The organism is Collinsella sp. HCP3S3_E5, assembly GCF_052067635.1.
Classification (GTDB): Bacteria; Actinomycetota; Coriobacteriia; order Coriobacteriales; family Coriobacteriaceae; genus Collinsella.
Window position 1 is genome coordinate 1 of record NZ_JBQHQF010000001.1, and the last position, 167,745, is coordinate 167,745.

Annotated in this window: 146 protein-coding genes and 2 tRNA genes; 44 read left to right on the forward strand and 104 right to left on the reverse strand. The window is 60.3% G+C overall.

The window, feature by feature from the left end; translation table 11 throughout:
• Positions 1-301 (forward strand): tyrosine-type recombinase/integrase (locus ACTM82_RS00005; RefSeq protein ID WP_441088497.1); only part of this gene is annotated, 301 nt, incomplete at its 5' end.
• A gap of 21 nt (positions 302-322) precedes the next feature.
• Here the strand turns inward: ACTM82_RS00005 and ACTM82_RS00010 are convergent.
• From ACTM82_RS00010 to ACTM82_RS00040, 7 genes are all read right to left on the reverse strand, one after another.
• On the reverse strand, positions 323-802 hold the full coding sequence (locus ACTM82_RS00010; RefSeq protein WP_123219222.1) for a DUF6262 family protein: 480 nt from the start codon (positions 800-802) through the stop codon (positions 323-325).
• On the reverse strand, positions 786-2,369 hold the full coding sequence (locus tag ACTM82_RS00015; protein WP_441054899.1) for a hypothetical protein: 1,584 nt from the start codon (positions 2,367-2,369) through the stop codon (positions 786-788). The genes ACTM82_RS00010 and ACTM82_RS00015 overlap by 17 nt, the downstream gene beginning before the upstream one ends.
• Positions 2,362-5,082, reverse strand: a complete 2,721-nt coding sequence (locus tag ACTM82_RS00020; protein ID WP_441054901.1) for a tyrosine-type recombinase/integrase — start codon at positions 5,080-5,082, stop codon at positions 2,362-2,364. Before ACTM82_RS00020 ends, ACTM82_RS00015 begins: the two co-directional genes overlap by 8 nt.
• Positions 5,066-6,226, reverse strand: a complete 1,161-nt coding sequence (locus ACTM82_RS00025) for a tyrosine-type recombinase/integrase (protein WP_441054904.1) — start codon at positions 6,224-6,226, stop codon at positions 5,066-5,068. The genes ACTM82_RS00020 and ACTM82_RS00025 overlap by 17 nt, the downstream gene beginning before the upstream one ends.
• A 247-nt stretch (positions 6,227-6,473) precedes the next feature.
• The gene (locus tag ACTM82_RS00030) at positions 6,474-7,751 is read right to left on the reverse strand and encodes an ammonium transporter (RefSeq protein ID WP_441054906.1); all 1,278 of its coding nucleotides are present in this window, start codon (positions 7,749-7,751) and stop codon (positions 6,474-6,476) included.
• A 198-nt stretch (positions 7,752-7,949) separates the two neighbouring features.
• Positions 7,950-8,969, reverse strand: coding sequence for a putative ABC transporter permease (locus tag ACTM82_RS00035; RefSeq protein ID WP_441054908.1), 1,020 nt, complete (start codon positions 8,967-8,969; stop codon positions 7,950-7,952).
• A gap of 3 nt (positions 8,970-8,972) precedes the next feature.
• Positions 8,973-9,530: an HD domain-containing protein gene (locus ACTM82_RS00040; RefSeq protein ID WP_441054910.1), complete on the reverse strand. Its 558-nt coding sequence runs from the start codon at positions 9,528-9,530 to the stop codon at positions 8,973-8,975.
• A 227-nt stretch (positions 9,531-9,757) separates the two neighbouring features.
• On the opposite strand from ACTM82_RS00040, the gene ACTM82_RS00045 reads away from it, so the two are divergent.
• From ACTM82_RS00045 to ACTM82_RS00070, 6 genes are all read left to right on the forward strand, one after another.
• A complete protein-coding gene (locus ACTM82_RS00045) occupies positions 9,758-11,539 on the forward strand; it encodes a 1-deoxy-D-xylulose-5-phosphate synthase (protein ID WP_441054912.1) in 1,782 nt (593 codons plus the stop codon).
• 649 nt (positions 11,540-12,188) lie between these two features.
• Positions 12,189-13,184 carry a glutamate ABC transporter substrate-binding protein gene (locus tag ACTM82_RS00050; protein ID WP_441054914.1) on the forward strand — a complete coding sequence of 332 codons (996 nt, stop codon included), beginning with the start codon at positions 12,189-12,191 and terminating at the stop codon, positions 13,182-13,184.
• A 138-nt stretch (positions 13,185-13,322) separates the two neighbouring features.
• Positions 13,323-13,982 (forward strand): amino acid ABC transporter permease, encoded by a 660-nt coding sequence (locus tag ACTM82_RS00055; protein ID WP_154514877.1) that lies wholly within the window; start codon positions 13,323-13,325, stop codon positions 13,980-13,982.
• Positions 13,979-14,812 (forward strand): amino acid ABC transporter permease, encoded by an 834-nt coding sequence (locus tag ACTM82_RS00060; RefSeq protein WP_373094275.1) that lies wholly within the window; start codon positions 13,979-13,981, stop codon positions 14,810-14,812. The genes ACTM82_RS00055 and ACTM82_RS00060 overlap by 4 nt, the downstream gene beginning before the upstream one ends.
• 36 nt (positions 14,813-14,848) lie before the next feature.
• Positions 14,849-15,613 carry an amino acid ABC transporter ATP-binding protein gene (locus ACTM82_RS00065; RefSeq protein ID WP_022094659.1) on the forward strand — a complete coding sequence of 255 codons (765 nt, stop codon included), beginning with the start codon at positions 14,849-14,851 and terminating at the stop codon, positions 15,611-15,613.
• A gap of 87 nt (positions 15,614-15,700) precedes the next feature.
• The gene (locus ACTM82_RS00070; RefSeq protein WP_427728070.1) at positions 15,701-16,510 is read left to right on the forward strand and encodes a gamma-glutamyl-gamma-aminobutyrate hydrolase family protein; all 810 of its coding nucleotides are present in this window, start codon (positions 15,701-15,703) and stop codon (positions 16,508-16,510) included.
• Positions 16,511-16,581: 71 nt separating this feature from the next.
• On the opposite strand, the gene ACTM82_RS00075 is transcribed toward ACTM82_RS00070, so the two are convergent.
• Both ACTM82_RS00075 and ACTM82_RS00080 read right to left on the reverse strand, forming a co-directional pair.
• Complete coding sequence (locus tag ACTM82_RS00075; RefSeq protein ID WP_441054916.1) at positions 16,582-18,462, reverse strand: diguanylate cyclase; 1,881 nt, start codon at positions 18,460-18,462, stop codon at positions 16,582-16,584.
• Between the two features lie 208 nt (positions 18,463-18,670).
• Positions 18,671-19,468, reverse strand: coding sequence for an alpha/beta fold hydrolase (locus ACTM82_RS00080; protein ID WP_441054918.1), 798 nt, complete (start codon positions 19,466-19,468; stop codon positions 18,671-18,673).
• A gap of 236 nt (positions 19,469-19,704) precedes the next feature.
• On the opposite strand from ACTM82_RS00080, the gene ACTM82_RS00085 reads away from it, so the two are divergent.
• The 3 genes from ACTM82_RS00085 to ACTM82_RS00095 all read left to right on the forward strand — a co-directional run bounded on the left by ACTM82_RS00085 (position 19,705) and on the right by ACTM82_RS00095 (position 22,603).
• Positions 19,705-20,481, forward strand: coding sequence for a radical SAM protein (locus ACTM82_RS00085; protein WP_441054921.1), 777 nt, complete (start codon positions 19,705-19,707; stop codon positions 20,479-20,481).
• 169 nt (positions 20,482-20,650) lie between these two features.
• Positions 20,651-21,538: a type I methionyl aminopeptidase gene (gene map / locus ACTM82_RS00090; RefSeq protein ID WP_441054924.1), complete on the forward strand. Its 888-nt coding sequence runs from the start codon at positions 20,651-20,653 to the stop codon at positions 21,536-21,538.
• Between the two features lie 123 nt (positions 21,539-21,661).
• Positions 21,662-22,603 carry a D-2-hydroxyacid dehydrogenase gene (locus ACTM82_RS00095; protein ID WP_441054927.1) on the forward strand — a complete coding sequence of 314 codons (942 nt, stop codon included), beginning with the start codon at positions 21,662-21,664 and terminating at the stop codon, positions 22,601-22,603.
• A gap of 285 nt (positions 22,604-22,888) precedes the next feature.
• On the opposite strand, the gene ACTM82_RS00100 is transcribed toward ACTM82_RS00095, so the two are convergent.
• On the reverse strand, positions 22,889-24,274 hold the full coding sequence (locus ACTM82_RS00100; RefSeq protein WP_427793650.1) for a M18 family aminopeptidase: 1,386 nt from the start codon (positions 24,272-24,274) through the stop codon (positions 22,889-22,891).
• Between the two features lie 161 nt (positions 24,275-24,435).
• Between ACTM82_RS00100 and ACTM82_RS00105 the strand changes: the two genes are divergently transcribed.
• Both ACTM82_RS00105 and ACTM82_RS00110 read left to right on the forward strand, forming a co-directional pair.
• Positions 24,436-25,521 carry a carcinine hydrolase/isopenicillin-N N-acyltransferase family protein gene (locus ACTM82_RS00105; RefSeq protein WP_441054930.1) on the forward strand — a complete coding sequence of 362 codons (1,086 nt, stop codon included), beginning with the start codon at positions 24,436-24,438 and terminating at the stop codon, positions 25,519-25,521.
• 140 nt (positions 25,522-25,661) lie between these two features.
• Complete coding sequence (locus tag ACTM82_RS00110; RefSeq protein ID WP_154514896.1) at positions 25,662-26,741, forward strand: 6-phosphofructokinase; 1,080 nt, start codon at positions 25,662-25,664, stop codon at positions 26,739-26,741.
• A gap of 513 nt (positions 26,742-27,254) precedes the next feature.
• Here the strand turns inward: ACTM82_RS00110 and ACTM82_RS00115 are convergent.
• Complete coding sequence (locus ACTM82_RS00115; protein ID WP_441054933.1) at positions 27,255-30,020, reverse strand: FtsX-like permease family protein; 2,766 nt, start codon at positions 30,018-30,020, stop codon at positions 27,255-27,257.
• Positions 30,021-30,025: 5 nt separating this feature from the next.
• The gene (locus ACTM82_RS00120; protein WP_427718202.1) at positions 30,026-30,727 is read right to left on the reverse strand and encodes an ABC transporter ATP-binding protein; all 702 of its coding nucleotides are present in this window, start codon (positions 30,725-30,727) and stop codon (positions 30,026-30,028) included.
• A gap of 315 nt (positions 30,728-31,042) precedes the next feature.
• On the opposite strand from ACTM82_RS00120, the gene ACTM82_RS00125 reads away from it, so the two are divergent.
• Complete coding sequence (locus tag ACTM82_RS00125; protein WP_441054936.1) at positions 31,043-32,278, forward strand: chloride channel protein; 1,236 nt, start codon at positions 31,043-31,045, stop codon at positions 32,276-32,278.
• A gap of 206 nt (positions 32,279-32,484) precedes the next feature.
• On the opposite strand, the gene ACTM82_RS00130 is transcribed toward ACTM82_RS00125, so the two are convergent.
• The 3 genes from ACTM82_RS00130 to ACTM82_RS00140 form a co-directional block, all read right to left on the reverse strand.
• Positions 32,485-33,063 (reverse strand): methylated-DNA--[protein]-cysteine S-methyltransferase, encoded by a 579-nt coding sequence (locus tag ACTM82_RS00130; RefSeq protein ID WP_441054938.1) that lies wholly within the window; start codon positions 33,061-33,063, stop codon positions 32,485-32,487.
• Between the two features lie 697 nt (positions 33,064-33,760).
• On the reverse strand, positions 33,761-34,786 hold the full coding sequence (locus ACTM82_RS00135; protein WP_154514908.1) for an aspartate-semialdehyde dehydrogenase: 1,026 nt from the start codon (positions 34,784-34,786) through the stop codon (positions 33,761-33,763).
• A gap of 220 nt (positions 34,787-35,006) precedes the next feature.
• Entirely contained in the window at positions 35,007-36,395 is a 1,389-nt protein-coding gene (locus ACTM82_RS00140; protein ID WP_154514910.1) for an aspartate kinase, read from the reverse strand.
• A 103-nt stretch (positions 36,396-36,498) separates the two neighbouring features.
• Here ACTM82_RS00140 and thrC point away from each other — a divergent pair, with 103 nt between their 5' ends.
• Positions 36,499-38,016 carry a threonine synthase gene (gene thrC / locus ACTM82_RS00145; RefSeq protein WP_441054940.1) on the forward strand — a complete coding sequence of 506 codons (1,518 nt, stop codon included), beginning with the start codon at positions 36,499-36,501 and terminating at the stop codon, positions 38,014-38,016.
• A 203-nt stretch (positions 38,017-38,219) separates the two neighbouring features.
• The gene (thrB, locus tag ACTM82_RS00150) at positions 38,220-39,101 is read left to right on the forward strand and encodes a homoserine kinase (RefSeq protein ID WP_441054941.1); all 882 of its coding nucleotides are present in this window, start codon (positions 38,220-38,222) and stop codon (positions 39,099-39,101) included.
• 289 nt (positions 39,102-39,390) lie between these two features.
• Here the strand turns inward: thrB and ACTM82_RS00155 are convergent, their stop codons facing one another.
• The 11 genes from ACTM82_RS00155 to ACTM82_RS00205 all read right to left on the reverse strand — a co-directional run bounded on the left by ACTM82_RS00155 (position 39,391) and on the right by ACTM82_RS00205 (position 50,786).
• The gene (locus ACTM82_RS00155; protein WP_441040819.1) at positions 39,391-40,023 is read right to left on the reverse strand and encodes a helix-turn-helix transcriptional regulator; all 633 of its coding nucleotides are present in this window, start codon (positions 40,021-40,023) and stop codon (positions 39,391-39,393) included.
• A gap of 31 nt (positions 40,024-40,054) precedes the next feature.
• Positions 40,055-40,738, reverse strand: coding sequence for a DUF3990 domain-containing protein (locus tag ACTM82_RS00160; RefSeq protein WP_441054943.1), 684 nt, complete (start codon positions 40,736-40,738; stop codon positions 40,055-40,057).
• A 101-nt stretch (positions 40,739-40,839) separates the two neighbouring features.
• Positions 40,840-41,430 (reverse strand): ribosome biogenesis GTP-binding protein YihA/YsxC, encoded by a 591-nt coding sequence (gene yihA, locus ACTM82_RS00165; RefSeq protein ID WP_055252447.1) that lies wholly within the window; start codon positions 41,428-41,430, stop codon positions 40,840-40,842.
• A gap of 42 nt (positions 41,431-41,472) precedes the next feature.
• Complete coding sequence (gene mtnN, locus ACTM82_RS00170) at positions 41,473-42,210, reverse strand: 5'-methylthioadenosine/S-adenosylhomocysteine nucleosidase (RefSeq protein WP_441054945.1); 738 nt, start codon at positions 42,208-42,210, stop codon at positions 41,473-41,475.
• 79 nt (positions 42,211-42,289) lie between these two features.
• On the reverse strand, positions 42,290-43,447 hold the full coding sequence (locus tag ACTM82_RS00175; protein WP_441054947.1) for a serine hydrolase: 1,158 nt from the start codon (positions 43,445-43,447) through the stop codon (positions 42,290-42,292).
• Positions 43,448-43,635: 188 nt separating this feature from the next.
• On the reverse strand, positions 43,636-44,454 hold the full coding sequence (pflA, locus tag ACTM82_RS00180) for a pyruvate formate-lyase-activating protein (RefSeq protein WP_427718181.1): 819 nt from the start codon (positions 44,452-44,454) through the stop codon (positions 43,636-43,638).
• A gap of 186 nt (positions 44,455-44,640) precedes the next feature.
• Positions 44,641-45,495, reverse strand: coding sequence for a DegV family protein (locus ACTM82_RS00185; protein ID WP_154514928.1), 855 nt, complete (start codon positions 45,493-45,495; stop codon positions 44,641-44,643).
• Between the two features lie 550 nt (positions 45,496-46,045).
• Entirely contained in the window at positions 46,046-46,297 is a 252-nt protein-coding gene (gene grcA3 / locus ACTM82_RS00190) for an autonomous glycyl radical cofactor GrcA3 (protein WP_055252439.1), read from the reverse strand.
• Positions 46,298-46,382: 85 nt separating this feature from the next.
• Positions 46,383-48,434 carry a formate C-acetyltransferase gene (pflB, locus tag ACTM82_RS00195; RefSeq protein WP_427795522.1) on the reverse strand — a complete coding sequence of 684 codons (2,052 nt, stop codon included), beginning with the start codon at positions 48,432-48,434 and terminating at the stop codon, positions 46,383-46,385.
• A gap of 469 nt (positions 48,435-48,903) precedes the next feature.
• Positions 48,904-49,926 (reverse strand): 2-keto-3-deoxygluconate permease, encoded by a 1,023-nt coding sequence (locus ACTM82_RS00200; protein ID WP_441054949.1) that lies wholly within the window; start codon positions 49,924-49,926, stop codon positions 48,904-48,906.
• A gap of 110 nt (positions 49,927-50,036) precedes the next feature.
• The gene (locus tag ACTM82_RS00205) at positions 50,037-50,786 is read right to left on the reverse strand and encodes an SDR family NAD(P)-dependent oxidoreductase (RefSeq protein ID WP_006234857.1); all 750 of its coding nucleotides are present in this window, start codon (positions 50,784-50,786) and stop codon (positions 50,037-50,039) included.
• Between the two features lie 250 nt (positions 50,787-51,036).
• On the opposite strand from ACTM82_RS00205, the gene ACTM82_RS00210 reads away from it, so the two are divergent.
• From ACTM82_RS00210 to ACTM82_RS00225, 4 genes are all read left to right on the forward strand, one after another.
• Entirely contained in the window at positions 51,037-51,486 is a 450-nt protein-coding gene (locus tag ACTM82_RS00210; protein ID WP_441054951.1) for a MarR family winged helix-turn-helix transcriptional regulator, read from the forward strand.
• A complete protein-coding gene (locus ACTM82_RS00215; RefSeq protein ID WP_441054953.1) occupies positions 51,483-53,849 on the forward strand; it encodes an ABC transporter ATP-binding protein in 2,367 nt (788 codons plus the stop codon). Before ACTM82_RS00210 ends, ACTM82_RS00215 begins: the two co-directional genes overlap by 4 nt.
• Entirely contained in the window at positions 53,849-55,705 is a 1,857-nt protein-coding gene (locus tag ACTM82_RS00220) for an ABC transporter ATP-binding protein (RefSeq protein ID WP_154514936.1), read from the forward strand. Before ACTM82_RS00215 ends, ACTM82_RS00220 begins: the two co-directional genes overlap by 1 nt.
• A 306-nt stretch (positions 55,706-56,011) precedes the next feature.
• The gene (locus ACTM82_RS00225) at positions 56,012-57,043 is read left to right on the forward strand and encodes a 3-deoxy-7-phosphoheptulonate synthase (protein ID WP_441017227.1); all 1,032 of its coding nucleotides are present in this window, start codon (positions 56,012-56,014) and stop codon (positions 57,041-57,043) included.
• 461 nt (positions 57,044-57,504) lie between these two features.
• Here ACTM82_RS00225 and ACTM82_RS00230 read toward each other — a convergent pair whose 3' ends face one another.
• From ACTM82_RS00230 to ACTM82_RS00240, 3 genes are all read right to left on the reverse strand, one after another.
• Positions 57,505-58,710, reverse strand: coding sequence for an agmatine deiminase family protein (locus ACTM82_RS00230; protein ID WP_441054955.1), 1,206 nt, complete (start codon positions 58,708-58,710; stop codon positions 57,505-57,507).
• A gap of 225 nt (positions 58,711-58,935) precedes the next feature.
• Positions 58,936-61,137, reverse strand: coding sequence for an FtsX-like permease family protein (locus ACTM82_RS00235; RefSeq protein ID WP_441054957.1), 2,202 nt, complete (start codon positions 61,135-61,137; stop codon positions 58,936-58,938).
• On the reverse strand, positions 61,127-61,912 hold the full coding sequence (locus tag ACTM82_RS00240; RefSeq protein ID WP_427719015.1) for an ABC transporter ATP-binding protein: 786 nt from the start codon (positions 61,910-61,912) through the stop codon (positions 61,127-61,129). Before ACTM82_RS00240 ends, ACTM82_RS00235 begins: the two co-directional genes overlap by 11 nt.
• Before the next feature lie 262 nt (positions 61,913-62,174).
• On the opposite strand from ACTM82_RS00240, the gene vsr reads away from it, so the two are divergent.
• Entirely contained in the window at positions 62,175-63,164 is a 990-nt protein-coding gene (gene vsr / locus ACTM82_RS00245; RefSeq protein WP_441054959.1) for a DNA mismatch endonuclease Vsr, read from the forward strand.
• A 699-nt stretch (positions 63,165-63,863) separates the two neighbouring features.
• Here vsr and ACTM82_RS00250 read toward each other — a convergent pair.
• Positions 63,864-64,721: a class II fructose-bisphosphate aldolase gene (locus ACTM82_RS00250; RefSeq protein WP_022095149.1), complete on the reverse strand. Its 858-nt coding sequence runs from the start codon at positions 64,719-64,721 to the stop codon at positions 63,864-63,866.
• Positions 64,722-65,055: 334 nt separating this feature from the next.
• On the opposite strand from ACTM82_RS00250, the gene ACTM82_RS00255 reads away from it, so the two are divergent.
• On the forward strand, positions 65,056-65,859 hold the full coding sequence (locus ACTM82_RS00255; RefSeq protein ID WP_441054961.1) for a DeoR/GlpR family DNA-binding transcription regulator: 804 nt from the start codon (positions 65,056-65,058) through the stop codon (positions 65,857-65,859).
• A 64-nt stretch (positions 65,860-65,923) separates the two neighbouring features.
• On the opposite strand, the gene ACTM82_RS00260 is transcribed toward ACTM82_RS00255, so the two are convergent.
• The gene (locus ACTM82_RS00260; RefSeq protein WP_441054963.1) at positions 65,924-67,084 is read right to left on the reverse strand and encodes an FprA family A-type flavoprotein; all 1,161 of its coding nucleotides are present in this window, start codon (positions 67,082-67,084) and stop codon (positions 65,924-65,926) included.
• Between the two features lie 129 nt (positions 67,085-67,213).
• A complete protein-coding gene (locus ACTM82_RS00265; RefSeq protein ID WP_441054969.1) occupies positions 67,214-68,200 on the reverse strand; it encodes a LacI family DNA-binding transcriptional regulator in 987 nt (328 codons plus the stop codon).
• Between the two features lie 383 nt (positions 68,201-68,583).
• On the opposite strand from ACTM82_RS00265, the gene ACTM82_RS00270 reads away from it, so the two are divergent.
• Both ACTM82_RS00270 and ACTM82_RS00275 read left to right on the forward strand, forming a co-directional pair.
• Positions 68,584-69,789, forward strand: a complete 1,206-nt coding sequence (locus tag ACTM82_RS00270) for a galactokinase (RefSeq protein WP_441054965.1) — start codon at positions 68,584-68,586, stop codon at positions 69,787-69,789.
• Positions 69,780-71,408, forward strand: a complete 1,629-nt coding sequence (locus tag ACTM82_RS00275; RefSeq protein WP_441054967.1) for a UDP-glucose--hexose-1-phosphate uridylyltransferase — start codon at positions 69,780-69,782, stop codon at positions 71,406-71,408. The genes ACTM82_RS00270 and ACTM82_RS00275 overlap by 10 nt, the downstream gene beginning before the upstream one ends.
• A 269-nt stretch (positions 71,409-71,677) precedes the next feature.
• Here the strand turns inward: ACTM82_RS00275 and ACTM82_RS00280 are convergent, their stop codons facing one another.
• From ACTM82_RS00280 to ACTM82_RS00310, 7 genes are all read right to left on the reverse strand, one after another.
• Complete coding sequence (locus tag ACTM82_RS00280) at positions 71,678-72,613, reverse strand: hexose kinase (protein ID WP_441054109.1); 936 nt, start codon at positions 72,611-72,613, stop codon at positions 71,678-71,680.
• 56 nt (positions 72,614-72,669) lie between these two features.
• The gene (locus ACTM82_RS00285; RefSeq protein ID WP_427748000.1) at positions 72,670-73,551 is read right to left on the reverse strand and encodes an aldose 1-epimerase family protein; all 882 of its coding nucleotides are present in this window, start codon (positions 73,549-73,551) and stop codon (positions 72,670-72,672) included.
• 378 nt (positions 73,552-73,929) lie between these two features.
• The gene (lacB, locus tag ACTM82_RS00290; RefSeq protein ID WP_006234831.1) at positions 73,930-74,454 is read right to left on the reverse strand and encodes a galactose-6-phosphate isomerase subunit LacB; all 525 of its coding nucleotides are present in this window, start codon (positions 74,452-74,454) and stop codon (positions 73,930-73,932) included.
• A gap of 63 nt (positions 74,455-74,517) precedes the next feature.
• Positions 74,518-74,946 carry a galactose-6-phosphate isomerase subunit LacA gene (gene lacA, locus ACTM82_RS00295; protein WP_006234830.1) on the reverse strand — a complete coding sequence of 143 codons (429 nt, stop codon included), beginning with the start codon at positions 74,944-74,946 and terminating at the stop codon, positions 74,518-74,520.
• A 310-nt stretch (positions 74,947-75,256) separates the two neighbouring features.
• On the reverse strand, positions 75,257-76,267 hold the full coding sequence (locus tag ACTM82_RS00300) for a hypothetical protein (RefSeq protein WP_441054111.1): 1,011 nt from the start codon (positions 76,265-76,267) through the stop codon (positions 75,257-75,259).
• 411 nt (positions 76,268-76,678) lie between these two features.
• Entirely contained in the window at positions 76,679-77,017 is a 339-nt protein-coding gene (locus ACTM82_RS00305; protein WP_055252615.1) for a PTS lactose/cellobiose transporter subunit IIA, read from the reverse strand.
• Between the two features lie 214 nt (positions 77,018-77,231).
• Positions 77,232-78,236, reverse strand: a complete 1,005-nt coding sequence (locus ACTM82_RS00310) for a LacI family DNA-binding transcriptional regulator (protein WP_427718989.1) — start codon at positions 78,234-78,236, stop codon at positions 77,232-77,234.
• Between the two features lie 357 nt (positions 78,237-78,593).
• Here ACTM82_RS00310 and ACTM82_RS00315 point away from each other — a divergent pair, with 357 nt between their 5' ends.
• Both ACTM82_RS00315 and lacG (ACTM82_RS00320) read left to right on the forward strand, forming a co-directional pair.
• The gene (locus ACTM82_RS00315) at positions 78,594-80,369 is read left to right on the forward strand and encodes a lactose/cellobiose PTS transporter subunit IIB (protein ID WP_441054113.1); all 1,776 of its coding nucleotides are present in this window, start codon (positions 78,594-78,596) and stop codon (positions 80,367-80,369) included.
• A gap of 66 nt (positions 80,370-80,435) precedes the next feature.
• Complete coding sequence (gene lacG / locus ACTM82_RS00320) at positions 80,436-81,875, forward strand: 6-phospho-beta-galactosidase (protein ID WP_154514977.1); 1,440 nt, start codon at positions 80,436-80,438, stop codon at positions 81,873-81,875.
• A gap of 356 nt (positions 81,876-82,231) precedes the next feature.
• Here lacG (ACTM82_RS00320) and ACTM82_RS00325 read toward each other — a convergent pair whose 3' ends face one another.
• Complete coding sequence (locus tag ACTM82_RS00325; RefSeq protein ID WP_441054213.1) at positions 82,232-83,233, reverse strand: LacI family DNA-binding transcriptional regulator; 1,002 nt, start codon at positions 83,231-83,233, stop codon at positions 82,232-82,234.
• Positions 83,234-83,519: 286 nt separating this feature from the next.
• Here ACTM82_RS00325 and ACTM82_RS00330 point away from each other — a divergent pair, with 286 nt between their 5' ends.
• Positions 83,520-85,298: a PTS lactose transporter subunit IIBC gene (locus ACTM82_RS00330; RefSeq protein WP_441054114.1), complete on the forward strand. Its 1,779-nt coding sequence runs from the start codon at positions 83,520-83,522 to the stop codon at positions 85,296-85,298.
• 75 nt (positions 85,299-85,373) lie between these two features.
• A complete protein-coding gene (gene lacG / locus ACTM82_RS00335) occupies positions 85,374-86,795 on the forward strand; it encodes a 6-phospho-beta-galactosidase (RefSeq protein WP_229058862.1) in 1,422 nt (473 codons plus the stop codon).
• A gap of 512 nt (positions 86,796-87,307) precedes the next feature.
• Here lacG (ACTM82_RS00335) and ACTM82_RS00340 read toward each other — a convergent pair.
• Positions 87,308-88,072 carry a DeoR/GlpR family DNA-binding transcription regulator gene (locus ACTM82_RS00340; protein ID WP_441054117.1) on the reverse strand — a complete coding sequence of 255 codons (765 nt, stop codon included), beginning with the start codon at positions 88,070-88,072 and terminating at the stop codon, positions 87,308-87,310.
• Between the two features lie 206 nt (positions 88,073-88,278).
• On the opposite strand from ACTM82_RS00340, the gene ACTM82_RS00345 reads away from it, so the two are divergent.
• Positions 88,279-89,331, forward strand: coding sequence for an aldose epimerase family protein (locus ACTM82_RS00345; protein WP_441054118.1), 1,053 nt, complete (start codon positions 88,279-88,281; stop codon positions 89,329-89,331).
• 206 nt (positions 89,332-89,537) lie between these two features.
• Positions 89,538-89,613: transfer RNA gene (locus ACTM82_RS00350), tRNA-Thr, on the forward strand.
• Positions 89,614-89,805: 192 nt separating this feature from the next.
• Here ACTM82_RS00350 and ACTM82_RS00355 read toward each other — a convergent pair.
• From ACTM82_RS00355 to ACTM82_RS00380, 6 genes are all read right to left on the reverse strand, one after another.
• Positions 89,806-90,873: a hypothetical protein gene (locus ACTM82_RS00355; protein ID WP_441054120.1), complete on the reverse strand. Its 1,068-nt coding sequence runs from the start codon at positions 90,871-90,873 to the stop codon at positions 89,806-89,808.
• Between the two features lie 168 nt (positions 90,874-91,041).
• Positions 91,042-91,617 (reverse strand): DUF5067 domain-containing protein, encoded by a 576-nt coding sequence (locus ACTM82_RS00360; RefSeq protein ID WP_441054122.1) that lies wholly within the window; start codon positions 91,615-91,617, stop codon positions 91,042-91,044.
• Between the two features lie 247 nt (positions 91,618-91,864).
• On the reverse strand, positions 91,865-92,338 hold the full coding sequence (locus ACTM82_RS00365) for a YhcH/YjgK/YiaL family protein (RefSeq protein ID WP_117778978.1): 474 nt from the start codon (positions 92,336-92,338) through the stop codon (positions 91,865-91,867).
• Positions 92,339-92,370: 32 nt separating this feature from the next.
• The gene (locus tag ACTM82_RS00370) at positions 92,371-92,505 is read right to left on the reverse strand and encodes a hypothetical protein (RefSeq protein WP_441054124.1); all 135 of its coding nucleotides are present in this window, start codon (positions 92,503-92,505) and stop codon (positions 92,371-92,373) included.
• Between the two features lie 37 nt (positions 92,506-92,542).
• Positions 92,543-93,478 (reverse strand): hexose kinase, encoded by a 936-nt coding sequence (locus ACTM82_RS00375; protein ID WP_441054126.1) that lies wholly within the window; start codon positions 93,476-93,478, stop codon positions 92,543-92,545.
• Between the two features lie 58 nt (positions 93,479-93,536).
• Positions 93,537-94,418 (reverse strand): aldose 1-epimerase family protein, encoded by an 882-nt coding sequence (locus ACTM82_RS00380; protein ID WP_441054128.1) that lies wholly within the window; start codon positions 94,416-94,418, stop codon positions 93,537-93,539.
• A 155-nt stretch (positions 94,419-94,573) separates the two neighbouring features.
• Here ACTM82_RS00380 and ACTM82_RS00385 point away from each other — a divergent pair, with 155 nt between their 5' ends.
• Complete coding sequence (locus ACTM82_RS00385) at positions 94,574-95,158, forward strand: hypothetical protein (RefSeq protein ID WP_427794002.1); 585 nt, start codon at positions 94,574-94,576, stop codon at positions 95,156-95,158.
• A 75-nt stretch (positions 95,159-95,233) separates the two neighbouring features.
• On the opposite strand, the gene nagA is transcribed toward ACTM82_RS00385, so the two are convergent.
• From nagA to tmk, 20 genes are all read right to left on the reverse strand, one after another.
• Complete coding sequence (nagA, locus tag ACTM82_RS00390) at positions 95,234-96,403, reverse strand: N-acetylglucosamine-6-phosphate deacetylase (protein WP_441054130.1); 1,170 nt, start codon at positions 96,401-96,403, stop codon at positions 95,234-95,236.
• 117 nt (positions 96,404-96,520) lie between these two features.
• Positions 96,521-97,687, reverse strand: coding sequence for an SIS domain-containing protein (gene agaS / locus ACTM82_RS00395; protein WP_441054132.1), 1,167 nt, complete (start codon positions 97,685-97,687; stop codon positions 96,521-96,523).
• A 114-nt stretch (positions 97,688-97,801) separates the two neighbouring features.
• Positions 97,802-98,533 (reverse strand): GntR family transcriptional regulator, encoded by a 732-nt coding sequence (locus ACTM82_RS00400; protein ID WP_154514994.1) that lies wholly within the window; start codon positions 98,531-98,533, stop codon positions 97,802-97,804.
• 184 nt (positions 98,534-98,717) lie between these two features.
• Positions 98,718-99,800 (reverse strand): PTS system mannose/fructose/sorbose family transporter subunit IID, encoded by a 1,083-nt coding sequence (locus ACTM82_RS00405; protein ID WP_138374505.1) that lies wholly within the window; start codon positions 99,798-99,800, stop codon positions 98,718-98,720.
• A complete protein-coding gene (locus ACTM82_RS00410; RefSeq protein WP_154514996.1) occupies positions 99,790-100,590 on the reverse strand; it encodes a PTS mannose/fructose/sorbose/N-acetylgalactosamine transporter subunit IIC in 801 nt (266 codons plus the stop codon). Before ACTM82_RS00410 ends, ACTM82_RS00405 begins: the two co-directional genes overlap by 11 nt.
• Positions 100,591-100,680: 90 nt before the next feature.
• Positions 100,681-101,163 (reverse strand): PTS N-acetylgalactosamine transporter subunit IIB, encoded by a 483-nt coding sequence (agaV, locus tag ACTM82_RS00415; RefSeq protein WP_154514998.1) that lies wholly within the window; start codon positions 101,161-101,163, stop codon positions 100,681-100,683.
• A 36-nt stretch (positions 101,164-101,199) separates the two neighbouring features.
• Complete coding sequence (gene yajC, locus ACTM82_RS00420; RefSeq protein ID WP_022094612.1) at positions 101,200-101,481, reverse strand: preprotein translocase subunit YajC; 282 nt, start codon at positions 101,479-101,481, stop codon at positions 101,200-101,202.
• The gene (locus ACTM82_RS00425; protein WP_117743271.1) at positions 101,481-101,924 is read right to left on the reverse strand and encodes a PTS fructose transporter subunit IIA; all 444 of its coding nucleotides are present in this window, start codon (positions 101,922-101,924) and stop codon (positions 101,481-101,483) included. The genes yajC and ACTM82_RS00425 overlap by 1 nt, the downstream gene beginning before the upstream one ends.
• 646 nt (positions 101,925-102,570) lie before the next feature.
• Positions 102,571-103,656 (reverse strand): hypothetical protein, encoded by a 1,086-nt coding sequence (locus tag ACTM82_RS00430; protein ID WP_441054134.1) that lies wholly within the window; start codon positions 103,654-103,656, stop codon positions 102,571-102,573.
• Between the two features lie 127 nt (positions 103,657-103,783).
• On the reverse strand, positions 103,784-104,869 hold the full coding sequence (locus tag ACTM82_RS00435) for an isocitrate/isopropylmalate dehydrogenase family protein (protein WP_441054136.1): 1,086 nt from the start codon (positions 104,867-104,869) through the stop codon (positions 103,784-103,786).
• Positions 104,870-104,875: 6 nt separating this feature from the next.
• Entirely contained in the window at positions 104,876-105,574 is a 699-nt protein-coding gene (locus tag ACTM82_RS00440) for a hypothetical protein (protein ID WP_427718960.1), read from the reverse strand.
• Positions 105,575-105,589: 15 nt separating this feature from the next.
• The gene (locus ACTM82_RS00445; protein WP_441054138.1) at positions 105,590-106,018 is read right to left on the reverse strand and encodes a hypothetical protein; all 429 of its coding nucleotides are present in this window, start codon (positions 106,016-106,018) and stop codon (positions 105,590-105,592) included.
• A 5-nt stretch (positions 106,019-106,023) separates the two neighbouring features.
• The gene (locus ACTM82_RS00450; RefSeq protein WP_441054140.1) at positions 106,024-107,103 is read right to left on the reverse strand and encodes an NAD(P)-binding domain-containing protein; all 1,080 of its coding nucleotides are present in this window, start codon (positions 107,101-107,103) and stop codon (positions 106,024-106,026) included.
• Positions 107,104-107,201: 98 nt separating this feature from the next.
• The gene (locus ACTM82_RS00455; protein ID WP_441054142.1) at positions 107,202-108,155 is read right to left on the reverse strand and encodes a DegV family protein; all 954 of its coding nucleotides are present in this window, start codon (positions 108,153-108,155) and stop codon (positions 107,202-107,204) included.
• Positions 108,156-108,235: 80 nt separating this feature from the next.
• Positions 108,236-108,820: a ribosome hibernation-promoting factor, HPF/YfiA family gene (hpf, locus tag ACTM82_RS00460; protein WP_055285508.1), complete on the reverse strand. Its 585-nt coding sequence runs from the start codon at positions 108,818-108,820 to the stop codon at positions 108,236-108,238.
• A gap of 317 nt (positions 108,821-109,137) precedes the next feature.
• Positions 109,138-110,130 carry a substrate-binding periplasmic protein gene (locus ACTM82_RS00465; RefSeq protein WP_441054215.1) on the reverse strand — a complete coding sequence of 331 codons (993 nt, stop codon included), beginning with the start codon at positions 110,128-110,130 and terminating at the stop codon, positions 109,138-109,140.
• A gap of 604 nt (positions 110,131-110,734) precedes the next feature.
• Positions 110,735-111,520 carry a ComF family protein gene (locus ACTM82_RS00470; protein WP_441088498.1) on the reverse strand — a complete coding sequence of 262 codons (786 nt, stop codon included), beginning with the start codon at positions 111,518-111,520 and terminating at the stop codon, positions 110,735-110,737.
• Positions 111,521-111,643: 123 nt separating this feature from the next.
• A complete protein-coding gene (locus tag ACTM82_RS00475) occupies positions 111,644-113,338 on the reverse strand; it encodes a PSP1 domain-containing protein (protein WP_441016105.1) in 1,695 nt (564 codons plus the stop codon).
• The gene (locus ACTM82_RS00480; protein ID WP_427794013.1) at positions 113,329-114,456 is read right to left on the reverse strand and encodes an ATP-binding protein; all 1,128 of its coding nucleotides are present in this window, start codon (positions 114,454-114,456) and stop codon (positions 113,329-113,331) included. Before ACTM82_RS00480 ends, ACTM82_RS00475 begins: the two co-directional genes overlap by 10 nt.
• Position 114,457: 1 nt before the next feature.
• A complete protein-coding gene (gene tmk / locus ACTM82_RS00485; RefSeq protein WP_441054146.1) occupies positions 114,458-115,141 on the reverse strand; it encodes a dTMP kinase in 684 nt (227 codons plus the stop codon).
• A 296-nt stretch (positions 115,142-115,437) separates the two neighbouring features.
• Between tmk and ACTM82_RS00490 the strand changes: the two genes are divergently transcribed.
• The gene (locus ACTM82_RS00490; protein WP_441054148.1) at positions 115,438-116,424 is read left to right on the forward strand and encodes a zinc-ribbon domain-containing protein; all 987 of its coding nucleotides are present in this window, start codon (positions 115,438-115,440) and stop codon (positions 116,422-116,424) included.
• Positions 116,425-116,567: 143 nt separating this feature from the next.
• Here the strand turns inward: ACTM82_RS00490 and ACTM82_RS00495 are convergent, their stop codons facing one another.
• From ACTM82_RS00495 to ACTM82_RS00525, 7 genes are all read right to left on the reverse strand, one after another.
• A complete protein-coding gene (locus ACTM82_RS00495; RefSeq protein WP_441054150.1) occupies positions 116,568-119,141 on the reverse strand; it encodes a DNA topoisomerase I in 2,574 nt (857 codons plus the stop codon).
• 54 nt (positions 119,142-119,195) lie between these two features.
• Positions 119,196-119,879 carry a hydrogenase nickel incorporation protein HypB gene (hypB, locus tag ACTM82_RS00500; protein ID WP_152068470.1) on the reverse strand — a complete coding sequence of 228 codons (684 nt, stop codon included), beginning with the start codon at positions 119,877-119,879 and terminating at the stop codon, positions 119,196-119,198.
• 54 nt (positions 119,880-119,933) lie between these two features.
• Positions 119,934-120,290 carry a hydrogenase maturation nickel metallochaperone HypA gene (gene hypA / locus ACTM82_RS00505; RefSeq protein ID WP_152068469.1) on the reverse strand — a complete coding sequence of 119 codons (357 nt, stop codon included), beginning with the start codon at positions 120,288-120,290 and terminating at the stop codon, positions 119,934-119,936.
• Positions 120,291-120,296: 6 nt separating this feature from the next.
• Complete coding sequence (tatC, locus tag ACTM82_RS00510) at positions 120,297-121,091, reverse strand: twin-arginine translocase subunit TatC (protein WP_193221504.1); 795 nt, start codon at positions 121,089-121,091, stop codon at positions 120,297-120,299.
• Positions 121,091-121,663, reverse strand: a complete 573-nt coding sequence (locus ACTM82_RS00515) for a twin-arginine translocase TatA/TatE family subunit (RefSeq protein ID WP_193221503.1) — start codon at positions 121,661-121,663, stop codon at positions 121,091-121,093. The genes tatC and ACTM82_RS00515 overlap by 1 nt, the downstream gene beginning before the upstream one ends.
• A gap of 153 nt (positions 121,664-121,816) precedes the next feature.
• The gene (locus ACTM82_RS00520) at positions 121,817-122,131 is read right to left on the reverse strand and encodes an STAS domain-containing protein (RefSeq protein ID WP_154515032.1); all 315 of its coding nucleotides are present in this window, start codon (positions 122,129-122,131) and stop codon (positions 121,817-121,819) included.
• Between the two features lie 66 nt (positions 122,132-122,197).
• Positions 122,198-123,502, reverse strand: a complete 1,305-nt coding sequence (locus ACTM82_RS00525; RefSeq protein ID WP_152068466.1) for an aminotransferase class I/II-fold pyridoxal phosphate-dependent enzyme — start codon at positions 123,500-123,502, stop codon at positions 122,198-122,200.
• 158 nt (positions 123,503-123,660) lie between these two features.
• On the opposite strand from ACTM82_RS00525, the gene ACTM82_RS00530 reads away from it, so the two are divergent.
• A complete protein-coding gene (locus tag ACTM82_RS00530; protein WP_152068465.1) occupies positions 123,661-123,915 on the forward strand; it encodes a hypothetical protein in 255 nt (84 codons plus the stop codon).
• 100 nt (positions 123,916-124,015) lie between these two features.
• Here the strand turns inward: ACTM82_RS00530 and nhaA are convergent, their stop codons facing one another.
• The 3 genes from nhaA to ACTM82_RS00545 all read right to left on the reverse strand — a co-directional run bounded on the left by nhaA (position 124,016) and on the right by ACTM82_RS00545 (position 127,681).
• Complete coding sequence (nhaA, locus tag ACTM82_RS00535) at positions 124,016-125,374, reverse strand: Na+/H+ antiporter NhaA (protein ID WP_441054152.1); 1,359 nt, start codon at positions 125,372-125,374, stop codon at positions 124,016-124,018.
• Between the two features lie 263 nt (positions 125,375-125,637).
• Positions 125,638-126,561, reverse strand: a complete 924-nt coding sequence (locus ACTM82_RS00540) for a manganese-dependent inorganic pyrophosphatase (protein WP_441016085.1) — start codon at positions 126,559-126,561, stop codon at positions 125,638-125,640.
• A 166-nt stretch (positions 126,562-126,727) separates the two neighbouring features.
• Positions 126,728-127,681, reverse strand: coding sequence for an ROK family protein (locus ACTM82_RS00545; protein WP_441054154.1), 954 nt, complete (start codon positions 127,679-127,681; stop codon positions 126,728-126,730).
• A gap of 340 nt (positions 127,682-128,021) precedes the next feature.
• Between ACTM82_RS00545 and ACTM82_RS00550 the strand changes: the two genes are divergently transcribed.
• Positions 128,022-128,741, forward strand: coding sequence for a GntR family transcriptional regulator (locus ACTM82_RS00550; RefSeq protein WP_154515044.1), 720 nt, complete (start codon positions 128,022-128,024; stop codon positions 128,739-128,741).
• A gap of 72 nt (positions 128,742-128,813) precedes the next feature.
• The gene (locus ACTM82_RS00555) at positions 128,814-129,746 is read left to right on the forward strand and encodes a type I phosphomannose isomerase catalytic subunit (protein WP_441054156.1); all 933 of its coding nucleotides are present in this window, start codon (positions 128,814-128,816) and stop codon (positions 129,744-129,746) included.
• A 282-nt stretch (positions 129,747-130,028) separates the two neighbouring features.
• Here ACTM82_RS00555 and ACTM82_RS00560 read toward each other — a convergent pair whose 3' ends face one another.
• Entirely contained in the window at positions 130,029-132,929 is a 2,901-nt protein-coding gene (locus ACTM82_RS00560; protein ID WP_441054158.1) for an ATP-dependent helicase, read from the reverse strand.
• 146 nt (positions 132,930-133,075) lie between these two features.
• A complete protein-coding gene (locus tag ACTM82_RS00565) occupies positions 133,076-134,056 on the reverse strand; it encodes an undecaprenyl-diphosphate phosphatase (RefSeq protein WP_441054160.1) in 981 nt (326 codons plus the stop codon).
• A gap of 242 nt (positions 134,057-134,298) precedes the next feature.
• Here ACTM82_RS00565 and ACTM82_RS00570 point away from each other — a divergent pair, with 242 nt between their 5' ends.
• Positions 134,299-134,736, forward strand: a complete 438-nt coding sequence (locus tag ACTM82_RS00570) for a universal stress protein (protein WP_154515052.1) — start codon at positions 134,299-134,301, stop codon at positions 134,734-134,736.
• A 252-nt stretch (positions 134,737-134,988) separates the two neighbouring features.
• Here the strand turns inward: ACTM82_RS00570 and ACTM82_RS00575 are convergent, their stop codons facing one another.
• The 4 genes from ACTM82_RS00575 to ACTM82_RS00590 all read right to left on the reverse strand — a co-directional run bounded on the left by ACTM82_RS00575 (position 134,989) and on the right by ACTM82_RS00590 (position 139,070).
• Positions 134,989-136,032, reverse strand: coding sequence for a sensor histidine kinase (locus tag ACTM82_RS00575; protein ID WP_427748084.1), 1,044 nt, complete (start codon positions 136,030-136,032; stop codon positions 134,989-134,991).
• Positions 136,033-136,041: 9 nt separating this feature from the next.
• Positions 136,042-136,713, reverse strand: coding sequence for a response regulator transcription factor (locus ACTM82_RS00580; protein ID WP_154515056.1), 672 nt, complete (start codon positions 136,711-136,713; stop codon positions 136,042-136,044).
• 170 nt (positions 136,714-136,883) lie between these two features.
• Entirely contained in the window at positions 136,884-138,014 is a 1,131-nt protein-coding gene (locus tag ACTM82_RS00585) for an aminotransferase (RefSeq protein ID WP_441054162.1), read from the reverse strand.
• Between the two features lie 24 nt (positions 138,015-138,038).
• Positions 138,039-139,070: an ornithine cyclodeaminase family protein gene (locus ACTM82_RS00590; RefSeq protein WP_441054164.1), complete on the reverse strand. Its 1,032-nt coding sequence runs from the start codon at positions 139,068-139,070 to the stop codon at positions 138,039-138,041.
• Positions 139,071-139,287: 217 nt separating this feature from the next.
• Here ACTM82_RS00590 and ACTM82_RS00595 point away from each other — a divergent pair, with 217 nt between their 5' ends.
• Positions 139,288-140,469, forward strand: a complete 1,182-nt coding sequence (locus ACTM82_RS00595) for a PucR family transcriptional regulator (RefSeq protein WP_441054166.1) — start codon at positions 139,288-139,290, stop codon at positions 140,467-140,469.
• Positions 140,470-140,487: 18 nt separating this feature from the next.
• On the opposite strand, the gene ACTM82_RS00600 is transcribed toward ACTM82_RS00595, so the two are convergent.
• Both ACTM82_RS00600 and purH read right to left on the reverse strand, forming a co-directional pair.
• On the reverse strand, positions 140,488-141,198 hold the full coding sequence (locus ACTM82_RS00600) for a hypothetical protein (protein ID WP_441054168.1): 711 nt from the start codon (positions 141,196-141,198) through the stop codon (positions 140,488-140,490).
• Positions 141,199-141,476: 278 nt separating this feature from the next.
• Positions 141,477-143,084: a bifunctional phosphoribosylaminoimidazolecarboxamide formyltransferase/IMP cyclohydrolase gene (purH, locus tag ACTM82_RS00605; protein ID WP_427794233.1), complete on the reverse strand. Its 1,608-nt coding sequence runs from the start codon at positions 143,082-143,084 to the stop codon at positions 141,477-141,479.
• Positions 143,085-143,361: 277 nt separating this feature from the next.
• On the opposite strand from purH, the gene ACTM82_RS00610 reads away from it, so the two are divergent.
• Entirely contained in the window at positions 143,362-144,003 is a 642-nt protein-coding gene (locus ACTM82_RS00610) for a GNAT family N-acetyltransferase (RefSeq protein ID WP_154515062.1), read from the forward strand.
• 273 nt (positions 144,004-144,276) lie between these two features.
• Here ACTM82_RS00610 and ACTM82_RS00615 read toward each other — a convergent pair whose 3' ends face one another.
• Positions 144,277-146,220: a DUF2207 family protein gene (locus ACTM82_RS00615; protein ID WP_441054171.1), complete on the reverse strand. Its 1,944-nt coding sequence runs from the start codon at positions 146,218-146,220 to the stop codon at positions 144,277-144,279.
• A 531-nt stretch (positions 146,221-146,751) separates the two neighbouring features.
• Between ACTM82_RS00615 and gluQRS the strand changes: the two genes are divergently transcribed.
• A complete protein-coding gene (gene gluQRS / locus ACTM82_RS00620) occupies positions 146,752-147,771 on the forward strand; it encodes a tRNA glutamyl-Q(34) synthetase GluQRS (protein WP_441054173.1) in 1,020 nt (339 codons plus the stop codon).
• Positions 147,772-147,786: 15 nt separating this feature from the next.
• Here the strand turns inward: gluQRS and ACTM82_RS00625 are convergent, their stop codons facing one another.
• Both ACTM82_RS00625 and ACTM82_RS00630 read right to left on the reverse strand, forming a co-directional pair.
• Positions 147,787-148,512 (reverse strand): metallophosphoesterase, encoded by a 726-nt coding sequence (locus ACTM82_RS00625; protein ID WP_441054175.1) that lies wholly within the window; start codon positions 148,510-148,512, stop codon positions 147,787-147,789.
• Between the two features lie 85 nt (positions 148,513-148,597).
• On the reverse strand, positions 148,598-148,837 hold the full coding sequence (locus ACTM82_RS00630) for a hypothetical protein (RefSeq protein WP_441054177.1): 240 nt from the start codon (positions 148,835-148,837) through the stop codon (positions 148,598-148,600).
• Positions 148,838-149,392: 555 nt separating this feature from the next.
• On the opposite strand from ACTM82_RS00630, the gene ACTM82_RS00635 reads away from it, so the two are divergent.
• From ACTM82_RS00635 to ACTM82_RS00645, 3 genes are read left to right on the forward strand one after another with little or no spacing between them, the layout of a single operon-like run.
• Positions 149,393-149,935 carry a DUF4342 domain-containing protein gene (locus ACTM82_RS00635; protein WP_441054179.1) on the forward strand — a complete coding sequence of 181 codons (543 nt, stop codon included), beginning with the start codon at positions 149,393-149,395 and terminating at the stop codon, positions 149,933-149,935.
• A gap of 18 nt (positions 149,936-149,953) precedes the next feature.
• Positions 149,954-150,739 (forward strand): response regulator transcription factor, encoded by a 786-nt coding sequence (locus ACTM82_RS00640; protein WP_441054181.1) that lies wholly within the window; start codon positions 149,954-149,956, stop codon positions 150,737-150,739.
• The gene (locus ACTM82_RS00645) at positions 150,723-152,018 is read left to right on the forward strand and encodes a sensor histidine kinase (RefSeq protein ID WP_441054182.1); all 1,296 of its coding nucleotides are present in this window, start codon (positions 150,723-150,725) and stop codon (positions 152,016-152,018) included. The genes ACTM82_RS00640 and ACTM82_RS00645 overlap by 17 nt, the downstream gene beginning before the upstream one ends.
• A 73-nt stretch (positions 152,019-152,091) precedes the next feature.
• Here the strand turns inward: ACTM82_RS00645 and ACTM82_RS00650 are convergent, their stop codons facing one another.
• Positions 152,092-152,466 carry a VOC family protein gene (locus ACTM82_RS00650; RefSeq protein WP_441054184.1) on the reverse strand — a complete coding sequence of 125 codons (375 nt, stop codon included), beginning with the start codon at positions 152,464-152,466 and terminating at the stop codon, positions 152,092-152,094.
• An 11-nt stretch (positions 152,467-152,477) separates the two neighbouring features.
• A complete protein-coding gene (locus ACTM82_RS00655) occupies positions 152,478-152,765 on the reverse strand; it encodes a PTS sugar transporter subunit IIB (protein ID WP_055252380.1) in 288 nt (95 codons plus the stop codon).
• 163 nt (positions 152,766-152,928) lie between these two features.
• On the opposite strand from ACTM82_RS00655, the gene ACTM82_RS00660 reads away from it, so the two are divergent.
• Both ACTM82_RS00660 and ACTM82_RS00665 read left to right on the forward strand, forming a co-directional pair.
• Positions 152,929-153,552 (forward strand): hypothetical protein, encoded by a 624-nt coding sequence (locus tag ACTM82_RS00660; RefSeq protein WP_441054186.1) that lies wholly within the window; start codon positions 152,929-152,931, stop codon positions 153,550-153,552.
• 31 nt (positions 153,553-153,583) lie between these two features.
• A tRNA-Leu gene (locus ACTM82_RS00665) sits at positions 153,584-153,668 on the forward strand.
• 152 nt (positions 153,669-153,820) lie between these two features.
• Here the strand turns inward: ACTM82_RS00665 and ACTM82_RS00670 are convergent.
• The 5 genes from ACTM82_RS00670 to larC form a co-directional block, all read right to left on the reverse strand.
• Positions 153,821-154,822: a Ppx/GppA phosphatase family protein gene (locus tag ACTM82_RS00670; RefSeq protein WP_441054188.1), complete on the reverse strand. Its 1,002-nt coding sequence runs from the start codon at positions 154,820-154,822 to the stop codon at positions 153,821-153,823.
• A gap of 18 nt (positions 154,823-154,840) precedes the next feature.
• On the reverse strand, positions 154,841-155,602 hold the full coding sequence (locus ACTM82_RS00675; protein ID WP_441054190.1) for a hypothetical protein: 762 nt from the start codon (positions 155,600-155,602) through the stop codon (positions 154,841-154,843).
• Between the two features lie 168 nt (positions 155,603-155,770).
• On the reverse strand, positions 155,771-156,631 hold the full coding sequence (mazG, locus tag ACTM82_RS00680; RefSeq protein WP_441054192.1) for a nucleoside triphosphate pyrophosphohydrolase: 861 nt from the start codon (positions 156,629-156,631) through the stop codon (positions 155,771-155,773).
• A gap of 2 nt (positions 156,632-156,633) precedes the next feature.
• Positions 156,634-157,182 (reverse strand): phosphodiesterase, encoded by a 549-nt coding sequence (gene yfcE / locus ACTM82_RS00685; RefSeq protein ID WP_441054194.1) that lies wholly within the window; start codon positions 157,180-157,182, stop codon positions 156,634-156,636.
• A 59-nt stretch (positions 157,183-157,241) separates the two neighbouring features.
• On the reverse strand, positions 157,242-157,727 hold the full coding sequence (gene larC, locus ACTM82_RS00690) for a nickel insertion protein (RefSeq protein ID WP_441054196.1): 486 nt from the start codon (positions 157,725-157,727) through the stop codon (positions 157,242-157,244).
• 338 nt (positions 157,728-158,065) lie between these two features.
• Between larC and ACTM82_RS00695 the strand changes: the two genes are divergently transcribed.
• The gene (locus tag ACTM82_RS00695) at positions 158,066-158,977 is read left to right on the forward strand and encodes a PHP domain-containing protein (protein ID WP_427728486.1); all 912 of its coding nucleotides are present in this window, start codon (positions 158,066-158,068) and stop codon (positions 158,975-158,977) included.
• 110 nt (positions 158,978-159,087) lie between these two features.
• Here ACTM82_RS00695 and hisE read toward each other — a convergent pair whose 3' ends face one another.
• The 9 genes from hisE to hisG all read right to left on the reverse strand — a co-directional run bounded on the left by hisE (position 159,088) and on the right by hisG (position 167,251).
• Positions 159,088-159,405: a phosphoribosyl-ATP diphosphatase gene (hisE, locus tag ACTM82_RS00700; protein ID WP_006235893.1), complete on the reverse strand. Its 318-nt coding sequence runs from the start codon at positions 159,403-159,405 to the stop codon at positions 159,088-159,090.
• Positions 159,406-159,451: 46 nt separating this feature from the next.
• Entirely contained in the window at positions 159,452-159,781 is a 330-nt protein-coding gene (gene hisI, locus ACTM82_RS00705; RefSeq protein WP_427728483.1) for a phosphoribosyl-AMP cyclohydrolase, read from the reverse strand.
• Between the two features lie 142 nt (positions 159,782-159,923).
• Positions 159,924-160,706, reverse strand: coding sequence for an imidazole glycerol phosphate synthase subunit HisF (gene hisF / locus ACTM82_RS00710; RefSeq protein WP_441054199.1), 783 nt, complete (start codon positions 160,704-160,706; stop codon positions 159,924-159,926).
• Between the two features lie 3 nt (positions 160,707-160,709).
• The gene (locus ACTM82_RS00715) at positions 160,710-161,453 is read right to left on the reverse strand and encodes a HisA/HisF-related TIM barrel protein (protein ID WP_441054201.1); all 744 of its coding nucleotides are present in this window, start codon (positions 161,451-161,453) and stop codon (positions 160,710-160,712) included.
• Entirely contained in the window at positions 161,450-162,151 is a 702-nt protein-coding gene (locus ACTM82_RS00720; RefSeq protein WP_441054203.1) for an imidazole glycerol phosphate synthase subunit HisH, read from the reverse strand. The genes ACTM82_RS00715 and ACTM82_RS00720 overlap by 4 nt, the downstream gene beginning before the upstream one ends.
• 137 nt (positions 162,152-162,288) lie before the next feature.
• Positions 162,289-162,876: an imidazoleglycerol-phosphate dehydratase HisB gene (gene hisB / locus ACTM82_RS00725; RefSeq protein ID WP_441054205.1), complete on the reverse strand. Its 588-nt coding sequence runs from the start codon at positions 162,874-162,876 to the stop codon at positions 162,289-162,291.
• Positions 162,877-163,992 carry a histidinol-phosphate transaminase gene (hisC, locus tag ACTM82_RS00730; protein WP_441054207.1) on the reverse strand — a complete coding sequence of 372 codons (1,116 nt, stop codon included), beginning with the start codon at positions 163,990-163,992 and terminating at the stop codon, positions 162,877-162,879. It abuts the gene before it with no gap.
• Between the two features lies 1 nt (position 163,993).
• Entirely contained in the window at positions 163,994-165,430 is a 1,437-nt protein-coding gene (hisD, locus tag ACTM82_RS00735) for a histidinol dehydrogenase (protein WP_441054209.1), read from the reverse strand.
• Positions 165,431-165,535: 105 nt separating this feature from the next.
• A complete protein-coding gene (hisG, locus tag ACTM82_RS00740; protein ID WP_441054211.1) occupies positions 165,536-167,251 on the reverse strand; it encodes an ATP phosphoribosyltransferase in 1,716 nt (571 codons plus the stop codon).
• Positions 167,252-167,745: the final 494 nt, after the last annotated feature.

Consider the following 167,745-nt stretch of genomic DNA (forward strand, 5'->3'; position numbering starts at 1 on the left):
CGATGACATGCCGGGGGCGGACCGGGACGGGTTAACGGCAGGCCCCGCCGACCGATTGCAAGCGGTCGGCGGGGCCATTGTGGCTCTTGACAGCGGATTGGGTCATATGAGCGAGAGGCTCACGACCCACAGCTTCCGGCACAGCGCGGTGACGTTCGCGTTGCTGGGGGGCGCCAGCCTGCAGCAGGCCCAGGCGCTCGCAAGGCACACGAACCTGACGACCACGATGGTCTATGCCCACAACGTCGACCGCGTGAGCCAAGCTCCGGAGCGTTTTGTCGACGGCCTCCTCGACGACTAGGAGCCCGAGGCCGGGGCCGCGTCATGCGAGGGGGATGCCCGAGAGGTCGCTCCCCAGCACCTCCAGGTACTCCAGCAGCTGCTGGTACTTGCCCCGGAGCAGCAGGAGCTGTTGCTGGAGCTCCGCGTTCTCCTCCTTCAGCTTCCTCGATTGCTTCCTGCTCTTGTCGAGGGCGATGTCGAGGTCCTGCAGGCGTGACTGCGCCCTCTGGAGCTCCCTTGACAGCCTGGTTATCTCGGCGTCCTTGTTCAGCTCGCGCCTGCCCTCTTGGCTCACCTTGCCCGTCGGCTTGAACTGGCAGACCCGGTTCTTCGCCAGGAGCTCCTTGACGTGCTGCTGGCTGAACGTCCCCGAGCTCAGCCCCGTGAGCGCCATGAGCTCCTTCTTGGTGACGATGCGGTGGTCCTCTTCGATCTCGTCGATGGCCCCCTGGATGAGGGCCAGCGTCTTCTCGCGCTTCGCCGCGTACATCCTCTGCATGTTCTCACTGGGCTGCTTCATCAGAGACCTCCAGGTCCTCGTCGCTGATAGCGCTCAGCACGCGCTGGGTCAGCGTTTCGTATGCGTCTATCCAAGCACCGCAGAGCTCGGCGAAGACCTCGTTGCCACAACTTAGAGCCTTCTCCTGCTTGCTGCGCCAGTCGTCGAGCTCGCTTTGATAGTAGTCGAGGTCGCCGGCGTCGGGGACGAGGTAGCTGCAGCGGAGGCACCTCGACCTGTCGGCGCTGCAGCCCCTTGCGTCCGAGCACAGGCCGATCCTGTGGACCCTCTTGGCGAAGGGCTTCGACAGGATCCTGTCGAAGCGCGCGGGGTCGTCTGTGTTGATGATCCTGCCCCTGAACACGACGGGGTCGTCCTTGCGCAGGTCCTTGACGGAGGTGTGGGTGTAGCTCTGCTCGATCATCTTGGTGTTGTGGTGGGCGGTGAGCGGCAGCAGGTCGATGGCGCGGAAGAGGCCCGAGTTTATGCGGTCGCTGACGGCGTTGTGGCGGAACTGGTGCGTCGTCGGGGAGTAGGGCTCGCCGTGCTCGTCGACGATTCCCCTGCACTTGCAGAGCCGCGAGAAGAAGCGGTTGCAGCTTCCAAGGTTCTTCGGCTTGAATGCCGACCCGTGAGTCCTATAGCATCTCTCCCCCGTCTTCGGGTCCCTTATGAGCCTGTAGGCCCGCGAGGTGAAAAGCCACCTTGCATTCTCGCCGAGGTGCGCCAGCACCTCGTCCCTCTGGGCTGCCACCAGGTCGACGAGGAGCTTCCCCATGCCCTCGTACCTGACCTCGATCAGCTTGATGTCGCTCGGGACGTAGGGTCCCGCTTGCTTGAACGACGGGATCGTCAGGGTGTAGGTGTCCGCGTCGAGCCGCTTCAGGCACCTGACCGTCATGCTGAGGACCTCCGTGGCGCGGTTGGGGATCAGGCGCAGCATCCAGTAGAGGCACCTGTAGACCAGCGGGATGCCGTCTTTCATGAAGATGACGTCGAGCTGGCCGGCCACCTCGTCGGGGATGTACTTGTCCTCCTTCTTGACGTAGGCGGGGGCCCTCTCCAGCACGAACCTCTGCATGGCGGAGCTGATGTCGGTGAACCCCGACTCCCTCGCGAATGCCTCGAGAGCGTGCCAGTAATGCAGGCGCTTTCTCAGGGAGGTCTTCCGCTCTCCCGAGAAGAGGTAGGCATAGAAGGAGGCGAGCGCCTCCGGCGGGGCTTCTGCGAAGCTCTTGCAATCGTCGGGGATGAAGTCTGCGCAGTGCTTGATGGACATGCAGATGTCTGAGCTGATGGCAGCGGGGTCCCGCCCCTTCACGAGCCTCGTCAGCGCCCATCTCTTGGCCTCCTTCTTGAGGTGTTCGTTCGAGATACCCGTGAAATATATGTTGCGCGAGCTCGGTTTGACGTTCTTGTCGGGCTTCACCTTGTCGGCTTGCCAGACGTCGTCGCTGAAGCTCGAGGCAGAGCAGTAGTCTGAGAGCATCCTGGCCGCCTGCTCGTCGGTGACGGACACGGTGTTGGAGAGGACGACTGGCTCGAGGGCCGCGGACCCGGATGTGGGGAAGAGCAGGCTGTCAGGCATGTTGCGTTCCCTCCTCAATAGCGTCGAGCACGGCCCTGTAGCGCTCGTTCAGGGTTCTCTCCTGCGCGTACTCGGTGTAGCCCTCGTACTCGTCCATCGGGATGTCCAGCTCCGCGTACTTGGCCTCGAACTGCGCCAGCAGCCTCGACGAGTCCTCGTAGAGCTCCTGCCAGCGTGCTTGGAAGGCCCTTCCCGTGCACAGCTTGGGGCAGGACGCGCAGCTGATGTTGCCGAGGTCGGCGCACCTGCCCTCCGAGGGGTGCTTTGAGCACACGCCCAGCTCCACGTTGCGGCGGTTGGTGCAGAAGTCGACGTAGAGCCAGCGGCGCTCCTCCTCCGTGTACAGGTCGAGCCTGCCGCTCTCGATCAGGAGGTTGAACTTCTGCTGGAAGAACTCGCTGTTCAGCTCTGCGAGCCTCCTCATCCTCACCTCGGCGTAGACGCGCTCGGTGGTTCTGTGGTCGACGTGGCCGAGCTGCTTTTGCACGTCTGTAAGCGTGGCACCCGACGTGATGAGCTCGACGGCGACCGTCTTGCGCGTCTGCCTGGAGCAAAACGTGTCGTAACTCTCGTCGATCGACTGCATGCCGTACCGCTCGAGCAGCCTGTTGATCGCTCCGTTGAAGGTCGTCGCGGGGAACTCGGTCTTAACCCCGTTGGTGATGCAGAAGAAGAGCGTCTCGACCCCGTACATCTCCCTGAGGGCGGAGGTCTCCTCGATGTAGGCCTCGATCTCGCCGTGGAGCCCTGGCGAGATGACGGCGAAGATCTTGTCGCCGAGGCGCCGCTTGATCCTGGATGCCGCGGTCTTGGGGGACCTCGCCCTCACCTGCGGCATGCCGCTGGCGGGGTCCTCGGCCGTGATGTCCTCGACGCGGATGCTCTTGATATCGGAGAGGCGCCACCCGGTCTCCATTGCGAGCTTGAGCATCAGCCTGCAGGCGCTCGACCCAAGCTCGTCGACGTGCTCCTCGAGGAACACCAGGATGTCCTCGGGGATCTCCGGGGTCGCCCTCGAGTAGTCAGAACCGCTCCTGACCGTCAGGTTCGCGGTCGGGTCCGTGTCAAGGCGCCCGCGAGCGACGAGGTGCCGGAAGAACCTCCTGCAGCTGGTCAGATGATGCTTGAGCGTGCCGGGTGCATAGCCCTCCTTGCTCATATGCGAGAGCGCGGCGAGGACATGCAGCTCGCCCACGTCCTCTGGGCAGGTGATGCCGTATTCGCCGACGAGGAAGGAGAGCACGGTTAGCAGATCGGCCATCGCAGCCGGGATGCGCGCCAACGCGCGATGGTCAGAGCTCGCGCGTTGGCATGCATCCTGGTAGAGGAACCTCAGATACTCCCTCGCATCCTGCTGGAACAAACCCGTCCCGTCCAGCACGGAGAAGTCGAACCGCCTGCCTGAGAACGTCTCCCCCTTGGGGAAGTAGAACCACACCTCCGACTTGTCGCTGGCCACCTCGTCGGCGTTGCCGTCGAACATGAACCTGCGCAGGCCGGCGATCTTGTTCTCCAGGTGCTCGCCAAAAGCGTTTGCGAGGGTGGGGGTCTGCCGCACCTTCTTGAACGCCGCGAACTTCCTCACGTCCTCGTCTTCCAAATGCTCCTTGAAGTCGCGACGGAATCTGTGGAGGGGCAAGATCGGCCCCCTCGGAGAGTCGGGGGCCAGGTACCTGCCGGCGAAGAACGCATCGTATGCGCCCAGGAGCTCCTCGAAGCTGACGCCGCCTGGCAGTTCCGGTGCCGGCAACTGGGAGTCACCTGCGACAAGCAGTCCAGCAGGGACGGAGCTCTTGTCAACCCGCACAGCTTTCTCGTCGTAATAGGCGCGTTCCTCCGCGCTGAGATCTAGGAATTCATATACGGTGGTCCGGTTAGAGGTCGTAGCGTACGCAGCGTACGTGTAGGGCAACATCTCCCTAGCGATTACTTCATGCAGCCTGCGATAGTCCCACCGCTTGCCGTGCCCCCTCTCTCTGTGCTTTCGGTACCTCCCGACAGGGCGCCAGGAGAACCCGAAGATGTACGCGGTCAGGCGCGGGTAGGTGAAGTGTCGGTAGTTGCGATCGGACAGCCCCGAGGCATACTTCTCTGCCATGTCGCGCACATACGCCGCGAACTCCTCCTCGCCGATCTCCTCGACAACACAGTTGTCGAGCCACATCAGGAAGGAGTCGTGAGCTCTTCTGAAGTATCTTCCGTTGAACTCCTCGCGGACCGCTGCAAGGGGTTCCCGATGATTGATGGCCTCGACGGCGCGGTCCCCGATCTGCACCGGGAAGCGGTGATAGGTGTAGAAGCGCTCCATGTACGTCTCGCCAAAGATACGTATCAGGGGGTTAACGCGGTCCCTGACCTGGTAGGTCAACCCGGTTATCACCTTGCAGAGCTTCTTTATGCCGGGCTTTTCCCAGGCTTCCTCGTCCTCGTGCATGGAGACGAGCACGTCGAGGAAGTAGTCGCTCAGCTCCTCCTCCGAGAACATGGAGGTCAGGGCAAGACGACACAGGGTCCCATAGCTATATGTCCCCTTCAGCGACTCCTCCAGGCCCTCGCAGGAGGGCAGCGGCGTGCGCGACTCCACGCAGGCGGCCAAGGCAGCAAAGTCGCTCACCGTCGCCGTGTCTGCGACATGGGTGTAGTTGTTGCTGCGCTTCGCACCCCCGGAGTTGTCCCTGATGTGCTCGAGCGCCTCCTCAGGTTGCCTGATCATCGGCGCGCCTCTTCTCCTTGGCTGCTTCGAGCCTCTTCCAGTTCTCGACGGCGGTCACCCTGTCCTGCCTGTTCTTGTAGGGCTCGGCAGACTCCATGCTCTTCCAGCCCATGATGTCCAGGATCTGGTTGTCGGTGAGGGAGGCGGGGTCTAGGGCCTGCTGCCTGAGGAGCTCCTCCATCTTCGTGCTCCTGCCGGAGTGGGTGCGCACCTTGGCGGGGTCGAGGCCGGCGTGCTTGGCGGCGCGCTTGATGATCTCGAGCGCGTTGTGGTAGGCCATCGGCTTGCCGAAGCTGCCCTCGCGCTCGCGCAGGTTCAGGAAGATCTCGGTCGGTACGAGCACTCCGGAATCGATCAGCTTCCCCTCGACGGCGCTGCGCTCGTTGTAGAGGTACTCCTCCAGCAGGCGCCGCGAGCGCTCCGACAAGACGCAGACGCGCCCCTCGCCCTCGCGCCTGCCCTTGCTGCGGAACAGCTTCAAGGTGCCCTCGTCTGCGCGGTAGAGGTCGATCTGGGCGGAGAGGATCTCGTCGATGCGAAGGCCGTCGAGCGAGAGGGAGAAGACCGCCTTGTCGCGGTAGGTGCGGAAGTTGCTGAGGATGGCGTCGACCTGCTCGTCCGTGTACCACTTCTCGTAGTCCACAGGAGGCTTGCCGCTGACGAAGGACGTCTCGGCGACATAGCGCGGCGACGTGGTCACGATTCCCTGGCCGTAGAGGAAGGAGTGCGGGTTCTCCCCACTTCGCTCCTCTGCGACCTCCATCTTGACCTCCCTGCCCTGGGAGCGCAGGAAGGTGTAGAAGCTGGCCACGACCGTGTAGTAGCCCCTGACGGTGAAGCCGGACCTCTTTCCCTCCACTGCGCCGACGAACGGGATGACGTTTCCGAACTGCAGGAAGCGCAGGAAGCCGGCGAGGTGCTTGGCGGTCGCGTCGGCGTAGCCGATGTGCCAGCAGTCCTGCAGGTAGTTGAGGTACTTGCACAGCTTGTAGGCGTACTGCCTCGCCGTCTGGGGCGAGCCCATGTTCATCTTGTGGAGGAACTTGTTGGCCCAGAAGGGGTAGGCGTCCGGATGGTTGATGATCCAGCCGTCCATCGTTCCCCCGTCGGCCTTCGGGTAGAGGCATTTTTCAACGGCAAACATTTTTTGTCACCTGAACAAACATCAATTCACTGGATAACGCTTAGTTAAACATCACAATAAGTGCTCGACCTATCAACGACTAAAAATAAATCTTAGTATCTGAAATACATAATAAAAACTCAGAAAGTTCAACTGACTGGTCTTAGCAGGTTTCCCAAGTGCCGCAGATTGCCGTGAAAGAGGAGCGAAGCGTACTTAAGTACGTGAGCGACGATTGAACGGCAAGGTGCGGTGCTTGGGGAAGCTGCTAATCGAGCCCGGAGAACGAGGGATACGCGCTCTCGCCGTGCTGACTCGCATCCAAGCCCAGCGCCTCGTCTGCCTCGTCCACGCGCAGGCTACCGTGGAAGAGCGCCTTGACCACCGCGGCGATCACCAAATCGAGCACCAGTACAAGAGCGACCGTCACCACAATGCCCAAGATCTGCGAGATGAGCAGCGACACGTCGCCCGTGTAGAACAGACCGCCCTTACCGGTCCACGAGAGCTCAGGCACGCAGAATAGGCCCGTGAGCACGCCGCCCAAGATGCCGCCGATGCCGTGGCAGCCAAACGCGTCGAGCGCATCGTCGTAGCCAAACTTGGTCTTAAGATGGCTAATGGCCAGGTAGCAGACAGGCGATACTATCAGGCCCATGACCAGCGCTGCCCACGGCTCGACAAAGCCCGCACCCGGCGTGACCACCACAAGGCCCGCAACCAGACCGGTGCTGGCACCCACCAGCGTGGGGCGACCGGTGCGCACGCGCTCGACGACAAGCCACGAGACCATGCCCGCCGCGCTGGCCGCCACGGTGTTGAGGATGGCGAGCGCGGCCACGGCGTCGGCCTTAAACTCGCTGCCGCCGTTAAAGCCAAACCAGCCAAACCAAAGCAGGCCGGCGCCCAGCGCCACAAACGGAACGTTATGCGGGCGGTAGCTCACCATGCCAAAGCCGCGACGACGGCCAAGCATTAAACAGAGAATCAGGCCCGTCAGACCGGACGAGATGTGCACCACGTCGCCGCCCGCAAAGTCGAGCGCGCCGATGATGTCGCCGATAAAGGAACCCTCACCGCCCCAGACCATGTGGGCGAGCGGCGCATAGACCACGAGCAGCCAAATGCCCAGGAAGGCCGTCATCGCACCAAACTTAACGCGGCCGGCCAGGCTGCCCGTGACGATAGCAGCCGTGATCATGGCAAACGCCATTTGGAAGGCGATGTTGATGATTTGAGGGTAGACGGCACCGTCCGCAGCATTGCCCTCGGCCGCCTGCAGCACCTGGTTGAGCACCGGCAAGCACAGCAGCTGGTCAAGGCCTCCAATAAACGGGCTCGAGCCGTCGCCGCCGTAGGCCAGCGACCAGCCGGCAACAATCCACAGCACACCAACCAGGCCAATGGCGCCAAAGCACATAAGCATGGTGTTGATGACATTTTTGCGCCTGGACAGGCCGCCATAGAAAAACGCCAGACCCGGTGTCATTAAAAACACGAGCATGGTACAGATGAGCATAAACGTTGTCGATCCCGTATCGTACATTCGCTCCCCTTTGGTCGCATGAACGTTGTCGGCGCCCATAATGCGGCCGAGGGGCAACTGGTGTAGACCAGATACGGCGTTGTTAAACGCTGCGTTGTCGAATGGAAACGGTGCCGCAATCTTGGAAACGGCACGGCAACGGGCGCGAAACGAACGGGAAATACGCGAGCAAGGGAGCCGTGAGCGTGCCCGTCCCGGCTAGCGCCGAAACAGCTCGTGAGCGCGGTCGCGGAGATTAGTTGCTCGAATGACGCCCTCGTAGCGATTGATGCGCAAGCGCGGGAAAGCATTGAAGAAGCGCAGGTCGCGACGGCTGAGCGACACACTCGGCACCGGACGGCTCATGCGCTTACCGGCAAGGCGACGACTGAGCGACGGACGCGGCATGCTCGGCGCGGCATCGGCCACGCGGCGGGCGGCAAGCGCCAGGCCGCGAGCACCATCCGAGATAAACGTCGGCATCGAAGCCTTCTCACGAAGGGCATCGAGCGCCGCGTCGCCCAACTCGGCCAGCCACGCGTTAACGGCGCGGCTACGGATATGCGTCTGCGCTACCGAGTCGATCGTCGAATCGGGAATACGTTCGAGCATGGAGTCCGAGGCATCGGCAAGCGACTCATTGATGCGGTCGGCAAGGTCGGCGCGCACACGCTCCAGCTGATCGGACAGGCGACGCCAACTGGCCAAAGAGCACACCGCGTCGACCATCATCGCGACCGCGACGATAAAGGCGGACAGCCGCACAATCAGCACCGGCAGATGGCCAAGCAGTCCCAGCAATGCCGGCTCCACTAAACGACAAATGCACAACGCGCCCAGGCCAAACGCGCAGGCCCAGTACAGGCAGATACGTCCGTGCAAGTTAAACGGCAGGTGCGAATAGTCCCAAAAGCGTGCGCCCGTTGTTTTTTCCAAAAGAAGGCCCACACTGTACTCGATTACACTGCACACAAGCGCCGCGGCGACAAATTGGCTCGAGGCATCCGGAATCCCGCGCAGCAAAAGCCAGCAGGCTATGCCGCCCACACCATAGATAGGGCAACACGGCCCCAGCAAGAATCCGCTGTTGGCAAAGCGTCCTTGGTTGAGCATGGCGCAGACTGTCGACTCCCATGCCCAACCGCAAAACCCGTAAAAGGCAAACGAGAGCACCAGTGCCGAGAGCGGACAGGCGGCAAGCGTCGCGCCGTCAAATGCCATGTCGATCGCGGTCCCCACCGTCTACCCTCTCCTCTTTTCACTCGAATCTTTGCTCGAGCCGTCGCTCGAGCCCTCGCTCAAATCGTTCGCGCCGTCCTTGCGCGGCAGACGGCCGGCGACCGTCTCGCGCAGAGCACACCATTTATCCGCCAGGCACACAATCCATGCCTCACGACACGTCGGCGGCACCGGCACCAGCGGAAACATATGCCGCACGATAATATTCCGCTCGCGCGACGTCAGCTCAAAATCTTCCTCCGCACGCGCCAGGGCAAAAAACGGATGCCGAAATCCGTGCAGGCGATGGCTTGGGTCGGGATCGTGCCAGTCATAAAGAAAGTAATCGTGCAGCAGGGCCCCGCGCAGCAACGAGGCGCGGTCGACGGAGATACCGACACGGCCCAAGCGCTCGGCAAAGGACAGGCTCGCCCGCGCTACCGAAGTCACATGTGCATAGACCGTCACATCGCCATGCTGGATAAACTCGCGCGTCAGGTCCAGACGGCCCGCCTGCGCCAGTTGACGGGCAGCATGGTCTACTTCGCACGCGATTTTCTCGGCACGAACGACATCGGACATGCTGCCTCCTTCCAGCGACTCACGGCGACAAGCCACAGCCTGCACGCATTGAATTAATCATCATCGAATCTACCAGTATGGCATCGGACAAAACGTTTCGCCCCACCAGTTGGCGAATTACCGCGCCGCCGTCACATATCAAACGCCAAAATGTGCGAGACTGTTTTGTGCAATTGTGCCGGCCGAGGGAGCGCCGGCGCTCGATTCGCATGGAGTAACCCACAACGATGCTGCTTACGCAAACGACAACGCCCGAGGACGTCAAGGCTCTCGACCGCGCCGAGCTTCCGCTGCTCTGCGGCGAGATCCGCCAGGCAATCCTCGAAAGCTCCGCCGCCGTCGGTGGGCACGTTGCTCCCAACCTGGGCATCGTTGAGCTTACAGTTGCGCTTCATCGCGTGTTTAACTCCCCCATCGACAAGATTGTCTTTGACGTTTCGCACCAGACCTACGCCCACAAGGCGCTGACGGGGCGCGCGTACACCTATATCGATCCGGATCGTTATGGTGAGGCTTCTGGCTTTGCCAATCCCGACGAGTCCGAGCACGACCTGTTCGCCATGGGCCATACCTCCACGTCGGTGAGCCTGGGCTGCGGCCTTGCCCACGCGCGCGACCTGGCGGGTGACGCGTACAACGTCATTACCATCATTGGCGACGGTTCGCTTTCGGGCGGCCTGGCGTTTGAGGGCCTCAACAACGCCGCCGAGCTCGACAGCAACTTGATCATCATCGTCAACGATAACGACCAGTCCATCGCCGAAAACCATGGCGGCCTGTATCGCAATCTGGCCGAGCTGCGCGCCAGCAACGGCGCCTGTGAGCGCAACGTTTTCCGCGCGATGGGGCTCGACTACCGCTATCTGGACGCCGGTAACGATGTGTTGGCCCTCGTCGACGCGCTGCAGGAACTGCGCAATATCGATCATCCCATCGTGCTGCACGTCTCCACCGCCAAGGGCAAGGGCTTTGAGCCGGCCCAGAGCGACCCCGAGCGCTGGCACCATGTGGGTCCGTTTGACATGACTACTGGGCGCAAGCTCTGCCCGGGCCATCCGAGCGAGCCTGCGCCGCGCACCTATGCAGACATTACGGGCGAGGCGCTCAGCGCCGCCATCGAGCGCGATCCACAGGTCGTGGGCATCACGGCCGCCACGCCCTACATCATGGGCTTTACACCCGAGCTTCGCGCCGCGGCCGGCAAACAGTTCGTCGATGTGGGCATTGCCGAGGAGCACGCCGTGACCTTTGCCACCGCGCTTGCGCGCTCGGGCGCCAAGCCAGTCTTTGGTGTGTACGGCACGTTTTTACAGCGCGCCTACGACGAGTTGTGGCACGACCTGTGCCTCAACGACACCCCCGCAACCATCCTGGTGTTTGGCGCGTCGATCTTTGGCACCACATCCGAGACGCACCTCTCGTTCTTTGATTTATCCATGCTGGGCGGACTTCCCAACATGCGCTATCTGGCACCGGCCTGCATGGAGGAATACCTGTCCATGCTGAGCTGGTCGCTCGACCACCGCGAGCATCCCGTGGCGATCCGCGTTCCGGGCATTGGCCTGGTTAGCCGCCCCGATTTGGCGCCCGCCGAGGACACCGACTACAGCGCCGTTCGCTACGACGTGGTGCGTCAGGGCCGCGACGTTGCCGTGCTCGCGCTTGGCGATTTCTTTGAGCTGGGCGAGCGCGTGACAAACCGCTTGGCTGCCGAATACGGCATAGAGGCCACGCTCGTCAACCCGCGCTTTGCAACCGAGCTTGACCGCGAGTCTCTCGATGGCCTCGCCGCCGAGCATCGCGTTGTCGTCACCCTCGAGGACGGCATCTTGGACGGTGGCTGGGGCGAGCGCGTCGCGTGCTACTTGTCCTGCACGCCCGTGCGCACGCGCACCTTTGGCATCGCCAAGGGCTTTCCCGACCGCTACGACCCCAACGAGTTGCTTGCTCAGAACGGCATGACGGTTGAGAATATGGCCGCCGAAGCAGTACGCCTGCTGAACGAGTAGAAAAACCTCCGCAAGGGAAGCACCCCTGCGGAGGTTTTTATTTTCCCAACTCAATTGTCTCGATCTGTAACACCTAGAGGACAAATCCTCGCCCAATTGTTACAGATCTAGACAAACCGTCTTTGCCCCTGTTGTTTGTCTCAATCTGTAACAGATAGAGACCTTTTGTCCATCCAGATGTTACAGATCGAGACACTCAAGTCCCCCTAAAGAGAAAATCTCAATCTGTAACAGTTACTCGGCAAAAATGGCTGCAGATGTTACAGATTGAGACAAAACAGCGAGGCAGGCCGCCACATCTGCAAGAATCACCACAAAGGTGCCCGTCCCCTTTGTGGTAGTTTTAAGTCATGGTCGGCGCGAAAAACGAATAGCCGTTCATACGCGATCTCCTTACTTATATATGTCGCGTTGCCGCCATTATAGCGACCGCCGCGAGCGACCATGTCGTCCGCAAAACGCTATCTCAGCTGCAATAACTGACGTTTGCCCAGATAAAACCTGCCAAAATAAACCTGTCCCTTTTTGGTAGGTAGAATTACCCATAAGGTAAGTATGTTTCTGAGTTATTTCGTGTTGACCCATTTGAGCGCGATAGGGTATAACTCTATTCAACCGCTAGGGATTTTATTGAGAAAGGTGTTCTACCATGAGCAAGAACCTCTCCCAGCAGGTCGTTTTCGACCGTCGCGGCTTCATCGCCGCCACCTTTGCAACCGTCGCCGGCCTTGGTCTTGCCGGCTGCTCCGACACCAGCGCCGAGGCCGACAAGGGTTCCGCCGCCGGCTCCTCCAAGAGCCCCGAGGACACCGAGGCTTCCACCACGCTCGATGCCAAGGCATTCGACAAGCTCGTCGACAACGGCCCCAAGGCCGATGATGACGCCATCGCCGCCAGCACCTGGGCCACGGCCGTCAAGGACGCCGGCGTCTTTAAGATCGGTGGCGTTCAGACCTCCACGCTCTTCTCCCTCCTCAACGAGAAGGACGGCAAGACCCGTGGCTTCGACGCCGGCATCGCGCAGCTCCTGTCCAACTACATTCTGGGCGAGAACAAGGTCGAGATCACCCAGGTGACCTCGGACACGCGTGAGTCCGTCCTGCAGAACGGCCAGGTCGATGCCGTCTTTGCCACCTACACCATTACCGATGAGCGCAAGAAGCTTGTCTCCTTTGCCGGTCCCTACTACTACACCCAGCAGGCTATCCTGGTGCTCGCCGACAACGACGACATCAAGAGCGTCGACGACCTGGCCGACAAGAACGTCGCCGTCCAGTCCGGCTCCAACGGCCCCGCCATCCTGGAGGAGTTCGCCCCCAAGGCCGGCCAGCAGGAGTTCAAGACCGACGAGGAGGCCCGCCAGGCACTTCAGCAGGGCCGCGTTGACGCCTACGTCATCGACAACAACATGCAGCAGAGCGCCCTGGTCCGCGAGCCCGGTAAGTACAAGATCGCCGGCAAGCCCTTCGGCAGCAAAGAGCCCTACGGCATCGGCCTGCCGCTCGATTCCGACGGCGTCGCCTTTGTCAACGACTTCCTTAAGAAAATCGAGGACGATGGCACCTGGACCGAGCTGTGGCAGATCTGCATCGGCGATCGCACGGGCGACACCAACGTTCCCGAGCTGCCCGAGATCGGCGCCTAGACAGCGAGCCCAGTAACGGCCGCTACGAAACCATACGGAAACGCACGATGCGCTTTATTGCGCTAAACTGTTTCCACACTGAGTTGTCGGGGCTTCCGTACACACGGGAGCCCCTTTCCTTATCGGCGGGAGGTCCGCATGAGTCTCTCCGAGCTCTGGTCGCTCTATGGCCAGAACTATATCGACGCGCTGCTAGCAACCTGGGGCATGACGCTTGAGTCGTTTGCCATCGCCATGGTGCTGGCCGTCGCTGTCACCGTGATGCGCGTGTCGCCGCTCAAGCCGCTGCGCATTTTTGGCGACCTGTATGTTCAGGTCTTCCGTAACATCCCCGGCATCGCGCTGCTTATCATCGTCGTCTATGCGCTGCCGCCGCTCAAGGTCGTCCTGCCCTACCGCACCTGCGTTATCGTCGCCACGGTCCTTTTGGGCTCGGCCTTTGGCTCCGAGAACTTTATGAGCGGCATCAACACCGTCGGCGTCGGCCAGGTGGAAGCCGCGCGCTCGCTCGGCATGAGCTTCAGCCGTATCCTCGCCAAGATCGTGATTCCGCAGGCGCTGCGCTCGAGCGTGCTGCCCATGACCAACCTCTTTATCGCCGTCATGCTCACCACCGCACTCGGCAGCCAGGTACCGCTTCAACCTCAGGAGCTCACCGGCGTGGTGAGCTACATCAACACGCGCTCGCTCGGCGGCGTCGCCGCGTTCTTTATCTCGGCGCTCGGCTACCTGGGCACGGCCTTTGTGGTGAGCCACATTGGCAACTACATCGATAAGAAGGTGAGGATCCTCCGATGAGCAAGCATTCCACCTCCGCGCTCACCATGCGCGATGCGCTCTACGAGGCCCCCGGTCCCAAGATGCGCGCCAAGATTCGCATCGGCACCGCTATCTCGCTTGTTGCCGTCGCCGCGCTCGCCGTCCTCGTGTTGCAGCGCTTTTATGTGACCGGTCAGCTTTCGGTCCACTATTGGTATTTCTTTACGCACCTCACCACCTGGAAGTTCCTGCTTGCCGGCTTTGAGGGCACCGTTAAAGTCGCACTCACCGCTGGCGCCATCGCGCTGGTGTTGGGCCTAGCCCTTATGCTCGGCCGCACCAGCGACATTAAGCCGCTGCAGCTGGTCTGCCGCGTGCTCACCGATTTCTTCCGCGGCGTACCGAGCCTGCTGTTCATCTACTTCTTCTTTTTGGTGCTGCCTCAGTACAAAATTGCGCTGCCGTCGTTTTGGATGCTCACGCTCCCCGTCGCGCTCGCTGCAGCCGGCGTGCTGGCCGAGATCTTTCGCGCGGGCGTCAACGCCGTGCCGCGCGGGCAGGTCGAGGCAGCCCAAGCGCTCGGTCTCTCCAAAGCTAAAATCACCTTTAAAATCGTGCTGCCGCAGGCGATTCGGTTTATCATTCCGTCGTTGATTTCGCAGCTTGTGGTCGTAGTCAAAGACACCACCGTCGCCTACGTGGTGAGCTACCCCGACCTCATGCAAAATGCCCGCGTGCTCATTACCAACTACGACGCCCTCGTGTCGGTCTACCTGGTAATCGCGGTCATCTACATCCTCATCAACGTCGCGATCAACAAGGCCGCTGTCTACGTTTCGCACAAGACCGGCGCGACCATCATCCGCTAACGCTTTACCATTTCCAGTCATAAGGAGCCGAGCACCATGGCACAGAGCACCTCTTCCACCGGCAATCAGCCGCTGATCGAGCTCAGGCACGTCGATAAGCACTATGGCGATCTGCACGTCCTCAACGACATCAATCTCTCGGTCGACCGCGGCGAGGTCGTCGTCGTGATCGGCCCCTCGGGCTCGGGCAAGTCGACCATGTGCCGAACCATCAACCGCTTGGAAACCATCGACTCGGGCGAGATCCTCATCGAGGGCGAGCCCCTGCCGCAGGAAGGCAAGGACCTTGCCCGTATGCGTGCCGAGCTGGGCATGGTATTTCAGCAGTTCAACCTGTTCGCACATATGACCGTGCTGCAGAACGTCATGCTGGGACCGGTCGACGTGCTGGGCGTCTCCAAGGACGAGGCCCGCGAGCGCGCCATGGACCTGCTGGGCCGCGTGGGCGTTGCCGAACAGGCCGATAAGGTGCCCGCACAGCTCTCGGGCGGCCAGCAGCAGCGCGTAGCCATCGCCCGCTCGCTTGCCATGCAACCCAAGGCCATGCTTTTTGATGAGCCCACGAGCGCCCTTGACCCCGAGATGATCAACGAGGTGCTCGAGGTCATGGTCCGTCTGGCCCAGCAGGGCATGACGATGATCGTCATTACGCATGAGATGAACTTTGCCCGCCGCGTGGCCGACCGCGTCGTGTTTATGGCCGACGGCCAAATCGTGGAAACCGGCACGCCCGACGAGTTCTTCGACCACCCCCAGACCAAGCGCGCCCAGGACTTCCTCAACTCCATCAAGGGCCACTAACCAGCAACCCCGTGGGACAAATCCATTGAAAGTGTTGTCCCACGTCTCTCATGCGCCCTGTCACCTTCAGATTCGAAAGCAGCACCCATGATCGGAACACGTACTTCCTCGTCCTATACCCCGCACGTCGACGTTGCCCCCGCCGACCGCCCGCTCATCCTCGTCGCGCCGCGTTGGGAAGAGGCAAAGCCGTTTTTGAGCGAAACGCTCTCCCCCAACGAGGAAATCGCCAGTGTCTTTGTCGATGCCATCCTTGCCGCTGGCGGCCTGCCGCTGCAGATGTCCATCACCGAGGACATTGATGTTATCCGTCATTACGTTGATATCGCCGACGGCATCGCCATTCCCGGCGGCCCCGATGTCAATCCCAAACGTTGGGGCGATGATCGACCCTACGACCCCACCCTCTGCTGCGAGATCCGCGATAGCTTTGAGTTTAAGCTGGTCGACGAGGTGCTCCGCGCCAAAAAGCCGCTCTTTACCACCTGCCGCGGCACGCAGCTGCTCAATGTCGCCACTGGCGGCACCCTGTGCATGGACGTACCGAGCCTGGGCGCGCGCGAGGGCCGCACGCAGTGGCGCCATACCCACGTGCTCAACGACCCCGTGCATCCCGTCGAGGTCGTGCCGGGCTCGCTTCTGGAGCGCGCGGTTGGCGGGCACAGGCTTATCCAGACCAACTCCGCACACCACTGCTGCGTCGAGCGTCTGGGTAAGAGCACGCGCTTGGTCGCCAAGGCAACCGACGGCGTTCCCGAGTGCATCGAGGTCGAAGGCCAGCCTTTCTGCCTGGGCGTGCAATGGCATCCCGAGTACACCTGGCAGACGCTCGAGACCGACTTTAACCTGTGGAAGTCGTTTGTCGAGGCGGCGGCCAAGGTAAAGCAGGCCCGCTAGTTCGCGAACCGCACAACAAATAAGGACGCCCCGCCGGCCACATGGTCCGACGGGGCGTCCCTTTGCCTAGCTTAAACCGAAGGGAACGCGACAACGTCCGCAGGGCGCTCCAGCGTCTCGGCAATGCGATCGCGCACTTCGAGCAGACACTCGATAAGCAGCGGATTGAAAGCGCCGCACTCACCGTCCAGAATCATCCGAATCGCCTCTTCTTGCGAAATGGCGTCCTTGTACACACGCACACTCGTCAACGCATCGTACACATCGGCCACCGAGATCACCTGAGCGGCAATGGGGATATCGTCGCCCTTAAGACCGTCAGGATAGCCCGTACCATCCCAACGTTCATGATGCCAGCGGGCGATTTGGTACGCATAGTCCAAAAGGGCACTTCCTTCATGGTTTCTGCCCAGATTGCGCAGCATGTCGGCGCCAATGGTAGTATGCGTCTTCATTATTTCAAACTCTTCGGGCGTCAGACGTCCGGGCTTGTTGAGAATCGCATCGTCGATCGACATCTTGCCGATATCGTGCAGCGCCGACGCCAACGCAATCGAAGAACGCTCCTCGTTGCCAAGAGAGTACTTGTCGCTCCGTCGCGCCAAGTCGCCAAGCAGCAGCTCAGTCAACTTCTCGATATGCGTGACATGCCTGCCGCTTTCGCCATTACGGACTTCCATGACGCTCGCCATGATGTCGACGAGTATACGGCTGTTATTGACGCGCGCATTGTACTGCTGCGACAGCAGACTCGTCAGACGACGCTGTTTGGCATACAGTCGAATAATATTGTTGACGCGACGACGCACAATGCGGTCATCGAACGGGCGACTGATATAGTCCGAGGCGCCCAAATCGTAAGCACGTAACACCGCGTCGTCGGTATCTTCGCTCGAGATCATAATAACAGGTAGGCCATCGAGGGCTGCCAGACGCGAAAGCTCGGCCAGCACCTCACAGCCGCTCATGTCCGACATGACAATATCGAGCAGCACGAGGGACAGGTCGCCACCATAACGGTCAACCGCATCGAGCGTGGCGCGACCGCTATCGGCTTCTAGAATGCGATAGTCGTCCTTGAGCATCTCACCGAGGATGGACCGGCTCACTTTGGAATCGTCGGCAATCAGCACCAGGGGCTTTTGGCTCCTGATCGTCTCGCTTGCATCGGCATCCGTCACAACCGTGCCGCGTCTGATCTTCGCACGATTCAAGAGAGTGGCTGCGCGATGCACGCCTTCCTCGATCGTCTCACCGCTCACACGAACGCCGCTCGCACAGGCCGATAGGTCGATCTCCTCATTCCCCGGTACAACAGCAGAGCGAATGGCCTCCGACACATGGTGCAAACGCCGAGCAAAATCATCGGGGGCAATATCGGGCATGACGACCACAAACTCGTCGCAATCATAGCGCACAAGCAGATCGGTCGAGTGAATGTTATCGCGTATAACGGCCGCGACGACGCCAAGCACCAAATCGCCGACACGATGGCCATAAGCGTCGTTGACCATCTTAAAATCATCGAGGTCAACGATCGCCACGCCACCGGATACATGGTGCGTGCGGAGTCTTTCATCAAAGTAGCGACGATTGCGAACGCCCGTCACCACATCGGTGTAGGCCGCCTCCTCATCTGCCACCTCTTGCTCATTGACCGGGCGTGCCACAAGTAAAACGCGTCGCTCGCCTTCAACCGTCACGGGACGCGCGGAAGCACAGTATTCGATACCGTCGCCCGTCAGTCGCTCAGACACTTCATCGGAACCCCCGAGCACCTTGCGACAAACCTGACGCAAGCAAGGGCACTGATCGCCAAAGAACAGGCAGTTATGCTCGTTATTAATCTGTTCGGCAGAAAGCAGGCGCACCACGGGGTAAATCTTCTTGACACGGGCGACCTTGGCGGCGGCCTCGCAGTCGGTAAGATTACCCCCATATTTATTGAGCATATACGGCCTTTTCCGTCGTTGGCCTGGCAACGGTACGTCCGTTAAACGTTACTAGAGTAACATCTTGCAGAGCAGGCAGGTGCACAATTGTTGTAATATTTTTAATAGCAATAGAATGGGTCAATTACCTCTGCGAACACGCAGCTCAAGATTGATTTATTGCAGGACACCAATGTTTATTGATTCTCCTGTATGAGTCACCGACGCATCAGCGTCTTAGAATGGCGCGGACGGCGTTGGCGGCTGCGACCGGTCGATCTCGAAGACCGTTATGCGCGCCCGGAATTGTTACAACGGGGCAGCCCAGTAACTCCGCAGCCGCTCGTGCACCTGCCGCGCGGGACGTATCGGCCGAAAGCTCTCCCAAGCAGACGGCGGCAACGGTTTTTGATGCGCGAACTCGATCCCAATCGGGACCATACGTCATGACAAGTCCATACTCGTTCGCCATAAAGCCACGTCCATTGCGCATAGCATGTTTGGCTTCCGCTTTGGTTATCCCGGGAGCTTCAGGGTCGGGGTCTCCAATAGCGCCCAAGAAGACCCTCAGCGCCCTCGAATCTTTCCCCGCCGCAACCATCTCGAGCAAAACCGGGGCTGCGCCCAAGCCAACGCCCTCGCCTGTCACGGCCGGCTCATGCAAAACCGCAGACGACACTGCCGCCGCATCCGCATGAAGGAGCTCAAGGGCAACGAGCGTGCCAGCGCTGTGCGCGAGGACATTTGCCGGGGCGCCGGCATGTTGGATAACAGCTCGCAGGTCGGCAGCCTGAACTGCCAGATCGTAGCGCCCGTCTGCCGCATCGTCGCTCTCGCCGCAACCACGGCGGTCATAGGCAATGACGCGATAGCCACAGGCGAGCTCGTGGGCGATGCCGTCAAAAAATGTGCCGTCGACGCACGCACCGTGCACGCACACCAAGGCGGGCGCATCGGACGATACATCCGGGCCGGCATACTCGCGGCAGGCAATCGTGGTGCCCGCATTTTCGACCGTAAAATCCATGTTGTGATCCTATCGTCAACGCCATCAGGCCGCACCGAGGTGCGACTTGGACAGTCTGGCGCCATGTTGCGCATACTTAAATGCGTTTACTGTACCCGACTCGCACCCTTTCATGATAGGGTTCCGAAAACTCACCAGGCTGCACAGTTTCGGCTTAGACAACAGTGTCCAGACCCGCGATTGGCACGGGGGCCAATGCTATGCTTAAGTGCAACTGTCCCGAGGAGCATATGCCTATGTCTACGTTTTTGAATGCCAGCCCCATCTTTGGGCCCGTCCGCAGCCGACGCCTTGGACTCTCGCTCGGCGTCAACATGATGCCTGCCAGCGGCAAGATTTGCACCTTTGACTGCATTTACTGCGAAAACGGACTCAACGCCGAACGCCCCTGCCACGAGCCACACAACACGGCTGCCGTGGTGCTCGACGCACTCGAAGCCAAACTACGCGAGATGACAGTCGAGGGTGAGCCGCCCGATGTAATCACGTTTGCCGGCAACGGCGAGCCCACCGCCGCACCGGAGTTCCCGCAGGCTATCGCCGGCGCTGTCGCGCTTCGCGACCAGTTGGCCCCGAACACCAAGATTGCCGTGCTTTCCAACGGCACGCGCGCCGACCGGCCCCAGGTGCATGATGCGCTCATGATGGTCGACGACAACATCCTCAAGCTCGATACGGTCGATCCGGCATTTATCCAGCTGCTCGACCAGCCCGTTGGTCCCTACGACGTCGAGCACCAGATTGAGACGTTCGCGAGCTTTGACGGTCACGTTATCATCCAGACGATCTTTTTGACCGGTGAGTATCAGGGCAAGCCCATCGACAACACCGGCGAGGAGTACGTTGCCCCCTGGCTCGCGGCGCTTGAGCGCATTCGTCCACAAGAAGCAACCATTTACACGGTGGCGCGCGAGACACCAGTCGCCGGCCTTGCTAAAGCGGCTCCCGAGGCGCTCGACGCGATTGCCGCACGCGTGCGCGCCCTCGGCATCCCCTGCCAGGTGAGTTACTAGCACCCGTCTGCCCAAGAGCAGCTAATTTGGGACGGGGCTTTTTTGACTGCTTTTGGGAGCGATATGGGCGGCGCAAGGCCGCGCGGACAAAAGCAGTCAAAAAAGCCCCGTCCCAAATTAGCTGCTCTGCGGGTGGGCTATACTAGCTGCGAATGAAAGGAAGTTAGCCATGTATGACAAAGGACCCGTACCCGGCCGCAACGACGCTTGCTGGTGCGGCAGCGGCAAAAAATACAAGAAATGTCACAGCTCCTTTGATGGGCGCCTCGAGCGCCTGTGGGAAGAGGGCTGGAACGTCCTGCCCCGCACGCTCTATAAGACGCCTGCCGATATCGAGGGCATCAAGCGCTCGGCCGCCATCAACGTGGGCGTGCTCGATTATGTGGGTGAGCATATCACCGCGGGCATGACCACCAACCAGATCGACCAGATGATCTACGACTACACCGTCGAGCATGGTGGAACGCCGGCCGACCTCAACTACGAGGGCTACCCCAAGAGCGTGTGTACCTCGATCAATGACGTAGTCTGCCACGGCATTCCCTGCGATACGGACGTACTGCACGAGGGCGACATCATCAACGTGGACTGCTCAACGATCTTAGACGGCTATTTTAGCGACTCGAGCCGCATGTTCTGCATCGGCAAGGTCTCGGCCGAGCGCCAGCGCTTGGTCGACGTCACCCGCGCCAGCGTGGAGGCGGGTCTGGCAGCCGTCAAGCCATGGCTGCCGCTCTCCGTGATGGCCGAGGCCGTACAAAAGACGGTCGAGGACGCCGGCTTTAGCGTGGTGCGCGAGTACGGTGGCCACGGCATTGGTAAGGAGTTCCACGAGGACCCGTTTGTGGGCTTTACCACCGAGGCGCCCGACGTGGACACTATCATGGTTCCGGGCATGGTCTTTACTATCGAGCCCATGGTCAACGCCGGAGCACCCGACATTAAGATTAGCAAGGGCGATGGGTGGTGCGTGCGCACCAAGGACGGCAGCGACTCGGCCCAGTGCGAGGTACAGCTCGTGGTGACCGAGGACGGCTACGAGCTGCTGAGCTGGTAGCCGTAGATGCGCCAGATGCTGACGGGCACGCTCGTCTTGCATCCGGCGTTTTATTTGAACGTTTTGCCAGATAAAACCTGCCAAAAAAAACCTGTCCCTTTTTGGCAGGTTGAGCGGAGAGGAATGCTTGTGAACATCCTGGTTTTGCTGCCCGTCAACGACCGCCATCGTGCAATTCTTGAGTCGAGCGCTCCGGGCGAGGATTTTATCTACACGAGCGCCGGCGACATCACGCGCGAACAGGTCGCCGATGCCGACGTGATCCTGGGCAACATCGACCCTGACATGCTCACGGCATGCGACCATCTCCAGCTGTTGCAATTGCAGACCGCCGGCTATGACGACTACCTTGCCGCCGGCACCGTGCCGGCTGAAGCCAAGCTGTCTTGCTCGATCGGCGCCTACGGTCAGGCCGTGAGCGAGCACATGTTTGCCATGGTCCTTTCCATGATGAAGCGCCTGCCCGGCTATCACGACTTGCAGCGCGAGCATCGCTGGGAGGATTTGGGGCCGGTCACCTCGCTCAAAAACGCCAACGTGCTGGTGCTGGGCGCAGGCGATATCGGTGGCCACTTTGCCACGCTCTGCCGCAGCATGGGTGCGCATGTCCGCGGCATCAAGCGCCATCCGCTCGTCTACCCCATTGTGTTTGAGGACATGGACGGCATGGATGCCCTGTCTGAGCGCCTGGCAGAGGCCGACATCGTCGCATCCTTTATGCCCAGCACGCCCGAGACCCGCGGCCTGGCGAACGCCGAGTTCTTCGCCGCGATGAAACCGGGCGCGTTCTTTGCCAACGGCGGCCGCGGCGATCTTGTGGTCGCCGACGACCTGGTTGCCGCCCTGGAATCGGGACATCTCGCCGGCGCCGCGGTCGACGTCACCGATCCCGAGCCGCTGCCCGCCACAAGCCCGCTGTGGGATGCACCCAACATGCTCATCACGCCGCATGTCTCGGGCTGGTTCCACCTGGCCGCCACGCTCAATAACGTGGTCGACATCGCCGCGGAGAATCTGCGTCACCTGCAGGCCGGCGAAACTTTACGTTGTTGGATTGAGCATTAGATTGTTCCGGCGTTTTACCAAACGCCGGAACCCCTCGACGCTGCGAGCCCGCCGTTTGGCCAAGGTGCCGTTCAATTTCAAAGGCGCGACCAGAAGGTCAGCGCCTTTTCATTTCACGGCACCTTGGCTCAAACGGCGGGCTCTCGCTGACTTTTGCTCTACCTGCGGCGGTTTCGCTGGCGTCGGCTTCATCTGCAAGCCTTAGCAGCTCCGTCTTACCGTTGACATTGCGGCATTTGCCCAGATAAAACCCGCCAAAATAAACCCGTCCTTTTTTGGCAGGTTTTAGAGCTCCACACTTTCGGCACCGTTGATGTTTAGGTCGCGCTCGTAGAAAGCCGTGAGGGCGCGGATCGCGTACATCACGTCGCGCACGCCACCGGTCTCGTAGCTCGAGTGCATGGCCAGCTGCGGCAGGCCCACGTCCACGGCGTGCATGCTCGCCTGCATATTGGACAGATTGCCGAGCGTGGAGCCACCCGCCATATCGCTCTTGTTGGCAAAGGCTTGCGTGGGCACGTCTGCGTCATCGCAGATGGCCTGGAACACTGCGCGGCTAAAGGCATCGGTGCAATAGTGCTGGTTGGCGGCTTCCTTGATGACGATACCGCCGTTGAGCACGACCTGGTTGTGGGCATCGCACTTCTCGGCGTGGTTGGGATGCACGGCGTGCGCGTTGTCACAGCTCACGAGCATCGAGGCGGCAAGCGCACGGTGGTACGACTCGTCATCAAAGCCCAGCGACCCGTTAATGCGACGCAACGCATCGGCCAAGAACGTCGACATGGCGCCCTGCTTGGTCTCGGAGCCAACCTCCTCGTTGTCGAAGCAGCAAAAGACCGAGATGTCATGCGCATTCTCGGCGCCCAAAAATGCCTGCAGCGAGGTGTAGGCGCAGGCTAGGTCGTCGAGCTTGGGCGTCGAGATAAACTCGTCGGCCCAGCCCCAAATGCGCGCGTCCTGACGATTGACCAGGAACAGATCGCGGCCCAAAATCTGTTCGGGCTCGACGTCCAGCTCGTCGGCGATCAGAGCATCAAAGTCGCCCTGCTTAAGCTCACCGGCGCTGATAAGCGGGCACAAGTCGACGGCGCGGTTGGGTGCAAAGCCCTCATTGACGCCACGGTTCATATGGATAGCAAGGCTCGGAATGATAGCGACCTCGCGCTCGGTGGCAAGCAGGCGGCTCTCAATACGGTCGCCCTCGCGCACCAGCACGCGTCCAGCCAGCGCCAACGGGCGATCGAACCAGGTGTAGTCGATCATGCCGCCATAGGCCTCGGTGTTCAGGCGCAGCGTCTCGCCCGCGCCGTCAAGCTCGGGCACGGCCTTGACCTTAAACGTCGGAGAATCGCTGTGCGACGCCGTGAGCTGAAAATGATAGTCGCCGGCAACGCCGTCCTCGCCCCACGTCGCGGCCAGGTCCTCGCCCACCTTAAAGGCGATAACGCTCGAGGTGTTGCGCTGCGTGTAATAACGCCCGCCCGGCTCGATATCCCACGCCGCATTCTCGGGCAGGTAGGTAAAGCCCGCCTCGTCGAGCTCGGCCATAATGGTCGCCGCCGTATGGAACATGCTGGGGCACGCCTCGATAAAGTCGATAAGGTCGTTGGCGGCCTCGATATCGTCGGCCGTCACATGCGCGCGTTCGGGCGTTTCCTGATCCGTCATGCTCTCCCCTTTCGCTGGGTTGATGGTCCCCTCCAGCATACCCCGCCACGCCAGCGCCGCACTCTTCATTCCATGTTTAATCCCGTGCCGCTCACCAGGTTGAGCCATCATGCCCGCGCTCCTTTTGCGATAATTACGCCAACAGGACGAGAGGAGCCGTCATGAAGCCACGTAACATTGCCATCGCCTGCGGTGTCGCGGGAGTCGCCGTCGGCCTTGCCGCTGCCACCGGTATCGTTTACCGCAAGCAAATCAAGTCCGCCGCGTCGCTCAAACGCTTGACCGGCTACGCGGATGGCTATGACCTGTACGCAATCGACATCGCCTACGACTACGATCTTGATCGCATCATCGCCGCTGGCGTGCGCGACGACCAGGCCTACATCGATGCCGTGGTGGCGCAGGTGCTGCCCGGTGTGCCGGCACATGTCCAGGCTCCCCAGTTTGCCTGCAGCGCTTTTGTCGCCGTAGATGCCGAAGGCCGCGTGCGCACCGGTCGCAATTACGACTTTAAGGACGACACCTCGGCGCTGCTGGTGCGCAATCACCCACGCGGCGGCTATGCCTCCATCGGGTTTGCCGCCCTTAACAACCTGGGCGATAACACTCCGCTTGACTCCGTCGCCGGACGCGCCGCCGCACTCATGGGTCCGTTTGCCCAGCTCGACGGTGTTAACGAATGCGGCGTGTCCGTTGCCGTGCTCACCCTGGATTCCAAGCCCTGTGACCAGGACACGCAACGCCCTGTCATCAATACCTCGCTCGCCATCCGTCTGGTACTCGACCGTGCCGCCACCACACAAGAAGCTGTCGACCTGCTTTCCGCCTACGATATGCACGCCATGGCAGGACGCGATTATCACTTCTTTATCAACGACGCCACCGGTGACGCGCGCGTAGTAGAGTGGGATCCGCACGATCCGGACCGCGCTTTCAAAGCGACTCCTGTACGCCAGGTTACGAACTTCTACCCCTGCTATGGCGACGAAGTGCTGCCCAACCAAAAGAACGGCGAACTGGGCCATGGTAAAGAGCGCGCCATCGCAATCGCCGATGTCCTTGACGCCCATGTCGGTGCCCAGGACGAAACGATTGCCTGGGAAGCCCTGCGCGCCGCAGCGCAAGAGCCCAATCCGGAAGACATCACCAGCAATACGCAATGGTCGGTCGTCTTTGACAATACCGAACCCGCCGCCGCTATTGCGCTGCGCCGCCACTGGGGCGACGTCGACGTCTTCGCACTGTAAGGAGCTAGGCCCGTCGACCTTACGCTCGCCTGACGTTGTTTACATTTCTATACGCTTGAGCTAACACGTTTTACCCCCGTATCAACAGTGTGCGGGGGTAAACTTATGCGCATGTTATAACTTGCCCGGAAGGATTCATCATGCTTAGGATCGGTCTTCTTACCAGCGGCGGCGACTGTCAGGCGCTCAACGCCACCATGCGCGGCATCGTCAAAACGCTTATGACCAATAGCGAAGAACCTATCGAGATCTATGGTTTTGAGGACGGCTACCAGGGCCTTATCTACAGCAGGTTCCGCGTCATGACGCCCGCCGATTTTAGCGGTATCCTCACCCGCGGCGGCACCATTTTGGGCACGAGCCGCACGCCGTTCAAGCGCCTGGACATTCCCGAGGCCGACGGTGTCGAGAAGGTGCCTGCGATGGTCCACACCTATCACAAGCTGCAACTCGACTGCCTGTTTATGCTGGGCGGCAACGGCTCCACCAAGACTGCCAACCGCCTGCGCGAAGAGGGCCTCAACGTTATCGCTCTGCCCAAGACCATCGATAACGACACCTGGGGCACCGAAATGACGTTTGGCTTTACGAGCGCCATCGACGTCGCCACCAAGTGCATCGACGACATCCACACCACCGCCTCGAGTCACGGCCGCGTGTTCGTTATCGAGATCATGGGCCACAAGGTTGGCTGGATCCCGCTGTACGCCGGCGTCGCGGGAGGCGCGGACGTCATCCTGATTCCCGAGATTCCCTACGACATGGGTAACGTCATCAAGACCATCGAGCATCGCATGGAGACCGGCAGCCGCTTTACGATCGTGGCCGTCGCCGAGGGCGCTATCTCCAAGGAGGACGCGGCGCTGCCCAAGAAGGAGTACAAGAAGAAGCTCGCCGAGCGCACGAGTCCGTCGATTGTCTACGACATTGCCAAGGAAATCGAGGCCAAGACCGGTCGCGAGACCCGCGTCGCCATCCCCGGCCACACGCAGCGCGGCGGTCAGCCCGACGCCCAGGACCGCATCTTTGCGACCCAGTGCGGCGTTGAGGCGGCACTGGGCTGCCTACGCGGCGAGTTTGGCTACATGATTGCCCTGCGTGACGGCAAGATGTGCCACATGCCGCTCGAGGAGGTCGCCGGCAAGCTCAAGTTTGTCGATCCCCAGAGCGACCTGGTACGCGAGGCCAAGGCGCTGGGCATCAGCTTCGGCGACGAATAGCCTCGGCCGAAATCCATCCCATCGGGCCCTCCGACCCCGCCCGACGTATTTCGATTTGGCTCCTCCCTTGACTCCGTCAAAGGTCGCCAATCGAAATCGTCGGGCGGGGTCGGAGGGCCCTGCGTTTACATGCTCGCCGAGGCTATTCGTCTTCTTGCTGCGAGTGCCTAGGGCAGGAGGCGCCGTGCATTTTTGGGAGTTTTCAGCAGCCGAGGGTGCCTGCATACTGAATTTTGGGCGAAAGGCAGGCGCCATGGGCCGCATCTTGTAAAAACGAGCGGCTCTTGAGGCGTTGGGAGCTCAGAATCAGGGCTTTCAGCGCAGTTTTGTGCGCCCGCTCCCATACTCGTGGACTCCGGAATGCTGAATTCTCCGGAATTTGCACGCCGCCCCTGGGGGTACCTGCGGGTAAAAAGCAACCGCCCCGCCAAAATATGCATTCTGCGGGGCGGTTTATGCAATAAAGCGACTGCGGCACGTCACAGCTCGCTACAACTTGAATCCAAGAACAGGTTACTCGGCGCTCTTGAGGGCACCGACCATGTCAATCTTGTTGAGGGTTCGGTTGGTGGCGAGGTTGACAATAATCGTAAAGCCAAACGAAAGCACCACAGCGAGCACGAAACTCAGCGGCTCGACCTCAACATCAAAGTACAGCGACGGCATCTGAAGAACGTACGTAAAGCTCTCGGCAAGCAGGCCACCCAGCGGCACGCCCAGTGCGGTGCCAATCGCCGTAAGGATCAACGTCTCCTTATTGACGTAGTGGTGCACCTCGCCACGGCGGAAGCCCAGCACCTTGATGGTCGCCAGCTCGCGTTCGCGCTCCGAAATATTCGTATTAGACAGCGTAAACACCACCACAAACGACAGGCACGCCGCCATAAAGGTCACAAGCACTACGACCGAATTGATAATCGTAAAGTTCGCCTCATAGTTCTCCCAATGCTCGGCCGTACTCGAAATCGTAAGCCAACCGTCACTCTTAAGCTTCTTGCTAAACGCAATCTGGTCGGCTGAAGAGCCCTTAAGCAGCACAAAGATGCCGTTAAGACGCGCGCTTCGGCCGAACGCGCGCTCATAGGTGCCCTGCGTCATATAAAGCGTGTTGCCCAAATAATTGAGCGAGATATCGCTAACCTTGACCTTGGTAACATTGAGCGACGAATCCTGGACCTGCGCCGTATCGCCCGGCTGAATCCCCAGCACCAGCTGTGAACTCTTGCTTAAATACACGTCCCCGTCACGCAGGGCGAGCGGTTCTTTGGACTCATCCTCCAGGCGCACGTAATCGTCCAGGTCATTCGTGCGGTCGTCGGGAATCACGATGAGCTGTACGGTCTCGCTCTTACCGCCAAACGTAAAGGTGACGTTGTCGGTCATAATCGGCAGGGTCGAGGTCACGCGTACGCCGGAGTCGCTGGCCGCGCTACGCTCTTCCAGCGCCGCACACGTCTGAGCATAGTCATCGGGATTGGCGACCGCCAGCAAGTCATAGCGCGTGATGTGCCCGTACTGTTTGGGCGAAAGCGCCACCGACGTATCGCGGATGCCCATACCGCAGATCACGAGCGCCGTGCAGCCGGCGATACCGAAGATGGTCATAAAGGCACGTTTTTTGTAGCGGAACAGGTTGCGCGCTGCCACCTTGTTCAAAAAGCCCATGCGGCGCCAAATAAAGCCGATGCGCTCAAGCAAGATGCGCGAGCCGGCTCGCGGGGCCTTGGGACGCATAAGCGAGGCTGGGGTCTCGGCCATCTCGTGGCGGCAGGCGATAATCGTGGCACCCACCACGCCCACGGCAAACAGCGCCACCGAGACGATCGAGGACACGATGTCGTACGAAAGCAGCATCTGGGGCAGTGAGTACATGTCGTCGAACACCGTAAACAGGAACAGCGGCAACCCCACAAATCCGATGATGTTGCCGAGTACGCCGCCGAACAGACATGCCCACAGCGAGTAGTCCACGTATTTGGACAGGATTCGCCCGCGTGAATAGCCGAGCGCCTTGTATAAGCCAATGAGCGTGCGCTCCTCCTCGACCATACGAGTAGCGGTGGTAAGGCTGATGAGTACGGCTACGACAAAGAAAATAAATGGGAAAACCGTGGCGATGGCCTCAATCGAAGAACTGTCGCTCTCGACGCTTGAGTAGCTTGCGATGTTACCGCGATCCTGGATGTACCAAGTGCATTCGCCCAGATCGGAAAGCTCGGCGCGTGCATCGGCAAACTGCTGGTCGGTGGCGGCGCGGCGCTGGTCCAAATCGGCCTGAGCCCGAGCGCGCTCCTCACTGCCCTGGGGCATGCGGTTGATGTTGTCCTGCTCAATCCCAAAGAGCATATTCGCCTGGCGCTCGGAGGCATCCAAGCTTGCCGGCGCGTCGACCGTCAGCTCTTGGGCGCGCACCTTCTCACGCTCGTCGCGAATCTTCTCGATATTACCCTTGACCTCGTTGATCTTTGTCGTGTAGGCATCTGAATAGGAGTTGAGGCTCTTGGCTCCCTCGACGATCACGTGGACCGCGGAGTAGGAAGAAGATGTCGCGGCATCCTCGCTCACATAGAACTTATAGTCCGCAGCCGAAGCAGCGCGAAAGGCGTTGACTGTCGAGTCGGAGCTCACATCAGTAGGATCGAGGACCTCGGCCGTAATGGTGTAATCACCCGCGGCAAACTGGTCCTTGGCGCTTTGGTTCGACGAGCTCGCGTCATTGGCGGCAAAACTCACCGTGTCGCCGAGCTTTTTGCCCGAAGCCTTCAGGAACTTCGAAGTCACCGCGACCTCGCCGGCGCTCTCGGGCAAATCGCCGCTTACCAGCACCGGTTGATCGATATTCTTCCTGGAAAAGCTCTGCACGACTACACGCTCGCGCGTGGTACCCACGGCGGTGTAGGCGGTCTCGGTGTAGATGCCCTCGGCCGTCTCGACGCCGTCGACCTCTTGAATAGCCGCAAGATCGTCGCGCGTAAGGCCATAGGTCGACTGCACGTTAATGTCATAGACATTCTGCTGGTCAAAATAGACGTCGACCGAATCGCGCAGATCCTCGCAGCCCGCCTTAAGACCGCACATCACGCTCACGCCGAGCGCGGTAATGACCACGATAGATAGGAAGCGCTTAAGACTGCCTCGGATTGTGCGGGAGATGCCACGGCGAAAAACCGTCGGCGCCATATCATTTGAGCTTTGAGCGGTACGGTAGGTCGCGAACTCCCGATCGTGACCCACGTGCTCCGTATCGTGGTTTTGGCTGTTTTGGCGATCTTGGTCCATGGGCGCTACCACTCGATCGTCTCGATAGGCACGGGATTTTGCTGGACCGTCTCGCTCTCCACACGACCGCTCTTAAAGCAGATCAGGCGATCGGCCATGGGCGCGAGCGCGGAGTTGTGCGTGATGATGATGACCGTAATGCCCTGCTTGCGGCAGGTATCCTGCAGCAGCTGCAAGATCTGCTTGCCGGTTTTATAGTCGAGCGCGCCCGTGGGCTCATCGCACAGGAGCAGCTTGGGGTTCTTGGCCAGTGCGCGGGCGATGGACACGCGCTGCTGCTCGCCGCCCGAAAGCTGCGCGGGGAAGTTGGCGAGGCGCTCGCCCAGGCCAACCTGGCGAAGTGTCTGTTCGGCATCGAACGAATCGGGGCAGATTTGCGCCGCAAGCTCGACGTTTTCGAGCGCCGTCAGGTTGGGAACCAGATTATAGAACTGGAAGACAAAGCCGACGTCGGCGCGGCGGTATTCCACGAGCTGCGCCTCATTGGCGGAACTCACGTCGCGCCCATCCACCGTTACGGTGCCGGAAGTCGCCGTATCCATGCCGCCCAGAATGTTGAGCGCCGTGGTCTTGCCGGCACCCGAAGCACCCAAAATGATGGCGAGCTCACCGCGCTCGACCGTAAAGCTCGCGCCATCGAGCGCGTGAATGCGGGCGTCACCCTCGCCGTATGCTTTGACGACGTCTTTGAATTCGATATAAGCCATCGATTAATTCCCATCTGGTCGGATAACTCTTTAGTATTACCCATTTCGCACCGACCAAAAAGGGACAGGTTTATTTTGGCAGGTTTTATATGGGGAAACGAGGGGCGCGGGCAGGCACCAGGACTGTCCACGGCAACCATTTGACCCAAACCGTATCCACCGCTATGATGCCGCTACGGAATGAATGTCTCCGTTGGGTGCGCCAGCCAAGCTGCCGCGTTACCCTAAACCGCCTTGTTGCTGATGACTTCTGCTGTTACGTGATGCCCTTAGGCATCACGCCGCGGCAGGAGTCTTTTTTGTTTTGGAGGAGAAGTGTCGGAAAGCAGCGCATCGAGCAGAATCAAACGTCTGCTCAACACCTATAGCGGTCTTGTGCTTATGGGTGCCGTCGGAATCCCCGTCGGTATCATCGTTGGCGCCATCTGCGCGCTCTTTGGACGCGTGCTTTTGGCGATCGGCGCCTTCCGCGACGAACACATCACCCTGCTCATCCCCTTCCTCGCCCTTATGGGCCTTGCCATCGTGTTTGCCTACCGCGCTTGGGGCAAGGGTACCGACCGCGGCATGAGCCTGGTATTCGACGTAGGCCACGGGCGTGAGGACGCCATCTCGCCGCGCTTGGTGCCGCTCGTTATGCTGAGCACATGGGGGACGCACCTCTTTGGCGGCAGTGCGGGACGCGAGGGTGTGGCCGTGCAGATCGGTGCAACCGTCTCACATTGGATCGGCCGACGTCTACCTTTCCGAGACCCCGGCAACACGTTTTTGCTTATCGGCATGGCCGCCGGCTTTGCCGGGCTCTTTCGAACGCCCCTTGCTGCCACGGTCTTTGCTATCGAAGTACTGGTCGCAGGACGCATGGAATACCGCGCGCTGTTTCCCGCGCTTACAGCCTCGCTCGCCGCAAGTATGACCTCCGGTGCCCTGGGACTCGAGAAGTTTGAGGTCGCCGTTGTCGCCTCATGCGCGCTTGACCTCCCCGGTCTTGGACGGCTTGCGGTACTAGGCATCGCGTTTGGCATGGTAGGCGGTACCTTTGCCTGGTGCCTTGCCCATGCCAAGACCCTTGCGGCGCGGCTGCTCCCCAACCCCTATGCGCGCATCGTCGCTATGGGCCTTGCGCTATCGGCGATTCTGTTCGCACTGTGGCAGGGTCGATACTGCGGCCTTGGCACCAACCTGATATCGGCGGCGCTCAACGGTAACGGTAAGGTCGCCATCATGCCTTGGGACTGGGCGCTCAAATTCGTACTCACCATCGCCACACTTGCCGCAGGATATCAGGGCGGTGAGGTGACGCCGTTGTTTTCCATCGGAGCCAGCCTGGGTGTCGTACTCGCCGGGATTCTCGGCATGCCCGCCGAGTTCTGCGCCGCGCTGGGCTACGCAGCCGTCTTTGGCAGCGCCACCAATACGCTGCTCGCACCCATCCTTATTGGCTGCGAAGTCTTCGGCTTTGGTAATCTGCCGATGTTCTTTATTGTCTGCGTCGTGGCTTACCTGTTCAACATGGATAAGTCGATCTACGCCCTGCAAGAACGAGCGTAGAAAGATGTCCAAGCAGGTGGTCTCAACCGGAAACGGCGTCCCACTCTGAGGCTGTATTCCGGGACACGGTTTCCGCTTGGGACGCCATTCGGAAAGCGCATCCCGCTTTAAAACGGAATTCCGGGACGTGGTTTCCGCCTGAGTCTCCATTCGGAAAGCGTGTCCCGTTCTTTCACGGCATCTTGGCTATGCAAAGCGCTCGAACGTTATTCCTCGTACGCGCCCTCAAGCCGAAGCAGCCACTCCTTGCGATCGAGCCCGCCGGCATATCCGTTAAGCGAGCCGTCGGCGGCAACCACGCGATGGCACGGCACGATAATCGAAATAGGGTTGCGAGCGACCGCAGCCCCCACCGCACGAGGAGACACAACGGGGTCCTCGTTCCCCGGCACCCGATGGCGGGCGGCGACACGAGCCGCAATCTCGCCATACGTGGCGACCTCGCCACGCGGAATAGAAAGCAGCTCAAACCAGACTTCACGCTGAAACACCGTGCCGATCATATGCAACGGCGGCGTATACCGAGGCTCCTGCCCTGCAAAATAAGCATTCAGCCATGCCCACGAACGCTCAAGCACCGAAGAAGCCGCACCATGAGCCGGACTCGCCGACGACATGCCACCAGCACCGGAAACCGCATCGGCCCCTTCAACATGTTCGGAGTCTTCCCGGAGAAGCGTGGAGCCAAAGTGCTCCTGCCCCTCAAACCAAAGCCCCGTCAGACCGCGGCCATCAGCGGCAAGCAGGATTTCGCCCAAAGGCGAAGCAAACGTCGTCGTGACCACCAGCGGCTCCTTTCAAAACTCCGCACTATAATACCGCGAATTGTGTAGACAACTCCGCAGATACGTCTGGGTAGGATCGCAATTGCTTAAGCGAGGCCACTTTCCCCAATCAAGCGAAGAAAACGCGGGGCTTCGACGCCAGAGCGGTACCCATGCCAGCTGAGCTCTAATACTTTTCCCGAGAAGTGAACGAGTAAAAACGAAGCCCCGGAGCATCCACACTTTTTGATTACAAAACCGCAGGATTCGCGCAGCAAAACCGCAGGAAATAGCGGTCAAAATATGTCAATGCTTCGGGGGTCCAAAATAGGTCGTTCACTTCTCGAGAAAAGTATTCAACTTCAATTCACCCCAACCCCAAAGTCACCTCAGGCAGCAGGCGCGAGGCGCCGCAGCTGCCGTCACGGCCCCGCAGTCCCCAAAGGCGGCAGGCGCAAAGCGCCGAGGCCGCCGCCGGGACCAGGGCCCGCAACGACCACGTGCCCTCACATCAGCCCAGCGGCCCCAACCAACAACGGCCCCATCGCAGGCCGCTCGCAGCCGAGTCACCGCAGGCGGTGGCCGGGCTCAGCTTTCAGAACACTCCGCAGACCAGTGCGGCGCCTTGCCCGCGGCTCCGAAGGAGCAGGACAAGGCGCCGCACATGATCGAGGACGTTCTGAAAGCTGAGCCCGGCCCCCGCCGGACAGTTCCACCGCTACTCGCAGAGCAGTTTGGCAATCTGGACGGCGTTGGTTGCCGCGCCCTTACGGATTTGGTCGCCACAGCACCAGAAGGTGATGCCACGCGCGGCCTCGGGATTCGAGATGTCGCGGCGCACGCGACCGACCCAAATCAGGTCCTGGTCGGAGGTGTCCATCGGCATGGGGAATCGGTCGTGCGCATCCTCGGCACCCAGGTCGTCGACCAGCTTGACACCCGGGGCAGAAGCCAGCGCAGCACGGGCCTCCTCGACCGTAATGTCGCGCTCAAACTCGAGCGTAATGCTCTCGGAGTGCGAGCGCAGCACAGGCACGCGCACACAGGTGCAGTTCACGCGCAGCTCGGGCAGGTGCATAATCTTGCGACCCTCGTTTTGCAACTTCATCTCCTCGGAGGTAAAGCCCTCCTCCTTGACGCCGCCAATCTGCGGAATCAGGTTGCTCGCCAACTGGGCGGCAAATGCGCGCGGCTCGGGAATCTCCTCGCCACGGCCCAGGGCGGCCAGCTGGGCCTCGAGCTCGGCCATACCGGGAGCACCAGCGCCCGAAGCCGCCTGGTACGTCGAGACGATCATGCGCTTCACGCCGGCGAGCTTGTGCAGCGGCCAGGTGGGAACCAGGCCGATGATGGTTGCGCAGTTAGGGTTAGCGATAAGGCCGTGATGCCACTTGATGTCGTCGGCATTGATCTCGGGCACGACGAGCGGCACCTCGGGATCCATACGGAAGGCGTGGCTGTTGTCGACCACGACGGCGCCACGCTTGACAGCCTCGGGCAGCAGCTCCTTGGCGATATCGTCGCCGGCAGCGCCGAGTACGATGTCGCAGCCCTCAAAGGCCTCGGGGCAAGCCTCCTCAATAACAACCTGCTCGCCGCGGAACTCGACGGTCTTGCCCGCAGAGCGCGCGCTCGCCAGCAGCTTGAGCTTGCCAACCGGAAACTCCTGCTCGTTGAGGCACTCGAGCATCTGGGTGCCCACGGCCCCCGTCGCGCCCAAAATAGCAACCGTGTACTGTTTCATGCTTCCCCCTTTGAAGGTTGTGGCTTTTGCCCGCACGCCGAGCAGGCAGGATATTCTTGCCCAGTGTATACAAGAACGGGGCGGACACGAAACCCACCCCGTCGAAACGAAACCGAAACGAAACGCCCCGCGCTAGATTTTTTGGAACATGCCTCAAAACCCACTCATGCGCCAAAAGGTAGATTTCTAGACATATCCCAAAAATCTACCGGGATGGTCGCTATTTGTGGAGGGCAGCCAGGGCGGGTTCAATCGGTGCAGGAGCCTCCAGATCGGAGACCTTCACAATGCCGTTCTCGTCGGAGAAGGCACGGTAAATGGTCTGAATCGCCAGGTCGAAGTCCTTATCCTCGACACCGATAATGATGTTGATCTCGTCGCAGCTCTGCGAAATCATGCGCACGCTCACGCCAGCCTGCCCGAGCATGCCAAACAGGTGGCCGGAAATACCTGCGCGGCCGCGCAGGTTACGGCCGACGGTCGCGATGAGCGCCAGGCCCTCGACAACCTCAATCTCGAGCGGCTCAACCTCCTGCTGGATGTCGCCCACGAGCGAGTACAGCGAATCGTGCACATCCTGCTCCTGCACCACGGCGCCAAAGCGGTCGACGCCGGTGGGCATGTGCTCGACGGAAACGTCATAGCGCTCGAAGACCGAAAGTGCACGGCGCATAAAGCCGACGCGGGGCTTGGTGCGATCGCGGGCCACGTTGATGGCGACAAAACCGCGCTTGCCGGTCACGCCGGTAATGATGGGCTCCGCCTCGCCCTCATCAGCCGTCTCGCTAATGATGGTGCCGGGGTCCTGCGGCGCATTGGTGTTCTTGATGACCAGCGGAATACCCGCCTCGCGCACGGGGAACACGGCCTCCTCGTGCAGGACGCTTGCGCCCATGTACGAAAGCTCGCGCAGCTCCTCGTAGGTAACGCGCGCAATGGGCTGAGCCTCGGGAACAATACGCGGATCGGCAGAGTAGAAGCCCGAGACGTCGGTCCAGTTCTCGTAAAGGTCGGCGTCCAGACACTTGGCCAGGATCGAGCCCGAGATATCGCCGCCGCCACGATCGAGCAGCTTAATCTGGCCCTCACGCGTCGCGCCGTAGAAACCGGGCATAACAAAGCCGCCCTGCTGACCGTACTCCTGCACCAGCTCGGAGGTGCGGTTCATGCTGAGCGTACCGTCGTGATGGAACGCCACAACCGTCGCGGCGTCCAGGAACGGCAGGCCCAGGTACTCGGCCATCAGGCGAGCGGTGAAGTACTCGCCGCGGCTCACAAGCTCCTCGGTGGAGTAGCCGCCCGAGCGGGCGCGCTCGGCAAAGGCCGCGAACTCCTCACGGATGGGATAGGTGAGCTCCAGCTCGTCAGCGATATCAAAATAGCGCTGGCCAATGTCCTCGAGCAGCTCCTCACACGACACGTGATACTTAACGTGCGCGTTAACCAGGTAGAGCAGGTCGGTCACCTTGGTGTCGCCCTTAAAGCGGCGACCGCAGGCGGAGACCACCACAAAACGGCGGGCCGGGTCGGCATCGACGATGGCCTTGATCTTCTTAAAGTGTTCGGCGTCAGCGACCGACGAGCCGCCAAATTTGGCAATCTTAATCATGGGCTGGAGGTTACCTTTCTAAAAGCCTCTGCGAACCTGTTTTGCGCGCTCTGATACCATGGTTTCACCGATTGGGACCAAGGCATCCGAGGAGCAGTGTTATATGGGAACTTATCATAGTACACGAGGACGCACTTTATCGTGCTCAAGTAAGGTGGCAATCCGCACCGGCATCGCTCCCGACGGGGGTTTGTTTGTCTCGGACGAGCTCGGCACCCAGCAGGTCGATATCAGCTCGCTTGCAGATAAATCGTACTTTGAAATCGCTCAAGATGTGTTGGGAATGTTACTGAATGATTACACGGGCGAAGAAATTTCGGCCTGTGTGAATGAGGCATATCGCGGCACGTTCGCGAGTGAAGAGGTTACGCCGCTCGTCAAACTCGACGCTGCGCCGGGCGCTGACGCCCCTCAGACCTATGTGATGGAGCTCTTTGGCGGCCCCACGAGTGCCTTTAAGGACGTCGCCCTGCAGATGCTCCCCCGCCTCATGGCCCGCACTTCCGCCAAGGACGGCGGCGCCGAACGCATCATGATCGTCACCGCCACGTCGGGCGACACCGGCAAGGCCGCACTCGCCGGTTTTGCCGACGCTCCGGGCACGGGCATCACCGTCTTTTATCCCGAAGGCAAAGTCAGCCGCGTGCAGAATCTGCAGATGTCCACACAGGAAGGCGATAACGTCGCCGTCTGCGGCATTCGCGGCAACTTCGACGATGCCCAGAGTGCCGTCAAGCGCATCTTTGCCGATAAGGAGCTTGCCGAGCGCTTGGAGGCCGCCGGAACGGTGCTTTCGAGTGCCAACTCCATCAACGTCGGCCGTCTGGTGCCGCAGGTCGTCTACTACTTTGCCGCCTATGCGCAGCTGTTGCGCGCCGGCGCCATCGAGGCTGGCGACGCCGTGGAGTTCTGCGTACCGACCGGCAACTTTGGCGATATCCTGGCCGGCTACTATGCCAAGCGCATGGGTCTGCCCGTCGCCAAGCTCGTCGTCGCGAGCGACAAGAACAACGTGCTGGCTGACTTCCTGACCACCGGCGTCTACGACCGCAACCGTCCGTTCTTCACGACCATCTCACCGTCGATGGACATCCTCATCAGCTCCAACCTGGAACGCATGCTCTACTTCCTGTCCGATGGCGACTGCGAGCTTGTTGCCGGCCTTATGGAGCAGCTGGCAAAGACTGGTCACTATGAGGTTCCCGCCGACCTGCTGGCAAAGATTCAGAGCGTCTTTGGCTGCGGCTGGGCCAGCGAGGACGAGGTCCTCGCTGCCATTAAGAGCTGCTGGGATGCGAACGGCTACGTGATCGACCCGCACACCGCTTGCGGCTATCACGTCTTTGAAAAGGTCGCTCCCGCCGAGGGCGCCAAGGCCCGTGTGCTGCTTTCGACCGCCAGCCCCTACAAGTTCCCGCGTGCCTGCTGCGATGCTCTGGGGCTCAACGTTCCCGAGGACGACTTTGAGGCCATGCGCGTGCTCGAGCAGGCCACCAATACGGCCGCACCGGCACAGCTCGCCGAGCTCGAGTCCAAACCCGTTCGCTTCGAAGACGTCTGTGACGTCGATGAGATGGCAAGCTACGTCGAGTCTGCAGCAAAAAAGATGGCTACCAACTAAAACCCTTATTAAGCGCCGGCGAAAGCCGGCGCACCTTCTTTTATCAGATAACCCCCGGGATGATGACGAACGCGCACAGCGTGCCTGGCTGTTTAGTTCGTCGCGAGTTCCGCACGCAAAGGAAAGCACTTAATGTGCTTTCCGTCTTGCGCAGGACTGCCCGAGCAGCGAACTAAACAGCCAGGCACGCCAGGAGGACCCACATGATCAAGATCACCGTCCCAGCAACCAGCGCCAACCTAGGCATCGGCTACGACACCCTCGGCATGGCCGTCAGCCTCTACTCGCACTTCACCTTCGAGCGCGCTGACAAGCTCACCATCACGGGCTGCCCCGAGGAGTTCCAAAACGAGAACAACCTGGTCTACGTCAGCTTTGTCGATGCGCTGGCCGCATGGGGCGAGCCGGCTTTTCCCGTTGCCATCGACATTCAAACCGATGTACCCGTCGCTCGCGGCCTGGGTTCCAGCTCCACTTGCGTCGTCGCTGGCATTATGGCCGCCGCCGCACTGACAGGCCACACCGTCGACCGCGCTGAGCTCGTCCGCATTGCCACCGAGGTCGAGGGCCATCCCGATAACGTCGCTCCCGCCATCCTGGGCGGCGCCGTCTGCTCCTTTACGCCGACCGATTCGCTCCCCCAGTGCCTGCGCTACGAGGTGAGCGATCGCTTGCGTTTTATTACCGTGATTCCGCCCTACGAGGTTCACACGAGCGAGGCGCGCAAGGTCGTGCCGCAGGAGATTCCGCTCTCCACCGCCGTATGGCAAATGGGCCGTATCGCCGGCATGACGCGAGGCCTGGAGGCCGGCGACCTCGACCTGATTGCCGCCGCCAATGACGACCGCATCCAGGAGCCCTATCGTCGTCGCCTGATTCCCGACTACAACGCTGTGCGCGACACCTGCCTTAACGGCGGCGCCAAGACCATCTGGATCAGCGGTTCGGGCTCTACCCTTATGGCTGTGACCGACGACACCATCGTGGCAAAATTCCTGCAGGTCAAGCTGCGTGATCAGTTCCCCAAGTGTGAGACGCACATTCTGACGTGCGACACTGAGGGCGCTCAAATCGAGTACCTGTAGACATCGCCGATCGGTCTGTCCGGGCCACCCGGGGGCATCCCCTTAAAAACGTCCTCGCACTTGAGGCCCGCTTATCCTGCTCCTTCGGAGCTGCGGATAAGCGGGCCTCGTGCTGCGGAATGTTTTTAAGGGGATGCCCCCGGGTGGCCCTATGGCAACGTGGCTAGCGATGTCTATAGGGACCCACGCTTTGAAGGGGGCGCCGGGCTGAAATTATGGCCCTTTATTGATAGGGGCTCTTGCTAGGCTGGAGCACTTACCAGCAACAGGCTTCGACTATGTGCTTGGTTTACGCCGCACTGGGTTCCTTGTATTCGAAGACTGGTTCTAGGAGGTCTTCGATGTTGCAGTGGAGGACTTTTGCTATGGCTCTTACGCTTGTTACCGAAGCCTCATTGATGTTTCTCTGGCGCTGCTCGTACATTTGGATTGAGCGGAGTGACACACCCGATTCGTATGCTAGGTCTTGTTGGGTTTTCTTAAGCTTCTTTCTTGCTAACGCAAGTTTGGTTTGCCTGGACGCTTTTTTCGCCATATCGCAGACGAGGCGAACCACTCGTTCCTCCGAGGCTTCGTGCCAGGGGTAATACAGACTGCGCAGCACATCAAATGGAACGACATGCAGCAAATCTTCGAAAGACTCTCCTAGGCGCCACTGCAGGTATGCCAGCATCCAGCCCGCCCAATATTCCGGCGTCTTCTCAAATCGATAGGTGCAGTCCGGTATAGGCCTGTTTTGATAGCCCGACCTTTCAGCGATAAGCGCGAACAGCTCAACACCCGATTTTCCCGACACTACCCATGCGTTGCCGCGTTCAAACTCGCGAGCAACCCCGCTCAGGCAAAAGAGTTCAGCAACTTCAGATCCTTCTGCTCCATAGTCATTGACGGCATAGTCGAAGCAGTCGCCGAGGTTGTTCATTGCGTCCTCGAGGTAGTAGACGGGATATGTCCTACTCGGCCCACGATCTGTTAACTCTTGGATCATTTAAATCAACCCTCCCTGCCATTAAATCCCTAATGTCGATGCCTTCGGAATCGAACCCATTGACCGTATCCAAGTATTTGCGTCGAGCATTCTGCTCTCGCTCAAAACGCTTGGGATAAAACTCAGACCCCGAAGCCCGCTTCCAATCGCAGAATCTAATCATCGAAAATGCGCGCTCGCTCATAAGGGCATATTGGATACCCAAATCACCCAAGCACATGATTCGTTGCAGCTGTCTGAGCGATATCATGCCGCTGACAAACTGTCTTGCAAACGAAAAATAGGAGTCGTCAGCACGATAGCCTCGAATAACGTCATAAGGAGATGTATCAATTAAGCAGTTATCAAGTAGATAGCGAAGCCCTTCACGCGCCAATGGCGTCGAAACATTGAACTCTCTGTTATTCGCCAGAATTGCAAGCCAATTGAGGATTGAAAACTCCCCAGACTCCAAATCCAAGACCGAAAGGCCATCTAAATCAAGCTCATATCGATTGGCAACGCCATCAGACTCGGTCCGGCATGCCCATTCCATCGCCATTTCCTCATGTGGCGTGCAATAAAACCCGCGCCCATAGTCATTGAATTGTCTGCATTTATCCAACGACGGACGTTCGACAACAACCTCCGACCCGTGCCAAAGCTCCATATCGACCTCCGAATAAAAATATCACCCCAGTGATAGTGTACCAACAACTATCACTGGGGTGATATAGATAGATGCAAACTATTGTCTGCCAAGAGCCCCTACTAGAGGCAGGCCTCGGCAATGCGGCGCTTGAGCTCGTCGATGCCGGTGCCGGTCTGGGAGCTTGTGATAATTACGTTTTCGGCCGGGACGTTGAGTTGCTTTTTGATGGCTGCCGCTTGGCGGGCCTGCTGGGTGCGGCTGAGTTTGTCGGCCTTGGTGAGGCAGACGATAAAGTTGAACTCGTTGCCCTGCAGGTAGTCGATCATGTCATGGTCGAGCTTGCTGGGGTCATGGCGAATGTCCACCAGCGACACAACCAGGTTAAAGCTGCGCTCGGAGTCGAAGAAGTCGCCGATGAGCTCGGCCCAGCGGTCGCGCTCGGCCTTGGAACGACGGGCGAAACCGTAGCCCGGCAGGTCCACAAAGTGCACGTCGTCGGCCTCGAAGAAATTGATATTGCTCGTCTTGCCCGGCGTGCTCGAAACCTTGACCAGGTTCTTGCGGCCAAAGAGCTTGTTCATGATGGACGACTTGCCCACATTGGAGCGGCCCACAAAGCTCACCTCGGGACAGGTGGACTCGGGGATCTGCGAAACCTTGCCGTAGCTGGCGACGAACTTGGCAAGCTGGTAGTTAATGGAATCGGCCATGGATACTCCTTGGTCGTAGGTTCTTACAATAGGGATGCACGATTACGCAGCGGCGATGCAGCGGACGATATCGAGTGTGATGCCGCTCGCGGTGCGGGCGTACTCGTCCAAATCGAACTCTCGCTCGCAAAACGCGTCATATGCCTCGTCACAATTATCACTGATAGCACGCAGCACCAGACAATCGACACCGTTCTTGGCTGCAATATGGGCAATCGCAGCACCTTCCATCTCAACGCAATCGGCATGCGTCGCGTCGATGGCGGCGGTGCGCATAGCGTCGCCCGTTACAAAGCGGTCACCTGTAGCGATAGTGCCAACCAGGAACTGTTTAGGGTCCTTCTCCGCAGCGGAATCAGAAGCGTCGGCATCGATAAACCCATGTTCGGCAAGCACGGTGGTGGCGATGTCAACCAGAGCCGGTGTCGAGGCAAACTCCTCAAGCTCCGGCGCCGACTCGGCGATGAGCGCCGTGTCGGTATCCAGATAGCGCAGGCACTTGCCAATAACCACGTCATTGATATGGAGTTTGGAGTTTAAGCCACCCGCAATGCCCGAAAACACAACGGCCTGCGGAGCATATTTGCTGATGAGATGCTGTGCTGCGCCAGCGGCGTTTACGGTTCCCATGCCAGCGGTCGTGGCGACCACTGACAGACCGTTGAGCTCGCCGCTTACAACGCTCAAGCCTGCCTCTTGCGACACATGGGCACCGTTCAGTTCTTCTTTAATCTGCGCAACCTCTTTTTCGAGTGCACCGATGATTGCGATGGTAGGCATACCATCCCCCAAACCTGTGAAAACTGTTTATCCACGGTATGGTACCAGCATTTTGACTCAACCGCGCAATACGAAGCCGTTAGGCCAGCGCAGCGCGGGTATCGTAGAGCGCCTTGGCGATGGCGGCCACGGCCTCACTCGAACGGTCACTCCACGGCATCGACGTCATGATGCTCATAATGTAGGTGTCGCCATCGACATCGATGAGGCCAGCATCGCACGTCGCATTGCAACCTGCCTCGCTGATCCAGCCGGCTTTGTTACGCACCATGGCATGGTCGTCCGCAATGCCGTCACGGATAAAGGACCGGGTCGTAGAGGCCAGAAGGCCCGACAGCCATTGCGACGTCTCGCTCTCGCGGCTCAAATACTCGCTCATCTCGCGCCACAACTTGGCCGAGGTGCGCGGGCAATAGGTGGGGAAATCGCTCATTGAATCGAGCGCGACCTCGTCTTCGACGCCGAGTGCGGCAATCCAATCCTCGTAGCCATCTTGATCAAACGTTGCACGCAACGCGACAAACGAGTCGTTATCCGAGTTGACGACCGAGGTCTCGATCAGGTCGCGAACCGTCAGCCAGCCCATACTGTAGCCGCCATAGGTGCCCAGAGCATCATCGAGCGATACTTGCCCTGTCTCGACCAGTAACTCGCAGACGTAGAGTACATAGAGCGCCTTGTAGCTGCTCGCACCGTACACCTCGGCGTCCGCGTTATACGTCACGCCCTTGCCGCTCGAAAGATCGTAAAACACCACGCCCACGTCGCCCAATTCCTGGGCCTGATCAAGGGTATCTTGGAGCGCGGCGAGGCTCTCATCCTCCAGGACGGGGATCTGGTCATCAACCAATGAGAAGGTCTGCACGGTATCGCCTGAGGGAATATCGTTAAAGTCCGCCTTCGAAAGCCTCGTCTTGAGGCTCGCTGTCGACAGGGTTTGACTTGCGGTGGCTTTAGATTTAGAGATCTTTTTGTTTTGCGTCTGTACCGTTGACGCATCTGAGTGTGCCATTCGCTCCGACGCGTAGGTTTTAGCGGTAATTCCGAGGATAATAACCGCCAACGTTAGCATCCCCATGGCGGCAATCTTCGTCACGCGGATGCGAGCGTCGGCAAGGCCACGCGAAGACGTGCCCTTCGTCTCATATCTGCTGCTATGCTGCGGCACATGCTCGTGCCGCGATGCGTCGTTTCGCACGTGGTCTCCTGGCTGCTCCCGTTCATATACGAGCAGCATAATACCGAGCAGGCATTTCTTTCCGAAGATATTCAGAAGCGTTTAAGGTGTCTTTAAAGAAACCACAAGCGTATTTATCCAATTGGCACGCTTCTGTTGCGCATCTCACCGCAACCCAGAGAGCAGTCTTTTTAGGACGGGGCTCTTTTAGCTACTTCTCCACCCTACCGGCCCCAAATGAGCTACCCCTAGCCGATGGCGTTTTTGAGTTCCGCGCGGCGTTTTTTCATGCCCGTCATGACGGCGTTGCGCAGCTCGGGCATGCGCGCGGTATCCATCTGCGGAACACCCTCGAGCTTATAGGGAATCCCCAGCTGCTCATACTTGACGACGCCCATCGTGTGATACGGCAGCATTTCCAGGCCCACCACGTTATGCCACGGGGCAATCAGACGACCGAGTGCCTCGCACTCCTCTGCCGTGTCGGTAATGCCCGGTACTACCACGTGACGGATAACGACCTTGATCCTGCGACGCGCCAGCTCATCGCCAAACGCCAGGATGCGCGCAGGATCGCAACCGGTCAGCTTTTTATGCTCGACGGGATCGGCGTGTTTAATGTCGAGCAGCACCATATCGGTCTCGTTGAGTACGGCATCGAACTTCTCGGGATGCGCGGGGTCGAACGCATAGCCGCAACTATCCAAGCAGGTATGTACGCGACCATCGGGGTTGTTGTGCATTGCGCGGAACAGGTCGGCCAAGAACTCAGGCTGCAGGAGCGGCTCGCCGCCGGATACCGTAATACCACCGCTGCGGTAAAACTCATGGTTGCTCTGGAACTCGTCTATCAGGTGCTCGACGGTCACCATGGTGCCGCCGTTAACCGACCAGGTATCGGGGTTGTGGCAATACGCACAGCGCATGGGGCAGCCCTGAACAAACACCACAAAGCGGATGCCGGGTCCATCGACCGTTCCCATCGTCTCGATCGAATGAACGCGGCCCAGGGCAAACGCGGAGTCCTCAGGACGAGCGTCCATACCCTCGAGCTTCATCTCAGCCATTCCCGCTACCTTGCCTCTCATTGGTTTTAGCTACATAAATGCCAGAGTCATTCTAGCCTATATGCTTGATGGCGAAACGGTTTAGCGGTCAATTGGATTGTCCTATTTGGCCCCATGCAAAAGCGGCGGGAAGGTTGTCGCAACCCGCCCGCCGCCGAGGCAATAGAAATCGATAGACGCCAGGCGTTACGCCTTGAGCGTGAGCACCGCGCCGAAGGCGGTCGGGCCGCAATGGCTCGAGATGACGCCGCCGACCTGAGTCCAGGTAACGTCCCTAAAGCCCAGGTCGTGCGCATAGACTTCCATGTCGTCGCGCAGCTCCTCGGAAAGGCCTACCGAATACGCCAGGCCAATGTGCGAGTAGTCAATTTCGCCCTTCGCAACCATGTGGTCAATAAAGGCGCGGGCGCACTTGAGCATAGAGCCGCGGAACTTCTTGGTCGCCACGAACTTGCCACCCGTTACCTCAATGCAGGGCTTAATCTTGAGCAGATGGGCGCCTAGGAACGCGACGTTGGACAAGCGACCGCCCGCCTTAAGGAAGGCAAGGTCGGTAGGAACAAAGCCCAGCAACACGCGGTCCATAACGGAGCTCGCGAAGGCGAAGATCTCGTCGACGGTGGCATCGGGATGAGCCTCGATGTATTTGGCGGTCTCGACGACAACAAGCGACTGGCCCACCGAGACAAAACGCGTGTCCATGGAGAACACGTAGTCGCGCCCCTCTGCCGCGATCTTCGAGGACTGATGCGAACAGGTCGTGGCCTCGGAATACGCAAGATGCAAAATGGTCGCGTCTGGCTGCTCGGCGTGAATGCGGTCGTACACGCGAGAGAAATCTGCCGGCGCGCAGCCGCTGGTCTTGGGCATCACGCCAAACTCGTTGCAGCGCGAATAGATCTCGAGCGGATCGATCGAGCCGTCCTCGACGGTCTCGTCACCAATCGTGACATGCATGGGCACACGCACGATGCCGTAGCGTTCGCAGAGCTCTGGCGTCACATCCGAACCAGATTCAACCACGATTACGTACTTGCCCATTCTTATCACGACCCATCTCGACGTTGACTTTTTAATATGTGACGCACGTCCACCGTCCTGCTACAGAACGGCCTCCAAGCGCCAAAGAGACGCCGTCCCTTGCACAAAACAAAGGACAGCGTCTCCCTGGAAAACTCCGTTCTTAACTGAGATTTTACACGGTTTATTACTAAGTGTTACTTACTCCGCAAACGGTAGCTATACGCGATAAACGGTAGCAAGTAAGTATCCAGAACGCTCAACCCATTAGGAGAGTTCCGCCTAAAGGGTGACTACAAAGGACCCCCTCCGGGGCTGTTTGGGCTACTTTCCAAAATATTCCGCAGGACGCAAGAAGCCCTCGCCGCACGAAGTGCGCAGCGAGGGCTTCTTGCATGTCCGAGGACACCAATTTAATTTAGCGTGGTTCCCTAAAGTGCGATAACGCAGGAGACCCGGCAAGGCCGGGAGCAGTTTGCCTCGCAAACATTCCGCAGCCGCGAAGCGGCGAGGACGTTTGAGAGGCAAAGTGCGTAGGCCTTACCGGGTCTCCGGTGGGAGTTGAGTCCCTTTAGAACTTGTTGTGGAAGGTACGCGAAATGACCTCGTCCTGCTGCTCCTTGGTGAGCGTGTGGAAGTTCACGGCATAGCCGGAAACGCGGATGGTCAGCTGCGGGTACTTCTCGGGGTGAGCCTGAGCGTCGAGCAGCGTCTCACGGTTGAAGACGTTGATGTTCAGGTGGTGGCCACCCTTCTCGGCGTAAGCGTCGAGCATGTGGACCAGGTTGTCGGCCTGAGTCTCGGAAACTTCAGAAACCTTCATAATGTGTCTCCTTCGATCGATAGGCGCCGGCCGAAACCGGCGCACTAATCAGTAATCGTTATTGTTAGTATAGCACTAACAATAGTTACTCGCCCAGCTGATCAAGGTCGATATCACCAAAGAACACCTGGTCCTCCTTGCCGAGCGCGCCCGGGATGATGGAGAAGGTGTTGGAGATGCCGTCCTGGGCATCGCGGAACGGGAGCTTGGAAACCGAAGACAGCGAAGCGATGGCGCCGTGGCTATCGCGCTTGTGCATGGGGTTAGCACCCGGGGCGAACGGCTGGCCAGCCTTGCGGCCGTCGGGCGTGGAGCCGGTCTTCTTACCGTACACGACGTTGGAGGTAATGGTCAGAACCGAGGTCGTAGGCACGGAGTTGCGGTAGGTGTCGTTCATGCGGATGTACTCCATGAACTGGTGCACAACGTCGTGAGCGATCTGGTCGACGCGGTCGTCGTCGTTACCGTACTTGGGGAACTCGCCCTCGGTCTCGAAGTCGACGATGATGCCGTTCTCGTCACGGACGGGATGGACCTTGGCGTACTTGATGGCGGACAGGGAGTCAGCCACGACGGAAAGGCCAGCGATGCCCGTAGCGAACCAGCGGTGCACGTGCTTGTCGTGCAGAGCCATCTGGATGCGCTCGTAGCAATACTTGTCGTGCATGTAGTGAATGATGTTCAGCGAGTTGACGTACACGCCAGCGAGCCACTTCATCATGTCGTTGTACTTGGCCATAACGTCATCGTAATCGAGCGTGTCGCCCTCGACGGCGCGATACTTGGGGCCGACCTGCTTCTTGGAGACCTCGTCAACACCGCCGTTGAGTGCGTACAGCAGGCACTTGGCCAGGTTGGCACGAGCGCCGAAGAACTGCATCTCCTTGCCAATGCGCATGGAGGACACGCAGCAGGCGATGCCGTAGTCGTCGCCGTGGTAAACGCGCATGAGGTCGTCGTTCTCGTACTGGACCGAGGAGCTGGCGACAGAAGTCTTGGCGCAGAACTTCTTGAAGTTCTCGGGAAGACGGGTCGACCACAGAACGGTCATGTTGGGCTCGGGGCTGGTGCCCATGTTCTCGAGCGTGTGCAGGTAGCGGAAGCTCATCTTGGTAACGAGCGTACGGCCGTCAACACCCATGCCGCCGATGGACTCGGTGACCCACTGCGGATCGCCGGTAAACAGGGCCTGGTACTCGGGGGTACGGGCAAACTTGACCATGCGGAGCTTCATGATGAAGTGATCCACGAACTCCTGGATCTGCTCCTCGGTGAAGGTGCCGTTGGCAAGGTCGCGCTCAGCGTAGATGTCGATGAACGTAGAGGTACGGCCGATGGACATAGCGGCGCCGTTCTGCTCCTTGACGGCAGCGAGGTAGGCGAAGTACATCCACTGGATGGCCTCCTGCGTGTTGGTAGCAGGTTTGGAAATATCGAAACCATAGGTCTCGGCCATCATCTTGAGCTCGCCGAGGGCGCGGATCTGCTCCTGCAGCTCCTCGCGATCGCGGATGTTATCGGCGGTCATGACCGTCGGGGTGGAAGCCTTCTGGGCCTCCTTATCCTTGATCAGGTAGTCGACGCCGTACAGGGCAACACGACGGTAGTCACCGATGATGCGGCCGCGGCCATAGCCATCGGGCAGACCGGTGATGATGTGAGCCGAGCGGCAAGCACGCATCTCGGGGGTGTAGACATCGAAGACGCCGGCGTTGTGGGTCTTGCGCTCGAAGGTGTAGCGCTCGACAACATTCTCGTCGACCTTGTAGCCGTGCTGGCTAGCAGCCTGGCAAGCGATGCGGATACCACCGTTGACGTGCAGAGCGCGCTTGAGCGGCTTGTCAGTCTGGAGGCCAACAATGGTCTCCTTCTCGCGGTGGGCGTTATCGATGTAGCCAGCGGGGTGGCTCACGATACCCGTGACAGTCTTGGTGTCCATATCGAGGACGCCGCCCTGCTCGCGCTCCTTGAGCAGCAGGTCGAGAACCTCGCCCCACAGCTCCTTGGTACGCTCGGTCGGACCGGCGAGGAACGATTCGTCGCCCTCGTAGGGGGTGTAGTTCTTCTGGATGAAGTCTCGGACGTCAACCTCTCCCGTCCAGATGCCTTCCTTGAAGCCTTCCCATGCCTCCTGCATTGTGTAACCACGCTCCTAGTTACGTATAATGCGGCGCTCTCTCACACCGCTGCTTATTGAATTCTTGAATGTTCGGGTTGCATGACCGGCTTCATTCGCCTTCCATCGCGCGTTAGCACAGGAAAAAACGTTTGTCCACCTTGGAACTGCAACCCAAAACCCAAGATTTCACCCGTCTGAGAAGGATAACATAGCCACCCCCTTCATCAGGGCTGTTATATGTTTCTTTTTTTATACCATTAGGGCGTTTTTAACAAATCCGCAGGAAATGCGAGCGTGAACAACTACCGTTCACCGATTTGTTTGGTATTTTTCCTTGCCTTTGTACGACGTTCACTCTAGCTGTTATGCCAGCTTTAGCAGGGTAAAGTGCCCCAAAGACCCACAGAAACTGCAGGGCGGCCACGGGATTTCCCCCGGGGCCGCCCTGTGGCGTGGCTAGTTATTTAGCTTTGATTGCCGCTTGGCATTAGGCGGCTGCGGCGACCTTGTCGGCCGCGGCCTTTTTGCTGTCGCCGTGACCCTGGCCCTCAAAATGCTTGTAGCACCAGCTGGTGACCAGCGGGGTCAAAATGGCCGTCACGATGGCGCACGCTGCAACCTGCGCCGTAGCCGTCGCAAGCACGGCACCACCGTACATGGCCTCGTTGACGCTTGCCATGGCGGCAGGCGTGGCCACATTGGCTCCGGCGCAGCTCGAAATGGCCGCACCTGCGACACCCGTACCGCCCGTGAGCTTATCGACCGCGATGACGGGAATTGCAAAGACCATCGAGCAGATCACGCCGAGCAGGATGCCGGGAAGACCGCCGTTGATGAGCTGGCCAAAGGTCATGGTCGAGCCCATGGCAAAGAAGACGAGCACGATGATGGCGGAAAGTGCCGGAGCCATCATCTTCTTAAAGCTCGGGAAGAGGTTACCCAGAATAATGCCGACGACGATCGGCAGGATGGCGCCCACGAGCGACCAGCCGATCGGAGCCTGGCCAGCAGCGCCGAGCACGATCATTGTGACCGGAGGGCCGACAACGAGTGTGGTGATGGCGACGGCGCCACGTTCGGCCTCGTTGCCCATGGTGCCCATCAGACCAGCGTACATAGCGTTGTTGGCGCCGGTGCAAGCCGCCAGCATCACCATGGCAGAGATGCCAAACAGGTTGTCGTTGAATACATAAAGGATGAGCAGCGACACGGCAACGACCACGATCTGCTTGACCGCGATGATGATGGCGCCGCGTGCAGCGGCGGCAGGAGCACTTTTAAACGAAATCGTCGTACCGACGATGAGCAAAAAAGCGCCCACGAGCGGGCTTGCACCCTGCTGGGTCATGCCAAGCGTAAAGCTGCCGAGCGTTTTGAACAGGTCGGGGAATAGCGTGTTGAGCAAGCAGCCCAGCAAAAGCGGCACCAAAATATTGGCGCCCGGGATGGAGGACATCTTAAAGAACGGCTCCTTTGCAGCCGGCGCCTCCACCGCAGTCGATTCACTCATATATATATCTCCTTTGGATGCATGCGAATCGTAGCCGCACGCGCCTATGTCAGAAAGAAAGCGACAACCCCGAGTCGCCAGGGTCGCCGCCAAACGATTACCACGGGGTATTACCCGTCCAGGACGATGCCGCCGTCGCAGTCACCGATCTCGCCGTTCACGAAGCTGGCGAGGTCGGAAGCGAAGAACAACACCATCTGCGCAGGCTCGCTGGCCTGGGCGGCGCGACCCAGAGGAATACCGTTGATGATGCGCTGAGAGTTCTCGTCAGAAAGGATCGACGTCATGTCGGTAAGCGTGAGCGACGGGCACACAGCGTTGCAGCGGACGCCGAACTTACCGCCCTCCTTGGCGACCGCCTTGGTAAGGCCGTTGACACCGGCCTTGGAGCTCGCGTAGGCCGCGGTGCCGAGCAGGCCGCCGCCGATCTTGCCAGCAACGGAGCTCACGTTGACGATAGTGCCGGCATGTGCCGCCTTAAAGTGCGGGTACACGGCATTCATCATGGTAAAGGTGCCGTTGAGGTTGATGTCGATGGTGCGACGCCACTCGGTGTCGTCGATCTCGTCAAACTTCTTGGTGCTGATGACACCGGCGCAGTTGATCAGGATGTTGGTTTGCGGCAGGTCCGTAAAAATCTGCTCGACGGTCTCGCGCGCCTTGGGCGCATCGGCGACATCGAGCTGATAGAACTTGTTGCCCTCGCCAAGCTCGGCCACAGCCGCCTCGCCCTTAGCAGCGTTCCTTGCGATGAGCGCGACGTGTCCGCCGCCCGCAACGATACCCTTGGCAATCTCGAGGCCAATGCCCTGAGTGCCACCGGTAACGATCGCGGTTTTACCCGTGAAGTCAAATGCCATGACTCCAACCCCCTTGATTCAGGTGTCTCCTTGCGGGAAGTTGGAGCATCGCACATGGCGATAAATGAGTCCCAGTCGTCATGGTGGTGACAACCCCTCGCCTAACCGCGGGCATGATAGTTCTTTGAAACGCTTCAGCAATTGAATTATTTTAAGTCTTTATGCGCTCTTGATATTGCCCACTGCATGAGGCCCGCATATGGAGGTATCATCTTCTACCAAAAATAGTTTCTAGTGTTAGGGGTTTTCGGTGAAAGATACCGATTTCCGTGAACTTGGGCGTCAGCTCCTTACCGAGTTCGGCAGCATGCATCAGCGCATTTCGCGCTTTGCGGACAAAGCCCTCAGTGGTGAGATGGCCGTCATGCGCGCCCTCATGCTCGCTGGCGGTTCGCTCACGCCAAGCGAACTCGCCGATCGTGCCTGGGTCTCGAACGCCCGCATCGCCAATATCCTGCGCGCTCTCGAAGCCAAAGGCTGGGTCGAGCGCGAGCACTCAAAGACCGACCGTCGTCGCGTACACGTCACGGTGACCGACAAGGGATTCCGTGATCTCGAAATCAAGCATCGGGAATTCGAGGACCGCACCGCGGCCTTCCTCGAGCAGCTCGGCGAAACAGATACCCAAGAGATGGTGCGCCTTCTTAGGCGTGCCAACGAAATTATCGACCGCAATCAAGAAAGGAGAGATGCCGAGTGAGGATTCTCAAGCTCTTTAAAAAGCATGTCCTGGCACTGTTCGCAGCTATCGTACTTATCGTAATCAGCTGCAACGCCGATCTAGCGCTGCCTACGTATATGAGCGACATCGTCGACGTGGGCGTGCAGCAAGGCGGTATCGCCTCGCCCGTACCTGACACCATTCGCACCGAATCGCTCGACGACCTCGAACTCTTTATGAGCGATAAGGACGCCAAAGCTGTGGAGGCCGTGTTTAGCAAGGCGGATAATAACGGCATTCGAACGTACAAGGGCACCGAGGAAGAGCGCGCCGACGGCGGCAAGATTGCCAACATCGTGAGCCTGCCCGAGACCGTCGTCCTTTCGTTCAACCAGGGCATTGACGCCAACTCCATGGATGACATGATGGGTTCGTCCAGCGAGAATAACAACAACGCCGCCCAGGCCATGCCCACCCCCGAGCAGATGGCGGCAATGACGCCCGAGCAGCTCGCCGAGATGCAGCAGAAGGCCGCGGCGGCGCAGAACATGCAAAAGCAGATTGATACCGACGGCGGTAAGATCACCATGAAGAGCCTGCGCCTAGGCGTTGAAGGCGGCCTAATCGACCAGGGCAAGCTCGTCGAGGGCGCCAACGATATGGCGGACAAAATGGGCTCCATGTCGGGTTCCATCGTGACCCAACGCGCCGTGAGCTATGTACAAGACGAGTACAAGGCGCAGGGCATCGACCCCGCCGACGTGCAGAACGCCTATCTGGGCCGCATGGCAACCACGATGTTTGGTCTGTGCCTGATCTCGCTCATCGCCACCATCCTGACCGGCGCCGTGGCCTCGCGCACCGCCTGTTCCATCGCACGCGACCTGCGCCGCGAGACCTTCAACAAGGTTATGCACTTCTCGCCGGCCGAGGTGGGCAAGTTTAGCCAGGCCTCGCTCATCACCCGCTGCACCAACGACATTCAGCAGATTCAGATGGCCGCAACCCTGTTTATCCGCATGTGCCTGATGGCCCCCGTCATGGGCATCGTCGCCGTCATGCGCGTCCTGGCCAACCACACCGGCCTGGAGTGGACCATCGCCGTGGCCATCATCGCGGTCTCGGCCGTCGTCGGCGTGCTTATGGGCCTCACCATGCCCAAGTTCAAAAAGATGCAGAGCTTTGTGGACCGCGTGAACCTCACCGCCCGCGAGCTGCTCGACGGCCTTATGCCCATCCGCTCGTTCAACCGCGAGGAGCATGAGCTCGAGCGTTTTGACAAGGCTTCGCTCGACCTAATGACCACGCAGCTCTACACCAACCGTGCCATGAGCTTTATGATGCCGCTCATGATGCTCGTCATGAACTGCATCACCGTGCTTATCGTCTGGTTTGGCGCGCAGGGCGTGTCCGATGGCGTGATGCAGGTCGGCAACATGATGGCGTTTATCTCCTACACCATGCAGATCGTCATGGCGTTTATGATCCTCACCATGGTTTCGGTCATCCTGCCCCGCGCCGAGGTCGCAGCCGAGCGCGTGGAAGAGGTCATCACCTGCCCCACGAGCATCAACGACCCCGCCTCGCCCAAACTGCCCGCGGCCAGCGCACCGCGCGGTGAGCTCACCTTCCGCGACGTGAGCTTCCAGTATCCCGATGCCCGCGCCGACGTCATTAGCGGCGTGAACTTTACCACGCATGCCGGTCAGATGCTCGGCATCATTGGTTCCACGGGCTCGGGCAAGTCCACGCTCGTACAGCTGATTCCGCGCCTGTACGACGTCACGGGCGGCAGCATTTCGCTCGACGGTATCGACGTGCGCGATATGGCCCTTTCCGAGCTTCGCCGCCGCATTGGTTACATCCCGCAGCAGGGGCGTCTGTTCTCGGGTACCGTGGAGAGCAACCTTAAGTTTGCCGGCGACATGGTAAGCGACGAGAACATGCACGAGGCCGCGCGCATCGCCCAAGCCGAGGACTTTATCGCCGAGCGCGAGGGCGGCTACGACTCCCCCATCAGCCAGGGCGGCTCCAATGTCTCGGGCGGTCAGCGCCAGCGTCTGGCCATCGCCCGCGCGTTGGCAAAAAAGCCCGAGGTCCTGGTGTTCGATGACTCGTTTAGCGCCCTCGACTACAAGACCGACGCGCGCCTGCGCGAAGAGCTTGCCAAAAACGTTACCGACGCCGCACTCGTTGTCGTAGCCCAGCGCATCGCGACCATCATGCACGCCGACCAGATCATCGTGCTCGACGACGGTCACGTGGTGGGCACTGGTACGCACGAGGAGCTGCTGCACAGCTGCCCGGCGTACCTGGAGATCGCACAGTCGCAGCTTTCCGCCGAGGAGCTGGGGCTCACTCAAGAAGAAATTGCAGCCGTTATGGAGGGAGGCGAGCACTAATGGCAGACGAGACCAAGACTCAGATTCCCAAGCCCACCCGCCAGCGCGGTCCCATGGGCCGCATGGGTGGCATGGGCCGCGGCGAGAAGGCCAAGGACTTTAAGGGCGCCATGCGGCAGTTGCTCGGCTATATCGGTCAACACAAGGTTGCCGTGCTTGCCGCCGTCGCCTTTGCCGTGTGCTCGGTCGTCTTTAACATTGTGGGACCCAAGGTGCTCGGCCAGGTTACGACCAAGCTGTTCGAAGGCCTGGTCGCCAAGGTCAACGGTACCGGCGATGTCGACTTTGCCTGGATCGCCAAGACGCTCGGCTTTTTGCTCTGCCTGTATCTGGCAAGCTCTGTTTGCAGCCTCATCCAGGGCTGGCTCATGACCGGCGTCACGCAAAAGATTTGCTACCGCATGCGCAAGGAGATCGCCGCCAAGATCGCTGTCGTGCCGATGAGCTACTTTAACGGACACAGCAAGGGCGATGTGCTCAGCCGCATCACCAACGACGTCGATACGCTGGGTCAGTCGCTCAACCAGAGCGTGACGCAGCTCATCACGTCGGTGACGCAGATTATCGGCGTGCTCGTCATGATGCTGTCGATCAGCCTGCCGCTTACCGGCGTCACCGTGCTCACACTGCCAGCCGCCGCGATTATCCTGACCGTGATGATTCATTTCTCGCAGCCGTACTTCCGCGAGCAGCAGCAGGTCCTGGGCACCGTCAACGGCATTATCGAGGAGGACTTTGCCGGCCAGAACGTCATTCAGGTGTTCGACCGCGCCGAGGCCTCAATCGAAGAGTTCGACCGTCAAAACGACCGCCTCTTTATTAGTGGCTGGCGCTCGCAGTTCCTGTCGGGCCTGATGATGCCGCTTATGAGCTTGGTGGGCAACATGGGCTACGTGGGCGTCGTCGTGGTGGGTGCACAGCTCGCGCTGACCGGCAATGCCACGCCCGGCGACATCCAGAGCTTTATCCAGTACGTTCGCAACTTTACGCAACCCGTGCAGCAGCTGGGCAACGTGAGCAACACGATGCAGTCTATGGCCGCTGCCACCGAGCGCGTCTTTGAGTTCCTGGCCGCGCCCGAGGAGGAGCAGAAGGCCGACGCGCAGATTCCCGAAAAGCGCCCTGGCCATGTGGAGTTTGACCACGTCAAGTTTGGCTACACGCCCGACAAGACCATCATCCACGACTTTAGCTGCGAGGCACAGCCCGGCCAGACCATCGCCATCGTCGGTCCCACCGGCGCCGGCAAGACCACGCTCATTAAGCTGCTACAGCGCTTCTACGACGTGGACGGCGGCTCGCTGCGCGTCGACGGCGTCGACGTACGCGATTGGGACCGCGCGGCACTGCGCGGCGAGTTTGCCATGGTGCTGCAGGATACGTGGCTGTTTAACGGCACCATCCGCGAGAACATCCGCTACGGACGACCCGATGCAAGCGATGCCGAGGTCGAGGCCGCTGCACGCGCTGCACGCTGCGACCACTTTATCCATACGCTCGCCGGCGGTTACAACTTTATGATCAACGAGGAAGGCACCAACCTTTCGCAGGGCCAACGCCAGCTCGTGACCATTGCCCGCGCCATTTTGGCCGACCGCCCGGCGCTTATTTTGGACGAGGCGACATCCAACGTCGATACCCGCACCGAGGAGCTTATTCAGCGCGCCACGGATGCGCTGATGCAGGGCCGCACCAGCTTTGTTATCGCACACCGCCTGTCCACGATCCGCAACGCCGACGTGATCTTGGTAATTCGCGACGGCGACATCGTCGAGAAGGGCACGCACGACGAGCTGCTCGCCCAAGGCGGCTTCTACGCCGACCTGTACAACTCGCAGTTCGACGAAGCGGCGTAAATTCTGCCGCAGGGAACGAATAACACCCGAGAACGGGGGCGCAGGACAACCTGTGCCCCCGTTTTTTTGTTCTGCGACCCTCAAACCGCCTCCCCTGGGACCAAATCGACGGCCTCTTCCAAGCCGCGTGGCATCATTCCATTCCAGGGCCAGTTGACGTTTGACCAGATAAAACCTGCCAAAATAAACCTGTCCCTTTTTGGCAGGTTTTGGGGTGACGAGGGCTTGCACTTTAGCGTGCGACAGCGGATAATGCCGAGCATTCGACAATGCACACTTTGTCTTATTTGATTGAGGAGGCCCCGTATGGCCATGGAATTCAAGCGCAGGCTGCCGATCCCCATGGAAATCCGCGAGGAAATGCCGCTTTCCGCCGATCTTACCGCCAAAAAACAGGCATTCGACGCCGAGGTCGCCAAGGTCTTTACCGGCGAGGACGCGCGCAAGGTGCTCATCATCGGCCCGTGCTCTGCCGACCGCGAGGACTCGGTGCTTGAGTACATGAGCCGACTGACCAAGGTCGCCGAAGAGGTCAAGGACAAGCTCATCATCATTCCGCGCGTCTATACCAACAAGCCGCGCACCAAGGGCACTGGCTACAAGGGCCTGCTGCACAACCCCGATCCCGAGGCGCCCGATGACCTGCTCGAAGGCGTTAAAGCCATCCGCCATATGCACCTGCGCGTCATCGAGGAGACCGGTTTCTTTACCGCCGATGAGATGCTCTACCCGTCCAACTACCAGTACCTCGTCGACCTGCTGAGCTACGTCGCCGTGGGCGCGCGCTCGGTCGAGAACCAGGAGCATCGTCTGGTGTCGAGCGGCATTTCGGTGCCTGTGGGCATGAAGAACCCCACCGCCGGTTCCACCACCGTCATGCTCAACTCCATCTACGCCGCCCAGGCACATCAAAGCTTCATCTTCCGCAACTGGGAGGTCGAGTGCGACGGCAATCCGCTCGCGCACGCCGTCATGCGTGGATACATTGGTCTCGACGGTCGTACCTACCCCAATTACCACTACGAGCATCTGGAGCGTCTGGCTGAGCGCTACACCGAGCATGCCGGCTACGCCAACCCGGCGGCGATCATCGACTGCAACCACGACAACTCGGGCAAGCGCCCGCTGGAGCAGCACCGCATCTGCAAGGAGGTGCTCGACAGCTGCCGCCGCAACGAGTCCATCTCCAAGCTGGTCAAGGGCTTTATGATCGAATCCTACCTGGAGGACGGTAACCAGTCTGTCGACGGCGGCGTCTTTGGCAAGTCCATCACCGACCCGTGCCTGGGCTGGGAAAAGACCGACTACCTCATCCACGAGATCGCAGAGCGGGTTTAGTTACGCGGTTTTACCAAACCGCGTAACTACTCGACGCTGCAAACCCGCCAGAACGGCAATCTGCCTTTCAGCTTCGACGGCATGACCAAAAGGTCAATGCCGCCTCGCTTCAAGGCACCTTGCTCGCGTGTACGGGTTTTCGCTGACGTTTTTCTACCAGCGTCGTTGCCAGGGTTGGCACCAATGACTAATGCGGTAACAAGCTGCGTCGGTCCGATTGATCGGCTGGGTTTTCGAGGTGCCCCAGGTCGCCGCGAAAGAGGAGCGAAGCGTACTTTGGTACGCGTGCGACGGTTTGAGCGGCGAGATGGGGTGCCTCAGGAAGCCAGACGATTAAGCGTCGGCGTGATTGGCTGGGTTTCCGAGGTGCGGCAGATTGCCCTGAAAGAGGAGGGCATAGACCTTAAGGGTCATGCCCGACGATTGAAGGGCAAGGTGCCGTGCCCCGGGAAGACAGACTATTACGCCGAGGGCTCCTGCTGCGTGATGCAGTGGATGTTGCCGCCGCCGTAGACGACCTGGTCGGACTGGACGCCGACGCACTTGTAGACGCCCTCGCCCCAGACCTCGTCGTAGATCTCCTGGAGCGTGTCGACGGCCAGCCGGTCGTTCTCGTCGCCGTACTGCGGGACGATGACGCCGTGGTTGGTCACGAGGTAGTTCATGTAGGAGGCGATCAGCGGCTCGTCGGGGACGCGCGGCTCGGCGTTCTCGTCGGCGTCGATGGTATCGCAGGAGGCCTGGTCCATGTACAGCGGCCTCACGGGCATGCAGAGCTTGTAGACCTTCAGCTTGCGGCCCTTGGCGTCAACCGCGTTGGAGAGGGTCTCGTAGGCGGCGTGGCACTGCTCGTAGAACGGGTACTCGGGGTCGTCGGTCCAGATGCAGACCATGACGCCCGGGGCGATGAAGGTGGCGACGTCGTCGATGTGGCCGTTGGTCTCCTCGGGGTCGATTCCCTCCTTGACCCAGATGACCTTCTCGACGCCGAGGTAGTCCTTGAGGTGCTCGGTCATGTACCCGCGAAGCTCCTCGCTCCAGGGCTCGAACTTCTTGCGGTACTTGGGCCAGAGGGACTCGGGGTCCTCCTCCTCCTCGAGCACCGCGGAGCAGGTGCGGCCGGGGGACAGGAGGCACTGGTCGGTGACGACGAGGGTGCCCTCGCCGTCGACGGTGATGGAGCCGCCCTCGAGGATCATGTCGTCGGGACGGTAGCGGCGGCAGCCGGAGAGCTCGGCCATCTTGAGGGCGATCTGCTCGTCCTTGTCCCACGGGAAGTAGAGGCCGTCGATGAGGCCGCCGTAGCCGTTGAAGTGCCAGTGGTTGGCGCGCTTGTCGCCCTTGCCGTTGATGACGTAGGTGGCGCCGGTGTCGCGGAACCAGGCGTCGTCGGTGGTCATCTCGACGACGGTGACGTTCTCGTCGTTCTCGAAGACGGCCTTGCAGTTGGCGTAGTCGGCCTGGTTGGCGCACATGTAGACCGGGGTGAACTCGGAGATGGCGCGGGCGATGGCGGCATACTGCTTCTGGGCGGGCTTGGCGCCGTGGGCCCAGGTGTCGGTGCGGTGGGGCCAGCCCATCCACACGCGGTCCTGGGGGGCGAACTCGGCGGGCATGAAGAAGCCGTCGGCCCTCGGGGTGGACTCGGACTCGGTGATCGTGCGCATAAGGCTTCCTCCAAATCAAACGACCGATGTCTCGATCTGTAACATCTAGGGGCCGAATCCCCGTCTTGTTGTTACAGATCGAGACAAACCGTATGGCTCGAGATAAACAATCTCAATCTATAACAGATAGAGGCGATTTTGCCAGCCATATGTTACAGATTGAGATAGACGTAAAAACCACCACAAAGGTACCTGTCCCCTTTGTGGTGGTTCTGGACTAGAAGGTTACTCGCTGTAACGGGTGGCTATGGCAGCTCGCACCATTCCGGTGCTCATGAGGTAGGTCACCAGGAAGTAGCCACCGTATGCTGCCAGGAAGATTGCACAGGTGAGGCCCACGGTGCCGCCGATGCTCATATTTCCGAATATGCTCACCAACTCGATAATCACCTTAAGTGCCACAAAGGAGTGCGCCAAGCCCACCGCCAACGGGAACAGGAAGAACACCGCTTGTTGTGCCATCACCGAATGGCGAATCTGGCGGTCGTCGCAGCCGATCTGTGCCAGCACACGATAGCTGCGGCTGCCGTCGGCCACGTTGGAGAGTTGCTGGATCGACAGAATCGCCGCGCATGCAACGACCAATACAAAGCCGATGTAGATGGCTAGGTAGCTAATAAGACCGTTCATTTGCGCTGCTTGCGCGTACATCTCGGAGCGTGTGATGAAGATTCCCCACGATCCCGGCTCCTTGCCGTCAACGAGCAGATTGTCGAGCACAGTGTATTCAATGCTCTCGTCTGCCTCGGTCGTATCCATCCCCTGTTTGTAGTTAACGAGCAGGCTACTGGAATACGGCTGCAGATTAATTTGGGACAACAGCTCGTCGGCAACGACGACGGTACCCGGATTACTGCCCATCGCCGAGTTGGCGATGGCCGCCGTGTCCTCGTCCGACTTATCGGTTGCGGGCTTGAGCGTATGCCCGCCCAAGGTAAGGGCATGGCCGCCGGCCATATACTTGGTGTACAGGTCGATCAGCTCACCGCCCATATCACACGTAAGCAAGTACTGGTCGCGGCCAATGCTCACCGGCTCCTCGCCCATCATCTGACGCAGCTTGTTGTACTGGCTCGCCGGCGTCACAAACAGACCTATCGCATCGGGCTTGCTACCCCCGAACGCCTTGGGAAGCTTTTCGCCCATGGTCTTGCACATCTCACCCGCAGACACCGAAGGGCTCGAACCGCCAAACGGGTAACTTAGATACGAATCGATCTGCACATGCTCACCGGCAACATCGGCGATATTGACCTTCTTGCCGGTCTCGTCGTTGTTGTCCGCCGACTTGTCCTTACCGTGCCATGCGGGGTACAAATCGACCGTACTATCGGCCAGCACCATGCGATCGGCCTCAGACGGATTGACGTACTCCTTGTAGTAGCCGAGCGTATCGGGCGTGTAATAGACATACGTCTGCGACATATCGGCCGGCATATAGCGCTCCAGATTCTCGTTCATCACATTGGCAATCGACATACCGCACGTCACCGAGGTGATGGCCAAAAACAGGAGCATCGCGATGACGCCCATCGAAAAGCACACCGTGTTGACCTTGGCCGCAAGCTGGCGCACGATAAACATGTTGAGGCCGCGCCAATACACGCCGCGCAGGCTCTGCAGCAGCTTGATAAGCATGCCCGAGAGTCCCCAGAACAGGGCAAAGGTACCCACGGTAACCATAGCGGTCGTAATGCCAAACTGGTTCATGGCCTCTTGCAGCTTGCTGTCCGTCGCGGTTAGCGGGAACCCATCACGTAGCAGACGGTAATAGGACACGCCCACAAGCACCACGCCCACGGCAAAGATGGCAATCGCGATCCAGGGGTTGCGTGTCTTGATGCTCTCGTTGCGACGCTCGGCACCCATAAGCTCGATGAGTTTGGTACGACGCACGGCGCGAAGGTTCAGCAGTAGCGTGAGCACAAACATTACGAGCATGCAGGCAAGGGTCAGGTTGAACGCATGCACCGAGAAAAAGAAGTGGAAATTGGCGATCTGTGTCTTAAAGAGCGAGGCCGTAAAGAACGTCATGAGCTGGGAGAGTCCCACACCCAGCACAATGCCGGCGACAAAGGCCACAACCGATACTATCACGGTCTCGAGCGCCATGATCGTGGCGACGCGCCCGCGCCCCATGCCGAGTACCTGGTACAGGCCAAACTCCTTCTTGCGGCGTTTCATGATGAAGTTATTGGCATACACCATCAAAAAGGCCATGACACCGGCCAAAAAGTACGTCAGGTAGCCGAGCATGCTGCCCATAACCTGCGCCAAGCCCTCTTCATCGATTCCGGCGATGTCGACCTGCATCGAGATGGTGTTAAAGGCATAGAAGACCGTGACGCCCAGGGTGAGCGTCAAAAGGTAGACGAGGTAGTCGCGGCCGGCGCGGCGGACGTTGCCCCAAGCGAGTTTACAGAGCATCGGAGCCCTCACCGCCCATCATGGCAACGACCTCCATAATGCGGTCGAAGAACTCGCGGCGGTCGGTGTCTCCGCGGCGCAGCTCGGTGAAGATCTTGCCGTCGCGAATAAACAGCACACGGCTCGTGTAGCTGGCGGCAAAGCTGTCGTGCGTGACCATGAGCACGGTGGCGCGCAGGCGGCGGTTAAGGGCCTCCAGGCTCTCGAGCAGCAGGCGAGCGCTCTTGGAATCGAGGGCGCCGGTGGGCTCGTCGGCCATGATCATGGTGGGGTCGGTGACGAGCGCGCGAGCCGCGGCAACGCGCTGCTGCTGACCGCCGGACATCTGGTAGGGATACTTGTCGAGCACCTGACTGATGGACAGGCGCGCTGCCACATCCTGCACGCGGGTCGAGATCTCTGCCGAGTTTGTGCGGGCGATGGTGAGCGGCAGGGCGATGTTCTCGCGTGCCGTGAGCGTATCGAGCAGGTTGGAGTCCTGGAAGATAAAGCCAAGCTCCTCGCGGCGGAACTGCGAAAGCTTAGCCTGCTTCATGCGCGTCACGTCCTGGCCGTTGATGCGGATCGTGCCACTTGTGGCACTATCGATGGTCGACACGCAGTTGAGCAACGTCGACTTACCCGAGCCCGAAGCGCCCATGATGCCAACGAATTCGCCGCGGTTGACGGTAAAGCTGACGTCGTTGAGCGCGCGGGTCACGTTGCCCAGCGCTCCGTATACCTTTTCGAGATGCACGACTTCCAGTACCGGGGTCGCCATGTGCGTGGTTTGCATACCGAGTCCTTTCTTGCGATTAGTCTACGGCATCTATAGTCGCAAGAAGCCGAGTCGGCTACCATCGATATCGCTTACGCTTGCCTTACCGTTGCGTAAGGTAGGGGTAGTCTTTTTGGGACGGGGCTTTTTTAGCTACCCTATCCGTAGCCTTCGAAGCATGAGGCCGCATTTGACATAGGGCAGCTAAAAAAGCCCCGTCCCAAAAAGACTACCCAAATGAGCTACCCTGCCACGTGTCGATGTTGAGAGAGGACTCCTGTTGAAGACTGTTCATGTTGCCGCTGGGATCATTCGCAAGGAAGGATCCGATGAGCTGCTTGCCGTGCAGCGCGGCTACGGCGACATGCAGGGACTTTGGGAGTTCCCCGGTGGCAAGCTCATGCGCGGCGAGACGCCCGAGGACGCCGTACGCCGCGAGCTCATGGAAGAGCTGCAGGTAAAAGTCACCAACCTGCGCGATTTCTATACCGTTGAGTACGACTACCCCGATTATCATCTCTCCATGGAGTGCTACTACTGCTCGCTCGCCGATGAATCCGATGAGCCCCAGAAGCACGACCGCCAGCTCGATATCCGCTGGATTCCGCGCACCTCGCTTGCCACCGTTGAGTGGATGCCCGCCGACAAAGGGCTTATCGATGCTCTGATTGAGTTGAAGGAAGATCGGCTTGAGGCCAACGGCGCCGCCGATGACGCCACGCCCAACACGGCCGACAAACCCGCCACCAAGCCCAAGCGCGCACCTAAGCGCCGCAGCAAAAAGCGTCCCAAGCCAGGTCTGCTCGACGGCATCGATACCTCGGACCTCTCCGCTGACGAGCGCGAACTGGTGCGCCGTCGCGCCGCTATAAAAAAGTCCATGAAGGGCAACAAGCGCGCCAACACCAAACCCGAGCTGCTCGTTCGCCAGCGCCTGCGGGCAGCGGGCCTTACGGGATACCGTCTGGAATGGAAGGTACCCGGCAAGCCCGACATCGCCTTTCCCGGGCGCAAGATCGCCATTTTCGTCAACGGCTGCTTTTGGCATCGCTGCCCTAAGTGCAATCCGAGCCAGCCCAAGCGCAATGTTGAGTTTTGGGAGGCAAAGTTTCGCCGCAACGTCGAGCGCGACCGAGCCGCCATCGATGCGCTTACCCAAATGGGCTGGACGCCCATCACCGTCTGGGAATGTGAGCTCAAGAAAGACCGCATCGACGCCACCATGGAAAAGGTCATCGAACAGGTACGCGCCGCCGCACCGCAGCGCTAACAGCGATCATTCACACGCTCCGCACGTCCACGCCACATCCGAGCCACAAACCTTAGAAAGCCCTTAAGCTCAAAACCTTTCAAGAGTGTTATTCGATACCTTTGACCTGCAGTTTCACTGTTATAACAAACCTGATTAAGCCTTTCTTTAGTGCTTCTTTGCAGCAGCCGCGGCATAATACTGCCAACGAACGGGACCTAGCAGCACACCCCGTGCGCAACCTTTTGGTGGACATCGAGGAGGCCGCATAAGCATGCATTCTTCCAATGACGCAGCACAGCAGCCATCCCTAAAACATGCAGACCTTTTCTCCTTCCCTCCGACACAGAGAAACGGCCTCCTCGACTCCCCCACCACAAAAGCCAAACGCTCAACCGATCAGAATCTCAACTTGCGAATATCCTTCGATAAGCTCCAAGCGTCCCTAAACAAGTCATTCCCCAACCAAGCCCGGGCATACTAACCCCCACCAACAAAGCGCCCCTCGCGCCCCACCCCTTCAGCCCCAACGCCACAAGGGCGATCGAGCAGGGCCGTCCGTAAACGGAAAAGGGCCTATCTCTCAGAACATTCCGCAGGACGGAGGAAGCCCCGCAGCGCGTAGCGCGCAGCGGGGCTTCCGACATGTCCGAGGACGTTCTGAGAGATAGGCCCTTTTCCGTTTCCAGACGGCCCGGTGGGATCAGAGTACCCTTGCTGTTACTCTGCTTTGCCCACAGAGTTGAGGTTGGTCATGCGGATCTTAACCAGCTCGGTGATCTCACGCATGCCCTCCTTGGCCGGCTTCTTGGGATCGAAGCAGGCGGGGTTCTCGGCCATGTAGGCCATGAAGCCCTTGGTGTAGGCCTGACGCAGCTCGGTAGCGTAGTTGACCTTGCAGATGCCGTTCTTCACAGCCTCGGCAACCTGCTCATCGGGCACACCGGAAGTGCCGTGCAGAACCAGCGGCACGTCGACGGCGTCGCGGATGGCCTTGACCACGGACTGCTCGATGTGCGGATCGCTCGTGTACACGCCGTGGCTGGTGCCAACGCCAATGGCCAGCGAGGTGCAGCCGGTGCGCTCGACGAACTCCTTGGCCTCGGCAGGATCGGTGTAGGGGCTCTCGCCCTCAACCGCGGGACCGTCGTCCTCCTTGCCGCCAACCTTGCCGAGCTCGGCCTCGACGGGCACGCCCATGGCGCGGCCAGCGTCGGCGACGGACTTGGTCAGGGCAATGTTGTCCTCAAAGGACTCGTGCGAGCCGTCGATCATGACGGAGGTGTAGCCCGTGCGGAAAGCCTGCATGCAGCGGTCATAGCCATCGCCGTGATCGAGGTGCAGAGCGACGGGCACGGAAGCGCGCTCGGCAGCGGCCTTCACCATGCCGTAGAAGTAGTCCAGACCAGCGGTCTTGATGGTGCCCGGGGTGGTCTGCATGATGACGGGGGACTTGGTCTCCTCGGCAGCGGCCAGAACGGCCATAACAAACTCGAGGTTCTCGACGTTGAACGCGCCGACGGCGTAGTGGCCGGCCTGAGCGTCCTTGAGCATCTTTTCGGTGGTAACAAGTGCCATGAGCGTTTGCTCCTCTCCCTCGCCCGCATCTGGACATCGGGCGTAGTTGTTCACAAGGCGTTTTACCTTGCGTTTTACTGCGCTCATTGTATGAAATTCAGCGGCTTTGCACGTGCGAGATATTGAGTCCATGCAGGCCAATACAGTCGTTTTTGAAAAGTAAACGGAAGGAATCGGAACCGAGTGGGCGTGTTCGATATTGAATTTTGAGCGTTTAGCGTCTTTCTTTTATAGAAAAGATAAGTAATCGAAAGGTGTTTTCTTACTCAAAAAGAAAATGAACGAAAATAGAGTCAACACAATTCCTGCAAATATAGCCGAGAATGGAGCAAACATGGCCCAAGCTACCAACCGTGCTTTTGCTGACGAGCGCCGTACCGCCATTATGGAAATACTCGAGCATAACGCCTCGGTGCAGGTAGCAGAAATCGCCCAGACCTTTGGCGTGTCCTCCGTCACCGCCCGCGCCGACCTGGACGCGCTCGCCGAGGCAGGCAAGCTGCGTCGCACACATGGTGGTGCCGTATCGCTCCACAAACGCCTGACCGTCTCCACGCAAGATCGCCGCATCAATGTCAACGTCGCCGCCAAGCAGGCCATCGCGCAAAGCGCCATCGAGCTCGTTAATGACGGCGACACGCTGCTCGTCGACTCGGGCACCACGGCGCTCGAATTCGTCCGGCTCCTCGATCAGCGCGACGGCATCACCGTTATCACGGCCGACATTACCATCGCCGATTATATTGACGAGAGCATGCCCTCGGTCGATGTCGTCATGCTGGGCGGGGCACTGCGCAAAGGCCATCGCTATCTGTACGGCCCACTTACCATGCAGGCGCTCCAAATGGTCCACGCCGACCTTGCCGTCATGTGTCCTGGCGCTTTTGTTCCCGGCTGCGGCTTTACGACCGACTTTCCGCAGATGGCCGAGACCAAAGCGGCTATGGTCGGTGCCACCCGTCAAAGCGTCGCCCTCATGGATGCCAGTAAGGTCAACGGACGCGGCATGTACCGTTTTGCCGAGCTTGCCGACGTCGACATCATCGTGATGGACAGCGACCCCGACGCCGCCGTCGCCACCTCAATCGCCGAGGCCGCCGACAGCGCACGTCCAGCCCTCATCATCGCCGGCGCTTAAACAAAAACCACCACAAAGGGCCTGTCCCTTTGTGGTGGTTTTGCCCGTTAAAAGCGAAATATCGCTACTTGGAAAGCTCGTCGGCGAGGGCCTCGATCTGGGCGCGCGATGTGTCGTTGAGCGATCCCAGCACGGTCACCTTGTTCTGCGCCAGGGTGATGTCCTTCATGCCCTCGAGCTCCTTGGTCATAACCTTGGCAGCGGCGGGCGCCCAGGAACCGGCCTCGACGAGCGCCACGGTGCGGTTCTGGTAGGCATGCTCGGCAAGCGTGTGGATAAAGGTGCTCATGAACGGGAAGATCTCGCCCTGATAGGTGATAGAGGCGAGCACCAGGCGGTCATAGCGGAACGCATCCTCAACGGCCTCGGCCATGTCGTCGCGAGCCAGGTCAAAGACGGAAACCTTCTGGCCGCGAGCCTCGAGCGCTGCGGCGAGCTCCTCGACAGCGGCCTTCAGATGGCCGTAGACACTCGCATAGGCAATCGTGATGCCCTCGTCCTCGGGCTGATAGCTCGACCAGGTGTTGTAGGTGTCGAGGTAATAGCCCAGATTCTCGGTAAGGACAGGACCGTGGAGCGGGCAGATGATCTGGATATCCAGATCAGCAGCCTTTTTGAGCACGGCCTGCACGAACTTGCCGAACTTACCGACGATGCCAAAGTAGTAGCGGCGAGCCTCGCAGGCCCAGCCCTCGGGATCCTCGATGTCGTTGGCGCCAAACTTGCCAAAGCCGTCGGCGCTAAAGAGCACCTTGTCGGTGGCCTCATAGGAGAAGAGCACCTCGGGCCAGTGAACATTGGGGGCGCCGATAAAGGTCAGGCTGTGGCCGCCCAGGTCGAGCACATCGCCCTCTTTGACAACCATTTTGCGCTCGGGGAAGTCAGTGCCAAAGTAGTTGACCATCATGCGGAAAGCACCCATGCTGGCCACAATCTGCGCCTGGGGATAGCGCTCCATAAAGGCGGCGATACCGGCGGAGTGATCAGGCTCCATATGATGGATGACCAGGTAGTCGGGCGTACGGCCATCGAGCGCGGCCTCGAGGTTGCCGAGCCACTCGCCGACAAAACCACCGTCGACCGAATCGGCGACAGCGATTTTATCGCCCAAGATAACGTAGCTGTTGTATGCCATACCGTTCTCGGACACATCGTACTGGCCCTCGAACAGGTCAATGTCGTGATCGTCGACGCCAATGTAGCGGATATCCTTGGTGATCTCCATCAGGCAAAGCCTCCTAGATAGACAAAATAACTTGTCTATCATAGCACTTGGCAGCATTCCAACTGTTATCTGCCGGCATCCTTACCGATTGTTATTGAAATACGATAAATCGCCGTTTACCTGCGTAAACTATGAGCATGGCATCGCCGTGCTATGTCGAATAATGAGCTGGCCGGGAATACGGATAGCAACGGTTTTGCCCGCCGTACCCGCCTCGGGAACCGCGTGCTCAAACACCTCGCGTCCACGCTGATGTAAATCGAACCGAACGGTCGTGAGCTCGTTATGCGCGACAAAGTCGTCGAGCGAATCGTCGACGCCCACCACGCTTACGTCCTCGGGCACGCGCAGGCCGCTATCACGCAGCGCGGCAATCGCGCCATTTGCCATCTGGTCGTTTGCCGCATAGATCGCCGTCATGGTGCGATCGTGCTCGGCCAGGTACCTGCCGGCATCGTAGCCGCTGTTGGCAGACCAGTCGCCCTCGAGCGGCGCCTGCGGCTTAATGTGCTTATGCTCGAGCGCATCCTGCCAGCCGGCGCGACGAAATTGCTCGTCGACCGAGAACGACGGGCCGCCAATATAGCGAATTTGCTCGTGCCCCAGCTCAAACAGATGATCCATAAGCAAGAGCGAGCAGCCGTAATGGTCGGAATCGACCGTGGTCACGCGCGGATGCGCGTACATGGTAACAATAACCGTGCCAATGCCCGGCAGCGGATCAAACGTCTCAAAATCGGGCGCCATGCGGCTCATGCCGATGATGATGCCGTCCACCGGCAGCGCAGCCATACGACGCGTGGCCTCGGCAAGCGAAAACTCCTCGGTCTTGGACATCTCGACCAGCGTGATGGCGCAATTATGCTCGCGAGCAGCGCTGGCGATGCCGTCGATCATTGAGAGGTTGCCAAACTTGGTGATATCGTTGACGCACAGACCGACCGAATGGTAACGGCCGTCGCGCAGCGAGCGGCCGGCATAACTCGGACGAAAACCGAGCTCTTGCATAGCGGCCTGCACGCGCTGGCGCGTCTGCTCGTTAACGTTGGGCAAGCCGTTGGCGACGCGCGAAACCGTCTGCTGCGAAACACCGGCAGCGCGGGCGACGTCGGCCATGGAGACCGGACGCGTACCTGTATCGTTGGACGAGTGCCTTGCCACAGAACCACCTTCACCTTTGCGAAATCTGAATAGCGTGCATGCCGACCCAGGCAGAAACACACCCCGCGCCGAAGCCCGCTATCGTCGGACGCATGTTAACGTACTCTACTTTTTCTATCTGCATCTCTTCTGCTTTATAAGTCCATACGGCGGTACCGTTCACGGCTGTAATTCTACCGGCTACCGGATTCTCAAAAAGTGACAAGCGATGTGTTATGAGTACGTTAACATAGCCCGTAACGTGCGGCATCGTGAACACTTGGTTCATGCCGCTTCAAGTTGTTAACGTACTCATAGCGACGCAAAACTCACCCGTGCGCGCCAAGGAAAGGACTCCCATGACCACCCCCGACGAAAAGACACTCACCATGCTCACCAGGCTGTTTGAGGAGGAGTTTGGACCCATCGGCGACCGCCAGGTGCTCTACGTGCACGCACCCGGGCGTTCCGAGATCAGCGGCAATCACACCGATCACGAGGGCGGCCATGTTATCGCCGGCTCGCTCGATGTCGCCGTTGACGGTATCGCCGTGGCGACCGACTCCAACAAGATCCGCGTCGCCGACGAGGGCTATCCTACCTTTGAGATCACGCTCGATACGCTAGATGTTCAGGAGCCCGAGAAGGGCACGTCCGCGAGCCTCGTCCGCGGCATGGCCCACGAAATCGCTGCTCTGGGCGTTGAGCCCCAGGGCTTCGACTTCGCCTTCACCTGCTCCGTCCCCTCGGGCGGCGGCCTTTCCAGCTCTGCCGCCGTCGAGGCGGCGTACGGTCGTGCCATGGAGACGCTCTGGGGCGCACCCGCCATCGAGCCCGTCGCGCTCGCCCAGATGAGCCAGCGCACCGAGAACAACTACTATGGCAAGCCCTGCGGTCTTATGGACCAGGCCGCCGTTTGCTTGGGCGGCCTCGCCTACATGGACTTTGAGGACCAGGCTCAGCCTAAAACCCAGAAGCTCGAACTCAACTTTGAGGATCACGGCTATGCGCTCGTGCTCGTTAAGGTTGGCGCCGACCATGTGGCAGCTACCGACGACTACGCCGCCGTTCCGCGCGAGATGCAGGACATCGCCGCCGAGCTTGGCAAGACACGCCTGTGCGAGGTAAACGTGGCGGATTTTGACGCCAAGCTCCCTGAGCTACGCGCCAAGCTGGGCGACCGTGCCTGCCTGCGCGCCGTTCACTACTGGTACGAGAACGGCCTGGTCGATAAGCGCTGGGCAGCCCTTAGCGCCGGCGACATCGACCAGTTCCTGGTCCTGACGCGCGAGTCCGGTGCCAGCTCCGCCATGTACCTGCAGAATGTCGTCGCCAAACTGGGCTCCGAGCAACCTTCCATGTATGCCTTGGCGCTGGCCGAGCATGTGCTCGACGGCCGCGGCGCCGTCCGCATCCACGGTGGCGGCTTTGGTGGCACCATCCAGGCCTTCGTGCCGCTCGACCTGGTCGACACCTTCATCACCAAGATGAACGGCTGGCTGGGCGAGGGCTCTGCCCGCCACTACGCAATTTCTGACAAGGGGGCTTACGCGGCATGGCTGTAATGACTGATGTGCGCGAGGCCGCGCAGGGCCTGATTGAGTATGCCATCCATCGATCCATGATCGGACAGGATGACCGCATCTGGGCCTACAACACCATTCTCGAGTGCATCGGCGCCACGGGTCCTGCGCTCGACATGGCTTGGGCGATGCAGAACGAGAAGCTCTCGCTCTTGCACCCCGATATGCTCCCCAATTTTGACCTGGAGGGCACGCTTGCCGCGCTTTCCGAGGACGCCGTTGCCAACGGCGCTGCCGAGGACACGGCGTCGGGCCGCGACCGCATCGCCATGCGCATCATGGGCGCGCTCATGCCGAGGCCTTCGGTTGTAAACGAGGAGTTCAACGGACGCATGGGCGTCAACGAGCCCCGCGCCGCGACCGACTGGTTCTATGGTCTGTGCTGTGACGCCGGTTACGTGCGCCGCGCCGCCATCGCGCGCAATATCAAATGGAGTACCCCCACCAACTGGGGCGACCTGGAAATCACCATTAACCTGTCGAAGCCCGAGAAGGACCCGCGCGACATTGCCGCGGCCGGCGCCGCAAAGAACACGGGCGAGAAGTATCCCGCCTGTCAACTGTGCATCGAGAACGAGGGCTACCCTGGACGCTCCGCCGCAGCCGACGGCGGCGCCCATCCCGCTCGCCAGAACCTGCGCGTCATACCCATCCAGCTCAACGGCGAGCGCTGGGGCTTCCAGTACAGCCCGTACGCGTACTTTAACGAGCACTGCATTGCTATGAGCTCCGAGCATCGCCCGATGCACGTCGACCGTAAGGGACTGACCTGCCTGCTCGATTTTGTGGACCTGTTCCCGCACTACTTTATTGGCTCCAACGCCGACCTGCCCATCGTGGGCGGCTCGATTCTGTCGCACGACCACTTCCAGGGCGGCGCGCACGAGTTCCCCATGATGCATGCCGCCGAGGTCTCGCAGTTTAACGTGCCCGGCTTTGACCAGGTCAGCGGCACCGTGTTGCAGTGGCCGCTTTCGGTGCTGAGACTGCGCTCGCACGACCGCGCCCAGCTGCTCGACGCCGCCGAGAAGATTATCCTCGCCTGGCGCGAGTGGACCGATGAGTCTGTGGGCGTCATCGCACACACGGCCGACGGCGTGGCCCACAACACCGTGACGCCCGTCATCCGCCGCGTCGACTCTCGCGGCAATGCCGGCGGCGCGATCTACGAGGCCTACCTAGCGCTTCGCTGCAACATCACAACCGACGAGCATCCGCTGGGCGTATTTCACCCGCATGCCGAGTACCACCACATCAAGAAAGAGAACATCGGCCTGATCGAGGTCATGGGCCTGGCCATTTTGCCGCCGCGCCTGGTTCCCGAGCTTGGCGCTGTCCGCGAGCACCTGCTGGCGGCCAAGGTCGATGCCAGCTACGATCTTGCCAGCGCGCTCGAGGGCGACGACCTTTGCCGCAGCCACGCCGCATGGGCCGAGGACGTCTTTGCCCGTCGCGCCGACGAGCTTACGGCGGATAGCGCCATCGATATCCTGCACGAGGAGGTCGGCATGGTGTTTGGCCACGTGCTCGACAACGCCGGCGTCTTTAAATGGGACGAGGCCGGTCGCGCCGCCCAGCAGCGCTTTATCGACTCGCTGTAATGATCCCTTGGGAACGGAGGAAAACGGATCATTTCGTCTTCAAGACAACGGCGCCCGCCGGCAACATCGCCGGCGGGCGCCGTTTTTGGTGCAAGGGCAGCTAATTTGGGACGGGGCTATTTTGACTACTTTGCATCTAGAAGTAGTCAAAATAGCCCCGTCCCAAATTAGCTGCCTCTCATGAGAGTGGAAAATCTCCCACTCTAAGCCCGCTTGCGAGCCCAAAATGGGAGATTATCCACTCTCGTTTTGTTCGGTACGCCGTAACTCTAAAGTTCGGTTACCTCTACGCTGTTGTAGACCTCGTCCCAGCGGTCCATGACCAGGTGGCCGGTCTTGGGATCCATGGCGTTGAGCTTGCCGCAGGTATTGGCGGTCTTGAGCACCGTGACGTCGTCGGCACCAGCAGCAATGGCATGCGCAAAACCGGCGATGGTCGAGTCACCGGAACCCGTCGCGTTCACAGCCGCAATCGCGGGCGTCTTGGCGCGGAACGCGCGGCCCTCATGGAAGCCCACCGAACCGGCAGCGCCCATCGAAACGACGACCCAGGGGATACCGGCAAAACGGTCATCGGCGGCTAGCGCCTCGCGCAGGGCATCGACATCATCGGTCGTAAAGGACGTACCCAGCAGGCCGTTAATCTCGGTCAGGTTGGGCTTTACGAGCTCGGGCTTAGCTTCGGACTCCAGCGCGGCCTCCAGCGATGCACCCGAGGTGTCGAGTAGCACCTTGGCGCCCGCCTCCTCGGCGATCTTGACGAGCTCGGCATAGTAGCCGGCATCGACGCCGCGCGGCAGCGAGCCCGAAAGCGTCACAACGTCCGCCTTCGCTGCAAGCTCGGCGAACTTGGCCGTAAAGGCCTCGAGCTCGGCCGGGGCGATCTGCGGGCCGCTCTCCAAAAGCTCGGTCTGATTACCCTCGTGCAGAATATTCAGGCAAATGCGCGTCTCGCCGGCAATGGGCACAAAGTCGTTCTTGACGCCGTCGGCATCCATGAGCTCGGCCATATAGGCACCCATGTGACCGCCAAGCAGGCCAGTCGCGAGCACGTCGTCGCCCAGCTGCAGCAGCACACGGCTCACGTTGAGGCCCTTGCCGCCAGCGGTCTTTTCGGGCGTCACGCGGTTAACATCGTCGATGACCAGCTTATCGATCTGATAGCGCGTATCAATCGACGGGTTCATGGTAACAGTCAGAATCATATTGAACTCCTGTTTCCGGGGCACGACACGCGCGACCCCAAACATACGATAGCTCGTTAAAGGATCTCGATCTCAAAGCCGCGGGTGACGGTCTCCCCCGGCTTGGCCACCAGGCAGCCGCGCTTGTGCTCCAGAATATCGTCCTCGTCGGAGCAGGTGGACAGGCCGCCCCACGGTTCCACGGCCACAAAGTCACCCTCGGGCTTGCTCCACACAATCAGGTACGGCATATCGGGGAACGTCAGGCGCACGCCCTTGTCCTCGGTCTTCTTGGTCAGCGTAACCACGCGGCTCTCGAGCACGTCAAAGATGGTCTCCGCGAAGTCAAAGAGTTCGTGGGTCAGCGGCAGGTCATGGCCAACCATCGGGTTCTTGCTGCGATGCTCAACATCAATCAGGCCCGTCGAGGGAACGGCAGTGCAGAGGTCGGTGGCCTCACGCTGCTCAAAACGAAGCTCGTAGTCGTCATAGGACTCGCCCTCGTCGAGCGGGCACTTAAAGCCGGGGTGACCGCCCACAAAGAACGGCATGTCCTCGGTGCCCTCATTGGTCACCTCGTACGACACGGCAACCTTTTCCGAATCGATCGTGTAACGAGCAACGATCTTAAACGGATACGGGTACTGCTCGAGCAACTCGGCATGGTCGGCAGAGCTTAAGCTCAGCGCAACCATGTTGTCGCTCTGTTCCTCGAGCTTCCACTCCTGCTTGCGCGCAAAGCCGTGGCGGGCGAGCTTTACCTCGCGGCCGCCCATGGTCATTGCGTGGCCGTCACGAAGGCCACCGCAGATCGGGAAGCAAATGGGGGCCTGGCCCGACCAGACTGCCGGATCACCCTGCCACAGGTACTCACGGCCGTTGGCCGCAATAGAAGTGAACGACCCGCCCGCCGTGCTCAGTGCCACGCGGATAGAACCGTTATCAAGAACAAACTCCATAGGAGCCTTCCCTTTCTTACGACAGCCCACCAAGTCAATAGGGCTGATAGAAAACCGGCCCGCGCCCCCTCACAGAAACGCGAGCCGTCAATTGAAAAGCTGCAGAATGCCGGGTACCGCCAAGAGCGAAGCACTCAAGCCAAGCAAGCAAACGTGTTATCGGAGCAGCTCGCCGAACCAGAACGCTTCGCAACAACAGCGGTAACCCCACAGGTACCCCCAACGTCAGCGAGCGGCGATCAGGTGCCCCAGGTCGCCGCGAAAGAGGAGCGACGCGTACTTCATGTACGCGAGCGACGGTTTGAGCGACGAGATGGGGTGCCTGAACGCCGCGCAGCGTCGACCCGTTACGCGGTTTGGTAAAACCGCGTAACCCAATTAGTCGTGGTATTCGCCGCGGTCCCACTTCTCGAGGAACTCGTCAAAGAAGTGTGGGTCAGCCTGAGCCTCGGCGTCGGCCTTATTGCAAGCATCGATCTTGGCGATCAGGGCATCGTGCTCGGGGGTCTTCTCGTAAGGCTCCTCCAGGAAGGCAAGCATGATGTCGGCCATCAGGAACTCGCCGGTGATCTTGCCACCAAAGCCCACGATGTTGGCGTTGAGCTCACGACGGGCATACAGGGCAGAGGTCATGTCGCGAACCAGGGCGCAGCGGGCGCCGGGAACCTTGTTGACGGCGTTGGTGATGCCAATGCCGGTGCCGCACAGGGCCACGCCAAAGTCGGCCTTGCCGCTGGCAACAGCCTCGCCCACGGCCTTGCCGTAGATGGGATAGTGCGTACGGGTGTGGCTGTAGGTGCCGCAGTCGAGCACCTTGTAGCCAGCCTGCTCCAGGCGGTCGGCCAGATAGATCTTCTCGTCCGTAACGATATGGTCGCAACCGATTGCGATGGTCTTCTTCATCAGAACGTCCTTTCGTCTGAATTCACAAGTTGAGGTAGAAGTTCGAGTTCTCGGTGGCTCTCGTTAGGCCATCTTGTTGAGCATGTCGACACGGATCTGGTGACGGCCGCCGGCGTACTGTGCACGCAGGAACTCGCGGGCGATCTTCTTGGCGACCTCGGTGCCCACAACGCCCGGGCCCATGGTGACCATGCGCGAGCCGTTGTGCTCGCGGGTCATGTAGGCGGAACGCTCGTCGGAAATGTTAGCGACGACCATGCCCTTGATCTTGACGGCGGCCATATAGGAGCCAACACCGTACTTATCGAATGCGAAGCCCTGGGAATCCTTGTGCTCCAGCAGGTCCTTGGCAACGGCGGTCGCGGAATCGACAAAGTCCGCGGCAGGGGTCTCGGAATAGTCGACGACCTCGTGACCATCGGCGATGAGCATCTCCTTGATGGATTCCTTCATCGACATACCGTCGGCATCGGAAGCGATTACAACCCTCATGACATCCTCCTTGAGAGATACGCAGGTGCGTAGTTTCTGTTTGGAAGTGTTGAATCTCGTTCAGGTCCGGGCATCTGAATGTGCGATTCTTCACTGTTCATGTTTATTTGAACACATTCGAACAGTAACTGCAACAACTTTTTGTTTATCTTTGTTCTTTTTTGAACAAATACCGTTCACGGATGATTGCTGACCGTTTGGGCCGGGCGCGGGCGTAGCGACCATGTGTTCAACAAACAAAAGGGCGGCCGAGAACGTGTCTCGGCCGCCCTTCGGCGGTATTCCCCGGTATATACAGCTGTTTTAGCTACTAGGACTGCCCGCCCTTCTTGGCATGCTTGGACGGAGTGCCCAGAAAGCGGCCCGTCAAATAATTCGTCGGCCCGGAAATATCAATCCCCAGCAGTGTGTGCCCCAGCCACAAAAACGCCGCGAGCACCAGCAATGGGATAACGCACGAGGTCACTATCATCACAATGACGCCTTCGATCAGATCGGTCACCTGCTGCACAATCTCATCGGTCATCTGCTTGGCGCCGCTGGTCACCGTCGTGACGAGACCCGAGGCACCGTCGGCAAGCTGTTCAAGCACGTTCTTGGACTCTGCGGACTCAGTCTTTTTCTTGTTTGCTTTGGAGCTATCGCTATCTGCCGCACTCGCAGCGTCAGTCGCCTTTTGCTCGGCCGCCTCGATGCTCACTCGATACGTTTCATCAACCTTCTGCGACACCCATACGCTCGCGGGCACCAACACCATGCTAATTATGGCGACCACCAGCACACGCGTTGCCACGCGACGAATGACCGTGCTCGTGCTCCAGCGTCCGTGAATGCCAAGCGACGCTGCAAAGAGCACCAGCGCAAACGGGATCAGGATGCCCAGGCCAACCGACCACAAAATCGTGAGTAAATATTTCTCTAGGTATAGCACGGCAAGCACGATACCAAGATTACCCGAAAGCTGTGCGAGCTGCTCGGCAACCGGCGTTCCCGTATCGCCCGGCAGCGCAGTGATACCCGCAGATAGGGCGACGCACGAGGTCGTGAGCGCCAATACATTGCCCTTCTTTTGATCGATGACCTCGATGGTAGAGTCCCAAGTCTTGGTATCGGCAAAATGCGGACGAGCCACAAAACCAGACAGAAGCGCCAGTACCACGAGCGCAACGATAAAGCCAATCTGTAGCTTTTTGTTTGCGCACACGACATCGGATAGGCTGGGCTGCAGCTCGGTCACCGTTGTTTGCTCGGTTATCTGGACAGGACGCCCATGAGCCATCTCGCCCGCGTCTCTCTTTTGAATCGATCCGTTGTCCGGCATTTGGATACCTCCTCATTCCGGCCTGTATTGCGGATGGAAGTATACCCACCCAGCGAAAAACCGAACGGGAGGAGGCGCAACGGGCTGCCGCATGACCTGCCCGCCATGAAATGGGCCCATCTACTACGTTTAACTGCCCATCCCCGACCATGCCCCGTGGCGTAAAAACAAAACCACAGGTAGAACGCCTGCAGTTTTTCATGAAACGCAGGTATGGACGGGGGTATCGGGTTAAACGTAGTAGATGCGCCAGTTTCGTGGCGACGCTGCCAACCGATCCCCTGGGGACGGAGGAGAACGGATCATTTTGGGCCGTCAGCCCCTATTTCACCGCAACTTGGAGGAGGACAGAAAAAGCCCTGCTGCGGGTAGCGGCAGGACTTTTGGAAGGGGCTTGGTTGTGCGGACTCGTTAGGCGAGCTTGGCCTCGAGCTCGGCGATGCGCTTGTAGGCATCGATGGTAAAGCGGGCCTGCTTCTCCAAGATCATAGTGGTCATGAGGGTGTCCTGAGCGTGAGCCATGATGAAGGTCATCTCCATCTCGCCGCCGCCGGCCTCCTGCGAAAGCAGCTTGGTCTGCGTGTCGTGGGCGCCGATAAGTGCATCGCTGGCATCCTTGTGCAGCTGTTCGGCCTTCTCAAAGTCACCCTCGCGAGCAGCATCGAGCGCTGCAAGCAGATCGGTCTGGGCGTCACCTGCGTATGCGACAATCTCGAATCCAACCATCGAGATTTCTTCTTTGGTTGCCATATTGCGTTCCTTTCACATATGAACCAATGGAGAGCATCGCGTCCGGGCATGCGCGCTGCGCTGTGTATGACAGAAACAATAACATTCAAACAAAAAAGAACAGCGCAAAACGTAATTTCAAGCTATGAACGGTCAATTTTTGCCCGTGAACGGTTTCCAAACCATTTCGAACAATATCAAACATGATTAACGGAAACCCAAACAGGACCGCGCCCTAACGCAAATCGTGCACCGTATCGCCCTCTACGAGCACGCCGGGGATCAGCATGTGCTCCACGCCAGACGCAACTCCCTCGGCGCCGGCGATCTTGTCGACTGCCCACATGCCGACACGCTTGTTGTCAAAGCGCACGGTGGTCAGGCGACGATCGGGCACGATGTCGCCCAGACTATCATCAACCCCCACCACGCTCACGTCCTCGGGCACACGCCTTCCGCGCGACTCGAGTCCGCGAATGCAGCCGTAGGCCATAGCGTCATTGGAGGCATAAATGGCAGTACAGGTCGGATCGTCCGCCAGAGCCTGGCCTGCGGCATATCCACTCCGCGCCGTCCAGTCGCCACGGATGAGTCGCGGCAGCTCAATACCATGCGCGCGCAATGTCTCGCGCCAGCCCTCCTCGCGCTGCATGCCCGAAAGCGAGCGTTCGGGACACGAGATAAAGTGCACGGTCTTGTGCCCCTGCCCCAGCAAGTACTCGACAACCTGGCGCGAACAATCGAACTGATCGTTATCGACCGTCGAGCACAGCGGGTGCTCCAGCATGGTAACGAGCACCGTCTGCATACCAGGCAGCGGCTCAAAGGTGCCAAAGTCCGCCGGCATGCGATTCATGATTACGACCATGCCATCCACCGGCAGTGCGCTCATGCGCGACGATGCGCTCTCGAGGGTATACGGATGTCCATCTACTTTAGTGAGGGTAATGGCGTAGCCGTGCTTATCGGCGGCGGCGGCAAAGCCCTCCATACGGTCGAGGTTGCCGGTACCGGTAATGTTGAACATGGCGACGCCGACGGTCTTAAACTTGCCGCGGCGCAGCGATCGACCGGCAAAATTGGGGCGATACCCCAGCTCGCGCATGGCGGCACGCACGCGCTCCTTGGTCTCGGGGCGCACGCTGGGTGAATCGTGGACGGTGCGCGAGACCGTCTGTTCTGAGACGCCCGCGAGGAGCGCCACATCCTTAACGGAAACCGATTTTTTAACAGCGGCCATAGGTCGATCTTTCTATGTCAACGATGCCATTGGTGGCACCCTACGCAGTCAAATGAAACGTCTTCAAGTATATCTAACGCCTCCCCCACCATACGCTCACCACCCAAAACCTACCGTTCACCGACATTTTTGCTTCCCCGAACGGCTTTTATCGCCCAAATGTTAACGTTGCCATTGCGCAAACACAGAGCCACCGGGCGGCTCAAACGTTTACGCGCAAGAAATCGACGGTCCGCAGGCACAGGGGCCATCGGTTCGCGTCTTATTTTGTGTCACAAAATGGCAACGTCAACATTTTGGCAACCAAACGTCAAAAGCTACCATCGTTGCTAACCCACCGACTCTTAGGAGCTTTGCATGGAGCAACTCATCGCCACCATCGAAAAGGGCCAGCCCTTTTTCAACGCGATCGCCCGCAACAAGTACCTCAAGGCGATCCGCGACGGTTTTATCTCCGTCATCCCCATCATCATCTTCTCGTCCATCTTCTGCCTGGTAGCCTCGGTCCCCAACATCTGGGGTTTCTACTGGCCCGATGACATCAACAACGCCCTGTGGAAGTGCTACAACTACTCCATGGGCATCCTGGCCATCGCCTGCGCCGCTACCACGGCCAAGCATTTCGCCGACGCCCAGAACCGCGATCTGCCCAAGAATAACCAGATCAACTTTATCTCGTGCATGTGCGCGGCCATCATCGGCTTCTTGCTCCTTTCGAGCGACACCATCGCCACGGATGCCGCCAGTGGCTTCAACACCACCTACCTTGGTTCCAAGGGCCTGCTGACCGCCTTCATCGCTGCGTTTGTGACCGGCATCATCTACAAGTTCTTTATCAAGCGCAACATCACCGTCAAGATGCCCGAGCAGGTTCCGCCCAACATCTCGCAGACCTTTAAGGACATCATCCCCTTCTCCGTCTGCATCGCCGTCTTTTGGGTCTTTGACATCGTCTTCCGCGCTGCCTTTGGCTTCTGCTTTGCCCAGGGCGTCATCCAGGTGTTCCAGCCCCTGTTCACCGCTGCCGACGGCTACATCGGCCTTGCTGTGATTTACGGCGCCATGAGCCTGTTCTGGTTCGTGGGCGTCCACGGCCCCTCGATCGTCGAGCCCGCCATCGCCGCCGCCCTCGTTGCCAACATGACCGACAACCTGGCTGCGTTCCAGGCCGGCCAGCACGCTTCCGCTGTCCTGACCCAGGGTGCCCAGTACTTCGTCGTCTGCATGGGCGGCACCGGCGCCACGCTCGTCCTGGTCTTTATGTTCTGCTTCCTGGCCAAGTCCCAGGAGATGCGCGCTGTCGGTAAGGCCGCCATCGTCCCCGTGTGCTTTGCCGTCAACGAGCCGCTGCTGTTCGCCGCGCCTATCGTGCTCAACCCCGTCTTCTTTGTCCCGTTTGTCTTTGCCCCGATCGCCAACATCTGGATCCTCAAGATCTTTATCGACTTCTTGGGCATGAACGGCTTTATGTACACCCTGCCTTGGACCGTCCCCGGCCCCATCGGCACCATCATGGGCCTGGGCTTCCAGCCGCTCGCCTTTGTGATGCTCGCCCTTATCCTGGTCGTCGACTTCGTTCTGTACTATCCGTTCTTCCGTGCCTATGACGCCCAGAAGTGCGCCGAGGAGGCCGAGATTTCCCAGGAGGAGCTCGCCGCCAAGAACGCCGAGAAGGCCGCCAAGCTCAACGATGCCTTCCAGGGCAAGGCCGACGCCAAGAGCGTTGCCGCCGGCGCTGCTGCCGAGGCCGTGGAAGCCGGCGCTCCCGCCGCTTCCGCAGCACCCGCTGCCGAGGCAACGGCCACCAGCGACCTCAACGGCAAACGCGTGCTCGTGCTCTGCCAGGGTGGCGGTACCTCGGGCCTGCTCGCCAACGCGCTGGCCAAGGCCGCCAAGGAGCGCGGCATCAATCTTGAAACCGCTGCCGAGGCCTATGGCAACCACGTGGACATGCTCCCCGACTTCGATCTGGTCGTCCTGGCCCCGCAAGCCGCAAGCTACCTGGCCGACCTGCAGAAGGACTGCGAGCGCGTGGGCAACAAGTGCGTCGCCTGCCGCGGTAAGCAGTACATTGAGCTTTCCCAGAACGGCGATAAGTCTCTCGCCTTCGTAAGCGAGCAACTCTCGAAGTAAGTAACGCACAGGGCCAGCCGACCATCCAAGACCGGCTGGCCCTTCGATTTAGACGATTGGATCATCATGTCCGTTAACCCTGCTAGCGTCACCAACCCGCCTGCGCAGTTTCCCGAGGACTTTGTCTTTGGCGGCGCCACTGCTGCCTACCAGGTAGAGGGCGAGACCCGCACCCACGGTAAAGGCAAGGTTGCCTGGGACGACTTCCTGGAGGCCCAGGGGCGCTTTTCCCCCGATCCCGCTTCGGACTTCTACAACCAGTACCCCGTCGATCTGGAGCTGTGCGAGGAGTTCGGCATCAACGGCATTCGCCTCTCCATTGCCTGGAGCCGCATCTTCCCCAACGGCACCGGCGAGATCAACCCCGAGGGCGTGCAGTTCTACCACGATCTCTTCGCCGAGTGCCACAAGCACCACGTTGAGCCGTTTGTCACGCTGCATCACTTCGACACGCCGCTTGCCCTCTTTGAGAAGGGCGACTTCCTCAACCGCGAGACCATCGATGCCTTTGTGGACTTTGCCACCTTCTGCTTTAAGGAGTACGCCGACCAGGTGACCTACTGGTTCACCTTTAACGAGATCTGGGCCGATGCCTCCAACACCTACATCGAGGGCACCTTCCCCGGCGGCGTCAAGGCGCATCTGGCCGAGGCTTTCCAGTGCGAGCACAACATGATGCTCGCCCACGCCAAGGCCGTACTGGCCTTCCACAACGGCGGTTTTAAGGGCAAAATCGGCGTCATTCAGTCGTTGGAGTTTAAGTATCCGCTCAACGAGAACGACCCCGCCGACATCAAAGCCGCCAACAACGAGCACGTGTTGCAGAACCAGTTCTTGCTCGACGCCACCTTCCGCGGCGACTACGCGCCCGACACCCTCGAGTGCGCCAACCGTCTGGCTGCCGTCTCGGGCGGCACCATCGAGATCCTGGACGAGGACCTCGAGATTATGCGCGAGGCCGCGCTCTACAACGACTACCTGGGCGTCAACAACTACCAGTGCCGCTTCTTGAAGGCTTACGACGGCGAGAACGACCTGCACCACAACGGTACGGGCGAGAAGGGCACCGGCCGCTGGCGCGTTAAGGGTATTGGCGAGCACGTGAACAAGCCTGGCATCCCCACCACCGACTGGGACTGGATCATCTATCCCGAGGGCCTGTTCGATCTGCTCGTCTACATTAAGCAGCGCTACCCCAACTACAAGCAGATCTTCATTACAGAAAACGGCATGGGCTACAAGGATCCCTACAAGGACGGTTTTGTGGACGACCAGCCGCGCATCGACTACATCGAGCAGCACTTGCGCTGGCTGCTCAAGGCCATGGAGGTGGGCGTCAACGTGGGCGGCTACTTCCTGTGGAGTCTGCAGGATCAGTTCTCCTGGACCAATGGTTACAACAAGCGCTATGGCTTCTTCTACGTTGACTTTGAAACCCAGAAGCGCACGCCCAAGGCAAGCGCCTACTGGTACAAGCACGTGGCGCAGACCCGTCGTCTGGACTAGCGGCTGGCGACCAGCGGAATTGCCCCGCTTACATAACCTGTCCCCATTTCTCAGCCGGGGGTGGCACGTCACACGGCGCGCCGCCCCCGGCCTTTTGTTTTTGTTCGGCTGGGGGCCGTTTGTCTCGATCTGTAACATCTAGCCGAGTTTTTGGTCCCTAGCTGTTACAAATCAAGACAAACCGGGAAGACGGGGCCGAATTGTCTAAATCTGTAACACTAAAACCGGTTTTGGACGTCTGGTTGTTACAGATTGAGATAAACGCACAGGACAATCCTCTCAATCTCGATCTGTAACATCTAGCCGAGTATTTCGGTCCTAACTGTTACAGATTGAGATGAACGAGCCGAGCACGTCTACGCCCGCAGGTCTTTCACGCTGGAACGCTCGATCAGCACGCCCGACACAAGCGTACGGCTTCTGGAGCTCGGAGCCTCAAGGCCTGCGACGACCTCGTTAAGCGCACGGATGCCCAGCTCGCGGTGGCGAAACTTCACCGACGTCAGAATCGAGTTGGGAATCGTCTTGTAGAGCTCATCGTCGAAGCCGATCACGGACACGTCGTCGGGCACACTGAGCCCTTTGTCACGTAGAGCCATCATCACGCCGTTTGCCATGCAGTCGTTAGCGGCGAGGACCGCCGTGCAATCGGGCTTATCGGCAAGCACAAGGCCCGCGGCATAGCCACTATCCGCATTCCAATCGCCTTGCAGAGGCTCGGGCGGCTCAATGCCACGCGCCTCGAGTGCCGCACGCCAACCTTTCATACGACACTGGCTCGACAGCGCCTCTTTCTTACCAGAAACGAAATATACGTTCTTGTGCCCACGATTTAAGAAGTACTCGCACGCCATGCGCGCGCCGTCCTCTTGGTCGTCACTAACGGTAGAGCAGGTAGGATGCTCCATCGGTGTGATAATCACCGTCTTGAGGTCTTTCGGCGCCTCAAAGGTATCAAAGTCATCGACCATCTGACGCAGGTTGAAGATCATGCCGTCGACGGGAAGCTGCGACATCCTGCGCGCCGCTTCGGCAAGGGTCATCTTCTCCCCCGCCCGCTTTTTGATCATCGTGAGAGCAAAGCCGCGTTCTTCGGCGGCATCTGCGATACCGTCAATCATGTCCACGGCGCCGCCCGACAAGTGGAACAGCACCACGCCGATGCACCCGTAACGGCCCAGCTTGAGCGAACGCGCGGCGAAGTTGGTTCGAAACCCGAGCGCCTCCATTGCGGAATGGACCTTATCGCGTGTCGACTCTCGTACGCTATCGGGCTCGTTGATCACGCGCGAAACCGTCTTGAGAGAAACGCCCGCGGCAATCGCCACATCGTTCATCGAGACATTCTTCTTGTCCATCGTTGCCACTTCTTCTCCACTCGGTTCTATATCGCTTGTTTTTTTGCGTTCTAGCATACACTACCTGCCCGACTGACAAATCAGCCGTTTATCGGACGATATCGACCGTTCACCTGTAAATCCTTGTTGCTCTTCCAAAAATGTCTTACGTTGTCATTAACGAAATGACAACGTTGTCATTTCGTTAATGCCTTCCTTAAGCAGGAAGGTTTCCGGGCAGTCCTAACCATCCATCGACGACCAGTTCCATCCACGTGCATCGCGCATCGAGCAGAAAAGGAGCTCTATGGACGCCATCGTAAAGATGCTCGAAAAGCATCAACCGTTCTTTGAGAAAATCTCGAGAAACATCTACCTCCAGGCCATTAAGGACGGATTCCTTGGGTGCATGCCCATCGTCCTCACCTCTTCGATCTTCCTGCTGATCGCCACCCTTCCCGGCGTAGTTGGCATCACGCTGCCCCAGCCGCTCATCGACTGGTGCAACAAGCTGTATAACTTCACCATGGGCGTCATGGGCATCATGGTTGCCGGCACCACTGCCAAGAACTTTACGGCCTCCATGAACCGTCGCATGCCCGCCGGCAAAGTGCTCAACGACGGCTCCACCATGGTGGCCGCCCAGTGCAGCATGCTGCTGCTCGCCGTTACGCAGTTCACCACCAAGCTCGACGGCTCCGAGCTTTCGGTCTTCGATTGCACCAGCATGGGTACGCGCGGTCTGTTCTCGGCCTATATCGCCGCGTTCATTACCGTGTGGGTCTATAAGTTCTGCGTCTCGCGCGATCTGACCATTAAGCTGCCCAAGGAGGTTCCGGGCGCCATCGCTCAGAACTTCCGCGACATCATCCCCTTTGGCGGCGCCGTCATCATCTGCGGCATCATCGATGTCGTCGTGCGCAACCTCATGGGCGTTCCGTTCTCCGAGCTGCTCATCAAACTGCTCTCCCCGCTCTTTACCGCTGCAGAAACCTATCCTGGCCTTATCCTTATCCAGGCAGCCACCGCGTTCTTCTGGTTCATCGGTGTCCATGGTCCTTCGATTGTCCAGCCGGGCATCGACCCTATCCGTCTTGCCAACCAGGCCGAGAACCTGCAGGTTCTGCTGGCCGGTGGTCACCCTGCCCACTCCCTCACCTTTAACATGTCGCTCGTGGGTGAGTTCGGAGGCACCGGCGCCACGTTCATCGTGCCGCTTCTGCTGATTCTCTTTATGAAGTCCAAGCAGCTCAAAGCCGTCGGTAAGGCCTCGATCGTACCGGTCGCCTTTGCTGTCAACGAGCCGCTGCTCTTTGGCGCGCCCATGATCCTCAACCCCTACATGCTCATCCCCTTTGTTGCTGCCGGCTGCGTCAACGTAAGTGTTGCCAAGTTCTTTATCGATAACGTGGGTATGAACGGCTTCTCCTTCGTGGTGCCTTGGGCTACCCCTGCCCCCATCGGCATCTTCATCACCACGAACTTCCAGCTCATCGCCCTGGTATTTGTCGCGATCATCATCTTGCTGGACGCCATCATCTACCTGCCGTTCTTGAAGGCATACGATAAGCTGCTCTGCGACCAGGAGGCAGAGCGCGCCGCCGAGCTGGGTCTTGAGTCCGATGGTGCTGCCACCATCGCCGCCAGCACCTCCGCGCCCGCTGTCGAGCAGGCTACCGCTTCCGTCGAGCCGACCGCCGCTGCCGGCGACAGCGAGCCTGTCGCCGATCAGCCCGAGCCCGTCGTCAAAGCATCCGCTAAGAAGGATGTCGACGGTCTGAAGGTCCTCGTCCTGTGCGCCGGTGCCGGCACCTCTGCCATGCTTGCCAACGCCATCAAGGAAGGTGCTGCGCAGACCGGAGAGAACATCGCTTCCTCTGCCGGCGCTTATGGCCAGCACACTGCCATCATGGATCAGTACGACGTTATCGTGCTTGCCCCGCAGGTTCGTAGCTACTACAACGACATGAAGGCCGACACCGATCGTCTGGGCATTAAGCTGCTCGCCCCGCGCGGCAAGGAATATATCGACCTTACCCGCGACCCCGCTGGCGCCATCAAGTGGCTCCGCGAGAACCTCGACTAGCTCCTCCCTCTGTTGGTGCCCGGATCCCCAGTTCGGGCACCTCTCCCTATTCGTACCCCACAGAAAGGATGCCTCATGACCAACCCCATGCAGTTCCCCGACGGCTTTGTGTTTGGCGGCGCCACCGCTGCTTACCAGGTTGAGGGCGAGACCCGTACGCACGGCAAGGGCAAAGTGCCCTGGGACGATTTCCTGGCTGCTCAGGGTCGCTTCTCCCCCGATCCTGCAAGCGACTTCTACAACAAGTACCCGGTCGATATCGACCTGTGCCAGCGCTTCGGCATCAACGGTATCCGCGTCTCCATCGCTTGGAGCCGCATCTTCCCCAACGGTACTGGCGAGATTAACCCCGAGGGTGTTGCCTTCTATCACGAGCTCTTTGCCACCTGCAACAAAGCTGGCGTTATCCCCTATGTCACGCTCGATCACTTCGATACGCCCGAGGCCTTTTACCAGAACGGCGGCGAGGGTTTCCTGACGCGCACGACGATCGACGCCTTTGTCGAGTACGCCAAGTTCTGCTTTGCCGAGTTCACCGAGGTCAAGCACTGGTTCACGTTTAACGAGATTCCCGCAACCGCCGAGGGCAGCTTTATCGTCGGCAACTGGCCGCACGGCGAGAAGTACCGCCTGGACAAGGCCTTCCAGCTCATGCACAACATGATGGTGGCCCACGCCAAGGCTGTCGTCGCCTTCCATGAGGGCGGCTTTGAGGGCGAGATCGGCATTGTCCAGAACCTGGAGCCCAAGTATCCCCTCGATCCCAACAGCGCTGCCGACTGCGAGGCCGCCCGCATGGCCGACGTCATCAACAACCGCTGGGTGCTCGACGCCACCTTCCGCGGCCACTATGCAGCCGACACCATGGAAGCCGCAACCAAGCTGGCCCATATCGCCGGCGGCGAGCTCGACGTCCGCGACGAGGACATCGCCGCGCTGACCGCGGCGCTCCCCTACAACGATTGCCTGGGCGTCAACACCTACAAGTGCCAGTTCCTGCGTGCCGCCGAGGGCGAAAACGACATCAACCACAATGGCACCGGCGACAAGGGCTCCTCGCGCTGGTTCCTCAAGGGCGTGGGCGAGTCATGCGTGCGCGAAGGCGTACCCACCACCGATTGGGACTGGATTATCTATCCCGAGGGCCTCTACGACCTGCTGCTCCGCATTAAGAACGATTACCCCAACTACAAGAAGATCTACATCACCGAGAACGGCATGGGCTATAAGGACGACTTCGAGGACGGCTTTATCGACGACGCCCCTCGCATCGACTACATGCGTCAGCATCTCGCATGGATCCTCAAGGCGATCGACGGCGGCGTAAACGTCGACGGTTACTTTGTGTGGTCGCTGCAGGACCAGTTCTCCTGGACCAACGGCTACAACAAGCGCTACGGCCTGTTCTACATCGACTTTGAGACCCAGAAGCGCTATCCCAAGGCGAGCGCGTACTGGTACAAGAACGTCGCGGAGACCGGCCTGCTCATGGCCTAGTTTTCGCCGCATACCCCCTGTCGGCCGCATACGAATCCCTCCACGGGTTCGCATGCGGCCTCTTTTGTTTTGGCGCGGCCCGAGCAGGTCGTTTGTCTCGATTTGTAACATCTAGCCGAATATTTCGGCCCTAGCTGTTACAGATCAAGACAAACAGAACGCCCGAGCAGAAATATCTCAATCTGTAACATCTAACTCGCTTTTAACCGTCTAACTGTTACAGATCAAGACAAAGGTGATGGCTGGATAGACAAAATCTCGATCTGTAACACCTAGTCGAGTTTTTGGGTCCTAGCTGTTACAGATTGAGACAAACGGAATAGGCCGGGCCAAAAATCTCAATCTGTAACATCTGGTTGGTGACTTCACCCCTACCTGTTACAGGTCGAGACAATTTGATAGTGGAGTCCTCATTTGCGCGTCATATCGCATAGCGCTGACGCGCCGATTCCCCACAATGACAGGAGGTAAAAGTCCTCCCGCATCGCCTGCTAGCAATCCAATAGCGTTAGCTAGCAGATGACCTGCGTGTGTTCCTCGATGGCGGCACGATCCTCGGCGGTAATACTCGGCTCGCACACCACGGCGTCCAAATTGTCCAGGCGGCAGAAGGTGTAGAAGTCGCGCTTGCCGATCTTGCTGGAATCGGCGATCAGATAGCGCGAGTCGGCCTTGCTAAAGGCGAGCTGCTGGATGCGGCCCTCTTCCATGTTAGATGTGGACACGTCGCCGTCCAAGATGCCGTTGGCACCGATAAACGCCGCATCGATACCTAACGCACGCAGGGTATCCTCGGCCGTTGGTCCCACAAAAGCGGCGGTGCGGCGACGATACATGCCACCCACGAGGCACAGGTCGCAGTCCTCGCGCGCCTCGAGCAGGTTAAACACCGAAAGCGAATTGGTCACAATGCGCAGGCGAAACGCCGGCAGCATCGATGCCATCTGCTCAACCGTAGTGCCCGTGCCCAAAAAGATGGTCGAACCTTCCTCGATAAGCTCCACGGCGCGGCGCGCAATTTGCAGCTTTTCCTCGGCATGCTTGGTGCGCTTTTCGCTGTGCGAGTACTCGTGGCGCAACATAGCGTGGGGACGACCCTGCGCACTGCGGGCGCCGCCGTGCACGCGCTCGATCTCGCCCAGGCTCGCAAGCTCCTCAAGATCACGGCGGATCGTCATATCCGAGACGCCCAGTGCATCCGAAATCTCCTTGACCGAGACCGTGCCCTGCTCCTCGAGCAGCTGACGAACCTTATCCTGTCGCTCCGCTTTAATCACGATGAATCCTCGCCGTTCTTTGCACGCATATCATTCAAACAGTAACGAACAAATTGTATCAGACTCGTGCGCGTCAAAAATGAACGCCCGCACAGCTCCAATCATCACTTTTTTGAGAAAAATACCCCCTGCTTTAGTGGGATGTAGTGATAATCTCACCTGTTCGCGCTACAGTTTGTCGGAAATACCTCGATGTTAGGAACCAAATGATCACTTCTGAGCTTTTCGGCACCGCGCCGTGCGGTACCCCCGTTCATCGTTACACCCTCAACGGGCCCGAGATCTGCGTTCGCATTATGGACTATGGCGCCACCGTGCTGGGTATCGATGTGCCCGACATTCCAGGCAACGTGCGCGATGTGGTGCTGGGCTTCGATAAGCTCGAGGATTACTTTGACAACCCCGCCTGCTTTGGCGCGACCATTGGCCCCGTGGCAAACCGCACCGCGGGCGCCACGATCACCATCGACGGTACGGACTGGCATATGCCCGCCAACGAGGGCGCCAATAACCTGCACAGCGATCTTGAACACGGACTGCACAAGCGCGTGTGGGATGTTGAGCTCGACGAGGCCCACAACGCCGTGCGCATGACCACCTCACTTGAGGATGGCGAGTTGGGCCTGCCCGGCAACCGCACCTTTACGGCCGTGTTTACCGTGACGCACACCGGCCGCTTCCGTATCGAGTATGGCTGCGAGAGCGACCGTGCCACGTACGTGTCCATGACCAACCACACGTACTTTAACCTTGCCGGTCATAATGCCGGCATGGACTGCGAGCACTTCTTTGTTGCCAACGCCGCCCACTACCTTCCCATTGACGACCAGAACATTCCTACTGGCGAGATTGCTCCGGTCGAGGGAACACCGTTTGATTTTCGCGAGTTACGCCCCATCGCGCCTGGCATGGAGGCCGACCATCCGCAGATTAAGCAGGCACGCGGCTACGATCACTGCCTGTGCATTGGCGGCTATCAGTACGGCCGCAATCTGCGCCGTGCCCTGCACGTCGAGGAGATGTGGACCGGCCGTGAGCTGGACTACTACACCACCGCCCCGGGCGTGCAGCTCTACACCGGCAACTGGCTAGGCGATGAGCACGCCAAGGACGATGCCAACTACGGCTGGGGCGCCGGCTTTGCCCTCGAGGCCGAGATGTACCCCGACACGCCGCACCAGCCGCTGTTCCCGCAGGGCATTGTGGGCCCGGGTCATCCCTACAGCAATGTGATCGAATACCACTTTATGAGGCACTAAGCCCATAACGCAACATATCGCACAGCAGCGCCCGCCGGCACACCGCCGACGGGCCTTTTTCTACCTAGTTGTAGGCAACCAGGCACATCCCGGCTTGAATGATTGGTGCATTTAACGTGAGAAAAGCTGTCAGAACACTTGCGCGGATTTGCGATGTCCCGTATCATAGACAGCCGTTGACGCCTCAGCTGCGTCACCACATGGCCGCCAGCGTAGCTCAGTTGGTAGAGCACCGCTCTCGTAAAGCGGGGGTCACCGGTTCGAGCCCGGTCGCTGGCTCCATTGCATTAGTGCAGCTCAGAAGCATAGTTGCTTCTGAGCTTTTTTGTTTTCGCGTCTCTTTCCTCCTTCTCCGAGGAGTGAAAAAGGGGTGAAAATCTTTTTTAACCGTTTTCCATAAATAGCTAGCATCATCCAACGTTCACATTAGATCGAACAACAATCCTGTTGCACATAGCCAAATTCCGCTGAGTATCAGAGAAGAACGTCCGGATTATATGCATACAGCTTCGCTTCTCCAGTCGCCAGTGACTCCTCCAGCCGGTCAGCATATTCAACAATAGAGCCGTAGAACATGGGAGTAAATCCGAACTTTTCGATAAAGAGGGGTTCCGCTACGCCAACCCTCCTCTTGGCAACCGCGGTCTCATCTTTTTCATAGTACCCAGTGCCAGGAATCCGCTCGCTTGCCTGCGGCAAGCACTTAAGCTGCCTACGCAAGCGTGCCGATCCCTTTGAAAGACCCGTATAGGTGATAACACCAGAGATTACGCCACCGACACCCACAACAACCTTGCCAGCGGCATCCCCCACCGTCTGCTTTGTTATCTTGATACCCATGAAGCTCAAGAGCTTCTTGAGGATCGGATACCAACTGGTCTTGGTTAGAGACTGGCGAGCGACCTTTTTCGCGACCGCCTCTTGGGCGTTTTTGGCGATTACGGTTAGCATCGAATTCGCGCTGCCTACACCCATCATCACACCGAGCAACACTGCCATTTCGTAGAGAGTCTCGTCATCAACGTCGTCACATTCTTCAAAAAAGGTCTGCCAGCCATACAGGTATGCCAGTTTCTGCATAATCCTGAATGCGTGCACGTAGTATTGCGTAATATCAGCAGGAATGGTGCCCGCCATCGCAACACCTCCGGGAAGACCTGCTGCAAAGGAAAGGGCAGTTGACTTCTTTGTCTCAAAATCAATTACTTCTCTAGCAATTCTATCGATCAGGCCCACGTCGATTCCGGCAGTGACGGGAGTCGTTTCCACGGCAAACTCGACGACATCTTTATGGATACCCTTCCTCCTCAGCTCCGAGCGGAGGAAATGGGGCCGATCAATTCTCACTCCCTTTAACCGCGCAACTTTCTTCATAAAGTCAATCAAAAATCTCTGGGCCTCTGCCAGCTGCTCATCGCTCTTGTCTTTTAGCTCTGCAAAAGCCGAATCAACGGGAACAGCGACCTCAAGACCCTCGCCCTCGTTTTTCTTTCCAAGCAGCCTGACGTCCATACAGCCTTCCAATCGATCGTCTGCCGGCATATTAACGGCTTCTTGCCGATTGAGTTCCCACAACGTCGTAACAGCTCAATCTTAGATCAACGACTAAACCGTACCTGCTCCCGTCCTAAATTTGGGCTCTTTGATTAGGGGGGGGTCCCTTAACCCAAATCAAAGGTCTGGACAGCTTTTTAAACGTACGAGTAATGATTAAAGAGTACTCAGATCGATAATCTGCGGATTAGTCAGCCCATAGATGGCTTCATTATTATCGGAAGAAGCAATTTGGCCGCCAGCCTCACATTCAACTGGCGTTGTTTCGTCGATCAGCTCGTAACCAAGCCAACCCTCAAGAACTGTGCCAGGTTGTATCTGACGCGACTCAGGAAGATCAAGGCCTTCCACCAACATACTCGGATTAAGCCCCTTTCCGTCCTGAAAAGCCAATATCTCATTACCGGAAAACATAACAGTCTGAAGGTCTTCCGACACATTTTTTGCAGTCACATTCAAAATCAACAGTGGCTTACCGTCACTATAGCTTTCTACTCCGCGCTGCGCCCCCGTGATGGTGTACTCAATACCCGATACGGGGATATCGCCGTCCCCGCCGCTGCCATCCTTCTCTTTTCCGGCAGCGTCTGCCTGAGCAGCAGCATAGCCCGCAGCGTAGCCATCATCATAGCTCCCCTTCCCGGAGCATGCGGTGAGGCAAACGGAAGCAGCTGTGAGCCCCAACGCCAAGAAAGCGCGCCTAGGAATTAAAGCGGTTGTGCTGAGTCCCATAAAGAGCTCCCATCCATTAGCTATTTCTCGTATCCACAGCTATTTTAATTATTCTTCAATCCATTTAGCGTCAATTGCGTCTCAATAACTGCGTCGTTCAGCCTAATTTGACCGCTCCAATGAACCCTGCTCAAATAACAAAAAGCCCCGCCAACCGCAATCCCCAAAGGAACCGCAATCAGCGGGGCCCAAGCGCGCTCCTCAATGGAATCACGCCAGCATACGAACAGCTCAGTCGGGCAGCGCGCTATTCCTCCCAGTAGGCGTCTGCAAGCAGCTTAAAGCAGATCTTCTTGACCGGCTGCGCGCCATCGCCCGGGAACTCGAGCGTGGGCATGTGCGGCTCGCCGGCAACAAACAGCGCAAACTTGTCGTCGGCAAGATCGCCGGCGATCGAGGCGTCGGAATCGACCAGATCGTAGTCGTCCTTCTCGTCAAACTCCTGGACCAGCGTCAGGCTACCCGTAGCGACCTTAAAGGCCTCGCGACCCTCGACGTCGATCTGCAGGTCGTGATAGCGCTGATGCGTCTCATAGTGAGCCTCGGCCTCGGGACGCGTCGTGGGAGCCATGACGTTTGCAAAGACCTTGTCGCCCAGAATCGGATGGCTGCCGACCTCGAGCTCCGCCGGGTCGTTCTCCTCGAGCCAGTCGATCAGCACGTCGAGGCCCTTGAGCATTCCGCGATACTCCTCGATATCGCCCAATGCACCGTAAATCATCTAAATCCCCTCTCGGATCGTTTCTTTGGCGGCTACTCGGCAAACGCGTTGCCAAAGCTGTTGCCACCCGCATACGTCTCGACCAGGGTAAGGTCGGGAATGAACACGACAGTATCGGCGTCGCGCCCCGGCATAATGCTACCGCACTTGTCGTTGGCTCTAACCACAAGCAAACAACCGATGCCAGAGCCGACGCCCAAGTTCTTACAGCTCGGCCACGTCGACGCCGTTGTAAACCTCGTCCCAACGGTCCATGACCAGATGACCGGTCATGGGATCCATGGCATTGAGCTTGCCGCAGGTGTTGGCGGTACGCAGCACCGTCTCGTCGTCCGCGCCGGCAGCGATGGCATGCGCGAAACCGGCGATAGTGGAGTCGCCGGAACCCGTAGCGTTAACGGCAGGAATATCGGGGGTCTTGGCACGGAACGCACGTCCGTTGTGGAAGCCCACGGAGCCGGCAGCGCCCATGGACACGACGACCCAGGGGATATCGGAGAAGCGGGCGTCAGAGGCGAGCGCAGCACGGAGCTCGTCCACATCGTCGGTGGTAAAGCTCGTGCCCAACAAGCCGTTGATCTCGGTTAGGTTAGGCTTGACCAGCTCGGGCTTGACCTCGGACTTGAGGGCAGCCTCAAGCGAAGCGCCCGAGGTATCGAGCAGCACCTTGGCGCCGGCGTTCTCGGCAATGCCCGTAATCTTGGCATAGTAGTCCGCCTCGACGCCGCGGGGCAGCGAACCCGAAATAGTGACGACGTCGGCCTTGCTCGCAAGCTCGTTAAACTTGGCGGTAAAGGCATCCAGCTCCTCGGGGGCAATCGTCGGGCCGCTCTCGAGCAGCTCGGTCTGGTTGCCGGCGTGGAGGATGTTGAGGCAAATGCGAGTCTCGCCCTTGATGGGCACAAAGTCGTTGTTAATACCGTTGGCATCCATGAGCTCTGCCATATAGGCGCCCATATGGCCACCGAGCAGACCGGTTGCCACAACGTCGTCGCCCAGCTGGCCCAGCACACGGGCCACGTTGAGACCCTTGCCGCCGGCGGTCTTTTCGGGCGTCACACGGTTGACGTCGTCGATAATGAGCTCATCGAGCTGATAGCGCGTATCGACAGACGGGTTCATCGTAACGGTGAGGATCATTTTAGCTCCTTATCTCGCGGGCTCCTTGTGCCTCGCGATACGAGTCGACAAAACGGAATTACAGAATCTCAATCGTGAACGAGCGAACGACAGTCTCCTTGGGCTTGGCGACAAGGCAGCCGCGCTTATGCTCAAGTACGTCGTCCTCATCGGAGCAGGTCGAGAGGCCGCCCCAGGGCTCAACTGCCACAAAATCGCCCTCGGGCTTACTCCACACGATGAGGTACGGGAAACCCTCAAAACTCAAGCGAACGCCCTTGTCCTCGCCCTTCTTGGAAAGCGTGACCTGACGACTCTCGAGCACGTCAAAGATGGTCTCCGCAAAATCGAAGAGCTCATGCGACAGGGGGAGCGTCTTTCCCACCATGGGGTTCTTTGAACGGTTAGCTACATCAATCAAGCCAGTCGAGGATACGGCGGTGCAAAGCTCCGCAGCCTCGTCTTTCTCGAAGCGCAACTCGTAGTCCGTATAGGCCTCGCCCTCGTCGAGCGGGCACCTAAAGCCGGGGTGTCCACCGATAAAGAACGGCATGTCCTCGGTGCCCTCGTTGGTCACCTCATAGGAAACGCGCACGGCAGCGTCCTCGAGCGTATAACGAGCGACAAGCTTAAACGGGTAGGGATAATCTCTCAGCAGCGCGGCGTTATCCTCCGAAGCCAGGCACATAGCCAGCTCGTTTGCGCTTTGGCTCAGCAGCTTCCACTCCTGCTTGCGCGCAAACCCGTGGCGAGCGAGCTTTACATGATGCCCGGCAAACGTCATGGCGCTGCCATCGCGCAGGCCTCCGCAAATCGGGAAGCAAATCGGTGCCTGGCCGGACCACACGGCGGGATCGCCCTGCCACAAGTACTCGCGGCCTCCGGCCTCAATCGAGGTAAACGAACCACCAGCCGTGGACACCTTAATAGAAATCGAATCGTTGGAGAGAGCGTATACCATTGCCCATCCTTTCGAACAACTGCTTTTGCTCGCAAGTATCCGTCTCGGCCCTGACCAAAGGACAAACCCGCACGCTCATCGATGTGTCCGGTATCCCAGCCATGCAACGGGGTACCATACAGACATTGATGCAATTACAGCTGGAAGGCCTTCTTATGCGAACCATCATCCTCTACGCCTCGCGCCATCACGGCAATACGAAAAAGCTCGTGGACGCCATCGTCGAGGCACACCCCGAGATCGATACCCTCGACGTCAAGGCGCTCGGCAAAAACGAGTATCCCAACCTGCACGAATATCATCTGATCGGTGTCGCCACGGGCATCTATTACTCCGAGATCGACAAGGACATGGCACGCGTGCTCACCAACGTGCTGCAGCCGCAGGACAAGGTGTTTGGCCTTATGACCTACGGTGGCAAAAACAAGTGGTACGGCAAGGATATCGATGGCATCTGCCGCATGAGGCAGGCCATCTTTATGGGTGTCTACGGCTGCCCCGGCTTTGATACGTGGGGGCCGTTCAAACTCGCCGGCGGTGTCCAAAAGGGACACCCGACCGCTGAGGAAATTAAGGGCGCCGTCGACTTCTTCGACAAGATCGAAGACGAGTATGGCGACATCATCGTCGAAGAGTACGCCAAGCGCGAGAAGCGCCTAGCATACGAGAAGGAGCATCCTGCAGGAGGCCTGGTGGCCGGCGTTAAGCGCACGGTAAAGAAGATCGCTAACAAGCTGTAACTGTGAAGGTACTTTTGAGCGTTTAACCCATGCGGCGGGTCCGAGCAGATTCGGACCCGCCGTCTTTTTCTATCGTTACTCGGTAAAGGCGTTACCGACGCTCTGACCGCCAACATACGTCTCGACGAGGGTGAGCTCATGGTCGAACACGACAAAGTCGGCGTCGCGACCCGGCATGATGCTGCCGCACTTATCCTCGATGTGCACGGAGCGTGCCGGCACCTCGGTTGCCATGCGAATGGCGATATCGGCGCTGGCGATGCCCCAGTCGACGATGTTCTTGACGCCCTGGGCAAGCGTGAGCACCGAGCCGGCAATGCTCTTGCCGTCGGCGAGCCAGCACAGGTTGTCCTTCATGATGACGTCCATGCCGCCACTGGTGTAGCTGCCCTCGGGCATGCCGCCGCAACCCAGGCAGTCGGTGATGAGCACCGTATGCTGCCAGCCCTTTGCCTGCAGCAGCGCCTTGATAGCGCCAGGGTTTACGTGCTTGCCGTCACAGATGATCTCGGCGTAGGTCTCGGGCGTGGACATGGCAGCACCCACAACACCGGGCTCACGGTGATGCAGTCCGCGCTGGCCGTTATAGGTATGCGTAAAGCAGCTGGCACCGGCGTTGATGGCGGCGATGCACTCATCGTAGGTGGCGTCGGAGTGACCGATGCTGGTCACCACACCCTTGGCGTTCAGAGCAGCCGCATAAGCAGCGGCACCGTTGTGCTCGGCCGCCATGGCGCTCTTAACGATGCGACCGCCCGCAGCCTCCTGCCACTGATCGAAGACCTCCTCGGAGGGATCGATAAGATAAGCGGGGTTCTGCGCGCCCACGTGCTTCATGGTAAAGAAAGGGCCCTCCAGGTAGATGCCCTGAATGCGAGCACCGCAGAAGTCGGGGCCACGGCCCTCGTCCGCCTGAGCGATGGCGGCGCAGGCGTCCTTGATCTGCTCGACGCCATCGGTGAACGTCGTGGGCAGCCAGCTGGTGGTACCGCGACGGGCGAGCTCGGTCGAGCTGATATCGATGCCCTCGGGATCGTTATCGATAGTCGAATGGTTATAGAAGCCATGGATGTGGGTGTCGACCATGCCCGGCGCGATCCACGATCCCGTGTAGTCCTTGATCTCGCAGGAGGGCTCGTCGGCCTGCCAAGCGCCAAAGACGCCGTCCTCGACCATAAGATAGCCGCCCAGTTGCGGGCCTGCCGGCAAGAAGAACTTGTCAGCCTTAATTGCATACGTGCTCATATGTACTCCTCACTTCTAAAGTAGTTGACTGTGGTGATGTTTATACCCAGCTCACGTAAAACAAAAAGCGCCCGCCCGCCGTTACGAGCGGACGGGCGCCCTTACAGGGGGACGCGATTAAGCGGTGAAGGGGTGAATCGTCACGCCCTTGACCACGCGGTTGACCGTGCCGGTGGGGCTCGGCGTGTCGGGCGTGTTGCCCACGCGCACGGAGTTAAGCAGGCTGATAGCCTGGGCAAACATCACGAACGGCAGAGCAAGGTAGCCCTCGGGAAGCGCCTCGTAGCCCTTAAAGGTGAAGGACTCACCCTCGTAGACAGTAGCGCCATCCTGCTGAACGGCAACGGTGTGCTGAGCAATATCGTCGCCACCGATCTCATTGAGGATGTCGATGTCGTACTGACGGGTGTAGGCGTCGTTGTTGACGAACACGAACACGAGGGTCTTGTCGTCGACGAAGGACTTGGGTCCGTGACGATAGCCCATGGAAGTGTCGTAAGAAGTGGCAACCAGGCCGTGAGCGAGCTCGAGGATCTTGAGCTGGCTCTCCTGGGCAAGGCCACCGAAGGAGCCAGAACCCAAGTAGGTCACGCGGCTGAAGTCTCCAGCGAGGTAATCGGCGATCTCGGGCTCACGGGAGATGACCTCCTCGCCCATCTTGGCAATCGTCTCGACCCACTCGGCCTTCTGCTCGTCAGAGGCAGTGTCGAAAATAAGGGTGGCGAGCAGGGTCATGCAGGAATAAGAACCGGTCATGGCGAAGCCCTTGTCGTTGGCGCGCGGAATGAGCAGCGTCAGCGCGTTGGGATCATCGGCAGACTCGACGGCGAGCTTGCCCTCGGGAGCGCAGGTGATGTTGAGGAATTTGACGTTGTGGACAAGCTCCTTGGCAACGGCAACGGCGGCAAGGCTCTCGGGGCTGTTGCCAGAGCGGGCAAAGGAAACCACGAGCGTGGGATCCTCGGCACGCAGGAAGTCGCGCGGGGCGCTCACGATGTCGGTCGTGGCAATGGGCTTAAAGTCGTAGAGATCAGTGTTGCCAGCGTGACGCAGGTACGGGGCGCAGGTATCGCCAACGTAGTCAGACGTACCGGCACCGGTGAAGACAACGGACAGACGGCCCTCGCCCATAGCGCGAGCCTCGGCCAGAAAGGCCTCGATGGCCTCCTTGTTCTCACGATAGATGTTGAGCGTATCACGCCAAAGCTCGGGCTGCTGAGCAATCTCGGCCGTGGTGATCTGGGCGCCGAGCTCGGTGAGCTCCTCGACACTCTTCTCGAACATTTCTAATACCTCTCTCTAGAAGTAATCCTCTGACGTGCAATTATACACTTCGGTTGGTTATCTGGTAGTAACCAGTTAACTGCAAGGAATCACCATATGGAAACGATGCGAACACTAGTTGCTACGCTGGTGGTAAACCTTGTATTTAAACTGATCGGCACGAGCAACCGAGAGCGTATACTCCACAACCTCGTTTGACTCGTTATACGTAGTCCTGACCAAATCGAGCACAGGCGACCCCTCGACAATTGCCAAAAGGTGGGCATCGGTGGGACGGGCTATGCTCGCATAGAACTCCTCTTCGGCCACGCGAATCTTTTGCTGAAAGTCCTGCTCAATCACATCGTAAAGCGGCTTACTCTCCAGCAGTGGTCGCTTTAGGGACAGAAATTGACGAACCGGCAGATAGCTGCGTTCGACCATCATGGGCATGTTGTCGGCAGAACGAAGGCGCTTGAGCTTAAAAACGCGATCACCGATATGCAATCCCATATGCTCGGCTAGATTCTTATCGGCCTCCATCTCGCAAAACTCGAGAATCGTGGTCTCGGGGTCACGACCCATCGCGCGCATCTGTTCGGTAAAGCTGTAGGACTGCATAAGATTGGTTGCCTTTGCCGAACGGTCGGTCACAAAGGTACCGCGACCGTGCTGCCGAACCACCAGTCCTAAACGCTCCAGTTCCTGCAGAGCCAAGCGTACCGTGGTGCGCGAGAGACCATAGCGCTCCGAAAGTTCGCGCTCGGAAGGAATCATGTCACCGGCGCGATATTCATGGTCAATCTTTTCGGTCAGAATATCGACCAGCTGATCGTACAGCGGTTGCTTACGCGCCCCGATCGCCATCCTATCCTCCCATTTTCTCAAACTCGGCTACTACCTTGGGTGGTTAACATTATCTGTCTGCCACATCCGAATCATCAAGAAAACAAAAGCCGCGCGCTCTTTCGAGCACGCGGCTTTTAACATACACATGGCTTAAGGGGTCGGGGTGTGAGCCGCGTAGGGACACACCCCTCAAGCTAGAGCCTTACCAGATGCTCGGCCAGAGACCAAGCGGGCCAGCGCCCAGGATGCCCAGGACGAAGAGCAGCAGAATGCCCTTGGTCGGGGTCCAGCTGTGCTTAGCGAACATGTAGTAAAGCAGCAGCGTAAGCATAAGCGGGACGAGTTTCGGGACGATGGTGTTGAGGGTGTCGGCAACAGAGAAGTTGACCGGATCCTCGGTAACGGTGCCGTAGGTCACGGACTCCATGCCGTTGCCCAGATCGGTGACGCCGCACTCGACAGCGTTGCCGTCGGCATCGGAAGCGGTGAGGGCGTTGCCGTCCTTATCGGTCATGGCAATGGTACCGGCCTCAGCGGTCTCGGTATCGATGCCCTCCATACCGGTGAAGTTCTCGGCCTCCTTCTCGGAGACGATCACGGTAGTAGCGGAGAGGCCACGGGTGGTGCCGTTGGGAATCTGAAGGTTGATCTGGGTGCCACCCATGGTGACGACCAGGCAACCGACGACGAAGACGCCCATGATGGAAGCGGCGCGCGTGAAGGCCTGCATGTTGGCGGTCAGAGCGTCAATAGCGCTGGTGCCAAGCTTGTAGGACCAGTTCATGAGCCAGAAGCGCAGTGCGAACTGGACGGCGTTGAAGATCACCAGGAAGATGATCGGCGCAGCGGCGTTGCCGTTGATGGCCATGTTGGAGGTGATGCCAGCCGTGATAGGCACGAGCGTCAGCCAGAACAGGGCGTCACCGATACCACCGAGCGGGCCCATTGCGGCGACGCGGACGGCGCGAATCGTGGGGATGTCAACCTTGTTCTGCTCGAGCGAAAGCACGATGCCCATAACAAAGGTGACGAGGAACGGGTGAGTGTTGAAGAACTCCAGGTTGTGGCTCATGGAAGCCGCGAGGTCGTTCTTGTTGGTGTGGATCTTCTCCAGACCGGGGATGATGGAGTAGAGCCAGCCAGCGGCCTGCATACGCTCGTAGTTGAACGAGGCCTGCAGGAAGCAGGAGCGCCAAGCCATCTTGTTGAGGGTCTTCTGGTCGAGCTGCGGAGCAGGAGTGAGATCCTCGTAGTGCTCCGGGATCACATACTCATTAGATGCCATCTTCGAAGTCACCTCCGTCAGAAACAGCTGCACCCTTCAGCTCGGTCTGCTGCTGGAAGTCCCAGAAAGCGATGCCGAAGCCGATGAGAGCGAGGATGAGCAGGGCAGGAGTTGCCAGAGAATCGTTGGCAACGGTGATGATCGCGAGGCCAAAGCCCATGAGGAAGAAGCCCCACATATCGCGGTTCATCATAACCTTGAGCAGGACGGCGAAGCCGACGAAGCGCATCATGCCGCCTGCAGCGGAGAGACCGGTCTGCAGCCAAGCCGGGATGGCGGAAGCGATGGTCTGACCGATGGTAGCGCCAGCGATGAAGAACAGGGTGACGACGATAGCGAAGATCAGGCCGAGCAGAGCCATGGCGAAGTAGTTCAGACGCTCGATACCCTTGGTGTCAGCGTTGTGAGCCATGTTGTCCGCGGAGGACATGAGCGGCGACATAAGCGTGAAGACCAGGGTAACGCCGAGCTGACCAAGCAGAGCGAACGGAATGGCAAGGCCGACTGCCGCGTTGGGTTCGAGGCCCGTGGCGATTGCGAGAATGGCTGCCATGATGCCGCCGATGACGGCGTTAGGCGGCTGAGCGCCTCCGATCGGCATGTTGCCGATCGTCATGAGCTGATAGGTACCACCCACGAGAAGACCGGTGTTGAGGTCGCCAAGGATAAGACCGATGACGGCGCCGGTGACGATGGGCTGATAGAGAGACTCGAGGAAGTTGAACTGGTCGATTGCCGCGACGAACGTGACGATGAAGACCAGAGCGACCTGGATGATCGAGTATTCCATCTTGCTCCTCCTTTCAAAATGCATGTACGCACTTTTGATATCACGTACAGAACGTCAGGGTTTCACTCCTGACAATGTGGATCACGAGGATTACGAGAAGAGCTTGCTCGTGTCCTCAACAGGCGTGCTCGGAACGCGCCTGATCTCCAGCTCCACCCCCAATTCCTGCAGCTCTTTAAACGCAGCGACATCCTCGTCGTTAACTGCGACGGAGGTGGCGACTTGGCGCTTTCCTTCCGACATGTGCATGTTGCCGATGTTTACCTTCTTTATAGGCACACCGCCCTTGACGAGCGTAAGCACGTCTTCCGGTGTTTCGGCCACGATGAAGATCTTCTGGCGCGGGCTCGCCTTGCCGATGACGTCGATGGTCTTCTGCAGGGAGAAGAAACGCGTAGCGACGCCGGCGGGAGCGGCCATCTTCATGAGGTTCTGGCGCATGGTATTGGTTGACACGTCGTCGTTGGCGACGAGGATGAGGTTGGAGCCCAGAGTGGAGTTCCACTGAGTGGCAACCTGACCATGAATCAGTCGGTTATCGATGCGGGTAAGAAGAATGTTGGGTTCTGCCATGTTGATCAGCTTCCTTTCGCTATTTGCTGACGACAGTTACTTGATCTCCTGAATCGCGTAACGCGAAACATCTACGACGGCTCCGGATCGGACCTTGATCTGGACCTTCTCGCCTTCGATGCCCTTGACGGTTCCGTAGATACCGCCGGCGAAAAGAACCTCCTGACCCGGCTTGAGCTCGGTGTGCAGCTCCTTGAAGTACTTCTGCTTCTTCTTCATGTTGATTTGCGACCAGATGGTGTAAATCAAGCCCATGATGACAAGCAGGCCTAAAAGAGCGACCGAGGAGCTCAGGACGTTGGCTCCGAAATCGGCCATTAGATGCCGTCCTCGTCGCCAAAGATATCCTCTTCGTCGGAGCCGGCAACGGATGCGACCGTCTGGGCGGTGATGCCCGTCTGGCCAACGGTCACTGCCTGCTCGCCAAGCTCGGCGAGCGTGGCATTGCCGCGGAGGAACAGGAGCTCAATAACCATGGGGAGGTTAGTGCCGGTCAGAACCTCGACGTTGTCGACATCCTGGGCAATCATCATCGACTGGTTAAACGGGGTGCCGCCAAGCAGGTCGGTAAAGACAAGCACGCCATCGCACTCCTCGCGCATGGCGGTAATAGCGGCGCGGAGATCCTCACCGTAGGAAGCAGCCTGATCGCCCTCAAAAGGAACGACGGTAAAAGCGGGCTGGTCACCGGCAACCATAGCGATAGCGCTTGCGAGACCGGGTGCGAACTGTCCATGACCGGTAAGAATAAAGCCAACCATTCAAATTTCCCTTCCGAAGGTGTGTACGATCTGAGTCCGATGATTTTCGGAAGCCAGCGGGCGCTCGCCCTTAAAGCTTCTTGGAAAGCGTTCTTTGAAGACCAGTGGTTTCTCAACTGGTAGTAACCACGTGACGTGTTGTTGTCACTATATCACCCCAGAAGAGGTCGCTTTCGTTGATTCATACAGTAAAACGTTTTTGCACCGCTCACGGTGATATTTCGACCGTTTACCGGTCGTTAACACATCTACCTGCGGTTTTGAAACCGTTTCGAAATGCTTTGGCAAAAGATCGGATCTTTTTCCGTGTCTAAACAACGCAGGGCGGCTAAAAATAGCGTGTAGAAAAATTGCAGGTCATTGTGAAGATATGTGAATTGGTCTTTTTGACTTAATACCAGTCTGAACCAGTTTTGAGATTATCGGTGAACGGTCGTTTTCGACCGTTCACCGGTTACTTGCAATCGTTTGCAGTTGTTTTCCCAGATGAATTAGGGAGACCCGATGAAGCACGTGCGTGATCATTCAATCTGCCCTTTCCGTCTCAATAGATAGCCCTCCAACGCAAAAAGCCCCCTAGAACGATGTCCGCTCTAGGGGGCTTCATCAGATATTTCGGCTTCGTACTCGAAGGCTCAGGTAATCTTTACGCAAACAGGCCGTAGATGCTGATATTTGCCTTGGCGTAGAGGCCGTTGGCGTACTCGGTCCACTTGGAGCTGGCGCTCGAAGCCTGCGAAGAGTACTGCTGGTAGGCGGTGTAATAGGCGGTCATGGCCTGCTTATAGGTAGCGCTATCGGCCGTAAAGGCATCGTCGGCAAAAGCCTTAGCGTAGGTGCTATCGGCGTCCTTCCAGGTGCCCTTCTTGCTATCCCACTCGTCACCGGCAAGGTTGATGATGTAATCGGCGTAGTCCTTGCTCGCGGTGTCCTCGTTGCCGTCAGAAGGCTCGGTCGGAGCGATCGGCATGCTTGCGGAGCTATCGCCCACCTTCTTCTTGTAGAGCTTCTGCAGCGTTGCGGACTGGCGGACGATCTGCTTGGCCTGGTCCTTGGACACGCCATACTGCGTGGCCATGGTCTTGTAGTCCGAAGTGCCGATAGAATCCTCGGCGTACTTCTTCATCTCCTTAGAAGAGACGGTGATGCCCTCATCCTCGGCAGCGTCCAGCAGAATCTGGTTGCGCACGTAGGACAGGATGACATCGGCAGAGGGAGCGGTGTAGTTGCCATCGCTATCCTTGACGGTATCAAGGCTGTACTGGCTCTCGATGGCCTCGCGCGCGGTGATGTCGCTCTTCTTGCCGTTGTAGCTGTAGCTTGCCACGGTCGAATCGAGCTGGTCCTCGGTGAGGGTCGCCGAGCCGACGCCCTTGCCGCCAAAACCACCGTTGCCAATAAAGAAGCCGACCACAGCAGCGATCACGATGGCGACCACAAAGGCGGCAATCATCGTCTTCTTGTGCTTGGATGCGCTGTCGTCCACGTCGGAGTCATCGTCCTCGTCCTGCTCCTCAGGCATGAGGTTCTCGTCGGCGGCATCCGCGGCAATCTGAGCCTCCAGGCGGGCGTCCTCCTCCTCGGCGGTCGTGCCGGCAGCAATGTGCTCGGCAGACGTACCTGCGACCAGATCGATCTTCTCGTCCTCGTCACCGTCGGGGCCTTCGCCGCGCTCGATGATCTGGATGCCGTCGATCTCGTCCTTCTCGTCCTTCTTTTGAATCAGACCCATATCAGTTACTCCTTGTTAAGAAACATAGTCCTCAATAGAATACGCCCGACAGAGCGCCGGGCGTATTCATTCTCAGGTTATCCGCAAACGTATAAGCACCGCTTAGGCGTTTGAAAGCCGTATCCCCTTAGGCAAGATGCGCGATAACGGCATCAGCAAAGGCCTGCGTGCCCACGGCGCCCTCAATGGAGCCGGTCTGGGCGCGACGCACGTCACCGGTAACCTGCTCGCCCTCGTCGAGCGTGGCAGATACGGCGGCGCGAATGCGATTGGCAGCGTCGTTCTCGCCCAGGTGATCGAGCATCATAGCCGCAGACAGAATCTCGGCCGTGGGGTTAGCGATATCCTGACCAGCGATATCGGGCGCGGAGCCATGCGTGGCCTCAAAGATGGCACAGTCGGCTCCGATATTGGAGCCGGGGGCCATGCCAAGGCCGCCTACAAGACCGGCGCACAAGTCGCTGACAATGTCGCCATACAAATTGGGCAGGACCAGAACATCGAAGTCGTTGGGGTTCTGAACCAGACCCATGCAGGTGGCGTCGACGATCTTGTCGTTGAACTCGATATCGGGATAGTTGGCAGCCACCTCGCGAGCCACGCGCAGGAACAGGCCGTCAGTCGCCTTCATGATGTTGGCCTTATGCACGGCCGTCACCTTTTTGCGGCCGCAGCGGCGAGCATACTCAAAGGCGTACTCCACAATACGGCGGCTCTTGGCGATGGAGATGGGCTTGATCGAGATGGCGGAATCCGCGGCGAAGGTTTTCTGACCCGAGCGCTCGACAAGCTGTGAGAGCTCCTCGACCTCGGCAGCGCCCTCGTCGAACTCAATACCAGCGTAGAGGTCCTCGGTGTTCTCGCGCACGATAACCAGGTCGACATCGCGGAAGCGCGAGCCATCGCCCGGTTGCGACAGGCAGGGGCGCACGCAGGCGTACAGGTCGAAGTACTTACGCAGGGCAACGTTGACGCTGCGGAACCCCGTACCGACCGGCGTGGTGATGGGGCCCTTGATGGCAACTTTGGTCTGGGCGACGGCATCGAGCACATGCTGGGGCAGCGGCGTGCCAAACTCGTCCATGACGCCGGCACCGGCCTCCTGGACGTTCCAATTGACCTGGACACCGGCGGCCTCGACCACGCGGCGCATGGCCTGCGTAATCTCGGGACCGATACCGTCACCGGGAATCAGGACTACATCGTGCGCCATAATCTGTTACTCCTCGTCTTCGGCGTCGTCAGATTTTTTAACGCTAGCACGCTTCTTCTTTTTGGAGAGATCCAGGCCAAAACGTTTAACAAGCATTTCGCAAATCTCGCTCGAACGGGCCTTGAGATAGCTGCCCTTGCCGTTCTCGGCATCGAACTTAAGGCGCAGCGCAAGCTTCTCGGCGATCTCGGCATCGATCTCGCCTTTGCCAAACTCGTACAGGCAGCCGAGCATATCGCGATACTCGAGGTCACCGTGGTAGCACTGGATGGCCTCGTCCAGGATGGGCCAAGCCTCGCGCGAACGCTCGACGCTCGTGGCACCCCACACGCACAGCAGGCGGAAGGCGGCATAGCGCAGCGTGGAGGAAATCTCGTCAAACAGTGCGGTCTCGGCGCCCTCAAAGGCATCGCCCAGCTGGTCGGGGCAGGTGGTGGCGAGCGCCGCCAGGGCATCGAGGGCCTCCCAGCGAGTCTGAGCCTCGGGCCGGTCGAGCGCCTCGATCAGCGCGGGCACGCAGGGCACAACGCGTTGCGGATCGCGCTCGGCAAGCAGGTGCAGCACGCGGGCGGCAAACTGGCGGATACGGCGCGTGGGGCAGCCGAGCTCCTGGACCAAGCGGTCAACGGTGTTCTCGTTCTCCTCTGCCAGCTGAAGCTGTGCCAGCTCCTCGTCGGTGAGCTGTTCGTCTTTGTTTTCTGCCATAGTTACCTCTTCTTACTATTTCTTAGTGTGCCTGCCAGCACCCTTGCTGTCATCGGTGACCGAGATGAGCTGTCGGTCAGCCGCGCCATTGCGACGCGCGCGGCGGCGCTCCTCGGCGTCGCCTGCGTCGGCGGCGGCGCGGTGAGCCTGGTTGACGTTAAAGACCTCATCGTGCTTGCGCCACGGACCAACGGACTCGCCAAAACTCATCTTAAGGCCGGCGATAAAGCCGCCAAGCCAGCCGATCGGCGCAAACTGCACCAGCGGGAACAGCGAGAACACCCAGGTCAGCAGAACGACTACCGCCGCTCCTGCAAAGTTGGCAATCCAGTAGTCGCGCTTGGTGATGACGCGCTTCTCGCACGCCCACTGGCCGCACAAAAAGCCAATGTAGATCGCAAAGAGAAAGAGCACTAGCGCAAGCACCACGAACGTCCAGCTCATGGGCGCTACTCCTCGTGATGGTGGCCGCAGCAGCACTCGTGACCGTCGTCATGGCCGTGGCCGCCGCAGCACTCGTGGCCCTCGCCATAGTGGTGGCCACAACCGCACTCGTGGTCGTCGCCATGCTCGCCGCAACCACAGCCTTCCTCGTGAGCACCATGCTCCTCGGGACGATACTGCGACCAGTCCAGACCGGCGGCAATGGCGTCGGCCTCCTCCTTATAGAGGACATTGATGGCCTGGGTACCCAGCTTGGCGCCACCGATGGCGTCGAGCATGTCATAGAGCGTAAAGGCCACGTCGGCGCCGGGCAGCGCAAGCTCGCGGTCGTCGGCATAGGCGAGCGCCAAGCGCAGGTCCTTGATGAAGTGCTCCACCATAAAACCGGGCTTGTAGTCGCCGTCGAGCGCCTTGGGCGCCAGGCTCTCCATGGCACCGGACTTGCCGGTGCCGCCCAGGATCATCTGACGGGTCTTCTCCATATCAAGGCCGCTCAGCTCGGCAAACGCCAGCGCATCGGCCATGCCGACCATGCAGGCGCCCAGCGACACCTGGTTGGCGAGCTTGGCAGCCTGGCCCTTGCCGGCGCCGTCGAAGCAGCAGATGGTTGCCGCAAAGGTGGAAAGGATATCGCGGACCGGGGCAATGTCGTTCTCGGTAGCGCCCACGATAGCCGTAAGCGTGCCGGCGATAGCACCCGACTCGCCGCCGGTGACGGGGCAGTCAAACGCCATGCGGCCGGAAACCTGGGCGGCCTCGGCAATGTCGCGCGCCAGCTCGGGCGAGCTCGTGGTGAGGTCGATCAGGACCGCACCGGGCTTAGTGCACGCGAGCAGACCGTCGCCCGCCAGGTAGAGCTCCTCGACCTCGGAGGGATAGCCCACCATGGTAAAGACGACGTCGGCGTTCGCCGCGGCATCTGCCGGCGTATCGGCCCAGACGGCACCGCGCTCAACAAGCGCTGCAGCCTTGGACTTGGTTCGGTTGTTGACCGTGACGGGATAGCCAGCGTCCAGAATGTGGCCGGCGATAGGGGCACCCATGATTCCGGTGCCGATAAATGCGACAGAGAGCTTGTTTGCCATGAAACCTTTCCTTTTGGGTTGGGTGTTATTACCAGGTTGAATACTCGTTGCCAGCGTTTGGGCTGTGAGTCGAGGGCGATTACGGACGCAGCGCTTGTCTACTGGCCGCGCACGCGGCGGGCGATGCGGTCGGAAAGCGACGCCTTGTCGGTGCGGTTCTTGCCCCAAAACGCGCAGGCCACCATGCCGGGGCCCACGTGCGAGCCGATGGTGGGGCCCACGGAGCTGCGAATGATCGTGACGTCGCCGCAGCCCTCCTCCTTGCGGATGGCGGCTTCGAGCCAGTCACCGTCCTTTTCGGCATCGGCCGTCATGATGGCGATGGGCATGGTGCGATCGGGCACGTAGTTCTCGCGGAACGACTTGAGGATGGACTTGAGCGCCTTCTTGCGGCCGCGGTTGACGCCGATCAGCGACAGCGAGCCGGCAAGGTCGTAGGAGAGCTCGGGCTTGACGTCGAGCTTTGCCGTGAGCTGCGCCGCCGCGGGCGGAATGCGGCCGCCGGCAGCCAGCGCATCGAAGCTCTCGAGCGTAAAGTAGCCGTGCACGTAGGTCTTGGCCTCGTTTGCCCAATCGACCAGCTGCTTGGCAGTCAGTCCCGCCGAACGCTGGCGCACGGCCTCAAGCGCCAGGAGCTCGCCGGTCGCGCAGGGCAGGGCGTTATCGACCACGTAGAGCTCAAAGTTGGGATACTCGGCGCGCACGGCATCTGCCGCCTGGCACGCGGAGTTGTAGCTCGACGAAAGCGCCGAGGTAAAGCACAGGTAAACCGTGGGCGTGCCCTCTTTGGCGCACTCGGTAAAGAACTCGATATAGCGACCGAGCGACACAGCCGAGGTGGACACGCGGGCACCGGCGCGCATACGGTCGTAGAACTCCTTAGGGCTCATGCTCGACCAGATGTCGTCCGTGCGCTCCTCGCCATCGATAATGAAAGGGAAGCCCAAGATATCGACATCGAGGTTCGCGGCGACCTCGGGGTTAAAGTCGCAGCAGGTATCGACGACGATACGGCAACGGTCCGAATGACCGGCGGATGCGGCCTTGTCCATCAAAGCGACTCCTTACGTAAAAAAGGCGGCCACCCGCATGGGATGGCCGCCAACCGTTAACTCATGCAAGTTAACGTATTTTACTCGTCAAGTGTTTCGATGCGGGGCTTGATGATGCCATATCCACCATTCTTACGGTGATACACCACATTGATGAGGCCAGTCGTCGCGTTCTCGAACACGTAGAAGTCGTGGCCGAGCAGATCGGTCTGCACCAGCGCCTGCTCCTCAGTCATCGGGGTGACATCGATGACCTTCTCGCGGACGAGCAGATCGTCGTCCTCCTCGGGCAGCAGCAGGTCGGCCAGATCCTCGACGCGCTCGACCGGTGCGACATCCGCGGCGCTGGCACCGCCCTGGCGGTTGTCCACAACCTTGGTCTTGAACTTGCGCAGCTGGCGGGTGACCTTATCGGCGGAGAGATCGATGGCGGCATACATATCTGCGCCGTGCTCGGCGACGCGAATCACAGAGCCGCGGGCACGAACCGTGACCTCGACGATTGCCGGGTTGGGGTTCGAGGGGTTCTTCTCATAACGAAGCACGACGTCGACTGTCATGGGCTCGATATCGAAAACCTTGAGCGCCTCGCCGATCTTCTCGTCCACATGCGCACGCAGAGCATCGGTTACCGTCGTCTTGCGTCCAGAAACCTTGATATCCATACGTGGCTCCAATCTGCCTCGGGGACTTACTGTACTGGCTATGTACCCATTGCCGTGCATTTAATCACCCGAATTCCCAAAGGCCCGAATAACGACTGCTTGATACCGCATACCGAAGTCTCGCACTTTTCCGCGGCAAAGTGCGCTATATGAGGGCGTCGGCGGAGTTGGTTTTTCTCCTGGAAATTGCCCTTGAGCTGCTGGTTTTATCAAAATTGAAAAGCCGGGCTCCCCTATTGGGGAGACCCGGCCATGCGTGTTGAAACCGTGAAGAAGCGCCTTGTTCAATGTATGGCAGGCGCCACCCCTACCAATAACTAGCTATTGAGCTTGTTGATGTCATCGTCGGTGATGGCGCCCTCCTGGCTAGACGACGGGCGGTCGCCGTTGTTATCGGAGGTGTCGCCATCGGAGGACTCGGTCTCGTTGGACGTGGATTCGGATGCTTGCACATTGGCCCCCGAAACAGTCTTGGCGGTAAGGTCATAGGGCATTTGGCCGTACCAGACGCAGTGGACCGCCTCGAGCGTGCCGTCGACCGTGATGTCGTCGAGGGCATCGCTCACGGCACGGCACAGCTCATCGTTAGAGCTAAGGCCTGCGACGCCAAGCGTGGAGGGCGTCTCGAGCGTGCCGACACAGGAGATCTGGCTCATCAGGCGCGCGAGGTAACCACCGGCCGTGGAATCACAGATCACGTAATCGACCTCGCCCGACTCGAGTGCCTCGAAGCACTCGTTGATGTTGGAGAAGGTCTTTTGGTTGGCCGTGATGCCCTGCTTGGCGAGCGCTTCCTGCGAGGCCGAGAAGGTCTGAACGCCCAGGGTAGCGGTGTTAAGCGTTTCGGTGGAAACGCTCAACGACTCGCCGTCACTGCTCTTGCCGAATACGGCGGGGGCGTCGTACAGACAGGTGCCAAGCGAGCTGATATCGCCGTCCGTAGAGCTGACGTCGCCAATGAAGATATCGGCCTTTTTATCGCTGAGCGCGGAATCGGCCGAGGACGCATCGACAAAGGCGACCTTGAGACCCATGCGGCATGCGAGGGCACGAGCGGCATCGACCGCATAGCCCGTGAGGTTTCCGTCGGCATCCTGCATGGCTTGCGGGACATCGGAAGTATCGAGGGCGACCGTCAGGGTTCCCGGCGTGACCAGGGCATCGTCCGATACCGTGGGGGTAACGGTCTCGCGCTCGATCTGGTCGATCGTGGGCGTCGTGAACGTGGACAGTGGGCTGAACGCGCATCCACTCAGGCCCAAAACGGCAATGACCGCCGCGGTCCCAGCACCCAACCGAGCTGCATGCATCAAGCTGCCCCTCACCATGTCCGCTACCCTGCCTTCTATGTCGTATACGATCCGTGCCCTGCACGGAATATCGGGTTGTTCCCACCAGCTGACCTGGTATTTGACCCCACACTTGCGCACCGGGGCGTTTGCTCGGGAGGCCGCAGCCACCTTCACGACTGGCCCGCTCGCCCGCGAGGCGGTATTGCCCCAAAGAAAGTAGAACGGACGGTGCGGCTTACATCTAGGACGCGCCATGATCGCGCCGCGCGCACGCGGTCGCTTACGTGGATCCCTTTGACCGCGTCTGTCTTGGACTTGGATGGGCGCATTGCCCGTCCGCAACCACAGCCTGGCGGGAACGTAGCGCATTATAGCTAAGTTCAAGCTAAAGTTTAAGGTTAGGTCGTCATTCGCACCGCGAGTACAGATTTCGCAGGTCGAGGCGGGCAGCACACGGCGCTCTTCATCGGGATGGAAGTCCCTCCAACTGATGTGACCCATTTGCCGGCGCTCGGCGCGCATCATGCGTAGCGCCGAGGCGCCGGTCAGGATTACAGAGGCTGCCAGTTGCTCGCCTGTCGGCTCGACGCGCCGTGCAATCTTCACTGCCACAAAACCACCCCTACCAAACGCGTGCGATAGCGAGGCCGTCGACGGCTTTGGCGCCGGCGCGCTTAAGCTCCGCCGAGGCCGCTGCCATTGTCGCGCCCGTGGTAATGACATCGTCGATGAGCAGCAGACGACAGCCACGTACATCCTCGACCGTCTCGTACATGTCCCGGGCATGTTCCCGGCGCTCGGCGCGACCGAGTTCGCGCTGGTCGCCATGACCGTATTTGACCAAGGCGTCCAGCAATGGCACGCCCGAAAGATCGCAAAACGAGCGCGCGATTGCTTCCATGTGATCAAAACCACGCCGCCGAAACGCCGCCGCAGTCGCGGGCACAAATACCACCGCGTCGACACCGGACAGCACGCCGCCGTAACGGTCGGGGGCTGCTACCTGGGCATGCAAGGCGGTGTCGTAGAGCAGCTCTGCCAGATACGGTGCCAGACGGCGCTCGCCCGCATCCTTGTATGCCTTGATGATGCGCGGCAACGGATGTGCATAGACAGCGCACGCCAGGCAGCGATCGAGGGCCTTAGCCACCGTCGAAGACGCACCCTCGACCGAGCACTCGGTACACAGCAGGTCTCCAAACGGAGCGCCGCACCTCGTGCAGCTGTGGCGCGGATCGACAAGCGTGAGCGACGCCAGGCACTCCCGACAAATAAGCGCACCGGCACGCTCGCAACCGGCGCATCGCGTGGGCGAAAGAACCTCGAGTGCCTCATGCGCCGCGCGCTCGGCAAACGGTAGCAATTCATCCGCAAACGGCAAGATGCCGGCACTCCGTAAGCGGCTCAAACCATTCAGACAGTTATTTATGACAAAACCCTCCCTACGCTTGGGCGAAGGGAGGGTTGTCGATTCAGTGCCATGATACCCCGTTGCACTTGGGGTCAGACAAGTCGAATCCGCTTGCGGGCGCTATTCGCCGGCAGGCGGTTGCGGTGCGGACGAGGTGTGGGTCGAGCCTTCGCCACCATCCTGGCGCGGCTTGCGGGAACGGCGACGGCGGCGGCGCTTCTGACTCTGGTCGGCCGAGCCCTCGCCACTGCGATCCTCACGCGGTTCGCGCTCGTCGCGAGCACCGCCGCGCGAAGCCTTGGCGGCAGCTCCTCCGCCATCGCCGGGGCGACGGCGCGTGACCTTGACTTCACCATCCGAAACCTGATCGGCCACAGAAGGAACCGAGGGTTTCTGCTGCGTGCCCGAGGAATGGCGACGGCGCGGACGCGGCGCGCGCTCCTCCTCGCCACGTGGCCTGCCAGCCTTGTCGGCAGGCGCGTCGGAGGCCGAGGCACCCTTGGGAGCGGCACCGGCCTCGCGAGCGGCTGCGGTGCGGAAGGCGTCCTCGCGCTCCTCGCTCGACAGGTGGCGGCGACGACGGCGCGTGGGGTTCATGCCGCCGCCGCGGTTTTGCTGCTGGGGCTGCTGAGCCTCGCGCTCGCGAGAGGCGTTCTTGCCCGCGGTCTCGCCGTTGTCGACGGACGCCGCGCGCTTGCGGCGACGACGGCCGCCGGCCGCCTCCTCGGCCTCGGAAGCCTCGGCCTTGCCGCGGCCCTTTCCGCGGCCACGACCCTCGCCCTGGCCCTGACCGGCACAAGCATCGGATTCGGCATCGCGACGACGGCGCTTGGGCATCGACGTGCCGGCCAGACGGTCGGCACTCGACAGGCCATCGCCCACGTCGACGCCGTTCTCGCGATCGAGCTCCATGAGCGCCAGGCGCATCTCGGGCGACTCGATGCGCTCGAGCACATCGCGCGTCACGCAGTCGGGGCGGCAGCTGCAGCCCTGCTCGGCGGCCTTCTTTTTGCAGCCCTCCGAGCACGTCATATCGGCCAGGTTGACCTTAAAGACTTTACCGTTCTCCAGGCGCAGCACCAGCTGCTCACGCGGCGTGTCATATTCCTGGATACGCGCCTTGCCGAGCGGCGTATCGATGAGCGTCTTCTTTTTGGGCGCGCGGCTCTTAAAGTCCTTGTACGCCTCGAACTCATAGCGCAGGCAGCACATCAGGCGGCCGCACACGCCGCTGATCTTAGACGAATTGAGCGGCAGGTCCTGCTCCTTTGCCATGCGAATCGAGACGGGCTCAAACTGTCCGCCAAAGCGCGTGCAGCAGAGCTCCTGTCCGCATTGGGCATAGCCGCCCACCAAGCGAGTCTCGTCGCGCACGCCAATCTGGCGCATGTCAACGCGAATGTGCAGCGTCGAGGACAGGTCCTTGACGAGCTGACGAAAATCGACGCGCTCCTCGGCCGCAAAGTAGAATACGGCTTTCTCGCCGCCAAACAGGTATTCGACACCCACCGGCTTCATCTCGAGGTCGAGATCTTTGACCAGACGGCGGAAATCGACCATGGCCTCATCGCCCTGGATGGCCAGGTCGTCGGCAAGCTGCAGGTCGATATCGCTCGCCACACGCAGCACGGGCTTGAGCGGCTGACCGATCTCGTCTTGCGGCACCTCGAAGGGATCGGCCGTGACCAGGCCGATCTCGGTTCCGCGCTCGGTGGAGCAAATGGCATAATCGGCCTCGAGGATATCCAGATCCTGCGGGTCAAACCACAGGTCGCGCGAGGCGTAGGTAAACTTAACGGGTACGACTAACGGCATTTCAGTGCCTTCCTGATATCGAACAGCATGACCTCGATGGCCAGCTGGGGAGTAACGTTTCTGGCAATGTTGCGCTCGGCGGTCGCGACCGCCTCGAGCGCCCGGGTGGCACCCGCAACATTCGTCGCGGCGGCAAGCCGCCCGATCGTGTCGCGCACGTCCTCGTTCACAATGTCTGCCGCCTCATCCTGAAGCGTCAGCAGCACGTCGCGCATGAGCGTCCGCGCGCTCGCCAGCGCTTCCATGATACCCGAACGCTCGCGCGCGTTGAGTTCGCGCTTGTTGCGGTCCTCAAGCTGCTTCAATGCTCCACGCGACAGATAATCGGCGTTTTGCTCGAGCACCTTTTCCTGCGTGGACTTGACCTCGGCGAGCGGAGCCTTAACGGCGACGATGAGCGACTTGGCACGGCTGAGTACATCGGCCTCGTCGGCGGCGATGAGCGAATCGATGGCGCGGATCATTTGGCGGCGAGCATCCTGGCGCTCGGCGCTCTTAAGGAACTCGATGCCGCGCGTGGGGCTCCCCGCCACGGCGACCGCCATGCGACAGCGTGCGAGATCCTGGCCCGTCGCGCGGCTCACGGCCTTCGTGGCCACGGCGGGCGACACCAGCCGAAACGGAACGCACTGGCAGCGGCTCACGATGGTGGGCAACATCACGTCTGCCGAGGTGCCCAGCAAGATAAACATAACGCCCTCGGGCGGCTCCTCGAGCGTCTTGAGCAGTGCGTTGGCGGTGTTGGCGCGCAGCTGCTCGGCACGGTCGATGATGTAGACCTTGGCCTTGGCACGGATGGGCGCCAGCGGCACGTCGTCGAGCAGCTCGCGGGTCTGGGCGATGAGGTAGCCCGTGGCGCTCTCGGGCGTGTAATAGTGCACGTCGGGGTGCGTATGGCGGGCGACACGCACACAGCTATCGCATGAGCCGCAACCGTCCTGCTCGCACAGGAAGGCTTGGGCGAGCGCCCAGGCGGCATCGAGCTTGCCGGCACCGGGAGCGCCCAAAAACAGGTAGGCGTGCGATGCGCGGCCGCTGGCGACGGCGTTGGTCAAAAAATCGCGTACGCGCTCTTGGGTGTCGAGCTTGGCCAGCAGGCTTGCCTGAGCGGGGGCCATGTTACTCGGCCTCCTGGGCAAGCGTGGCGGCGACGGCGTCCTGGGAAATGTCGAGACCGTACGCGCGAACCTGCTCGACCGTCTGCGCGAAGACGTCCTCGATGGAAGCGGTGGCGTCGATGAGCTTCACGCGATCTGGCTCCTCGGCGGCAATGGCACTAAATCCCTGGTAAACGCGCTCCTGGAACGCCATGCCCTTGGCCTCCATGCGGTCGACCGCACCACGGGCGGACATGCGCAGCGCCGCCTGCTCGGGCGTGATGTGATAGACGAGCGTGAGTGCCGGGTGCGTCCCCGCGACAGCAAGGTTGTTGGCGTCGCGTACCATCTGGCGATCGAGGCCGTCGGCAAACGCCTGGTAGCAGGTCGTGGAATCATAGAAGCGGTCACACAGGACCACCTTGCCGGCCGCAAGGGCGGGAGCTATGACCTCGTGCACCAGCTGGGCGCGTGCGGCCTCGTAGAGCAGCAGCTCGCAGGTATCCCCCATCGCCGTATTGGCGGGGTCGAGCAGCAGGGCACGGATCTTTTCACTAATGGCGGTACCACCCGGCTCACGCAGGGTCACGACCTGGTAGCCAGCGAGCTCGAGCGCACGGGCCAGCAGGCGCGCCTGCGTGGACTTACCGGCACCATCGACGCCCTCGAGCGTGATAAAGCTATGTTGAGCGGGCTCAAAAGCCATGGGCGCAGTCCCTTCCTACAAGGCGCGTAAATGCAGATATATCAACCAAATCATGATACCCCAGGGGCAGGCGCACCCCAAATCCAACCTAGTCATTGGGGACGTTCTTAATTGACTGGTCGTTTAAGAACGTCCCCAATGACTAAAGGTGCCTTTCCAAAGTTGCGGTGAAATAGGGACTGACCGAAGCTCTAAGACCGCCAAACAGTCCCTATTTCACCGCAACTTATGATGGGGAATTTTGGATGCTTGGTATAATCGTCGTATGGCATTGAAATGTGGCGAAAGGAGTGGCAATGTCTCGGTATTGCGCCTCGTGCGGCAAGCTTCTTGCAGATAATGCCAAGTTCTGCACCTCGTGCGGTGCACCCGTTGAGCAAACAGCCGCGAGCGATAGCCAGCCCGCTTTTGAGCAGACCGGGCCCCTTGATACGCCGCAAGCCAAGGCGGACGATCCCCTCGCTTATCACCCCGACCCCGCCGCAAGCCCCGCGGCCGTCGAGACCACGCAGTGCATACCCGTCGCGAGCGGCTCGCCCCAACAGCAGCCGGCTCCCGCATACGTGCCTGCTTCGCCACAGACCCCCGCTCCCAAAAAGAGCGGCACCGGGGCGCTTGTCGCCGTTATCGTTGCGCTGGTGGCAATCATCATCGCCCTGGTCATCTTCTTTGTGATCAAACCGTTCGACAACTCCGCCACGCAGACGACTGCCGAGGTTACCAAGCTGCACCACGATGTTGACGATGATGACCTCAAGCCTCTCGGCGACCCCAATAGCCTTTACGACGATGACGATGACGACGAGGACGAGGCTGGCGGCGAAGCAACCCTCTCCGAGCAGAACCTCTACCGTCGCCTGAGCGAATACTACGACCTGCTCGAGGACCTCGATAGCCAGGTCCGCGCCTGCGCGCAGGCCTTCAATGGTAGCTATCTGGAAGAAGATCGCACCACCCGTCAAAATCTCGCCGACGTCGCCGAGCGCACGGAGGAGACCATCGAGCAGTATTACGATATCGTCGAGGACCTGGACGTCCCCATGAGCTCCAAGAACTACCACTCCTGGAAAGACATCATTGCCCTGTATGACGACCTGGATCACCGCATCGACGCGATCTGCGATGCCTGGGAGATCAGTCTAAAGTACGCAAAGCCCTCGGACCATAAGGACGAAATCGTGGCGCCGCTGGCACGCGACAACGAGCCGGGAACCAGCAGCAACAAGTATCGCTTGGACTTTGAGGACCGCTATCCCAGCGCCAAACCCGTCGAGGTGAACTAGCGTTTTGTCGTTCCCGAGCTGGCAGTTAGGGACGTTCCTACACTGCCGACAGAAAAGGAACGTCCCCAACTGCCGAACAAAAACGGGCGAGGATCATGGGACCCTCGCCCGTTTTTGTTTTGGGCAATGTTTCGGCTGCGCCGCTACTTGCTGGCGGCCGCCTTCTTTGTGGTCGTCTTTTTCGCGGCAGCCTTCTTGGCAGTCGTCTTTTTCGCCGTGGTCTTCTTCGCCGTACTCGCCTTGGTCGTCGTCTTGCGGCCGCGGGCGGGCTTCTTCTCCTTGGTCGGGCAGTCCATGTTGACGCAGATGCGCCACGGACCGCGCGCCGTGTTGACCACCACGATGGGAGCGCCGCACTCGGGACAGGTCTCGCCCGTCGCCTCGAGTTTGCCACGCGCCGGCAGCGGATAGCTCACGCCGCAATCGTCATAGTTGGTGCAGCGGATAAAGCGCTTGCCGCTCTTCTCGCTCTTGTGCGCAATCAGATCGCCATGGCGTCCGGCCTCGGCGCACACCTTGCACTCGCCCACCTTAAGGTCGGGCTCGTAATTGGTGGGACACGTGGGGTTCACGCAGATCTCGAAAGCCTTCTGGCGGAACGGCTGGCACTTAATGCGCGGTGCGCCGCATTCGGGACACACGGCAGCCTCGCCCTCGAGCGGGCTCACCTTGACGCCGCTCGGCACCGGATAGGTCACGTCGCAGTCGGGCCAGCCCATGCAGCCGATAAAGCTACCGCGGGTCTTGGCGCTCGTCTTCATGACCAGATCCTTGCCGCACTTGGGGCAGGCGCCCACGCGCGCATCGGCCGTGACGGCATCGCTGATGGCGTCGCCCAGCTCCTGCGTATGCTTGAGCAGCTCATCGAGCACGCCGGCCAGCAGCGCGCGCGAGTGCGTCACGACATGCTCTTCGGTATCTTCGCCGCGCTCCACGCGGGTCATGTCGCCGTCGAGCTCGCTGGTCATATCGGGGCTCGTGATGCGCGGGGCAAACTGCGACAGTGCATCGATGATGGCGATACCCAGCTGACTCGGCTCCACGGGATCGTTTTTGAGGTAGCGCACGGCGTACAGGCGCTCGATGATGCTCGCGCGCGTGGACTTGGTGCCCAGGCCGCGCTTTTCCATCTCCTGCACGAGCTTGCCCTGGCTGTAGCGCGCGGGCGGCTCGGTCTGTTTGGCCTCGAGCTTAATGTCGAATACGTCGACCATGTCGCCCTGCTCCAGCGGCGGCATCTGCTCGTCGCGCTTGAGTCCGTACGGGTATGCCTCGCGGAAACCCGGGGTCACGAGCACATCGCCCGAAGCCACGAACGGCTCGCCGTTCACGTCGAGCTCGAGCTTGGTGTTCTCGATGGTGGCGGGGCCCATAAGCGTCGCCAGGAAGCGACGAGCGATGAGGTCGTAGAGCTTGCGCTGGCCACCGTCGAGCGTGGACGGATCGCCCTCGCCCGTGGGGTAGATAGGCGGGTGGTCGGTGGTCTCGACCTTGCCGCGCGTGGGCTTCATGGGACCGGCGAGCACCTTTTTGCATACGGGCGCCAGCGCCGGGTTGATCTTTGCCAGGTCACTCACCACGGCGCCCAGATCGAGCGTCGCGGGGTACACGGTGTTGTCGACACGCGGATAGCTGATGAGGCCCGCCATGTAGAGGGACTCGGCGATGCGCATGGTGCGTGCGGGCGAGATGCCCTCGGCCGCAGCGGCAGCCTGCAGCGAGGTGGTCGCAAACGGCGTGGGCGGCTGCTGCTTGCGCGAGCGCTTGGTCACCGCGGCAACGGTTGCCGTCGCAACGCCGTCGACATGGCCGTACGCCGTCTCGGCAGCATCCTTGTCGGTAAAGCGCGCCGTCTTGTGCGCGATCTTAAAGCGGTCCTCCTCGGCAGCAGCCTGCGCGGCAGCCATGCCGCGAATCTGCCAGTAGTCCTCGGGCACAAACGCCATGCGCTCGCGCTCGCGCTCGACCACCAAGGCGAGCGTCGGGGTCTGCACGCGGCCGGCAGAACGCACGTTGCCAAAGCCGCCAAACTTGGCGAGCGTCAGGTAGCGCGTGAGCACCGCACCCCAAATGAGGTCGATGTGCTGACGACTCTCGCCGGCATCGGCCAGGTTCTGGTCGAGCGAGACGAGGTTATCAAAGGCCTGCGTGATCTCGGCCTTGGTAAACGAAGAATACTGGGCGCGGGCAACCGGCAAGTCGGGCGCAACCTCGCGCACCTTGTTGAGGGCGTCCGAACCAATCAGCTCGCCCTCGCGATCGAAGTCCGTGGCGATGATGACGCTGTCGGACTTCTTGGCAAGGTTCTTGAGCGAGCGAATGAGTTCTTTCTCGGCCGGCAGCTTGATAACGGGCGCCCAGGTAAGGTAGGGCAGGCTCTCGAGCTTCCAGCCTTTGATGGAGATACCGTCGGCAAGGAACGGTTTGCGCTTGGTGTCATAGGGCGGGCGCGCCAGGCCATCGGGTATGTCGGCCGGCAGCATCTCGCCGTCCTCGGTGACCGAGTACCAACCCAGCTTTTTATCGAACAGCACGCTGTCGCAAAAATCGGGCGCAAGGATGTGACCGGCAAGGCCGATTGTCACGCACTCCTCGCCCTTCCACTCAAAACGGTAGATGGGGGTGTTGTACACCTTGTCCTTTTTGGGCTTGCCCGTGGAAAGACGCTCGGCAATCTGACGCGCGGCGTCGTTTTTCTCGGCGATGATGAGCTTCAAAAGAGGCTCCTATCTCGTGTGTCTGCGGCTGCGCCCGCACGTACGACGGCCGACTTACGCCCTTGTTTGTTCGATCTGCCCGATGAGCCAATCGCACCAGGCATCCATGCCCTCGCCCTTGCGTGCGCTCACGGCAAACCGCGGCGCCTGCGGATTGAGGTCATCGAGTGTCTTAGTATACCTATCCATGTCAAAATCGAAAGCCGGGGCCACATCGACCTTGTTGAGCAGCTGTGCGCCAGCGTGCTGGAAGATGCCCGGGTACTTAATGGGCTTGTCGTCGCCCTCGGGCACCGAGAGAATCATGATGGACAGGTTCTCGCCCAGGTCAAAGTCGACCGGACAGACCAGATTGCCCACGTTTTCGATAAAGATAACATCGATGTTTTGAAGGCCCACTGCCTGGTCAAACGCATCAACGGCCTCCATGATCATGTTGCCCTCGAGGTGGCACAGACCGCCCGTGTTGATCTGAATGGCGGGCATGCCGGCTTCCTTCATGGTGATGGCGTCGACATCCGAGGCGATATCGCCCTCGATGACGGCACAGCGCAGGCCGGCTTTGTCGCGCAGGCGCTCGTTGGTGCCCAGAATCGTGGTGGTCTTACCAGAGCCGGGACTCGACAGCACATTGATCACATAGGTGCCTGTCTCTTTGAATCGCTGACGCAGCTGATCTGCCAGGCGCTCATTGCGCGACAGAATCGGCGATGCGATATCAATAGTTTTCTCGGCCATACTCGGCACTCCTTACTTCTACCATTTATACCCCGTCCCCAAATGGCAGGCTGGTTAATTGTCGGGGGTTTCAATCTCGATGCTGGCGATGTCGAGCTCGCGGCCGTGCAGCAGGCGCACGTTGGTGCCGCCACACTGAGGACAGCGGCAATGGAAGCGGTCGTGCTCAAAGACCTCGCGGCAGTCCAGGCACTCGCTTTGTGGATGGACTTCCTCCACGGCAAGCTCGCAGCCGCGCGTGAGCATGTCCTCGTCGCGAAACGTCTCCCACGCAAAGTCGAGCGCCTCACGCACAACTTCGGTCATATCCCCAATGCGCAGCGTTACCAAAACAGCGCGCGAGGCCCCCGCCCCACGCGCCGCGCGAATCACTGTATCGAGTATGCCGTTGACAATGCCAACCTCGTGCATACGGATTTACTCCTCGTCGTCCTCGTCGTCGTTCGAGAACAGATCCAGACGGCTCACAAACAAGCCTTCCTTGCCATCGCGCGCGGTAATGACCACGCGGGCGATGGCGAGCGAAATCTCGTAGAGCGAGAGCAGGGCGCCATACATGAGACCCAGCGTAACGGGCGAGCCGTCGGGCGTAATCACAGCCGAGCCCGCAAGCAGGCCAACGTATACGTAACGCCAGGCACCGCGGAAGGCCGCATAGGACACGATATGGAAGACAGACAGGTAGAAGATGATGAGCGGCAGCTCAAACGCCACACCAAAGCCGATCATAAAGAGCAGCTCCATGTTGACGTAGTTCTCCAGATCGGGCAGCGCCGTAGCGACGGCCGAGGTTTCGCCGATGAGCCACTCAAAGCCCGCAGGGATGATGATGAAGTAGCAAAAGATTGCGCCCAGGAAGAACAGCACCGTCGAGGCGAGCACCGTGGGCACAACCCACTTGCGCTCGTTGGGGCGAAGCGCCGGCAGGAAAAACGCCAGAATCTGCCAAATGATCATAGGCGTGCACATGACAACGGCCATCTTGAGGGCCAGCGAAAAGCGCAGACCAAAGCCGCCGAGCGTGGTGGTGATGTAGAACTTACCGTCCGGCACAAAGGAGCGGATGGGGTCTTCCAGGATGTCGAGCACCACGGGCGTGGCGAAATACAGCACGATGGCGGCGGCAAAGACCGACACGACCACGATGGTCAGGCGACGACGGAGCTCACCCAGATGATCGAAGAGCGGCATGCGCGCAGGTCCGATAGGCATTACTCATCGCCTCCCTTCGGGGCATGGGCGGCAGCGGCGTCGTCCTCGGCCTCGAGCTCGCGAGCGAGCTGGTCGACGACGGCCTTGCGCTTGCGGGGACGACGGGCGTAGAGGTCAGCCGTCGTGGGCTCTGCCGGCTCGGGCTCGGGCTCCGGCTCTGCAGCAGGCTCGGGCTCGACGGCGGCAGCGGCAGACTCGGCGCCCTCAGCCTCACCAGCAGCACCTTCGTCCTCGGCAGCACCCTCACTCGCGGCCTTCTCGGCGGCAAGGCGGGCACGGCGCTCGGCAAAGGTCTCCTTCTTTGCGGGCGCGGCCGTCTCGACGGCATCCTCGTCCGCATCGGAATCGTCGTCGACGGCAGCCTTCTTGGGCTTGACCGGAGCCGAAGCGGCCTCGCTTACCGGATCGATAATCTCGGACTGAACAACAGCCGTCATCTTTTCCTGCGTCTCGCGGAACTGACGGATGGCACGGCCGATCGTGCGGCCCATCTGCGGGAGCTTATCCGGGCCAAACAGCAAAAAGCCGAAGACCACGATGATCGCGAGCTCACCCTCTCCAATACCAAACACACATACCTCCAAGGCTCGATGTGAGTCGAGCCCGCACCGCGCCATTCGGCCGGAACTCGTCTATTCATTCGGTCAAGTATAGCGCCCGGACGTCAAAACATCCGAGCGCATCACAAACATATACCAAACGGCACGCCCTTTTTGGGGCAGGGCTTATGCCGCCGTAATTGAAATCTCCTGGTCGACACCCAGCAACTGAACCACGCGCATCACCGGGGGTTGCACGTTGACGCAGCCAAACCGCTTGTCGTGATCGGCTGCGTGGTGCGCGGCGCCCACAAGTACGCCAATACCTGTCGAGTCGATATAGCTCACCTGGGCAAAGTCGAGCTCAACGGCCTCGGTGGGCTGCTCGAGCGCCAAGTCGATGGCGTTACGCAAGCTGTCGGCGTTAGAGATATCAATCTCACCGGTCACCCTGATGGTGTAGAGCTCCGGCGTGGGGTTGGTGGAAATACCCAAATCCATATATACGCTCCTTTGCGTATCGAGAGTGCGGATGGTACTGGACGCGGATTTGCGGGGCCCTACGCGTTAGGCGCGCTCGGCACGAGCAAGCTCGGCAGCGACGAGCTTGACGGCCAGCACCAGCACGTCGAGTGCGGCCTCCAGGTCCTCGACCGTGGGATAACTCGGCGCGATGCGGATGTTGGTGTCGCGCGGATCCTTGCCATAAGGCCAGGTGGCACCTGCCGGCGTGAGCTTGACACCCAGGTCGGCGCAAAGCGCGGCGACCTTTTGGGCCGAGCCCTCGGGGCCATCAAAGCTCACAAAGTAGCCGCCGCGGGGATGCGTCCAAGTAGCGCAACCCGTATCGCCCAGGCCCTCAGTGAGCTTGCGCTCGACGGCCTCAAAGCGCGGACGCAAGAACTCGGCATGCTTTTTCATGTGCTCCTTGACCGCCTCGATGGTGGGAAGGAAGCGCACGTGGCGTAGCTGGTTGAGCTTGTCGGCGCTGATAAGACCGGCCTTCAGGCGCTTGGAGAACTCCGCGATGACCGCGGGACTCGCACCGATAAAGCCGATGCCCGCGCCCGGGAAGGTGATCTTGGACGTCGAGGCGAATGCCACCACGCGGTCCTCGGTACCCGCCGCGCGGGCAAGATCGAAGATGTTGGCGAGCTCGTCGGTCTCGTCGTACAGGTCGTGCACGCAGTAGGCGTTGTCCCAAAAGATGCGAAAATCGGGCGCGGCCGTGGGCATCTCGACCAAGCGGCGCACGGTGTCCTCGCTAAAGGTGATGCCCGTGGGGTTGGAATACTTGGGCACGCACCAGATGCCCTTGATGGAGTCGTCGGTGGCAACCAGGCGCTCTACCTCGTCCATGTCGGGGCCGTTGCCGGTCATCGCGACGGGGACGTTCTCGATACCCAGGTCGGCGGTGATGCCAAAATGACGGTCGTAGCCGGGAACCGGGCACAGGAACTTGACCTTCTTACCGTCGTGCGCAGCCTCATAAGCCTCCCAAGGCTCGCTGCCGCACGAGCCGCAGCGCCAGAACATACCGGCGATATCGTGCTCGATCAAAAGGCTCGACGAACCCAGTACGAGCGTCTGATCGGCGGGGCAACCCAGGAACTCCCCCGCCAGCTTGCGTGCCGAGGGAATGCCCTCAAAGCAGCCGTAGTTGGAGCAGTCGACGTTACCGTCGTGCAGATCGGCGTCGGCATTGAGGATATCGAGCATGGGGCGCGAGATGTCCACCTGGGAGGGCGACGGCTTGCCGCGCGCCATGTCGAGCGCCAGGCCCTTGGCCTTGACCTCGGCAACCTCGGCTTTGAGCGCCTCGATGGCGGCATCGAGTTCGGTGGTTTCCATCTTCTGGTAGATCGTCTGCATGGGTGCGACCTTTCGCAAAGCGGGACGTTGCAGTTTGTCTAAGTATAGACCGCTACCGCCGCAACGGTATGAAGCCGTGATAGATTAAGTCCATCGCAATGAATTACGATATCCACCGTATGACCCGTATAGCCGCATGGCACATCCAAGGAGGCAGTATGGAATACGGCTCTTTTCAAGCCGAGGAGTTCGGAGACCTGCAGCGTCTGGTCGACGGCTTGTTTTATGACCGTAAGGCCATTGACCGCCTGGATCTAATCGTTCAGGCGGAGATTTTGGACCTGGCTCCCGATCTCATGGAAATCGTGAATCTTTTGCCGCCCGGCTACTACGACCGCCAATCGCTTTGCGACCAGCTTAACTCAGCCCTTGCCGCCCACGGCTGGGGCGCCGTCTACGGCACCGTGGAATAAAAATGGCAAATAAATGAAACGCCGTTTGTGACAGTGCTCACAAACGGCGTTTTTTCACACGAGGGCATCCGGGGCATGTCCGGCCCCGGTTTTCGCGCTCCTACTCGTCCTTGGGCGAAGGGTGCTTGCAGACCACACTCATGTAGATCATGCCCAGCACGGCCGCGGTAACAGAACCGGCAAGAATGGCGGCCTTGGCGGCCAGAACCTCGAACTGGGCCGTCGGGAAGGCGAGGCCGCTGATGAGGATCGACATGGTAAAGCCGATGCCACCCAAAATGCCCACGCCGGCGATCATATGCCAGTTAACGTTATGAGGCAGCTCGCAAGCCTTAAGCTTGACCAGGGCAAACGTTACGCCAAAGATACCGATCGGCTTACCCAGCAGCATGCCAAAGTACACGCCGAGGGTCACCGGGTCGGTAAGCAGCACGCTCATGTCCACGCCCACAAGGCGAACCTGCGCGTTGACAAACGCAAAGATCGGCAGGATCACAAAGTTGACCGGCGTGGAGATCAGGCGCTCCATGCGGATGAGCGGCGGGGTCACACGGTGCATGACACGCTCGACCTTGGTGGTCGAAAGGGTAAAGTCGTGCTGGCCCAGGATGTGCGCCTCGTCGTCGTAACGGTCGTCGAGCAACGGCAGGTACTCGCCTAGCCAATCGGTAAGGCTATCGAGCTTAACACCGCACTTGGCCGGGATGGTGAAGGCCAGGATGACACCGGCAAGCGTGGCGTGCACGCCGCTCTTAAACATGCAAAACCACAGCAGCAGACCAAGCACCGAGTACGGGGCAAGGCGATAATGCTGAGTCTTGTTGAGCCACACAAGTGCGCAGGTCACAACTGCGACGGCACCCAGCCAAAACGGACTGGGGCTCTGGCCGTAGAAAATGGCGATGGCGGCGATGGAGATGAGGTCGTCGGCGATGGCGAGCGTCGAGAAGAACACGCGCACGCCGTTGGGCACGCGATTGCCCAAAAGCGACAGCACGCCCAGCGCAAAGGCAATATCGGTTGCCATGGGGATGGCCCAACCGTTGCGGGCGCCGGCATGGTTAAAGATCAGGTAGATGCAGGCGGGAACGACGACGCCGCCCACGGCTGCCAGCATGGGAAGCATGGCCTGACGCGGATTCTTGAGCTCGCCGACCGTCATCTCGTACTTAAGCTCAATGCCCACCAACAAAAAGAAGATCGCCATGAGAAAGTCGTTGACGAAAAGCTCGACGGTGAGGCCAGCCGTAAGGTTGCCCAGACCCACATACAGCGGGGTCTCCAAAAAGTGATGGATAGCCTCGTAGACATCGGTGTTGGCGCAGATAACGGCGGCGATGGCGGCGATGACCATGACGGCGGCGGAAATCGTGCCGTTCTCGGCGATGCGCTCCCAGATGTCATGACGTTCAAAGCGCTTGCGCTCACGAACGTTGAACAGCTGCTCAGTTGCTGCCATGGGCGGCTCCTTTCACGGGAAAGCTCCCGTCTTAAAAAAGCACGGCCCGCCCAAGTGGCGGCACCGCGCTCCAACGTATTACGCTTGCATCTAGCCTACCCTGCACGACAAGCACGCAGGCGTGGCCGAAAAGCGGAACCACAGGTTGAACATTATTTGCCCAACGGTACGGGCGCCCCTGTCCAATAGAGGACGCGGTCCCGCGCACAAAAAACGACCGGAGCGCGGGGCGTCCGCGGTCCGGTCGTAGCAGGCTACAAAACCTAGCAGGCGGCCATGATGGGGGCAGCGACCTGCTTCTTACGGGAGAGGACGCCCGGCATCCAGACGCCGTCGTGCTCGTCGGCAATGCCCAGGCCCTTCTGAGCGGCCTCGGTCTCGCCCTCGAGCAGGACCTGCGAGCCCTCCTCCATGATGTCGGTGATGCACAGGACGATGCCGTCGGCACCCTTCTCGGCGGCGTAGGCGCGCATGGCCTCGCGGATCTCGTCGATCATGCCGAGCGCACGGCTCTTGTCGACGGTCTCGTACTGGCCGATGAGCAGCTTCTTGCCGGCGGGCTCGAACATCTTGATGTCGTTGCCGACCATCTCGGCTGCGGTGAAGGAGCCGGACGGACGGGTGAGGAAGACCTCCATGCCAAACTTGACCGGGTCGACGCCCACCTGCTCGCCGAGCTTGGCGGCGACGGCGCGGTCGACATCGGTGGTGGTGGGGCTCTTGAGCATGAGCGTGTCGGTCATCATGGCCGAGAGCAGCAGCTTGGCCTGAACGTCGGAAAGCTCAACGCCGAGCACGCCGGCGAGCTTAGTGACGATGGTGCAGCTGGAACCCCAGGGCAGGCAGATGTAGTGCAGCGGGCCGGCGCTCTCAAAGTCGCCGATGCGGTGATGGTCAACGACGCCAAAGACCGTGGCGTCCTTAAGGCCGGCGACGGACTGGGCGGACTCGTTGTGGTCGGTGAGAACGACAAGCTGGCCGGCCTCGACGGACTCAATCATGCGGGGCTCGGCAATGCCGGCGTCTGCGAGCAGCTTGGCGGACTCTGCCGGAAGCTGACCAAGAGCGCAGACCTCATAGGTGTTGCCGGCATACTCAACCTGATTGAGCAGCTGAGACAGAACGACGGCGCTCATGATGGCGTCGTTATCGGGGTTCTGGTGACCAAAGACAAGAACGTTTGCCATGGGTATCCTCCACTTGGTATGTGTAATTAGACGTAGCTATGGTAGCACGCTGGCAGCTGGCCTTTGGGGACGGAAGGGCCACGGCATATTTTGTGGCAGGTATGGGGGCCAAGGCTGTCCCTTTTGCACCATGTTGGTGCAAAGTAACCTGGCCCCCTTGCACCAGCTATTTACCGGCAGCGCGCAGGGCTACGTAGGCAGAACCGATGATGCCGGCGTCGTTTCCGAGCGAGGCAACCTTAATGGGCGTCTCGCGCGAGGCGGAAAGCGCGTAGCGCTGGAAGTACTCGCGAACCTTATCGAGGTAGACATCGGCCGAGGCGGAGGCGCCGCCGCCGATCAGGAACATCTCGGGATCGACCACGTTGGCAATAAGCGCCAGGGCACGGCCAAGATAGTCGGCCATGGTATCGGCCGCGGCCAGCGCGAGCTTATCACCCTCGCGGCAGGCTTGGAACACGTCCTTGGAATCGGAGGGGCCGGTGAGCTCGATGGGCTCGACGCCCGCCTTCTTGCACTCGGCAAGGTAGTTGCTCACCACGCCGGTGGCGCTGGAATACTGCTCCAGGTGGCCATGGCCGCCGCAGCCGCAAGTGCGCTCCTCAGCCGGATTCAGGCACATATGGCCAATCTCGCCGCCAGCGCCCACAACACCCGACACCACATCGCCGTTGACGATAACGCCGCCGCCCACGCCGGTACCGATGGTGACCATCACCACATTCTGCACGTCCTTGGCAGAACCGAGCCAAGCCTCGCCCATGGCAGCGGCGTTGGCATCGTTCTCGTACTTAACGACCGCATCGGGGCAGTGCTCCTGAATGGCGATCCTCAACTCGGGCAGGTTAATGGCAATGTTGGCCTTGACCTTGGCATCGCCCGCTGCCGGAATGGGGCACGGAACAGCAAGGCCAATGCCCGCCACAAAGGCGCGCGGAATCTGTGCCTTGGCGACCACCTGGTCGATAGCCTCGGTCACCGCGGCAAAGCCCGCAGCGTCAACGATGGGAGGCGTGGGCACGCTGACCTTCGCAAGCAGGTTGCCATCCCCGTCGAACAGGCCCTCCTTAACCGAAGTGCCGCCGACGTCGATGCCGATGTAGTACTGCTTAGGTTCCATAGGGGCCCGCCTTTCTCGTTTAAACATTGTCTGTATGGTACCGCTCCCAAGGCAAAAACCTACCAAAAAGGGACAGGTTTGTTTTGGTAGGTTTTATCTGAGGAAATGCAGAATACAGGATTCGGTTCGCTGGGTGCTAAATCGGTTCGGCCCCGTCCTCGGACCGATTAGATTTCTCAACACGACATTATTCGAATGTATATTTATTTAGAGCGCTTTTATTTTTAGCGCAAAGCGACTTTTAGTAATATATCTATCGAACTTTTCAATGACTCAATAGGGATACTTAGGTGTTGAGTATACTTTCTTTTATACTCAATCAAGTTGGAAAGGAGGTTTCATGATTCCCAAATACGAGGCGATAGCTGCAGATATTCGTCGAAGTATTGAGGATGGCGCTCTTAAACCAGGCGACAAGCTTCCCACCGTCGTTGAGTTCTGCGAGCTCTATAGCGTTTCCAAAATCACCGTCAAACGAGCTATCGAGCAAATCACCGAGGAAGGTCTTGTTACCAGCCGTCGTGGATCGGGTACCTACGTTAAGGACACGGCGGGGCTTCCCGGCCAAGCGTTTTTCCAGGGCAAAAACGACCGTGCCCAGGGCTTTTCGTATGAGCACCGCGGGGAGAAGGTGACCTCGGTGGTCTACGACTTCTCGATTGTTAATCCACCAGCGGACATCGCAGCCCAGCTGGGAATTGCCGAGGATGACTTTGCCTATCACATCGTGCGCGTGCGTCAGGCCGATGAGAAGCCCATCGTTATCGAGTACACCTACATGCCCCTCGAGCTGATTCCGGGCCTTAAAAAGAAGGACCTGTACGGATCGGTCTACCGCTTTGTCCGCGAGCAATGTGGGCTGAAGATCTCGAGCTTCCACCGTACCATTCGCGCCGTGGCAGCAACCGAGGAAGAAGCCGAGCGCCTGGACACCAAACCTGGCTCTCCCCTACTCGAGCTCAACCAGATTGGCTTTTTGGACAGCGGCGCGGCCTTTGAGTATTCGGTCTCGCGCAACGTTGGCGACCGCTTTGAGTTGCACAACGTAACGTTGGCATAGGTTTTTGTAGTCATGCGGGCGCTCGTTTTGAGCTGTTTGTGCAACGCCCGCGCAACACAATGGGGTATGAATATGTCCGATTTGATTAAACTGACGCCGATCTTCCACGAGAAGATCTGGGGCGGCCGCCAGCTCGAAACCGTATTTGGCTACGACATTCCCGAGGGTCCCATCGGTGAGTGTTGGGCCATCTCGGCCCACCCCAACGGCGACTGCCAGATTGCGGAGGGCCCGTATGCCGGCCACACGCTGTCGTGGCTGTGGGCCGAGCACCGCGAGCTCTTTGGCAGGTGCGAGGGCAAGGAGTTCCCGCTGCTCGTTAAGATTCTGGACGCCAAGGACGACCTTTCGATCCAGATTCATCCCAACGACGAGTACGCCGCCAAGCACGAGAACGGCAGCCTGGGCAAAACCGAGTGCTGGTATGTGCTGGACTGCGAGCCCGGCGCCACGATCATCGTCGGCCAGCGCGCGCATGACCGCGCCGAGGCCGCACAGATGATCGAGGGGGGCCGTTGGGACGACATGCTCAACGTGCTGCCGATCCACAAGGGCGACTTTTTCCAGATTGATTCCGGTACCGTGCATGCCATCAAGACCGGCACGCTCATTTTGGAGACGCAGCAGTCAAGCGACGTGACGTATCGCCTGTACGACTACGACCGTCCCGGCACCGACGGCAAGCTGCGTCCGCTGCACATTGAGCAGAGCCTCGACTGCATCGACTTTGATGCTCAGGCTCCGACCGACGGCACGGTGGCCGCGCCCGAGGTGAACGGCGTGACCGAGCTCGAGTCTAACTCCTGCTACACCGTCGATCGCGTGCGCGTCGACGGCAGCAAGACCTTGGAGCAGCGCTGGCCCTTCATGTGCCTGTCAGTCATCGACGGCAAAGGCACCGTCTGCGGCGACCCCGTCCACAAGGGAAGTCACCTGCTGGCACCCAGCACCGTCAGCTCCATTGACCTCGAAGGCCAGATGGAACTGATTATCAGCCACCTCTAGGTCGCGCCAACAACCAAAACGCAACAAGGGGCTCTCCCGACCATGTACGGAAGAGCCCCTACTCGTATCTATCTATCAGCCCACCCGGCTCTCCAGATCAAAAAGCGAACGAGCAGAGCAACGTTCGTCCAGCAACGTTACCCGAGGACCTGGGCGGGCGTATGGGGCAACATCGATCGCGAGTTCCGCACGCAAAGGAGGCCACTTAATGTGGCCTCCGTCTTGCGCAGGACTGCCCGAGCAGGCGATGTTTCCCCATACGCCCGCACAGGTCCGCCGGGATTACGACAGCTTGACGATCGGCGCAAAGCCCTTCATAAGCTTTTTGGTCTGGCCGGTCTTTTCGAATTGGACCTCGATCATGTCTCCAGCGACCGAGATCACGGTACCCGTGCCAAAGGTCTTATGACTCACGGTATCGCCCGCGGCAAAGTCCTGCGACGCGCTGGCGCGATCGACCTTGCGCTCCACTGTTGGGGACACCTTGGACGACGGCTTTTTGGCTCGCGGTGCGCCCGAGCCAAAGGTCGAGGCAACGCGACCGGCGTCGGGCGAGACCCCACGATGGCGCTCGGTCCCGTAGCTGCTGCCGCCAAAGAAATCGTCGAAGCTCGATCCGCCGCGCGAACCGGAACCGCCGGTCGAGCGCGTATGCGAACCAAACACCTTGCCGCCATACATATCCGAACCCATGCCCGAGCCAAAGGTGCCGCGACGGTCGCCGCGTTTCTCCCAGCCCGTGCCCTCAAAACCGGCAGAACCGATACCGCTAAACTCGATATCCTCAAACGGAATCTCGTTGAGAAAGCGCGAACGCGGGTTGGCGGAGGTCGAACCGTAGGTGCGACGCGTGGCCGCATAGGTCAAGAACAGGCGCTTGCGGGCACGCGTGATGGCGACGTAGGCCAGGCGACGCTCCTCCTCGAGCTTGCCCGGATCATCGCTGCCGCCAAAGTCGTGCACGTGCGGAAAGATACCCTCCTCCATGCCGGCCACGAACACCGCCGGAAACTCCAGGCCCTTGGCGGAGTGGATGGTCATCATGGTAATGGCATGCGTCTCGCCGGCCAGGGAATCCAAGTCGGAGCGCAAGGCCAGCCACTCCATGAGTGCCGGCAGCGCCTTACAGGTGAGCGGACCGTAGGTACGCTCGATCTCGCCGGCATGCACGGCACCCGCCGACAGCTCCGTCGGCGCGGCATACGCGTTGCCTGCGATGGCGGCGGCCAGGGCATCCTGCGGAGACAGCGCCGGAGCGGCCAAGCCATCGAGCGGATTGGAGCCCGCGGCGTCACGGGCGCCGACGAGCGCCTCAAACGAGGATGCCGGGACAGATGGCCCCGGTTCGGGCGCAGACACGCTCACCACGACGGGCTCGGGCTCGGCGCCGGCAGGCACGTCGGCAACACCGGCTGCGCGCAGCTCTTCTAGGCTCTCGAGCGTACCCTCGATATCCTCGTGCGTCTCCTCAAATTCCGCCGCAACGCCCAGAAATTCCTGGATGTTCTCGGCGCGGCTCTCAGATTCCATGGTGCCCTCGACGCGAAACGCCTGCAGAAGGCCCGTCTTATCGACGATCATCTCGACAACGTCCTTGAGCTCGCCGTCCATGCGGCGGCCCTCGCGCACCAGTGAGACAAAGCTCGACAGGCCGTTGCGCACCCTGGCGCTAAACATGCCGGTTTCGGCGCACGCGATCTCGCAAGCCTGGAAGAACGAGCAACGGTTGTCGCGTGCCAGCTGCTCGATCTTTTGGATTGAGGTGGAGCCAATGCCGCGGCGCGGTGTGTTGATGACGCGCTTGACGCTCATCTCGTCGGCCGGGTTCACGATCATCTTGAGGTAGGCCATGACGTCGCGAATCTCGGCACGGTCGAAGAATCGAGTGCCGCCCACGATCTTGTAGGGCACGCCCGCGCGCAGAAACATATCTTCGAGAATACGCGACTGGGCGTTGGTGCGATAAAACACGGCGATGTCGTCGTAGCTCGTGCCTTTGGCATGCAGTTTCTCGATCTCACCGGCAATCCAGCGGCCCTCGTCGCGCTCGTCGCTCGCCTGGAAGGCCTGAATCTTCTCGCCATCGCCCTCGGCCGTAAACAGGCGCTTGTCCTTGCGCTGCGAGTTGTGGCGCACCACGGCGTTGGCGGCGTTTAGGATATGGCCCGTAGAGCGGTAGTTCTGCTCGAGCTTAACGGTCTTGCAGTTTTTAAAGTCCTGCTCAAAGTCCAAGATGTTGGTGATGTCGGCGCCACGCCAGCTGTAAATGGACTGGTCATCGTCGCCCACAACCATGAGGTTTTGGTACTTGGCGGCCAGAAGGTTGGCGATTTCGTACTGGACGTGGTTGGTGTCCTGATACTCGTCGACGCTAATGTAGCGGAAGCGCTCCTGGTACTTGTCGAGCACCTCGGGGCGGGTACGCAGCAGTTCGAGTGTGCGCACGAGCAAATCGTCGAAGTCCATCGCGTTGGCGGCGCGCAGGCGGCGCTCCAGCTCCAGGTAGACCTGCGCGGCCTTTTTGTCGTTGGGGCTATCGGCGGATTTGAGCATGTCCTCGGGGCCGATCATGGCGTTTTTGGCCGAACTGATCTTGCTGCGAATCATGTTGATGGGGAACTGCTTTTGCTCGATGCCGAGCGCCTGCATAATGTCACGCACCATGCGCTTTGAGTCATCGTCATCGTAGATGGTGAACTGACCGGTGTAACCCAGCAGGTCGGCGTCCTCGCGCAGCATGCGCACGCACATGGCGTGGAAGGTGCACACCCACATGCCGCGGGTACCGCTGGGAATGAGCGCCGTCAGACGCTCGCGCATCTCGGCCGCGGCTTTGTTGGTAAACGTGATGGCAAGAACCTGCCAAGGCTTAACACCCAGGTCGCCGAGCATATGCGCGATGCGGAAGGTCAGGACGCGAGTCTTGCCCGAGCCTGCGCCGGCGAGGACCAGCAACGGGCCCTCGGTGGTCAGGACGGCCTCGCGCTGGGCGGGATTAAGGCTGTCAATGTCGACGAGCGGCTTGACGGGCTTGGGTGCCGGCGCGGGAGCGTCGTAGATGTCGAGCGGAACGAGCTCGGGCTCCGGCGCAGCGGGGGCGATGTATGCATCGAGCGGCACGGGTTCCGGCGCGGGCGGCACGGGTACCGCGGCGTTCTTTTCCCAGGGCAAGGGCTGGGTCATGGGCGACTCCTCATCTGACGGACGGCGCGCCTGCGGGCGGCGCCATAGTTTGAGCCGTACCAGTATACCGAGCCGCGCGGACACCGACGCAAATCACACCACGACTCCGTGCGCCGCGCTCTGGCCGCCGCGCAGCGTCGACTAAGTTACAGGCCGAGCATAGGCTCCAGAACAAAGAAGTACGCGAGCACCACGATGCCCAGAATAATGCGGTAGACGCCAAAGCACTTAAAGTCGTGACGGCGAACGAAGCCCATGAGCCACTTGATGGCAATAAGCGAAACCACAAAGGCCACGACGCAGCCCACGCCCAGAATGGCAATCTCGTTGGTGCCAAACGCACCGCCCTTAACGAAGTACTTGACCAGCTTGAGCGCGCTCGCGCCAAACATAACGGGAATGGCCAGGAAAAACGTGAACTTGGACGCCACCGAGCGCGTGCAGCCCAGCAGCAGGCCGCCGATAATGGTAGAGCCGGAGCGTGATGTGCCCGGAATCAGCGAAAGCACCTGGAAGCAACCGATACCCAATGCGGTCTTCCAGCTCAGGTCCTCGAGCGTGGCGATGGATCCAAAATCCAAATCCTCGTCATTGTCATTGTCTTCGGCAATATCCGCCGCAGGCGACGCGAAGTGTGCACCGGCGGGACGCCCGCCCGCCACCACAGCACACGAACCAAACGAATCGGCAAGAGCGGCGTTCTCGCGCTTACTCGCACGCCAGTTCTCAATCACGATAAACAACACGCCGTACACGATGAGCGCCAGCGCCACGACGGGGGCGTTATAGAAATGCTCCTCCATCCAGTCGTTGAGCGGCAGACCGATCGCCGCGGCGGGAATACAGCCAAGCACAATCTTGCCCCACAGCACCCAGGTGTCGCGACGACCCTCCTTGCCCTTGCTGGGCGAGAACGGATTTAAGTCGTAGAAGAACAGAACGCAAACGGCCAAAATGGCGCCAAGCTGAATCACGACCAGGAACATATTCCAGAATGTCTCGCTCACATTCATCTTGACGAACTCGTCCACCAAGATCATGTGGCCCGTCGACGAAACGGGCAGCCATTCGGTGATGCCCTCGACCAGGCCCATGAAGGCAGATTTTAGAAGCTCGATGATATCCAAAGGGACCCCCTCGTTTTTCACCCGCCGATAGTTGTTCTGCGGACGGTTGCGGGCGATGTCCCATTATCAACCGTTCGGCCGCGGCCGCGCCCACCCTTACCAAAAATCTCGCCCGTTCACAGAATTGCGAGCGGTCAAACCGAAATCCTTGGGTATAACTGCAACAAGCTAAAGTGTCCGGCGGCCAACACGTCGTCCGATGCACGAGCCCCGCGCCCGTGCGATAGACCAAGGAGGAAACCATGAACGAGGGCTATACCAAGGTATTTGTTTCACTCGACGGTACTGAGCAGCAGGATTTTGTGCTCACACGCGCTATCAAGGTCGCCGCAAACAATGGCGCCAAGCTGATCATCGGTCACGTCATCGATTCCACGGCGCTCGAGAGCGCCGGTTCCTATCCGGTCGATCTGGTCAACGGCCTGGAGGAGGCCTTTAAGAACTCCATCGCCAAGCAGCTCGAAGAGGCCAAGGCTAATCCCAACATTCCCGAGGTCGAAGTCATGATTCGCGCCGGCCGTATTCGCGAGACGCTCAAGGACGAGATGCTCGACGTGGTCAAGCCCGATCTGGTGCTCTGCGGCGCTCGTGGCCTTTCCTCGATCAAGTATGCGCTCCTGGGTTCGATTTCGACATTCCTGCTGCGCAACACCGACTGCGACATTCTGGTCGTGAAGTAGGTTCCTTCCCGCCGGCGCAAGGCCTGCGGGGTTATCACGCCGACGTCCTCGCCGCTTCGCGGCTGCGGGATGTCGGCTTAGATAACCCCTCCCGGCCTTGCGCCTTCGTCACCGTACTTCAGCGAGTTAGCTGAATAGAGAGATGGCGTGCCGCCCTGGTTGGGCGGCACGTTTTGTTTGGGTGATTTTTTAGAGCCTCATAGCCATGGTCACGTTCGGGAACATGGCTATCCGTATCACAAGACGGCCCGACTACTCGAAGTATTGGAACTTGTTGGTCGAGAAAGCGAATGTTACGACAAAGCCTTCGCCGGAGTCGGATGCCGCGGTGACGTCGATGCCCATCTTGGAACACAGGCGCGCCACCAGGTAGAGGCCGATGCCCGTTGCGCGCTTGGTGGTGCGGCCGTTATCGCCGGTAAAGCCCTTCTCGAACACGCGCGGCAGGTCAGCCGCGCTCACGCCGCAGCCGTTGTCCGCGACGGTAAGCTCGATGCGCTCGCTTGCCAGGCCCTCGTCCAGCAACGCACCCGAAAACACAATCTTCGCGCCGTCCTCACGCGCATATTTAATGCTGTTCTGAATGAGCTGGCCCAGAATAAACTCGAGCCATTTCTCGTCGGTGAACACCTCAAAGTCGAGGTTCTCGCACACCGGAGCCACGTGCGCCGCAATGAGCTCGCGCGCGTTGGCTTTAATCGCGCCCGTCACCAAGCTCTTGAGACCCCAGCGGCGAATCAGGTAGTCGCGCTCTACGACTTCCGAGCGCGCATAGTACAGCGCCTGATCGATATAGCGCTCCACGCGAGCCAGCTCGCGACCCAGGTCATCCACGCGCGACAGGTCGTCTTCGCTGCCGTCCAGGTTTTCTAAAATCAGATGAGCCGCCGCCAGGGGCAGCTTGGCCTCGTGGACCCAGCTCTCGATATAGTCGCGGTAGTCATCGGTCTGGCGCCGGCCTTCCGCCACCTCGTCGCAAGCGGCTTTGCCCACCCGGCGCAAGACCTCATATTCGAGCTCGCCCTCGGCATAGGTCGGGCATTGCACCATCTCCTGCACCCAAGCGGGGCTCCCCAGCTCCTCTGCCGCGCGCTCCAGCTGGCACAGAAAACGACGACGGCGCACGTACTCGATCACGATGCCCAGCATGCCAAAGATAAAGGACACACCGACCGCCACGACCACGATGGATGCCGGGGCGCCGGCGACCGTCAGTACAAAACAGCTCAGCAGCACGCCGCAGGTCCACACGGCAATGGGAAGCAGTGCATCTTTAAAGAACTTGGCAAACGACATAACCGGCTCCTAGACCGAATAGCCTTGGCCGCGATGCGTCGTCAAATACCCCTTGATGCCGATTTTTTCGAGCGTGGTGCGCAGGCGGTTGATATTGACGGTGAGCGTATTGTCGTCCACGAAGGCGTCGGAGTCCCACAGGTCCTGCATGATAGCCGAGCGCGAGACAATCTTGCCCGCGCGGCCCAAGAGCAGCGAGAGGATACGCAGCTCGTTTTTGGTGAGCTCGGTACTGTCGCCGGTTGCCGTATTGGTGACCATGGAGCGGGCGAGGTCGAGCTCCAGCCCCTTGTGGACGAGCGTGCTGCGATCGCCCGCCGCCGCGGTGCGGCGCAGCAACGCATTGATGTGCGCCACGAGCACACGGGCGCTGTAAGGCTTGGGAACAAAGTCGTCCGCGCCAAGCGTCATGGCCATGACCTCGTCGATCTCGGTCGTGCGCGACGTGAGGACGATGATAGGAACCTCGGATTCGTGGCGAACCTCGTGGCAGATATGTTGGCCGTCCTTGACGGGAAGCGTGAGGTCAAGCAACACCAAGTCGGGCGCGGCGGCAAGGATATCGCGCGAGACATGCTCAAACGATTCGCAGGCCTCGATTTCAAACCCGGCGCGGGCAAGGATGTCGACAAGCTCACGACGAATGCGCTCGTCGTCCTCAACGACATAGATCAGCGCCATGTGTCCTCCCATTTCGCGCAACTTGCACTTTCCACACCATTATGCCCACGGCGTCGCAGCGATACGACCCCGTGGGCACCTAATGTGACAAAAGCGTTCGGTAGCCTTGAGAGAAAATAGGGGCCGACCGGTCCTAAACCGATCGGCCCCATCACTTCGACCTCGAGCCTCTACTCGAGCGTACGCATGTACGCAGAGATGGCATCCAGGCCCTTCTGCAGGTCATCGGTGTTATCGGAGTATGCATAGCCGATGCGCATGCTCTTGGGCTCCTCGAAGCAATCGCCCGGGGTGACGAGCGCGCCGGACTTCTTAATCATGTCGGTGCAGAACGTCCTGGAGTCGATATCGTAGTCGTAATACACAAGTGCGGTGCTACCCGCCTCGGGCTTGACGAACGACAGGTGCGGCTCGCTCTCGACCCACTTTTCCAGAACAGCAAGGTTCTGACGGACGATGCGACGGCTGCGCTCAAGGATCACGGAAGCGTTACTCAGAATCAACTCCGCCACCGACTCGCTGAATATGCCGGCGGAAATCAGGTTGTAATCGCGATGCGAGAGGAGCGCGCGACGGAGCTCCGGGCTCTTGGTGACCGCCCAGCCCAGACGCAGGCCGGCGAACGACCAGACCTTGGACATGGATGCGGTGGCGACGGCCTTGTCGTACAGGTCGACCACGGACTCGCAGTACTCATCCGTCTGAGTAAGCAGACGATAGACTTCGTCGCAGAGCAGCCACGCGTCGTGTTTGCGCGCGACCTCGACAATCGCCTTGAGCGTATCGGTGTCGAGCAGGGCGCCCGTGGGGTTGTCCGGGTTATTGATGCAGATGAGCTTGGTATCGTCGGTCACCAGGGCATCGAGCGCGTCGACGTCGACGTGGTAGCCGTTCTTGCGATCGAGCTGAAGGATATCGACCTTCGCACCGCACATCTCGGGAATCGAGTAAAGCTGCTGGTAGGTAGGCTTGACGGAGACTACGTGATCGCCCGGTTCGACGAGCGTGGAAATAACCAGGGAGTTGGCACCGGTCGCGCCGTGCGTGGGCACGATATGCCCGGGCTCGACCGTCTTATAGAGACGCGCGACCCCCTCGAGGAAGCCGGGCTGCCCCTCGATGTCTCCGTAGGTGAATCGGCGCGAGCACAGGCTATCGAGCCACGCCTTCTTGTCGGTGTTCGTAAGCTCGAACAGCTGGTCGAGCGTAAGGGAGTAGACGCACGTCTCCGCAACGTTGTGGGTGCACTTGGTCTCCCACTCGTTCATCCACTGTTCGACGGCGAAATCCTTAATCTGCATTGTCCTTTCCTTTCCTTGACTTTCTTACAGTTCCACCGCGGTGCCCAGCCCCGCCTCGACGGCGCGGTCGTAGGCGATTTTCGATGCCGAAAGGTCCTGAACGGCGATGCCCGACGTATCGAACACCGTCACCTGCTCGTCATCCGTACGCCCCGTAGCCGTGCCGGCGATGACTTCGCCGAGTTCCGCTTTGATGTCCTCGGGCGTGATGGCACCCTCGGCAACCGGAATCTCCAGCTCGCCGGACGCGACCGATTGCTCGCGGTCGTCGACGTAAACAGCGGCACGGGCGACAAGTGCCGAGGCGAGCTCCTGCTTGCCGGGCATGTCGGCACCGACGCAGGAGATATGCGTACCGGGGAGCACCCATGCATCGGGGATGATGGGCTTGGTCGCCGGCGTGATCGTCACGATGATGTCGGCCTCTGCCGCGGCACCTTGGCCGTCGGCCGTCGCCTCGATGGAATAGGTGGATGCCTCGCGAGCATGCTCGCAGGCGCCCAAGATATGGGCGACCTCGTCTCGCATGCGCTCGACGCGGGCCTCGGGCGCGGCATCGGAAACCGGCTCCCACACCTTGACCTCGCTCACCTTGGGACAGGCGGCGAGCACGCCCGCCACCATATAGGTGCTCATATGACCGGCACCCGCAACAAGCAGTTTGGACGCATCCGCCCGAGCCAGCCACTTGGCACCGAGCGCAGCGGCGGCACCGGTGCGAAGTCCAGTGACGGCAGAGGCGTTGAGCAGCGCCAACGGCTCGCCCGTCGCATTGTCGCACAGCAGCGTGGTGCCAAAGATCTCGGGCAGCCCCTTTTTAGGATTCTGAGAGAACCAAGCAGTAAGCTTGAGACCGAAGAGGCCGCTTCCCGCCAACTCGCCCGAGCGGATATCCATGTCGGCCACGCCGGGTTCGAACTGCTCATATACCATCGGCCACGCAACGCCCTTGCCCGTTGCCTTCTGGCGATATGCCTCCTCCACGGCAGCGATTGCATCCTCGATCGTCAGCACCTTGGAAACTTCCTCGGCCGAAAGCACCATCATCTGCCCCATCATCGCTCCTTTCAGCGAAAGCTTTACGTTGCTTCACTGTACGGTTTAGCAACGATGCCGCCAAGGATCATTTTTTGTTGGGATCTACAACGACTCTCAATCTGATTATTTGTTCTATCAGCAGATATTTGAACTTTTTCTCGCATCAAAGGCATACGGATGTGCGATTATCCTATTTATAGCGGTACTTACTGTAGTGATTTACAAGGTGATGTTGATGCTATACACCATCTCGGACTTCTCACGGGAATATGAGGGATCGGTCCGTCTAATCGCCGGCAGCGATGGCGTCTCGCGTGCCGTCTCTGGCGTCGGGATCCTCGATTATGAACTCATGCCCGGTCTCAAGAACAAGTACCAGCGCGTCAACTTCACCTCAGACGAGATCGTCCTCAGCACCTTCCTCTATGCGAAGGACGACCCGTACCTCATCACTGAAGCCGTGAAATACCTTGTCGCCAAGGGAACGAGCGGTCTCATCATCAAAAACGTCTTGCACATCCCGATTCCCGACCAAGCCATCCGCTACGCCAACGCGCGGCACTACCCCGTCTTTCTCACGACCGACGACTCACTGTTCTTTGACAGCGTCATCTATGAGGTCAAACGGCATATCGAGCAGCTCGCGTCCATCGACTTCGCACAGCGCGAGATCGATGCCCTGAGGACAGACGTATCGCCCGAGTCCATCTGCCGACGCATCCGAGGCCTTAACCCGTCATTTCTGGACGAAGCGGTCGCCCTGTTCGCATCGTTTGCAGAGCCCCTCGACCCACGTACGTTTTTGCAAATCGAACGTCTCTGTTCAAAATCGACCCTCGCCGGATGCCACAACATGCTGGCACCCTATGACGGAGGCCTGCTATTCGTAGCGACAAGCGACTCGGAGCAGACGCTCGATGTGGAGCGAATCGTGCAGGCGCTCACGGAGCTCATCGAGGTTAGCGGTATCGATGGCGGAGCGGAAGGGCTCGGCATCAGCGATATTCTGTTTGGAGACGAGGCGGTGGCGCAGGCGATCTCGCAGGCGATTTACGCACAGCGCCTATCTTGTCAACGAGCCGAGGGTCCCGTCCGCTATACGCAGCTCGGCATCCTGAAAACCGTGATGCCTTTTGCGGAAACCCCGGAGATGCGATCGTTCTCGGAGGCGATTCTCTCGCCGATACGCGAGCACGACAGTGAGCATGGCAGCGAACTGGAATCCACGCTCGCCGCATTCATCGAGAACGACCGACGTATCGAGCGAACCGCCAAGCAGACTAGCCAGCACCCGAACACGATTCGATATCGCCTCGATAAGGTGACAGCTCTCACCGGACTGAGCTACAAATGCGCCCCGGAGATGGAGCAGCTGTCGCTCGCCTACGCCATCGAACGCGCTCGCTCGCTTCAGTAAGCCCACCCCGCCTTGAGGTTAGAAGCGGCAGGCACGGAGCTTTTCGTAGCCTTCGGCAAAGAAGGCAACCGTAGCGGCGTCGGACTCGACGGCGTCCGTCTCGGCGGCAGGAACCACGCCGTGCTCGTCACTCACCAGGAACAGCGCGCCCTTGAGCTGCGCGGGAATGTCCACGCGCGTGACCGGGATGCCCTTGGTCTGGGCCAGCTGCTCGATAAGCGTCGCCGTGCCACACAGGCACTCGTCCGCCGGTGCCACAAAGACCAGCTCGCCGTTGTTGACGGCGGCGAGCAGCTCGGGCGCCACGCCGGTTTCGTCGGCCTCGGAGCGGGCCTCGGCGGAGCGGGCACGCAGCGCCTTGGCCGAAGTATCGGCCAGCGGCTCGTACTCCCCCACCGTCATGGCGGCATTGCCGTTAACGTCGATCACCAGCATGAGCACGCTGTCGCGCGCGGTGTAATCGCCCTCGGCAAGCGACCACTCAACGTGCTGCTTGGCCCAGCTGAGCATGTTATGGGTGAGCGGCTCGCCCTGCACCAGGCGCTCGGACAGCGCACGAATGTGACGGTTGAGCATGGGCACCTTTTTGTTGGACATACGCCAACGGCAGACAAGCGCGGGCTTGTCGAGCGTAAACTTCTCGACCGCCTCCTGATTGGCGCAAAAGTCCTCGTACGCACGCTGGTCCTCGGCATTGCCAAACAGCTCGGCATCATCCACAACGGCCATATCCAACCTTTCTCAAAAACATACACCGCACCGTTATACCCAAAAAAGCCGCCTGCACCAACCGGCACGGGCGGCAATAGATAGCTTTAGTTCGGGGCGAGCCAATACCGCTGGTGGAGCATGAGCCAGCGAGCCGGACCCAAGTGCCTCAGGTCGCCGCGAAAGAGGAGCGACGCGTACTTCTGTACGCGAGCGACGGTTTGAGCGGCGAGATAAGGTGCTTGGGGCCGGCGCAGCGTCGAGCAGTTACGCGGTTTGGTAAAACCGCGTAACGATCATTAGTGGCGGAAGTGGCGGGCGCCCGTGAAGACCATTGCGATGCCATGCTCGTTGCAGGCCTGAATGCTCTCGTCGTCGCGCTTGGAGCCGCCGGGCTGGATGATGCAGGTCACGCCGTGCTCAGCAAGCACGTCGACGTTGTCGCGGAACGGGAAGAACGCGTCGCTTGCGCAGGCAAAGCCGCCCTTCTCCACGCCCTCGCGCTCGCAGAAGTCCTCGGCGCGCTCGCAGGCAAGCAGTGCGGAGTCAACGCGGTTGGGCTGGCCCGGGCCCATGCCAATGCCGGCCTTACCCTTGGAGACCAGGATGGCGTTGGACTTGACGCCCTTGCAGACCTTCCAGGCAAACTCAAGCTCGGCCATCTCGGCATCGGTGGGCTTGCGGTCGGTGGGGAACGTAAAGGTCGCGGGATCCTCGATCACGTGGTCGACCTCCTGCACCAGCATGCCGCCGTCGATGGAGCGCAGCTCCACCTTGGCGCCGTGGTCCACGCCGCCGGTAGCCAGCACGCGCAGGTTGGGGCGCTTGGCCATGCGCTCGAGCGCCTCGGCGGTGTAGCTCGGGGCGATGATGACCTCGACGAACTGCTTGTTCTGATCGGCAAAGTGCTCAACCAGCTCAAAGGGAACCTCGCGGTTGCAGGCGATGATGCCGCCGAAAGCGCTCTTGGGATCGCAGGCAAAGGCGCGGTCGTAGGCAGCCGTGATGTCCTCGGCAACGGCGGAGCCGCAGGGGTTCTGATGTTTGAGGATCACGCAGGCAGGCTCGTCGAACTCGCGAACCAGGTTCCAAGCGGCATCGGCGTCCAAATAGTTGTTGTAGCTGAGCGGCTTGCCCTGAATCTGCTCGGAGCCCACGAGCGGGAACTGCGAGCTCGCGGAGTTCTCGCAGCCATCGGCAAAGCGGTAGACCGTAGCCTTCTGCTGAGGATTCTCGCCATAGCGCAGGTCGTCGACCTTCTCCAGCGAGACCTCGAGTTTGGCAGAGGTGTCCGCCACGTCGCTTGCCTGGGCAGCAAGCCAACGGGAGATAGCCGTGTCGTAGGCGGCGGTGGTCTGGTAGACCTTCACCTGCAGGCGACGACGGGTGGAAAGCGTGGTGCAGCCACCGGTCTCGCGCATCTCGGCCAGGACGGCATCATAGTCGGCCGGGTCGGAGATGACGGTAACGCTCGCGGCGTTCTTGGCGGCAGAGCGAAGCATGGAGGGGCCACCGATATCGATGTGCTCGATGGCATCCGCGAAGGTGACCTCGGGGTTGGCGACGGTCTTCTCGAACTCGTACAGGTTGACGACGACCAGGTCGATCAGCTTAATGCCGTGCTGAGCTGCCTCCTGCATGTGCTGCTCGGAATCGCGGCGAGCCAGCAGCGCGCCGTGAACCTTGGGATGCAGCGTCTTGACGCGGCCGTCCATCATCTCGGGATAGCCCGTGAACTCCTCGATGGGGGTTACGGGAACGCCCGCGTCCTCGATGGCACGAGCCGTGCCGCCCGTAGAGATGATCTCGACGCCAAAGTCGTCAACCAGCGTCCGTGCGAAATCGACGACGCCCGTCTTATCGGTAACCGAGATCAACGCACGTGCGATCTTCACATCAGATCCCATGCAGTCCTCCTGTCTGGTACGCCGCCGTGCTCTGTGAGTCGGTGATACGTCGATCTGCAGCGCTCGCGCAGCGGCATTGAAAATACTGATTCAATGTAGCGCATCGAGCGCATCGATGCACCCCGTAACGGGCGCATGTGCAGAAAAAGCTTGCGAGCGGGGGTTGCAGGAGCGCCACTAGGCACGGTGAGTTGATGGAACACAGGGGCACCATAATTAGATGCCAATGGCATGGTAGAACTGTGCTCGATATGCATCCGCAATAGAAAGAGGCACTATGGTCTCGCGGGTTCTCTACCGACCGTTTGATACCGAAGACTTCGACGCCATCGCGCTGATCTTGCAGCAGCTTTGGCATAACAATTCGGATAACGAAGAGTACAACCGCCTTGAGGCCGCGTGCGACCTCGCCTATTGCCTTTCATCATCGACGTTTTCGCAGGTCGCCGTAATCGACGGCCAGGCGCGCGGCATTGCACTCGCACGTGCGGGGCAAAGCAGCGGCGCCACCGTTAAGGAGCATTGGATGGATACCGAACGCGCATTGCTGTCGCAGATGCGTGAGCTGGAGCCCGATGCCTGTGCCGAGTATCTCTCGTTTGTGCGCGCCACCATTCGGACCAACAACCGCCTGCTCGAGAGCAGCCCGCTGCCGCATGACAACGAAGTCACGTTGCTTGCCGTGGATCGCGATGTCCACGGCCTGGGCGTTGGCTCGGTTCTGCTCGATGCCGCGGTCTCGTACCTGTCCTCGCGCGGAGCGTCGAGAGCGCACCTGTATACCGACTCCAACTGCTCGTGGAAGTTCTACGAGCTGCACGGCTTTAAGCGCACGGCCACGCACCGCGCCAACCGCGAAGAGCGCCGCCACGACATGCCGCGCGAAAGCTTCCTCTACGAACTCGACCTGACAGCCTAAAACCGGCAGTTAGGGACGTCCCCTTTGTGCCGGCGCCCCGGGACACTCCTTGGCAGCAACCACACCTAGTCGTTGGGGACGTTCTTAAATGACTAGTCGCCGGGGACAGTCTTGAACAAAAGAGTCGCTGAAACCCTCGCTGGCATCACCCTATAGAGGATTCTGCAAATAGCGGTGGGCAAAAGTAAAAGATCGGCGCATTTTGGCGCATAAAAAGGGGATGGGCTTTCCCCGACGGCTGCCGAGAAAAGCCCATCCCATAATTTAGGACCGCTAGAACGTTCCGCCGCCGCCTCCGCCGACGCCGCCGCCCCCGCCGCCCGAGAAGCCACCACCGCCGCCGCCGCTCGAGCTATCGGAACTCGAAGCCAGCTCACGGATGCTCTCGTGATACACGCCATCGAACGAATCGAGCGGAGACTGGTTTCCGTAGTGATGGTAGTACCACCAGTAGCAGGGGTAATTGTCGTAGAAGCCGTCGGCCTCGCGCACCTCGGGCGGCACGGCCTCGGCAAGCTGACGCAGAACTTCCTTGGAAACGCCCAGCGCCGCACCCATCACCAGAAGTTTATTCCACAGCACCAGATCGCCGGGGACGGCTTCCTTTAGACGCGTGAAGTCCTCGAGCCAATGCTTGAGCGCCTTGCAGCGAGCCGCCACCTCGGCGCCCTCCGGCGTAAGGCGGCGGAACGTAAGGCCCACGCCAATACCCACCAGCACAATCGGCACCGAGATAACCGCGGCGACAATGTTCACCTGTGCGCCGTCGGTAAAGAAGATGGATCCCACGGGAACAAAGGCGATCAGAGTACCAAGAACCAGGCAAAACACCATTGCGACAATGCCGTCCGAGGCAACGTACTCGCTATCGGCCAGTTTGCCCTTAACGGTGCTCTGATAGTCCTTGAGCTTGTCGCCCACGGGCGTAGCGTGCTGCTTAACATAGTGTTGCAGCTCGTCAAACGTGCGCGAGCGATCGCCGTTCTCGTCGGGCTTAGCACCGGCAAAGAAGACCTTGAGCACCATGCGGTCAATGCCCTTGGCCGACTTCCAGCCCGCATCGCTCACCGTCACACGATACGTCTGCTCCTCTTTTTCGCGACGGAGCAGGCCCTTCTTGCCCTTGGTCGCGATTGCCTCCTCTAACTTGATCACGCGATCGTCGGTGAGCTTCATGAGCGTGGCGATATATGCCCGATCGGGCACCTCGTTCCAGCTCATGAGGGCCGAAAGCACGGCGGGATGGTCGGCCGAGGGCACGTCGCGGAAGTATTCGTCCTGGAACAGCGGTTTGGGCTTGCGCTTGCGCAACTTGAGCACGACGATTGTGCCGGTAAAGGCAACCGCCGCGACAACGCTAACCACGGCAAGTGCATTGGCGATCATGCGGGCGTGAGCGCGGCGGGCGTTGGCCTCCTCGGCCCACGCCTTCTCCTCGCTCAGAATTGTCGACATGCGTTCCTTGCCCGAGGCGGCGAGCTGCGGCACCCAATCGCTGGGGAAGGCGATGCGCGCCTCGGCGAATTCACCCTGATGCACGCAGGGTATGGTATAGGTGACCATGGGCTCGTCCGCGTCGAGCGACACGTCGCCCGTGAGCGGACCGTGGCCCCATGCACGGAAGTTATCGCCCTTGACGGCCGCCGTTCCGGCAGCGGCATTTGCGAAGTAAACTTCCATCTCGACGTCATCGGAGTCCGCAGACCAGCCGTCGCCCACAAACTTCCAGTAAAGCTCGGCGGTATCGGACCAGTTCATAACCGCACCGGTCATGGTGTAGCTCACGTAATAGATCGCGCTGTCGCCACTCTCGTGGGGGCTGAACACCTTGATCTTTACGCCGCCGTCGGACTGCTCAACCGTATAGACGCCGTTGTCGCCTTTGTTTGCATAGTCAACCCTGCTAAACGCGGCATCATCTTCCTCGACGCTCAGCACATCGACACCCGCCGTACCACCCTGCTGGTTGGTGCCCGTATTGATATCCCAATACACGCCGTTGATGTCGTCGTCGAAATCAAACTGGCGTCCCTCGACAACGGTCAGCGACCCATCGGCTTCAACCGTGGCACCGATATAGGTTTGGGTCATGGAATACCCGTCGGCACGTGCAACGGCGGGCAACAGCAGCAGCACGCACGCGACGAGTGCGCAAATGGAAGCAAATCGCGCAAGCAGGCAGCGCTGCCGACAAGCATTGGCAACGGGGGCGTTCATAGGCACATCCTTTGTCTGTAAAACCAACAGCGCCATTGTCCCACGTTTGCGGGTACACATGACGAACATCTAGGCGACCGGAGCGCCAAACGGGATGAAAGTCATGCCTGCCGCCAGCAGCTAATCATTGGGTAGTCATTGGGGACGTTCTTAAATGACTAGTCATGAGGGACGCCCTTGGCATGGCCCGCGCCAGCAATAGATACCACTTCACAGCTCCGTCACAGGTGTAGCAGCTTTGTGTGGGCGCGGCACGCGCTGATTGAGCCGCCAGCCGAGGGGCATAAAGCAGTTGAGCGAAACTGGTTTGCCCCTTTGCCGTTCGCTCGAGGATCATGTCCCCCTTTTCCGCGGAAACCCCGGCAGTTGCGAAGAGCTGCCGGGGTTTCTGTTGTTTGAGGGGTTAAAGGGGCTGAGCTTGGGGCGGTAATCGAGGTGTTGAGTCGGTGCCCGCCGCGCACAACACGCAGCCTCGGCAACTCGCGAGCATCGACGACGCCCCCCACCTCACCCCGCGCTATACTCGTCCGCATGGATATCAACGCATGCAACATAGCAACACACGCCGTGGCCACGTCGGCGGCGTCCAACAGCAAGCTCGCCCCCGCCCTCACGCCCGTCGTGGGCCGCTTTGCCCCATCGCCCTCGGGCCGCATGCACCTGGGCAACGTGTTCAGTTGCCTGTGTGCGTGGCTTTCGGCCCGCAGCCAGGGCGGCAGCATCGTGTTGCGCATCGAGGATCTGGACGATCGCTGCAAGCGCCCGGAACTTGCCGCTCAATTGATTGACGACCTGGCCTGGCTAGGGCTTGAGTGGGACGAAGGCCCCTACTACCAGCACGATCGTCTGGACCTGTACGAAAGCGCCTTGCGCCGGCTGAATGACGCCGACCTCACCTATCCCTGCTTTTGTACGCGTGCCGAACTCCACGCCGCGAGCGCGCCGCATGCCAGCGACGGCACGCCCATCTACCGCGGCGCCTGTCGAGGCCTTTCTGCCGAGGAGGTTGCCCGCCGCAGTGCCCTGCGCGCTCCCGCCACGCGCCTGCGCGTGCCCGCCGTCGACGACCTCGCCGGCGACGTGATCGAATTCGTTGACCGCACGTACGGAGCCCAATGCGAGGCACTCGCCACCGAGTGCGGTGACTTTTTGGTGCGCCGCAGCGACGGCGTTTTTGCCTACCAGCTAGCCGTGGTGGTCGACGACGCTGCCATGGGCGTCACCGAGGTCGTGCGCGGATGCGACCTGCTGGGCTCTACGCCCCGCCAAATCTACCTGCAACATCTGCTGGGGCTTCCCACGCCGCACTACGCGCACATTCCGCTGCTCATGTCGCCGGACGGCCGCCGCCTTTCCAAGCGCGACCGCGATCTGGACCTGGGCGAGCTACGCGCACGCTTTGGCACGCCCGAGGCACTGCTGGGCTGGCTCGCCGGGCAAACGGGCATCGCGCCGGACACCACGCCGCGCTCTGCCGAGCAGCTGATCGAGCACTTTAGCTGGAATGTCATCCGCGCGCACCGCGAGAACATCGCTGTAACGGCCGAGTAGCCAAATACCTCGCCCCTACGCAACGTCCCAGGGCTGGAGTTCGTCGCCCAAGCGAACGATGCAGTCGTAGAGCACGGTATGGCGCTCGGCAGGGTTGGCATCCCGATGAAAATGCCCGTAGTACCAGCGCTTGTAGTCCAAGCGGTCTTCCAGCTCATCGAAAAATGCCGTAAGCCGATCAACGGCGGGGTAATTCCAGCCAGGCCCCGGATAGAGCGTGGGCGAAAGCATGCGCGTAGAGCATGTGTGGGTGACCACGTAGTCAACCTTCCAGCCCACGCTGTCGAGCTTTGTCCGCGCCTCCTCAAAGTTGCGCTCGTCCGGCAGCTCCTGTGGCCACCAGCTGGAATAGGGAATGCGGTATTCCTTATCCACGCTCGTGGCGCCGCCCATGGTAAAGATCGTTGAGCCGTCGAGCTCAAAAACCTCGCCGCGCGTCAGGCGCCGTATGGGAGAGGTATCCGACAGGCGTTGCGTTAGCCCACCGTGCCACAGCTCCATGGGACGCTCCGCCCAGTGATCGAAACGCTCGTGATTGCCGTCGACGAACAGCACGGTATAGGGACGCGATTCCAGCCAGGCGATATCGATGCATTCCTCGGCAGAAAAATCCCACGGAAAGCCAAAGTCGCCGGCGACAATCAGATAGTCATCGCTCGTCAGACTATCCCCAAGATCCCAGTCGCGCAGCTTTTGCATGTCGAGGCCGCCGTGAATATCGCCCGTCACATAGACCGTCATCGGATTACCACTTCCCTGCAAGTCGCTAGGCCGCATTCTGCACGATCACTAAGCCAATCGTTCCAGCCCTTCCATCCCTTAGGGCTTACCCCTCGCTCTTCCATCCAAACGGATCAAGCACCCAAAAAATCAGATCGAGCACGCCGCCGGTCATTATGGCGCCGGCAAGGGCCATGCAAACGTGCAGAGAACCGGCACTTCGGAGCGCGTCGAATGGTCCCAGAACAGCCAACAGCGCGACCGCTGCGCCGACCACGCACAGCGCGAGGCACGGCCCCGCGTCCTTAACGCACTTCTTTGCGAGATGCTTGGTGTTATCGCTCATCAATATCGGACTCCTTAGAGGGCCGTTGTTTGGGTACATGCCGCCGCGGCAGAGCAGGGCGGCAGGGTAAGTGTCACATGCCGTGCGGACATCAATGGAGAAACCACCTGCTCGACCAACCCTTAACACCGTTTTGCACCGGCACTCCATCCCCCGCTATCGAGGTCTAATACTTTTCCGCGAAGTGAACGTCTGTTTTTGGACCCCTGAAGCATCCACATTTTTCGTCGGCAAAATCGCAGGATTTCAGCATCGAAACCGCAGGAAACGGCACCTCTAAAGTGTCGATGCTTCGGGGGTCCGTTTTAGCTCGTTCACTTCTCGGAAAAGTATTAGACCTCGCTGCTAGCTACCCAGAAGGGCACCTCTTCCTTCCCCACAGCACCCAAAAACTCATCCAACATTAATCTTGGCTCAAGAATCGCTTAATCTATAACCTGCACTATAAAGTTCGACCAAGGGCGGGGCGGCGCCGCGCAACGCAGACCGCCGAACGCAACGCTCGCGCCCGGGCAGATCGCCCGGCGTCGCGCCCATCGAACGAAAGGACAGGTCATGGACGACCTCGAAAAAGTTGAAACCATCCGCACCAAGTGCAACGTGAGCTACACCGATGCCAAGGCCGCGCTCGACGCCGCCGATGGCAACGTTTTGGACGCCATCATTTGGCTCGAGTCGCAAGGCAAGACCCAGGCCACATCGGCGCACGCCGCCACCGAATCCGAGCCGGTCGATGAACCCTCGGCCGAGATGGTCGCCGCGCAGGCAGCCTACGAGAAGTCGAGCGAAAAGACTGACTTTTCCAAGAAGATGGACAGCGTGTGGGAGTACCTCAAAAAGCTCTTCCGCCTGAGCCTGGACACCAAGTTTATCGCCACGCGCCGCGACGCCATCATCCTCAACATCCCCATCCTGATCCCCATCGTCGCCCTGTTTGCCTGGGGCGCCACGATATGGCTCATGCTGATTGGCCTGTTCTTTGGCATGCGCTACCGCATCGATAGCGACGGCGACGTGCCCGGCAGCATCAACAACCTTATGAATCGCGCCGCCGACGCCGCGGACGACATCAAGCAAAACCTGAACGACGACAAGTAATCGCAGACGGGAACACGCATGACACAGATCCTGATCGTAGAGGACGAGGAGAAAATCGCCCGCTTTGTGACGCTCGAGCTGGAGCACGAGGGCTACCAGGTGGAGCACGCCGCCGACGGCCGCACCGCCGTGGACCTGGCGCTGGAGCGCGACTACGATCTGATTCTGCTCGATGTGCTGTTGCCGCAGCTCAACGGCATGGAGGTCCTGCGGCGTGTCCGCAAGCACAAGGATGTGCCGGTGATTATGGTTACCGCGCGCGATGCCGTGATGGACAAGGTGGCCGGGCTCGATGCCGGCGCCGACGATTACCTGACCAAGCCGTTTGCGATTGAGGAGCTGTTCGCACGGATTCGCGTGGCGCTGAAGCGCGCGGAGGCCGTGCGGGCGGCTTCGGGCGTTGGTGGCGCCGGCGCTGGGGCGGGCATGGCGGGCGGCGCGGGCGGCGACGCCGCTGCGGTGCCCCCGGTCAGCGAGTCGACCAAGGCTTCCGTCGCGCCCTCCCCCGCCGCGCTCACCGTGGGCTCGGTCGTGCTCGACCCCGACCGCCGCGAAGTCACGGTCGGCGGCTCGCCCATCGCGCTCACGGCCCGCGAGTTCGACGTTCTCGCCCTGCTTATGGCACATGCCGGCACCGTGCTCACGCGCGAGCGCATCGCGCACGAGGCGCTGGGCTACGAATACGTGGGCGACACCAACAACGTCGACGTGCACATCGCGCACCTGCGTGCCAAGATCGAGGACGCCGGCGGCGCCCGCATCATCCAGACCGTACGCGGGGTGGGCTATGCCTGCCGTGCGTAACGCCGAGGCCAAGCGTGTCACCTCCATCGCCCGCGCCATCAACTGGAGCTATATATGGCGCCGCCTGATGAGCTACGTCTGGCTCGATCTGCTGCTGATGGTGATTGCGGCGGCGATCCTCGTCTATGGATACAACCAGACGCTGCCCGAGGGCGCGTTTACCGCGGGATGGATCCCCGGCGCCACCGTTCACGGCATGTCACTGACGCCCGCGCGCGGCTGGGACCTGACAACGCTCACCTATACCGTCGAACTTGCGCGTACCACCAAGACTTTTCCCCTCGCGCAGGACCTCGTCGCGCTATGGCCTCTCTACATCATCGTTGCAAGCTGGCAGGTCATCAGCGTGCTCAACATGCTCGGCGGCGCGAGGCACGTGCGTCGCACCATGGCACCGCTCAACGACTTGGCCCTGCGCGTGGACGAACTCGGCCGCACGCAACTCTCCGGCGGCAAGATGGAAACACTGGAGCAGGCCATCGAGCGCGCGAGTGTCGACTCGCCAAGCGTCACCACCGGCGACGCCGACCTGGCAAGCATCGAGGTCGCGCTCAACCGGCTGCTGCGCCAGATGCAAGAGGCCAAGCTGCAGCAGATGCGCTTTGTCAACGATGCAAGCCACGAGCTGCGCACGCCCATCGCGGTGATTCAGGGCTACGTAAACATGCTCGACCGCTGGGGCAAAGACGACCCGGACGTGCTGGCGGAATCCATCGCGTCCCTCAAGGCCGAAAGCGAGCATATGCAGGAGCTCGTGGAGCAGCTGCTGTTTTTGGCACGCGGCGATGCCGGGCGCACGGTCCTGCGGCGTGCGCATACCAACCTGGCCGCACTGGTCGGCGAGGTGTGCGAGGAGTCGCAGATGATCGACGCCGCGCACACGTATCGGCTGGCTTTTGACGCTGCATTTGCCAACGATCCGCGCTGCGACGCACCTGTCGACGTGGCGCTTGTGAAGCAGGCTCTGCGCGTGATCGTGCAGAACGCCGCCAAGTATTCGAACGCGGGAACGACCGTCACGTTTGCCATAACTCCCGATACGGGCACGGGCACGATCGACATAAGTGTTGAGGACGAGGGTATCGGTATGAACCAGGAGTCCGCAGCTCACGCGTTTGAACGGTTCTACCGCGCCGACAACGCACGCGATGCCGGCGCGCAGGGCTCGGGCCTGGGGCTTGCCATTGCTAAGTGGATTGTCGATAGCCATGGCGGCGCCATTGGCGTGACCTCGGTCGAAGGCGTCGGTAGCCGCTTTACGATTCGCCTGCCACGGTAGGAAGCCCCCTCGGCATAAAAAAGGGATAGGGCCATGCGGCCCTATCCCTTTTTTCGTTATAGCGGATTGTGCGCTACTCGCGACACAGGTGCACGGCGAAGCCGGCGAACTCGCGCTTAAAGTACACAAGCTTGGTGCCGCCGTCGGGCAGCAGCACGCGCGACTCCTCGTTGACCTCGAGCCCGTGCTCGGCAAACCACTTCTCGGCAGCATCGATGTCGTTGACGGCAAAGCCTATGTGGCCCTTGGCGCCACGACCGTTCTGCTTCATGATCTCGACCAGCGAGTCGTTAAAGTACGAAATCGGGGTCTCGCTGACGGGCAGGCCCATCATCGTCGAGAACAGCTCCGCGATCTCCAGGGCGTCTGCCGGGTCGGTGGCGTTAATGCCCACATGGGCAACGCGCATGCCAAAGAGCTCGACCGGGTCGGCGTTCTGCTCGTTCATACAGGCAGCGTCTACTGAGCCATGACGTCGAGAACGGCCTTCTCGGCAGCGACGCGGTTCATGCCGGTCATAAAGGGCACGCCGCTCACGTACGGGCAGGTGAGGCCCTCGGGGGCAACGGTGGTGGCGATCAGCAGGTCGGCGCCCTCGTCGCAAGCGTCCTTGGCCTCGGAAATGGCGCACTGCACGATCTCATACTTGCCGGCGTAACCGTTGGCGTCGAGCATGGTGGCGACCTTCTGGGCAACGAGCGTGGAAGTAGCAGCGCCAGCACCGCAAGCCAAAACGATCTTCTTCATAGGTAATGTCTCCCTTCATGGTTTACTTTAGGTAAGTGTACCGCAGCGAGCGATGGCGCTCGGCCTCGATGCACTTTTGTGCCAGTTTGCTTGCACGCTGCGTATAATACATCTAGTACGTTTTGTCATACCGCTTGTTTTACGAGCGACCGAGGAGCTCAATATGCCCGATTCCCGCACACTCTGGACCGTCGTCGTTGTCATCTGTATCGCCGTGTCGCTGCTCTTTAGCATCAAAAAACGCACCACGTTTAAACGCCTGCAGCGGCTCATGGCCTCCAAACAGTGGGACGAGTTCGATCGTTTGCTCGACGGCAAACTCACCAGCATGCTGTACCCGCGCTACAACCGCGACTACCTGCGCCTGAACTCCTATCTGCTGCGCGAGGACCACGAGCGCGCCGACGAGATGTTTGACCTGCTGCTGGGGCTCAACCTGCCCAAGATGCAGCGCGTCGATCTAGTGATCAAGGCCTTTAACTACTACGTTGGCCAGGAGGACCGCAAAAAGTCCAAGGAGCTGCTGCACGAGATCAAGGGCTTTGAGGGTGGCCAAGCCGAGGCAGTCGCGCACGAATGCCAGCTGATGTACGACACGATGATCCTCAAGCGCCACAACGACATTCCCGAGCTGGAGCGCATGCTCGAGGATGTCGGCAACGACCCGGTCAAGCGCTGCCGACTGGAGTACCTGCTGGCCCTGCAGTACCAAAACAAGGGCGACGAGGCAAAGTTCCAAGAGTTCCTCGAGAAGTCGGGCCAACACTCGATGGCCGTCAACGCGTAACGGACGGCTTGTGCTAGACTTCTAGTCTTACGGGGGCGTGGCGGAATTGGCATACGCAGGAGACTTAAAATCTCTCGCCGCAAGGATTGTGGGTTCGAGTCCCACCGCCCCTACCACGTATTGTTTACGAGCCCGTGTCCCTTTGGAATGCGGGCTCGTTTCTTTTGGACACCGTCAAGCCTCTAAGAAGTTGCGGTGGAATAGTTCCTGTTTTGGCAGTTTATCAGCCCATTTAGGAACTATTTCACCGCAACTTATGAGGGGATAGTTAAAGGACGCTGAGGCTGGGGGTCCAGGCGATGGTGGGGGTCGCGCCGTCGAGAACCTCGTTGATGGTGGCGGCCATTCCGGCGAGCAGGCTGTTCTCGCTTACAGTGAGCGCGTCGTAGCCGCCGGCTCGCATGAGCTCGCGAATCACCACAGCACCAGCCAGGATCACGCCCGCACGCTTGGGTTGCACGCCTGGCAACGCGGCGATGCCCGCGACATCCAGCGAGGACATGCGCTCGATAGCGTCCGAAACCTGGTCCAGCGAAAGCTCGCGCAGGTGCACAAAACTCGAATCATACGGCTCCAGCTCGTGAACGAGCGCAACGAGCGTGGTGACGGTGCCACCCACCGCGACCAGGCGCTCGGCTCGCTCAAAGTCGACAGGCAAGCTCTTAAAGTAGCCCGCAAACTGCTCGTTTGCCCACGCGCCAGCGGCGGCAAGCTCGCTGCCCGTTGGCGGCAGCGCCGAGAAAAACCGCTCCGTCACGCGGCGACAGCCGATGTCCAGCGAGCGCGTTCCCTCCAGCGCAAAGACCCCACGCTCCGGCGCATAGACGCCCGTCGCGAGCTCCGTGGATCCGCCACCCGAATCGGTAACAATGATGCGCTCGCCGGTAAAGTCGTGCGCCACGCCAAAAAACGTCAGGCGCGCCTCGACCTCGCCCGGAATCACCTGCGGCTCGAGCCCCAGCTCGCGCAGGCCGCCCAGCAGCAGCGCGGCATTGGACGCATCGCGCGCGGCGCTCGTGCACGTGGTGCAGATGCACGCGACCCCAAAGGCACGGGCCTCGTCCACAAACATTCGGCACGCAGCGAGCACGCGCCCAACGGCCGCCTCGCAAAAGCGCCCCGTTGCGTCCACACCCTCGCCCAAGTCGGTAATCTCGGTATGCTTGGACGATTCCACGATCGCGCCGTCCTCGACCTGGGCCAGCACCAGTCGCGACGACACCGTTCCCAGGTCAATCGCCGCCACCTTATATCGTTTGCAATTCGTCATTGCGGCCCCCTCCGGGCGCTACTCGCCATTGGACACGACCGTCTGGCCCTCGACGCCGTTAAATCCAAACAGCATGTCGAGCGTCTGGATGTACCACGGCGCGTCCTTGCCGACCTCTTCGATTTCCTTGGCAACTTCGCTGGCCTTCTTGGCGTTCGACGACTTCTGGCTTGACGAGGTATCGGAATCGTCGTCCAGGCCCTGCACTTCAATCCTCTTCTCGCCGGGCATCACCAGACCCAGGTCCTCGGTCGCCGCGTCCTTAATGCCCTCCTCCGAGAGCAGCTTGTCGACGCTTTTTTGCAGGTCGTCATTATATTGCTCGCGAATCTCGACCTGCTTGGCCAAGATGTCGCTCGAGCGTTTTGCCACATACAGGTCGCGCACCGGGAAGTACAGGCTCACGAGCGCCAGGGCGACGACAATGCCAACAAACAGCCCCCGCTGGGGACCGTGGGTAAAATCATAGATTGCCTTGACCACCGCGTTATCGTTGGCGTAGTGCATAAAGTCCGAACCCGAAAGACGGCTTGAGGGACGGCGCGGCTTGTCGGACGCCTGGGTCGAAGGGCGCGACGTATGCTTGGAACGCGATGGGCGCACCGGACTGTCCGAGGAACTATTTGGCTGAGCATTGGGATGCGAAGTCGCCGGCGAGCTATACCTGGAGCGATCAGCGCCAGCATAACCAGACCCGCCAAGCTGCACCGAATGCGCACGGCGAGGTGACGGTTCGCGCGAACCGGCGGAATAGTGCCTGTTGTCGTAAATCTGATCCATGTGCGCCTTGTGCGGTTGAGGTTTGTTTGCGCTAAGTCCTTTAGTTATAGCACGCGGGCGGACCAGCCGGACGAGCCGTAGGACAAATCCATTACTCGAGCGCGCGTGGTCGCCAACGGGCAAGTCAACGGGACGCCGCCCTTACGCCCCGCCGACCAACACCGTGTCCTACTCCTCTGCCTTTGCGGCATCCCACAGGTCGTTGAGCCCGTGGGTCGAAAGCTCGGCAAGATCAACATGGGCATCGGCCGCCATCTGCTCCATCGCGGCCCAACGGCGGCGGAACTTGGCCGTGCTGGCACGAAGGGCGCTCTCGGCGTCGATGCCCTCCTTGCGCGCAACGTTGACCAGGGCAAAGAGCAGGTCGCCAAACTCCATCTCGCACTCGGGTGTTCCAGGCTCCTCGGCCTCAAACTCGGCACGTTCCTCGGCGACCTCGTCCCACACGTCCTGGACGGTCTCCCACTCAAAGCCCACGGCAGCCGCCTTGCGCGACACCTTCTGAGCCTGCATCAGCGCCGGCAGATGCGTGGGCACGCCGTCGAGCAGGCCCTCGGGCGCAGCCTCGCCCGCCGCCACGGCCTGGTCCTTGGCGGCCTTCTCGGCAAGCTTGACCTCGTCCCAAATCTTGAGCACCTCGTCGGAGTTGTCGGCATCCACATCGCCAAACACGTGCGGATGACGACGGATGAGCTTGGCGTCGATATCGCGCGCCACGTCGGCCAGCGTAAACTCGCCGGCGTCCGCCGCAATCTGCGCATGCAGCACGACCTGCATGAGCACATCGCCCAGCTCCTCGCGAAGATGGGCCGCGTCATCCGCCTCGATGCAGTCGAGCGCCTCGTAGGCCTCCTCGATCATGTTCTTGCCAATGCTCTGGTGCGTCTGCTCGCGGTCCCACGGGCAGCCGTCGGGCTGGCGCAGGCGCCAGATAGTCTGTACCAGATGTTGTAACTCGGCCGATGCATCGACCAGCGTGGACAGGTCGCGCGAACCTTCGGCATTTTGCTGAGCCATGTGCTCGGCCATGGTTAGTCCTCCTCCATGATCACATGGCGGAACGCGCCGCCCTCGTAGATACCATAGCTGTGCGTGCTGTCCTTGGGGATGCTCACGCTGCCGGGATTGAAGAGCCACAGACCCGGGTGTGCGGTGCTTTCCTCGTTGACCTTGACGTGCGTGTGACCGTAGACGAGCGCGGAGCCCTCGGGCAGCGCGGGCACGTGATCGACGCTGTTGTGCATGCCGGCGCCAAAGACGTGGCCGTGCGTCAGGAACAGCTCGCGGCCGACCTCGTCGAACAGTGTGGCGTAGTCGGCCATGACGGGAAAGTCGAGAACCATCTGGTCAACCTCGGCGTCGCAGTTGCCTCGCACCGCGATAATGCGGTCGGCCAGGGCGTTGAGCAGCGGGATCACGCGCTTGGGAGCGTAGTCGCGCGGCAGGTCGTTGCGCGGACCGTGATAAAGCAGGTCGCCCAGCAGGACGATGCGGTCGGGCTGCTCGGCTTCGATGGCGGCGCAGAGGCGCTCGGTCCAATATGCCGAGCCGTGGATGTCAGAAGCGATGAGGTATTTCATGGAGGTCCTTTCGGGGTGGGGTTGACGTGGCCGAGCGCGGAATGTCGCCACCAGCCGCGTTATTCAAATCGCAGTGCCGCGCTCTGGGCCGCCTGCATCACGCGTTGGAGCGGCACATTGTGCTCACGGGCAAGGCGGGCGCAGTCTTCGTACTCGGGCGCCGCACGCTCACTGCCGTCGGGCAAGGTGGCCACCTTGACGGACACCTCGCCCCACGGCGTCGTTACGCGCTCAAAGTAGCGCGGCAGGCAAACGCGCTCCATAACCTGGCGGCGAATGCCATTGGTCGTGGTTTCCAAAAAGATGATCGTCTGCAGGCGCTCGATATCCTCGTGGGTGCAGATTACCTGCAACTGCCAGCCAGGACGGCCTTTCTTGCAATAGAGGGGCAGCCAGTGCACCTCGCGCGCGCCGGCCTCGCGCAGGCGGTCGGCGGCGTAGGCGAGCACCTCGGGCGACGCGTCGTCGATGTCGCACTCCAGCTTGACGATGGTTTCGGGCGCATCGGTCTCGCGGGACAGCGGAGATGTAGTTCCACGTTGCATACGGTCCGGCTCCTTTCCGCACGGGCTCGTTTTATTCACCCAAACGCTAGCACATCGCGAGCGGCGCAAGTGTGGCGGCGCGCGATGAGCGCGATTTTCCTTGTCTGCAAGAACCGACACTCCACCGCCTCGGCCAAACATGTACATCAGCCTCCAAACATGTCATTTTTTGTCAGTTTTGGAAGCTGAGGTACATGATTCGAAGCAAGGCCGATGTCGCGAGCCCGCCCTTATGCGCTGCCCGTCCTTTCCAGTCGATTTCGGCCCACGGCGCGCACATCGCACTGGGGGCCGCGCCGTTACAATGGAGCAGATTCGCTTGACGTAAAGGAGCCGCCATGCCTGCTTGCCCGCTGGTCGATTGCCATACTCACACCTCGTTTTCGGACGGACACGCCTCGTTTGAAGACAACGTCCGCGCCGCTGCTGCGGCCGGTTGCCGCACCATGGTCTCGACCGATCACCTTACCCTGCCTGCCAGCATGGATGCCACCTGCGAGGTGCAGGTTGTCGAGGGCGACCTGCCGGCGCATCGTCTGGCTTTTGAGGATGCCCGCAAGCTTGCCGCGCAGATTGCGCCGGAGCTCGAGCTTGTCTATGGCTTTGAGTGCGATTGGTACGAAGGCTGCGAGCCTTTGGTTGAGCGCTGGTCCCGGGGCGCCGTCGTACGCCTGGGCAGCGTGCATTGGATTGGTAACCCGGGCAATATCATGGCAGGCGCTGCGGGCACGACGGGGACAGAGGGCGTCGCACGCCCCGATACGCCCGACTCACGCTGCGGCTGGATCGACGACGACACCAACCTGCACGTTTGGGAAAACTTAGGTGTGCGCGGCGTGTGGGAGCGCTACGTCGATGAATGGTGCCGCGCCTGCGAAAGCTCGCTCAACTTTGATGTGATGGCTCATCCCGACCTGGTCATGCGCTTTTCGAAGGAAGGCTTTGCGCCCGATTTTGACCCCGCACCGTTTTGGCAGCAGATGGCCGAGTGTGCGCACGATACGGGCCGCCGCGTTGAGGTCTCGACCGCCGCACCGCGCAAGGGGCTCGACGACTACTATCCCGCGACCGGCCTTTTGCGCTGCTTTGCCCATGCTGAGGCGCCCATTACCTTTGGCTCGGATGCGCACCGCGCCTGTGATATTTGCTGGAATATCCGCGAGGCCCAAGCCCATGCCTACGACTGCGGCTACCGAACCTTCGACATGCCCCACCCCACCGGCGAATGGGAGTCCACGCCCCTCGCCTAGCCATCCCTTCATAAGTTGCGGTGAAATAGCTCCTATTTATAGCCCTAAGACCGTCAAACAAGAACTATTCCACCGCAACTTCTATGGTCATCGGGGACGTTCTTTAACGACTAGTGGCGGCGGGCGTTGAGTTCGCCGGCCAGCTCGTCGAGGGTAATGCCGTAGCGCTCAAGCGTCACGAGCAGGTGGTAGACCAGGTCGCCAGCCTCGTAGCGAATGTGATCATGGTCGTTATCCTTGCAGGCCATGATCACCTCGCTCGCCTCCTCGGCAAGCTTCTTGAGCAGCTCATCCTCCACATCGGTCAGCAGTCGAGCGGTATAGCTTTCCTGCGGCGACGCATCGCGACGACCGTGAATCACCTCGGCCAGCCCCGTTAGCGTCTCGCCGATATTTCCATCCTGAACGTTTGCGGTACGCACACCCATGGTTCAATCCTTTCTGGTCGGCCAAGCGCCTGGTCGAGCGCCCGCCCTACGCGAGTTTCTTAAAGAAGCAGGTACGGTTGCCGGTATGGCAGGCCGGACCCGGCGAGTCGACCTTGACCAGCAGCGTATCGCTATCGCAGTCGGCCCAGAGTTCGCGAACCTCCTGCATGTTGCCGCTCGTCGCGCCCTTGTTCCAGAGCTCCTGGCGACTGCGGCTCCAAAACCACGTGGTGCCGGTCTCGAGCGTCAGCCCCACCGACTCCTCGTTCATCCAGGCAACCATGAGCACCTCGCCGGTGTCATACTGCTGAACCACACAAGGAATCAGCCCGCGGGCGTCGTACGCAAGCTTTGAAGGATCGGTTATCTCTTCCATTTCTCTCCCCAAATTCAAACTTCGCAGGTCGGCGAGGGTTGTCCAGGTGCCCGAGATTCCGAGCGACAAGCCCGACGACGCGTACTTAAGTACGCGAGGAGGGTTGGAGCCGGAAGGTCGGGTGCCTGGGCAAGCCGCAGCGCTAGAAGTCCAACCTGACAGGGATGCCCTGAGAGGCCATATACTCCTTCACCTGGCGAATGCTGAAGGTTCCAAAGTGAAAGACGCTCGCCGCCAGCACGGCGTCGGCCTCGCCCTCGATCACGCCCTCGGCAAAATGTTCGAGCGTGCCCACGCCGCCGCTCGCGATGACGGGGATTGGCACCGCGCGGGCCACGGCGCGGGTGAGCGCCAAATCAAAGCCGGCCTTGGTGCCGTCGCGGTCCATGCTGGTGAGCAAGATCTCGCCGGCGCCGCGACGAGCCGCCTCCTCGGCCCACGCCACCGCGTCGATGCCCGTGGCGTTGCGACCTCCTGCGGTAAAGACCTCCCACTTGTCGGCACCGGATGCGCCGGGCAAGCCGACGCGCTTGGCATCGATCGCCACGACCACGGCCTGGCTGCCAAACGCCGCGGCAGCCTGGCTAATCAGCGACGGATCGCGCACGGCCGCCGAGTTGAGCGACACCTTGTCGGCACCGGCGGCAACCATGGTGCGCATGCCCGCCAGGTCGCGAAAGCCGCCGCCCACGGTATAGGGAATGGCGAGCTCCTCGGCCGCATGTGCCGCCATCTCGATGGTCGTCGCGCGGTTGTCGCTCGTGGCAGTAATGTCCAGGAAGACGGCCTCGTCCGCACCCTCGCGGTCGTAGGCGCGGGCCAGTTCTACCGGATCGCCCGCATCGCGCAAGCTCACAAAGTTAACTCCCTTGACCACGCGGCCGTCCTTGACGTCCAGACAGGGAATTACGCGCTTGGTAAGCATGGGCTACTCCTCCCCTCGGGCGGCGGCCAGCGCCTGGGCCAGCGTAAAGTTGCCCTCGTAGAGCGCACGGCCGGTAATGGCGCCTTCAATCGCGCTCTCACCCACCGCGGCCAGTGCGCGGATGTCGTCGAGCGTCGAGATGCCGCCCGAAGCCACGACGGGAAAGCCCGCGACCTCGGCCACATGGCGATACGCCGCCACATCGATACCCGTCTGCATGCCATCGCGCGCGATGTCGGTATACACCAGATGCTTAAAGCCCAGCTCGGAAAGCTGCGCCACGGCATCGTCGAGCGCCACACCTGCGCCGTCGCGCCAGCCGTTCACCTTGACCTGACCGTCGCGCGCGGCGATGTCTGCCACCAGTAACTCGCCAAAGCCTTGGGCTGCCGCTTCGGCAAAACCCGGCTCGGTCACCAGCACGGTGCCCAGCGCGATACGGCATGCGCCGTAGCCTGCCAACTCGTCGATGCGCGCAAGCGAGCGGACGCCACCGCCCACGTCCACGGACAGACCGTCGACGCCGCAGATGGCCTTAATCGCCGCCGAGTTGGCAGCGCGTGCGCCCTCGTCCTCGCCAAAGGCAGCGGACAGGTCGACGACGTGCACCCAGCTCGCGCCCTGTTCGGCAAACGTGCGGGCAACGGCCACGGGATCGTCGGAATATACCTTGCAGCGGCTGCGGTCACCGCGCTCCAGGCGCACGACCTTGCCGCCGATCAGATCGATTGCGGGAAACAGGATCATCGGCCAACCTCCTCGACGATGCTGACGAAGTTCTTAAGGATGCGCTGACCCAGCGCGGAGGATTTCTCGGGATGGAACTGGCAGCCCCACACGTTGCCATGGCGCACGATGCACGGGAAGCTCCGCGTATAGTGTGTGCGCGCCAGCACATCGGCGGCATCGGCGTCGTCAGCCACCGCGTAGCTGTGGGTGAAGTACATGTTGGCACCCTCGGCAAAACCGGCAAGCAGCGGATCGGCCGCACCGGCGGGCGTCATGTGCACCTGGTCCCAGCCCACGTGCGGCACCTTCAGGCGGCTCGACTCCAAGCGCGTGCACGAACCGCGCATAATGCCCAGGCCATCGACCCAGGGACCGCCAGCCTGCTCGGGGGCGCTGCCGTCGGCGAGGGCGCCCTCGTCCGCAGGCACGCCCTCGTTGCCGCGCTCAAAAAATAGCTGAAGGCCCAGGCAGATGCCGAGCAGCGGAGTTCCGGCGGCAACGGCGTCGAGCACCGCGTCCGCCTCGCCACTCTGGCGCATAAAGGCGATCGCGTCATAGAACGCACCCACGCCCGGGATGACCAGGCCGTCGGCGCGGCGGATCTGCTCCGGATCGTCCGACGTGCAGGCGGCGGCACCGGCGCGCACAAGCCCGCGCACGACGCTCGACAAGTTGCCCTTGTGGTAGTCGACCACCACGATCTTCGGTTCGCCCACGCGACCCTCCTTTTTCCCATTCAAAACCTGCCAAAAAGGGACAGGTTTATTTTGGTCGGTTAAACGTTCACCCACCGTATGAGACAGCATTTCCGCAGATAAAACCTGCCAAAATAAACCTGTCCCTTTTTGGCAGGTTACAGCGAGCCCTTGGTGCTGGGGATGCCCTGCACGCGGGGATCGAGCTCGCAGGCGTGGCGCATCGTGCGGCCCACGGCCTTAAAGGCGGCCTCGATAATGTGATGCGAGTTGCCGCCTGCGAGCTCGCGCACGTGCAGCGTGAGCTTGGCATCGCGCGCAAAGGCATAGAAGAACTCGACGGCCAGCTCGGTATCGAAGCTGCCCACACGTTCGGTCGGCACGGGCAGATCGCAGTAGGCCTGGCCGCGACCCGAAATGTCCACGGCGGCCATCACGAGCGTCTCGTCCATGGCAATCGCCGCGTCTGCAAAGCGCGTAATACCCGCCTTGTCGCCCAGCGCTTGGCAAAACGCCTCACCCAGCACAATGCCCGTGTCCTCGACGGTATGGTGCGCGTCGACCTCCACGTCGCCTACTGCATGCACCGTCAAATCAAACAGGCCATGGCGGCCAAAGGCGTTGAGCATGTGGTCGAAAAACGGCACGCCGGTCGAGATATCGCACACGCCGCATCCGTCCAGGTCGAGTTTGACGACAATATCGGTCTCCCCCGTCTTGCGGACCACCTCGGCATAACGGCTCATCTACATCTCCTCCTTCACCAGCGCGGCAAACGCAGCCAGCACCTCATCGTTTTCCTGCGGGGTGCCCACGGTAATGCGCAGACAGTCCGCAAGCCCCGGCGCGTAGCTAAAGTCGCGCACCAAAATCGAATACTCGTCGCGCAGGCGCTCACGCACGCGCGTAGCATGCGGCGTGCGCACGAGCACAAAGTTCGCCGCACTCGGCCATGCCTCCACGGGCAGACCCCCGCCAGCCATTGCGCGCAGGGCACACAGTTCGCGCTCGCGCTCGGATGCGACCTGTGCCACCACGGGCGCGTACGCATCGCGGGCGCGCACGCAGGCAAGCGCCGCCGCCTGACTCAGCACGTTGACCGAATAGATCTGGCGAATCGCCGCGAACACGTCGATGACCTCGGGCGCCGCAATCACATAGCCCAGACGCGTGCCGGCGGCGCCAAACGCCTTAGACAGCGTATGCAGGATCACCAGGTTGGGATGCTCGGCGATAAGTCCCTGCGCTGTGGTGGCCGCGCCAAACGAATCATCGGCAAACTCCACGTAGGCCTCGTCGACCATCACCACGCCAGGGCACGCATCGCACAGGGCCGCGACAAAGTCGAGCGGCGCCACGTCGCCCGTGGGGTTATTGGGCGAGGTCACGATTGCCAGGTTGCACTCGGGCGCCGCCGCGAGCACGGCAGTCTGGTCGAGCTCAAAGGTCGCCGGGTCGCGCCACACGTCGCGCACCTCGGTCTGGCAGAGCGACGCAAAGAACGCATACTCGCTAAAACACGGCGGGCAGTTGAGCAGGGTCCGCCCCGCACCGCCAAACGCCAGCAGGTAGTTATAGAGCAGCTCGTCGCCGCCGTTGCCCACGCAGACATTCTCGCGCGCCACACCATGCCAGGCAGCAAGCTCGTCGCGCAGATCGTTGGACATGGGGTCGGGGTAGCGGTTGAGCGGCGTGGCAGCCAGGGCGGCGTCGACCGCCTCGCGCACGCCAGCCGGCACGGGATAGGTGTTCTCGTTGGCCGAAAGGTTGATACGCGTGGGCGTAAAGTTGGGATCGTAGGGCTCAATGCCAGCCAAGTACGGCTGGACGAGCTCCTTCATGCGAGACGTCAGCTCGGCCATATTAGGCCTCCTCGCCGGTCGCGCCAGCGCCATCCGCGCTTGCAGCCGCTAGGTCCACACCCTCGGCGACCGTCGCCACGGCGTCGCCCGGCCAGGCGACCTTGGTCAGGTCGGCCGCGGCCAGAGACTCAGCACTCACGGCACCCTCGCCCTGCTCCAGCACACGGCGACGCAGCGCGGCGGAAAGCGCGTGCGCCCACAGGCCCTCGGCCTCGGCCAGGCGCTGCGTCGCGGGAGCGTCCGAGAGCAGGCCCTCGGGCGTATAGCAAATGACACTCGAGCGCTTGACGAATTCTTCGACCGAAAGCGGGTTGGAGAACATGGCCGTGCCGCCGGTCGGCAGCGTGTGGTTGGGGCCGGCAACATAATCGCCAAGCGGCTCGGAGCTCCAAGCGCCCACAAAGATGGCGCCGGCGTTGCGAATGCCGCCGAGCAGGCCCATCGCATCCTTGCAGTGAAGCTCCAGGTGCTCGGGCGCCACGGTGTTCACCGCCTCGACGGCAGCAGCCATATCGGCGGCCACCACGATGGTGCCCTCGTTGTCGAGCGAGGCGCGCGTGATCTCGGCGCGCGGGGACTGTGCCACCAGAATGTCGATACCCGCCTCGACCTCGCGCGCAAACTGCTCGTCGCAGGTCACCAGATAGCAGGCTGCTAGCGGATCGTGCTCGGCCTGGGCCATCAGGTCGGCCGCGACCACCATGGGTTTGGCCGTGGCATCTGCCAGCACGCAGACCTCGGAGGGGCCGGCGACCATGTCGATGCCCACGTCGCCCGAGACAATCTGCTTGGCCGCGGCAACAAAGGCATTGCCCGGACCGGTGATTTTGTCGACGCGCGGAATGGTCTCGGTACCGTATGCCAGCGCGGCCACGGCCTGAGCGCCGCCCACCATATAGATTTCGTCCACGCCGCCGAGCTTTGCCGCGGCGAGCGTGTAGGAACTGATCAGGCCATCTTTTTGCGGCGGGGTCACCATGACCACGCGCTCGACGCCGGCCACCTTGGCGGGAATGGCATTCATGAGCACCGTGGAGGGATACTGCGCGCGACCGCCCGGCACGTAGATGCCGGCCGCCGCAAGCGGGGTCACCTTAACGCCGAGCATGGTGCCGTCTGCACGCGTGGTAAACCAGCTCTGCTCGACCTCGCGCTGGTGGAACTCGCGAATCTGGCGCGCAGCCTTCTCGAGCGCCGCGACAAAGGCCGGATCGAGGCCCTCGAGCGCGGCATCGATCTGTTCTTGCGGCAGACGGAAGCTCTGCAGCTCTACACCGTCAAAACGCTGACAGTAGTCGCGCACCGCGGCATCGCCGTTGGCGCGCACGTTGGCCACGATATCGCGGGCGGCGTCGACGATGTTTTGCGGCAGCACGCCCTTACGGTTGAGCTGGTTGGTAACGAGACGCTCACCAGGAGCAAGCTTGATGGTCTTCATATCGGTATCCCCTATCGGTCGAGGTTGTGTTCGAAAAACGAGAGGCCGGGCGGCGGCGCCCATCGGCCCGCAGCCCAGACGTTGGGGCGCCCGTGCGTGCTCGCGCTATTGTGCCGAGCCCGCAACGGGCTCAAAATGCTTGTCCTTAACGGCCGCCGCCAAGCGATCTGCCAGATTACGTACGCGAGGATCCAAGCGAGCGGCGCCCGGGTTGACAAAAAAGCGCGCCGTGCAGTCCATAATGCGACCAGTAATAACCAGGTCGTTGTCGCGCAGCGTGGCACCCGTAGCGGTAATATCCACGATGCGATCGGTCATGCCGACGATGGGGCCCAGCTCGATGTTGCCGTGCAGCGAAACGATATCGGCGTTCACACCGCGCTCGGCATACCAGGCACTCGCGATGCGCGGATACTTGGTTGCCACGCGAAGCGACCCGCGGCGAGCATAGTTGCGCTCGGCCTGACCGGCGCGCCACGCGGGCTCCGCCTCGATAAAGGTGCACAGGCCATAGCCCAAGTCGACCAGCTGCAGCAGGTTGAGGTCGGCCTCGATGAGCGAGTCACAGCCACAGATGCCGCAATCGGCGCCACCGCAGCCCACAAAGGCGGGCGCATCGCTGGGTCGCACGATAACAAACTCGATATCGCCGACCGTGCCCTCACCGGCACGCGTGTCGCGACCGCGCACAATCAGGTGACGGCCGGGGTCACGCAACTCAGAGACGTCCAGGCCCGCGGCCTCGAGCACGTCGAGCGTGTCTGCCTTAAGCGAGCCCTTGGGCACGGCAATGCGCAGCGGACCCTCGGCGCCACGGCCCGCGGCGTGATCGCCGTCGGAAGCGGTGTCCTCTGCCGAGGTACGCGCGGCCTCCAAACGCTCGAGCGAAAAGGCGAAGCCCGCCGCCGGCACCTCGATGCCGTCGCCAAATGCGCCGGTAAAGATGGAGTCGTAGCGTCCGCCCGAACCGACCGGATCGGGCAAGCCACCGGCATAGGCCTTAAAGACCAGGCCCGTGTAGTAATCGAAAGAGTTCATAATGGAGAAATCGAACGACAGCACCTGGGCGTCCTCGGGAGCCAAACCCTCGACCAGGGCACGCAGCTCGAGCGTCGGCGGCGCGGCGATACCGGCGGCCTCCAACAGCGCGTCCACGCGGTCGAGCACCTCGGCACCACCGTGCAGGCGCGGCAGCTCGCTAATGGCGGCCTTGACGGCATCAGACTCGGTGCTGGCAACCACGCGGGCATCGAGACCCACAAAGTCGTTGGCATGCACGCAGCGCAGGGCCTCGGCTGCCAGCTCGCGATCCTCGCACGCCGCGAGCAGCTCCTTAAAAGGACGCACGCTACCTGCGATAATACGAGCATCGGGAAGCGCCAGCTTACGCACGGCCTCGGCCACCAGCGAAACAATCTCTACATCGCCCGCGGTATCGCCCGCACCGATAAGCTCAAAGCCCAGCTGCGTAAACTGACGCGAGCCACCGGCATTGCGCTGGCACTCGCGAACCACCGGCGCCTCGTAGCGAAGGCGCAGGGGCAGATCGGCCGCACGCATACGGGTCGAAACCAGGCGCACGATCGGCAGCGTGTTGTCGGGACGGACCACCAGCAGGCGGCCGTCGTCATCAAAGAGCTTAAACGGCGTGTCCGCAATGCGGCCGCCCTCCTCGAGCGAACCCTTGTCCTCGAGCAGCGGCGTCTCGACCGGAAGGTAATGATGCTCCCTGAAGCAGCCCTTCACCGTATACGCGATCTCCTCGCGTGCCTGAGCCTCCTCGGGCAATATGTCCCGGAATCCCCACGGTGTGGCCGTCATCTGGTGAGCCTCCTCATGCTGTGTTTCATATAGAACGAAAGACCGGCATAGCTCCGCCGGTCTTCTGGGTACTTTAGCATACTAGAGTGCTTGCGGGGAGAACCGTCGCCCTCGGCTCACAGCGTATTCATTTGGAAACATTGGAGGAGGCACATCCCGCCCGCCAGCCAAAAACTGGGATGCGGTTTCCGGTTGAGACTTCTGGCGGAAACTGCGCCCCGAAATTACAGTCCAGAACGGGATGCGGTTTCCGGTTGAGGTCTTCAGCGGAAAGTGCGTCCCGGAATTTGGGCTTGGAATGGGATGTACTTTCCGGATAGGACCGCATACGGAAAGTACATCCCATTCTGGAGGCTCATTCCGGGACAGGCTTTCCGGTTGGGGGGACTGCGGACAAAAAGTTGGACCGTTGAGGTCCGGAACGGAGTCCGCATGGCATACAGTAGGAGAATGGTGGAGAGGGCCAGGGCGCTTCGCGGCGCCGGGCTCACCGT

Bases quoted from the DNA above. Each gene is read 5' to 3' on its own strand.
- ACTM82_RS00160 (WP_441054943.1), bottom strand. From the start codon at position 40,738: ATGGAGCTTTGGCACGGGTCGGAGGTTGTTGTCGAACGTCCGTCGTTG.
- ACTM82_RS00560 (WP_441054158.1), bottom strand. From the start codon at position 132,929: ATGACCCAGCCCTTGCCCTGGGAAAAGAACGCCGCGGTACCCGTGCCG.
- ACTM82_RS00520 (WP_154515032.1), bottom strand. From the start codon at position 122,131: ATGGATTTGGGTATTTCCACCAACCCCACGCCGGAGCTCTACACCATC.
- ACTM82_RS00525 (WP_152068466.1), bottom strand. From the start codon at position 123,502: ATGCAGACGATCTACCAGAAGATGGAAACCACCGAACTCGATGCCGCC.
- ACTM82_RS00405 (WP_138374505.1), bottom strand. From the start codon at position 99,800: ATGGCATCTAATGAGTATGTGATCCCGGAGCACTACGAGGATCTCACT.
- ACTM82_RS00610 (WP_154515062.1), top strand. From the start codon at position 143,362: ATGGTCTCGCGGGTTCTCTACCGACCGTTTGATACCGAAGACTTCGAC.
- ACTM82_RS00425 (WP_117743271.1), bottom strand. From the start codon at position 101,924: ATGGTTGGCTTTATTCTTACCGGTCATGGACAGTTCGCACCCGGTCTC.
- ACTM82_RS00600 (WP_441054168.1), bottom strand. From the start codon at position 141,198: ATGGCCGTTGTGGATGATGCCGAGCTGTTTGGCAATGCCGAGGACCAG.
- ACTM82_RS00360 (WP_441054122.1), bottom strand. From the start codon at position 91,617: ATGGGACTCAGCACAACCGCTTTAATTCCTAGGCGCGCTTTCTTGGCG.
- tmk (WP_441054146.1), bottom strand. From the start codon at position 115,141: ATGGCTTTTGAGCCCGCTCAACATAGCTTTATCACGCTCGAGGGCGTC.
- nhaA (WP_441054152.1), bottom strand. From the start codon at position 125,374: ATGGCAGCAACTGAGCAGCTGTTCAACGTTCGTGAGCGCAAGCGCTTT.
- ACTM82_RS00310 (WP_427718989.1), bottom strand. From the start codon at position 78,236: ATGGCCGCTGTTAAAAAATCGGTTTCCGTTAAGGATGTGGCGCTCCTC.
- ACTM82_RS00200 (WP_441054949.1), bottom strand. From the start codon at position 49,926: ATGAGTGAATCGACTGCGGTGGAGGCGCCGGCTGCAAAGGAGCCGTTC.
- ACTM82_RS00220 (WP_154514936.1), top strand. From the start codon at position 53,849: ATGGCAGACGAGACCAAGACTCAGATTCCCAAGCCCACCCGCCAGCGC.
- lacG (WP_154514977.1), top strand. From the start codon at position 80,436: ATGTCCGTTAACCCTGCTAGCGTCACCAACCCGCCTGCGCAGTTTCCC.
- ACTM82_RS00635 (WP_441054179.1), top strand. From the start codon at position 149,393: ATGGACGACCTCGAAAAAGTTGAAACCATCCGCACCAAGTGCAACGTG.
- ACTM82_RS00025 (WP_441054904.1), bottom strand. From the start codon at position 6,226: ATGTTTGCCGTTGAAAAATGCCTCTACCCGAAGGCCGACGGGGGAACG.
- ACTM82_RS00110 (WP_154514896.1), top strand. From the start codon at position 25,662: ATGCTTAGGATCGGTCTTCTTACCAGCGGCGGCGACTGTCAGGCGCTC.
- yajC (WP_022094612.1), bottom strand. From the start codon at position 101,481: ATGGCCGATTTCGGAGCCAACGTCCTGAGCTCCTCGGTCGCTCTTTTA.
- ACTM82_RS00385 (WP_427794002.1), top strand. From the start codon at position 94,574: ATGCGAACCATCATCCTCTACGCCTCGCGCCATCACGGCAATACGAAA.
- ACTM82_RS00475 (WP_441016105.1), bottom strand. From the start codon at position 113,338: ATGCCGTTAGTCGTACCCGTTAAGTTTACCTACGCCTCGCGCGACCTG.
- ACTM82_RS00400 (WP_154514994.1), bottom strand. From the start codon at position 98,533: ATGGCGATCGGGGCGCGTAAGCAACCGCTGTACGATCAGCTGGTCGAT.
- ACTM82_RS00300 (WP_441054111.1), bottom strand. From the start codon at position 76,267: ATGCCGGACAACGGATCGATTCAAAAGAGAGACGCGGGCGAGATGGCT.
- grcA3 (WP_055252439.1), bottom strand. From the start codon at position 46,297: ATGAAGGTTTCTGAAGTTTCCGAGACTCAGGCCGACAACCTGGTCCAC.
- yfcE (WP_441054194.1), bottom strand. From the start codon at position 157,182: ATGAAATACCTCATCGCTTCTGACATCCACGGCTCGGCATATTGGACC.
- ACTM82_RS00305 (WP_055252615.1), bottom strand. From the start codon at position 77,017: ATGGCAACCAAAGAAGAAATCTCGATGGTTGGATTCGAGATTGTCGCA.
- ACTM82_RS00580 (WP_154515056.1), bottom strand. From the start codon at position 136,713: ATGGCGCTGATCTATGTCGTTGAGGACGACGAGCGCATTCGTCGTGAG.
- nagA (WP_441054130.1), bottom strand. From the start codon at position 96,403: ATGAGCACGTATGCAATTAAGGCTGACAAGTTCTTCTTGCCGGCAGGC.
- ACTM82_RS00410 (WP_154514996.1), bottom strand. From the start codon at position 100,590: ATGGAATACTCGATCATCCAGGTCGCTCTGGTCTTCATCGTCACGTTC.
- ACTM82_RS00140 (WP_154514910.1), bottom strand. From the start codon at position 36,395: ATGATTAAGATTGCCAAATTTGGCGGCTCGTCGGTCGCTGACGCCGAA.
- ACTM82_RS00115 (WP_441054933.1), bottom strand. From the start codon at position 30,020: ATGGACCAAGATCGCCAAAACAGCCAAAACCACGATACGGAGCACGTG.
- hisI (WP_427728483.1), bottom strand. From the start codon at position 159,781: ATGGAAGAGATAACCGATCCTTCAAAGCTTGCGTACGACGCCCGCGGG.
- ACTM82_RS00135 (WP_154514908.1), bottom strand. From the start codon at position 34,786: ATGAAACAGTACACGGTTGCTATTTTGGGCGCGACGGGGGCCGTGGGC.
- ACTM82_RS00375 (WP_441054126.1), bottom strand. From the start codon at position 93,478: ATGATCCTCACCGTTACGATGAACCCGTCTGTCGATACGCGCTATCAG.
- thrB (WP_441054941.1), top strand. From the start codon at position 38,220: ATGATCAAGATCACCGTCCCAGCAACCAGCGCCAACCTAGGCATCGGC.
- ACTM82_RS00055 (WP_154514877.1), top strand. From the start codon at position 13,323: ATGAGTCTCTCCGAGCTCTGGTCGCTCTATGGCCAGAACTATATCGAC.
- ACTM82_RS00050 (WP_441054914.1), top strand. From the start codon at position 12,189: ATGAGCAAGAACCTCTCCCAGCAGGTCGTTTTCGACCGTCGCGGCTTC.
- ACTM82_RS00070 (WP_427728070.1), top strand. From the start codon at position 15,701: ATGATCGGAACACGTACTTCCTCGTCCTATACCCCGCACGTCGACGTT.
- ACTM82_RS00590 (WP_441054164.1), bottom strand. From the start codon at position 139,070: ATGGGGCAGATGATGGTGCTTTCGGCCGAGGAAGTTTCCAAGGTGCTG.
- mazG (WP_441054192.1), bottom strand. From the start codon at position 156,631: ATGGCCGAGCACATGGCTCAGCAAAATGCCGAAGGTTCGCGCGACCTG.
- ACTM82_RS00205 (WP_006234857.1), bottom strand. From the start codon at position 50,786: ATGGCATTTGACTTCACGGGTAAAACCGCGATCGTTACCGGTGGCACT.
- ACTM82_RS00155 (WP_441040819.1), bottom strand. From the start codon at position 40,023: ATGAACAACCTCGGCGACTGCTTCGACTATGCCGTCAATGACTATGGA.
- ACTM82_RS00575 (WP_427748084.1), bottom strand. From the start codon at position 136,032: ATGTCGTTTGCCAAGTTCTTTAAAGATGCACTGCTTCCCATTGCCGTG.
- ACTM82_RS00715 (WP_441054201.1), bottom strand. From the start codon at position 161,453: ATGATCCTGTTTCCCGCAATCGATCTGATCGGCGGCAAGGTCGTGCGC.
- ACTM82_RS00010 (WP_123219222.1), bottom strand. From the start codon at position 802: ATGAAGCAGCCCAGTGAGAACATGCAGAGGATGTACGCGGCGAAGCGC.
- ACTM82_RS00365 (WP_117778978.1), bottom strand. From the start codon at position 92,338: ATGATTTACGGTGCATTGGGCGATATCGAGGAGTATCGCGGAATGCTC.
- lacB (WP_006234831.1), bottom strand. From the start codon at position 74,454: ATGAAGAAGACCATCGCAATCGGTTGCGACCATATCGTTACGGACGAG.
- ACTM82_RS00265 (WP_441054969.1), bottom strand. From the start codon at position 68,200: ATGGCCGACGTCGCCCGCGCTGCCGGTGTTTCGCAGCAGACGGTTTCG.
- ACTM82_RS00095 (WP_441054927.1), top strand. From the start codon at position 21,662: ATGCTTGTGAACATCCTGGTTTTGCTGCCCGTCAACGACCGCCATCGT.
- purH (WP_427794233.1), bottom strand. From the start codon at position 143,084: ATGGGATCTGATGTGAAGATCGCACGTGCGTTGATCTCGGTTACCGAT.
- gluQRS (WP_441054173.1), top strand. From the start codon at position 146,752: ATGGATATCAACGCATGCAACATAGCAACACACGCCGTGGCCACGTCG.
- ACTM82_RS00185 (WP_154514928.1), bottom strand. From the start codon at position 45,495: ATGGGCAAGTACGTAATCGTGGTTGAATCTGGTTCGGATGTGACGCCA.
- ACTM82_RS00325 (WP_441054213.1), bottom strand. From the start codon at position 83,233: ATGGACAAGAAGAATGTCTCGATGAACGATGTGGCGATTGCCGCGGGC.
- ACTM82_RS00450 (WP_441054140.1), bottom strand. From the start codon at position 107,103: ATGGCAAACAAGCTCTCTGTCGCATTTATCGGCACCGGAATCATGGGT.
- ACTM82_RS00465 (WP_441054215.1), bottom strand. From the start codon at position 110,130: ATGCATGCAGCTCGGTTGGGTGCTGGGACCGCGGCGGTCATTGCCGTT.
- ACTM82_RS00270 (WP_441054965.1), top strand. From the start codon at position 68,584: ATGACCACCCCCGACGAAAAGACACTCACCATGCTCACCAGGCTGTTT.
- ACTM82_RS00240 (WP_427719015.1), bottom strand. From the start codon at position 61,912: ATGCAAACCACGCACATGGCGACCCCGGTACTGGAAGTCGTGCATCTC.
- hisG (WP_441054211.1), bottom strand. From the start codon at position 167,251: ATGACGGCCACACCGTGGGGATTCCGGGACATATTGCCCGAGGAGGCT.
- ACTM82_RS00045 (WP_441054912.1), top strand. From the start codon at position 9,758: ATGCTGCTTACGCAAACGACAACGCCCGAGGACGTCAAGGCTCTCGAC.
- ACTM82_RS00075 (WP_441054916.1), bottom strand. From the start codon at position 18,462: ATGCTCAATAAATATGGGGGTAATCTTACCGACTGCGAGGCCGCCGCC.
- ACTM82_RS00440 (WP_427718960.1), bottom strand. From the start codon at position 105,574: ATGGCAGAAAACAAAGACGAACAGCTCACCGACGAGGAGCTGGCACAG.
- ACTM82_RS00660 (WP_441054186.1), top strand. From the start codon at position 152,929: ATGCCCGATTCCCGCACACTCTGGACCGTCGTCGTTGTCATCTGTATC.
- ACTM82_RS00655 (WP_055252380.1), bottom strand. From the start codon at position 152,765: ATGAAGAAGATCGTTTTGGCTTGCGGTGCTGGCGCTGCTACTTCCACG.
- ACTM82_RS00040 (WP_441054910.1), bottom strand. From the start codon at position 9,530: ATGTCCGATGTCGTTCGTGCCGAGAAAATCGCGTGCGAAGTAGACCAT.
- agaV (WP_154514998.1), bottom strand. From the start codon at position 101,163: ATGGCAGAACCCAACATTCTTCTTACCCGCATCGATAACCGACTGATT.
- ACTM82_RS00645 (WP_441054182.1), top strand. From the start codon at position 150,723: ATGCCTGCCGTGCGTAACGCCGAGGCCAAGCGTGTCACCTCCATCGCC.
- yihA (WP_055252447.1), bottom strand. From the start codon at position 41,430: ATGGCCGATTCCATTAACTACCAGCTTGCCAAGTTCGTCGCCAGCTAC.
- lacA (WP_006234830.1), bottom strand. From the start codon at position 74,946: ATGAGGGTTGTAATCGCTTCCGATGCCGACGGTATGTCGATGAAGGAA.
- ACTM82_RS00275 (WP_441054967.1), top strand. From the start codon at position 69,780: ATGGCTGTAATGACTGATGTGCGCGAGGCCGCGCAGGGCCTGATTGAG.
- ACTM82_RS00060 (WP_373094275.1), top strand. From the start codon at position 13,979: ATGAGCAAGCATTCCACCTCCGCGCTCACCATGCGCGATGCGCTCTAC.
- pflB (WP_427795522.1), bottom strand. From the start codon at position 48,434: ATGCAGGAGGCATGGGAAGGCTTCAAGGAAGGCATCTGGACGGGAGAG.
- ACTM82_RS00235 (WP_441054957.1), bottom strand. From the start codon at position 61,137: ATGCTCTGTAAACTCGCTTGGGGCAACGTCCGCCGCGCCGGCCGCGAC.
- ACTM82_RS00530 (WP_152068465.1), top strand. From the start codon at position 123,661: ATGGAATACGGCTCTTTTCAAGCCGAGGAGTTCGGAGACCTGCAGCGT.
- ACTM82_RS00355 (WP_441054120.1), bottom strand. From the start codon at position 90,873: ATGCCGGCAGACGATCGATTGGAAGGCTGTATGGACGTCAGGCTGCTT.
- ACTM82_RS00555 (WP_441054156.1), top strand. From the start codon at position 128,814: ATGTCCGATTTGATTAAACTGACGCCGATCTTCCACGAGAAGATCTGG.
- ACTM82_RS00315 (WP_441054113.1), top strand. From the start codon at position 78,594: ATGGAGCAACTCATCGCCACCATCGAAAAGGGCCAGCCCTTTTTCAAC.
- ACTM82_RS00430 (WP_441054134.1), bottom strand. From the start codon at position 103,656: ATGGGTCTGATTCAAAAGAAGGACGAGAAGGACGAGATCGACGGCATC.
- ACTM82_RS00675 (WP_441054190.1), bottom strand. From the start codon at position 155,602: ATGGATCAGATTTACGACAACAGGCACTATTCCGCCGGTTCGCGCGAA.
- ACTM82_RS00015 (WP_441054899.1), bottom strand. From the start codon at position 2,369: ATGCCTGACAGCCTGCTCTTCCCCACATCCGGGTCCGCGGCCCTCGAG.
- ACTM82_RS00670 (WP_441054188.1), bottom strand. From the start codon at position 154,822: ATGACGAATTGCAAACGATATAAGGTGGCGGCGATTGACCTGGGAACG.
- ACTM82_RS00380 (WP_441054128.1), bottom strand. From the start codon at position 94,418: ATGGTATACGCTCTCTCCAACGATTCGATTTCTATTAAGGTGTCCACG.
- thrC (WP_441054940.1), top strand. From the start codon at position 36,499: ATGGGAACTTATCATAGTACACGAGGACGCACTTTATCGTGCTCAAGT.
- ACTM82_RS00065 (WP_022094659.1), top strand. From the start codon at position 14,849: ATGGCACAGAGCACCTCTTCCACCGGCAATCAGCCGCTGATCGAGCTC.
- ACTM82_RS00020 (WP_441054901.1), bottom strand. From the start codon at position 5,082: ATGATCAGGCAACCTGAGGAGGCGCTCGAGCACATCAGGGACAACTCC.
- tatC (WP_193221504.1), bottom strand. From the start codon at position 121,091: ATGCCTATCGGACCTGCGCGCATGCCGCTCTTCGATCATCTGGGTGAG.
- hisE (WP_006235893.1), bottom strand. From the start codon at position 159,405: ATGGGTGTGCGTACCGCAAACGTTCAGGATGGAAATATCGGCGAGACG.
- hisF (WP_441054199.1), bottom strand. From the start codon at position 160,706: ATGCTTACCAAGCGCGTAATTCCCTGTCTGGACGTCAAGGACGGCCGC.
- ACTM82_RS00250 (WP_022095149.1), bottom strand. From the start codon at position 64,721: ATGGCACTTGTTACCACCGAAAAGATGCTCAAGGACGCTCAGGCCGGC.
- larC (WP_441054196.1), bottom strand. From the start codon at position 157,727: ATGCAACGTGGAACTACATCTCCGCTGTCCCGCGAGACCGATGCGCCC.
- ACTM82_RS00445 (WP_441054138.1), bottom strand. From the start codon at position 106,018: ATGAGCTGGACGTTCGTGGTGCTTGCGCTAGTGCTCTTTCTCTTTGCG.
- ACTM82_RS00480 (WP_427794013.1), bottom strand. From the start codon at position 114,456: ATGGCCCCCGCTCAGGCAAGCCTGCTGGCCAAGCTCGACACCCAAGAG.
- hisD (WP_441054209.1), bottom strand. From the start codon at position 165,430: ATGAAGACCATCAAGCTTGCTCCTGGTGAGCGTCTCGTTACCAACCAG.
- ACTM82_RS00630 (WP_441054177.1), bottom strand. From the start codon at position 148,837: ATGAGCGATAACACCAAGCATCTCGCAAAGAAGTGCGTTAAGGACGCG.
- ACTM82_RS00570 (WP_154515052.1), top strand. From the start codon at position 134,299: ATGAACGAGGGCTATACCAAGGTATTTGTTTCACTCGACGGTACTGAG.
- ACTM82_RS00105 (WP_441054930.1), top strand. From the start codon at position 24,436: ATGAAGCCACGTAACATTGCCATCGCCTGCGGTGTCGCGGGAGTCGCC.
- ACTM82_RS00230 (WP_441054955.1), bottom strand. From the start codon at position 58,710: ATGCGCACGATCACCGAGTCCGAGTCCACCCCGAGGGCCGACGGCTTC.
- ACTM82_RS00030 (WP_441054906.1), bottom strand. From the start codon at position 7,751: ATGTACGATACGGGATCGACAACGTTTATGCTCATCTGTACCATGCTC.
- ACTM82_RS00640 (WP_441054181.1), top strand. From the start codon at position 149,954: ATGACACAGATCCTGATCGTAGAGGACGAGGAGAAAATCGCCCGCTTT.
- map (WP_441054924.1), top strand. From the start codon at position 20,651: ATGTATGACAAAGGACCCGTACCCGGCCGCAACGACGCTTGCTGGTGC.
- ACTM82_RS00285 (WP_427748000.1), bottom strand. From the start codon at position 73,551: ATGGAGTTTGTTCTTGATAACGGTTCTATCCGCGTGGCACTGAGCACG.
- pflA (WP_427718181.1), bottom strand. From the start codon at position 44,454: ATGGCTGAGATGAAGCTCGAGGGTATGGACGCTCGTCCTGAGGACTCC.
- ACTM82_RS00120 (WP_427718202.1), bottom strand. From the start codon at position 30,727: ATGGCTTATATCGAATTCAAAGACGTCGTCAAAGCATACGGCGAGGGT.
- lacG (WP_229058862.1), top strand. From the start codon at position 85,374: ATGACCAACCCCATGCAGTTCCCCGACGGCTTTGTGTTTGGCGGCGCC.
- ACTM82_RS00330 (WP_441054114.1), top strand. From the start codon at position 83,520: ATGGACGCCATCGTAAAGATGCTCGAAAAGCATCAACCGTTCTTTGAG.
- ACTM82_RS00255 (WP_441054961.1), top strand. From the start codon at position 65,056: ATGGCCCAAGCTACCAACCGTGCTTTTGCTGACGAGCGCCGTACCGCC.
- ACTM82_RS00260 (WP_441054963.1), bottom strand. From the start codon at position 67,084: ATGGAGATCACCAAGGATATCCGCTACATTGGCGTCGACGATCACGAC.
- hypA (WP_152068469.1), bottom strand. From the start codon at position 120,290: ATGCACGAGGTTGGCATTGTCAACGGCATACTCGATACAGTGATTCGC.
- mtnN (WP_441054945.1), bottom strand. From the start codon at position 42,210: ATGCCTACCATCGCAATCATCGGTGCACTCGAAAAAGAGGTTGCGCAG.
- ACTM82_RS00545 (WP_441054154.1), bottom strand. From the start codon at position 127,681: ATGGAACCTAAGCAGTACTACATCGGCATCGACGTCGGCGGCACTTCG.
- hisC (WP_441054207.1), bottom strand. From the start codon at position 163,992: ATGGCCGAGCTGACGTCTCGCATGAAGGAGCTCGTCCAGCCGTACTTG.
- ACTM82_RS00100 (WP_427793650.1), bottom strand. From the start codon at position 24,274: ATGACGGATCAGGAAACGCCCGAACGCGCGCATGTGACGGCCGACGAT.
- ACTM82_RS00175 (WP_441054947.1), bottom strand. From the start codon at position 43,447: ATGCTGCTCGTATATGAACGGGAGCAGCCAGGAGACCACGTGCGAAAC.
- ACTM82_RS00080 (WP_441054918.1), bottom strand. From the start codon at position 19,468: ATGGATTTTACGGTCGAAAATGCGGGCACCACGATTGCCTGCCGCGAG.
- ACTM82_RS00695 (WP_427728486.1), top strand. From the start codon at position 158,066: ATGCCTGCTTGCCCGCTGGTCGATTGCCATACTCACACCTCGTTTTCG.
- ACTM82_RS00225 (WP_441017227.1), top strand. From the start codon at position 56,012: ATGGCCATGGAATTCAAGCGCAGGCTGCCGATCCCCATGGAAATCCGC.
- ACTM82_RS00625 (WP_441054175.1), bottom strand. From the start codon at position 148,512: ATGACGGTCTATGTGACGGGCGATATTCACGGCGGCCTCGACATGCAA.
- ACTM82_RS00595 (WP_441054166.1), top strand. From the start codon at position 139,288: ATGCTATACACCATCTCGGACTTCTCACGGGAATATGAGGGATCGGTC.
- hisB (WP_441054205.1), bottom strand. From the start codon at position 162,876: ATGAGCCGTTATGCCGAGGTGGTCCGCAAGACGGGGGAGACCGATATT.
- ACTM82_RS00085 (WP_441054921.1), top strand. From the start codon at position 19,705: ATGTCTACGTTTTTGAATGCCAGCCCCATCTTTGGGCCCGTCCGCAGC.
- ACTM82_RS00650 (WP_441054184.1), bottom strand. From the start codon at position 152,466: ATGAACGAGCAGAACGCCGACCCGGTCGAGCTCTTTGGCATGCGCGTT.
- ACTM82_RS00455 (WP_441054142.1), bottom strand. From the start codon at position 108,155: ATGGACAAGGCCGCATCCGCCGGTCATTCGGACCGTTGCCGTATCGTC.
- agaS (WP_441054132.1), bottom strand. From the start codon at position 97,687: ATGTTCGAGAAGAGTGTCGAGGAGCTCACCGAGCTCGGCGCCCAGATC.
- ACTM82_RS00345 (WP_441054118.1), top strand. From the start codon at position 88,279: ATGATCACTTCTGAGCTTTTCGGCACCGCGCCGTGCGGTACCCCCGTT.
- hypB (WP_152068470.1), bottom strand. From the start codon at position 119,879: ATGGCCGAGAAAACTATTGATATCGCATCGCCGATTCTGTCGCGCAAT.
- ACTM82_RS00550 (WP_154515044.1), top strand. From the start codon at position 128,022: ATGATTCCCAAATACGAGGCGATAGCTGCAGATATTCGTCGAAGTATT.
- hpf (WP_055285508.1), bottom strand. From the start codon at position 108,820: ATGGATATCAAGGTTTCTGGACGCAAGACGACGGTAACCGATGCTCTG.
- ACTM82_RS00490 (WP_441054148.1), top strand. From the start codon at position 115,438: ATGTCTCGGTATTGCGCCTCGTGCGGCAAGCTTCTTGCAGATAATGCC.
- ACTM82_RS00540 (WP_441016085.1), bottom strand. From the start codon at position 126,561: ATGGCAAACGTTCTTGTCTTTGGTCACCAGAACCCCGATAACGACGCC.
- ACTM82_RS00435 (WP_441054136.1), bottom strand. From the start codon at position 104,869: ATGGCGCACGATGTAGTCCTGATTCCCGGTGACGGTATCGGTCCCGAG.
- ACTM82_RS00585 (WP_441054162.1), bottom strand. From the start codon at position 138,014: ATGCAGATTAAGGATTTCGCCGTCGAACAGTGGATGAACGAGTGGGAG.
- ACTM82_RS00615 (WP_441054171.1), bottom strand. From the start codon at position 146,220: ATGAACGCCCCCGTTGCCAATGCTTGTCGGCAGCGCTGCCTGCTTGCG.
- ACTM82_RS00280 (WP_441054109.1), bottom strand. From the start codon at position 72,613: ATGATTCTGACTGTTACCATGAACCCGTCGATTGATACGCGCTATCAG.